A 230686-nucleotide genomic window follows, 5' to 3' on the forward strand; every position below is an offset into this window, starting at 1 on the left:
GGGCATTCAGCCCATTGTCGGCTGTCAGGTGGATCTGCAGATGCCACATGACGACCCAACCGGGCGCACAGCCGTGCCCAAACCTGCGCCCATCGTGCTCTTGAGCCAAAATGAGACGGGTTATGAAAACCTGATGAAACTGTCGTCGTGTCTGTATGTGGACAAGGGTGACCAGCTGCCTCAGGTCACATTGGAAGAGCTTGCACAACGCTCAGACGGGTTGATCTGTTTGACCGGCGGGCCGGACGGACCAATGGGCCGCCTGATGCGCGACGGGCAGCGTGACGCCGCACAGGCCATGATGAGCCGTTTTCAAACGATCTTTGCCGACCGCCTGTATGTCGAGCTTCAGCGCCATCCCGGTGAGGATGGCAAACCGGACGCCGAACGGCTGACCGAGCGCGGCTTTGTTGAGATGGCCTATGCCATGGACATCCCTTTGGTGGCCACCAATGACGTCTATTTCCCCACCACAGATATGTATGAAGCCCATGATGCGCTGATTTGTATCTCTGAGGGCGCCTATGTTGATCAACAGGACGGGCGCCGCCGCCTGACGCCGCAGCATTACTTCAAGTCACCGGAAGAAATGATCACGCTGTTTGCCGATCTGCCTGAGGCGATTGAGAACACCGTAGAGATTGCCAAACGCTGTGCCTTTGCCACCTATCGCCGCGATCCGATCCTGCCGAAATTTGCAGATGACGAGGTGGCGGAGCTGCGCCGCATCGCCAACGAAGGTTTGCAAAAACGTCTTGCGGTGATCCCGCATGCGGTCAGCGTGGAAGACTACCAAGCGCGGCTGGACTTTGAGCTGGACATCATCGAGGGCATGGGCTTCCCCGGTTATTTTCTGATTGTTGCCGACTTTATCCAATGGGGCAAAGATCAGGACATCCCGGTCGGTCCGGGCCGGGGGTCTGGGGCCGGGTCACTGGTGGCCTATGCACTGACCATCACCGACCTAGACCCATTGCGCTACTCGCTGCTGTTTGAGCGGTTTTTGAACCCGGAACGGGTATCGATGCCTGACTTTGACATCGACTTCTGCATGGATCGCCGTGAAGAGGTGATCAAATACGTGCAGGAGAAATACGGCCGCGACAAAGTTGGCCAAATCATCACCTTTGGTGCGCTTCTGTCCAAGGCTGCCGTGCGCGACATCGGGCGCGTGTTGCAGATGCCTTATGGGCAGGTGGATCGGCTGTCGAAACTGATCCCGGTAGAAGGCGTAAAACCCATGTCGATCGCTGACAGCCTGAAAGAAGAGCCACGTCTGCGCGAAGAGGCCAAAAACGAAGAAGTGGTCGACCGACTTCTGACCTATGGCCAACAAGTCGAAGGGCTGTTGCGCAACGCCTCGACCCACGCGGCTGGCGTGGTGATCGGGGACCGCCCGCTAGATGCTTTGGTGCCGCTCTATCAAGACCCGCGCTCTGATATGCCGGCCACCCAGTTCAATATGAAATGGGTCGAGCAAGCGGGTTTGGTGAAGTTTGACTTTCTGGGTCTGAAAACCCTCACCGTCATTCAAAACGCCATTGAACAAATCCACAGCACAGGCCGCCCGTTGCATATCGCCGCGGATGGCACACAGCTGTATGAGCCCGCCGAAGGGGCCGAGAACCAGATCAACGCCATCCCGCTGGATGATGAGCCGACCTACAAGCTCTACTCCGCCGCCAAAACCGTCGCGGTGTTTCAGGTGGAATCCACCGGCATGATGGATGCGCTCAAGCGTATGAAGCCGACCTGTATTGAGGACATCGTGGCACTTGTGGCGCTCTATCGCCCAGGCCCGATGGAGAACATCCCAACCTATTGTGAGGTGAAAAACGGCCTCAAAGAAATTCAATCCGTGCACCCGCTGATCGACCATATCCTTGAGGAAACCCAAGGCATCATCGTCTATCAGGAACAGGTAATGCAGATCGCACAGGTCATGGCCGGCTACTCGCTTGGTGGGGCCGACCTGTTGCGTCGCGCGATGGGTAAGAAGATCAAAGAGGCGATGGACGCCGAGCGCCCCAAATTTGAAAAGGGCGCAGCCGAAAACGGTGTGCCAGCCAAGAAAGCCAGTGAGGTGTTTGACCTTCTGGAGAAATTTGCCAACTACGGCTTTAACAAATCTCACGCCGCGGCCTATGCGGTGGTCAGCTATCAAACCGGCTGGCTGAAGGCCAACCACCCTGTGGAGTTTATGGCCGGGGTGATGAACTGTGATATTCACCTCACCGACAAGCTGGCGATCTATTTTGAGGAAGTGAAAAAGGCGCTGAAGCTGCCGTATGTGCCGCCCTGTGTGAACCGCTCTGATGCGACGTTCAAAGTTGTGGATGGCGCGTTGGTTTACGCGTTGGGCGCGCTGAAAAACGTCGGATTGGAGGCGATGCGCCTGATAACCGATGGACGCAAAGTGGATGGCGCCGACAAACCTTTTGCCACGTTGTTTGACATGGCCCGCCGCGTGGATTTGAAACGTGTGGGCAAACGTCCACTGGAAATGCTGGCGCGCTCAGGGGCGTTTGACCAACTTGATGGCAACCGTCGCCGGGTGATGGAGAGTCTGGATGGCTTGGTGAATTACTCTGCGGCGATCCACGATCAAAAGAGTTCCAACCAAGTGTCGTTGTTTGGTGAGGCGGGGGACGATTTGCCAGAGCCGCGCCTGTCACCTGCGGGCGACTGGCTTCAGGCAGAACGACTTGATGAAGAGGCCAAGGCAATTGGCTTTTTCTTGTCGGGCCACCCGCTGGAAGACTACATGGCGCCGCTGAAACGCAAAGGCGTTCTGACGCTGGACGAGCTGACCGACAAAGCGCGCGGCGGGCCGTGCATCGCCAAGCTGGCCGGACGGGTGTCAGGCCGGCAAGAACGCAAATCTGCGCGCGGCAACCGCTTTGCCTTTGCCCAGCTCTCAGATCCGACCGGCGCTTATGAGGTGACCATTTTCTCAGACACATTGGAGAAATGCCGCGAGCATCTGGAAACAGGCTCCAAAGTTGTGGTGACCGTGAAAGCAGAGATGGAAAGTGACCAGCTTAAGCTTTTGGCACAAAGCATGACCCCGGTGGACACGATTGTGGCAGATGCGGGTGTCTCCGGTCTGAAAATCTATGTGGATGACGCACGCGCGGTGGGGCTGGTGGCCAATATTCTGGAAGGCGCCAAAGAGAGCATGCAGAAGATGCCCAAAGGCCCGGTGATGTTCTGCCTCACCAATATGGAACTGCCCGGTGAGGTCGAGATTGACGCAGGCGCAGGCTTCCCAGTGAATCCCCAGATCAAGAGCGCGTTGAAGTCGGTTGAAGGTGTGATGGCGGTCGAAGAGGTCTAACGACCCGGCGGGGCTCTCCCGCCACCGGGTCGGGCGCAGCGCAGCTGCTTGACCGGTGTTGGGCATGGCTCAGCACAGCTGAGCCTGAGGGCGCTGCCCGCACCTGCGCCTCTAGCTTTCAGGGCCATACCCGAGATATTTGGCGCCAGTCGGCAAGGACACGCAACGGTCGGTGCGTTTACACCTGAGACGCGGTCGACATAGCGCACCTCCGTAAAACAGTCGCAATACCGACGTGATACCGACACCAAGATCGAGGGTTAATCTGCCCAAATGAACGCAACGGCATCAGGTTCGCTCTGCGGTTTTGACGCCGCGTCGAGCGTGACTTTGGGTGTACTTTACGTTTTGGTCAACCTGAAATGAGGAGGCACCATTGGAGGCACCTATGACCAATTATCCGCACATGTTGGCCCCGCTTGATTTGGGTTTCACCACACTGAAGAACCGTGTCCTGATGGGCTCGATGCACACAGGCCTTGAGGAGACCAAGGACTGGAACCGTGTCGCCGAGTTCTACGGCGAACGCGCCCGTGGTGGTGTGGCTTTGATCGTGACCGGCGGCATGGCACCAAGCCGGGAGGGCGGTGTTTTTCCAGGCGCAGCAGGGCTGTTTTCCGACGATGATATCGCCAACCACAAGGTGGTCACAGACCGCGTTCACGAAGGTGGTGGCAAGATCGCAATGCAAATTTTGCACGCCGGTCGTTACGCCTATGGACCAGAATGTGTCTCAGCCTCTGCGATCAAATCCCCGATCTCGCCATTTCCACCAAAGGAATTGGATGAAGAGGGAATTGAGAAACAAATTCAAGACTTTGTAACAGCCACTGTTCGAGCGCGCGAAGCCGGATATGACGGTGTGGAGATCATGGGCAGCGAGGGGTATTTCCTCAACCAGTTCATCGTCACCCACACCAACAAGCGCACCGACCGTTGGGGCGGATCGTATGAAAACCGCATCCGTTTGCCGATCGAGGTGGTGCGCCGATGTCGCGAGGCAGTGGGCGAAGACTTCATCATCATCTATCGTTTGTCGATGATCGATCTGGTGCCCAATGGTTCCACCCACGACGAGGTGGTACAGCTTGCACAAGCCGTTGAAAAAGCAGGCGCAACCATCATCAACACCGGCATCGGCTGGCATGAAGCGCGCATCCCGACCATCGCCACTTCGGTGCCCCGCCGTGCTTTTGCCTGGGTCACCAAAAAGCTCATGGGCAAGGTCAGCATCCCTGTGATCACCTCCAACCGCATCAACACACCGGGCGTGGCCGAAGAGGTGCTGGCGGAAGGCTGCGCGGATATGATTTCCATGGCGCGGCCGTTTCTTGCGGACGCGGATTTTGTGGCAAAAGCAGCTGACGGCAAAGGCGATCAGATCGCCCCATGCATTGGATGTAATCAGGCCTGCCTGGATCATACATTCGGTGGGAAACTCACGTCTTGTCTTGTGAATCCAAGAGCTTGCCACGAAACGGAGTTGCCAATCCTTGCAACAAAAGATGTGAAATCCATCGCTGTGGTGGGCGCAGGTCCGGCTGGTCTTGCGGCAGCAATGACCGCTGCACAGCGCGGCCACAAAGTCACATTGATTGACCGTGCATCGCAACTTGGCGGACAGTTGAATGTGGCCAAACAGATCCCTGGCAAGGAAGAATTCTGGGGGTTGGTGGATTGGTATAAAGTAATGATCGATGATCTCGGCATCAACGTGAAACTCAGTACCGAAGCCACTGTAGACATCCTCAGTGGCTATGATGACGTCATCATAGCCACTGGCATTATGCCGCGCGATCCAGGCATTCCAGGACAAGATCGGCCTGAGGTACTCAGCTATCTCGACGTGCTGCGCGACAAGAAACCAGTAGGTCAGAAAGTTGCTGTCATAGGCGCTGGAGGAATTGGGTTTGATGTTTCCGAGTTCCTGGTTCACGAAGGTGACAGCCTGACTGAGAACCTGCCAGAATGGATGCAGGAATGGGGCGTGAGCGACCCTTCCGTGCACCGCGGTGGGCTAGCGCCTGACGGGCCACAACCACACGCCCCCGCCCGTCAAGTGACGCTGATGCAACGCAAAGCCAAGGCACTTGGCAAGGGGCTTGGCAAAACCACTGGATGGATTCACCGCGCGGCGCTCAAGATGAAAAATGTCGAGATGTTAGGCGGCGTAAACTATGAGAAAATCGATGACGATGGGCTGCACATCTCCTTTGGAGAGGCGCGCGAAAATCCACGGGTGATCGCAGTCGACAACATTGTGATCTGCGCAGGCCAGTTGCCAAATCGGAGCTTAGCAGACTCCCTGGAAACAGAAGGTGTCACTTGCCACGTAATCGGCGGTGCAGATGTCGCAGCTGAACTGGACGCAAAGCGCGCGATCAACCAGGGCACCCGGCTGGCAGCCTCGCTTTAAGCCGACACCACATCACAATGAGAGTAGCGCGAAAGCGCTCCTCTCTGACATGAAAAAAGGCCCGACAAAACTGCCGGGCCAAAGTTGCTTTCAGGGAAAGCCAGGGAAAATTAGGGAACGTTTTGATTTACCAAGCGGTTGGACCTTTGTCGGCAAAAGCATGCACCAAGAAGTCGATGAACGCGCGCACCTTGGGTTGCGTGAACCGACCGGGCGGATACACCGCATAGATGCCTTGGGTTTCAACTGGAAGATCAGGGATCGCCTCTTGCACCAAACCCTGATCCAACGCGTCTGCATAAAGAAAGCTCGGTAGATACGCGATTCCCAGCCCAGCTTGCGCCGCATTCAGCAAAGATTGTCCATCGTTCACAGACAACCAGCCCGCGGTACGCACCTGACGTTTTTCACCCGACGGTGCGGTCAACTTCCAAACGGCCCCGTTGGATTGGCTGGAATAGTGCAGAAGTTTGTGGTGGTTCAGGTCGTCAATCTTTTCGGGGCGACCATATTTCTCAAAGTAAGCAGGCGAGGCGATCATCCGCTTTGTGGTTTCCGTTAACTTGCGCGCCCGCAGGGTGCTGTCTTCGAGCTCCCCAATGCGAATGGCCATATCGAAACCTTCGGAGATCAACTCCACATAACGATTGTTCAACACCATGTTCACTGTAATATCTGGGAATTCGCTAAGGAACTCACCTAAGACCGGTGACAGGTGGTTGACACCAAAATCCGTGGCCACCGAGATACGCAACAATCCTGAGGGTGCCGATTGCATGGACGTGACAAGCGCATCTGCTTCTCCAGCATCATTGAGCACGCGGCGAGCACGATCGTAATAGGCGAGGCCAATCTCTGTTGGCGACACACGTCGTGTTGTTCGGTTCAACAAACGTGCGCCAAGGCGCGCCTCAAGAGAGGACACATGTTTGGAAACGGCGGATTTTGAGATGCCCATTTTCTTGGCTGCATCTGTAAATCCACCCTGATCCACCACGGTGGCAAATGCTTCCATTTCGGTCAGGCGGTCCATTTTATCGTCCTCTAGTTTCTTCCTTGGACACAATAAATGACGGTGAAATCAGGCAGGATAAGGGCAGAGGCCGGACAATATCGGGGTTTTGCTTAGATCGTTTTCGGTGTGGAAACAGGGAAACGGTGGGTTTCCACCCGAGCTTCAGTTAGCCAAAGAGCTTTGAAAACTTGCGTTCACCTGAGGCCGTGAACTCAACAATGCGGGAGTCAGAAACGCGACACGCCCAGCCGCTCTCCAAAAAATGAGAGAGCAACGCACGGCCCAACTTTCCGGCCAAATGTGATTTGCGTTCAGACCAATCCAAGCACTCACGGCACATCGGGGCACGCGACTTTGGCAAGGTCGAAACGTCTAAATTCATTGCTGCGAGAAACCACCTCCCCTCTTCGGTGAGGCTTAGTGTGCCATCGTTTTTCATCAAGAACCCACCCGCAGTCATAGATTGATACATCTGCACGCCCATATCACCAGCCAAGTGATTGTAGCACACACGTGCTTTGCGCAGCGCCACCTCTTTGGGTCCGGTTCTTGTGCGCAAGTGACCAACATGCGCCGCAAATCCCATGAGCGTTTCGAGCACCATGGCCACTTCATCATCAGCAAGTGTATAGTATTTATGCCGCCCAGATTTCCGTGACACGATCAATTTGCCCGCTTCCAATCGCGACAGATGTGACGAAACCGTTTGCGGCATAACACCCGCCTCATTGGCCAGCTCCGTCGCGGTCAACGCCTTGCCGCTCATTAAGGCTGTTAGAACATTGGCGCGCGCCGGGTCGCCAATCAAAGACGCAATACGTGCTATATCAGGGCCGGATTTCATACTTCGACCATGACCGAAGCATTACACACAGACAACCCGCTATGTGTCTCCTCGTTACCGAAGGAGACCAATATGCTGACATGCATCATCCAATATCGAATTGACCCAACCAAGAAATCACAGTTCGAGCAGTACGCACGAAACTGGGGGCAAGCCATTCCCCGCTGCGGAGCGGATTTGGTCGGCTATTTTGCCCCTCACGAAGGCTCCACATGCTTGGCGTATGGGATCTACAACGTCAAAAGCCTAGCCGACTACGAAAATTACCGAGCGCGTTTGGCCCAAGACCCACTTGGTCGGCAAAACTATGAGTTTGCTCAAAGCGAGAAGTTTCTACTGCGAGAGGAACGGTCTTGGCTCAAACTGGCTTCAGCCCCACATGGCGATTTATCATGATTGCGGTGATTTTTGAAGTCGAACTCAAAGAGGGCATGCGCGAAGCGTATCTGTCAGTTGCCGCGTCCCTGATCTCTACTTTAAGCGAAATCGAAGGTTTCATTTCGGTCGAGAGATTTCAAAGCGTCACACAGCCAGACAAGCTGGTGTCTCTGTCGTTCTTCTTGTCGGAAGATGCTGTGATGCAATGGCGACAGTCTGCTGATCACCGATTTGCGCAACAGCAAGGGCGGCGTGCTATTTTCTCAGACTATAGGCTTCGCGTCGCAAATGTGTCGCGTGACTATGGGCTCACTGAGCGCTCAGAGGCACCGGATGACAGTGCGTCCTTTCACGAAGATCCCAAGACATAAACAAAAGACTGACCAAGCTTCTGGTCAGTCACCCAGCTTAGCGTGAACTTCATCTAGGTCGATTTCACCAATCGGCATTTTGTTTCCCGGGTTTTCAAAATCATATTTGAAAAGGTGAAAATCCCGTTTGTAAATTTCATAAACAAGGTGCATCGAGAGATCATCAAAGTAGTCTTCAACCGGATGCGCCCGTTTGGGACCATGTCCTTCAGATTCATTGAACCGTGGAATTTTTGCAAGATCGATAGCATGTGGCGTCTCGACACTGTCGAGCACTTGCTGCATCCCGTCGTTGAACTGCTCTGTCCAAAAGATCTTGTCGTAGGAGCCACCATTCACAATGAACGTAGATACATGGCCCGACATCGCAGACCAGTGAATATCCGGGTCCATGGGGCGGCGCCAACGAATGGTATCACGCGTGAACAATAAGAATCGGCGAAAACTTTGAATTTGGTCAAACTCTTGTTTGCCATCATCGCCTCCAACTTCGATCCCATATTTTTGGATCAGCATGGGCACCAAGTTGCCGCGGTAACGTTTTCCATTACGCTGAATCCCGCAAATTTTGTCGAAGAACGATGAGAGAATGCGAGTGTAGGGATTGCGCACGCAGGTAAATGCATAAGAGCTGTGCTCCCGTACATTGTCAGTGATGGGCTGATGACTTTCTTCCAGCGCCCACTTGTGCATGCCACCTTTGGCGTCGTGTATATCCCCATCATAGAAAGTCCCATGATCCGAATAAAACATGATCTGCCCAATGGTCGAACATGCGCATTTCGGGACAACCCGATAAACAACGCTTTCGCTCTCGGTCATCCAAGTGCCGGGAAAACCCATAGTCTGCCTCCATCGCCGCCGCGACTAGCTCATTTGCCACGATCTAAATGCGTATCAAAAAAATCCAAACAAAGCCTGTTTATTCAACGCACTTTCATCTTTAAATGGATAATGACACAACGTCAAAGTGGGGAATGAAGAAGCTAGATGGCGAGAATTGCTTATATTCTTCTGTGTCACAAGGATCCCGAAGCGATCGTCAAACAAGCTGAACGTCTTACAGCGACCGGCGACTATATCTCCATCCATTTTGATGCCCGCGCCAACCCCGAGCATTTTCGAATGCTTCAAGCCGCCTTGGGTGCCAATGAAAATGTGGCCTTTGCTGAAAAACGGATTAAATGCGGTTGGGGAGAATGGTCACTGGTCGAGGCCACGCTCTATGCCGTTGAAACCGCTGTAAAACGCTTTCCTAGAGCGTCTCATTTTTACATGGTTTCGGGCGACTGTATGGTGATCAAATCGTCGGAATACATCCATAAGTTTTTGGACGACAACGACGTAGACTTCATTGAAAGTTTCGACTTTTTTGAGAGCGAATGGATTAAGACCGGCATGAAAGCCGAACGGTTAATTTATCGACATTGGTTCAACGAGAGAACGCAAAAAAGACGTTTCTATGCGGCGTTCAACCTACAAAAAAAATTGGGATTGACCCGCGAAATCCCAGCTGACCTTCAAGTGATGATCGGGAGCCAGTGGTGGTGCCTGCGGCGTCAAACCGTCGAAGCAGTTTTGCATATGACGAAACAGCGTCGTGACGTAATGCGATTTTTCCGCACCACGTGGATACCAGATGAAACCTTTTTTCAAACGCTCGTCCGCCACCTCGTTCCAACTAATGAAATCCGCACCCGAACTCTAACGTTTTTGATGTTTACCGACTACGGAATGCCGCTCACATTTTACAATGACCACTACGATCTGCTGCTGAGCCAAGATTATCTTTTTGCACGCAAAATCAGCCCTGACGCGCTCGAACTTAAGGACCGCCTCGGGCAGCTTTACGCAGAGAAAGGCGTGGATTTCCAGATTTCTGCTGAGGGACCTAGCCTGTTCAAATTTCTGACGGGGCGAGGGCGACAAGGCAAACGATTTGCCAGCCGTTTTTGGGAAACAGAAAGTACGCTGGGGCGCGACCGGGAACTAATGCTGCTTGTGTGTAAAAAATGGCACGTCGCCAAACGGTTACTCGATAAAATTGGCAATGTGACAGATATTCCAACGATCGCCTATTTGTTCAATGAGGAAGGTACGCCACTACCAGACCTTGGTGGGATCCAGTCAACTTTGGGAAAGCGCACCAGACACAGGCGCGCGCTAATGCGCATGCTTTTTGACTATTACGACACCAACAGGCTTGTTGTTTGCCTAGATCCAAGTGCGCTTGATCTGATGCAGGACTTCTTTGATGATCGCTCTGTTACCCGCATGTTGGAAATTCAATGCGATTTTTCGGAACAATATTTGAATGGCCATGCTATTCGCATCGGATTGGCCGGGGATCAGACGCCGGCTGACACATTGGCGAGAATTCTGCCCACCATACGGCGCGACATTTTCAACGAAAGCGATCGTATTCGTGACGCAGGGTTTGAGAACATGATCCGAATGGTGGAAAACACCTCCGAAGATGAACACACTGAGGCCATCATGTCGTTTCTGCACGTCCCAGAGGATCAGGCACGAGAAATCGCGCGAACCAGCTATTTGTTCAGTGATTGACGCTTCTGTGGTTTGGTTTGCACTTTCCGATGCGAGAAAGTTTGGATGTCGCGCTCGCTATGCGTGTTTCGATTTTGTGAGCGCTAGAAAAACGTCTTCCAAATCCGCTTGCTCTGTTTTGACATCTTGGATGATGATCCCAGCAGCACGTACTGCGTTAAGCACATCTTCGGCGGAAGTGTCGCCGGTCTGATATGAGATAGCCAAGGCACCGCCCGCTATTCTCTCAACCGTTAGCCCGTCTGCTTCAGGCAATCTCTCGACGTCTCGCGCAGGTTGGATCACCATACACTTGCGGTCAATTTGCCCCAATAGGTTTCTGGTGCTGTCTCTTGCAACCAACGCGCCCTGATTGATGATCGCGATCTCATCACACATCTCCTCGGCTTCTTCGAGGTAATGCGTAGTCAAGATGATCGTTGTCCCTTGTTCTTGATTTAGACGGCGGACGTTCCGCCACAACATCTGGCGCAATTCGATGTCCACACCGGCGGTCGGCTCGTCCAAAACCAGCACTTGCGGTGAATGAACCAGAGCCTTGCCCAAAAGCAAGCGCCGCCGCATACCGCCCGACAATGTCCGCGCATATGCGTCGGCTTTGTCGGTCAGGCCGATCATTTCTAAGATCGCGTCGCTTTGGCGTTGAGATTTTGGCACACCGTACAGGCCTGCCTGAACTTCCAAAGCCCCCCGAGGTGTGAAGAAAGGATCCAGGTTGAGCTCTTGCGGCATGACACCGATCGCAGCCCGAGATTGACGCGGGTTTTCGTCTTGATCGAATCCCCAAATGCGCACTTGTCCAGCTGTTTTAGTCACCAAACCCGCCATGATGTTTATCATGGTAGACTTTCCTGCGCCGTTTGGCCCCAACAAGCCAAAAATCTTACCTGCAGGAATGTTCAGATTAATGCCCTTGAGGGCGCATTTCTTTGGTTCTCCACGCCCACCTGAGTATGTCTTTTCCAAACCAAGAATTTCGATTGCGTTCTGCGCCATTGCTACCCTTGCTCCTCGCCGTGCAATCCCTATTATTCGCCTCTATCGAAACAAGGTACGCACTACAACCGCCACCGCCTATGAACCCGCCAGATATCAGGCCACGCCTGCAATAGCCTAAGGACTTTCATGATGACCCTAGCAGCTCCAGAAACAAAAGTTGTCGACAGCTACCGCGTGTCTTGTGATGGCGGTGAAGGAGCTTTAGGTCATCCGCGAGTTTGGCTGCAAATTCCAGGTGAGCATGGCTGGGTGGAATGTCCTTATTGTGACTGCAAATTTGTGCACAAGGATTTTGAAAGCAATCACGCTTAACCAATCCGGAGTTGCGCGCCGCCATCATTGCGCACAACCAACACACCTTGCGTTTCTAGAGGTGCGTTTGGGCGTGATGCCGTTCTGGCGTCTCCAGATGTGAAATTGAGTTGAATTGTGTTAGCAGCGGTTGACCAAGTACCTTCTGCCAGCGATGGACGGACGTGTTCTGAATAGCCAAACACATTTTGGCCCACCCATCGACGTCGAGATCGAGAGTATGGCGCAAAACAGCTCCGATCAAACCACCTGATGTCACCACCAAAGCATGGCCATCCCCGGCTGAAATGTCCTTGATAGCAGCCTTCACTCGCGTGTCAAACGCTTCGAAAGACTCGGGAGCACCGTGAATTTTTCCGCGCTCCCACGCACGCAACACCTGGGGCAAGTGGCTCACAAAACCTTCTCGATCACTTGGCACTTGCAAGCCATATTGCTCATCCATCAAACGCGCCAAATCAAAGTAAGAAAATTCATTCAGTCTTGGGTCTATGACGACCTCAGCAAAACTATCAGCCCGCATACTTTGAGCGGTTTCCCTATGACGACGCAAACTGCCTGAGTAGACACGCTGGAAGGTTTGGCCACTTTCGCGCATGTGTTCTCCGAGCCAAACAGCCTGCTGATGGCCAAGTGGCGATAATTTATCGTAACTGGTCTCATCTCTGGCTTGCGTATTGGCCTGCCCGTGGCGTACGAGTGAAATATGAGGCATGAAAAGGTCTTCTGCTTGGTGTTTTGTTCATGCGTAAACAACCAGCGGAGCAAGGAAAAGCCAAAATACAAAACACCCACCAAATGCATGACGTATCAACCAGAATGCGACGCCTTGATACGCCAAACACAATACTACCCTTAGTCGTCTCGATAACATAATTCTGAGAACTACCTCCCGTCATTACCGAAAGGCTGTTTTTGTGCTGAACCCTGAACGGTTTTTGAAAGACTTACATACCCTAAGATCTTTTGGTGCATCAGGGGTCGGCAAGGGAGTAAAACGGCGCGCTTACAGCGACGCAGACATAGCCTCTCGTGAGTGGTTGGCGTCCCAATTTGAAGCAGCTGGATTAAAATCACATTTTGATCCCGTTGGTTCTGTGTGGGGCCTCTCAGGAGAGCATTCCCTACTTTTGGGATCTCACTCTGATACACAGCCAGAGGGCGGGTGGCTGGATGGCGCTCTGGGTGTTGTTGCTGCTCTAGAAATTGCCCGTGCCAACCAAGAAACCGGCGGACCGCCAGTTTCAGTGGTGTCATTTCAAGACGAAGAAGGCCGTTTCGGTGGCACGACGGGCAGCGCGATTTGGGCTCAACTTCTACCACTGGAAGAGGCCGACAAAATTACTGACACGGATGGGGTATCGCTCGCAAAAGCCCGTGGCTCCATGACACATTTGGATAATGGGTGGATCGATCCTGCACAGTTCACTGGTTATCTGGAGATGCATATTGAGCAAGGACCTTGGCTGGATAAAGCCAAACAGACGATCGGCATTGTCACCGAGATTGTGGGGATCCGGGAACTAAAAATCGTCTTTCATGGCGCGCAAAATCATGCTGGAACAACTCCAATGTCAATGCGTTCCGACGCATTTCAGATGCTTTCGACCTTTAACCAAACACTCAACCTAGCCCTAAAAGACGTTGCGGATGACAAGTCGGTTTGGACCATTGGCCATGTGCGGCTTCATCCTGGGGCCAGCTCTGTCGTTCCCGGAACAGCGGAGTTTATGATACAGTGGCGTGATGGATCTGCGAAGCGGTTGGATGAAATGGAAGCACAAGTTCGCAAAACAAGTATTGCTTGCGCCGAAGATTTTCATGGGACCGTAGAGCTGATTGAACAGTGGTCAATACCACCTACAAAAATGTCGTCGCGTTTCCAAAATGCTATGGAATACGCCGCGAAACAATTGTCCCCAGGGGCCTACAGCATGATGCCATCAGGGGCGCTGCACGATGCCTCCAATGTTGCGAGACTAATGCCTGCAGGCATGCTCTTCGTTCCGTCAATCAATGGGATCAGCCACGCATTTGAAGAAGACACGTCAGAAGCTGATTTGGTAAAGGGTTTGCAAGTGCTTGCGGCAACGATTGCCACACTTGCAAACTAGCCGCGTGCGTACCCGCGGCTCAAAGCGCGCGATCTAAAACTATCCGCAGCGACGGATGCATCCCTTAGATTTCCGAATATACTCACCATACACCGACCTTTTCCGCCAGAAACGCCCCACTCCCGTAACACCGAAACTTCTTCGAAAAGATTCATAGCAATCTCAACGCGGTAATACCGTGGTCGTGTCAGCTGTGAGGGTTTGTAGAGTATGCACATCGCCATGAAACGAGTCTATTGCACCTAAAGATGACGCGCAATACGCTCCATTGTTTGAAAAGTTACCCCAACAACAAACTATCAGAACCGCCTGAACTACGCCGTAGTTCGTGAAAATCCGCAAACTTGAGGTCACTCATCAAGCCCCTCGCATTTTCAATGTCTCAAAACCTGAATATCTCTGCGACTGGGCAAATCGGGTACGCGTAAAGCACACTCGCCTCGCCACTCCCTTGTGCCACCAGCCCACTCTAGCGCGCGAATGCGTCACCGGCCTTACCACGGCATCCAACTTCAACGTCTGGATTGGTCACGGTCAGTTTTAGATACGCACAGATCATTTTTTGTCGCCGTTGGGTTGATGGCATCAAAGTAACGATCCATGAGGCAGGCGAACGCGTGTAATGACATGTACGGGATGGTAATTTTCACGCATGGGCACACATTAGACGATCTTACGGTAGTAATGTTCTTGGTTCGCTATTGTTCGTTGGCTAATGCAAGAAAAGCTCTGTCGCCTCGCTACACGACTATCGTTAGACCCGTTACCCGCGCGGGATCTACTCAAAATCTAGAACTCTTTGAACGGTTACAAGCCCACACAAGAACCGCTACGGGTTGCAAAAACAGCGGAACAAATGGAGCAGGGAAAGACTGAAATGCTTCGCTCGCTTCAAAGACAAGACACTCGGACGCGCTTTCAGCGCAACCCTATGCAGACATTTGGATGGGTGGTCGGGAACCCCAATTTTTGGCCGTCAGCAAGAATTAGAGCGTTTAGAGACCTGTTGATCACTGGGTTTCGCGCACGGGCTCTGACTTTTTGACCTAGCGGGCATGTCCCAAGCTTCTCATCCTTTATTAGATGCCAGTAGTATAGCTTCTACACGCCTGTTCGATTGTCTGCCCTCTTCAGTTTGATTGGAAGAAACCGGCGCAAGATATCCGACTCCATGGGCCTCAACCTGCGATCTTTTAACTCCGTATTCATCAACCAACAGTTCCAAAACAGAAACCGCTCGTCTCTGTGACAAATTGACATTGCTTGAGAGTACGCCCTCGGTATCAGTATGTCCGACAAGCGCAATGCGTTGATCCGGGTGATTGTTCAAAAAATCAGAAAGATCCTGTAACGAAACAAATGTCTTCTGAGTTAACGTCGATGAACCAGTTGCGAACACAAGATCAGACAACGCAATATGTCCCTGAGAACGCAGAATGGCAGAGGTTGAGACGTTTTCATTTATTTTCGAGTTGGTTGCGGAAGAAGCCTCAGGCGTTTGATCAGCGCGAGCACCTGAAGGAAGAGCTTTTTCTTTATCAACCAATTCTTCGGAAACGCCTGTCGGAGCAACTGTATTTATCTGAACCATTCCTGCTTGAACAGTCCGGCTCACCAGTGCCCAAATTCCCTCGCTTCCCTCGGGGGTCTCTCTTTGAGCGGACAAGAAGTGGTAGTCTGACAGGTCTACAAACATGTTTGGCGGTAAAAAAACATCTAATCCAAATCGGAAATCGAACCCACCACAAGCGACACTGTCGCATGAGAAAACAACATCAAATCCTTCGGCCTCCAACTGTGAAATCAAAGCTGCCGCCGTGTCGGTCGTATTGGTAAAACCGCTGGACACACGCCAGCTTCGGCGTTGAAGGTCTCCGCGCAGTGAAATACTTTGAATGCTGTCTTGAGAATATGGTCCTGTCGGAATGGAAAGAACATTTTTCGAGACCGACTCAACTGCAAGCAGCTGGGCGCCAGAACCCAATTGTGGTTCAAAAGCCCAACTGACAGAAGGAAACAAAGCAATCCCTATAGCGCAAGCAAACTTCATCGTGATTGAGCGTGGTACTCTTGATTTGGCACCATATTGGTTGCGGATGCGACTCGGTTAGACATGTTGTAAAATCCGACTACATTGGCGATGTCCCAAATGTCGCGATCATCAAACCCCGCATCTCGTAGAGCGCTGCGATCAGCCTCTTCTATCGTGCTGGAAGCGGTGGTCATTTTTTCCGCAAACGCCAGCATCGTGTATTGACGCAGGCCGAGATTAGCGACACGCCAATTCATCACAAGTTTCTCTCCCAACATTGGGTCATTGGACAATTGGCGCACCGCCGCTCCATGCGCTACGAGGCAGTAGAAGCATTTATTGATCGAACTCACCACCACTGCGATCATTTCCCGTTCCAGTTTGGACAAACCACTGTCGGCCAGCATCAAATCGTTGTAGAGCGCTGTAAAGGCAGTCAGTTTGGCTTCATTCGTCGCATAAGCCTTTAAGACATTTGGGATCAGACCCAGTTTTTCCTGACAAATCTCAAAATATCGCTGTGTCTCTACCGGCAAGGGATCCAGAATAGGTATGTCTAGGGCCGTGGGTGTTTCCTTACCGCTCATTTCAAATCTCCCCGATGTACTGGCTTCAGCCTGTAGTGGTATTTTCCCACAACAGACATGTTGAGGGAAGTGTATAGCGCGTTTGCGCCCACATTGGCTGTGGTGCAGACGACAGACAAATGCGTTCCGCCATTTTGCAGAACCCACTTCGCAGCACGCCGCATCAAGAATTTTGCGATGCCCTGTCGGCGCTGAGAGGATAGAATTTCAAGTGCGTGCACCATACCGACACCACTATGCATCGCTAAAAAACTTGCGCCAGCAGGCTTATCGTTCCACCGGGATACAAACCCTGTTTTCGGGCCCTTAGCACGCCGCATTACGTTCAAGCGCTCAGGCCCGACCCCACCTGCGGCCCAGATTTCTTCCATGATTTTAAGCGGCTCCCAAGCTGGGATCGCGGCGGTCCTAGGCAGACTTTGGTCGGCAAGGTCGATAGCTGGGATCACATACATTGTTACGGGATCGACGAGTTCATAACCACGTTTCTTTAGCGTGTCATCCAACAGTGTCTCTTCATCGCGCAACTGAAACAGTGGGACCTGCGAAAAGCTACTCATCGCAGTTTCAGCCATGACCACATCTTGTAGGCCTGCGTCCTTCAAACTGGTCGCAGCCGAAACTCTTTTACCTCCACCTTTGCCGTTTCGGATCAGGAATGCGCCCTTCCGCTGAATGGCCGCCGCTGGCCAAGTCGCATCCAAAACATCAAAAAGCGTATCGGCGCTTGGTAACTCTAACACGCAAAGGTCCCCACGAGATCAGCCATGGCTGCATCAATGCGACTACCATCAGTACCGCGAACGACAACATTTGCACCATATGCCCCGTTGTCTTGAAAGGGATATGAGCCGAAAGACAGATCGGAAAACTTTTGTGCAAGCTCCGCAAGAGGCCCTGCGATTTCGCCCTCACCTAGATCAACTCGAAGCGTCTGGCTCAGCAGCGGCTCACCGCCCGTCAAAGTGGGCAAAACGCTGGCAACCATTGCTTGAAAAACACTTGGCACGCCTGCCATGACATAGACATTTTCTAGTATGAAACCGGGTGCAACAGAGACCGGGTTATCGATCAAAGAAGCCCCATTGGGAATACGTGCCATCCGTTGGCGCGCATGGTTGAATTCTTTTCCGGCGGCATCATAGTGCTTTTGGAGCAGTTCCCTCGCATCGTCGCGAACATCAATTTTACGGCCAAAAGCTTTGGCCACACAATCCGATGTAATATCATCGTGTGTGGGTCCTATTCCTCCAGAAGTGAAAACGCATTGGTACGAAACAGACAGCTGTCGAACCGCTTCAACGATCTTATCTTCGTTATCCGCGACGATCCGTACTTCCGACAAGGTGATCCCATGTTTTGTCAACTCGCCAGCAAGATAGTGCATGTTCGCATCGCGCGTCCTACCCGACAGTATTTCGTCTCCGATCACCAACATCGCAGCAGTGGGGTTAGACATAATCACATTCCTTGTCAGTGGCATAAAGCAGGTATAGGCCTGTGGCATGCGCTTTCAAACCCCTCTTGTTCCCGCCCGCCTAGTACAACGGTACAAACGTTTTCTTATAGATGCCACGCTGGAGGATGGCACTGAGGTGACTGCACATTGCGCCAACCCAGGCTCTATGCTGGGACTCGCACTCCCTGGTAGCAGAATTTGGCTCGAACCCAACGACGACCCCAAGAAAAAGCTGAAGTACGGGTGGCGCTTGATTGAACATGAGACGGGACATTTCACGGGCGTAGACACGTCAGTGCCCAACCGGGCACTTAAAGAGTACCTAGGAGAACACGGAATCCCTGAGTTCGCGGATTACACAGATGTCAGACCCGAAGTCAAATATGGGCAAAACAGCCGTATTGATTTTTTGCTGTCCGCACCCGACCGGCCAAATCACTATCTGGAGGTAAAGTCAGTCACGTTGTCCAGAAATACGGGAGTAGCCGAGTTCCCTGACAGCGTGACTGCGCGTGGTACTAAACATCTGGCGGAACTGATCGATATGAAGGCCTTGGGTCACGACGCTACGATGCTCTACTTGGTTCAACGCACCGACGCGGAACTAGTCAGCTTGGCTGATGATATCGATCCGAAATACGCAGAAGCTTTTGAAAGAGCTCGTACTGCAGGTGTGAATGTGCTGGCTTACAGATGTCAAATATCTCCAGAAGAGATCGAAATCGACCAGAGGATCCCTTTCCTTTAGGAACAGGCTGAACGTGAAATCGTTGCACCTCTGGCACTTTCTACATTTTGCACTTAGATAGCGATGAACCCAACGCGACGGAGCAGACCCTATGATCGGCAAAGGCCGCCAAACCCGAGATGGCATTCACATTTATGCCCCAGACGACCACTCAGGTATGCACAAGGCGGGCGCTCTTGCGTCACAGATTCTGGATGAAATCGCAGAGCACGTTTTCCCAGGGCAAACTACGGCAGAACTCGACCGGCTGATCGAAACAAAAGTAGATGCCGCCGCGGCGCAATCAGCGACCATCGGGTATCGAGGGTATCAGCATGCGAGCTGTATTAGCGTAAATCATGTTGTTTGCCATGGTATTCCGGGAAGCCCAATCCCAAAATGGAAAAAGGAAACCAGCGCCCAAAAAGAAGACCCAATGCGCGCTGACGACAAGCTGATTGATGGCGACCTTTTGAACATCGACGTCACCGTGATTGTGGATGGGTGGTTTGGAGATACAAGCCGTATGTATGTTGCCGGGAAACCCAAAGGGTTTGCCAAAAAACTCATTCAAGTGACCCATGACGCTCTGATGTTAGGCATAGAGGCTGTCAAACCCGGCAACACTTTTGGCGACATTGGCCATGCAATCCAGACTTATGTCGAGCGGCAACGTATGTCGGTAGTGCGCGATTTTTGCGGTCATGGGTTGGGGCGCGTATTCCACTCTCCACCAAATGTGCTGCACTATGGCCGCGCCGGCAGTGGACCAGTGCTGGAAGAAGGAATGTTCTTCACCATCGAACCTATGGTGAACTTGGGTCGCCCGGAAACCAAGGTGCTTGCGGACGACTGGACAGCGGTGACCCGCGACAAATCTCTATCGGCGCAATTTGAACACTCTGTTGGGGTTACTTCCGACGGGGCGGACATATTCACTCTATCCAAGGCTGGGCTTTACCATCCGACTTGGACTTAACCGAGGACTCGCAAACGCTGCGCTGCGTATTGTTTGCATGGGCCACGCGCAAGGACGATCAGCCCTTGGAACGCGACCGTCTTAGAAAAGAAATGTGGGTGTCCCCATACCTACGCACATCAAGCATTTCAAACCCCTGAGGCGCTACTTGCGGTGCACTTTCTTCCCAAACAATCAAAGCAGCTTCTGCAAACCAGCCCCGCTTCGCAGCGTTCAACAACGTCGGTGTGCCTAGGTTCTTTCCGTACGGCGGATCTACAAAGACCAGATCAAACCCACTTTCCGGATTGTCCCTCAGCCTGGTTGCATCCAATTGTAACTGGCTGATCTGCTCTACAATGCCCAACTTTTTGAAGTTATCTTGCAATAGTCTCGAAGCTATGCGGCCATCATCAACAAAAGCCGCGTACGCAGCCCCCCGCGAGAGAGCTTCAAGGCCCAACGCTCCCGTTCCAGCAAAGAGATCAAGAACACGGGCATTGAAAACCGGATCTCCAAACCTCCCGCCTTGAAGCACATTGAACACGCTCTCTCTCACCCGGTCAGTCGTTGGACGCAGATGATTGGCGGCATCTCCTTTTCCAACAGAACTCAGCGATGTGCCCCGCCATTTGCCCCCGATAATCCTCACGCGTGCAAAAGGTCTTTGATGTCGATGCTGACGTCAGACACCAGCTCTGGCCGCGGGGACTTACCACCTTCGATCAGCCGCTTGCCAACCATGTAATCGCGTGGAGCGTTAGCTGCATCAACCGCGAGAAGCTTATCTTCTTTGTAGTACCAAAATGACTTCACCCGTGCGCTACTTTCCCGGGAGACGATAGTGTCATACCCAACGTTCAAACCTGCGATTTGCAACTTCACATCATATTGGTCAGACCAGAACCACGGCTTGGCGTTATATGGTTTTTGGCTGCCCATGATGTTCTCAGCGACGACCTCAGCTTGATCGATCGCGTTTGGAACACTCTCAAGGCGAATTTGCGCGCCCTTGTACGGAAATGAGGCGCAATCTCCAGCGGCCCAAATGGACTGCGCACTTGTGCTGCCATAGCCGTCTGTCTTGATCCCGTTGTCCAAATCGATTCCCGCTTTTTCGGCGAGTGACACCTCAGGTTGCACACCAACGCCCGCAATCACGAAATCGACTTCAAGAGTTTGTCCATTTGTCAACTCTGCCATTTGCACACGAGCTTTGCCAGAGAGCATCGAAAGGCCAACACCCTCGACAATCTTCACTCCATGCTGCTTGTGCAGCTCTCTGAAAAAGTCGCTTGTTTCTGGTGCGGCGACCCGTTGGAGAATCCGCTCAGATGCCTCAACCAATGTAACCTTGAGCCCCTTGGATGCAGCAACCGCAGCGGCTTCAAGCCCAATGTAGCCGCCACCGACAATCAAAACGTTTCGCCCTGGTGCAAATTCAGGTGCCATTGCGTCAACATCTGCAAGCCCACGCACAACAAAAACGCCTTCTAGCTCGCCACCTATGCTCGCGGGCAGCCGATTGGGAGTAGCACCCGTGGCCAGAACCAAATGGTCATAGGAAAATTTATTCTCGTCGACAGAGATCGTTTTCGCGACACTGTCAATTGCACCGACATCAGTGTTCAGTAGCAAATCAATGTTTTGCTCCTTATAGAAAGCTTTAGGACGCAGAAACAATCTCTCCAAAGACATCTCGCCGAGAAGATACTTTTTTGACAGGGGCGGGCGCTGGTAAGGCAATACTGGTTCCGCGCCGATCAACGTGATTAGCCCTTCAAACCCCAGGTTTCGAAGTTTGGCAACACACGCTGCCCCAGCCTGCCCCGCACCAACCACAACAACATGCGTCACGTAACTTTCCTTCAACTGCCATTGCCTCAATTCTGCGAGACAGTACAGTGGGTATTCAATGAAACGCAATCAAGAGATTACTCAGATGACAATTTCAGTTGGTGATACGCTGCCCAGTAGCACACTCATGAAAGTCGGCAGCAACGGCCCAGAACCGGTTAGTGTCGACGGCCTGACCCAAGGCCGCAAGGTTGTAGTCTTTGGACTGCCTGGGGCATTTACATCCACCTGTTCCAGCGCGCACTTGCCGAGCTTTATGCGCACAGCAGAGAGCTTCAAGAGCAAGGGGGTCGATGAGATAATCTGCGTCGCGGTGAATGATCCTTTCGTCATGGATGCTTGGGACAAAGCAAATGAAGCAAAGGAAGCAGGGCTAACTCTGCTTGCAGACCCAACCGGCAATTTTACGATTGCGATGGGTCTTGAGTTCAGTGTGCCGGAGATAGGATTCACAAACAGATCCAAACGCTATTCTGCTGTCGTTGACGACGGAGTGCTGCAAGTAATCCACATCGAAGAGTCCCCGGGCACATGCGAAATCAGCGCTGGTGAAACACTGCTTGCTGAAATCTGACTACTAAAGGAGCCCAGCCCTATTGGGTTAGGCTCCACTCGCTGCCAAGGCATCCATTTTTCTGGCCAGTTTCGCGTCCAATTCTGTAATACCACCGGCATCATGTGTAGTGAGTTCAATCTCTACCCGACTGTAGACGTTGCGCCACTCTGGGTGATGGTCCCATTTTTCACACCAAATCGCTATCTGCGTCATCCAACCAAAGGCTTGAACAAAACTATCAAACTGAAACGTCTTTTTGAGGGCGGATTGATCGCCTGAAACCTCCCAGCCACTACTACTCAACGGGTCCAAAACCTCTGCGCGTATTGCGCCTCTCAGTACCTCGGTCATTGATGATCTTCCTCGCTGAATTTTTTGAAAGGCCCCCATGCAGTCAATATTTCAATGTCGTCAGACACCGCCTTACGTTCCGCTTCTAAATAAGACCGAACCGCTTCGAGAAATCCAGAATCGCGCAGCCAATGCAACGAGTGCGTGGGAACAGGTAAATACCCACGCGCCAGTTTATGTTCACCCTGCGCGCCAGCTTCCACTGACGCGATCCCGTGCTCAATCGCCCAATCCATTGCTTGATAGTAGCATAGTTCGAAATGCAAACACGGATGATCCTCGACGCAGCCCCAATAGCGGCCAAACAACGCCTCCGCTCCGATAAAATTCAGAGCCCCTGCGATCGGCCGCCCATCACTAATAGCAAAAACCAACAAAACATCACTGCGCATGGTTTCATGCAGAGCATCAAAAAAAGCCCGCGTAAGGTAAGGGGTTCCCCATTTTCGGGCGCCAGTGTCCTGATAAAACGTCCACATTGCATCCCAGTGTTCTGGAAGGATCTCAGGGCCCGTAAAGGTTCGGATTTCGCCGCCAAACGCCCGAGCCTTTGCCCGCTCCTTGCGAATATTCTTGCGTTTTCGTGACGAAAGTTTTGAAAGAAACTCATCGAAATTATGATACCCATCATTCAGCCAATGAAACTGCTGGGAAGTGCGATGCAATAGTCCAAGCGCTTTGCCCACTTCTGCTTCTTTTTCTGAGCAGAACGTGATGTGAACACTGCTGAGCTCGTTATCAGAAGCGACCTGTACCATTGCCTGTGTCAAGGCAGATTGTGCTGTCGCTTCCCAACCTGGGCGCGCCAAAAATCGTTCGCCGGTCACTGGAGTAAACGGCACTGCCACCTGCATTTTTGGATAGTATCGCCCGCCGGCCTGCTCATATGCGTGTGCCCAGTTATGATCAAAAACATACTCACCCTGACTATGTTCCTTGATGTAAACTGGCGCCACGGCAACTAGCATTTGGTCTGACTTCACGGCCATGTACCTAGGGTGCCAGCCTGTCCCGACACCAATCGAGCCACTTTTTTCTAAGGCATGCAGAAAACGGAAGGTGATAAATGGGTTTGCGCTTTGCCCAGCGGCACAAGCATCCCAATCTTCCTCAGACAATTCCTTTAGGGAGGTGTGCACCTCAACCGTAATCTGGCTTCCGTCCATATCCAACCTCCGCACAGTTCTGAATGTTGAGTTTTACTCGCCAACGGTCAAGTCGACCTCGCAACGTAATGGTGGGACTGTGACAGATTTTATTGTTAGCATACAATCGCGACTAAATTAGGAGCACCAAGACTGCGCGCCGACACTCGGCACACTCAGCGCCGCTCCACATTGAAACACTTCGGAATGCCTTCAAGAGATTTGGAAAATTCCCTCAATTTCGACAGCAACGCCTAAAGGAAGCGCACCCGCAGAGACTGCAGAACGCGCATGACGCCCCTTTTCACCAAGTGCTTCAACCATAAAATCTGAAGCGCCATTCACGACCTTTGGTTGTTCAGTGTAGTCAGGAGTTGAGTTCACAAAACCAGTGAGCTTTACAACGCGAACCAGTTTATCTAGGTCACCGCCACACGCCGATTTGAGAGCAGCCAACAGTCCTATAGCACAGGTCTTGGCAGCCGCCGCGCCGGCATCAGTGTCCATGTCGTGACCAACTTTCCCCACGATCAAGCCTTCCGCATTCATGGAAATCTGACCGGAAACATACACGATATCGCCAACAACCACATATGGAACATAGTTTGCTGCCGGTGCCGAAACCTCAGGTAAAGCAATACCCAACTCACTCAAGCGCGCTTCAATTTTGCTCATATTTATGATCCCAAAAGACTTCGTTCCCGCGAACGCTAGACCGCGAAACAGAAATTGAAAAGGCGTTTTTCAGTTAGCTTTCGCGAAAGGCTTTGACAAAGTAATCGGTCAACGGCTTGGTCAGATAGACCAACGGACTTTGGTCTTGTGTCCGCAAGAACGCGTCGACTGGCATGCCAGGCAGTAGAAAGACATCAGATGGAAGCTTTTCCACTTCGCCTTCAGCCAATTCGATTTCTGCTTTGTAGAAAGTTGCACCGGTTTGCTCATCCTGAAAGGCATCTGCCGAAATGTGTACAACTCGGCCAATGAGTTCAGGTGTAACCCTTTGATCGAAAGCCGAGAATCTTAGCGAGACGCTTTGCCCAGGATAAACTTGATCCACATGGATGGTGGGGACTTGCACCGCGGCAACCAAAGGTCTGTCCTGAGGTACTATAAACAGCAATGGATCAGCGGGGCGAACAACCGAGTTTGGAGTAAACACGTTCAAGCCATACACCACGCCTGAAACAGGGGCGCGTATCGCAAGGCGTTCCATTTTCTGATGGAGTTGTCGCCTGCGCTCAGCCAGTTCCAGTTCTCGGTATCTCAAATCTCTAAGCGTCGTAATGGCTTCTTCGCGCCGCGTCGTTTCCAATTTCAGGAGTTCGATCTCTATTTCGGTGATGCGCCCCTCCGCTTGTGCGCGATTTGCGATCAATTCGCCAACGCGACCTGACAAAGACGCCGCCTCCCGTTGCAGAGCAAGTACACGTGTGGCCTGAGCCAGCCCTTTATCCAACAAACGCTGTTGATCCTGCAGTTCGTCTTGGATCAGTTCAAGCTGTCGCTGCAGAGCTACGCTCTGTGCATCAACACCTTGGATCTGGCTCACGATCTGAGCGACACGTTTCCCCATCTGATCCATATTTCGATCAAATGTGTCTCGTCTTGCTTCGAAGAGCCGAACCTGACCGTCAGTGAACCCTTTGACGTCTTTGTTCTCTTTCGCCGCGCTAATCAGTTCCGGATCAAATGTCACGTCATCGGCAGAGTCACGTTCTGCCTCCAAACGGCCGCGCCGCGCCATCAACTCCCACAACTGGCCTTCTGTAACAACAAGCTCAGACAACAAATCGACATCGTCCAGCAGTAGTAACAACTGCCCCTGCGCTACCTGGTCCCCTTCATCGACAGCAATTTCAGTTATAATTCCACCGTCGATGTGCTGAACAACCTGTCGGTTCCGGTCCACTTCAACACGCCCAGAAGCGACGATTGCTCCAGCGATTTCGGTCCCAACAGCCCAGGCACCAAAACCAAACACAAACACCAGAAGCGAAACGATTCCTAGCGTCATTGGGGCGCGCGCAGTCCAACGTGTTTCGGGCTTCATTGGACACCTCCGGGAGTGTTGGAGTTTTTAACTTCTGAATAGTTTTGCAGGACTTCTTTTAACACAGTATCCCTCGGACCAAACGCTCGGCGAGCACCTTGATCGAGAACCAACAATTTGTCGCATTCTTGAATCGCCGCTGGCCGGTGTGCCATGATCAAGACGCTCTTCCCCATCGCCTTCATTGAGCGAATTGCAGAATTGAGCGCTGTGGAACCCTCATTGTCCAAATTTGAGTTAGGTTCATCCAAAACAAGAATCGCAGGATCCCCGTACATCGCACGCGCGAGGCCAATTCTTTGAATTTGCCCTCCCGAAAGGCGGCCGCCCTGAGATGTTACCTGCGTATCATACCCATCGGGCAACTTGAGAATCATTTCGTGTGCATCTGCGGACTGAGCAGCTTGGACAACTTTCGTTGCATCGGGCGTTTCCGCTAAACGAGATATATTTTCAGCGATGGTACCATCGAACAATTCAACCCTCTGAGGTAAATACCCGATGTATCGACCAAGATCTGTCGGGTCGTATTGGTCCAATGCAGCGGCGTCCAACCGAACTTTGCCACCTGCCGTCCGCCAGACGCCTGTAAGCGCTTTGGCCAGCGTGGATTTACCTGCACCCGAAGCACCGATCACACCTATCGCCTCTCCGGGAGCCACTTCAAACGACAGCATTCTTAGCGAAGCCTGCGTTTCTCCCGGCGGCACCACCGTAATTTGCTGAACCTGAAGACGCGCCGCAGGTTCGGGTAATTTGGTGCGTGCAATTTCAGGCGGCACCTCAGTCAGCAACTCCGCTAAGCTAGTCCAGCCGCGGCGGGCACGTTGTACCACGGCCCATTGGTTCACCGCCATTTCAACAGGCGCCAATGCGCGTCCAAGAAGAATAGACCCCGCAATCATGGCTCCGGGCGTAATTTCTCCCTTCAAAGCAAGATATGCACCAAGACCCAACATTGCCGATTGCAAAAACAGTCGGAATGTCTTGATGCTGGTTGTGAAAAACCCTCCGATATCCGCTGCAGATACTGTGGCGCGCAGGGATTTTTCGCGTGTTTTTTGCCATCTGCGAAATGCAGCTTCTCGCATGCCCAAAGCGCTTATCATTTCCGCCTCAGATTGGAGCTGAGTGGACATGTAATTGGACGCGTGAGATGCTAAGGTAAGTTTCTCAAGAGGCTTTTTCGATGAAACCTGATTGAGAACGGCGGCCAAAATCAAAGCACCGCCTCCGGCTACGGCTAACGCCCCAAGCCACGGGTGAAAGAGAGCGATTCCGATCAAGAAAATAGGGGTCCACGGAGCGTCGAAAAACGCCGTCAAAACCGGCGAGGTCAGTAGTCTCTGCACGGCTTCTAAATCCGCAATCGCCGTTTGTGCGCCAGCCGTGCGTCCCAAAGACGACCTACGCAAGGCGGCTGAAAACACGCGGTGATCGAGGTCGTCTTGAAACCGCGCACCTACTCGCGCCATAACACGGCCACGTACGAAGTCTAAAACGCCCATTAGACCAAACAAGAATGCAACCAAGAGAGAAAGGGCGACCAGAGTTTGCTCTGAACCGCTTCCGAGCACCCGGTCATAGACTTGCAGCATGTACAGCGGTCCGGTGAGCATCAGCAAATTTACAACAAAACTAAAAACACCAACCGCCCAATAAAGACCCCGACTCTTTCTGCGCACCCACCTCAGCTCTTCCAGGCCCTTGTCTGTCGCCATTGTGCGCATAAGGTACTCTCTTTATCTTTTGGTGGCACACAGCCACGAACATCTATACATCGCGTGAAAAACCGGGTCTGGTGGCCTCCGAAGTGCGATTGCTTCGTCACCGTTTGAGTCTGTTTATTCCGTCGGGGTAGACTATCTATTAAGTCCAATATGCCAAAGTTGGTTTACAAAAGAGATAAACGACGTGTCAGTCCTGCCACAAATTTGTATGAAACGATATGGCCGCGCGATGATCTTATTCGCGGCGCTTGCAATGTCAGCCTGTACGGGCTCAAAGCCATCTTCCGGCATCAATGATCCAAACGAATCCGCAAACCGTCGAATTCATGCCTTCAACAAATCTGTCGACAAAGTCCTTCTTTCGCCCGCCTCTAACGGCTACGGAACGGTGATACCTTCCCCTTTGCGAAAAGGGTTTTCTAATTTCGCAGATCATCTCTCCTTGCCCAATGACGTCATCAACAATGCACTTCAGGGCGATATTGAGGGAGCCGGATCTTCTGTCGCGCGCTTCGTAGTGAACACGGTATTCGGGCTAGCAGGGTTTGTTGATGTTGCGACCTCTGGCGGCATGGAACGTTACGATACTGATTTTGGGGAGACTTTGCACGTTTGGGGTGCCGGCGAAGGCGCATACACCGAGCTACCTTTTTTTGGCCCATCAACGACCCGAGACTCCTATGGTCTGCTCGCTGACATAATCCTTGACCCGTTCTTCGTAGTTACCCGTGAGCCTACTCGCTATATTGGCGGTGTCGCGTATGTCGTAAACGCAATGGGAGATCGCTATGAGTATGATGCCACGATCGACTCGATTTTGTATGAGAGCGCCGACAGCTACGCTCAGGCTCGCATTCTTTACTTGCAGAATCGACGCTTCGAACTTGGAATGACTGACGAAAGTACCTATGTCGATCCCGAATTTGACCCCTACGAGGATCCTTATGCCGATTTCTAAGCTATCCAGACGCAAATTCGTTGCCTTGACCACGTCCACCGCATTGGCAAACATGCTCGCATCCTCATCGCTTGCACTGACTGATGCCAGTGCAAAGCAACTGATTGATGCAGCGGTCAGCGACATCAATCGGGTCATTTCGTCTGGTAAGGCGCTAAATGCTATGATCAAGGATTTTGAACGAATTCTTGTGAAATATGGGGACGTGTCCATAATTGCCCGCTCTGCACTCGGGCCCGACGCGAGAAGCCTGAGCAACAGTCAGCTAAGATCTTATACAAAAGCCTTTCAGGGCTATATTTCACGTAAATACGGCAAACGGTTCAATGAATTCGTCGGAGGAAAAGTTGAAGTTGTCGGAGCTCGGCCAGTAAAAAGTTTCTACGAAGTTACAACCAAAGTGACATTGAAAGGCCAAGCGCCCTTTCAAGTGAATTTCTTGGTCTCTGATAAATCCGGCAAAGACAAGTTCTTTGATATGATTATTGAAGGCATTAGCTTACGCTTGTCCGAGAAAGCAGAAATCGGGGCAATGTTGGATCGGCGCAAAGGCGATATCAATCTGCTCATTCAGGACCTCAAGAAGGCAGGGTGAAGAGGCGGAGTGCGCCGCGGCAAAATGAGAAGCCGATGTGGATTGCGGGTTAGTTTCGACCAAATATGTCCTTTAAAATGCCGTTGACGACATCATCGATACCCTGACCCCGTTTTTTCTGGGGAGCGCGCTTGGGTTTCGGCTGCGACTTGGGAACAAATGCTGGCAAAGGGCGCGGCTCCAAACCTTCATGAACCCGAACCATCGCTTGACTCCAAATCTCTGCCGGTAGCCCGCCACCCGTAACACCTGTCAACGGTGTGTTGTCATCATATCCCATCCAAACGCCTGCGACGTATTCACTCGTGAAGCCAATGAACCAAGCATCGCGCGCCGCCTGCGTTGTTCCGGTTTTGCCGGCGACCTGCCAACCCGGCAACTGCGCGCGACCACCTGTTCCCTCGCTGACAACTTTTTCCATCATCCAAATCAGTTCGCGTGCCGCGGCATCTGAAATCACACGTTCCCCTATACCTCCCCCAGTACCCATCAAAGCATTCTGCTCGCCTAACAATCGCAACTCAACCAAACCATAAGGTGTCACGGATGATCCCCCATTTAGGATCCCTGCGTACGCACCGGTCATTTCCAGAAGACTGCTCTCGGAGGCTCCCAAGGCAAGAGCGGGGCCAGCGGCCAAATCGCTCTCAATGCCGAACATGTTCGCAACCGTTCGCACATTCTCCCGCCCGGCCTTTTCGGAGACTTTGACCGCTGGAATGTTAAGTGAATTCATTAGAGCGAACGTCAGAGAAACTTCGCCGTAGTATTTTCCCGTATAGTTCTTTGGACACCAACGCCCGGAGCCAGCGATGTTCTGACAATAAGGTTCATCCACAACGGAGTCATCGTAGTGCGCACCTTTCTCCAACGCGGTGGCATAGACAAATGGTTTGAATGCGCTGCCTGTCTGACGCTTGGCCTGTGTCGCACGATTAAACGCGCCTGAAACTTTCGTTTGGCGCCCACCCACCATTGCACGTACTGCGCCATCCGCAGACATTACGACAATAGCCGCCTGCGCTTTAGAGCCTTCGCGCACTTTGTTGTCAAAGACCCACTTGAGGCCCTCCTCAACCGCAGTCTGAATACGTGGATCCAGTGTGGTCTTTAGGATTACATCTTCCGTGGTGTTTCTTGTAAAAAACTCAGGCCCAGATGACATCACCCAGTCAGCAAAATACCCACCTGCTTTGGCTTTCGCCGCCTCAGATAGAGTTGCAGGAGACTTTTGATTCCGGGCCGTTTCGAGATCACTCAGGTAACCCTGTTCATTCATCAGTCGCAGAATTGTAGCGGCTCGGTCTTGTGAACGCTGCAAGTTCGCTGTTGGGGCCAATGTAGACGGCGCGGTTAATAGGCCTGCAATCATTGCACCTTCCGCCGGCGACAGATTTGCAGCTGGTTTCCCAAAGTACCGCTGTGAGGCCGCTTCAGCTCCATAGGCTCCCCCTCCCATGTAAGCGCGATTGAGATAAACGGAAAGAATCTCATCCTTCGTGTACTTAACTTCCATGGCCATTGCGTAAACGGCCTCTTTTGCCTTGCGGGCAATGGATCCACGACGACAGTCCTGAACATACTCCGCTTCGCTATCCCAATCGGCGGCATCATATGCGACCCCCAAACAAAGCAATTTGGCGGTTTGCTGTGTTAGGGTCGAGCCACCGTGGCCTGACAATGGTCCGCGCCCTTCGCTTAAATTAATACGGACAGCGCTCGCGATGCCTCGCGGGCTAACACCAAAATGCCAATAGAACCGCTTGTCCTCTGTGGCAATTACAGCATGCTTGAGGTGCTCCGACACTGTGTCGGTAGTAACCACCCCACCGAATTGATCTCCGCGCCAAGCAAAAACCTTGTCGTCCCGATCTAGCAGCGTAACAGAACCTCTCGCCCGCCCATCAAGCAATTCATCAACCTCGGGCAACGTCAAGTAAACGTAACTTACCGCCAACCCAAGGATCAGCATGACAACTAAGGAACTGCGCCAAACAAAAGCCCATACAATCTTCAAGAGCCAACCACAGACAGCACGCACAAATCTGACAATCGGGTTTGGATTGGACTTTTTCTTTGAATTCTTTGAACGCGTTCGAGACTTCGGCTTTTTCTTCAACGCACGTGAATTTTTGACGAGCGATTTGCTTGTCGGTTTGGAAGGCTTTCGGCCGTAGCGTTTCTCAGCCACCAAAGGTGGTTTTCTGCGTCTTGAATCACTCATTGTCGCTCAACTGCCCGAATTTGCTTTTGGCATATTTTAGCGCGTTGAAGACCACTTGTTGAGCCGATCATCAACCCGATTTGGTTTTCATTAAGCTTATTTTTTGTGCTTTTGCCTTTTTTCGCACACTTTTTGACCAAATGCCTTCAAATCCAGCCCTGTGTCGCCCGTTGAGCCTTCGTTTTTGGCGCAATGCTGGGTTTTTCTGCAGTCGCAAATTTGTGGGACACACCCGCTACGCCAAAAGGGGAACAAGGTGAAACTGATTATCGCAACAATCAAACCGTTCAAGCTGGAGGAGGTACGCGAGGCGCTGACCGATATCGGCGTGCGCGGCATGATGGTCACAGAGATTAAGGGTTTCGGCTCTCAGTCTGGTCACACAGAAATCTATCGCGGCGCCGAGTACGCTGTGAATTTCGTGCCCAAAGTAAAACTCGAGCTCGTGGTTGCCGCCAACTTGGCCGATCAGGTGGTTGAGACCATCACCAAGACCGCTCAAACCGGCAAAATCGGTGACGGCAAGATCTTTGTATTGGACGTACAGCAGGCGATCCGCGTGCGTACCGGCGAAACGGATGCAGACGCCATTTAAGGCGGCGTAAGTAAGGAATACACATATGAAAAACCTGACAAAAATCGCCCTGCCAGCCGCGCTTATTGCGCTGCCGGCTATGGGCATGGCCCAAGAGGCCGAAACCCCCGCGGCGGTTCCAACCGACGTTGTGTTTATTTTGAATTCACTGCTGTTCCTCGTGGGTGGCTTTCTTGTGTTTTTTATGGCTGCCGGCTTCGCGATGCTCGAGGCAGGTCTCGTACGTTCGAAGAACGTTGCGATGCAGCTGACCAAAAACATGGCTCTCTTCGGACTGGCTGCAATTTTCTACTACCTTATTGGTTACAACCTCATGTACCCGCTGGGTGATTGGGCCGTTGAAGGTGTACTTTCCGGCTTGTTCCCATCCGTTGGTGTTTTGGAAGCGGTTGGTGTGACTGCTGACGCAGCAGATGACTATGGCTACGCATCCACCGGTTCTGATTTCTTCTTCCAGCTGATGTTCTGTGCGGCGACCGCATCCATCGTTTCTGGTACTGTGGCTGAGCGCATCAAACTGTGGCCTTTCCTAATCTTCACGATCGTTCTGACAGCGATCATCTACCCCTTCACCGCTTCTTGGACTTGGGGTGGCGGTTTTGTCGGTGAAGCAGGCTTCTCTGACTTCGCAGGCTCCACCATTGTTCACTCCGTAGGTGGCTGGGCTGCATTGACTGGTGCGATTATCCTTGGACCACGTCTCGGCAAATACAAAGATGGTAAAACTGTGCCAATGCCTGGCTCTAACCTGACACTCGCCACATTGGGTACTTTCATCTTGTGGCTTGGTTGGTTTGGTTTTAACGGCGGCTCTCAATTGGCCATGGGCTCTGTAGGTGACGTTGCAGACGTCTCTCGGATCTTCTCCAACACAAACACAGCAGCCGCGGGCGGCGCCATCGCTGCGTTGATCCTGACTCAAGTGATGTATGGCAAACCCGACTTAACCATGATCCTAAACGGTGCGCTTGCTGGTCTCGTGTCAATTACTGCTGAGCCACTTACTCCATCGTTGGGTGCAGCCACTCTGATCGGTGCAGTTGGTGGCGTGATCGTGGTCTTCGCAGTTCCGATGCTGGACAAACTCAAAATCGACGACGTTGTTGGTGCAATTCCGGTTCACCTAATCGCAGGTATCTGGGGCACTATCGCAGTTGTTTTCACAAACGGTGATGCTTCCCTAGGCGCACAAATCTACGGCATCGTCGTAATCGGTGCCGCTACCGTGATAATGTCCGCCGTTGTGTGGTTCATCCTTAAGGTCACAATGGGTCTGCGCGTCGACGAAGAGACGGAAATTAATGGCCTGGACATGGCAGAGCTTGGGATGGAAGCCTACCCTGAATTCTCTAAAGGCTAATTCTGAAGCACATCTTACGACTTGGAAAACCCGGGCTAACGCTCGGGTTTTTCTCTATTGAGACACAAAGACCAAGCCGTGCTAATAGTTGGATATGAAACACGTTGCCTTTCTTCTCATTTCGTTTTGCCCCACGCAAGTTTGGGCAGATCCTCCACAGATTGGCAATGTGATCACTCAAGCAAGCAGTGCTGGGTGGACGTTTAGTGTTACGATTCGTCATGCAGATACTGGCTGGGATCACTATGCGGATTCCTGGCGCGTAGAGTTGCTGGATGGAACTGTGCTAGGCACACGGGAGCTACTGCATCCCCACGAACATGAACAACCATTCACGCGTAGCCTCGCCAACATCGAAGTGCCGCTCGGCACTCTTACGGTCTACATACGTAGCAGATGCAATGTGGACGGATGGTCTGAGACGGTGAAGGAAGTACAATTGCCACAAAAAGAATAGCGCGCGAAATCGCGCGCCATGAATTTGAAGTCGTATTCAAAGGTGACTAATGAACTGTCACAGGAGAATAATTGTTCTGTCGCGCCAAAATGAACGCGAGATCGCGTTCTTTTACCAAAGCAAGACGTTCCCCATCCGTGGCATGCACCGCAAACAGCGTTTCCGCTCCCTCGGCTTGCTCTCGAACTTCCTCGGGCAAATCTGCAACCAAAACTTCGCGCACATATACGGTTCGCTCATCGATCGGATGGGCATCAAATTCAACTTGCATGACGTTATCCTTTCTTGATCTGGATGGTTTGAACGATGGTTTCAGGTTTCGCCTGAGTTAAATCCACATGAAGAAGTCCATTTTCCATAATCGCTTCTCCAACCTCAACGCCATCAGCCAAGACGAAACTTCGTTGAAATTGGCGCGCAGCGATGCCTCTGTGCAAAAATACGCGCTCGCCGCTCTCATCAACCTGACGTCCGCGAATAACCAACTGGCGGTCCTCCACTGTGATGCTCAGATTTTGCTCTCCAAACCCGGCAACAGCCAACGTAATACGATAGGCAAAATCCGAAGTTTGTTCGATATTGAAGGGGGGATAGCCCTCTCCACTGGTCTTTGCGGTTCGCTCCAACAACCGTTCGAGCTGTTCAAAGCCCAAGAGATGAGGATAAGACCCTAACGTCAATTTGGTCATCGACACGTCCTTTTCAAAGCGACAGTCCAAGCGAAGATCCCGTTCTGGCAATCGCACGCAAGTCAAATATGGGGGACAGGATCCAATATCGCAAGGGCACATAAAACCGGTTGCTCTGCATAAACATGAGAGGGCTGCGTACTTTCAAGTTGATCGCAAAATCGCTATCTATAGAACTCAACGAAATCAAAGGACGCTGCGATGAACGCCAATACCGATTTGTCCATGAAAACAGATGATGTTTTGCGCGTCGAATTGGAGGTCTTTAAACAAGAGCACCGTGATTTGGATGAGGCCATTAGCGCACTTGTTCAACGTGGCACTGGCGATCAGTTGACCATCCAGCGGCTCAAAAAACAGAAGCTGAGACTCAAAGATATTATTGCCCGTATTGAAGATCGACTGACGCCCGATATTATTGCCTAATTTGTGTTAGGCTTACTCAAACCTACTGGCCACGACGCCTGCGTTCAGAGTCAATGTCAAACAAAGAGCGCGGAAAGGACATTCCAGTTTGAACCGCTTTCAAACGCACTGTGGTTTGAGTGCCATACTCGTCAACAATCACCCACTCCTTTAACGCAACCGGATCATCCGAAAACTTCAGTTGAATTTGACCACTCTCGGGAGTCTTTGGGTCTTGTGCGGTCACGACGGTGTGGACACCGTCGAAACTATGACCGACGACCATATCCGCGGACGACAAATTCACATTTTTTGCTAAAAGCACCGACAATGGCGTCCGCCGCAACGGGTACGTTTCGGGGTTACCATTTGAGCGTCCATCAAAAATTGCGACCGCATTATTGCTTGCCAGTACCAGGGCTCTCTGAGGCGGAGCATACTCGAAGCGCATTTTTCCTGGCCTCTGAATGAACAACGTACCGGTTTGAACCGACCCATCACTGGATTGTTGAACGAACTCAGACTCTACAGTCTTAAGATCATTTAGGTAGCCACTCAACACATCGAGTGACGCTTTTTCTGCAAGTGCAGGATGGCAGAACCAGAACGCTGCAAGTACCAACGCTGTAAATTTTTTATACATGTCCATCCTACAGATATAGGGCGCGATGATTGTGAGGTAAGTGAGCATAGCGAAATCCCGCCTACCCCATTGTGGCTCCCTGCTCAGGCACCAAGATTTCACGCTTGCCGACATGGTTGGCAGCGCTCACCAAGCCTTCATCCTCCATTTGTTCCACAAGACGGGCCGCTTTGTTGTAACCAATAGCCAGTTTTCTTTGGATATAAGATGTTGAGCACTTTCGATCTTGGATGACGATAGCTACCGCTGAATCATATAGTGCATCTTCGCCGGTTGTGTTTCCGCCAGAGCTCAGACCAAGAACCGCGTCAATGTTCTCTGACTTCCCGTCCTCGGGGCCATCGACAACACCACCTATATAGTCTGGTGGTCCGTAGCTCTTGAGGTGATTAACGATTTCCTCAACTTCTTCATCGCTCACAAATGGACCATGGCAGCGAATAATTTTTGCACCACCAGCCATGTAGAGCATATCTCCCATACCAAGGAGTTGTTCGGCGCCCATCTCGCCAAGGATCGTTCGACTGTCCACTTTCGAGGTCACTTGGAACGAAATTCTTGTTGGGAAGTTCGCTTTGATCGTTCCGGTAATCACGTCCACAGAGGGACGTTGTGTGGCCATAATCAAATGGATACCAGACGCGCGCGCCATCTGCGCGAGGCGTTGAATACAAGCTTCGATCTCTTTACCCGCAACCATCATCAAGTCGGCCATCTCATCGACGACCACTACGATGTAGGGCATTTTTTCGGGGGTGATCTCTTCGGTTTCAAAAACCGGTTCACCCGTATCGTCATCAAATCCCGTTTGCACAGTACGACTGAAGGTTTCGCCTTTGGATAACGCATCGGAAACGCGGCTGTTGTAGCCATCGATATTGCGCACGCCCATTTTGGACATTTTTCGGTAGCGATCTTCCATCTCACCCACGACCCATTTCAGCGCGACAACAGCCTTCTTAGGATCGGTGACAACAGGAGACAAAAGGTGTGGAATGCCATCATAAACAGACAGCTCCAGCATTTTCGGATCAATCATGATCATGCGACAGTCTTCTGGTGTTAGCCTATAAAGCAAAGACAGGATCATGGTATTAATCGCCACTGATTTACCCGAACCCGTTGTACCGGCTATCAGCAAATGTGGCATTTTGGCGAGATTGGCTACAATCGGGTCTCCGCCGATGTCTTTGCCCAACGCCAAGGGCAGCCGCATGTTGCTATCGCCAAAGTCTCGAGCGGCGAGAATTTCACGAAGCACTACCTTTTCGCGATTTTCATTTGGCAGTTCTATGCCAATCACGCTGCGTCCAGGCACGGTAGACACGCGCGCAGACAAAGCAGACATGGACCGAGCAATATCATCTGCTAAGCCGATGACACGACTCGCTTTCAAACCTGGCGCAGGCTCAAGCTCATACATTGTAACGACGGGGCCCGGACGAACGCTTACAATTTCACCTTTGACTCCATAGTCATCCAGAACCACCTCAAGCATCCGTGCATTTTCCTCTAGGGCATCATCGCTCAGGTGGTTCCCACCAACTTCCGGAGGGCTTTCCAGCAGCCCCAATGGCGGCAACTCATAAGCAGCAGCTTGCGCATCCTCGAAGGCGAGCGATGGCTGCGCTTCAGCCTTTGCCTGACTGGAAGGCTGAACAACCTTTTTCAGACGAGGCTGAACCACTTTTTTGGGTTCAGCGATCGGGATGGTAGAGAACGAAGGTGTTTGACCAACCTCAAATGCGACATCCGAAGTCACGGGTGCTTCATGCCGTCCTTGATATTGAGGCATCTGATCTACATCGGTGGAAGCCGACCACATCTCATCCGCCGATCCAGAAGCTGAAGTCAAAGGCGGCTCGATGCGCGCGCTCAATTGGTGCCCCAATGTCGGTTCGCCTCCGCGCTGAGGTGCATCCACATCCAAAACCAAGGGTGCGGGACCACGCCCTCTCCCTTTTGTTAGTGGCTTGTCAGGATGCAACTCTGGGGAAGATACAACGTCACCACGCCGCGCACGAGACCGCATCACATCCGCAATTTTCGCGCTTATGCGATCTTCTTCAGGCTTCACATTCCAGTCTTCGGTGAACAGGTTCTCCACCAGTTCTGGCTCCGGCATTTGATCGGATGCCTGCTCAACTCTTTTGATCAGTGTTGGCATGCGCAACTTAGGTTTTGCTTTTTCAACCAGAATCGGCTCCATCGAAGACGGAATATCTTCGAGAACCGAATCTTGCCATTCTGTTTCAGCCAACGCCTCATTGCGAGCCACCTCACGCCGATGAATGCGCTTCGCTTGTGCGGCCTTTGCAGCGCGAAACGCGCCCGTTGTCCCGCGCCCCAACAGCCGCAGAACCCCATCATAGGTGAGCACAAGGCCCAAAACGAACATCCCTGCGGCTTTCGAGAGTTCAGACTTCGTGAAACCGAGCACAAAAGCTCCGATACCTACAAACGCGAGTCCCGTCAGAAATGACATCGCCTTGACGCCCGATTGTGCACCGATTGGGAGTATTGTCAGCAGAGCTCCGGTCACCGTGTCCCCGAACAAGCCTCCCATTCCAAATGCATGACTCCACTCAGCCGAAGGGCTCATTGTAGAGGCATATACAGCGCCAAGAGCGAGCATTATTGGCGCAAAAATAATGCGGCTTTGCGCCCGCTCTTCCCCGATGTGAAACGAAAAGCGAATGCCCCACGCCCCAAAAATCAAAGCCAAACCAAAGCTGCCCCAACCGACAATGATAAACAATGGCGCAGCAACGGAAGCACCGAACCTCCCAAGAAGGTTTTGAACCGGTGCATCGGTTACCGAGATCCAGCTTGGATCACTGGGCGAGTAGGACAGGATCATCGCCGCTGACATGACCGACAAGACCATCAACAGGATACCAACGAGTTCTTTGCCCCGTTTCTCGACGGCAGCTTGCGTATTACTATCCAAGAGTGGTCCTCGTCTGCGCGCTTGATAAGCCATGATCACCTCAATCTTTTTTATCGTAGAGGCAGTCGCGCAGTTTTCTCAGCGCGCCTGACACTTCGGTTTTTGGGGCCACTAAAGCGGCCCTTATAAATTTTCTCCCAGGGTTTTCCCCCGCGACGTCTCTGCTAAGATAAGCCCCCGGCAAAACTCGGACACCCGTTTCGGTCCATGCCTTCACCGCAGCAGCTTCGCCGTCTTCTACGGGAAGCCAGAGAAAAAATCCTGCTTTTGGGCTTCGGTACCCGTCTATTCCCTCAAATATCTCATCCGCCAAATCGAACTTTTCAGCGTACATCCGCCGATTCTCAACAACATGCTCTTCGTCACGCCAAGCACGCGCTGCAGCGCTCTGCAGCGGAAGCGGCAAGGGAGCGCCCGCATACGTGCGCAACTGTTTGATGTGACTGATGTTTTCAGGACTTCCAGCAACGAATCCCGACCGCAAGCCGGGCAGGTTGCTGCGCTTACTCAAAGAGTGAAAGGCCAGAATTCGTTCAGCGCCTACGCCCATCTCGCTGGCAACCTGTAAAGCACCCACAGGTGGTGCTTCGCGATAAATCTCAGAATAGCACTCATCCGCAAAGATCTTGAAATCATGCTTTTCAGCGAGCCCAATAAGATTGGCCCAGTACGCACGATCCGCCACCGCACCTTGTGGATTGGCGGGAGAGCAAATGTAGGCAATTGCGACCTGATCCAATTGCTCTGCAGGCAATAGATTAAAGTCTGGAAGATGGCCCGAGAGATCCGTCGCAGGAACAAACACAGGATCTGCCCCGACGGACGCCGACGCCACAGCATAGACTTGATAAAACGGATTGGGCGTCAGAATAAGCGGCTTTTTACCGTTCTTGGTTTCAGGGCACAATGCCATCGCAGAGTTGTAGAGCCCTTCGCGCGTACCATTGAGCGCCATAACTTGAGTAGTCGGGTCGATCTCAACGTCATAGCGACGCTTAATCCACTCAGCAATTGCCAACAACAATTCCGGGGCACCATCATTTGGCGGGTATTTGTTAAAGCCCTCGGCATGTTGCGTGATCTCTTCGGTGACCCATTCAGGAAATGCATGCTTGGGCTCCCCGATAGTCATATGCACCACAGGACCACCCGGATCCAAGTGATCCAGCAATGCGCGCAGGCGCGGGAACGCATACGCCGGTAGGTTTGAGAACCGCTCGGGGAACTTCATTTTCAACTGCCTCAGGTGCGGGATCATTTCGCCCCGTTCCGCTTGAAGTTACCCAATGGAGCAGTTGTCGTCCACTAAAATGGAGCGCTTGATCTATCTTGTGACCTTCTCGCCACCCTTTTTCGACCTACATTTTCCGCACAGGATGGACACTGCAGCAGCGGCAAGGTATCGACTTTCGCCATGGCCACGAAGCAAAAGAACTCCGACCCAAACTACAAAGTGATCGCCGAGAACAGGCGCGCGCGCTTTGACTATGCCATCGAAGAGGATGTGGAAGTCGGCATTGTGCTGCAAGGATCGGAAGTTAAGGCACTGCGCGAAAAGTCGGGAAATATTGCTGAAAGTTACGCCGCAGTGGAAGACGGTGAGCTGTGGCTGGTAAATGCCTACATTGCCCCCTACGAACGGGCCATGTTCAAACACACTGAACGTCGGAAACGCAAACTATTGGCGAGCCGCAAGCAACTTGCGAATTTTTGGTCTGCAACCCAAAGAAAAGGCATGACGCTGGTTCCGATGGTGATGTATTTCAATCACAAGGGGCTGGTGAAGCTAAAAATTGGCGTCGCAAAAGGTAAGAAAAACCACGACAAGCGAGCCTCTGACGCCAAACGTGACTGGGGCCGCCAAAAACAACGCCTGCTTCGCCACGGCGATTAATTGCTGTTCCAGATAGATAACCATTGTGCGTCGATCTTTGCCAATGCCTCACGATCGATACGATCCATAATCTCCCAATACCGTCCACTAGGCGCGTCGTAGCCAAGCGCAACCTCTGCGTTGCGCAACTCCTCTATGGCTTCACTCGTTGATAGATCTGGACCGGCAACATTGGTGAGGTTTTCGACAGTGTGTTTGGGGAATACGAGCCGACTAACATCACCAGATAAATTCACGCAAAGGCAGCCGCTTTGCGCGGCGAGCAGCGCCAACCTCGCAGACTTTGCCTCCAAACATTGCAGAGACACATCATCACGTAGAGGATCGGCAGCACCGATACCATAAAAATGCGTGCGCCCGTGTGTCGGATAAACCATATCGCATCCAATGAACGCTAGCACACGCGGCCGCAACGCACCGACGGCCCAATACCCGGCCGTGAAAGCCATTGTGCCACCAGCAAACAGCACACCGCCAAACGCATTGTTTTGTGGCACGTAGTCCGTATGGACCACCACCGATTGTTCTGGAGTGACAACCGCTGGTCGTCGCTCCAGCGGAAAGTCTTCAGGATAGATCAAGTGACTCCAATCGTCACGGATACGCCACGCGTTGTTGATTGCAACAATATGATCGAAATGATGCCGGCCCCACTCTGCAACGACAAGCGCATTCGGCCCACTTCCAACGATCAAAACAACATCTGACACGAGATCCACCTATCTTAAAGCATGCCCCTCAAAAATGCACCGAAAGCCGCTGCAAACAAGTCGATTTTTGGGATCCCTCTAAGAACTTCAGAAACACACATTGCTTCTGTATCTCTTGCCTCTTTGAGATACGGGTTGTAGGCAATACTCCGAGTTTCCGAGAGAGGAATGACATGGCTGACGACCCCAAGACATTGGTCTCCACAGAATGGCTGGCGGCACATATTAAAGATCCGGAATTGCGAATTCTCGATGCTTCCTGGTATCTGCCATCTTCCGACCGAGACTCAAAAGCGGAATTTATCTCCCGCCACATTCCTGGAGCACGATTTTTTGACATAGATGACATCTCGGATGGGCGCAGTGACCTACCTCATATGGTGCCTCCGGTAGAAAAGTTCATGTCGCGACTTCGCGCCATGGGTGTTGGGGATGGTCATCAGATTGTCATATATGACGGTTCTGGCCTGTTTTCTGCAGCCCGTGTTTGGTGGTTGTTCAAACTGATGGGTCACGTCAATGCTGCAGTGTTAGACGGCGGTATGCCAAAATGGGTGGCTGAAGGCAGACCCACTGACAACTCTCCGCCAACAATCAGAGATAGGCACATGACTGTTCTCCGCCAAACCAATTTGGTGCGTGATGTAACAGAAGTCTCCCGCGCCGCGAAGCTAGGTGACCATGAGATTATCGACGCACGTGCACCAGAGCGTTTTACCGGTCAGGCAGCGGAGCCACGCGCGGGCCTACGCGCGGGTCACATTCCAGGATCAAAGAACATTCCGTTTGGATCTTTGCTTCTGGATAACGGAACTCTGAAACCTGCGGAAGAGCTTCGCAGGATATTTATGGAAGCGGGCATCGACCTGTCAAAACCAGCCATCGCCACATGTGGATCCGGCGTCACGGCGGCGGTGCTGTGCTTGGCGATGGAGCGGTTTGGAAAGACGGACTACTCGCTTTATGATGGATCATGGGCTGAATGGGGCGCCTTCCCGACATTGCCCGTAGCAACTGGAGATACCTAATGCTCACAAACCTCAAAGAGCAGCCCAAAGATAAGATCCTAGGCCTCATGGCCATGTACCGCGATGATCCCCGCCCGACCAAAGTCGATTTGGGGGTTGGTGTATATAAAAACGCCCAGGGTGTCACACCGGTCATGCACGCGGTTAAAGCTGCAGAGCGGAAAATTGTCGAAGAGCAGCCCTCCAAGGCATATACAGGCCTCGCTGGCGATCCAGCCTATGCTGATGCGATGATCGACATGTTGTTGGCCGGAGTGGTAGAGCGCGACCGTCTGGCAGCTGCGGCGACTCCAGGTGGTACCGGCGCAATCCGTCAGGCGTTTGAGCTAATCAAAATGGCCAACCCCAAGGCGCGTGTGTTTGTATCTGACCCAACTTGGCCAAACCACATCAGCATGCTGCAGTATCTGGGAATCGAGATGGTGAAGTATCGCTATTTTGACGATGAAACCCGTGGCGTGAACTTTGACGGCATGATGGAAGATCTGGCGGAGGTGACGCGCGATGACGTTGTGTTGCTGCATGGTTGCTGCCACAATCCGACCGGCGCCAATCTGAACCTGACGCAGTGGCAGGCAGTTGTGGATCTGATCAACGACAAAGGCTGCACGCCGATGATCGACATCGCCTATCAGGGTTTTGGCGATGGTCTGCAAGAAGACGCGGCCGCAACCCGTTTGGTGGCAAAATCCGTGCCGGAACTTCTGATCGCGGCGTCTTGCTCGAAAAACTTCGGCATTTACCGCGAGCGTACAGGTCTGTTGATTGCGATGAGCGAGACGACAGACAACACCGCGGTGACTCAAGGCAACCTGAACCACCTCAACCGCCAGAACTTCTCCTTTCCACCCGATCACGGCGCGCGCGTTGTCAGCACCATTCTGACCGATGCGAAGCTGAAAGCGGATTGGATGGCAGAGCTGGAAGAAACCCGTCTTGGTATGCTGGCACTTCGTGAGCAACTAGCGAGCGAGTTGCAACGTTTGTCAGGGTCTGACCGATTTGGCTTCCTAGCGCAGCACCGCGGCATGTTCTCCCGTCTGGGCACCACACCCGATTTGGTGGAGAAAATCCGCGTCGACAACGCGATCTACATGGTAAGCGACAGCCGCATGAACATTGCGGGCCTGAATGCGCAGACCGTACCAGTGCTGGCAAAAGCCATAATCGACGCGGGCGTTTAAACACCAAACAATTGATCGCGCGCGAGGGCTGCCCTGCGCGCGATTTTCTTTTGAGGTTTTGCTATGACCATCGACTACATCACCCTGTCCAAAACCATTGCCGCCTTGGCCGAAGGCGAGACCGATGCGGTTGCTCTGATGGCGACCGTAGCCTGCGAAGTGCATCACGCCGATGATCGGTTTGACTGGACCGGATTCTATCGTGTGGTCGCGCCAGAACTTCTAAAAATCGGGCCTTACCAGGGCGGCCATGGCTGTTTGGTGATCCCCTTCACACGGGGTGTCTGCGGTGCAGCTGCGCGGAACGGGAAGGTGCAGTTAATACCGGATGTGGACGCTTTTCCGGGACACATTGCCTGTGCCTCTTCGACACGATCTGAGCTGGTTTTGCCTGTGTGGAATGGTGCAGGCAATTTGCTAGGTGTATTTGACATCGATAGCGATCAGCTGAACGCCTTCACACAGGAAGACGCGGATCAGATGGCCGAGATTTTGGCCGCGACTTTCAAGGACGCCGCTTAAAACGGCGCCTTGGCGCGAAAAGACATGCCTTTGCCGCTTTCCGGGTGATTGATGCGCAATTCTTCAGAATGCAGCATCAGCCGATCAAAGTCCTTTGCGTCGCCCTCGGCGTACAGTGGGTCCCCTAAGATCACATGCCCCAACGCCAGCATGTGCACGCGCAATTGGTGGCTGCGTCCTGTTTTGGGTGTCAGACGAACACGAGTCTCAGTTTCGTTGACTTTGAGAACCCGCCAGTCGGTTACGGCGGGCTTACCATTGTCATGGTCCACCATCTGGCGCGGGCGCTTGGGCCAATCGACAATCAGAGGTAAATCAACTGTCCCAGTTTTTTCGGCAAGCTGCCCCCAAACGCGTGCAAGATAGGTTTTCTTTGTCTTGCGGTCTTCAAATTGTTTGGACAAGTGGCGCTGCGCATGTGGCGTAAGGGCAAAAACCATTACTCCAGAGGTGTCACGATCCAGTCGATGCACCAGCAACACGGTTGGAAACGCCGCCTGAATCCGCGTTAGCATACAATCTGCCAAATGCGCTCCACGACCGGGCACCGACAGTAGGCCCGATGGTTTGTCTACAACAACAATGTCACTATCTTCGTGCAAAACCACTATTGGGTCCTGCGGTGGGTCATAGGGCGTGATCTCGATCATAGCGCCCCACATAGGGCGTTGATAGCGCTTCGGCAACCCAACGTCAGTCTTGAGTTAATCTTCTTGATGCTCACGTTGGACACAAATGAAAGACGAAGGAAAATTCCATGCACCCCACAATCAAGCGCATGCGAGACGTTGTTGCGAAAGGCAATGAAAACGATATCAAATCGCTGCTGGCCGAGACCGTCACGTTCCAGCCACCAACGTATTGGGCGACTTGGACCGGACGAGAACCAGTCGCAGCGGTGTTAGGGCATGTCGGGCACGTCTTTCAAGACTTCCACTATCGGCGCACAATGGGAGATGGCCTCGACTGGGCACTAGAGTTTCAGAGCAAAGTAAATGGCTTAGACTGCGTTGGTGTTGACCTGATTACGTTGAACCCAGACGGAAAAATCCAACACTTTGAAGTGGTGATGCGGCCCTACAAAACGATCGGAGCACTGCGCGATGCCATGAACAAACGCGTTATGACCGATCCTCGTTTTCTAAAATTCAAAGAGGCGTTGAGCTGATCGCAGTTTGTCTGATGGTGCTCAGTTGCGTATGCATGACTGATCAACGCCGAGCTGCTCTTAAGTCCCGGATCATCGGGATGGAATACACAACGAGGGCAGCCCAGATCATGGGAAACGCAATAATGCGCGCACCCCCGAAGGGTTCATCAAACACGAACACTGCGATCAGAAAGATCATAGTTGGCGCTATATATTGCATGATTCCAATGGTCGAAAGCCTCAGAAGCTTGGCCCCGTTGGCATAGAATAACAACGGTACAGCCGTCACAATGCCACACCCTAAAAGCAACATTGTGTCGTCTAGGGACTTTGTAAAGTGCCCCTGCCCTTGTGCGGCCAGCCACAACAAGTACCCAATCGCGGGGAACGTTAAGATCATGACCTCGAGCAAGAACCCTTGGTTGGGTCCTACCGGTAGCGACTTCTTGAAAAACGCATAGAACCCCCATGACACCGTGAGTGCGAGCGCCGCCCACGGCAACGTCCCAGCATCGATCCAGAGGACCAGAACTGCCGCGCCTGCCAAAGCCACCGCAACCCACTGCAGGCGTGTAAGCCGTTCCTTCAAAAGCAACGAAGCCAAAGCAATGCTAAACAGAGGATTTATATAATAGCCAAGTGCCGCATCGAGCGCACGATCATTTGTTATTGACCAGACATAAACACCCCAGTTTATCGTGATCAAAGCCGCCGTGAGACAGCCCATTGCCAAGGTGCGAGGGTTTCTCAAAGCAGAAACTAAATCGGATGTACGACGTAAAACGACCAGCACCAAGCCTGCGATGGGCACTGACCAAATCACCCGATGGGCCACAACTTCGAGAGCGGGCATATGAGACGCAAGTTTCATATATAGCGGTAGAAAGCCCCAAAGAAGATACGCGGTCATTGCGAAGGCCAGCCCCTGAGGCGTGTCCACGTTTTCCCGTTCATCGGTACGTGTCACCATGATGCTCTCCCTAAACCTGACGTGCTTTGTTAGCGGGGCTTTGGGAGATTGGAAACTCGGGATTTTGTGGAGAGTGCCATCAAGTTTTGTGATGGCACCCCAAAACGCTTAAACTTTGACACGCTCCGACTTGGGATCATACATCGGTTTCAAAGAAACCTCGGCACGCACTCTGGAGCCCATGAGATCGATCTCATATGTTGATCCAAGCACCTCTAGGGCTTTTTCCCCCGCGCAAGGCACATATCCCAAACCGACCGCTCCACCAAGCGTGTGACCATAGTTGCCAGAACTCAAATAGCCAACATATTCGCCATCTCGAATGATGGGCTCATTGTGGAACAAAAGCAGCTCTGGATCGGTGAGTTTAAACTGCAGTAGCCTGCTTTGGGGTCCGATTTCCTTACGTTTGATCACAGCCTCTTTGCCAATGAAATCAGGCTTGTCAGTTTTCACCGCGAAACCCAGCCCGGCATCAACCACATGATCCTCGGCGGTGATGTCATGACCAAAGTGGCGGAACCCTTTTTCGATACGACAACTGTCCATCATGTGCATCCCGCAAAGCTTGAGCCCCATGTCCTGTCCAGCTTCCCAGAGAGTTTCAAAGGCATGCCCAGCCATGTCAGACGATACATAAATCTCCCAACCAAGCTCACCGACATAGGTCACCCGATGCGCTCGCGCGAGCCCCATACCCAGCTCTATGTCCTGTGCAGTACCAAATGGATTTCGGGTATTGCCAAAATCCGCAGGGGATACTTTTTCCAATAATTTTCGCGCGTTTGGCCCCATGATTGCCAGTACACCTTCACCAGCAGTCACATCCGTGATGACAATGTTAAACTGGCCTTTGTGGCGCTCCATCCACGTCTGATCCGCAAGACGCGTCGCAGCCGGTGTCACCACCAGGTAAGCCGTCTCAGTCAAGCGTGTCACGGTGACATCAGCCTCAATACCGCCGTTTCGGTTCAAAAACTGAGTGTAAACGATCTTGCCGTTTGGGACCGAGTAGTCCCCGCCGCCGACATAGTTCATAAACGCTTCAGCATCTGGGCCTTCGACGCGGATCTTGCCGAAAGAGGACATGTCATACATGCCAACGTTTTCCCTAACTGCCCTGTGCTCTGACGCGGAGTTCTCAAACCAGTTTTGTCTCTTCCAAGTATATTGGTACGCGCGTTCCTGCCCTTCGTTGGCAATCCAATTGGCGCGCTCCCAGCCAGCAAGCTCTCCCATCACAGCGCCCTTTTCCAGCAGCTGGTGATGAAAAGGAGTGCGCCGCACACCACGTGCAGTGGCTTTTTGCCGGTACGGAAAATGATCCGCATACAATAGACCCAACGTTTCTTTGGATCGCTCATACAAATACGTCTTGTTGCCTTGAAATGGTTGCATCCGTGAAATATCGACGTCACCCAAATCAAATGGTTTTTGACCGTCTTCCATCCACTGTGCCAGCGCCATACCTGCACCGCCAGCAGATTGAATGCCGATGGAATTGAAGCCAGCGGCTACCCAAACATTGTCCATCTCAGGTGCCAACCCAAGGTGATACGCATCATCTGGCGTGAAGCTTTCCGGCCCGTTAAAAAACGTGTGAATGCCCGCCTCAGCAAGCATCGGCATGCGATTACACGCGGCTTCCAGTATAGGCTCAAAGTGGTCGAAATCTTCGGGAAGTTGGTCAAACTCAAATGTCTCGGCAATACCGTTCATACCCCAAGGTTTTGCGTTCGGCTCAAAAGCCCCAAGCAGTATTTTACCAGCGTCTTCTTTATAGTACGCGCATTCATCGGGAACCCGTAAAACAGGCATTTGTGTAAGTTCGGGGATGCTTTCGGTAACGATGTAAAAATGCTCACAGGCATGCAGAGGCACATTCACACCGGCCATGCGTCCCACCTCGTGACCCCACATACCAGCACAGTTGACGATCATATCACAGGCTATGTGCCCATGCTCCGCGCCGTCATCACTCACCCAATCAACACCAGTGACCTTCCGTCCATCCTTTACGATGTTGGTAACTTTCACGCGCTCCTTGATGAGCGCGCTGTTTTGACGTGCGCCCTTAGCCAACGCAAGCGCGATATTGGCAGGATCCCCTTGCCCATCAAGCGGCAGATAGACACCAGCTGTCACATCTTCGATGTTCATATGTGCGTAGCGCGCTTTCACTTCTGCAGGAGAAATCTCCTCGACCTCCACGCCAAAGGCCCGGGCCATCGCTGCCTGACGGAAAATCTCTTCTTTTCGCTCGTCGTTGAGCGCGACAGTGATCGATCCGCAGCGTTTAAACCCTGTCGCGACCCCTGTTTCTGCCTCGAGTTTTCCGTATAACTCTTGAGAATACTTGGCGAGCTTGGTCATGTTCGCTGTCGCACGTAACTGCGCAATCAAGCCTGCGGCGTGCCATGTGGTACCAGACGTAAGTTGCTTGCGTTCAAGCAAAACAACGTCTTTCCAACCCAATTTTGTGAGATGGTAAGCCACTGAACAGCCCACCACACCCCCTCCAATGATGACCACACGGGCCTTGTTTGGAAGATCAACCATGATCTACTTCCTTTCAGATATCTCGTATGGCTTGATCAGGCGACGGGCCGGGCGCGCGTCTCTCAAGCCGTCGAGTTAGTTCGTACAAAGCAAAGGTAGGGGCACATTACGCCCGCAAACGTTCGTTGGTCGGGTCCCACATGGGCGCATCTTCTTGCACCTCCGCACGGCACTTTTTACCGAAGATTTCTACCTCAAGTTCGGTACCCGGAGCAGCTAGTTCTGCTTTAACCATACCCAAAGCAATCGAGGCATTCACGCGATACCCCCAACCGCCAGAGGTGGTCTCCCCCACGATCTCGTCACCATTCCAGATGCAAGACATGTAGGGTGCGTCCGCATCGCCGGCATCGACTTTCAGAGTGACAAATGACTTTTTAACGCCCTGTTGTTTCTCATTCTGAATTGCCGACTTACCGGGGAAGTTCTGCGGCTTGTCGAGTTTTACAAAACGCCCCAGACCGCCTTCCAGAAGCGTATAATCCGAAGACAAATCGCCTTTCCAAGCGCGGTAACCTTTTTCCAAGCGCAACGAATTCAATGCGTACATGCCAAACGGCATGGCACCGGCCTCTCGAATCGCGTCATAGATTGCAGGCATATCCGCAAACGGCGCATGTATCTCCCAGCCAAGCTCACCGGCAAAGGACACGCGTACCAAGGTAGCCCTTGCGCCAACCACAGTTGCGGTCTGATGGGTCAACCAACCAAGTGACAAATCAGCGTCACACAATCCAGACAAAACATCGCGCGACTTTGGTCCAGTAACAATCAGCGTGCTCATGTCTACTGTGCAATCGATCAGCTCAAGCCCCTCTGCCAAGTTGTGCTTGAGCAGCTCAAAATCATGCCATTGCGCGCTCGCTGCCGTAATCAAAATGAACCCGTCATCGGCGTGTCGCAAAACGGACATTTCTGTCAGTATCCGCCCACGTTCGTCAGAAAAATAAGCCAGATTGATCCGCCCCACTTTGGGCAATGCACCTGTGATCATCCCACGCAGCCATTCCGCGGCCCCCTCACCATTTAGCGCAAACCTTGAGAAACCCGGCAGGTCGAGCACACCACAATGATCACGAACGGCCTCGCACTCTTCCTTTACACGTTGCTCCCAAGGACCTGATCGACCCCACGTGTGAGTGGCAGCGAGCGAAGTGTCATCGCCATCTTTGGCAAACCAATTCGCTCGCTCCCAGCCGTTGTAGACCCCCATAACACCGCCAGATGCGACAACCCGGTCATGGACGGGGGAGAGCTTCTTGTCCCGGGCGGCGGGCCATTCGTGATGCGGGAAGTGCATGGCGTACTCGTTTCCGTAGACCTCCATGCCCTTCTTCACGCAGTAGTCATGATCGGTGTAATCTGTATATCTGCGCGGATCGACGGCCCACATGTCCCACTCGGTGTGGCCATCCACGATCCATTCGGCTAGCACTTTGCCAGCACCACCCCCTTGGGCGATGCCAAAGGTGAAGACGCAATTTTCAAAGGCGTTTTCGACCCCTGGCATTGGCCCGATGAGTGGCAAACCATCCGGCGCATAAGGGATCGGGCCGTTGATCACACGGCTAATGCCCGAGGTTGCCATAAGCGGCACACGTTCCATGGCGTCAGTGACAATATCCTCGATCCGGTCAAGATCATCTGACCAGAGTTGGAAAGAGAAATCATCAGGCATCGGATCGGCATCGGTCTCCCAATGTGCTTTGCAGTTTGGCTCGTAAGGGCCGAGGTTGTAGCCGTGCTTTTCCTGACGCAGGTAGTAGGAGACATCCACGTCGCGCAGGAGCGGCAGCTTCACACCGCCGTTTGCTTTGGACCATTCTTCTACCTCAGGGATTTCTTCGGTCAGCAAATACTGGTGACTCATGACCATCATCGGCACGGAACGCCCGCCATACGGCTTGAACCATTCACCAACGCGCTGAGCGTAGTAACCAGCTGCATTCACAACGTAATCACATGCAATGTCGCCCTTCTCGGTGTGCACAATCCAAGTTTTGTCCGATCGCTGAGTAACGCCCGTCGCAGGGCAGAAACGCAGAATTTTCTGGCCCATGTCACGCGCGCCTTTGGCCAACGCTTGGGTCAACTGCGCAGGGTCAATGTCCCCGTCTGTTGGATCGTAAAGCACCGCTTCAAGGTCGTGTGTCTCAAGGAACGGATACCGTTCTTTGGCTTCTTCTGGAGTCCACATCTCCATCGGGATGCCCTGATAGAGCGCCATCGACATGGCGCGCTCAAACTCCTGCTTGCGCTCTTTGGTGTGCGCCAAACGGATCGAGCCCGACTGGTGATAGCCCATCGGATAGTCGACCTCTTCCCCAAGCCCTGCATAAAGCTCGGTCGAGTAGCGCTGCATGTTCATGATCGCCCAGCTGTTGGAAAACGTCGGCACGTTGCCAGCCGCGTGCCACGTGGACCCCGCCGTCAATTCGTTCTTTTCAAGCAGCACACAATCGGTCCAGCCCTTCTTGCCCAGATGGTAGAGGCTGGAGGTGCCCACAACGCCGCCACCGATGATGACCACGCGGGCCTTTGTTGGAAAATCAGACATGACCATCTCCCTCAGTCAAATACGAGTTTTGCTGCCAGCCCGCCAAAGATGACGGCAGCGATTTTGTTCATAATTCCAGTGACTTGTTTCAACCTTGCGCCCACGACCCCTGCAGAAAGTCCAATAATCGACACCACTACAAATCCGCCCGAGGCGAACATCACACCAAGGATCACGATCTGTTGCCAAATCGGACCGGCTTCCGGTGTGATGAACTGCGGTAAAAAGGCGAGGATAAACAGGATGATCTTGGGGTTTAGAATGTTTGTCAAAAACCCGCGCCGCATCGCACGCAACACATCAGAACGCCCTGAGGCATCATCAAAATCAGGCTTTGCTGTCCATGCTTGATAAGCCAGAATCAGCAGGTATGCCGCGCCAGCGTACCGGATCAACAGCAGTGCAATTGGCGACGCCGCTACCAAAACAGCAAGCCCTGCAGCTGCCAGTGTGATGTGTGCGATCAGACCCAAAGTCACGCCAGCGGACGCCGCCAAACCTGCTTTGGGGCCGCCTGAGATACCGCTTGCAATGGTAAACATCATGTCGGCACCGGGCGTGAGATACATCACCAAAGAGGCTGCCATAAACGCCCAGAGGCTGACGCTATCCATCTGCACAAGAGTTTCCTGCATGATCAGTCCTTCTGAGGCAGCCCGTCTGCGATGTCGTAGTAGTCACCTTTGTCCGCGACAAAGATGTGTTTTTGCAGCGACAGCCCAGTGGGGCCATCTATTGCACCCAAAGCAAAACTGATCGTGTCCTCATCTGTTGCCGTCCAAAACAAGAATGATCCACATTGGGGACAGATCCCTCGCTTGGCAGTTGCACTGGAGGCAAACCACCGCACCGAACCCGTTATTTTGAGATCATTTTCATGCACATAGGCCGAAGACCATAGACCGCCAGATTGCTTGCGACATTGGCTGCAATGACACATGGAGGGCCCTTGCGCGGGCGCAGAGGTCTCAAACTGAATATCGCCACACAGGCAGGATCCCTTCAACATGTCAGCTCCTCAATAGACCGGCGGCGCGATCACCCAGATCGCAATGCAGGCTTCGTCACCTGGGTTGGTCCAATGGTATTCTTCGCCGCGAATGCGAAAGCTGTCTCCGGGGCCGACAGAGAACTTTTGACCACCGATGCGCAATTCCAAACGCCCAGATATGATGTAGCCAACTTCCTGAGTGGGGCGTGCGGTTGCCTCTTGCATCTCGGAATGTGGGGCAAATGTCGAATGCACCATTTCAAAATCATCGGTCAAATCGGGCGAAAGAAGTTCTTCGATAAGACCCTCTTCGCTACCACCCATAGGGCGTCGGGCGCCGGAACGTACTACATACCCTTGTTCTTGGGCGGGGGCCGAGGATTGGCCGAAGAGCATCGACATCGGCACGCCCAGCACTTTGGCGATCTGGCGCAAATCTGAAATGGCGGGCTCGGATTTGTCTCTCTCCACTTGGGACAACCAACCCACCGAGCGATCCAACGCTTCTGCCATGTCGACCAGCGTCAGCCCACGCGCCTTGCGCAGCGCACGCAAGTCGGCGCCCAAAGTTTCCAAATCTTTCGGTACTTTATGCAACATTTTGCCCGAATCCGGCCCGTGAAATTATTTACTCAATTTTCACGTTGGGCCAGTTTCGTGAAATTTCAAAGCCTTTTTTCACGCAAAGCGCAAAAATCGCAGTTAGTCAGTGCCCCAATCCAACAAACTGCATACTTTCTGATCTTGCATCCGTCGCAAAAATTCTCGGCTCACCCACAAGAGCGCGGAGCCAAAGGTTAACGATGAAAATCGGCTGTTTGGGACATCGGTATCACGTCGGTATTGCGACTGTTTTGCGGAGGTGCCAAATTCGCGCGCCAGAAGTCTTAACGCACCTGTTGTCCGTGACGATCAACGCAAACAATATTCTCAACGGAGTGTCCCAACACGTCAGCTATTGCGCAGCATTTCTGCCAAATCACGTGCATAGGCGGGCTCCCGTTTCCAACTGCACGCCAGCTCCCATGCCAGATGCGCGCGCCGCTCGGCTTCGGTGACCTGACCAAAAGGCACCCGATCAAACAACACAAAGTCACAACGACACTCGTCCCAATCCACCACGGACAGCCCGCCGTCCGGGCGGCGCAGCACGTTGCTGGGCGAAAGGTCGCCGTGCACAACGGTGCCCACGTCCCCAATCACCTCCCCCCAAGAGGCACGGCATAGAGCAACCAAATCGGAAGGCATACGGGTCAAATCCACATCGCCACCGCAATGGGCGGTCATCAAAGCTGAAGAGGACAAAAACCCCGGACGTTGTGAAATGCCCTGCATGGAGGCATGAAACCGCGACAGGCTGGCAGAAAGCTCACTCAGCTCGTCGCGCGTGATATGTGCCCCCTCGATAAAGGTTTCACAGGTCCATCCATCACAGACCCAGCGACCAGAGCGAGACGTTTTGAGGCTTGGAACATGCAAGCCGCATTTGCCCGCGTTGTCGAGCACAGGCACCAACCAAGCCACTGAGGCTTCATCCCGTCGGGTCGACTTAAAAACAACATTCTGATCCAGCCCATGTGTGCGCCAAACCTCATTACGATGCCCACCTTCCAAGGCACTCAATTCGGCACAAACGCCCCATTGGTCGATCGGTGGAGAGATCATGGCGCCTCGTCTGGTTTGCGCCAGACCGAAATGTGACTGCGGCTGTCTTTGGTGAAGGGCGCGCGTGTCCAATCCCCCCAGCGATGCTCCAGCGACAGGCCTGCAATACGGGCCATCAGATCCATCTCCGCAGGCCACGCATATCGAAACGGCACCGACAGACTCTCCGGGCCGTCTTCACGCAACCAAAGATGATGAGAGTGATAGGTCTGAGTCACGACATCAATTTCGTCCATGCCCCAGTGGTTCGGTCCTGCATCAAAGGCCAGATGTGTCTCGCCCACAGGCAATCGCTGTAGAGGTGGCACTTGGGTTTCCACCAAGAACCGCCCACCCGGCCGAAGATGACCTGCAGCGTTTTCAAAACACGCCACCTGTGCTGCCTGCGTGGTCAGATTGTCCAAAGTGTTAAACACGAGATAGACCAGTGAAAACTCTCCTGCACTGCGCAGGGTGGTCATGTCTCCCACCGCCACCGGGATTTCTTCCCCGCCCGGTTTAAGCCGCATCTGGGCAACCATCGCTTCAGACAGCTCATTGCCCTGAACCGGAACCCCTTTGGCAGCCAAAGGCAGGGCAATGCGCCCCGTGCCGATGGCGAACTCCAAGGCCGTCCCCTCCGCAGCCAAATCCACCAAGACATCGACCGTTTGTTCGATCACGGTGTGATCTGTGTTTCCATGCTGCTTGTCGTAGGTTTGCGCCACATGGGCATCAAACACGCCATCATTTGTCACTTAGAAACCTCTCAGGGCACGTCGCAGGTATAAAGGCGCACCTTCAACCCACCATGTAACACCGTCGCAAATGGTGTCTCCAACGGCAAGCCTGTGGTTTTTGCCAAGCCGGTATCCGTGGTGACAATACCCACTGTCCACCCCGAGAACCGTGCTGAAAGCGCTTTGCCGAAGCTGGCGTAAAGCGCAAACAGGCCTTTTTTATCGCCGATACGCGTCCCGTAGGGCGGATTGACAACAACGATGCCCGGCGCGCCATCAGGCGGAGTGATGTCCCCTGCGCTGGCTTGTGCAAAGTTGGTCCAGTTGGTCACATCCGCACGGTCGGCGTTTTCTGTCGCCATACGGATGGCACCTGCATCTTTGTCGGTGCCAAAGAATTGCACGGTCGGGGTCTGAGGCGATGCCTCTTCGCGCAGGGTCTGATAAGCCTCAAGTTCAAAGGTGGCGAGCTGCTCAAAGGCAAAGCTGCGAGACCGTCCGGGCAACACACCAGCGGCGATCTCTGCTGCTTCGGTCACAAAGGTGCCGGAGCCACACATGGGATCGTAGACGGTTTGTGATCCGTCATACCCCAATTGGCGCAAGAACATCGCAGCCATGTTTTCGCGCATGGGCGCTTTGGCAACGGCGGCTTTGTGGCCACGTTTGTGCAAGCTTTCACCGGAGGTATCCAGCGATAGCGTGACCATATTGTTGTCGATCCGCGCCTTTAGCACGACTTCAGCCTCCGCCGAAATCGGAAGGCCCAGCGCGTTGACAAGTCCCCGCTCGATGCGTTCTTTGGCGGCCCCCGCGTGATAGATTTTGGATTTCTGCGTGACAACATCGACCTTCACCGGCACGTCCTGGCGCAGATATTGCAGCCACGGCAACTCGCCGATCAGGTGCTCCAGATTGGACAGATGCATGGTCTGAAACTGTGCCACCCGCGCCAGCACCCGCACAGCGCCGCGCAAACACAGATTGGCGCGCCACACGTCCTGCCAGTTGCCACGAAAGCGCACACCGCCGGGCATCATTTTGGGTTTCTTAAAACCCACTTCAAGCATCTCTGCCGCCAGAGGCTTTTCCAGCCCCGGCGCGGTCACCACAAATATTTCAAATTTTCTCATGAGGCCTCTTTAGCCCCTGTTGGTGCGCGCGGCGAGCCCTTAAGGCAAAAGGAACTCTGCGGCGGCGGCAAGTCGCAACAGGCGCTCTTCGCTGCCCGCGGGCCCCATCATCATCAAACCACAGGACGGCACCCCCGTGGGTAAGGTTATGGCGGCGCTGCCCATCAGGTTGCCGATACGTGTGTTGCGCAGGGCCAGAAGGTTTTCGGTGATGTAGTAGTCCTGATCGGTCATCAGGCGTTCCACATTGGGCGGCAGGATTGGCGCGGTTGGCAAAAGCACCGCGTCAAAGCCTGCGATACGCGCCTCCCATGTTTCGCGCAGCACCTCCAGTTTGTGCCACGCGGCCACATACTCTGGTCCGGAGATTTTGGCCCCGGCGCGGAACCGCTCCAAAATCTGGTCAAACATCTTTTCAGGCGCAGCTTCGATGGTCTCACCCCACTCCCCATAGGCTTCGGCGGTGTAGAGCGGTGCCGTGAGCGCCATGGCCTCGGCCACTTCGTCAGCCTGCAAGAACTCCAATGTGGCGCCGGCACTCTGTATCCGATGCAGCGCGCGTTCAAACCCCGCCATGGGCGCCTCACGCACTTGATCCAGAGCCATGGTTTCCAGCACGGCAAAGCGTTTGCCCCTAAGGCTCGCGCCGCGCAGATCGACGGGTTTGGTGCCTTCCAGAACGCTCAACAATAATGCGGCGTCCTCTACTGTGCGGGTCAAAGGGCCAACGGTGTCAAAGCTGCGGCACAGCGGCACAACACCTTTGGCGGTAACACGCCCCGCGGTGGTTTTGAGCCCAACCAAATCGTTCCATGCAGCTGGAATGCGCACTGAGCCGCCGGTGTCTGAGCCAATACCCGCAGCCGCCAGCCCAAAAGCGACGCTGGCCGCAGCCCCCGAAGAGGAGCCGCCTGGCACCACGTCAGGATCATTCACACAGGGCGGCGTGGCAGTGATGGGGTTCAGGCCAAGGCCCGAAAAGGCCAGTTCGCTCATATGGGTTTTGCCCAGACACACCATGCCAAGCGCCGTTGCATTGGCGAGCACCTCTGCATCACGGCTCGGCACGCGCCCGTTGAGCAAGTCTGATCCTGCCTCGGTGGCCACACCTGCGCTGTCAAAAAGATCCTTCCAGCTGATCGGCACGCCGTCTAGTGGCGACAGCCGTTGCCCAGCCCGCGCGCGCTCTGATGCGGCCTGCGCTTCGGCCAAGGCACGTTCGGAGGTGATCGCAGAGTAGATGCGGTCACGTGCATCGTGGCTGTTGATGGCGCCCAAGTATGCCTGCGTCAGAGCCACAGGATCAATATCCCCGGTCTCAATGCCCCGCCCTAGCGCGGCTGCGCTCATCTCAAGCCAATTCAACATTCTCGTCTCCGCAATTTGATTACGGATGACGGTAGCGGCGCAATCGCGCATGGACAATCCCGAAGCGTGGCCCATATTGGCACTATGAGTTTTGACACTGATATTCTGATCGCTGGCGGCGGATTAAACGGCCCGGCACTCGCCTTGGCATTGGCGCAAGCAGGCTTTGATGTGACCGTGGTCGATGCACGCCCGGCCCCGGCCCGAGCGGCGGGCAACTTTGACGGGCGTGGCTATGCTTTGGCACTGGCCTCCAAGCGATTGTTGGAGGCCATCGGCGTCTGGGACCACGTGGCAGACCACGCTGAGCCGATGCGCGACATCAAAGTCTCGGATGGCCGCGCAGGCGAAGGTCCCGCACCGTTTTTCCTACATTTTGACCATCGTGAAATCGAAGAAGGCCCGATGGGATTTATGGTCGAAGACCGCTTTCTCTATCGCGCCTTCATGTCGGCCATGGAAGCCGCCCCAACGATCACGCTGATATCTGGCACGCAGGTCACGGGACAAACGGTTGACGCAAGTGGCGTCACCGTCACGCTGAGTGACACAACCACCCGCCGCGCGCGCCTTTTGGTCGGTTGTGATGGACGGCAGACTGGTGTTGGCAAACGCGCCGCAATCAAACGCACCGGCTGGGGTTATGGGCAAACTGCCTTGGTCTGTGCCATCAAACACGAACGTCCGCACAATGGCGTGGCGCATCAGTTCTTTATGCCGCCCGGCCCCTTGGCAATCCTGCCCCTGCCCGGAAACATGTCCTCCATTGTCTGGTCGGAAAACGACGCCACCGCAGCGGCCATCCATGCGCTGTCTGATGACGATTATATGGCCGTGCTACGCCCGCGTTTCGGAGATTTCCTCGGCGAAATAGAGTTGACGGGAAATCGCTTCACCTATCCTCTCAGCCTCTCTGTCGCCAACGAGTTCATCGCAGAGCGCGTGGCTCTGGTTGGCGATGCGGCCCATGGCCTTCATCCCATCGCAGGCCAAGGTCTCAATGCTGGTTTACGCGATGTGGCTGCGCTGGCTGAAGTATTGAGCGCCGCCCAAGAGCGCGGCGAAGACTTTGCCTCCGCGCTGGTTCTGGCGCGCTATCAAGAGTGGCGCCGGTTTGATACGGCCACATTGGTGGCGGCTACAGACCTCACCAACAAACTGTTTTCCAACGACAACCCCTTGCTGCGTGCTGCGCGGGATGTGGGCATGGGGCTCATCGGATCTATGCCGGGGCTGCGTCGCACATTTATGCGCGAAGCGGCCGGCCTAAACGGTGAACTCCCAAAACTCATGCGCTGAGCCATTCCCCATTGAGCACCCGCTCTTGGGGCCCAGATATCCGAAAAGACGCCCACAGGGAGAGGGCTGCCTCTCTCCAGTCTTCCGACAAAGTCAGCCTGTCGATGGTTCAGTCCAGCACCCGCGCCTCATCCAGTAACATCACCGGAATGCCCGCACGGATGGGAAAGGCCAGATTGGCGCTCCGCGAGATCAACTCTTGCTTTTGGGCGTCATACTCAAGCGTGCCCCGCGTCTGCGGACACACCAAGGCTTCCAGCATTCGACGGTCAAAGGCTGGACCATCTCCGATCTGTTCTTTCATTGCATCACATCCTCTCCTGCCCCGCCGCGCAGCGCAAATTCCAATAGCGTCACCAAAGTTTCACGGCGCGTGCGCAGTGACGGCGCTTCCAAAAGCGCCTGTTTGTCTTCCGCCGTGAATTCCAAAAGCATCGACAAAGAATTGATCAACAACTCATCAGCTGCGTCTTTCAGCGTATCCCAGTCAGTCGACAAATCGAGCTGCTCAAAGTAGCGCTTTAGCAACGCCATGAACGCTTCGCGCTGAAAAATGTCGTCTTTCTCTGATCCGCCAAGATCGCGTTCAAAGCCCTGCCAGCTCACCAAACACCGGCGGTAGGGCGCAAACCCGTCCACTTCGCTCAGCACACGAAACCGCGACACGCCGGTCAGTGTGACCAAATAGCGGTTGTCGTCAGTCTCTGAAAATTGCGTGATCCGCCCCACACAGCCGATGGCGTGCAACCCCGGACCGTCACGACCGGGCACCTCATTGGGTTGGACCATGCCAATCAACCGCTCAGGGGTTTTGAGCGCATCGTCCAGCATCGCCAGATATCGTGGCTCAAAAATGTGTAGCGGCAGTCGTGCACGGGGCAACAACAGCGCCCCGGGCAAAGGAAATATAGCCAGCGTTTCCGGCAAATCAGCGGCTTTGATCATGGTCCGCAGCCTACGCGCAATTCAGCGATCCGCAAAGCGGGTTCAAGCAAAGATAATTGAGCTCAGCTTACGCCGCCCATTTAACACCACTGGATCGTTGGGTTTGAGGGCTTCAAAGATGGTGAACAGCTGCGCTTTGGCGGCGCCGTCGTTCCATTCCCGATCCCGGCGGAACAGCTCCAACAGCTCGTTTACCGCTTCTTCGACCAGATCCGCGCCATGCAGAGCCTGTGCCAGATCGAGACGGGCCTGGTGGTTGTCAGGATCGGCGTCAACTGCCGCGCGCAGTTCCGCAACTGGACCGGCGTTTTCCGCCTGACGCGCCAATTCGATCTGGGCACGCACCGCTTCAATCTCTGCAGCCGCCGAAATCACCTCTGGCACACCGTTGATCACAGCTTCGGCTTCATCCACTTGTTCCATCGCCAAATAGGCGCGCGCCACACCGGCAAAAGCTTCGGCGTTTTCAGGATCTTGCTCAGCAATCGCGGCAAAGGTTTCTGCGGCAGAGGCTGCATCACCCTCGGTCAGCATCTCTTCGGCCGCAACCAAAGCATCGGCCAATCCTCCATCCGGCACTTCACCGCCACCTGCTTCCACGACGCGGGCGACAAAGGCATCAATCTCGCTGGGCGGCACTGCACCTTGAAAGCCGTCCACCGGCTGACCCTGCCAGAAGGCATAAACTGTTGGGATAGATTGCACACGCATCTGACCAGCGATGCCTTGATTCTCATCCACATTGATCTTGGCCATCTTCACAGCCCCACCAGCGGCAGTTACGGCTGCTTCCAACGCCGGGCCGAGGGTTTTGCACGGACCGCACCAAGGGGCCCAAAAATCAACAATCACAGGAACGCTCATGGAGGCATCCACGACTTCCGCCATGAATGTGGCCTCTGAAACGTCTTTGATCAAATCAGCTGCGGCGGGCGTGGCGGGCGCGCCAGTACCAAGAATTTCCATGTCTCAATGTTCTCCGTCTGGAACTTGTCCCCTATATGGATGGCAGAGCCGCAGAAACCAAGAGAGGAGTTGCCTGCACATGGCAAAGAAATGGGACATTTTTGCGCTTTCTGAACGCATGATGAGGATGGATGAGGCCGCTTGGGCACGCCATGCCAACCCTTGGAGCGTCTACAGTCGCATGTCGATCCTGCCCCTCATGACGCTTGCGATCTGGTCACGGCTCTGGCTCGGCTGGGGCGCATTGGGCCCGGTTGCACTGGTCCTGCTGTGGGTGTGGTATAACCCGCGCGCCTTTTCAGAGCCCAAAACCACCAACAATTGGGCCGCCCACGGCACGTTCGGCGAACGTATTCTATTGAACCGACATGCCATTGAAATTCCGAAACATCACATACAATGGGCTGTGGCGCTCAGCATGGTGGCTGGCTTTGGGGCGCTGCCTTGGATCTATGGGATGTGGCAGATGGACATCGGCATGACCCTTTTTGGGCTCAGCTTGATGATCGGTGCCAAACTCTGGTCGGTGGATCGCATGGTTTGGCTCTATCAGGACAGGAAAGACGCAGATGCCAGGTACGCTGGTTGGTCCAAATAGAGCGCCGGAGCCGCGCATGTCGCGGCGCTATACCAATGCAAAGCACCCCAGCTTTGATGTGGGGTTTCAGGACGAGAGCCCGCGATTATTACAGGTCAAACGTGGCAAACACCGGAGCATGGTCAGAAGGTTTTTCCCAGCCACGGGCATCGCGGAAAACGCGGCTGGAGTGTCCCGCGTTGGAAATGTCGCCTGTGGCCCAGATGTGATCAAGGCGACGCCCCTTGTCGGCGGCATCCCAATCCCGCGCACGGTATGACCACCAGCTGTATAGCCGCCCGTCCGGGATATCCTGTCGGGTGATGTCAATCCAGCCACCGGCCTCTTGAGTTTCCGCCAGCTTCTCGACTTCAATTGGCGTGTGGCTGACCACTTTCAAAAGCTTCTTATGATCCCACACGTCATCTTCGCGGGGCGCGATGTTTAGGTCACCAACAAGAATGGCTTTTTGCGGGCTGTCTTTGCGAAAGTAGTCACGCATGTCTGCAAGATAGTCGAGCTTTTGGCCAAATTTCTCGTTCTTTTCCCGGTCCGCGACGTCCCCGCCTGCGGGCACGTAGAAATTGTGCACCGTCACGCCATTTTCCAGCTGACCTGCGATGTGACGGGCGTGGCCGAGATCGGCAAAATCTTCGCTGGCGGCTTCAACCATTGGAATCTTGGAAAAGATGGCAACACCATTGTAGCCCTTCTGCCCGCGCGCCACCATATGCGTGTAGCCAAGCGCAGCAAAAGCTTCCGTTGGAATCTTATCCACTGGGCTTTTGCACTCTTGCAAGCACAGGACATCCGGCGCCTCTTCTTCCATGAGCTTCAGCACAATCGGCTCGCGCAACCGCACCGAGTTGATGTTCCAAGTGGCAAGAGTGAAGGACATGTGGCGCTCCCGGCTGATTTTGAGCCGACCCTAGCGATGCCACCCACATCTGCCAATGCGAAATCCTGCGCAATTGACCCTGCATATTCGCATAGACAGGAGCCGAAACAAAAAAAGGCCCGAGCCAAAGCCCGGGCCAGTCCAACAGGGAGGTTCATGTCATAACCCGGACATGAGCGGGAACACGTTCGTCGTTGTAAATGCAGTGGCTCAGATAATGCTTTGAGCCACATCAACGTAACATATTTAGTAACTGCTTTCTGTTTCAGAAGTGTTGCAGGCTCAAATCGGCGGGTTTATGCCACCAGCCGATATCCGCCGCTCTCCGTAATGAGCAATCGCGCATTGGAGGGATCGGGTTCAATTTTCTGGCGCAAACGGTAGATATGTGTCTCCAACGTGTGTGTTGTGACACCCGCGTTGTACCCCCAGACCTCGTGGAGCAACACGTCCCTAGCCACTACACCGTCCGTGGCGCGATACAGAAACTTCAGGATGTTTGTCTCTTTTTCCGTGAGGCGAATCTTACGTTCATCATCCGTGGTCAGTAGCTTCATCGACGGTTTGAACGTATATGGCCCCAACTGGAACACAGCGTCTTCAGATTGCTCGTGCTGACGCAATTGGGCGCGAATCCGCGCAAGCAGCACTGGGAACTTAAAGGGTTTGGTCACGTAGTCGTTGGCACCCGAATCGAGCCCCAGAATGGTGTCTGCGTCACTGTCGTGACCAGTCAGCATCAGGATTGGGCTTTTGACGCCCTGCTTGCGCATCAGGCGGCACAGCTCGCGACCGTCCGTGTCAGGCAGCCCCACGTCTAGGATGATAATATCGTAGAGACCTTCCTTGACCCGTGACATTGCTTCCGAACCGTTGGCCGCTTCAAAAACGTCGAAGTCCTCGGTCATCACCAACTGCTCAGACAGCGCTTCGCGCAGATCATCATCATCGTCCACCAACAGGACTTTTTTCAACTGTGCCATAGTCATCTCCGGGTTGCCGTGTTGTCATCCATTTGAGGTTGGATCACGCAGGCGACAAGATTTACTGCAATCGCCTCACGGCCTCGTGTTTCAGCAGCGTCAAATGTTTCATATTGCTGCAATCAAGGCTACATGTGATGCGCCAACGGCTGAGGACACCATGAGTTTTGCACCCGACATCATAGAAAGATTGGCGCGCGCGCGCGCAGACCTGCGAATGGGGGTGCCAATTGTGCTTACGGGAGGCGACACACCACTGCTGGTCTTGGCCGTGGAAACCCTGACCGAGTCGCGCCTTGCGGAGGTGCGCACCCTGACCAATGCGCCGCATCTGGTGATCACTGCCCGGCGCGCCGACACTTTGAAAGCGCGCGCCTACGATGGTGATGTGGCCCGTGTCACATTGCCTGCGGATGTTGATCTCGCATGGGCGCAGAGCATTGCCGCCCCGGAAGATGATCTGCGCAACCCGATGAAGGGCCCTCTGCTTACAGAACGCGAAGGCCAAGCTGATCTGCACCGTGCCGCTGTCAAGATCGTGAAATCCGCACAGCTGTTGCCTGCGGCCCTGACTGTTGCCCTTCCAGAGGCTGCCGAATTTGCGCTCGCGCATGGATTGACCGTGATCTCAGCAGCACTGGCAGAGCCTCATTTGGCTGCGACGAGTCCGCTCCACCCGGTGGTGCATGCCAAACTTCCCATGGCAGCCGCGGATGCGGGACGGTTGCACATTTTTCGTCCGGAAGATGGCGGCGCGGAGCACTATGCCATTGAAGTGGGCCGCCCTTCACGCGACCGCGCAGTGCTGGCGAGATTGCATTCCGCCTGTTTCACCGGGGATGTTTTGGGGAGTCTTAAATGTGACTGTGGCCCGCAATTGCATGCCGCCATGGCCCATATGGGGCAAGCCGGTGAAGGCATATTGCTGTACTTAAACCAAGAAGGCCGCGGCATCGGGTTGGCCAATAAAATGCGGGCTTATTCCTTGCAAGATCAAGGCTTTGACACCGTTGAGGCCAACCACCGTCTGGGATTTGAAGATGATGAGCGCGATTTTCGGATTGGTGCAAAAATTCTACAGGAAATGGGATTTTCACAGGTGCGGCTGCTGACCAACAACCCCCGCAAAATCGAGATGATGCAAAAAGCGGGCATCGCCGTCACAGAACACGTGCCACTTAAAGTGGGCGAAAATGCATACAATCAACATTATCTGGCCACCAAGGCCCGTAAATCGGGACATATGCTGTGACGCCCAATGATCTGGTGCTGACGCCACGCGGCGTACGTTTCTGGGGCCGGTATATTCCGTGTAGCATTGGCAAAGGCGGCCTGACGTCCACCAAACAAGAGGGGGATGGCGCGACACCTCGGGGCACCCACCATGTTGTTGGCCTGCTCTACCGAGCTGATCGGATGGCCAGACCCACCAGCTGGGCGGAGCCGATTGGTAAAGATGATCTTTGGTCAGATGAGTCCGGTGACACGGCCTATAACCAATGGGTGTGCGCGCCTTACGGAGCCAGCCATGAGCGTTTGCGCCGCAGCGATCCGCTCTACGACTTAATCTTGGTGCTAGACTGGAACTGGCCTCAGGCCACGCCAGGGGCGGGCTCTGCTATTTTTATGCATCAATGGCGCCGTCCCGGATATTGCACAGAGGGCTGTATCGCCTTTTCGCGTTCAAATTTACGCTGGATAGCTGCGCGTGCCACACCGGGCACACGCGTGATCGTCAGGTAGTCAATTCTTCAGGGCATTTTGGGAGCATTCAGATCCGGAGATTTAGTAATCGCGTGCCCCAAAAATAGCAGACCCCACGCGCACATGTGTGGCCCCAAGCGCCACAGCGCGCTCGTAGTCGCCACTCATGCCCATCGAAAGCCCGGACAGGCCTGTGCGGGCGGCGAGTTTTGCCAAGAGCGCAAAATGCAAAGAAGGTTCTTCATCCACAGGCGGGATGCACATCAGACCGACCACAGGCAAATCCAACGCACTACACTCTACCACAAAGGCCTCGATCTCAGACGGAAGGACACCAGATTTTTGTGCTTCTTCACCGGTGTTCACCTGAATGAACAGCTCCGGACAATGGCCCTCTTCCTGCGCGAGACGGGCCAAAGTCTTGGCAAGTTTGGGGCGATCCAGAGAATGGATGGCATCAAACAATCCCATCGCTTGTCGGGCTTTGTTGGTTTGAAGCGGGCCAAGCAGATGCACCTTGGCATCTGGATAGGTTTCGCGGAAAATGGGCCATTTACCTGCGGCCTCTTGCACTTGGTTCTCACCAAAAAGCCGGTGACCTTGTTCCAAGACCTCGATGACACGTGCATCTGGTTGCCGCTTGCTGACCGCGATCAACTGGGCTGCACCTTCAGGACGGCCTGCGGCGGCCTCTGCTTTGGCGATGTGGGCGGAAATTTCGGTGAGCGACATTAGCAAACCCTTCGTTGGTGGCAGGTCGCAGACATCACACTTTTGCGCAAAAAGAAAGGGGCAGGCTCTTGCGAGCCCGCCCCAAAAGACTTGGTGTTGTTCAGCTATTAGAAGCTGAATTTTACACCCAGGTCAGCTGCTGTGTTGCCAGCTGCGTTGGAACCAACACCGGCACCCAGAGTAACGCCGCCACCCAGAGAGTGGTTAACACCGATACCGAAGGAAGTGTCGTTTGCTGTGTCGCCACCTGTGGAAACAGCTGCAACCAGAGTGGTCGCTGCGGAAATCGCGTAGGAGCCAGAAGCACCAACCAGGATGTCGTCTTGTGCGTCGTTGTCACCAACAATCACGTTGTAGCCGAAGTCACCAAAGGAACCACCAGCACCAAGGACCCACTGGTCGCTGGAGTCGGAGCTACCGTAAGCCAAACCAACTTTATGCGCGCCGAAGCTGTAGCTTGCACCAACTTGGAAGTTTTCTTCTGCAGCGTCAGCGTCGGCTGCTGGCAGATCGTTTGCTTCGGTGTAAGAAGCGCTGACTGCGAAATCGCCTGCAGAGTACAGAACTTTAACAGTGTTAGCGTCTTCGTTGCCTGCACCGGAGAAACCGTTAGCAATGAAGCCTTCTTTGTTGGAGTTCTGCTCGATGAAGCCTGTGAAGCCTACACCAGTACCACCCCAGCTGAAGTGATCGCCGGAGTCCAGAACGTCAGATACGGAACCTACGTCAACACGCAGACCGCCAGTGGATACTGCGAAGCCAACTGCGCCTGGGCCAACACCGGTAGAACCGTTAGAAGTGCTGTTGCCTGCGTCGGATGTGAAACCTTCGTTGGACTCAAGACGGATACGAGCTTCGAACTTAACGCCGCCATCGGTTTCTGCGATGCCAGTGAAGTTGATACGAATACGCTGCTCAAGAATAGTTTCTTCAGCGCGGTTTTCTTCGTAAGTCAGACCAAAACGTGCGGAGCCGGATACGGCCAATTCTGCTGCTGCTACGGATGCGGTTGCAACCAGTGCAGTTGTAGCGAAGAGAATCTTTTTCATGATTTTTCCCTCGGATTTCCAATTCATGCGCCCAACCCGGAGAATCCGTAATTGGGTATGCGGTAGTCTCTCGCTCTTTTTGGGGTGTTTTGGCAAGCGCATCGAAAAGCTTTAAGAGAAAGTGACCAGACGTGGTGCAGACATGCCACACCCAACCATAGTGGCAAAATTTCGCCGATAAGTTAACCATTTGACAGGCATGGGGCATCTATAGACACCGTCACGACTGCTCCAAAGACTTCTGCAAGACTCTTGCTCAAGTGGCGCAGCTTGGCTAGGACGGGTACAAACCACGTCTTGAGGCAGTTTAATGGAACTTCACCGTCGTCCCGTCCTTTTGGCCGCACTTGTTGCTGCGCTCACCCTAACGGCCTGTGGCAATAGGAATAAAAACCCCACTGGCTTGCTGTTGGATGGTCGCACGACGGAATACACTCAAGAACGTGAGACGATTTGGGACGCCTTTGGCCCGGACAACTCAGATGAAACTGTCCGTGTGAACAAATATCTTTGGGCGGCGTCGCTTGAAGTGCTTGATTTCCTGCCAGTGCAAACTGTGGACCCCTTTAGTGGCGTGATCTCTACTGGCTACGGCACACCTCCGGGTGGCGGACGGTCCTACCGTGCCACGATCTATATCCGCGACTCAGCGCTTGATGCGCGTTCTCTCAATGTTGCGCTGCAATCCAGCGGTGGACGCGCCGTGCCCGAAAGCACTGCACGGGCTGTGGAAGACGCTATCCTGACCCGCGCGCGCCAGCTGCGCATTCAGGACCGCAAGATCTAAGCACCTCTAAGACACGCGTTACAATGAGCCGCAGCAGAAATGCCGCGGCTTTTTTTGTATCAGCTGCGCAATGCTCCCGGGTCCATGTTGTAGAGACTGTCTATCCAGTCGAGTTGTTTTGGAAGGCAGTGATTTTGCAAATCATACGTCTCAACCGCCATGGCACGGGAAGCTTGCGCCATATGTGCACGCATGTCGGCATCCTCCAAAACCGTGGAAATTTCCGCAACCATGCGATCGCCGTCAAAGAAAGGGAACAAGCGGCCGGTTTCGCCGTGTTTGATCACCTCTGCCACGGGGGCGGTGTCGCTCGCAATGATCGGCGCGCCGATAGACATCGCCTCCAACAAGGACCAGCTGAGCACAAATGGATAGGTCAAATAGACATGTGCGCGGCTGATTTGCAGCATCGAGAGGAATTGATCATAAGGCACTTTGCCTAAGAAATGCACCCGCTCCCAGTTGGGAGTTGGGATTTTGCCACGCACTTCGTCGATGTATTTCTGTTTCCACGTGGTGCCTTTGGGCGGTTGCGCGCCATAACTGACCTCGTCCCCACCGACAATCAGCACATGTGCATTTGGTCGCGCCTTCAGCAAGTCCGGCAGGGCGCGCATAAAGACGTGATACCCTCGGTATGGTTCCAGATTGCGGTTCACAAACGTGATGACCTCATCTTCACGCGTAAGGACCGTGTCATCATCAAGCGCAAAGGATGCCTTTGCGTTTGGCCGCACCACATCTGTATCAATGCCATCGTGAATGATGCTGATCAGGTCTTGGTACTCCTCGGGGAATGTTGATGCTTGGAACTGTGTGGGGCTGATCATCAGATCAACGGTCTGACGGTGCATCATATTGTTGATGTTCTTCAGACGCAGCCGGATAGACTCCGTGTCGTCATGGGCTTTGGGAAACTCAGGGTCAAAGCTCGTGTCCGTGTCTTTAAGTGTGTAGTAGAGTTCACCGTACAGACCAATGCGCGCTGTGGGCCAGAGATCGCGCAAAAACATCGACTCGCCCCAGCCGGGGTGCGCAACAATCACATCCGGCGTATAATTCTCTGCATCCCGAATTTGGCGTGCTACACTATAGCAAGCCTCAGCCCGCAACATCTTGGTTTCGAAATCCACCATCCATGGATGTAACCCCTGCGCCGGTTTGCGTTTGATCGCATAGGGATACAGTTTGACCCCTTTCCACCCCCCAGGCTCTTTGACACGCAATGTGATGCACCGCACATCATGGCCGCGCTCCACCAATGCGGGGGCCAGATGCTTGAACTGTCCGGGGAAATTCTGGTGAATGAAAAGGATCTTCACGCGTTTGTACCTGTAAAATTCTTCTGTTTCAGCCTGTATAGCGCAGAAATTGTCTTGGGTAAGCCAGTGCATAGGTCAAATTGAGGCGCTTCTTGCTGGACCCAGCGGGCCTGTCGGCCTATCACCTTGCCCGAACCGCGCCACGCAATGGGTGGCTGAGACCAGAATCAAAAAGGTGACACCCTATGTCGCGCTATAGCCCCGCTGAGATCGAAGCCCGCTGGCAAGAAGCCTGGAGCAAGAACGAAACCTTTAAGGCCGTTCGGGATGAAGCCAAGCCCAAATACTACGTGCTGGAGATGTTCCCTTACCCGTCTGGCAAACTGCACATGGGGCATGTGCGCAACTACACCATGGGGGATGTGATCGCGCGCTACAAAATCGCCACCGGTCACAACGTGCTGCACCCTATGGGCTTTGACGCCTTTGGTATGCCGGCCGAGAACGCCGCAATGGCCAGCGGGGGACACCCCAAGGATTGGACCTATTCCAACATCGACACGATGGTGGAACAGATGAAGCCGCTGGGCCTGTCACTTGATTGGTCGCGCATGTTTGCGACCTGTGATGAGGATTATTACGGACAGCAGCAGGCGCTGTTCCTCGACTTCCTTGAAAAAGGTCTGGTCTATCGCAAGAACGCTGTGGTGAACTGGGACCCGGTCGACATGACCGTGCTTGCCAACGAGCAAGTTGAAGGGGGCCGTGGTTGGCGCTCTGGCGCCTTGGTGGAGCGGCGTGAACTGACGCAATGGTTCTTTAAGATTTCAGAGCACTCTGATGAATTGCTGACAGCCCTAGACGATCTGGACAATTGGCCTGCCAAGGTGCGGCTGATGCAAGAGAACTGGATCGGCAAGTCCCGCGGGTTGGAGTTTGGGTTTGAGCGCACAGATGGTGGCGAGCCAATCACCGTGTACACGACACGCCCAGACACCTTGATGGGTGCGTCTTTTGTCGGAATTTCGCCCGACCACCCGATTGCGAAGGAGCTGGAAGCGTCTCACCCTGAGGTCGCGGCCTTTGTGGCGGAGTGCCGCAAGGGTGGCACCACCGAAGAGGCCATCGAGACCGGCGAGAAGTTGGGCTATGACACCGGCATTCGTGTGAAACACCCGCTGAACCCTGAGTGGGACCTGCCGGTCTGGATCGCGAATTTCATTCTGATGGATTACGGCACGGGCGCGATTTTTGCCTGTCCTGCACATGATCAGCGCGATTTGGATTTCTGCCGCAAGTATGATTTGCCGGTGGTCGATACGTTCTATGCGATTGGTGATGAGACACCAGTGGACAAAACCGCCTTTGTGCCAGGCAAAGACGAAAAGGTGAAATGGGTGAACCATTTTGCTGGTCTGGATGAGGCCACCGGCCAAGAGGCCATCGATGTGACCATCGATTTTGCCGAGAAGGCCGGTTGGGGCAAAGGCGTGACCAACTTCCGCCTGCGCGATTGGGGCCTGAGCCGTCAGCGTTATTGGGGCTGCCCCATTCCTGTGGTGCATTGTGACAGCTGTGGCGTGGTGCCGGAGAAAAAAGAAAACCTGCCAATCGCGCTGCCGTATGATGAAGACGGCAAAGCCATTGATTTTTCGGTGCCCGGCAATCCGCTGGACCGTCACCCAAGCTGGCGTGATTGCAGTTGCCCGAAATGTGGCGCACCTGCGAAGCGTGAGACCGATACGATGGACACCTTTGTGGACAGCTCTTGGTATTTCGCGCGCTTCACCGCGCCCACGGCGGACACACCCACTGTGGCCGAAGACGCCGCGTATTGGATGAACGTTGATCAATACATCGGCGGCATTGAGCACGCGATTCTGCACCTGCTCTACTCACGGTTCTTTGCGCGGGCGATGCACATTTGTGGCCATCTGCCAGAAACGGCAATTGAGCCCTTTGACGCGCTGTTCACCCAAGGCATGGTGACCCACGCGATCTACAAACGTGAAAATCAAAGCGGTCGCCCGAGTTATTTCTACCCCGAAGAGGTGGAGCTGCGCGACGGTAAAGCGTTTTTGAAAGAGGACGGTTCGGAAGTGGATATTGTGCCATCTGCGAAGATGTCCAAATCCAAGAACAACGTGGTGGACCCTCTCTTTATTATCGAAAACTACGGCGCCGACACCGCGCGCTGGTTTGTGTTGTCTGACAGCCCGCCCGAGCGGGATGTGGAATGGACCGCCTCAGGCGCGGAGGCCGCCTACAAACACCTCACCCGCGTTTGGGGCCTCTGTGACAGGATTGGCACCATGGACGAGGCTGACAAAGGGCAAGGCGATGACACCTTGTTGCGCGAGATGCATAAAGCGATCCGCGATGTGACGCTGGGCGTGGAGAGCTTTGGCTTTAACGCGTCAATTGCGAAGCTCTATGCTTTCACCAACGCGATTGCCAAATCCAAGGCCGGTAAAGCCGCCAAGCGGGAAGCCATCATGACCTTGGCGCAGTTGATGTCGCCAATGACACCGCATTTGGCAGAGGACATCTGGGCGCATCAAGGCGGCGAAGGTCTCGTGGTCAACGCCCCGTGGCCCGTGGCCGATGAGGCGATGCTGATTGAGGCCAATGTGACCATGCCCATTCAAATCAACGGCAAACGGCGTGGGGAAATCACCGTTCCCAAAGATATGCCAAAAGAAGAGGTTGAAAAGCTGGCGCTGGCACAGGAAGCTGTGGTGCGCACGCTGGATGGGGCCCAGCCTAAGAAAATCATCGTTGTCCCCGGTCGGATTGTGAATGTCGTCGCTTAATCGCCGCCTCTTTTTGATATCTGCCGCTGCTTTTGGGAGCACCGTGAGCGGCTGTGGATTTGCACCTGTTTATGGCACCGATGGGGCTGCCTCTGGTCTGCTCAACAACGTTTTGGTGGATGCACCGGACGCGCACGAAAGTTATCTTTTGGTGCGCGAACTGGAATATCGGCTTGGCCAGCCCGGCGGCGGTGCGCAATATGGATTGTCGCTGGCGATGGAACTGGACGAGCAGGCCGTGGGCAAAACCGTTGCGCAGGTGACAAACCGCTTTGATGTCTTGGGGGCCGTCACCTATGCGCTGCGCGATCTGGGCACCACAGAGGTGCGCAGCACCGGGCGCGTGTCAACCTTTGTAAGCTACTCTGCCAGTGGCAGCACGGTGTCAGAACTGGCCTCCAAACAGGATGCCTATGAGCGCTTGATGGTGATTTTGGCAGATCGCATCGTCGCTGAGCTGCAGGCCGCCGAAGTGGCCAAACCCGCATGAAGTTAAGCGCGCGTGACGCCAACCGCTATTTTGGCACCCCAGATGCAAATCGCACGGGTGTGCTGATTTACGGGCCGGATGCGATGCGGGTGGCGCTTAAGCGACAGGAGCTGATTGCCGCACTGATTGGCCCACAGGGCGAAGAGGAAATGCGGCTCACACGTATTCCCGGCGCGGAACTGCGCAAAGACAAAGCGCGTCTGGTCGATGCCACCAAAGAAGTGAGCTTTTTTCCTGGGCCCCGCGTTGCCTTTGTGGAGGATGCAACCGACACGGCTGCGCCTGCGGTTTTGGCCGCTTTGGAAGACTGGATGCCGGGGGATGCCCAGATTGTGGTGACAGCCGGGCAGCTCAAGGCCAGCTCCAAGATCCGCAAGGCGTTTGAGACCCATAACAATGCCTATGCCGTGGGGATCTACAACGACCCGCCCAGCCGCGAAGAGATTGAGGTGGATCTGAAAACGGCCGGTTTGCACGCGATTGATTCAGAAGCGATGACCGATCTGTTCAACTTGGCGCGTGCACTGGACCCCGGTGATTTCCGGCAGACCTGCGAAAAGCTGGCACTGTACAAATTCCAAGACACCCAGCCCGTCACGTCAGAGGATGTGGCGGCTTGCGCGCCGGTCTCGACAGAGGCTGCGCTTGACGATGTGCTCAACATTGTGGCTGAGGGACGCGCTCAAGAGATTGGTCCTGTGCTGCGCAAACTGGAAGCGCAAGGCGTGAACCCGGTCTCTTTGATCATCTCCGCCACCCGCCATTTTCGCGCACTCTATGGCGCGGCCGCCGACCCCGGCGGTGCCGCAGCTGGGATAGCCCGAATGCGCCCGCCAATTTTCGGCCCGCGCCGGGATCGCATGGTGCGCCAAGCTTCTGGCTGGGGCGCAACAAAGCTAGAGCAAGCTTTGACGGGGCTTACGGACACCGATTTGCAGCTGCGCTCGGCTGGGCAACGCGCGCCAGAGATGGCGCTGGTGGAACGATTGTTCTTGCGCTTGGCAATGCTCGCGCGCCGTAGCGGCTAGACGCCATAGGCTCAGCGCAAGCTGAGCCGGGCCCAAGACTTTGCGGGGCGGCGTGCCGCCGTGCAAAGACGCGGGAGCTTTGCCTGTCTACACGACACCCTTGCGTCATTTGGCCGAAATACACTTGAGGTCAAAGCCGTTTCCGCACAGGCTGCTGCATCAGTCAGGGAGGACATAAGTGTACGAAGTTGTCGGAAGCCCAACCAGCCGCGCGTTTCGCGTGATGTGGTTGCTAGAGGAATTGGGACAGCCTTACATGTTGTCACCAGAAAAACCACATTCTGAACGGGTCACCGCACTGAACCCCTCAGGCAAAATTCCTGTGTTGATCGACGGAGCGGCCCAGATCACCGACAGCGTCGCAATCATGACCTACCTCGCTGACAAACATGGCGCGTTGACCTATCCGGCAGGCACGGTGGAGCGTGCCCATCAGGACAGTTTCACACAACAGGTGCTCGACGAAGTGGAAGCCGGGCTTTGGACGGCCAGCCGCCACAACTTTGTCTTACCCAAGGACCGCAGGGTGCCAGAGATAAAAGACACCCTGATGTGGGAGTATACGCGCGGCATCTCAAACGTCTTAAAGCGTAAAAAGGGAACCTACCTGATGGGAGACATGATGACCGTGCCGGACATCCTGCTGACCCAATGCGCGACGTGGGCGAAGTTTGAAGAATTTCCAACGGACAATGAAGACCTGCTCAACTATATCAAAATCACGCGAGGCCGCCCTGCGTTTCGAAAGTTGATTGATAAGATGTGAGGGGCCAGCACGCCAACGTTTAGGGAAATCTATGCCCCAAACCTATTGGCCTTGCGCCAGAAATGCCTGTGCATGTTGTCCGGCCCAGCGACCGGTCGACAGGCAAGCGGTAAGCAGGTAGCCGCCTGTCGGGGCCTCCCAGTCCAGCATTTCTCCAGCGGCAAAGACCCCTGCGGTGTCCTGCAGCATCAGGCCTTCGGTGACCCCGCTTAGGCGAAACCCACCGGCGGTGCTGATCGCCTCATCGACGGGACGCGCACCCGCATGCCGCACAGGCAACGCTTTGATCAGAGGGGCCATATCATCCGGAAAAGGATGGCCAAACTCCCTCAGCAGCGCTTGCTTTTCCCCGGAAAGCTTCAAGGACTTGCGCAAGAAATTGGCGAGGCTCATTTTCCCGCGCGGACGCAGAAGCCGTTTGCGTATGTGGTCCTCCGTCATATCCGGCAGCAGATCCAGCACAAGAGAGTGGCCTTCCCGCATCTGGCGCGACACGGCGTAGATGCCGCCGCCTTCAACTCCGCGCTCTGAGATCACAAACTCTGCGCGCACCGATGTGTCTCCTGCCGTCAGTCTGACGTTCTTAACCGGCGCCCCAAAATGGCGCGGCATGTGCGGTGACCAGTTCACATGAAACCCCATATTGGCAGGCTGAAAGGGCGCTATGGCGGCCTCCATCCAATCCGCCCACGCCCCATCCGAACCCAAGCGCGCCCAGCTTGCGCCGCCACAGGCCAGTACGGTGACTTTCGGCGTGAGCGACTGCACCCCGTTCGGGGTGTCAAAATCAAAATGTCCACCACACCAGCGCCAACGCGTGCGAATATCCACGCCCTGAGCGTCTAGTTTGGCAAGCCAAGCCCGCATCAGTGGCGAGGTCTTCATCACCTTGGGGAACACCCGCCCGGAAGAGCCCGTGAACATTTCTTGTCCCAACCCCTCGGCCCAAGTCATCACCTCTTTGGGCCCAAATGCCTCCAGCATCGGGCGCAAAAAAGGCGCGGCCTCTTGGTAGTGGGCAAGGAAAGCCTCAAAGGCTTCGTCTTTGGTCAGGTTCAGGCCGGATTTCCCTGCCATCAAAAATTTACGCGCCACGGAGGGCTTCGCCTCTGCGACCACAACTGAATGACCTGCCGCTGACAGCACATCTGCCGCCATCAATCCTGCCGGGCCAGCGCCTATGATCAGCGCCTCTGTCACGCTTGAGGCAACGGGGTTTTGAGCTCTACCACGCGGTGCGGATACGGGATCTCGATGCCTTCCGACTTCAGAGCGTTCCATATGAGAAACAGCACATCGGACATGAACTTGTTTTTGCCGTCATCAATGCCCTCGACCCAGAATTCCACAGCAAAATCCACACCACTGTCGCCAAAGCCGCGCAATTCACAGTCCGGTGGAAAGGGTGTTGTCAAAACCCCGGGATGTTTTGCCACGGCGGCTTCAATGATCTCTGGCACCAAGTTGATGTCGGTGTCGTAGCTGACCGAAAATGGCGCTTCATACCGGTTGGCAGACCCGGAATCAGAAAAATTCACCACACGCGTGGTGATAAAGTCCTCGTTTGGCACCACAATCCAGCGGCCATCATAGGTCTCAAGAATGGTCGCGCGTGCGGTCATCTTAATGATGGTGCCGGCTTCGCCTCCGTCCAATTCCACGTAATCGCCAACAGTCGCCTGCCCTTCCAGCAAGAGGATCACACCGGAGATAAAATTGGAGGCAATCTTTTGCAGCCCAAAACCCAGACCCACACCAATCACACCGGTGAGCACCGCAAGCGAAGTGAGGCTGATGCCCATGATGTTCATCACAAGCAGAAAGGCGATGCCAAAGATCGCAATCTCCAGCGATTTGGCGATCAGTTCCCGCATCGCCGGGCGCATCTCTTCTTGGTTCTTAATAAACTGGCTGGATTGATCGTTGGACCAGCGTCCGAGCCAGAAAATCGCCCCCGCCACCACGACAAACCGGATGGCGAATAGAATTGAAAACGACAGATTGCCCAAGGGCACAACAGTCGCATCCAAATAGCCCATCGCGGGCTCCAGCAATCCCAACGCATAAAGCGCGGCCACCGGCACCAAGACATAGCGCCCCAGCACCTTCATGACCGGATCGGTGACGATTTCTTTCACCAGAATGCGCACTGCCAGCAACAAAAACACCCGCTTGCCAAAGGCGATCACCGCGCCCGAGCCAAAGAGAGAGCGGGTGACACTCTCACCAAGTCCTAAAAACACGTAGGCGAGAAGCGGCAACAACAAGGGCAGAAACAGTGCCACAAACCGCCGCGCACGGGCGACATAGCTGTCAACATCTGTGGGCGGCGTCAGCCAGCGTGCCAACACAGGCCCCAATTTGCGACTGACGTAGACCGCGGCCAAGTAGGCAACAATCAACAGAGCAAATTGCGACCACGCGGCCGGACTGAGCAACCACCCTTCGGCAAGCCCCCAAAGCCGGTCGCCTTGGGCCAGAGCGTCATTCATCAGGTCAGTCGGATCCATGTCGCAGTTCACTCATTGAAATCGTGGTTTGGGATATCGTCTTGCCCGTAGCCGACAAACAACTCAATCAAAATCCGAACGTCGTAGGGGCGAAAAACAGATGTCCGCCCTCCTTCGCTGATGCGTCGTGCACCGCGTCGCGAGATTTGAAAGCGCATATGCGCGGTCTTCTTGGTGGGGGAACACGCCGGTGACGGCGCAAGACATGGCCAAGTTGAGTTGGCCACAGAGAGAACGCCCGGCAGACACTATAAAACGTTCATCCGTTCAAACGCAGAGCTGCTTGATACCCAATGCGATCTTGGGCTGTGCGGCCAACGTGTCCGCGGCGATGGCACGCGCCACGTGCACAACATCCTGCGCAGGCACAATGCGTTCAATCAAACCAAAGCGCAGCGCCTCTTCAGCCGTGAACTTTTGCCCCCCCATCAGCATCAGCTTGGTTCGCGCAGGGCCAATCAGTGCTGACAGGCGCGCGGGGTCCGAAGGTTGTGGTAAAAACCCAAGTTTCATCACGGGATAAAAGAATGTGGCATGTGGCGCGGCAATGCGCAGATCACAGGCCAACGCCATACCGGTGGCGCCGCCCGCCAATGTGCCGTTGAGTGCCGCGATGGTCAGACCGGGCAGCGCAGCGATGGCGCTGGACAGTCGTTCCCAAACGTCGCTGGTGGCAAGACCCGCACGCGCTTCGTCCAGATCTGCGCCTGCCGAAAACACTTTACCTGTTCCGGTGAAAATTACGGCGCGCGCCTGATGCGCCGATTCCGCAATTTCGGCCAACTCCGTCAACATCGCTTCGGTTAAGGAATTGGCTTTTTGAGCCCGGTTGAGTGTGACAACCCAAAGTCCGCTGTCCTCTTGAATAAGATCAATCATTTCCGGTCCACTTTCTTTTCAATGATCTGCCCAATTCGACAGCAACTGTCACCGCACCATCTCAAGGCCACATCTGGCGATTTAGACTGACATCTGTCGCCATACGGCGCTTTTGCACGCGATGGGGCCGTGAAAACGCAGAAAATTGCCCATGCGCGCCAGTTCCAATCACCTCACCATAAAGGCAGTAAAGCGCCGATCGACAGACGTCCACATTCACGGGGAAAATTTGGCGGTCTTTGGCCCTTGACCCTGCCGCGCCTTCATCAGAAGCTTTAAGCCAGTTTTGAAAAGGAAGACATACTGATGCATATTTCTTCATCCCGCATTCTCGCCACAACGGCTTTGGCGACCGTTTTTGGAGCGCAGGCGGCTTTGGCTGATGTGTCCTCCAAAGAAGTCTGGGACAATTGGAAAACCTACATGACCTCCGCGGGCTATGACGTCTCAGCAACCGAGGCTGTGTCCGGCGACACATTGACCGTGACCGGCCTAACCATGGACATGGAACTGCCGGAAAGTGGCGGCAACGTCACAATGAACTGGGGGGTGATTTCCTTTAAGGAAAACGGAGATGGCACCGTATTGGTCACGATGCCTGAAACCACGCCTGTTTCGATGGTATCCAACTCCCCCTCTGAAAACTTCACCGTAAAAATGGATATGACTTCGGATCTGTCGACTGTGGCATCCGGAACAATCGAAGCGGTCACCTATGCTTATGGCTCCGCTGAGACCCGCTTTGAAGTGACCGAGCTGATCATCGACGGGGAGACGGTTCCCGACCTGGAGCTTGATGTGGTGTTCACCGGCTTTGCCGGTAACTATGATTTGACTCAGGGCGAGATGCTCTCCAGCGGTGGCACAACCACGGTAGACAGTGTTGAAATGACTCTGAATGCTGTGGATCCAGACAACGGGGCCCCTATTGATGTTGTCGCCTCGCTCAATGGGCTTGCGGCTGAGGTTGTGTCTTCCCTCCCAGCGGACGGACTTACCGGCAACCCCATGGCACTTTTCGTGCCCGGCATGAATCTGGCGGGTGGTTACACCTTTGATGCCATGCGGATGACCGCGAATTTTGTCGAAGACGGCACCCCGGGCGAAGTCTCCTTTGAGAGCCGTACCGGCAGCTTCAACATCGATATGGATGACCAAAAGCTGGCCTATGACGGTGATTTGACTGACCTAGTTTTCAAAGCCTATGGCTCAGAAATTCCAGTGCCTATTGACGTGAGCTTTGGCGAGATTGGATATGGCTTTAAGCTGCCGATCGCCGCATCAGAGGACGCGCAGGATTTTGCGTTCAACCTGAAGCTCGCAGACTTGAAAGTCTCAGAGTTGCTCTGGGGCATGTTTGACCCGGGCCAAGTGTTGCCACGCGACCCCGCCACTTTGATCGTAGATTTGGTCGGCAAAGGCACCGTTTTGATGGATTTGATGACATTGGATGAAACCACGGCTGAAATGCCAGGCGAGCTCAATGCGCTGACCATTCGTGACCTGCGGCTGAATGCGGCTGGTGCCAGCGTTGAAGGGTCCGGTGATTTTGTTTTTGACAACACAGACTTGGAAAGCTTTGACGGCATGCCACGGCCTGAAGGTGCGCTGGACCTGACAATCTCTGGCGCAAATGGCTTGATGGATAAGCTGACACAGATGGGGCTTTTGCCAGAAGAGCAGGCCATGGGGGCACGGATGATGATGTCTATGTTCACACAGCCCGGTGCTGGAGACGACACGCTGACCTCCAAGATTGAGGTGAACGCGCAGGGGCATGTGTCTGCCAATGGCCAACGCCTGAAGTAAGTCAGTCAAAACGAACATCAAAGCCGCCCTGTCGACCTAAGTCGCAGGGCGGTTTTGTTTTGAGCCAAAGAACGCCTAAATAGCGCATGGCAATTACGTTCCCCACTGGACCTCTGAGCGGGCTGCCCCTAGGCTCGCCGCGGACAAGACAAGGGGACAGCCACATGGCCACAGGCATCAATATCCGCACCTATTTTGAAGGCCGCTGGCACGAAGGCGATGTGCCGGTGATGCGCGCGGCAGATCATGGCACTTGGTTGGGGTCTGGCGTGTTTGATGGCGCGCGGTTTGTAAATGGGCTGACACCTGATTTGGACAAACACTGCGCACGCACCAATCGCTCAGCAGAAGCTTTGATGCTGACGCCCACGATGGGTGCGGATCAGATGGTGGAGATTGTGAAAGAGGGATTGAAATCCTATGCCCCCGGCGCGGCGGTGTACATTCGCCCGATGTATTGGGGCATAGACGGTGATCCAACTGCCATTATCCCAAGCCCAGAGACCACGGGGTTTGCGATTTGCCTTGAAGAGATTCCGATGGCACCGCCAGAGGCAGCTGCGACATTAACCCGAACCCAGTTTCGCCGCCCCGTTTTGGAAAGCTCGGTGGTGAATGCCAAAGCAGGCTGCCTGTATCCCAACAACGCCCGCATGTTGCGGGAGGCGCGCAGCAAAGGATTTTCCAACACCCTCACCTGTGACGCCATGGGCAATGTGGCCGAAACCGCAACCGCCAACATTTTTATGGTCCGCGACGGTGAGGTGTTCACCCCCGTGCCCAATGGCACTTTCCTAGCCGGTATCACCCGCGCACGTCACATCAAGAACCTGCGCGCAGATGGGATCACAGTGCAAGAAACAGTGCTGTCCTATGCTGATTTTGAAGCTGCGGATGAGGTGTTCATGTCCGGCAATATGAACAAGGTCACATCGGTAAGTGCCTTTGATGACCGCCAGTATCAAATGGGGCCGATCACCCGACGGGTGCGTGAGATGTATTGGGATTGGGCAGCGTCACGCGTCGCAAGCTGAGGTTCAGCGGCGGCCGCCATTGGACGCTGCGCACTGTGCGGCTCCTCCGGGATTTTTCATCTCAAAGAAGCGTAAGTGCCATCATCAGCATCGATGATCATCACAACAGTGGTTGCGCCGACCGTGGCGACACGGCATGATCTCGCGAAAGGGAGTGCATGAATGCGCAAGTTTCTTGTGGTGCTGGATGACAGCAGAGAGTGTCTGAATGCCATGCGGTTTGCCGCAATGCGGGCGGCGCGCACTGGTGGCGGCGTTAAAATTCTGTCGGTGATCCCACCGGAAGAGTTCAACCACTGGATTGGTGTAAGTGACTTAATGCGTGAAGAAGCACGTGAGCGCATCGAAGTGCACTATGAAGTGTTCGCCAAATGGATGCGAGATCGTCAAAACGTTGATCCCGAACTGAAAATCCGCGAGGGAGAGCCGGTTTCCGAGATTTTGGCTGAGATCCAAGAAGATGCTGAAATTGGCGTATTGGTCCTTGGTGCAGACAACGATCGCAAAGGACCCGGCCCGTTGGTGTCGCAGCTGTCGCGCAATTCCGGCAGCCTTCCGGTGCCGATGACCGTGGTGCCTGGTGACCTCACCAAGGAACAGCTTGAGGCGGTGACCTGAGGGTCGCAGTTTAGAATTAATCTAAACCTTGACTAATCTTCAAGGCAGGCGCATATCAATTCCTGATAGGAAAGGTCTGCCAATGTTCATTCAAACGGAATCCACCCCGAACCCCGCAACGCTGAAGTTCCTGCCCGGCCAAACGGTGCTGGAAGCCGGTACTGCGGATTTTCCGACAGCTGAAGGTGCATCTGCTTCTCCGCTGGCGACACGGATTTTTGCGGTAAACGGCGTGGCTGGTGTGTTTTTTGGCAATGACTTTGTGACGGTGACCAAGGCTGAAGGCATTGAGTGGGATCACATCAAACCTTCGATTCTTGGCGCGATCATGGAGCACTATCAGTCCGGTCAACCTGTGATGGCGGGTGAGGCAATGGCGCCGTCTGGGCATGCAGAGCACACCGGTGAAGATGGCGAGATTGTTGGACAGATCAAAGAGCTTTTGGACACGCGCGTGCGCCCAGCTGTGGCGCAGGACGGTGGCGACATCACCTTCCACGGGTTTGATCGCGGCGTGGTGTATTTGCACATGCAAGGTGCCTGTGCTGGGTGCCCCTCATCTACTTTGACCCTGAAGATGGGCATTGAGAACCTGCTGCGCCACTACATTCCCGAGGTGACCGAAGTGCGCCCGGTGGCGGTATAAGCTTCGACAATGTCGACACCACTGATACTAAGCTTTGATACATCGGCCGCGCATGTCGCGGCCGCTTTGCTTTGCGGCGACCAGATAGTTGCCCATAAAGTCGAAGACATGAAACGCGGACAGGCAGAGCGGCTGATGCCGATGCTTGAAGAAATTTTAGCGCAGAGTGGCAAAACTTGGGCTGATCTGGATGCCATCGGCGTTGGTGTCGGTCCCGGTAATTTCACCGGCATTCGTATTTCGGTCTCTGCGGCCCGTGGTTTGGCGCTTGGGCTGGGGATACCAGCCGTTGGGGTTAACTCATTTGACGCAATTGAGGCAGGCTTGACGTTCGCCGCTGCGCCAGTGGTGCCCGGACCACGCGGCCAAGGGTATGTTTGGCCCAAAGATGACAGCCCCTATCTTGCTTCTGAGGAAGAATTGGCGAACATCATGCAAGATGTCCCACTGGCCACGCCAAAGGCGGACAGTTTGGTGGCGCAAATCGCTCGTTTGGCTGGGCAAAGGTACAAAAACGCGCCCGCGCGCCCTGCGCCGCTTTATATCAAACCTGCAGATGCGGCCCCGCCCAAAGATCCAGCACCGGTGATATTGCCGTGACCCCAGACGACATGGCGACGATTTATGCGGCGGCTTTTCCAAACAGCCGCCCTTGGAGCAGTGCCGAAATTTCAGACATTCTTGCCTCCCCATTAAGTTTTTCGGTCACAAGTGACGTGGGGTTTGCGTTGGGGCGGGTGATCTTAGACGAGGTGGAGTTGTTGACCATTGCAGTGCAACCCGACCACCAAGGTTGCGGAAAAGGCCAACGTTTATTGGCGGATTTCGAAATCGAGTCGATTCGGCGCGGGGCCAGTCTGTGTTTTTTGGAGGTCGCACAGGACAATCTTGTTGCGCTTGCGCTCTATGACGCCTGCGGCTACGAATTTTGCGGCGAGCGGCCCGGCTACTATTCAAAATCCGACGGAACGCAAATCGCTGCCAGCCTTATGAAAAAGGCGCTAAACTAAGCATAGGTCTGATTCGAAATCAGCTTATTTGGCCAAATGGTCAAATTTCAGTTGACCCTCTCGGCATCAATCGCCTTAGTTACACGATGGTCCGGCGGGATCTGAACAAATAGACGGGGCGGCAACTCGCACAACAACGACCGACCCGCTCACTATATGGGAGACATTTATGAGCTTGATGCACAAATTCCTCGGCGCCGCGGCAGCCGCAGCCCTTTCCGCAGGTGCGGCCCTAGCCGAGCCAGCGCTGATCTTCGATCTTGGCGGCAAATTTGACAAATCTTTCAACGAGGCGGCCTTTGGTGGCGCCACACGTTGGGCCGAAGAAACCGGTGGATCTTTCCGCGAAATCGAACTGCAGTCTGAAGCTCAGCGTGAGCAAGCTCTGCGTCGTTTTGCCGAAGCGGGCGCCAACCCAATTGTCATGACCGGCTTTGCGTTTGGGAACGTTCTGGGCGAAGTTGCACCTGATTACCCTGACACAAAATTCGCAATCATCGACATGGTTGTTGATGCGCCAAACGTGCGCTCTGTTGTGTTCAACGAGCACGAAGGCTCCTACCTTGTTGGCATGATGGCTGCTCAGGCGTCCAAGTCCGGCACAGTTGGCTTCATCGGTGGCATGGACATTCCGCTGATCCGTAAGTTCGCTTGTGGCTACGTTCAGGGCGTGAAAGCTGTGAACCCAGACGCAACCGTGATCCAGAACATGACCGGCACAACCCCTGCCGCTTGGAATGACCCGGTAAAAGGCTCTGAGCTGACCAAAGCGCAGATCAGCCAAGGTGCGGACGTAGTATACGCAGCCGCAGGCGGCACCGGTGTTGGTGTGCTGCAAACGGCAGCTGACGAAGGCATTCTGTCTGTAGGCGTGGACAGCAACCAGAACCACCTGCACTCTGGCAAAGTTCTGACATCCATGATGAAGCGCGTGGACAACGCGGTTTATGAAGCAATGACAGCTGGCGTTGATCTGGAAACAGGTTTCAACGTGATGGGTGTCGCCAATGGCGGAATCGACTACGCCATGGACGAGCACAACGCAGCGCTGGTGTCTGCGGACATGAAAGCATCGGTTGATGCTGCCAAGGCGCAAATCGCTTCCGGTGATCTTGCTGTGCATGACTACATGAGCGACAACACCTGCCCGGTGGAGTAACGCTTTTCCGGGCCTAAACCCGGAGCTCTGTTAGGGGGCCGTGCCACATCGGTACGGCCCCCAAAACTTAAAGGGGACTTGTCATGCCATCTTCCATGATCGCATTTTTTACCACGTGGGCGGAAAATGACGCGACCAAACGCGCCGAGGTGCTCAAGGACGTCATGGCGAAAGATTTCACCTATTGCGATCCCAATGCACCCGACGTGATTGCGGATTTGGACGCGTTGAACAGCTATATCGGCATGTTCACCCAATACGCCCCGGGCGCGAGTGCGTCGGTGGTAAACACCAGCGAAACAAAGGGGCACCACCGGGTGACCGTGGCGTTTCGCATGGCCGACGGCAAAGAGCAGTTGGGCCAGTATTTCGTTGAACTTGATGCCGATGGACGCGCCACGCGCATGGTCGGCTTCGCAGGACTGGGAGAGCCTGAATGACGGCGCCAGCCATTGAACTAAAAGGCATATCCAAAGCCTTTGGCCCTGTGCAGGCCAACAAAGATATCTCGATCTCGGTACAACCGGGAACCATCCACGGGATCATCGGTGAAAACGGCGCGGGCAAATCCACGCTGATGTCGATCCTCTATGGGTTTTACAAAGCGGATGCAGGCGAGATCTTCATCAAAGGTGAGAGGACTGCCATCCCTGACAGTCAGGCCGCAATTGCCGCTGGCATTGGTATGGTGTTCCAGCACTTTAAACTGGTCGAGAACTTTACAGTTCTGGAAAATATCATTCTGGGCGCTGAGGACGGCGCGATGTTGAACACATCGCTTGGCAATGCCCGCAGCGAGCTGAAGCATTTGGCTGATGAATATGGGCTGAATGTCGACCCCGACGAGATCATCGAAAATCTGTCGGTGGGCCATCAGCAACGTGTGGAGATCCTGAAAGCGCTTTACCGGAAAGCTGAGATTCTCATTCTGGATGAACCGACAGGGGTTTTGACACCTTCAGAGGCAGATCAGCTGTTCCGAATTTTGGACCGTCTGCGCGAAGAAGGCAAAACCATCATCCTGATCACCCACAAGCTGCGCGAGATCATGGAATACACCAACACTGTATCTGTGATGCGCCGTGGTCAGATGACGGCGACCGTCAAAACCGACGAGACCTCGCCAGAACATCTTGCCGAGCTGATGGTGGGACGCAAAGTGCTTTTGCGTGTTGATAAAGACGCAGCAGAGCCTGGCGCAAGCGTTCTGGACATCAAAGGGCTGCGCGTTGTCGACGACACCGGTGTGGAACGCGTCAAAGGCATCGACCTCAACGTGCGCGCGGGCGAAATTGTCGGCATCGCCGGTGTGGCAGGCAATGGACAATCAGAGTTGCTTGAAGTGCTGGGTGGCTTTGCTGAGGGCACTGGCGAAATCATGATGAACGGCGCGGTCATTCCGCTGTCCGGACATGGGGCGGACGGTCAAGCACGGCGCGCCTCTGGGATCAGTCACGTGCCGGAAGACCGTCAACGCGAAGGTCTGATCATGGAGTTTGCCGCATGGGAAAACACCGTGTTTGGCTATCACCAAGAGCCGGAAATCCAAAACGGCCTTTTGATGGACAACAAAGGTATCTTCTCAGAAGCCGAAGCCAAGATGCAGCGTTTTGACGTGCGTCCACCGGATCCCAAGTTGGCCGCCAAGAATTTCTCCGGTGGCAACCAACAGAAAATTGTTCTGGCACGGGAAATTGAACGCAACCCGGACTTGTTGTTGATTGGTCAGCCAACGCGCGGCGTGGACATCGGCGCTATCGAGTTTATTCACCAGCAAATCGTAAGCCTGCGTGATCAAGGCAAGGCTATCCTTTTGGTATCGGTGGAACTTGATGAAATCATGTCGTTGTCCGACCGAATTGTGGTGATGTTTGACGGCCATATCACTGGCGAACGTGACCCAAAACACACCAATGAAAAAGAGCTGGGCCTGTTGATGGCCGGGATCACCGACACATCCGCGGTTGCAGGAAACGGCGGCAACGACACGACAGAACAGGAGGTCCACGCAGATGGATAAGATGCCTAAGTGGGCTGACATCGTTCTGATCCCTATTATTTCGCTGCTTCTGGCGGCATTTTTCTCAGCGTTAGTGATTTTGGCGATCGGCGAAAATCCGGTTGAAGCGCTGAAATTGATGATTGATGGGGCGCTCATGCGTTCCGCGGGTTGGGGCTATACACTCTACTACGCCACCAACTTTATCTTCACCGGCTTGGCGGTTTCGGTCGCCTTCCACGCGCGGCTGTTCAACATCGGTGGCGAAGGCCAAGCGATGGTGGGCGGGCTCGGCGTGGCGCTTGTGTGCCTTTACATACCGTGGCCCCATTGGTCGTTGGCGATCTTGGGAGCATCCGTGGGCGCGGCACTGTTTGGCGCGGCTTGGGCGTATCTGCCAGCTGTGTTGCAGGCCAAACGTGGCAGCCACATCGTCATCACCACGATCATGTTCAACTTCATCGCTGCGGCGCTGCTCAACTATGTGTTGGTGGAGTGGCTGCGCCCGATTGGCGCGATGGATCCGGCCTCTGCCAAATTTCCCGGCGCCACCCATCTGCCATCGTTCCAAGACATGTTCTCCACCGCTGACACACCCATGTTCCGTGGTGCACCAGCCAACGTGACATTTTTCTTGGCACTTGTGGCCTGCGTTGTGGTTTGGATGTTGATCTGGAAAACCCGGCTTGGCTATGAAATCCGCGCCTTTGGGCAATCAGAGACCGCCGCCAAATATGCAGGGATCAGCCCCGTGCGCATCACTGTGATTGCCATGCTGATCTCTGGCGCATTGGCGGGCATGATGTCGGTCAACACCACAATGGGTGAAAGCGAACGGCTTATCCTAAACAGCACCGAAGGCGCTGGTTTTATCGGGATTGCTGTTGCCTTGATGGGGCGCAACCACCCGTTTGGCGTGCTTCTGGCTGCCATTCTGTTTGGCTTCTTATATCAGGGCGGTGCTGAATTGGCGCTGTGGACGAGCATCCCACGTGAGCTGATTGTGGTTATTCAGGCATTGGTGATCCTGTTCACCGGAGCACTGGACAATATGGTGCGCGCACCGCTTGAAAAAGTCTTCATTGCGCTGCGCCGGAGGAACGTCTGATGGATTTTCTGACACTGCTTCAGGTGCTGGACACCTCCGTGCGTCTGGCGACACCTCTGCTTTTGGCCTGTTTGGCGGGCCTGTATTCTGAGCGTTCCGGCGTTGTGGATATTGGTTTGGAAGGCAAAATGCTGGCAGCCGCGTTTTTCTCAGCAGCTTTTGCCTTCTATTCAGGCAATGCGTGGTTGGGTCTGTTGGCCGGAATCGGCGCCGCCATGGTGCTCGCGTTGATCCACGGACTGGCGTCGGTCACCTTCCGAGGCAACCAGCTTATTTCTGGTGTTGCGATTAACTTCCTTGCGGCGGGCATGACCGTTTTGGCGGCACAAAGTTGGTTCCGCCAAGGCGGGCGCACCCCCCCATTGGAAGGTGCGGCGCGGTTTAACCCAATTGAGCTGCCCTTTGCCATTGGACCAACCGAAGCGGCTGCGGTTGACCGCCCTCTGAGCCAGTTGATTGCTGAAGCAAACCCGCTGCAGCAGTTCTACTCCGAGCTCATTTCGGGACACTCGATCCTTGTGTATCTGGCCCTGCTCACCGTTCCTGCAACGTGGTGGTTGCTGTTTCGCACCCGCTTTGGTCTGCGGCTGCGCGCCGTGGGCGAAAACCCGGCTGCCGTGGACACCGCTGGTGTGTCTGTTGTGTGGCTCCGCTATGCAGCGATTTTGCTGTGTGGTGTGCTCTGCGGAGTTGCAGGGGCCTATCTGTCAACTGCGCTGCAAGCAGGCTTTGTAAAAGACATGACCGCAGGGCGTGGGTTCATTGCTCTGGCGGCTTTGATCTTTGCCAAATGGCGCCCGGTTTACGCCCTTTGGGCCTGCCTGCTGTTTGGTCTCTTCCAAGCATTGGAATTGCGCCCAGACATCATAGAGAACGTCTCAGGCATCAAAGTCCAAGTTCAGCTGTTGGGCGCCCTGCCCTACATTCTGACCGTGGTGATTCTTGCCGGGTTTGTGGGCAAAGCCATTCCACCGCGTGCAAGCGGCGAGCCCTATATCAAGGAGCGGTAGCCAGAAACTCAGCTGGGCGATAAGTCCAGTTTGCAGTCAATGATCTGTCCTGCCAGCGTTTTATCGATGCTGGCAGGTTGCTTTTGGGGGCTTTGTGGGGCTATCAGAAATCATGCAGATCTACCTCCCCATTGCCGAAGTCTCCGTGAACGCCTTCCTGTTGCTAGGGCTGGGAGGTATGGTCGGAATTCTTTCTGGGATGTTTGGCGTTGGTGGCGGCTTCTTGATGACGCCGCTTTTGTTTTTCATAGGCATCCCGCCTGCTGTGGCCGTGGCCACCGAGGCCAATCAAATCGTGGCGTCTTCGTTTAGCGGTGTGCTCGCGCATCTGCGGCGCAAGACCGTGGACCTGAAGATGGGCACCGTGCTGCTGACCGGTGGTCTGGTTGGCGCTGCATTTGGCGTTGTGGTCTTTAACTATTTGAAATCCCAAGGTCAGGTCGATCTGCTTGTGCGCCTCTGTTATGTGGTGTTCCTGGGCGTAATTGGCTCTTTGATGTTCGTCGAAAGCCTCAATGCTATCCGCAAGTCGCGCAACAGCTCTGGCCCACCCAAACGCAAGAAACACAATTGGGTACATGGTCTTCCGCTTAAGATGCGGTTTCGTGTGTCCGGACTGTATATCTCCGTCATTCCTCCTTTAATGGTGGGTGTCTTGGTCGGCATTCTGTCCGCCATCATGGGCGTTGGTGGCGGCTTTATCATGGTGCCGGCGATGATCTACCTGCTGGGCATGCCCACCAAGGTTGTGGTGGGCACATCCCTGTTTCAGATCATTTTTGTCACCGGGTTCACCACGCTTTTGCATGCGACGACAAACTTTACAGTGGATATCGCCTTGGCGGTGCTGCTGCTGGTTGGCGGTGTCATCGGCGCACAGATCGGCACGCGGTTGGGCACATATCTGAAAGCTGAACAGCTGCGCATTCTGCTGGCGCTTTTGGTGATCATGGTCTGTGCCAAACTTGGGTTGGACCTTTTGTTGGAGCCAAGTGAACTCTACTCTATTGGTGCGGCGGGAGGGCATTGAGCATGAAATGGCTTACAGTGTGCCTGTCCTTGCTGGTGTCACCGGTTTTGGCAGAAGAGGTTGTGCTTGGCCTGAGCCAAGATCAGGTGGCGATCACAGCTGATTTTGACGGCTCCGAAATTTTGCTCTTTGGCGCGGTGAAACGCGAGGAGCCGATTGCAGCAGAACCGTTGGAAGTGGTGATCGCTGTGTCTGGCCCGCAAAGTCCGCTGACCGTGCGCCGCAAAGAGCGTAAATTCGGCATCTGGATCAACACCGATGCTGTCGAAATCGATGCGGCCCCCAGCTTTTATGCCGTGGCCACCTCTGCGCCTTTCTCCGAGGTGATTTCCAACGTTGAAGACCAGCGCCACAAGGTGTCTATTCCACGCGCTATCCGCTCTGTAGGTGCACCGATGGATGTTCTGGACGCCCAGAGTTTCAGCGAAGCCGTAATCCGCATTCGCACCGCTGAGGGCTCTTACCAATTGCGCGAAAACGCGATTCAGTTTGATCAACAAACCTTGTTTCGCACTTCGATCAAAATGCCCGCGAACCTAACCGAAGGCGACTATTCCACACGTATATTCCTGACACGTGAAGGACGCGTGGTGTCGCAATTTGAGACAGTGATCAATGTGAACAAGGTTGGGCTTGAACGCTGGCTGTTTGATCTGTCGCGCAATCAACCCTTGATCTATGGGCTTATGTCGCTGGCCATTGCGATTGCAGCGGGATGGATGGCCTCTGCAGCCTTCCAGTTGTTGCGCCGGGGTTGATTGGGGCTTCTGCGGGCTTGCGTCACTGCGCTGGCCCGACTACCTGATAGCATACAAAAAAAGAGGCATATGATATGGCGCAGTCACCTGAGTCACTGGCACAGCAAATGTTGGATGCGGCCCGTAAAGCCGGAGCTGAGGCGGCAGATGCCATGGTTGTAGGCGGCACGTCTGTGTCCATCGAGGTGCGCGAAGGTAAGCTTGAACAAGCAGAGCGTTCCGAAGGGATGGATCTGGGCCTGCGCGTATTGATCGGAACACGTCAAGCAAACGTGTCGATTTCGGACTCCCGTCCAGACAGCATTGCGATGATGGCTGAGCGCGCCGTGGCCATGGCCAAGGAAGCGCCGGAAGACGAACATGTCGGTTTGGCAGAGGCGTCGCAGCTGGCCCAAGCCCCCAACATCGCAGCTTTGGAGCTTTCGGACCCCACAGCAGAACCAGCGCCCAGCATGCTTCAGGACGATGCTCTGTCTGCCGAAGAGGCGGCGCAGTCTGTTGCAGGCGTCACTCAAGTGCAGACGGCCACCGGGGCCTACAGCCAGTCTTCGGTGTTTTTGGCGGCGACCAATGGATTCGCTGGCGGCTACGCCCGCACAAGCCGCGCGATCTACGCCACAGCCATTGCTGGCGCAGGTGATGCGATGGAGCGTGACTATGATGGTGACGGGCGGGTTTTCCAATCCGACTTACGCGATGCAACGGCCATTGGCCGGTCAGCAGGTGAGCGGGCCGTGGCGCGGCTGAACGCGCGCAAGCCAGAAACCGGCGCCTATCCGGTGCTGTTTGACGAGCGTGTGTCGTCCTCTCTCATTGGCCATCTGCTGGCCGCGTCCAATGGTGCGATGGTGGCACGCGGATCAAGCTGGCTGCGTGAAAAGCTGGGACAACAAGTGTTGCCCGAGGCACTTTCGTTGATTGAGGACCCGTTGCGGCCGCGCATTTCTGGCTCTCGTCCCTTCGACGCCGAAGGGTTGCCAACCCAGCGGCGCGCCATAGTCGAAAATGGCGTTTTGACGGGCTGGACACTGGATCTGGCCAATGGGCGCAAACTTGGCATGCCCTCCACGGCCAATGCCGCACGTGGTGTCTCAGGCCCGCCATCACCAAGCAGCTGGAACGTGGCGCTGACCCAAGGCAGTCAATCGCGCGACGCACTGCTTAAAGACATGGGACGTGGGCTCTTGGTCACATCGCTCATCGGCTCCACCATCAATCCGAACACTGGGGACTATTCCCGCGGAGCTGCCGGTTTCTGGATCGAAAACGGCGTTGTTTCTCACCCTGTGAATGAATGTACAATTGCCGGCAACTTGCACGACATGTTGCGCAACTTGATCCCGGCCAACGATGCACGCGGGTATCTGTCACGGGTCGTGCCTTCGTTGCTTTTAGAAGGGATGACCCTTGCCGGAAACTGATCTGGAGCTTTTGATTTCGGCGGCACAAGCGGCGGGCGACATCGCCACTCGTTACAACGGCCAAAGCGCCAAGACCTGGCACAAACCGGACGACGCAGGTCCGGTCACCGAAGCCGACTTGGCGGTCAACGAGATGCTCGAAGACACACTACGCAAAGCGCGCCCAGACTATGGCTGGCTGAGCGAGGAGTCACTGGACAACACGGATCGGCAACAGACCGACAAAGTGTTCATCATTGATCCCATTGACGGCACCCGCAGCTTTATCGAGGGCTCTGACACATGGGCGCATGCGTTGGCGGTTGTTGAAAAAGGCGTGGTAACCGCAGCTGTGATCTATCTACCGCGACGCGAAAAGCTATACAGCGCGGCCAAAGGCGGCGGTGCGCAGCTAAATGGCGCACGGGTCGGCACGGCTTCGCGTAATGAAATGGAAGGCGCACGGGTTCTTGTGGCCCGCCCCGCCATGGCCCCAGAACTGTGGAAAGACACCCCCCCCGAATTTGACCGCGGCTATCGCCCATCCTTGGCATATCGCACGGCGTTGGTCGCACAGGGTCGCTTTGATGCAATGCTCACCTTGCGGCCGACGTGGGAGTGGGACGTTGCGGCAGGTGACTTGATCCTACGAGAAGCGGGTGCCGCCACCTCTGATCGACATGGCGCGCCGTTGCGGTTCAACAATCCAGACCCACGCCTCGCTGGTGTCGTTGCCGCCAATCCAATCCTAAAGCACAAGATTTGCGCGGCACTGGCCCCAACGGACAAAGCCCAATAAGATTTGCAGCCACTCTGCTGATCAAATCATTGGCTTCTCAGGCTTGATGCGCATGGAGGTCGTTCGCCCCCTTGAGGCCATCGGCCAAGCGGCTTAGGTTGCCCACATTCCAGCACCTCATAGGAGTGGCCCATGGCACAACGACTGCACCTCGTCTTTGGCGGCGAATTGATCGACCCTACCAAAACCGCGTTCAAAGATGTGGATGACCTTCACGTCGTTGGCATTTTCCCAGACTACGATAGCGCCTACAACGCTTGGAAAGCCGAAGCCCAGCGCACGGTGGACAACGCGCATATGCGGTACTTCATTGCGCATCTGCATCGCCTGCGGGACGAAAGTGCCGCCGCATCGTCCACCGAAGAGCTCGGATAAGCACAGATGGCGCGCTCGCTGGGCCTTGCGGCTTACCTCGCTTTCGCGCGCCGTCAACCGTCGCAGATGGGCGCAATTGAATGCCCACGCCCCGATGGTGAAGTGATTTGGCTGCATTGTGCAGAGCCCTCTCGGGTCCGCACCTTGGCCAAGCTGGGGCAGCGGCTCACAAAACAAAGGCCGGACGCGCGGCTCTTGCTGACGACACCTGCAGATGTCCCTTTGACGCAAAGCCTGCCAGCACATGTCATTTGGCAGCCTTGCCCAACCGAAAGCCCGATCGATATCGCCGCCTTTCTGGACCATTGGCGGCCAGATCTGGTGCTGTGGTTGGGCCCCGCTGTACGCCCGGCACTGATTGACGCAATTCGCACGCGTGATGTTCCCTCGGTTTTACTCGAGACCCTTAACCCTAAAATCGAGCAGAAACGCCGCCGTTGGGGGCCGGAACCGATCCGCGGGACGTTGGCGCGGTTTACATCGATATTTGCACAAAATGATGACGCGGCAGCCCGTATGCGCAAGCTGTTGGGAGAGAGTGCCGACATCCATGCAAGCGGTGTTTTGATGGAGGAAGCTTCGGCCCTTCCGGTGAATGACAGCGACCTGGAAGAGCTGCGCACAAGTTTGGTCGGGCGCCCCGTGTGGCTTGCGGCACGCCTGCAACCCGATGAGTTGGCTGTGGTTTTGAACGCATACCGCGCGGTTTTACGTCTGTCCTATCGCATGCTGCTGGTTGTGGTCCCTGATCGGCCGGTCGATGCCATGGCGATGAAAGCTGCCATACTTCAAGATGGCTGGCGGGTGTCCGATTGGGACGAGGGCGATGTGCCCAAGGAAGACACACAAGTCTTGTTTGCCCATTCTTCTGAGGAACTGGGACTGTGGTATCGGGTGGCGCCGGTGAGTTTTGTGGGATCCTCGTTGATGTCAGGCGCAGGCGGACGCGATCCGCTGGAGCCCGCCGCTCTTGGCAGCGCAATTCTGTATGGCCCGTCTGTGCGACGCTATCTTGGAAGCTACACCAGACTGGCCAATGTAGGCGCGGCGCGGATCGTAAAAGATGCTGACAGCTTAACCTCAGCCTTGATGGTGTTGGCCGCACCAGATCAGGTCGCGGTGATGGCCCACGCGGGCTGGCAAGTGGTGTCTGACAGCGCGGAGGTTTCTGATAAAGTGATCGCGCATGCCCACGCGCTTTTGGACAATCGGGATGTACCTGCATGAGAGAACCCCATTTCTGGTCCAACCCACAGCGCCACCCCGGTTGGCAAGCGCACCTGCTCGCGCCCTTGGGCGGGCTTTATGCGCTGGCCACGAAACGACGAGTCGCAAAGGCCCCTGAAGGGTACAAAGCGCGGGTGCCCGTCGTCTGTATCGGCAACATAAACGCAGGGGGCACGGGAAAAACGCCGACGACCATCGCGGTGATGCAACGGTTGCAGACGCAAGGTGTCGCAGCACATGTTGTCTCACGCGGTTATGGCGGCAGCTTGAAAGGCCCAGTACGCGTAGAGGAACGCACCCACCGTGCAGCGCAAACCGGTGATGAGCCACTTTTGCTGGCTGCGTTTGGGCCAACATGGGTGTCAAAAGACCGGGCGCAAGGCGTGGCAGCTGCGGAACAGGCCGGTGCCGAGGTGATCCTTCTGGACGATGGTTTTCAGAACCCATCCGTGCAGCAAGATGCTGCAATTGTGGTGGTGGACGCACAGCGCGGCTTTGGCAACGGGCGTTGCCTTCCTGCGGGGCCATTGCGTGAGCCTGTGACGACCGGGTTGGCGCGCGCAGATCTGGTGTTGTCGATAGGCAACCGTGCAGCACAGGAGGTGTTTACATCTCTTTGGGGCGCTCAGATTGCCAGCCTTCCTCATGCGACTGGCGCGCTTGAGCCCCTACCAACAGGTATGGACTGGCGCGAAACACCGTTTTTGGCCTTTGCTGGCATTGGCCACCCAGAGAAGTTTTTTGACACGCTGCGCGCACTTGGAGCCAATTTGGTACACACTGAAGCATTGCAAGATCATCAAGCCTTGCCGCCAGCGTTGCTCACACGACTGGCCGCCGAGGCGCAGATGCGCGGAGCCCAACTTGTCACAACGGAAAAAGACGCTGTGCGCCTGCCCAAAGAGATGCGCGCTCAGGTCCTGACTTTGCCGGTGCGTTTGAATTTAGACGATTGGTCACCGCTGGATGCAATGATGTCGCGCATCGGGGTGCCACAGAGACCAGCCTGAGCGACCGCAAGTCGCTCAGGCTGTTTGGCTTAACCTTCGAGTTTCGCGTCCAGAATTGCGCGCAGATCCTCGTAGTTCATGTTGGAATGCTTCTCACCGTCGATGAGCAGAGTTGGGGTTGCCTGCACGTCATCAGCGGCGGCGTTTTCCTGAAACCATGCCACCAGCGCTTTTGCCTTATCTTCGTCCTGCAGACAGGCTTGTAGCTGATCGTCCTCCAAGCCAGCGAGACGACCGGCCTTGCGCAGAGAATCAGCAATGGCGACAGGATCACCTGCTCGGGTCCATTCGCCTTGGGTTTCCATCAGATAGTCGGTCATGCCAAAGAACCGCTCTTGGCCACCGCATCGAGCCACCATGGACGCCCAAAGGCCAAAGCGATCAAAATAGACATCACGGAAAATGAATTTCACTTTGCCAGTGTCGACATAATCCGCTTTTAGCGGCTTCAACACCGCCTCGTGAAAGTTCGCGCAGTGCGGACAGGTGAAAGAGGCGTACTCAACGATGGTGATTGGTGCATCCTCTGCGCCCATCACCATTTCAACGATCTCTGACGAATCGGTGCTTTCAGACGCAACCGTTTGAACATTGGAAACTGACGGCAGCGTGGTGACCGCCACAGTCGTGGCGGGTTGGTTGGTAAACCAATACGCACCAGCAGCAACAGCAACCGCACCAGCGGCGATCACGGGAATAAAACGGTTCATCTATAAACCTTTCTTGGAGTTTTTGTTTTTCATCAAGACATTGCCCGCTAGCTGTTCAAGGGCTTGCCGCAAGTCGGGGTTATCAAAGGAAGCCGTCACCCGGGCTGCCTCTTTCTGTGTCTCAGGGTCGGGAGTGGCCTTGACCTTCTTTGGGGCCGCTCCAAATTGCGCCTGCCCATCAGAAAACCCTGTTGGCGCGGTTTGGGTAATGCGCAGATGGGCAATCGCGTTGTAACCATAGGCGGCGTTTACGCGGCTGCGCAAAATCTCTTTCTGCATCTCCAACATTGGCGCCTGCGCCCCAGTTGTCAGCACCGTCAACGTGGCCCCAAAACTCTGGCGACCATATTTGACATCAACGGGACGACAAATGCGCGCCATGTCTTCGCCAACGATCTCTGACCAGTGAGTCAGCACACGCGTTTCCGCAAAACCCCGGCTTTCGCTGGCTTTGCGGATGCGGTCCCTCAACAGAGAGGAGGTTCGAGCGAACCCTTTGGTGGTTGGACGGCGCATCTTGATCTTGCATCCTTTGGTCGAGAGCTATTTTAGTGGCCCGGCCCGGCTGTGCCAGCGAAACCGTCCCTAAGTGAGGATAAAACTTGCGTGATATGCCTAAGAGCTCCGATCTATTGGAGTGGTACGACCACAATGCACGCACTATGCCGTGGCGCGTTGGCCCGCAGGAGCGCCAAGCCGGCGTGACACCCGATCCCTATCGGATTTGGATGTCGGAGATCATGTTGCAACAAACCACCGTTGCAGCGGTAAAAGACTATTTTGAACGCTTCACTGCCCGGTGGGCTACGGTGTCTGATCTGGCGGCGGCTGAGGATGCTGATGTCATGGCGGAATGGGCCGGGCTTGGGTATTACGCCCGCGCTCGTAATTTGTTGAAATGCGCGCGCGTGGTGGCCGATGAGTTGGATGGCGTGTTTCCGGGGACAGTTGAGGAGTTGCTAAAACTGCCCGGCGTTGGCCCCTACACAGCGGGTGCCGTGTCCTCTATTGCATTTGATCACCCTGCCACAGTGGTGGATGGCAATGTGGAACGCGTGATGGCACGGCTATTTGATGTACACACACCCTTGCCCGCTGCAAAACCAGAGCTCACCGATCTGGCAGCAGCCCTCACGCCGGACGTGCGCCCGGGAGACTATGCTCAGGCGGTCATGGATTTGGGGGCCACAATTTGCACCCCGCGCAATCCGGCCTGTGGGATTTGTCCGTGGCGCCAACCTTGCCGGGCGCGATTGGCAGGCACAGCGGCTGACCTGCCTAAGAAAACACCAAAAAAACCGAAGCCAATCCGCCATGGGGTGGCGTACATAGCACGGCGCGTCGATGGCGCTTTTCTGCTGGAACGACGCCCGGAGAGCGGATTGCTGGGGGGCATGCTGGGCTGGCCCGGATCAGACTGGGTGGAAGTGGATGCGCCAGCACATGAGGCCCCTATCAGAGCTGAGTGGAAAACGCTGAATACCGAAGCGCGCCATACGTTCACGCATTTTCATTTGCGCCTGAAAGTCTGCACAGCCCTTGTGCCAATGGATCGCAAACCCTCCGTCGGGGAATTTGTCGATGCGGACACCTTTGATCCAGGGAATCTCCCCACGGCCATGCGCAAAGCATTTGATCTGTATAGCGGCGCTTGAGCACATTGCAGCACAGCCAACTTCGCCGCATAGTCTGAGCAATTTCTAGCGAGGGTCTGTACAAATGGTGTCGTCTACGCAATTGGCCAAGTTTTCTAGCGCGCTTCCGTTCTGGTGCTCCTTGCTGTTGATCCCATTGGTTTGGATCACAGCAGGTCTGGGAGGTTGGTGGGTGATTTTGGTGCCCCTTGTCACTTGGTACCTTTTCTCGGCACTGGATGCCGTGACGGGGCTCAATCTGGAAAACGCAGAACTCGAAACCCCCGACGAAGACCTCAAATGGTATCGTCTGATCACGCTGATCTGGCCTTGGCTGCAATTTGCGACACTGTTTGGCATGATCTGGTACGCCACGCGCGCCGACCATCTGAGCACAGCGGCTTTGATTGGTCTGTTCTTTGGAGTGGGCGTGATCACGGGGACTGTTGGGATCAACTACAGTCATGAGCTGATGCATCAGAAGCCCAAACATGAACGTTGGCTGGGCGATCTCTTGCTTGCGATGGTGCTGTATTCCCATTTCCGTAGCGAACACCTGTTGGTGCATCACCGCTACGTTGGCACACCGCGCGATCCCGTCACAGCACGCTACAACGAGGGATTTCACCGGTTTTTTCCGCGTGTTCTGATCAGCTCGCTCAAGTCCTCCTTTGCTGCAGAGAAAGCCATGCTGGCGCGCAAAGACATGCCGTGGACGGATCTGTCCAACCCGTTCTTTCGTTATTGGGCACTGCAAGGCGCCATGCTGCTCTTTGCGTTGATTCTTGGTGGCTGGCTCGGCGTGGCCCTGTTTGTATGGCAGGCCTATATCGCGATTTGGCAGCTCGAATTGGTCAACTATGTGGAACACTACGGCCTTACCCGCAAACACCTAGGCGAAGGCAAATATGAGCATGTGAAGCCGCACCACAGTTGGAACGCTGCGCATAAGGCCTCCAACTGGTTGCTGATCAATCTCCAACGCCACTCAGATCACCACTACAAGCCGGATCGGCGATTTCCTCTGTTGCAAAACTATACTGACGCAGAAGCGCCGCAATTGCCATTTGGCTATCCTGTCATGACCATCGCGGCGATGGTCCCGCCGGTCTGGAAACGGGTCATGAACCCGCGGGTCCGAAAGTGGCGTGGTATGTACTACCCAGAGATCACCGATTGGCACGCTTACAACAAAGCCAAGAACCCAATGCCACGTTAGGCATTGTGGTCTTTGGGGCGCTCAAAAGCCCAGACTGTGAGTTTTTCAGCCACACCGCGCACGTCTTGATCGGTAAATTTCTGCAACCCATCGAGACACTCGTCACCGCCTTCGCGCAATACTTCTGCACGCATGCCGTCGCTGATCACCAAACGTGCGTTGAGACCGCGTGTCATACTTTCGAGGCGAGATGCCACGTTTACCGTATTACCGACCACGGCGAATTCCAGTCTATTTGCGCCGATATCTGCCAGAACGGCGGGGCCATAGTGTGCTCCAAATCCAACCCGCAGCGGCAGTTGTTGCCGTTCTATCCGAGCCTCATTCCACACATCCACATCTCGCATCATCTGACGTACACATTGCAACGCGTTTTGTGCGTCATTTTCAGAGGGGCTCGGTGTGCCAAAGGTCGCCATCAACCCATCGCCTAGGTATTTGTCCAGCGTTCCGCTATGTGCAAACACTGCTGCCTCCATCAAGCCGTGAAACTCCCGCAATGTTTCAATGACTTCTTCGGGCTTTCGGGTTGCGGCAAATTCGGTGAAGCCCACGATGTCGACAAAAAGCACAGCAATGTTGTGGTTGCGGATCTGTTTGAGGGGTTCGTCGTTTTGGCTCAGCTCTTCGACCACATTGGGGGAGAAATAACGCGACAGATTGGTGCGTTCGCGTTCAAGCGCCGCGTTGGAGCGCAAAAGCCGATTGAAACGGCGCACCGACAGTCCAAGCGTTATTGCGACAAGTAAGAAGACCACAATCTCTTGCACCCGCAGTCGGATGTTGAATTCGTTCGGGTCAATGAGATGTGCCAAATCTGGCCATCCAGGAAGCGCAGCAGTCACGGCATCGCTCATGCCCGGAACGGGGTCTGACAGCCAGATTGACAGCACAAGTGCACCCGCCCACATGCCGGCAGTCCATGTGCCAATGGCAATCACAGTGCGCCACGAGTAGGCCAAAGTGCCAACCGCTAAGATCAAAAACAGATAGCTGAAGTTACCAAAGCGGTATTGCATCGCTTGTGGCCAGTCGTCCAATCCAATTGGATTTGGACCAATAATTCCGACCACCATCAATAAGAGGTCAACGAAGATCAACACCAGTTCAGTACGAGATTGGCCGACACGGCCAACACGACGTATCCACCAGCCGTTGATGCACAGCAGCAGCAAAATGAATTCGTAGTATAAAACTTCAGGCCATGGAGCGACAAACAGGAGAAACACACCGATGATGGACATCGCCACCCAACGTGCTTTCACGGCAAGCTCTAGACCCTGACGTTTGTGATAGGCCAATGCAGCTTCTGTATAGCTGTCATCACGCATCTCATCGTCGTCGAAATTGTCAAAAAACCGGGGCCTGCGGCGAGAGCTCTTTGGCGCATCCGTAGGCGTCGCTTGATCAGCCATCGTGACGGCCCTCCATTCTCAAGACCGAGATAAGGTCTCTACCCCAGCTTACATCCCCGAAGTGGCAAAAAAACCCCGCCGATTGTCGGCGGGGCAAGTATAGGTGCCTGTCTCGTCAGTTCGGCAACAGGCACCGGCGGTAACCTATACCGGTGTTTTGTGGTGTTGCTGTTGGAAACAGATCAGTTTGGGCGCGCGGCCATCTCTGCGCGGATTTGTTGCCGCAACAGATCAATGGGCACTTTTTTGCCTTCGCGTTTGTAAGACCAATAGGTCCAGCCATTGCAACTCGGCGCGCCTTCCAGATGTGCACCCACTTGATGGATGGAGCCTTTGATGTCGCCCCCAATCAGAGTGCCGTCTGCGCGCACTTTGGCTTTATAGCGGCCATTGAGCGAATAGAGTTCCTCGCCCGGACGCAACATGCCGCGCTCGACCAATTGGCCAAATGGAACCCGGGGTTCCGCACGTTTTGAGGCTGTCACGGTGAGAGCTTCACGGTCAAACTTGCGCACCTTGGCAAGGCGCTTTTCAGCGACCTTACGGTAGCTCGCTTCGCGCTCGATACCGATGTATTCGCGCCCTAGCATCTTGGCGACGGCGCCGGAGGTACCAGTGCCAAAGAATGGATCAAGCACAACGTCGCCCGGGTTGGTGGAGCCCACCAAAACGCGGTGCAACAGGCTTTCCGGTTTTTGCGTTGGATGGGCCTTGTCGCCGTTCTCATCTTTCAGACGTTCGTGACCGGTGCAAATGGGCAGAACCCAATCAGACCGCATCTGAATGCCTTCGTTCAGGGACTTAAGCGCCTCGTAATTGAAAGTGTATTTTGCACCCTCAGATTTGGACGCCCAAATCATAGTTTCATGCGCATTTGTGAAACGTTTGCCGCGGAAGTTCGGCATTGGGTTGGATTTGCGCCACACCACATCATTCAAAATCCAGAAGCCCTGATTTTGCAATTCTGCGCCCATGCGGAACACATTGTGGTAGCTGCCAATCACCCAGATTGCGCCGTTGGGTTTCAGAAGGCGGCGCGCCGCTTTCAGCCATTCGCGTGTGAACTTGTCATACGCGGCGAAACTCGAAAACTGGTCCCACTCGTCATCAACCGCGTCCACTTTGGAATTGTCGGGACGGTGCAGATCGCCTTTTAACTGAAGGTTATAGGGCGGGTCTGCAAAAATCAGGTCGATCGAGTTTTCAGGCAGACTGTTCATCACTTCGATACAGTCGCCGGACAAAATACTATTGATCGGGAGCGCGGACGCGCTCTTCGCTTTGGTCATCGTTTTCATTCTCTGCCTCATTACGGCGCGGTTTTTTTGATGCGCTCGTTATGTGGATAAGTTTGATTCAAACGTGATTCGTCGTCAATTTCTTTTTTGAATCAGAGCGTTAGTTTTTAGCTTGATACAAGATATTGTGCACAGGCTTAAACGAACGCCTATGATGTGGGGTGACGCCCAATTCCAACAGCGCTGCTTTGTGGCTTTTGGATGGATAGCCTGCGTTTGTTTCCCATCCGTAACCCGGAAACTGTTGCGCCAAATCCATCATGATCGCATCTCGTGTTGTTTTGGCCACTATGGACGCGGCAGCAATCGACAGTGATTTGCCATCGCCTTTGATCACGGCTTCGGCGGGAATGGTGAGGCCCATGGGGATCAGGTTTCCATCGATCAGAAGGTGTTCCGCGCAATGCGTCAGACCGGCCACCGCGCGCTCCATGGCAATGTGACTGGCGCGTAAAATATTGTGTTCATCAATCTCAGCGACCGAGGCATGGGCAATGCAGACATCTGCGACTTGCAGTATTTCGGCAGTCAAAGCCTCACGGCGTTTCGCTGTCAGCTTTTTTGAATCGTTGAGACCCTCGGGCACATTGGCCGGGTCTAACACCACAGCTGCCGCAGTGACCGGCCCAGCAAGTGGGCCGCGGCCCACTTCGTCAACGCCAGCCACAACCGTCACACCGCGCCCAAAGGCTGCTTCTTCCAAGGAAAAATCTGGTTTTGTCATGGTACGTCAAACAGCACCTTAATCTGCAATACGCAAGAAAAAAGCCGGGCGCCTATGGCGCCCGGCCAGACCGAACAGACGTCGGTCCTCCCTGCTAAAAATAGATTTGGTTATCGGAACGTGACCTTGTAGCCATTCCGGCTCAAACATTGGGTGCGGTAGCCAGCAATTTTGTGTCCGTTCACACCGTTGCGCCGAACGTAGCACTTTTCTGGCAACCGATGCGCTGGGTACTGAGCGCGGTGCAGGCAGCGCTGACCGTATGCCTGGATGATTTTGCCACGCGGAGTTTCAAATCGCTTGGAGCAATGGCTTGGCAACCACGACTTTTTCTTTGGCTTTTTGGGTTTGGTTGGTTTTGGTTGCGGACGCGGCAACGGTTCGCTGGTCTTTTTGTTGTCCGACACAGCCGCGCCAATTACCGCCAATGCGGTCACGCCAAACAGCAGCGCAGCGATGGCATCTTCATCCATGGCGTTTGCGCGAGGCGCTGAAACTCCGGTGACAATCAGAGCGGCACTGAGAACGGAAACGATGAAAGACTTCGAAGTCATAAAGATAATCCTTGCGATTGAGTGTGTAAAAATCCGGGATCGGGTCCGGGCGACAGCACCACACTCACCGCGGTCGAAAAAATCTCACAATATCATGGCATTGATATGGGATAACCAACACAAAAACCTGATTGGTTATTGAATATCAGATCACATTTGCGCAGGGTAAGCTTATGAAAATACGCATTTCACATACCTTATCGGCGGCGTTACTTGCCATGCCTTTGTTGTTGCCAAACGCGGCAGCTGCGGCAGAATGTTATGCCGACTATAAGGCAAAAAAAGACGCGCCCTTGCGTTTGCACTATGGCGTTGTGGCCCTTCAAAATGGGTGTGACAAAGCCTCTGCAAAGCAGGAAATTGCCACACGGATTGGGCAAGACGGCTGGACGCTGTTAAACGTGCTGTCCGTGTTTGACTCCTCTGACCTTGAGGGAAAGGAAGCCAGTGCAGGAAAATTCTACCTCCGTTATTGAAACGCGACGGAGCGGCGGGCGTATTGTGGCGGTTGGGATTGGCGTTATCGTCGCGATCCTTTTGGCCTGTGCAGCTCTGCTATTGCTGACGCTGCCCGATGCCAACGCGTTTAACGCGCGAGTCGAGAAGTTGTTTTTAGAAAACGACATGCTGACCGGGCAGTCTGAGATCAAATTGTTGGAGATCTTAGCGCAATCAGGCACCGCCTTTGCCGATACATTGGCGAGCTACCGTGTCGTGATCACCGTGCTGTTGGTGTTTGCCACTGCAATGATGATTGCCGCGTTGGTGTTTTTGGTCGCTTTGGTCATGATCAACCGGCGCATGGCACAGATTGAGCGCGCTGGCATTCAAGTGACGTCGCTGATTGTGAGCCGCGAGGAGAAAACCGTCTATCTCAACGAGATGGGATTTAAGCTGACTGATGCAGCGATGGAGACACTTTCGGTGCTCGCTGAGGCACGTATGGATGAAGATGTTTTGTCGGGAGTTGAGCTGGAAAGTGTGATTTCCGGAAAACCTTCGACAGAGTGTGATGAGGCCGCAGGGGCAACCCGGATCAAGCGACTTCGGGATTCTCTTGGCAATCAGATGGTGAGCCAACTTTTGGTCAAGAACATCGCCCGCAAAGGCTATGTTTTGTCGATCGACAAAGACGTAATTGAAGTGCTCTGAGACAGACTCTTTGGCGTGTGCCATTATACGACAACCCCGCCATGCGCAGACAAATATCGCTGCACAACTCTTGTTTATGGTTTGTTCGCACCCCACATTTGTGAGCATAGTTGGGTGCGACAGGGAGAGGTCACGCCATGGAAGGTTCACGATTTGGGACAAATGCCGGTTATGGCATCGAAATAAAACCCATTGAGGCGACAGTCAAAATTCTACGCGATGGCATGCTCTTGGCACAAAGCGACCGCGCCAAAATCATGTACGAAACCCGTCTAAGCCCTCAGGTTTACGTGCCCCTTGAAGATGTGGTTGTGCCTCTGTCAGAGCAAACAGAGCTAAAGACCTTCTGCCCGTTCAAAGGCACAGCGCGCTATCGCGATATCCAAGTGGACGGCGCGATCATTGAAAATGGCGTTTGGTCTTACGACGACGCGATGCCAGAAAGCCGCGGGATCAATGGCCATATTGGGTTCATGCCCAACGCAAACGCCGAGGTTGACCTAGGTGGGGCCATTCTTGACCCGGTAGCCGACGGCAACATTTCCGGCCCGCTGGTGGACTGGCTGATGCGGGGCGCCGCATTTGAAACGACGCCTGAAGACTTTTTTGGCGCTTTGGGCAAGATGATGATCAAACATGGCATCGCGGTTTCACGCATGAGCGCGATGATTTGGTCTTTGCACCCCTTGATTGCAGGCAAAAACTACATCTGGAAACGTGACGAAGATGAAGTCACGACCTTCGCGCCATCTTATGAGCTTTATGAGCATCCAGCATTTCAAAATAGCCCGCTAAATCATGTGTCCAAGGGCCGCGGAGGCGTGCGCCAGAAATTGGACTTAATTGCGGGAGAAATGCCGTTTCCTTTTCTGACGGAACTTAAGGAAGAGGGCGCAACAGACTATGTTGCAATGCCACTCTTCTTCTCCAACGGTCAGATCAATGTATTGACGCTGACCAGTGACCATAAAGAGGGGTTCACAACAGCCAATCTTGGTCTGATCTTTGAAGTCTCCAGCGTTATCAGCCGGTTCTTTGAGGTTTTCACCCAAAAAGAAAACGCGCAGTCTTTGCTGGAAACCTATGTCGGAGCCCGCACAGGCGCGCGTGTGCTGGGCGGTGAAATTCGCCGAGGCGATGGAGACGATATCGACGCCGCAATCATGTTTTGCGATTTGCGAGGCTCCACACGATTGGAAGAGGAATTGGGCCGCGTGGCCTACATTGAAGTTCTGAACATGTTCTTTGAGACAACCTCGGCCATCGTGAATGCGCACGGAGGAGAGGTGTTGAAGTTCATCGGCGACGCTGTTCTCGCCGTGTTCCCGGATCCCGACGATGGTACAGATGCTGGCGCAGAGGCCCTGCAAGCGGCGCGCGAAATTGTGCAACAGCTTGAAGCAATGCAGGAACAGGACGCCAGTCATTGCTGTGAATGTTCCATTGGCATTTCTTATGGGCAGGTGACCTATGGCAACGTTGGATCCAAAGAGCGTTTGGATTTCACCGTGATCGGACGCCCTGCCAATATTGCTGCGCGGCTGGGCGATTACGGCAAGAAGGTCGGTCACCGAATTGTTGTCTCCGAGCGCGTTGCGCGCCATGAAACTGATTGTAAGCCGCTGGGAAAGGTAAAGTTGCACAATGTCAAAGATGACGTGGTGTGCTTCGCAGTCTCCGCTGACGGATAAAATTTTCGAGGCGGTCGCAGCGCTTGAACCCGTGCGACAGTTCGCGATAACATCCAAATGACTTTATTGGGATGACAATCAGTGACACAAAAAAACCGTTCCTTGACCCTCCGTGATGTATCCGAAGCTTCAGGGGTGTCAGAAATGACGGTCAGTCGCGTGTTACGAAATCGCGGTGACGTTTCCCCGGCCACCCGAGACAAGGTTCTGCTTGCCGCTAAGGAGTTGGGGTACGTGCCCAATAAGATAGCGGGAGCTTTGGCCAGCCAGCGAGTGAATCTGGTCGCCGTGATTATCCCGTCGCTCTCAAATATGGTGTTTCCAGAAGTGTTGAGCGGTATCAGTCAGGTCTTGGAAGAAACCGAGTTACAGCCAGTGGTCGGCGTTTCGGACTACCTTCCTGAAAAGGAAGAAAAAGTACTCTACGAGATGCTGTCTTGGCGGCCGTCAGGTGTGATCATCGCTGGTCTTGAACACACAGAAGCCTCCCGCGCCATGCTCAATGCCAGCGGCATTCCAGTGGTGGAGATCATGGATACAGACGGCGACCCCGTGGACGCTATGGTTGGGATTTCACATCGGCGCGCAGGCCGTGAAATGGCATCGGCCATTTTGCAGGCGGGCTATAAAAACATAGCATTTTTGGGCACGAAGATGCCGCTGGACCACCGGGCGCGCAAGCGTTTTGAGGGCTTTACTGAAGTTTTGGCGAAATCTGGCGTCGAAGTCTACGACCGGGAGTTTTACTCCGGCGGATCTGCACTCGCAAAGGGGCGTGAGATGACACAGGCGGTGCTGGAGCGCAGCCCCGATGTGGATTTCATTTACTATAGCAACGACATGATTGGGGCCGGTGGTTTACTTTATCTGCTGGAGAAAGGCATCGACGTGCCGGGTCAGATCGGCCTTGCGGGTTTCAACGGTGTCGAGTTGTTGCAGGGTTTGCCGCGTCGATTGGCAACGATGGACGCATGCCGGCGTGAAATTGGCACCAAAGCTGCTGAAATCATCGCGGCGCGGGTGCATGGAACCGACAAAGACACGTCCCTTACGTTGGCCCCAACAATCAGCTTTGGCGAGACATTGCGCCGGGATTGATCTGGACGCCTAGAGGGGTCAGTTTCCCAGTTTGAGACGTGCAGCGCGCAGGGCCTTGCGAAAATTTGGCCCGCGCCGACGCGCCAGAACGGCTGAACAGTAGCTGGCAATCACCCAAGGACGCCCGTCTTCCAGCACAGTTTTGAGCATTTCTTTCTGGTAGCGTGTGACATCGCGGCGGCTGCGCATCATTGTATAGAACACGCTGGTGGTCATCTCACCCGCCACACATTTTTCCACAACCGGTTTTAGCTGCCCCATCAAAATCCAGAGAGACGCGATCCGGTGGCCCATATAACGACATCGGTATTTGCGAATGTTGTCTCCGCGAAACAACGCCGCGTGCATGGCATCAATACCCATGCGTGGATCGTAAAAGATGCTGACCTCTTTGGCAGAGGCCAGCAGATCAGGCGCGTATCCATATCGCCCATTGAAGTCCCGCCGCCATGCTTTGCGATAGCGGGTTTCCCAGCTGGCCACTTCACGATCCAACGTCGCTTGGGGTGAGATGCAGATTACGGTTGCGCCCGGCGAAGCAGACGAAAACACAGACGCAGCATAAGCGCCCATCGAGGCCCCATAGAACACCACATTGTCGAATTTCTCAAAGAAACCTTCGTCACGCAAACGGTCGAAGAAATCAAAGACAGCTTCGTCCCGATACCAAGTCCAGTCATGCGCCATCAGGCCCAGCATGGACCAGCCGCGCGAAGTTACAAATCCATGCCCCCAAGGCATCCGATCTGCGCCGCCCTCATAGACATGATCAAGATTCTCAAACGTCACAATCAGCGTGGAGCCTTGCTCGACGTAAAGCGCGGAGTGCTGTGTGCCGAGCTCCTCAAAGAAGCCCTGCTCCGCGCCGAGTTGCTTTAAATTGCTTTTCCAATCAGCTTGGCTGGGCGCGGGCTCAGTTGTGATGTCACCATCCGCCACGCTCAGCCCTCCTGAAAAAGGCTCGGCGCGCCTTCAATCAGCTGCGTACGCCATTTTTTGATCAGGCCGGTTTCGACCAAATAATCGCGAGAGAGTTTCTCCACCGAGGCCTCTCCCTTCAAAGATTCTATCGCCACTTCCGCTTGGAAAGCCGGGTCAGAGACCTGCGCGATATGCGTGACCTTCTTGGCCGGGATCAAAGCAGCGTCTGGATCGATGTCATGCTTAACCATCACCTTATGCATAAATGAGCCCCGGCGCGGACGGTTGTCTTCTTTCTCTTGCAGTCGCGGCTTCATCCGGCGGGCCCAAAAATGTACGCCACGGGTGTCTTCAGTCAGCCAGTCATTTTCGATGTCAAATCGGCTCTGAAACATCTTGTTCCGGTCTTTAAACGACACTGGATAGAAAGCAGCTTGAGGCTCTGCATATTTGATCTCGCCGGACTCCTGCAAGAAATGGGTAACGGCTGCTGGCCCCGTGAACCCCCAATTTTGCGCCGTCATATGAACCGGGCGCCCTGCATCTCTTTCATCTTGCAACTCTTTCTGTTGCCAAGGTTTCAGCCATGGACCAATGGCGTATTCATCCTCAAAAAATCTGAGCATCGCATTGAGTGCACGGGATGTCTTTGGCAGGCCCAAAACGGCGTTACAGACCAATCCTTCTTTCTCCCAACCAAACACCGACTTACGCGTGTAGTTGAAAGGGCGATAACAATAGACATCTGCATCCACCCAGATCTTGTCGGTCTTCTTCAACATGTTCAGCCGCCAAAGGTCGGCATGAATCGCCGGACTGCCCGTGCGCACGTGACGGTGCATGGGGTCTCCGGGGAAAATTTCAGCGGCGTCTGCACTGTGCACGCCCTCCGGGAGATTCTTTATCTCTTCGTAGCTGTACAACGTGGTGTGATGGCCCGCATCCGCGAAGGATTTCAGGCAGAGTTGCTCCAGCCACGACAACTGGCCGCCAATCCACAGCGATGCAATCTCGGGAAGCTTAACCATATCACCTCAACCTTTGTTCTTGATTTGGAAACAGTTTACGCCGAAACCCTTGGCCTGTCTCCGGAAATTCAACGAAAATTCGCTCTAATGCGCTGTGTCTTGCTTGTCCACTGTGAAGAAAAAGTCTTCTGGCAAGTCACGCTCCACCACCCAATCGGGCACCACTTCGGGGCCAGCAAGGAAGACATTGGCGCCAAAATGCGGATGAAGTCGTGCCAATCGCTCCTGACGAGGCCCTGTGAGATCTTCATAGAACTTGGCATAGTTTGAGGTTTCTTTAAGCGCGTCAATTTTTGCCCGGTGACGATCCACGGAAAATGCATGTGCTTCTGCGATCTCCGGATCAGACATCAGCCGGTCCATCTCGTCTTGCATCGCGGGAATCATGCGCTGAATGGAGAGATCTTCTTCGGTGTTGTTGTTCATGCGGAACCAATAGGCCATGCCTTGGTCACGATCGACGTGGTTCACGCGGCCGCGATCGCGCTTCACCAAGAAGCTCTCAGCGGAGCGCACCGCATAGTGGTTAAGCTGCACCAGGTCGTACCCGATTGTGTCAGCCGTAGAGCGCCAGGCATTGCGATACATATCTTTGGGCAGCGGGCTGCCGGAGCCATTGACCCAATTGATGTGCGACCAAAGCTGCGGGTTCAGCCCTTTCGGACGGTGTACACCCAGCTTTTTGAACAACCCGATGTTGCGATACAATGTCTTAAACCCCCAAGCCTGATGCGGTTTGCGCGTCATTTCCCGCGCGCAGCGGGTGAACTGCGCCATTAGGGGTTTGTCGTGGTACTCATGCACATCTGAGTTGCCAAACAGCCGCCATGTGCAAGAAATCAGGTTGGCATCACCCACCGCTTCAAACAGCGCAGGCAGAGTGCCGTTGCCGGTTTTGACGTTGATAAATTCGTCAACATCCATCGAGATGACCCAATCAGCTTTCTGGATCACTGGCTCGTTTTCCCCCGCCTGAAGTGCGGCGTGTTGGGGTTTTAGGTTTGTGCCTTTGAAGGGGTTTTCGCGATGTTGAACGAAGCCCTTGCTTTGCAACAAATCCAAAAAAGTGTCGGTGCCGTCGTTGCAATCATTGGTGTAGACCAGCACGTCTTTGACACCGATGGCACGGTGGTAGGCCAGCCATTCCAAGATGAAGGGACCTTCGTTCTTCATACAGGTGATGATGGCCACATCATTGTCGCTTGGATCAACTTTCGGCTCAGCGATTTCAGGCATGCGCAACGGTTTGTGATTGAACCGTCGCTTGGACATCTTCAGCAGCTCAGGCGCTTCGATGAGCGAGGTTTTGGGGACAATCGCCCATTCGTCTGAAATGTGGCGAAATCCCATACAGCGGTAGAATTTGAGCCACTCCCCTTCTTGTGGACGCGTTCCGACAATTCGAATGAGACGCCAAACCACATCTGGGTTCGTTTTGGCGGGGGCAACAACCCAACGACGTCGCATTTTAGTGGCATCAAATTGCACACATATATGGTCGCCATGGCGCACCGGCTCGCCGTTTCTGACCCGCCAAGGATAGCTATGTTGCCCAACCAAAGTAACGACGCCTGCGGTGGATTTCACAGCCATATCAAAGAGGTTGGCCCCTTTGACGTCGCTGCCTTTGGTTTGGCTCACGACGTCAGACACATCAAGAAGCGCGACAGCCCGCGCTGTATTCAGCCACCGAAAACGGATCATCTCAATGATTTGCAACTCCGCCAATGGTGAGTCCCACGGGGAGGCCTCCGGGATGTCCATCCGATCTTTACCGGGGGCATCCGGCGCGTTGATCGGGTGCGACTCAGGGGGCTGATCATCGTGGCCAAGCGGCACATCAAAGCGCAATACGGTGAGTTGCTTCAGACCGCCAATATCAGACAGCCCTTTCTCAACATCCTGTATATAGGCTGTATCCTGCCCCGGCCTTGCCCGATCCACGATCACGGCTGCTTGCAGTTTGTGGTGTTTCGCGTGGAACTTCAGCCATGCCAAAGTTGCCTCCGCCGCTTCACCATTCCGCACGGCAAGCGCCACGTTTAGCCCTTCAAATCTCTCAAAATCAGGGGCTTGAGCCACGACATCAGAGACAATCCCACGAACGTTCAGCGTGGGATGTGTGCCGTCATACGCGACGCGTAGGATCAATCCGTTGCTGATGCTCTTGGACGCGATAATCTGCGTGTCGCCGGTTCCGGCCACATCGTCGGCCTCTGTTCCCGAACGAAAAAACATCTGCGCCTGAGGCGTTTGTGCCTCAGGATCCCGAACGCAGGACAATAACGTCGCACCAGACATGTCCACATGTCCAAGTTCGCACAGTTGAAACACCGCTTTGCCCATCCGCTGAAATCTGCCCACTGGTTAACCTGCGCCAAGCGGCACTAGGCGTCATTTTTAATTGTGTTTTGATACCACTTTACCAATTGCATCTGCAAATGTCGTGGCGGGACTTGGCTGCTCCCTGCACAGAGAACCTGTGACATGAGCTCCTGAACATCCGCCTGAGTTATCAATATTTCAAAACGCTCTTGATGCCACGCGACACCTTCTTCATGCAGTCTACGAACATCCTTAAGCTGAAGAATCTCATCCAACACGGCCTGTGTTGCAGGTGCCATGGCATCAATCGAGGTGTTGATCTCTGTGTTGAAGTTGCGCTCAACCCAATAAGACAAATCCACCGGTTTAGACACCCGATTGGGCAGACCTCGATCCCGCTTCACCGCAAAGGCAGCGGCGGTGCGCACGGCGTAGTGATTGAGTTCCACCAGATCGCGGGCCACACCCAACCCAAAAAGCGAAAGGCGGCTTGGCGTTTGCGCCAAGAAGGAATGCGTGGGGGCTCCAGAACCGTCCACAAAATTTGGAACACGGGATTTCTCCGGGTCCTTTTGTTTGGGGCGGTGCACGCCGAGCTGATTAAATGGACCTGATGCACGGAAAAGCGTCTTAAACAGGCTGGCGGCCACCGGGTATTGGGCCTGTTCAGGAATGCATCGCGTGAACTGCTGCGTGACGGGAATGTCTTTGATCTGGACCCGATCATTGTTGCCATAAAGGCGCCACGGCAAGACGATGGCGTCCGTGTCATTGGGCACTTTTGCCAAAAGGTCTGGTATGGTGTGTCCCGGTGCATGAATGTTCAAAAACTCATCAACGTCAGAGACCAAAACCCAATTGGCCTGTTTGCGCAGCGGATGTTTCCACGCGTGACGCAAGGCCTGCCATTGGATGCTTTTGTTGGGCACTCCGACTTGGGGCACATGGGTCACGATACCTGCCCGCATCAACGCATCCAGCAACACATCTGTACCGTCATCACAGTCATTTGAGTACACAAGAAAATCCGTCACCCCCGCGGCACGATGGTGCGCGATCCACTCCAGCAGATAGGGCGCTTCGTTTCGCACCGATGTGACGCTGAGTATGCGCAAAGCTAAGCTCTCTTTGGATCAGGATTTCTACTCAATATCACAGGCTTGTGTCAGACAAACCGGCCGCAAAGATTTCTTTTGCAAATGAGTCCTTGTGGAAACACCTTCTTTGTTGCTGGCTGTTGGTTGCAAAATTATCGGAAAGTGATTTGCGGAGCATCGCAGAGGCCCTATGGTCATAGTGTAAGGTGAAAACGCGCCTACTCGGAAGGGTTTGATGTTTCTTTCATGCAAATCTGACAAAGCTGTTTTCACCGCCACTCAGACTGCCACATCAATGAGACAGCTTATGCCATTTTTGACCCGCACCGGTTCCGTTTTACCCAAGAGTTTGCAGCGCCAAGCACATAGTGCCGGTAAGGATACGGTCAGCCGGCGTGAATTTCTGGCATTGGCCAGCGCGTTTGGCGCAACTGGCTCGACGGCCTATGCCATGCTTGGGCTGACAGCCCCTGCGCAGGCATCACAAGGTGGTCAAACCGGCGGCACAATCCGTATCCAGCAAGAAGTTCGGGCACTGAAAGACCCCCGCCTGTTTGATTGGCCTCAGATTGCGAATTTCACCCGTGGCTGGCTTGAGAATTTGGTCACCTATGAAAACGATGGCACGTTTCGCCCTGCGCTGCTGGAAAGCTGGGAGATTTCAGAAGATGCAAAAACCTACACGCTGAATGTCCGCAAAGGCGTGCATTGGAACAATGGTGATGCGTTTACGGCCGCCGACGTAGCGCGCAACATTGTTGGATGGTGTGACCGAGATGTGAGTGGGAACTCGATGGCAGGACGATTTGCCACGCTGATTGACCCAGCAACCAATCAAGCGCGCCAAGGCGCAATCGAGGTGGTAGACGACCATACCGTGCGACTGCACCTTCCTAAGGCCGATGTGTCGTTGATTCCTGGAATGTCGGACTACCCGGCTGCCATTGTGCATGAGAGTTTTGACCCGAAAACCATGCTGGAGAATCCGATCGGAACCGGGCCATACCTTCCTGAAAGCCTAGAAGTTGGAACCCGTGGTGTGCTGATGAAAAACATCGCGCATGACTGGTGGAATGCGGGCAATGGAGCATGGATGGATCGTATCGAATTTATCGACTTCGGCACCGATGCCGCCGCATGGGCCGTTGCCGCCAAGGCCGGTGACATCGACATGACTTACTCCGTCGATGGTGAATTTGCCGACCTGATTGGCAGCTTGGACGGATGGATCAAAAACGAGGTGATATCGATGGCCACCGTGGTTGTGCGCCCCAACCAGTTGGCCAAGGTAGACGGAAAAACACCCTTCGCGGACCGGCGGGTCCGTCAGGCAATATCGCTTGCAGTGGACAACGAAATTTTGCTCGAACTTGGCAACAATGGCAAAGGTCAGGTTGCCGAAAATCACCATATTGGCCCGGCACACCCCGAGTATACCAACATTGGGCAACCCGAGTATGATCCCGTCGCCGCCCGCGCACTTCTGAAAGACGCTGAAATGGACACATTTGAAATGGTGATACATACCATCGATGATGTGTGGCGGAAGAACACGACAGATGCCGTTGTGGCACAGCTGAGAGATGCGGGATTTCAGGCGAGAACAAGCGTGGTTCCCGGCAGTGAATATTGGGCGAACTGGAACACCTATCCATTTAGCACAACCGATTGGAACCACCGCCCGCTGGGAGTGCAAATCTGGGCGCTTGCCTATCGCAGCGGCGAGGCATGGAACGAGTTCGGTTATGCGAATCCAGCATTTGATGTGCTGTTAGACGAGGCCCTTGGTACTTTGGACATCGCCAAACGCCGTGCGTTGGTGGCAAAGGGAGAGCGGATTCTTCAGGAAGATGCAGTGACCATCCAACCGTATTGGCGGGCACTGGCCAATCACACGGTGGAAGGTCTTAGTGGCGGGGCGCATCACATTTCTTTCGAAATACGCCCCGCTGAATTGCGATGGTCCAACTGACAGCAATTAGCTTGAGGACAGGCAGGCCTCAAATCGATCAGCCACGTTGCGGATCAATTGTGTGTAATCAGGTGACGTCAATGCCGCGCCCAAAGGATCGAGCTCTTCTGAATGAAGTGACAGACCGTCGCTGATCGCGCGCACCACTTTGTCGTTGTACTGCGGCTCGGTGAACACACAGCTGATATCATGCGCATGAAGCGTCTCGCGCACATTGCTCAGGCGTGCGGCGCTTGGTGCTTCAGCGTCACCTGCAAGAATGGCGCCGGAAGCAGTCAGCCCAAAGCGGGTTTCAAAATACTGATATGCGTCGTGAAAGACAACAAAACCGGTGGTTTCAAACGGGGCAAGTTGCGTGGTCACATCGGCCATAAGTTGGTCAATATCCACTTGACCGGACTGTGCATTTGCACGGTAGGCAGCCGCGTTATCTGGGTCCACTGCCGCTAATCTGTCAGCGATTGCGGACAGCCAAAATTGCGCGTTCTTCGGGTCCAGCCACGCGTGTGGGTCTACGCCGTCGTGGTCATGATCATCATGTCCTTCATGCGCGTGATCATCATGATTTTCTTCGCCGTGGCCGTCATGATCATCATGACCAATTTCTTCAGCATGTGTGTCATGCGCCTCGTGCTCGTCATGCGCCTCGTGCTCGTCATGCGCCTCGTGATCGTCGTGGCCGTGCTCGTCATGATTGCCATGCTCTTCATGACCCTCATGGTCCGCATGATCATCATGGTCATCATGCGCATCGCCGTTTTCAACCAAAGCGAGCTTTAGGAAGGTCTCACTCTCACGGAATTCAAGCTCTCGGGTACCATTGAGGTGCAGCAAAGAAACCGTTTCGCCGTCAGACACCAGACTATCGATGGCTTCGTCCATGGCCGGGGACAGCTCTTTGCCAATCCAAAAGACCACATCGGCATTTTGCAAAGCACGTGCCTCAGAGGGGCGCATCGCATAGGAATGCGGTGACTGAGTCGCCGGAAGCAATTGGATCGGTTCGCCCACGCCTTGCATGACTTGGCTCACAAGTGCTTGTACTGGGAGAATATCTGTTACAACGTTGGGTACTTCAGCGCGGGCGGGCACAGCCAGCATCACAGCACCAACCGCCAATGGGGTAAATCGCATGTGGTCGATCCTTTTACATCATCGGGGGTTGGCTCTAGTGTATATGTTATACTATATCAAGACACAAAATACCTAGTCCGTCGGGGGACATCATGCACACAGTTGGATTTGGACAACACGACCACGCGGCCTGCGTCGGCAGCGGTTTGCGCGCGGCAGAAAGCACTTGTGCAGAACACGGGTTGCGCTTGACCAAAGGGCGGCGGCGGGTGTTGGAAATTCTGCTGCAAGAGCATCGCGCGATGGGTGCGTATGACATCCTCAGCATCCTGTCTGACGAAGGGTATGCTTCCCAGCCTCCTGTTGTTTATCGTGCACTGGATTTTTTGGTTGTAAACGGTTTTGTACATAAAATTCAGAAGCTTAATGCATATGTAGCGTGTTCTCACCCTGGCGATGAACACACCCCTGTGTTCCTGATCTGTCGCGCTTGCGAGACGGTGGCAGAAACCACCGCCTCCCTGAAGGCAACGCTTGGAAAAGCTGCAACGGAAATGGGGTTTGACATCGAGACCACTGTGGTGGAAGCGGAGGGACTGTGCCCCGATTGCAAAAAGTCGCGCGGATCTGGTGATACCGTATGAGACTGGTCACCGTTAACAAAATGTCGATCAAGCGCGGCACGCATCAGGCGCTAACCAAAGTGGACTTCACAATCGACAAAGGTGAAATTGTCACCATTGTTGGTCCAAACGGCAGCGGAAAATCGACGATGTTGCGCTGTATCATTGGCGCGTTGAAACCTGATTCCGGCACGATTCTACGGGCGGCGGGCATGCGCATCGGATATGTGCCTCAGCGGCTTTCCATTGATGCGACGATGCCACTCACGGCTTCTCGCTTTTTGTCTTTGCCCGCGAGACGTCCAACGTCTCAGGTGACTGAAGCGCTCGCACAGGTGGGCGCTCAGGGTCTTGAAGATCGCCCTATGGCAGGACTGTCCGGTGGCCAGTTTCAACGTGTGCTTTTGGCGCGTGCGATCATGGATAAGCCGGACTTGTTGATCTTGGACGAACCCACAACGGGGTTAGATCAGCCAGGATCAGCCGATCTATACACTCAAATTGAACAAGTCCGTCGCGACACAGGCGCCGCTGTTTTGATGGTCAGTCACGAACTGCATGTGGTGATGAGCGCCTCTGACCGTGTGGTCTGTTTGAATGGGCATGTGTGCTGTCATGGTACGCCTGAAATTGTGGCATCAGCACCAGAATACCGCGCGCTATTTGGTACGGGCACTCATGGCGCACTGGCGCTATACCGCCACGAGCACGATCACAACCATGATCACAGTCACGACCACGATCATCACGGAACGCATTGATATGTTTGATGACTTTCTGATCCGCGCCCTGTTCGCCGGGGTTGGCGTTGCTTTGGCAGCAGCACCCTTGGGATGTTTTGTTGTATGGCGCAGAATGGCGTACTTTGGGGATGCGACGGCGCATGCTGCGATTTTGGGAGTTGCGCTGTCTTTGGCTTTGGGAGTTTCGGTGTTTGCTGGGGCGATGGCGATTGCTTTGGCGATGGCCTTGACCGTGTCCAACCTGTCAGAAAAGGGCTTTGGCGTTGACACCTTGCTGGGTGTTTTGGCGCATTCGGCACTGGCGTTTGGCTTGGTGGCCGTGTCGATGCTGGACGGTGTGCGATTGGATCTGATGTCCTACCTCTTTGGGGACATTCTGGCCGTGAGCAAAACCGATCTGATGGTGATTTGGGGCGGTGCAGCCCTCGTGGTGGCGCTGATGATCTGGCGATGGCAGGCGCTCTTGACCGCTACATTGAACCGCGATCTAGCCTATGCAAACGGCATAAACCCACATAGAGAACAACAGGTTATGACCTTGGCGTTGGCCATAGTGGTGGCCGTCGCCATAAAGGTGGTGGGAGCGTTGTTGATTGTCGCAATGCTGATTATTCCGGCGGCAGGCGCACGCGCGCTGGCCCGGTCACCTGAGGCCATGGCCTTTGGCGCCGCAGCGCTTGGCGCGCTCTCGGCAGTGGGCGGCTTGATGGCCTCCTACCAACTAGACACACCTGCGGGCCCGTCGATCGTGTGTGTGGCGGCCGGGCTCTTTGTGCTGATGAATTTGGTGCAAAAACTGCGCAGTGCTGTGGCGCATTAACCTGCTTTTGGCACGTCGGTATCCCGTCTGTATCGCGACTGTTTTACGGAGGTGGGCCTATACATGCGCGGTGCAGCGTTAACCTTTGCTGTGACCTGTCAGTTGGTCAAAGCGCCATGTACCAATGCCTTTAGCTGAGCACGAGTCGGGTAGGAACTTGACGGAGACAGCTGCGTAAAGAACACCACCGAGAGCGCGGTCGCCGGGTCGACCCAAAAGAAGGTTGAGGCCATGCCGCCCCAACTGAAGTCCCCGACGCTGCCGGGACAGCGCGCCCGGGCTGGATCCAACACAACCGCGCCGCCGAGCCCAAAGCCCATGCCATCCATCGGCTGTTCAGCAAAGCTTTGCGGTCCCATGGCAGCGATTTCGCCGGGAAGATGGTTGCGCATCATAAACGCCACGGTTTGTGGTGACAGCAGACGCGCATCCCCCAACGCGCCGCCCCGACGCAGCATCTCAGCAAATCGCAGATAGTCATCCATGGTGCCAACCAATCCCCCTCCGCCGGAATAGGTCTGTGCATTCAGAAACGGGGACCACACATTGTCGTCCACCAACCGCAGTGTGTTGGCCCCGACCTTCGCTGCGTTCAGCCCCATCGCATCACCTTCAAGGGGCGTATAAAGATCGGCAAACCGAGACTCGGTGCCGGGCACCACCGAAAAGCGAGTCTCCGACATGTTGAGAGGCTCAAGAATCTCGGTCTCCAAGAACGCCGCCAGCGATTGGCCGGTCACCACTTCAATCACACGGCCAAGAATGTCGATGCTGACCGAATACTCCCAGCGCGCGCCCGGCGCGAAAGCCAAGGGCAAGGCTGCCACTTGATCGACCAGCGCCGACAGCGGGCCTTGGTTGGGTTTAAACAGCAGATCGTGTTTGTCCATTTCTGCCGCCAACACACCGGGGTTAAACGGGTAGCTGAGGCCACTGGTGTGCGTTGCCAGTTGATGCAAACTCGGCGTGGCGCAGGGCGCTGTTTGATCAAGCGTGGTCGCCCCATCAATCAAGGCGCGGCATTTGGCGAAGGCAGGTATGAAATCAGACACCGGCGCGTCCAGATGCACAAGGCCCCGCTCCACTAAGATCATCAAGGCAACCGTGGTGATCGGTTTGGTCATAGAATAAATGCGCGCAACGGTGTCACGCTCAAATGGGGTTGTTTTGTCCAGACTGCGCAGACCGTTGGCGTGATCAAACACCACATCCCCCTCGCGTGCGATCAGCAGACCACAGCCAGCGTATTTCCGGTCGGAGACCAATTGATCCATCCAATCCGAAAGCACGCCCAGCCGCGCAGGGTCAAACCCACGTGCGTGCGCCTTTGCCACACCGATCATTGCGCTCCTCCCAAATCCTTGCGCTTGCATCAAAGACTGCCTCTTGGTGGCGGTCTCCGGCAAGCTGGTAAGACTACGTAGTTCAGTGACGGTTGCGCCACCAACAGCTAAGTTTGACATGACACATCTTTGAGCCTGCTTGGAATCGCCGCATAGTGCCCCGACAGGATCACTGCAAACACCGTTTGGAAAAGATCATTATGAGAACGATGCAACGGATCAAACGCGGGATGGCGGCGGCGGTGTGCGCCGTTGGGTTGGGCACGGCCGCAGCTGCGCAGACTGAAGGCGTACAATCCGAAACGGTCTATATCTTCGGCAACAGCTTGGTGCATCACCTTACAGATAGTGATGAAACCACTGTGCCGCATTGGATCGGGCGCTTGGCGCAGGCAGCGGGCACCACATTTCAAATGGATGGCCAGTGGGGCTTTCTGAGGGATTTCGCAGACAGTGACACACCCAAAGCGGACTGGCGGTTCAAAGAGGTGGCGCAGGGATGGACCCGGCAATACCGCAACTTTGCTGATGTGCCATGGAGTGCTGTGGTCATCACACCTGCCAATTTCATTCAGCGTCAGCCCCCTGACCGGGCCTATGGCGGGAACAATCCCGACAACCTCTCACCGCTTTCGGCAACTTTGTCGGTAATAGACACGATGCAGGAACAGGTCGGCCCCGTTCCATTTGCGATCTATGAGGGGTGGGCGTTGATGGGCAATCAGGTCTCGCGGTTCCCACCGGGGGCGCGGCAGCTGCGCAAATATTATCGCTACAATGCGGGCGACTACCACAACTGGTTTGACGACTATGTTGAGATGCTGCGCGCGGCGCGACCGGATACAGAGATTGATTTGATCCCCGTGGCCAGCGTGATGGCGGAGCTGTTTGATGGCGGTGTTTTGGACGGGATACCGGCGGAGGCGCTCTATTCCGACGACGCGCCGCATGGCACGGCAACAACCTATTTGCTGGCGGCTGCGATCACCTATGTGCATCTCTATCAATCAGAGTTGCCGCTCGATATCGCATTGCCGGACAGCATTCATGTGGATGTACGCACCTATTGGGAGGCTGTGCGGGATGAAATTCACCGGTTGGTGCTAAAGCCCGAACAGCAGGCCACAGCGCAACCTGTTTCCGCAGCCCCGGTGGAAACACCCGCGGCTGAGGCCCCAAAGTTGGCGGGACTGGGGTTAGCCAATCCCGCCTTGGCAATGGGGCTGGAGCCGATCACCGATTGGTCACGTCAGCAGCCGTTTATCAACCGCATGAAAACGGCGCGGCCATGGATTGGACATGTTGGCGAAGGCTGGGGCGGGATCCGTTTTGAAGACCTCATGGACCGTGGATTGCTGGATGACGACGGTTGGGTTTGGGGCATACCCGATGACATTGAGGCGGTGGAAACGCTCATCCTCACCGATCAATCTGAAGCGGCGGACGGAATGGCGGGGCGCTACCGGGTGACGTGGCAAGGCACAGGTGAACTCACGTTGACCGGGCGGGCGCGGGTGACGGCACAAGCGCCCAACGAGATCTGGTTTGACTATGCACCAGGTGACGGGTTGGTTGGGCTCCGGATCAACGCAACCGATCCTGAGCGGGTGGGCGACTACATCCGCAACATCGTGGTGGTGGCGTTGCCACATGTGCCGCTTTGGGAGGCAGGGGCGGTGTTCAACCCGGACTGGCTGAACGTCATTGATGATTTGCGGTTGGTGCGGTTCATGGATTGGATGCAGACCAATGGCTCAACGCTCTCGGCCTGGGACGCGCGGCCCCAGGTGAGCGATTTCAGCTATAGTTGGCGCGGTGCACCTGTGGAGGTGATGGTGCAATTGGCCAATAAGATCGGCGCCGATCCGTGGTTCACAATGCCCCATCTGAGTGATGCAGAGTTTCAGACCCAATTTGCCACCTACGTGCACGACCATCTGGATCCCGGTTTGGTGGCCTATGTCGAATATTCCAACGAGCTTTGGAACTGGGGCTTTGAGCAGGCGCAATGGGCGTTGCGCGAAGGAGAAGCACGTTGGGGCAAAGGGCGCGATGTGCAGATGCAGTTTGCCGGGATGAAGGCAGCACAGAATGCGAAACTGTGGGGTGAGGTGTTCGGCACCCAGAGTGATCGGTTGATACGGGTTTTGGCAACACACACCGGTTGGCCGGGCTATGAGGCCGGTTTGCTTGACGCGCCTTTGTGGCAGGCGGAGGGAAATCGCGCGCCGGTCAACTATTTTGACGCCTACGGCGTGACCGGATATTTTGGCGTGTCACTTGGCATGGAGGACGGCGCGGCAACTTTGCGCGGCTGGCTGGACGCGGCCCGTGCGACGGCGCAAGCAGAGGGGGCGGCGCAGGGGCTTCAGCGTGCCGCCCTGACAGCCTACGTGGAATCGCACAAGTTTGACGGGGTGTTTGCACAGGCCGTGGCCGCTTTGCGGGCGGGTGATCTGCGGCAAATGACCGAAGAGTTTTGGCCCTATCAGGCGCAGCTGGCACGCGATCAGGGCCTACATTTGGTGATGTATGAGGGCGGCAGCCATGTGGCCGGCGTTGGGGTGCAGGCCAATGACGACGTGCTGACCGAGTTTTATATCGCCTTCAGCACCAGCGAGGAGTTGGCGCAGCTTTATGACACGCTGCTGAGCGCTTGGCGGGAGATTGGCGGGCGCAGCTTTAATGCGTTTACCGATTTGGGGCGGCCCAGCAAGTGGGGCAGTTGGGGGCATCTGAGGCACCTGTGGGACACGACCCCGCGCCATGATCGGCTGACGGCATACAATACCAAAGGACCGCATTGGGACGAGGCGCGCGACGAGGCGGCCTTTTTGCACGGTGGGATTTATCTCGGCAGTGATGGGCCTGACCGATTGGAAGGCACCGGCAAACGCGACGTGCTGTTGGGGGCTGGAGGCGATGATGTCTTGGTGGCCCGTGGGCGTGGGGATTTGTTGCACGGTGGGCAGGGCTCAGATCGGGTGGTTCTGCCAGGTGTCCGCGCAGACTATCGATTTGAGCGCGATGGCGCGCGGGTGCGGGCTGTCGCTGATGGGCGCATCTATCTGTTGACCGACATCGAAGGCGTTGCGTTTGACAGCGCCCCCGCTTTGGTCTTGCCCATCGCCGGGCTTCTGTAAGATCTCACCGTATAGGGCTTTTGGGGCACAGGATGTGCTCACCGCCCAAAACCCCCTGCCCGGCCGCTGCCTGATCTGATAGTTTCAGGTCAAAAGCAAAAACAGTGTAAGGCAGCCCAACAGGTGTTGAGCATTCTCATTCCCGCCAACAACGAGGCCGCGCATATTGGCGTGTGCCTTCAGGCTGTTATGGCCTCGGACGGGCCGCAGGCCGCACAGATCATTGTGGCGGCCAATGGGTGTAGCGACGACACCGCCAAGATTGCCAAGAGTTTTGCCGGCACGGCCACTGCCAAAGGATGGACGCTCGACGTGCTGGAGTTGCCCGCGTTGGGCAAAATGGGTGCGCTCGATGCGGCAGATGCCGTCGCCACCTTTGACACACGCGCCTACTTGGATGCCGATGTGATTGTGGACAGTGCTCTGATGGGGCAAATCGCCGAAGCGCTCCTCCATACGGACACGCCACGCTATGCAAGCGGTGCATTGCGCCTCGCTCCTGCAGAAAGCAAAGCGACGCGCGCTTATGCGCGCATCTACGCGCAGGTGCCGTTTGTCATACACGGGGTGCCCGGTGCCGGGCTATATGCCGTCAACGCGGCGGGCCGCGCACGATGGGACAAGTTCCCCGGCATTATTTCTGATGACACCTTTGTGCGCCTGAACTTCACACCCGAAGAACGCATCGGTGTTGCTGCTGGCTATGACTGGCCGCTGGTCGAAGGGTTTCGCGCGCTGGTCAAAGTCCGACGACGCCAGAATGCCGGTGTCGCGGAGGTGGCGCAGAGATTTCCCGAACTTCTTAAAAACGATGACAAATATCGCCTCTCGACAGCACAGAAGTTGAACATGGCGCTGCGCGACCCGCTTGGGTTCTTGGTTTATGCATCCGTCGCGGTTGCGGTGAAAGTGATGGGGCAAAGCCAAAGCGGTTGGGAGCGCGGTCGATGAGCCGTCTGCAGAATCTGACACGGGGAGACTCGCTTGCAGCACGTGCGGTGCGCAGCGGGGGGTGGACCGTTTTGGGCTTTGGTGGCGGACAAGCGCTGCGGCTGGCCTCCAACCTCATCCTGACACGATTGTTGTTCCCCGAAGCCTTTGGCGTGATGAGCCTCGTTTGGGTGTTTTTGCAAGGTCTCAACAACTTCAGCGACATGGGCGTCACACAATCGATCCTGCAATCCAAACGTGGTGAAGATCGCGACTTTTTGGACACGGCGTGGACCATTCAAGTGCTGCGCGGCGTGCTTTTGATGGTGCTGACGTGGGCCTTGGCCGCACCGGTGGCGGCGTTTTATGACGCTCCCGAGCTGGCGGAAATTCTGCCCGTGGTGGGTGTTGTGCTGTTGATCACGGGATTGGCCCCAACCAAACGCGACACGGCAAACCGCAACCTCACCTTGGGACGTGTCACCTTGATCGAATTGGCGGCACAGAGCTGTGGTTTGGTGGCGGGGGTTCTGATGGCCTGGATCACAGCGTCGGTTTGGGCCTTGGTGGTCAGCGCCATGACCACGGCGATTGTCCAGCTGGTGTTGTTCACATTTGTTTTGCCCGGCGCATTTAACAAACTGCGCTGGGAGCGCAGCGCCGCATATGAGCTGCTGCATTTTGGCAAATGGATTTTCCTGTCAACGGCCGCAGGTTTTCTGATCAGCCAAGGCGACAAAATTGTCTTGGGCAAACACCTCAGTTTGAGTGCACTTGGCATCTACAACATCGGTTTTTTTCTGGCCTCTGTGCCGCTGATGCTTGGCAGTGTTTTGGTCAGACGCTTAATGATCCCGATCTACCGAGAGAAACCGCCGCAAGACAGCCCTGAAAACCGGGCCGTGCTCCATAAAACCCGCGTTTTACTGAGCGCGGGGATGATGGGGCTTCTGCTTGGATTTGTGGTTTTGGGGGTGTGGCTGGTCGATGTGTTGTATGATCCCCGCTACGCGCTTGCCGGTGGGGTGGTCGTGCTTCTTGGCGTCATGCAGCTTCCGCAAGTGGTGACGCTGACCTATGATCAGGCGGCCTTGGCGGCAGGTGACAGCCGCAGTTTCTTTGTCCTTGTCGGGACCCGTGCGGCCTTGGTGATGACTGGACTGATCTTAGGTGCGGCGCACTATGGCCTGATTGGCGCGCTTGTTGGCCAAGGGTTGGGCATGGCGTTGTCCTATATAGCGGTTGTGCGTTTGGCCCGGTCGCATGGCGCATGGGATGCCCGCCACGATGCGATTTTCTGGGCGGTTGGCATTGGGATAGGCGGTCTCGCCTTTTGGCTGCATTCTCACGCAATTTATAGCCTTTCTGCCCTCAATTTGCCCTGATTTCACCTTCCTCGTGAACCCTCAGGACTTTATCGTAAGCTTAAGATCCGGAGTCGCCCCATAAGACAGTGACCCATGAAGGCGCAACGAAACGGCAGGTTAACGTGGTGACCAACCCAAACGACCGTGAGGTCGCAGAGACGGATATTGCGATTGTGGGCATGGCGGCCCACCTGCCCGGCGCGCCCGGCATTGATCAGTATTGGCAAAACCTAAGGGATGGCATCCGCTCCATTGAGAGACTGTCAGACGAGACCCTCTTCTCAAACGGTGAAAGCCGCGCGCGCATGGCGCATCGCAATTATGTGCCGGCTGCGGCGATGTTGGAGGGGTTTGCAGACTTTGACGCCGAGTTCTTTGGTCTGTCTCCCAAAGAGGCTGCGATCATGGATCCCCAGCATCGTCAGTTTCTGGAAGTCAGTTGGGAGGCCTTGGAAAACGCAGGCCATATGCCAGAGCGGTTTGAGGGCCCGATTGGGGTGTTTGGCGGCTGTGGTATGGGCAGCTACTTCTATTTCAACATCTGCTCCAACCGCGATCTGGTCGACAACACTGGCATGTTCCTGTTGCGTCACACCGGCAATGACAAAGATTTTCTGACCACCCGGCTGAGCCATATCCTTGATCTGAAGGGGCCGAGCCTGGGTGTGCAAACCGCCTGTTCCACATCGCTGGTTGCGGTGCACTACGCCGCCCAAGCGATCCTGAACGGCGAATGTGACATGGCGTTGGCCGGGGGCGTGACCATCGAGTTGCCCCACGGGCGGGGCTATGTGTTTGAAGAGGGCGAAATCCTGTCACCCGACGGGGAATGCCATGCCTTTGACCATCGTGCGCAGGGAACTGTGTTTGGCTCTGGTGCGGGCGCTGTTGTACTGCGCCGTCTGGATGAGGCGCTGGCAGATGGCGACCATATTTGGGCGGTCATCAAAGGTTCTGCGGTCAACAACGATGGATCGGACAAGGCCGGCTACCTGGCCCCTTCGGTTGGCGGGCAAGCGGCGGCAGTGGCGGATGCACTGGCGATTGCGGATGTGACGGCGGACACGGTGGACTATGTGGAATGCCATGGCACCGGGACCTATTTAGGGGATCCGATTGAGGTCGCCGCGCTTACCGAGGCGTACCGCGAAACCACTGAAGAGACCGGGTTTTGTCGGATTGGCTCTGTGAAGACCAACATTGGTCATTTGGACACAGCGGCAGGTGCTGCGAGTTTGATCAAGGCGTCCTTGGCCTTGCACCATAAACAGATGCCGCCAAGCCTTGGGTTTGAGAAACCCAACCCGGCGATTGATTTTGACAGCAGCCCGTTTGCGGTGAACGCCTCATTGCGCAGCTGGGCGCCACGCAAAGGGCCACGTCGCGCCGGGGTCAACAGCCTTGGAGTCGGCGGCACCAATGCGCATGTGATTGTTGAGGAAGCACCTGCGCGCGTTGTCAGCCCAGAGAGCGACTGGCCCTTTCAGCTGATCGCTGTGTCTGGACGGAGCAGCAAAGCGCTGGACGCAAATGCCGCCAATCTGGCAGCGCATCTGCGCGCCCACCCGGAACAGCCTTTGGCAGATGTGGCGCACACGTTGCTCACCGGCCGGCGTGCCTTTGAGAAACGGCGCGTGGTGGTTGCGGAAACCCATGTGCAGGCTGCCGCGCATCTGGAGAGCGGAAATCTGCGGCGGGTGTTTACGCATACGGCTGCGGAGACGGCGCCAGAGGTGGTGTTCATGTTCCCCGGCGGTGGGGCGCAGTATGTGGGCATGGGGGGCGATCTGTTTGAAACCGAGCCTGTCTTCGAAGAGTGGATGGAGCGCGGTTTTGCCTGTTTAGCAGGCAAGGGCGGAGAAGAGCTGCGCAGGCTGTGGCTGGCCCAAGATGGCGACAAAGCCTTGGCCGAGACCCGGCTGCAACAGCCAAGTCTGCAATTGCCGCTGATTATGATGGTGGAATATGCGCTGGCGCAGCTTTGGATAAGCTGGGGTGTGACGCCTGCCGCATTGGTGGGCCACTCCATGGGCGAGAACACTGCCGCCTGCTTGGCCGGTGTGATGTCATATGAGGATTGCCTTGGGTTGGTGCAGCTGCGTGGGCAGTTGTTTGACACCGTGCCTGCAGGCGGGATGCTGTCAGTGCCGCTGCCCTTGACAGACATCACGCCCTATCTGAGCGCAGAGCTTGATATCGCCTCGGTCAACGCGCCTGCGCTGACCGTGATCTCGGGGCCGGATGCGGCGCTTGATGACCTGGCAGACAGGCTGGCCGCAGAGGAAATTGACACCCAACGCGTGGCCATCAACATCGCCGCACACTCCCAAATGCTGGAGCCTATTTTGGGCCGCTTTGGCGCGTATCTGCGTGCGATCACACTGTCTGCGCCAACCCTGCCGATCATTTCAAATCGCACCGGTGCTGCGCTTCTGGACAGCGAAGCCACAGACCCCGAATATTGGGTTGGGCACCTGCGCAACACGGTATTGTTTGCTGATGACATCACCACTCTGGCGCAAGAGACCGACCGGGTTTATCTCGAAGTGGGGCCCGGCAAAGCGCTGTCTTCGCTGGTAAAAATGCATGGGCAAGTGAAAGCCGACAAGGTGCTTTCTTCCCTACGCCACCCCGACGATGACATCGCGGATGACGCCTATTTCCTCACCGTTTTGGGCCAGCTTTGGGCCTGTGGTGTGGAGGTGGATTTTGACCAATACTGGGGAGACGCCACACGCCAAAAAGTGGTGCTGCCGTCTTATGCATTTCAGCGCAGCCGATATTTCATTGAGCCGGGACAAGGGCAAATTGACGTCAGCAACGACCTGTTGATGCGACAAGAAGACCCGGCGGACTGGAGCTTTGCACCGGTCTGGACACCGCGGCTTGCGGAATGTGACATCGATGTTGAGGAAGACCTGAGCACGATCGCACCGCACAGTTGGTTGATCTTCGTTGATCAGGGCGGGACCGGGGCGGCCTTGGCCGATCGCCTGCGCACCGCTGGGCAGGATGTGGTCACGGTCACCACCGGTGATGCTTTTGCGGAGACGGGTGCCGACAGCTACAGCCTTGCGCCCGAACGTGGGAGAGAAGGGTATGACGCGCTGATCCAAAGCTTGATGCACAAAGGACGCGTGCCAGATCGCATCGTGCATATGTGGCTTTTGACGGAGGATGAACGCCACCGTCCCGGATCCAGTTTTTTCCATCGCAATCAGGAACAAGGTTTGATGAGCCTGTTCTTCTTGGCGCAAGCGGTGAGCGACGAAAACCTACCGACGCCGCTGCACATCACTGCGGTGAGTTCCGGCGCGGTGCAGGTGCGTAAAGAGGCGCTGCCCTATCCAGAGAAAGCGACCGTTCTGGGCGCCATACAAGTCATTGGGCGTGAATTGCCCGGTGTCACCTGTGCCCTTTTGGACGTGGCACAGCCGACAAAGAAAACGCGCGGCGGATTGGTGAGCCATCTGCTTGAAGATGTTTTGGCAGCGCCGCGTGCACAGATCGCAGCATGGCGCGGCGAGAAACGCTTTGAGCGTAGTTACCGCAAGGTGACGTTACAAGCCGCGGATATGCCGGTCTGGACCCAAGGGGGCACCTATCTGATCACCGGGGGCTTTGGCGGTATTGGTCTGACCTTGGCAGAGCGGATGATCCAAGAGGCCGGGGCCAATGTGGTTCTGCTGGCGCGTGATGGCCTGCCGCCACGCGCCGATTGGGCTGCCTACCTACAGGGCCACGCGCCGCATGACCGGATGGCGCAGCGCATACGTGCGGTGGAGCGGCTGGAAAGTCTGGGTGGACAGGTGCTGCCTTTGGCGGCCGATGTTTGCAACGTTGATGACATGACAGACGCCGTCACATCTGCACGGGCGGCCTTTGGGGCCATTCATGGTGTGATCCACGCCGCAGGTGTGATTGATGACGGGCCGCTTCTGGCCAAGACCTCCGCTGGCATTGATGATGTGCTGGCGCCCAAATTACATGGCACGCAGGTGTTGGATCAGCTGTTCCCGGATGGCGACTTAGATTGGTTGGTGCTGTTTGCGTCTTCTTCAACAGCCACGGCGCCAGCGGGACAGATCGACTATGTCGCCGCCAATGCTTATTTGAACGCTTATGCGCAGGCTCGGATCGGTGACAAAACCCGCGTTCGCGCAATCAACTGGGGGCTTTGGTCCGATGTGGGCATGGCCGCCGAAGCGGTGGCTGCACGGCAAGGTGTTGTCATCGACGCACCTGCTACCCCAATTGACACTCCGCTCCTAAAGTCCGCTGAGTTTGACGCACAGGGCAACCGGATTTTCGCCTCCACCCTGCAGGCCAGTGACTGGATTCTGGATGAACATCGCACACGTGATGGCGATGCCGTGATGCCGGGCACAGGATATATTGCGCTGGCTTACGAAGCTTTGGCAGCACAGGGCGAGACCGCCGCCTTTGCAGTGCGCGACATGCTGTTTTTGCGCCCCATGCGGGTGATCGATGGCACAGAATCGCAGATGCGTGTGCGCCTGATCCGCTCTGAGGAAGGCTATCGGTTTGAGGTGCAAACCGCTGTGATGTTTGAAGGTCGTGAAGGCTGGCAAACCCACGCAGAGGCGCGCCTCACTCCGGTGCGAAGCACGCGCCCAGCGCCGCTGGATTTGGCCGCACTCAAAGCGGAATGCCCCGTGCAGCAAGATGGGTTTGGCAGTGCATTGAGCACACCGCAGGACGCTCATATGCGGTTTGGTCCACGCTGGAAAGTGCTGCGAGACACCGCTTTGGGCGCGCAGGGCGGCGTAGCACGTTTGTCGCTTGATGCACAGTTTGAAAATGATGGGCTGCAACTGCATCCTGGCTTGCTGGACATTGCCACCGGGTGGGCCATGGATCTGATCCCGGGCTATGCCCAGGGCCATTTGTGGGTGCCAGTGGGCTACGACCGGTTGATCCGTCATGCACCATTGCCACGCGAGGTCGTAAGCCATGTACGGCTGGCAGAAGGTGACAGTTCACGCGGTGCTGCGCGGTTTGACATCACACTGGCAAACAGCGCGGGTGAGGTGTGCATCGAAGTCTTTGGACTGTCATTGCGGCAAGTGGCCACTGCCTCCGGGTTCGCGCAAGCGCGCGCGCTCAGCAAGGCGGAAGTGCAGTTTGATGAGGATGCGCAGTCACAAGCGCCCCTCTCTCCCGCAGAAGAACGGTTGGCGCACAATCTGTCTCAGGGCATCCCGCCGCAGCAGGGCGCCGCATTGTTTGAGGCTGCACTTCGCGGTCAACACGCAAAGGTGGTGATGTCATCGCTCGATCTTACGGCGTTGATTGCGCAGGCTGAGGCAGGCGCCATTGAGGACAAAACCTCCGGTCAAAGCTTTGAGAGGCCAGAGTTAGAAACTGATTTTGTGGCGCCAGAGACAGACATTCAGCGCACGTTGGCGGGGTTCTGGCAGGAGCTTCTGGGCGTGCAGGATGTTGGTATTCGCGACAGTTTCTTTGATCTTGGTGGCCACAGTCTGATTGCGGTACGGCTGTTTGCCATGGTCAAAAAGGCCTGGTCGGTGGAGTTTCCGATTTCGGTGTTGTTTGAAGCGCCTACCATTGAAACCTGCGCCGATATGATTGCGCAGCGGGTCGGTGATGCGCCGGCTGGCGCGAGCCAGACCGCGGCGGGCGAAGGCGCTGCGGCGTCTGAGCACGGTGCGCGCGCCACCAGCCGTTTCACCCATCTTGTGCCCATGCATCAAGGAGAGGGTGGTGCGCGCACCCCCTTCTTTCTTGTGGCCGGTATGTTTGGCAATGTGCTGAACCTGCGCCATTTGGCACATTTGATCGGTGCAGACCGGCCCTTCTACGGTCTGCAGGCGCGGGGCTTGTTTGGCGATTCTGCCCCGCATGATGATCTGGTTCAGGCCGCCACCGACTATATTGCTGAAATCAAACAAGTGCAGCCCGAAGGGCCTTATCTTCTCGGGGGGTTCTCCGGTGGCGGCATCACCGCCTATGAGATCGCCCGCCAGCTTGAGGCACACGGCGATACCGTTGCCTTGGTGGTGCTGCTGGACACGCCGCTGCCTGTGCGTCGGGCGTTGACTCGCAAAGACCGGCTGCGCATTCAGCTGCAAGAGTTGAAATCCAAAGGCATTGCCTATCCGTTGATCTGGGCCAAACGACGCATTGCTTGGGAATTGGAAAAACGCCGCCCCGTTGAGAACACGCAAGCGGCAGGGCAACAGTTCCATGATGCTGAAATCGAAGCCGCCTTTCTGCAGGCGGTGGGACGCTACCGGATGCACGCATGGGCCGGCAAACTTGTGCTGTTCCGCCCGCCGCTCATTGGCAAGTGGGACATGGGGGATGGTCGGCTTGTGGATGCAGACCGTGCCTATGTGCTCTCTGACAACGACTGGGCGCAATGGGTGCCCGATGTGCAAGTGTTTGAGGTGCCGGGGGACCATGACAGCATGGTCTTGGAACCCAACGTGCGGGTGTTGTCGACGCGTTTGAAAAAGGTGATCGCCTCCGCTGAGACAGACCACCCCCGGCGCGATCATCAGGAGGCTGCAGAATGAAGGATGTGTCACTTCTGACCGTGATCCTAAATTGGCGCACACCTGAGATGACGCTGAAAGCTGCGCGGGCCGCGGCACGTGAGATGGTCGGCATCGATGGGCAGATCGTGATTGTCGACAATGACAGCGGTGATGGGTCTTTTGAGACTTTGCACGCAGCCGCCCTAAATGCCGACTGGGCAGAAGGCCGCGTGGACGTGGTACAATCAGGCCGCAACGGCGGCTTTGGGGCGGGCAACAACTTTGGCATGCGCCACGCAATGGCGCAGCGGGAATTTGATTTTATCTACATTCTCAATTCCGACGCCTTTCCGGATACAGGCAGCATCAAAGCCTTGTTGGATCACATGCAAGCCATGCCGACATGTGGCTTTGCGGGCTCCTACATCCATGGCGAAGATGATGCCCCTCACCTGACCGCCTTCCGCTTCCCGTCTGTCGGCGGTGAGTTGGAAGGCGCGGCCCGAATTGGCGTGCTGAGCCGGGCATTGCACACCCATATTGTGCCCCTGCCCATCCCGGCGGAAACCACACGGGTGGATTGGCTTGCTGGCGCCTCCATGATGATGCGCCGACAGGTTTTGGAGCAGATCGGCTTGTTTGACGAAACGTTCTTTCTGTACTTTGAGGAAACAGATCTGTGCCTGCGGGCGCAGCGGGCCGGGTGGCATACGGACTATGTGCGCAACAGCGAAGTGACCCACATCGGGTCGGTTTCCACCGGCATGAAAACATGGAAGCGCAAACCGCAGTACTGGTTTGACAGCCGCCTACATTACTTTCGCAAGAACCACGGTATGGTTTATGCCGCTGCTGCCACGCTGGCACATGCGATTGGCACTTGCCTGTGGAAACTACGACGCGTGATTGGGCGTAAGCCGCAGCGTGATCCTGCGTACTTTCTATGGGATCTCATGAGCCATTTTGTGAAATCCACCTTCCGCCGGACGTCGCGCGAACCGTCCAAAACCCCCAGCCTGACCGTTCGCAAGGAGGCCCGCCAATGAGCTTGGATCGCTTCACCAACACCGCCCCGATGTCCGCTGTGATGATTGGCAATGAGAGCTTACTCATCCAATGCGCAACAATGTGGCGTGACATGGGTCATAGCCTTGAGGCAGTGATCACCCGCGCGCCTGACATCCGCAGCTGGGCACAGGGCGAAGGTCTGAAAGTCATCTCATCAGACGCAGACATTGCGCATGCACTGTCTGAGGCGGCCTTTGACTGGCTTTTGAGTGTCGCAAACCTCGATATGCTTCCAGAAGCGGTTTTGAAACTGCCCGCAAAAGGCGCTGTGAATTTTCACGACGGACCACTGCCGCAATACGCGGGTCTGAATGCACCGGTCTGGGCGCGTTTCAACCAAGAGCCACGCCATGGCATCACCTGGCACACAATGCGGCGGGGTGCGGACACCGGGGAGATCGTCGCGCAGCGGCTGTTTGATGTGGTGCAAGCCGACACAGCCCTGACATTGAACACAAAGTGTTATGCGGCCGCAATCGACAGCTTCCCAGAGGTGATCCGCGCTTTGGGAGACGGTCTGCCGGAGACACGCGACCAAGACATGAGCCGCCGCAGTTACTTTGGACGCGCCCACCGTCCCGAGGCGGCAGGCCGAATTGATTTTAGACGCAATGCGCAAGACGTGCTGGCATTGGTGCGCGCGCTAGATCACGGGGACTATTTCAACCCACTCTGGGCGCCAAAAATTGTCGTCTCAGGACGCGTTTTATTGGTCAGAAGCGCCGAAATGGCAGAGAGTGCGGGCCATGGCGAGCCCGGCGCGGTGCTGTCGGTGTCAGAAGACAGCGTGACTGTGGCCTGCGGCCGCGGTGCGATCAAGTTGGGCGCGCTTTGTTCCGCCGACGGCAGCACGGAAACCGCCAACCATGTGATCCGCGCCGGCGAACGTCTGCCGCTTCTGGACAAACCTGCCAGCGATGCGCTGAGTGTGACGATGACCCCGATTGCCAAAGCGGAGCCGTTTTGGCGCGCCCGTTTGGATGAATTTGTTCCCGCCACACTGCCGCTGATCCGCAGTGGTGGGGAGCTGGCCAATATGCGGCAGCTGCCGCTTTCCATTCCCGAGACTCCCTCCAAGAGTATCCTGACCGCAGTCGCCATTTGGGCGCTGCGGTCAGGCCTTCCGGAGGTGTGCGACATCGCCTATCGCGGGCCGCAACATCCACATGCCGCAGGGTTGATTTCTGCTTGGGTGCCCCTGCGGATTGGCACTGAGCTGCTCCATAATACGGTGGACGAGGCTCATGTGGCGATGGCACAGCGCGCAACACAGGCCGAGAACAACGGCAGTTTTGCCAGCGATCTGATCGCCCGTGATCCCGCATTGTCCCCGTTGAGCGTCCCCGATTTGGCGGTGTCCGCAGACGCCATCGCAACCCCCATCGAAGGCGCAGCGCTGACTGTGGCGATTGGCATGGATGGCGCAGTGCTGCACTTTGACGCCGCGCGGGTTACCAGCGATCATGCCGCCCGGCTTGCCGCGCGTTTGGAACTGATCTGCACGCAGTTGGAGGGCGCTTCCGATGTGGCTGCGCTTGAGATTTTGCCAGCAGCCGAACGGGCGCAGATTTTGACCAGCTGGAACGCCACCGATATCGACTTTGATCCCGACTTTACAATGGTTGCGCAGTTTGAAGCGCAAGTCGCAAAGACACCCCAAGCGCCAGCGTTGGTGTTTGAACAAGAGGTTCTCAGCTACGCAGAAGTGGACGCCCGCGCCAATCGAGTGGCGCATGTGTTGCGCGACATGGGGGTGACGCGCGGTGCGCTGGTCGGTTTGTGTCTTCGCCGCTCGCCAGATTTGGTGGTGGCAGCCTTGGCGATCTTAAAAGCTGGTGGCGCCTATGTGCCAATGGACCCGACCTATCCGGCGGACCGGCTGGCACATTACATATCTGACAGCGGCTGCGGCGTGATTGTGACACAAGCTTCGTTGATGCCCGACCTACCTGCACACAGCGCTCAGGTGCTGCAGATGGATGCGGATGCACGCATTGGTGCAGCGCCCGCTGATACGCCTGAGCCCGTCACGTCGGGTGCGGATTTGGCGTATTTGATCTACACTTCGGGCTCAACCGGAACCCCAAAAGGCGTGATGGTAGAGCATGGCAACGTCGCCAATTTCTTTGCAGGCATGGACGCGCGGGTGCCATATCACGCAGGCGACGCTTGGATGGCGGTCACGTCACTGTCGTTTGATATCTCCGTTCTTGAACTGTTCTGGACCCTGTCGCGGGGATTCAAACTGGTATTGTCTGGGGATGAGACCACCACACAAATCTCCACCGGACGGGTGCCAACATCTGACAATGGCATGGAGTTTTCGCTTTATTATTGGGGCAACGACGATGGTCAGGGCTCCAAAAAATATGAGCTGTTGCTGGAAGGAGCAAAGTTTGGCGATGCGCATGGGTTTTGCGCGGTCTGGACCCCGGAGCGGCATTTCCATGCCTTTGGTGGCCCCTACCCCAACCCGTCGGTGACAGGTGCAGCGGTGGCAGCAGTCACCAAACACATTGGTGTGCGCGCCGGGTCTTGCGTTGCGCCCCTTCATCACACTGCGCGGATTGCGGAAGAATGGGCTGTGATCGACAACCTGACCAATGGGCGCGCTGGGTTGGCGATTGCCAGCGGCTGGCAACCTGATGATTTTGTGCTGCGGCCGGAAAACACGCCGCCTGCGAACAAACCTGCGATGTTTGAGCAGATGGACGCCCTGCGCAAACTGTGGCGCGGCGAGGAGGTGTCTTTTCCCAAACAAGACGGATCGATGCACGCGGTGCTGACCCAACCGCGGCCTGTGTCAAAAGAGGTGCCGTTGTGGGTGACCACGGCGGGCAATCCGGAGACTTGGAAAGAGGCGGGGCGCAACGGATGTAATGTGTTGACCCATCTGTTGGGCCAAAGCGTTGAGGAGGTTGGCGCTAAAATTGCGCTTTATCACGACGCTCTGCGCGCTGCGGGCCATGATCCAGATGCGTTCACCGTGACGCTGATGTTGCATTCGTTCTTGGCAGGAGATCGCGAGACCGCGCGTGAAATCGCTCGGGAGCCGATGAAGGACTACCTGCGCTCAGCCGCTGGGTTGATCAAGAGCTACGCCTGGGCCTTTCCGGCATTTAAGAAGCCGGATGGTGTGAAGAACGCCTTTGAGCTGGATCTGGGCAGCCTGACGGAAGAGGAACTTGAAGGCATTCTGGATTTCGCTTTTCAACGGTATTTTGAGGACAGTGGGCTGTTTGGCACCGTGGAGGACGCGCTGGAGCGGGTGGAAGAGGTCAAACGCATTGGTGTGACGGAGATTGCCTGTTTGATCGATTACGGCATCGACACGGCGACCGTGATGCAGGGGCTAAAACCCCTGGCTGAGGTATTAAAGCGCGCCAATGAGGCCAGAGAGCTGGACCCAGAGGATGTGTCAATTGCCGCGCAGATGATCCGCCATAAGGTGAGCCATTTGCAATGCACACCGTCGATGGCGGGTCTGATTGCAGACAACGAGGAGGCGCGGTTTGCGCTTGGCTCTGTGCAACAGTTGATGGTTGGTGGAGAGGCACTTTCGGGCAGTTTGGTGGGTGATCTGAACGCAGTCAGTTCGGCAACCGTGCAAAACATGTATGGCCCGACAGAGACCACAATTTGGTCAACCACTGCGATGACGGATGCGCGCGAAGGGGTGGCCAACATCGGCACACCTATCGCCAACACGCAGGTCTACGTGGTGGATGACACCGGTCAGCCGGTGCCTGTTGGAGTTCCGGGCGAGCTGTTGATAGGGGGCGCGGGAGTGACGCGCGGCTACTGGCTGCGAGAAGACTTGACGCAAGAGCGGTTTATCAACGCCACCTTTGCCCCGCAGGAGCCGCAACAGAGGGTGTATCGCACAGGGGATCTTGTGCGGTGGCGTGCGGACGGCGCGCTTGATTTCCTTGGGCGCGTGGATCACCAAGTCAAGCTGCGCGGCTATCGCATTGAACTGGGGGAAATTGAAACCCGACTGGAAGAGATCGCCGGGGTGGCGCAGGCCGTGGTTGTGGCCCGCGAAGATGTGCCCGGCGACGTGCGGCTGGTGGCGTATCTGCGCGGAGAGGTGCCAAGTGATGCCGATATCCGAGAAACTTTGCGGGCACACCTGCCGTCGTTTATGCGGCCGCAACATTTTGTGACGCTTGACGCATTTCCGCTGACACCAAACAAGAAGGTCGACCGCAAGGCGTTGCCGGCACCGCAAGAGACCCGCAAGATTGTCGCCCCGCCGCCCGCAGCTGTGAGACCAAAAACCTCAAGTGCTGGCGGGGAGGACACGGTGCAGCTTGTCGCCGGTGTCTGGGCGGATGTGTTGGGTGTGCAGGATGTGCGTCCAAGCGACAACTTCTTTGATCTTGGTGGACACAGTTTGCTGGCGGTGCAGGCACACCGCGAAATTCGCAGCCGTACAGGGGCGGCTAAGCTGTCGATCACCGATGTGTTCCGCTTCCCCACACTCAGCGCGCTTGCTGGACGGGTTCAGGATCTGGTTGGCACTCCCAAACCCGCAAATGCCCCTGAAGCAAAAGCTGGTGAAGATGTCGCGCAGCAGGCGCAAACCAGATCTGAAACCATGAACAAACGCCGCGCAATGCGTGCGAGACGCAGAACGCGAACGCCATGATCGCGCCAACCCAACATCTGGTGGCACTGCAAACCCTGGCCAAACAATTTGCCCCGTCAGGAGCAGAAATCGCGGTTGCGGATCCCACAGGTGGCTCGGCGGTTGTGCTTCCACAAGAGGCCCCGGCCATAGCCAACGCCCGTCCCAAACGCCGCCGCGAGTTTGCCGCCGGTCGTCAGGCCGCTCGCGCGGCCATGCGCCAGCTTGGTGCGCGGCAACATGCAATTCCCGTCGGCCCCGACCGTGCCCCAGTCTGGCCATCAGGCCTTTCTGGATCAATCAGCCATGATGCCAGCAGCTGTGTCGCCATTGTTGGCCCCACAGCACAGTTTTTGGCATTTGGCGTCGATGTCGAACCAGACGCGCCTCTCCCGGAGGCGGTGATAGAAGAAATTTGTGTTTCCGACGAACGCATCTGGCTGGAATCGCAGCCAGCACGTCAACGGGGCGTGTTGGCACGTCGTATTTTTTGCGCAAAAGAAGCCGTTTATAAGGCGCAATATCCGCTGACCCGTGCGTTGTTTGGATTTGATGCGGTTCACATCAGTTTGAACGCTTTGGAAAGCGGGTTTTCTGCACGGTTTCGGCGCGACATTGATAACGTGCCCGCGCAGACCGTGGTCTCGGGACGGTGCGCCAGCGCGGGCGGGCACATTTTTGCGCTGGTGACGCTGGGTGCAATGCGCGGTATGGAGAACGCCAATTTCCCCGTTTGCGCCTTGGGATAACCACATTCCGCCGCGATAACCGCACCCAAGAGCGCGAGTCAGAGTCGCGCCAACGCAGAGTTTGAGGACAGGCATGGACAAGATCCAGAGTTTTGGCGAAGTGCTGAGCATGCTGCGCAGGAGATTCTTCCTGTGGGCGGGCGCTATTGCCATTGGGCTCTTGATCTCTTTGGCCTACGTGCTTGGTCTGCCGCGTGAGTATGAAACCTCCGCCACCATCCAAATTGAACAACCTTCGATACAAGCTGGCGCGACAACGCCCGGCGCGCTCAACGCAGACATGCTGCAGAAACTGCAGATCGTCCAACAACGCGTGATGGCACGGGACAATCTTCTGACCATCATTGAGAAGTTTGCGCTGTACAATGACTCGCAGTTAAGTGCGCTGCAAAAAGTGGACTTGCTGCGCGGCGCAGCGCGGGTGGTTCACATCACCAATCCGGAATTCCGCTGGCGTCAGGACATCAGTCCCTCCGCGCTTCTGGTAACCGTGCGTATGTCAAACCCAGAGTTGGCCGCCGGTGTGGCCAACGAGCTTGTCACAAATGTGCTGGAGCAAGAAAAACGGCGACGCACAGAGCGTGTGGCGGAAACGCTCAGCTTCTTTGAAGGTGAGGAAAGCCGGCTTGAGGCCGCGATCACCGCTCTGGAAGAGCAGATTGCAAACTACAAACGCGACAATGCGGTTTTGCTGCCCGGTGGGGTGGAGGCGCTGAGAACGCGGCTGGTGGATTTGCAACAGATCGAGCTGGAAGTGCAGCGGCAGATATTGGAGAGCGAAGCGGCCAGCTCTGGCAGCAACTCTGTGCGCGGACAACGCGTGCGCCGCTTGCGCGAAGAAAGCGAATTGTACCAGCTTGAGATCGCCGAGCTGGAAAGCGCCATCGCGGAGACCCCCCGCATCGAGCAGCAATACAACAAATTGCAGCGGGAAATGGCCAAACTGGATGAACAATATCAAGCCATCACAGCCGGCAAAGCTGAGGCCGATATGTTGCAAATGTTGGAAACCAACCAGCAGTCAGACAGCTTTACAGTGCTCGAAAAGGCGCTGCCGCCGGATTGGCCCATTGCGCCGTCGCGCAAACGCATTCTGGCGATGGGAGGATTGCTCAGCGTTCTGGCCGCACTGAGTTTGGTGTTTGTGCTCGAAATGCGCAGTCCGGTGATTTGGACACGTGGACAGCTGGAACGCCAACTGCGCCTGCGAGCTGTGGCCGCAATACCTGTTTTGGAAACGCCGCGACGCCGACGGGCCCGAATTGTGAGGCGGATTTTTAAGTTGGCGGCGTTTCTGGCCGTGTTTGCGGGCCTCGTTGCCGCAATCCTAACCATGAGCCGCTAGGTCTCCGAAACTGGTTCAATTTCGCATTCGTAGGCGGGTACTTGCCGAATCGCATTGCGGAAATCAGCCGAAATTCAGCGAATCCGGTTTTCCATACTTGTTCACTGAACGAAACAATGGGCCGAAACGCATCAAAACCGTTTCCAAAAGGCTATTTGCACCTATCCAAAGTAGGCAGAAATTTAACCAAGAAAAATTTGGTCAAATTTTATCCGCCGGACAAATCAATTAAAAACAACTACTTAGAAAAACCTATCCCAAAGTTAATGTGGATTTCTGGAAAATTGTGACTAAAGTGTGTCCTTGGGTGGGCGCTTCTTTGAAAGGGAGCACCAAAGGACGAAAAGATAGATCGCTGCGATCGGCCCCTGCTGCCGGGGAGCTCTTCAACGAAGGTTAAGAGGCGACATTCCGCCGGAATCTCACTCGATTCTGGCGACGGTGATCTTACGAGTCTTCTGGTGCCCGCCGCGTTTGGTTGGGGATACGTACATGGCGATTTTTTCGCGCAGTGACTTTGCACAAGGCTTTGAGGTGACACCACCTCGTAGCGGCGTATATCGCAACGTGCTCAAACGCGCTTTCGACGTGCTCTTCGTGTTGGTGATTGCCGTTCCTGTGGCACTTGTCGTCGCTGTCTTGGCCTTGATCATCGCCTCTGACGGCCATTCACCGATTTATCGCCAAGAACGGGTCGGCAAAAACGGCAAGAAATTTTACATGCTAAAGCTGCGCTCAATGGTGCCCAATGCGGAGCGCAAACTTGAAGCCCACCTTCGCGAAAACCCTGCGGCGCGTCTGGAATGGGACGAAAAGCAGAAGTTGAGCCGCGATCCCAGAATCACCAAAATCGGCAACCTCATTCGCAGATCGTCGCTGGACGAACTTCCGCAGTTCCTGAACGTGTTGCGCGGCGACATGTCGGTGGTCGGACCACGTCCAATGATGCCACAACAGACGGCTCTTTATCCCGGCACGGCCTACTACAAAATGCGCCCTGGCGTCACTGGATTTTGGCAAATATCAGATCGCAACGAATGTAGCTTTGCCGAACGCGCAATCCACGACAGCAACTACGATCGCGCCTTATCGCTGCGCACGGATGTGGCTGTGGTTTTGCGCACTGTGGCTGTTGTGACCGCAGGCACGGGCATGTGAACCACAGCAACGGCTGACAGAGTTTAGGACGCGCGCTATAGTTTTGGTGCGCGTTTTGTTTTGCCTTCTGCGCCACCCGTTCAAGAGATCTAGGAAAACGCCCCGCCCATGCCAAACGCGCTTGCAACATTGATGCTGATGCTTTGGCCCGTGGTGATCTGGCGGCTGTTTGTCAGCCTGCCTCCGGGGCGCGCGTTGATCTGGTCGTTGCTCGGTGCCTATTTGTTGCTGCCGCCGCCACCAACAGTGTTTGATTTCCCGCTATTGCCAGCGCTGGACAAAACCAGCCTTCCCAATCTCGCGATTCTGATTGTTGCGTTCTTTGTGCTGCCGCAGCGGCCTAAGCTTTTGCCAGACAGCATGTTGGGGCGCTGGCTCTTGGTGGTTTTTGTGCTGAGCCCGATCCCGACTGTGCTGACCAATGGGGAGCCGTTGATCTTTACTGAGTCCTTCATTCGAGGGCTCTATCTGCAAGATACCATTGCGCAACCGATCAACAATTTTATCCTTGTGATTGGCTTTTTGATGGCCCGGTCGCTTTTGCAAACCCGCGAAGATCAGCGGGATCTGCTTATTGCGTTGCTGATCGCAGGATTGGCCTATTCAATTCCTATTCTCATAGAAGTGCGGTTGAGCCCCCAACTCAACAACTGGATCTACGGCTACTATCAACACCTATTTTCGCAAACGATCCGCGGGAACGGCTTTCGTCCAATGGTGTTTCTGTATCACGGGATATGGGTTGCCTATTTTGTACTCACGGTGCTTCTGGCGACTTTGGCGTTGTGGCGTGGAGGTGTCGGGCCAACTCGCGCGAAATTCCTGATTGCGGCGTTCTATTTCGCGGTGGTTCTGGTGCTCTGCAAAACCCTCGCGACATTGGTATACGCGGCGCTCGCCGGGGCGATCATCCTGTTTGTCAGCACACGCATTCAGGTCCGGATTGCCGCCGTTCTGGCCTTGTTGATGTTGAGTTATCCGGCGTTGAAAACCACCGGGTTGGTGCCCGCTGACGCAATCGTTGCGCAGGCTGAGGCCGTGAATCCCGAGCGCGCGCATTCGCTCAACTTCCGATTGGTCAACGAAGACATTCTTTTGGATCGCGCCATGCAGAAGCCGCTGTTCGGCTGGGGCATTTGGGGACGCAACCACACCCATAATGCGACCACTGGCGTGATCACCTCTGTTTCAGACGGGTATTGGATCATTGTACTGGGGGTCTGGGGCTGGGTTGGGTATATGGCCCAATTTGGATTGATGGCCTTGCCGATCTTTCTGGTGGCTCGTGAATTGCGCTACGTGCATCTGGCGCACCAGAACGCCATAAAAGAAGGCGCTTCCTTTGCCTTGTTGAGCCAGACCCACAGCGATTTGGACAGGGACGCAGGCGTATCTCCCTATCTGGGACCGTTGGCAATTATGCTGGGCTTTAACATGATCGACATGTTGCCGAATGCCACCCTAACGCCGACAACGTGGCTGATTGCCGGGACATTGTTTGGTCACGCAGAACGCCTTTCACGACGTCGAAAGGGTGAACTGCAATCACATGAGACAGATGTGGCATCAAGCGAACAACCAAGCAACGGCGCCGATCAACAACCAAAGCGACCACGCCACGTTTTGTAAGTCCAAGAGCGCCGTCAGCGCCTATCTTCTGCGGCCTTAAATCGATTGCAGAGCCGTTGTGCACAGTGCACGAAAGCGTTGTTCTAAATCCTCTGTGGCACGGCATTTTCATGTAGATTGAGGCCAAGACTTGCCCCCCTTCGGTGAGACGTGTTTGGTGTGGCGCAACACCGAGACTTCGACGCGAGGAACCGTCCGCGTATGGCCCGAGCCCAACAAGATACTTCACCGGATACGCAAGACCACGATCTGGACAACACCGATGCACCTGTTGACAGCGGCTCGACACATCGCGCCGAGATCGATGGGCTACGTGCGATCGCCGTCTTGGCCGTGGTGTTTTATCATTTTGGCGTGCCCGGATTTGGCGGTGGATTTGTCGGAGTGGACATCTTTTTTGTCATTTCTGGTTTTCTGATCGGTGGCATCTTATGGCGCGAGCAGCAGGCGACTGGACGGCTGGCGCTTGGGGCCTTTTACATGCGGCGTATTCGTCGACTGGCGCCTGCATATTTCGTGATGGCGTTTGCGGTGTTGGCCATTGGCTCCCTGATCCTGCTGCCAAGTGAGTTCCGCGAAACAGGTAAGGGTGTGATCGCCGCCACGGTGTATCTGTCGAATGTGCTGTTCTTCCGGCAATCCGGCTACTTTGATGGCGCCGCTGAAGACAAAGTCATGTTGCACACATGGTCTTTGTCGGTCGAGGAGCAGTTTTACGTTTTCCTGCCGCTTTTGTTTTTGTTGTTCGCCCGCAATCGCAAGGCCATTTTGATCGCATTGGCGGCTTGCTTTGCTCTCTCCTTGTTGAGCAGCGTGACCATGACGTATCGCGCGCACACCGCCGCGTTTTATCTGTTTCCCTTCCGGGCGTGGGAGCTGCTTGCCGGTGTTGGGCTGGCGATCATGACGATTGAGCGGCCGGAGCTATGGCGCAAGCACCAAGCGTTTAGTTGGGCGGGCCTTGCCCTTGTGTTGGCCTCCGTGGTGCTTGTTCAGGCGGGGTCAGGTTTCCCCGGCTGGCAAGTGATTGTCCCGGTCTTGGGCACCGTTTTGTTGATTGCAAACGGACAAGATGACAATTGGGTCAATCGCGGTTTGTCGTTGCGTGTGCCGGTACTCATCGGGTGGATTTCGTATTCACTGTATTTGTGGCATTGGCCGGTGTTCACGCTGACAAAATATCTGCAGGGACAGTATTCCGGGCCCGCAGAAACCGCGCTTTGGATCGCGATTTCGTTCACGTTGGCGACGCTGTCGTGGCGGTTTGTGGAGCAACCCGTGCGACAAACGCGCCGCCTGTCTAACTGGGCGCTGCTGGTGGGAACGGCAGCTGCGTCACTTTCGGCTTTGATGCTGTCTTGGGCCATTTATCAAACAGACGGCATGCCCAAGAGGTTCGACGAGCAAGCTCAAGTGCATATCGCGGCAACGGGCGATTTCATTCAAGATTTCTCGCGTTGTTATCGGCCAGAAGACGGTGATTTAGAGGGCCTCGAGATCTGCCCGATTGGCCCTGAAGATGACTCTCCCACACTGATTGTTTGGGGTGACAGTCATGTGCGCGCATATTTTGAGGGTTTAGATCAGGCGGCGCATGAAGCCAAACGCAGTGGATTGGTGATTTGGCGGGCGGGCTGTGCGCCTTTGTTTGACATCGAAAAAGAAGAAAGCGCGGCGACACAGGCGCAGGATGCCGCCTGCTACGCCGCCAATGTGCAAATCCGCAGCGCGCTGCAAAACATGCCGAAACTGAGAGATGTGGTGCTGGTTGGTCGGTGGGCCTATTACGCCAGCGGACGTGGCACTGGCAGCGATGCTCACAACACCATTCGGCTGCGCAGTGACGTGCTTGGACCGATGACACAGGATGCCTTGGTCGCCAAAGCACTCGCCGCCACAGTTGATGAAATTGCCCTGTTGGATCGAGATGTGTTTGTGCTGCGCCAACCCCCAGAGATTGCCGGGTATGACGCTGGGCGGGTTGCACGTGCCTTGGTGCACGGTCGTCTGACACCTCAGCTTGCGCGGCGATTGGGGCAAATCACGGTGACAAACGCCACACACCGTGCCGCCGGTGCTGCGGTCGCTTTGGAACAAAGCGGCGCGCAGATCTTAGACACTTGGCAGTGGTTCTGTGACCCATTTCTGTGCGATGCGGTCCAAAACGGTGTTGGGCAGTATTTCGACAACAACCATGTCACCAACAGTGCCGCGCGTCGAATGCGCGAGGTGTTTTATCCTGTTCTCACGCGGCATGCCCGATGAGTGAGGCTCGCGTGACCTTGTCGGAGGCCGTGGCGCGCGATTGGGATGTGATTGTGATTGGCACGGGCATTGGCGGCGGCACAGTTGGGCGACATTTGGCGGAACAAGGCCTGTCTGTGCTGTTTGTTGAGCGTGGGCCAGCAGGCGTGCGCGCCGAAGAACACGCGCTTAATCCGACGCTCTGGGGCGAAGAGGCCAGGCTTGTGCGCGGGTATTGGCCAAAGCCGTTACATGCGACGGTCAATGGGGTGAGCACAACATTCCACGCTCCGCTTGGCGCAGGCGTTGGTGGCAGCTCGGTGTTTTACGCCGCCGCCTTGGAGCGCCCAGCGCCGCATGATCTGGACAGTTCAGACGACATACCGCACCCCACTGGTGGATGGCCGGTGACGTACGCGGAGATGGACCCGTATTTTGCAAAGGCAGAAGCGCTTTACCGCGTTTGCGGAGATCGTGACCCTCTGGGTCCGGATAAAGATTTGCCAGACGGTCCCAAGATGACACCCTCCGATCAGGCACTGTTTGATGAAATGACCGCAATTGGTCTGCACCCATACAAAGGCCATTTGGCCCTGCGCCACCTGAAAGACAAAGCGGTTTATTTGGGACGCAAATGCCCCAACGGGTCCAAAATGGACGGACGGTCAGCAGGTGTTGAGCCCGCTTTGGAAACCGGAAACGCGGCATTGCTTGACCGGTGTATGGTGACAGAGATTGACCACACCGGCGAAGATGTCACCGGCGTGCGCGTGAGCAGCCGCGAGGGCACAGCGCGGTTGACAGCACGGGCTTATGTGCTGGCTGCGGGCGCATTGCATTCACCACGTGTGTTGATGGCATCAGGGGGCTTGGGCAACGGAGCTGATCTCGTTGGGCGCAACCTGATGTTCCATTTGAACGAAATGCTTGCTTTGTGGCCCAAACGTGCCGCGCGCGCCGAGGGGGCCAGCAAAGCCTTGGCATTTCGCGATCTATATCTCCAGAACGGGGCGCGTTTTGGCATGGTGCAGGCTCTCGGAGTGGAGGCGCAATATGGCGAGGTTGTGCACTATCTCAATATGGCCTTTGACCGATCCCGTTTGCGGCGACAGAAATGGCTGCGGCAGTTCACCCGCATTCCGGCAGCTCTGGCGGTCAAACTGTTTGGCAGTGCCAAGGTATTTGTCGGCATTCTGGAAGACCTGCCCTATGCGCAGAACCGGGTGACATTTGATCCAAATGACCCCGACCGTTTGGCGATCACCTACGACATGGCCCCGGAATTGTTGCAGCGGCGCAAAGCGTTTCGTGCGGCGTTAAAGCGACGTCTCAAAGGGGTGCGAATGGCCTTTGTCAGCGCCGCGCCGGAGTTGAATTTTGGCCACCCTTGCGGCACGCTGCGCTTTGGCGACGACCCTCAGACCTCGGTGTTGGACCGCAACTGCAAACTACACGGCGTGGAGAACCTTTGGGTGGTAGACGCAAGCTTTATGCCGACGTCCATGGGGGTGAACCCAAGTCTGACGATTGCCGCAAATGCGCTGCGTGTTGGCGAAAAGATTGCCATCAGGCTTCACAACCGGGAGGACGGAGATGTCTGAACAATTCGCCGTGATAACGGGTGCCGGCAGCGGGCTTGGGCGTGCTCTGGCCACGGCATTGTGCGCGCGCGGCATCGCCGTTGCAGGTTTGGGTCGCCGCGCGGATGCGCTGCAGGACACCGCAACGTTGGCCGGAGAAAAATTCACTCCGATTGTGGCGGATGTGTCTGATCCTCAGGAGGTTGCGGCCGCATTTGCGCATATTCGCGCGATTGCTCCGGTGTCGATTTTGATCAACAATGCTGCCGTTTACCCGCACCGTGACATACTGGATGAAACCGGCGAAAGCTTCATGCAGACCGTGGCGACCAATCTTGGAGGCACGGTGGCCTGTAGCCGAGAGGCGCTCAAAGACATGACGGTCGCGGGACGGGGTCGGATTATCAACGTATCAAGTTTTGCTGACCTGTCCCCCCTGCCCTGTAGCGCGGCCTATTCTGTTTCCAAAGGCGCGGTCACCATATTTTCGCGCGCTTTGGTCGCAGATCTTGGAGACCGTTTGCCCAATATCGTGGTGTCCACATGGATGCCGGGCATGTTGAATACATCCATGGGATTGGCAGAAGGGCTTGATCCGGCAGTGGCGGCGCAATGGGGAGCCGCGCTGGCGCTTTGGGATGATCCGACACTGAACGGTGCGGTTTTTGAAATGAACCGTGAAATCTTACCGTCGCGCGGTCTAAAAGGTCGGATCAAAGACGTCGTCCGTTTCAAACGACGTGTGCCACGACAGATCGCCCCCTGACCCTCAGCGACGCTGGCGCAGAGCGTCCACGACCAACAGCGGCAAGATCGCGATACATTTGGCGTAGCGCGCCGCCAGCCTCGTTGGATTGCTAAGCGCGCGCCAAAGCCATTCCAACGCCAAAGCGCGGACCCATGCCGGGGCCCGATGTTGCGTCCCCGCCAAAAAATCCAATCCCGCGCCGATGCTGGCAAAGCCCATATGCGGCGTCAGCTTGCGGCCACGGGCGGCCAAGCGTTCCTGTTTCGGCGCGCCCAACGCCAGAAAAACCATCCGCGCACCAGCATCAGAAGCCTGCTGTAGAATTTCGGCGGCGGCGGCGGAGTCCGGATCAAAACCCATCGGCGGAGCGATACAGGCCACAACGTCCAGCCCCGGTGTTTTCTCTTCCAACACAGCCGCCGCAGCCTTCAAGGCGGTTTCAGTGCTGCCAATCAGCGCCACGGGGGTGCCTTCATCTGAGGCCCATTGTGCCAAAGGCAGCACCAAGTCAGCCCCCGGCAGAAGCATCACCGGTCGACCTGCGAGTTTGGAGAGCCACACAATTGGGTTGCCATCCGCCACCACAAAATCCTGCGCAAGATAGGCGGTGGCAAACCCAGCCTCTTTGCGCAGTTTGACCAGGTGATCAAGGTTGATTGTGGCCAAGGCAAACCCATCGTGGGCGACAAACCGGGAACGCACAGCCGTTTCCAGCGCTTCGCGGGTTTCAAGGTTGACCGTCACGGCCCCATTTATGGTCGAAAACTGCAAGCCGCTGGCCTTTTGTTGCTATTTGGCCTTAGTTTAGCACCCCAGTGTTTGCCCCGTCAGAAGCTCTGCCCGGAATTGTCGCAGGTGGTTCAAATGCGCCACATGGCAGCGCATTGCCCCATCTCCGGTGGTGGCATCATGCGCAACAGCCGGTATAGTTGAAGACATTTGCTAGTAGAGGATTCTCCAATGCCTGCTCGCCAGACCCGCAGTATTTCCATTATCGGGTGTGGATTTGTCGCCGACCTCTATATGCGGTCGTTTGCGGCCCATTCAGACATCGCGGTCACCCAAGTCTATGACCATTCCCCTGAGCGCCTGCGGGCCTTTGCAGATCATTGGAAAGTGCATACCGTCGACAGCCTAGAGCGGTTTCTGGACAATCTTCCAAAGGGCTCATTGGTGTTGAACCTCACCAATCCTTCCGCGCATTTTGAGATCAGCAAGGCCTGTTTGGAAGCGGGTCATCACGTGTACTCCGAAAAGCCTTTGGCCATGGAAATGGCGGAGGCCATCACGCTGCATGAATTGGCGGCACAAAACGCGCTTCTGTTGGCGTCCGCCCCGTGCTCCGTGCTTGGCGAAACAGCGCAAACATTGGCGAAAGCCATTCGCGATGACGTCGCCGGTCCGGTGCGTCTGATCTATGCGGAATTGGACGATGGGTTCATACCACAAGCGCCTTACACGGATTGGCAAAGCGAAAGCGGTGCACCATGGCCTGCACAGGACGAATTCTCCGTCGGGTGCACGCTGGAACATGCAGGCTACTATCTGACGTGGTTGATTGGCATGTTCGGGTCGGTCCGCCGCGTGGTCGCGGCGTCATCTGAATGTCTGCCCGGCAAAGAGATCCAAGGCACACCGGACTACTCCAGCGCCACCTTGTTTTTTGAGAATGGCGTCACCGCTCGGCTGACCTGTTCTATCATCGCACCACATGATCATCGCATCCGCGTATTTGGCGACAAGGGCGTGTTGCAGGTCAAACAGGCTTGGGACAATCACGCACCGGTGCGCTTTCACCGCCGTTTCACATTGCGTCGACGTTTGATGGAACACCCTATCGGTACGCGACAGACGCTAAAGGGGCCAACCCACCCCAGTGTAGAACGTTGGGGCGCGGCTCGGATGAACTTTGCCCTTGGCCCAGCGGAGATGCTAGCGGCGCTCGCAGAGGAGCGGCCTTGTCGTTTGACGTCTGACTTTGCGCTACACCTCAACGAGGTCACTTTGGCCATTCAAAACGCGCGTGCAGATGGTTGCGCACAAGACATGACGACGAGCTGTGCCCCAATCACCCCGATGCCTTGGGCAACATGAGCGTGGGGCCCATTGTCATCACCGGAGCCACCGGCCTTATTGGACGTCACTGTGTCGCGACTGCGCGGGCGCAGAAAGCGACTGTGCGGGCCTTGGTGCGCACGCGTGAAAAGATTCCGCCACAATGGGCAGAAGATCCTGACATAGAAACCGTTGTCATTGACCTGACAACGGGCGACGACATGCTTGTCGATGCGCTGCGCGGCGCCAGTGCCGTGATCCACTGCGCGGCAGCGATGACCGGGGATCATGCACGAGACACAGAAGCCGCGAGTTCGGCCCTGATAGATGCTCTTGTTGCCGCGGACGTGCCACATGTCGTTTTGGTCGGATCGCTGTCTGTTTACGATGTGCGCAGTCTGCCCGATGGCGACACCCTCACCGAAGAATGCCCTCTGTGCACCCATGGACGCGACGCCTACGCGCAGGCCAAACATGCGCAAGAGCTGCTCTTCAAAGACGGTGCTTCGCTCTTTGGGTTTTCACTCAGCGTGTTGCGATTGGGCGCCGTTTGGGGGCCAGGGCATCTGTTTAACGCCCATATCGGACCATCCGTGGGTGCCTTGGGCATCGTTATTGATGGCGGCGGTGATGTGCCTCTTTGTCAGGTGGGTTTGGCTGCCGATATGTTGGTGCGGGCCGCTCGATCGCCTTCGGAAGTGGGGACTTTAAATATACTGGATGATGACTTACCGAACCGTCGCCGATTTATGGCGGCCTTTCGCGCCTGCGGCTGGCCAAAGCTGGCCCTGCGCACCCCTTTGTTTCTGTGGCGCATCGCATCGATGCTCACGCCCAATTCCAAGAGACTGCCCGGTTTGTTAAAACGGGCCGTGCTGGAAGCACGTCATCGCCCGTTGCGCTATAGCAACGCGCTGATGCACAAACGCCTTGGGCCTGTCACAATCACGCCCTTTGAAGGCGCTATGCAAACCGCTATCCACCGCCAAATAAAACAGGCTGATCCGTCGTGAGTGACCCTGCAGACCATCCCATTGCCTACCTGACAGGCGAATACCCCCGCGCAACTGATACGTTTATCCAGCGTGAGGTGGCGGAGCTGCGCGCGCGAGGCCATAAGGTGGAAACCTGTTCGGTGCGACGCACCGGGGCAGAACATCTGGTGGGCAAAGAGCAAAAGGCAGCTGCCAAGACCACATTTTACATTTTGGCAGCGGCAAAATCTCCATTCACGCTGCTGGGCGCGCTCTTTGGTGCGCTTATCCGCAGCCCGGGTGGGTTCTTGCGTGCCTTGGTGCTCGCGATCAAAACCGCACCGCCAGGTTTGCGCAATCTGATTTATCAGCTGTTTTACTTTGTTGAAGCTGCCGTTCTGGCTGCACACCTGCGCAAGAAAGGCGTGCGACACCTGCACAATCACATTGCCAAATCGTCCTGCTCAGTGGCGATGTTGATGAGTGAAATGTCAGGCATCCCGTATAGTTTCACCCTTCACGGGCCAGATATTTTCTTTGCGCCAGATCACTGGCGATTGGATGAGAAGATCGCCCGCGCGAAATTTGTCGCCTGCATCAGTTATTTTTGCAGATCGCAAGCGATGGCGTTTTGTGACCCCAAACATTGGGGCAAGCTGCACATCGTACACTGCGGTGTCGACCCACATCGATATGATGCGGTTGATGATCCCGTGGAGACCAATCTGCTGTTTGTCGGACGCTTGGCGCCCGTGAAAGGGCTGCCGATTTTGTTGCGGGCGCTGGAACCGCTCAAAGCGGAGTATCCGGATATCCATTTGACCGTGATCGGGGACGGGCCAGGGCGCACTGCTTTGGAGTCTCAGACATCGGCGGCAGGTCTGAGCGAGAACGTCTCTTTTGTTGGGTACAAATCTCAATCAGACGTGGCCAAGACACTGGCCGCATCTGATCTGTTTGTGCTTCCGAGCTTTGCAGAGGGCGTGCCGGTGGTCCTGATGGAAGCTATGGCAGCACGGCGTCCTGTGGTGGCGACACAGATCGCGGGCATCTCCGAATTGGTCACAGATGGGGCATCAGGCCTTTTGGTGCCACCCGGGGACCCCGAAGCTTTGAGCGCAGCGATGGCAAAAATACTTGCCAACCCGGCCCGCGCCACAGGCATGGGCATTGTGGGACGCGCAAAGGTGGAGGCGGCATTTGATGTCACCAAGGAGGCTGGGCGTCTGTCTGAGCTGCTTTGCGGAGCCATGAAATGACGGCCACCACCGCAATTGTGATTGGCCGCAACGAAGGTGACCGGTTGATTGCCTGCTTGGCCTCGTTAAGAGCGCAAAGCGTAGAGACCGTATATGTGGACAGCGGCAGCCACGACAACTCCGTGGCAGAGGCCCGCAAGGCCGGTGCATTGGTTGTGGAACTCGACCACGGTCTGCCCTTCACAGCAGCGCGCGCCCGACAAGCGGGGTTCGATGCGTTGGCAGAGACCGATGATCTGCCTGAGTTTATCCAGTTTGTGGACGGTGACTGCATCGTTGCACCCGACTGGATCGCCACAGGTGAGGCTGCCCTGCGCGCTGATGACACGCTTGGGTTGGTGACAGGATGGCGCGCAGAGCTTTACCCAGAGCGCAGCCTGTACAACGCTCTTTGTGACTTCGAATGGCGCCGTCCCGCGGGGGAGATCTTGGTGTGTGGCGGGGACACGTTGGTGCGCAGCCAAGCCTTTGTTGACGCCGGTGGATTTGATGCGAACGTCATTGCCGGTGAGGATGAAGACTTTTGCCTGCGGATTGGCAAGGCTGGATGGGGTCTGCGACGCCTTCCCGAGGAGATGACCCGCCACGACGCGGATATGATGCGATTTGCGCAATGGTGGCAACGCGCAGTGCGTGGCGGCCATGCCTATGCCCAGGTGGGCTGGAAACACCCGCCCTATGCGTTGCGAGAACAGCTTCGCGCCATCGTGTACGGCGTGGTTTTACCGGCGCTGGCCCTTTGGGGCGTTTTTGAGAACTTGTGGATCTTTTTGGGAGTCATGGCCCTGTTTGTGGCCAGTTATATTCGCACCAAAAACGGGCTGGTGAAAGCCGGGCTTCCGTATTGGGAGGCGTGGCGGCATGCGCGTTTGATCACCCTCTCAAAACTTCCCAACGCCTTGGGAATGGTACTGTTTCATTGGCGTCGCCTGCGCGGGCACGGGATGCAGATTATTGAGTACAAGTGACCGTTGACCTGTCGAATGACGAACCCGCTGGCGCGCAAGCTTACAGATGCGTCCCCCAATCTCCGCAATAGTGCCTTTCTTTTGTCCGCATTGCTCTGTTAGCGTTGCCTCAACCAGAGCGGACCAAAACGCCCATGAGCATTGACCAAAATCAAGACCCTGAGCTTCCTGAAGATGACGCCACCGATCCATCGGAGGACAACGTGCGGCTGCCAAGTCTGCGCGATCCTGAGGTTGTCTGGGAAAACCTCAATGTGGCCGGTCTAGATGATGCCGTTTTGGACAAAAACCATATCATCAGCGCCACCCGCACACATCCCGCCCACGCGGCATTTGATATGCTGCGCACCCGCTTGTTGCAGGCGCTCAATGAACACGGCTGGAGCCGCGTCGCAGTGACCGCGCCAACGCGTGGATGTGGCAGCAGTTTTGTCACCACCAATCTGGCGCTGGCCGTCAGTCGCTTAGAAACCGTCAAAACGGTCATGCTGGACCTCGACCTTCGGTCGCCCAGTTTGGCAGATATTCTAGGTTTGGCAGCGCCCGACAGCATGGCCGACTACCTGAGCGGTGTGATTGCACCCGAAGACTTTTTACAAAGAGTGCGCCCCAATTTGGCGGTCGCGTTGAACGATTCCGCAAGCGACACCTCTGCTGAACTGTTTCAAAACGAAATGACATCAGAGGTTTTGGAGGAGCTTGAAGAAGCATTGTGCCCCGATTTGATGTTGTTTGACATGCCGCCAGCGCTGGAGTTTGATGACGTGCTTGGCTTTTTGCCGAATGTTGACGCCATACTCGTGGTCGCGGGAGGCGGGATTTCCACCGCTGAAGACATCACAAAAGTTGAGCAGATCCTGTCAGAGGTTAAGCCGATTTTGGGTGTGATGTTAAACAAGGCTGACGGTCCGGTCTCTTACTGAGATCGCCGTGTCGCCAAGACTACCGATCACCGAGACCCGGACTTAAACCCCATTTGTAAGCGCCGCCATCTTTTGTCCAACTCGCGTTTCTCCGCCCCAGAGCGCGCGTCCATCATAAACATCAGCTCACGACGATCATCAGGAAACGACAGTCTGAGAATATCAGCCTGAACCCCCACAGCATTGGAGCTTGGTCCATAGGACGGACGTGAGGCCAAAGCGTAGCTTGCGATATCTGCGGCGTGGTGTGCTGACATCAAAAAGTCGATCAAATCCCGGCTGTGGTCTGTGCGTTCGGTGTTCGCGGGCATGACAACCACGTCCGCCCAAATCACAGAGCCTTCACGGGGAACGCTATACGTGTAGTCTGGATTCATCCCATAAATCTGCGGTGCCAGCCCTGTGCTGCTCCATGTCAGAGAAAGGCAGACCTCGCTTTGCTCGATTTGCCAGAACTGCTCGTCGGTCACAGTGGCATAGGGCATCACATCTGCAAGCACAGCAAACGCGGCATCAAGATCTGGTTCCGAAACCGAGTTTGGATCACGGCCAAGGTAGTTCAGCGTGATTGCCACAACCTCTTGAACCGAGTCGACAATCGAAATGCCGCAGTCAGCAAGGACTTCCGCGTACTCAGGATTAAAAAACAGATCCCAACTGTCGAGGGGGGCATTGGGGAGTCGACTTTGCACCGCAGCTTGATCAACCAGTAGACCAGTGGACCCCCACAAGAACGGTTTTGTAAATTCTTCGATACCTGGAACAGCCTCCTTGTGAGGCTCCAAGACCCATTCGCTGATTTCCACAGGAGTCTTTAGATCCAGTGACGACAGCTCCTGTAGTGCACCAATTTCCATCAGACGCGCGACGGCTTCTACTGGTACAACCGCGAGATCATAGCCGCTGCCCCCGGCGGCCAACTGCGCCTCTGCCACGTCTGACGCGCTAAAAGTATCGACCACCAGTTCTATGCCGGTCTCTGTGCGGAACGCCTCTTGAACGTGGGGCGGTATTGTGGCGTGCCACGTAAAGAACCAAACACTGTCTTCGTTTGCATGGGCCAGAGACCCAAACAATATGATGCTGCAAACGTATAGGGTCCGTATGGGCATGGCGATTTTCATGCGCAAGCTTCCACGGTTTTCTGGTTCGTTTCGGAACTTGGCCAATGCTGCTCCAGTTCCGCAACCAGTGCCTCTCGGTTCACCGGCTTCAGCAAATACCCATTCATCCCTGCGGCAATGCCGTTCTGTCTATGCTCACTGTGAGCGTTTGCCGACAGGCCAACAATCGGCACCTTCCTTATCTTTGGATCATCCGCATTTGCGCGGATCTCTCGTGTCGCCTGTAATCCATCCATCACAGGCATTCGCACATCCATGAGGATCAGATCCGGCTCACCGCTTTGCGCGAGATCGACCGCTTCGACACCGTTGGCTGCTGTAATCACTTCACACCCGAGGTTTTCCAGAAGCTTCTGAGCCACCAGCTGATTGACCCGATTATCATCTGCAACCAAGATTCGCCTGCCAAAACTGTGTTTTAGCCGCACACCCGTTTCAACCGATGTGGATTTTGCCAAGGTCACGGGGAACACCACCGAAAACTCCGCACCCTCGTTTTCAACACTTCGTACTTGAACATGCCCGTCCATCGCTTCAGCCAGGCGTTTCACAATCGCAAGCCCGAGCCCTGTGCCGCCAAATTTCGTTGTGGTCGAGGCGTCGGCCTGTTCAAATTGATCAAAAATCCGATCAAGCGCTTCTGGCGCGATGCCGATACCTTGGTCTTTGACAGTCAAGCGCACCAAACGGGACATATTTGGAGCAGAGGGCATGTTTTCGAGCCTAATTGTGACCGAACCGGCGTCCGTAAACTTCACGGCATTGCCCACAAGATTGGTCAAAATTTGCCGGACCGCGTTTGGCGCGCCATGCACGAACCAAGTTGGTGCCCCCTCAGGCGGCAAAACTTCCAGATGCACATCTTTTTTCGCAGCCTGACCCGAGAACAACTCAGCCGTTTCACAGCACAGTTCATGAAGGTCAAAGTCGGCATGATCCAAAGTGAGCTTGCCGGCGTCAATTTTGGCCAAATCCAGCACATCGTTGATGAGCTGAAGCAGCGCATGACCACTGCTGGAGATCATTTTCACCATGCGATTTTGTTCCTGATCGAGCTTTGTGTCACCCAAAACTTCTGCCAAACCCAAAACACCATTCAGGGGAGTGCGAATTTCATGACTCATTGTCGCCAAAAACATCGACTTGGCCTGTGATGCAGCCTCAGCGGTTCGACGGCTCTGATCAACCCGAGCTTGTGCGCGAATGACAAACCGCTCCATTGGTAACAAGACAAACCGCGCAGCGACCCCTGCTCCGAGAAGTGTGATGGTCAAAGCCAGTATTCCATAGAGAAACTGCCTGTCAGCGGCCCTGTCACCGGCCTGCATCTCCAATTGTCGAACCCGATGAAAAATGGGCATCACGCGCAGAGACAAATCCGCAGCCAGCGTCGCAGCGCGTGAGATATTCATGTTTGTATTGCCCGGCGTCACAACAACATCGGCCATGAAGAGGATTTCTTGTAATTCCAACAGTGGGTTGAGCGTTTCTCGTGTCAGAATGTCCTGCGCATCCGGAGAAAATGTGTCCATCGTCGCGTCTTTGGAAATAACCGCCAACGCAGCCTCTGCAGCATGGGCTGCGCGCCGTACTTGCCCGCGCGATGTAAATCCACTCTCAGCGCTGTCACTGTCTTTCAGATCGTAAAACGCCAAAGACAATTCTGACAAGCTCAGTAGCACCATATCGACAGACGCCGCGTTTTGTGCCCGTGCAGCAATGTTGTCGCGCCCCATCATGGCAACCATCATAGCGATGACGGACGCCACCATAACAATGCCAAGCGCGATTCCGCTGCGCAAGCGGAGGTATTTTCGAGTGATGCGCGTTTGTGCCATGGCTGGTCTGGTAGTTTTCATTTTGGTTAACAATATGTGAGTGGCAGCAGGTGGTTAAAGATTTCTTAATGGCCAGCCCTAAGAATTGGTGAACGCAGAAATTCGCGTGATATGCGGAGCAAATTCCGATTTGAGCGCAAATTTAGTGCAAATATTCGCGTGTATTGTACAATTCCAAATCAATCTAAGGAATGTTTTTTGACAACCGTTTGGAACGTGCCTTTTGAGAAGAAAAACTCACCTTAGGTTTCACGGTCACCCAGCCTGCGTGTGAGTTTTGCAACGCAGACGTATAGCAGGACCGAGAGCACCCCAAGGGTTAACATCGCCGCAAACATCAGGTCGGTTTTGGCCCGACCATTGGACATGATCATCAGAGCGCCAAGCCCGCGAGACGCACCGACCCATTCACCGATCACCGCCCCAATCGGAGCATAAACAGCGGCCAATCGGACCCCGGCACCAAGACTGGGCAATGCTGCGGGCACGCGAATGTGCCACAAGACATACCGAGGGTTGGCTTGCATGGTTTTGGCCAGATCAAGGAACCCCGGAGGCGTCCGCATCAACCCATCAAAGAACGCAGAGGTCACGGGGAAATAGATAATCAACACCGCCATGGCGATTTTCGACCACAACCCAAAACCCAGCCACAATGTCAGCATCGGCGCCAACGCAAACACCGGCAGAGATTGTGTGAATACTAATATGGGTTGCACCAAGGTGCGCGCCGTTTTGGACGTGGCCAGCTGGAGCGCTGTGGCGATACCCAGCGTACAGCCAATCGCCATGCCAATCAGGATTTCTTTGAGCGTGACAAGCGCATGCTCAGCAATCACAGAGCGGTTCTGCCACCATGCTTCCACCACCAAGCCGGGCCCAGGCAGAATGAACTTCTGCACGCCGGTCAGCGTGACAATCAGCTGCCAGACAATCAACGCAAAGAAGGTTGCCGCAATAGGCGGGAACAATTTCATGCTGATTTCTCCATCAACAACCGCAACAGATTGGATTGGCACGTCAATGTCTCGATTGCGTCCACTGCACGCGGCACGGGCGCGGCGGGAGGCACGCAAGGCGTCAAACCTAAGGGTGTCATCACATGGATGGCGTGGCCGAGCCGCGCAGCCTCACCGGGGTCATGTGTCACCACCAATACGGTGCGCCCCTCAAGCAGTTCTGCCGCTAGATCTTGCATTGCGACACGGGTTTGAGCGTCCAGTGCTGAGAACGGCTCATCCAGCAGAATGATTGGTTTGTCTTCCATCAAGGTGCGCGCAAGCGCCACCCGCTGCCGTTGACCACCCGACAATTCCGCGGGCCGTTTGCCCACGTGGTCGTGCAATCCACAGCGCTCCAAGAGCTGCTCCAACCGATCCGTGTCAGCCGCCTGCCCACGTAACCGAGCGCCCAGAGCGATATTTTTCTCCACCGTCGCCCATGGCAACAAGAGATCAGATTGCGCCATATACGCCACCCGATCCGCAACAGCGTGGGTATCCGTGGCCTGGATTGTACCGTTGAAGTTTGCGCCAGTTGGCAATTCTGCCAAGAGGCGCAACACCGTGGTTTTTCCGACCCCTGACCCGCCCAATAAGCAGGTCCAACGCCCAGCATCCAGCGTCAGGGACAAGGGCGCAAACAGCGCCTTTCCACCAATGGTGGCCTCCCCCTGAAATGTCACGCCGGGCGCATCGCTCACGGGGTTAGTCCCATTTGCCAGAAGTTGACTTCGAGCTCGGTTGCTTTGCGGAATTTGTCGCACAGCGTGGCGAAACGCGGACTGTTTTCAAAGTCCTTGCCCAAACGCCGTTCTAGTGCGTTATCAAGCAATTGCCCGACCGCAGCGCAGTCTCCCTGATAACCTTCTCCGCCATAGGTATTTATCCAATCAGCATAGACGTCTGAAGTCCGTTCCGACGTCAAACGCGTGCCAATCTCTCCGTAGCCCATGACGCAGGGCGCCAAAGCTGCCAGCAAATCCAGCAGATCGCCGGAGTAACCAGCCTCAAGCACAAAGCGCGTGTAGGCAAGATTTTCTGAACGTTCGTCTGTGGCAAAGAGTTCCTCTTGCGAAATACCCGCCGCTGCGCAGATCCCCACATGCAGCTGCATTTCCTCAGCCACCAAAGCATTTACTGTGGCGACAGCTGCCAACATCTCTGCATGGGTTTCCGATTTCACCACAGCCAGCGCCCAAGCCCGCGAAAAGTGGATCAAAAACACATAGTCTTGACGGAGGTAGTGCAGGAAAGCGTCACGCGGCAAAGACCCATCGCGCAGCCCTTCGACAAAGGCATGGCGGGTGTAAGCCCCCCATGCCTCGCCTGCCGCCTCACGCATCAGCGCGAAGGCGCGACCGTAAGACGGCGCACTCATTTGGCGGTCACATCAATGGTGATCGCGTTCACCGGGTTGATCGACGGGATCATGCCGCTGTCATACAAGAACTGCTCAAACCGAGCGTAGCGACCCGCATCATATCCCGCAGGACGCAGCGCAAAACGTGGCATCGTGTCAACCCATGCGCGCTTGTTCAGCTCGTCTTGCAGTTCGGTGGATGTGGCTGCGAAGATTTCCCAGCTCTTGACTGGATTGTTCACGATATACTGTGTCGCCTTTTCGGTCGCGGCCATGAAACGCGCAACTTTATCGGCATCCATCGTCTCAGGATTTGCCACATAGATCAGCTCATCATAGGACGGCACACCTTCTTCTTCGATGTAAAAGCAGGTGCCCGGCACGCCTTCGATGTCCATTTGGTTCAGCTCAAAGTTTCGGTATGCCCCGATCACCGCATCCACCTGACCAGACATCAGTGACGGCGAAAGAGAGAAATTCACGTTCACCAGCTCGATGTCGTCTGTGGACACACCATATTTGCCCAAAACCGCGCCGAGCACAGCTTCTTCAACACCCGCAACGGAGTAGCCGACCTTTTTACCTTTAAGATCCGCAGGGGATTTGATTGGGCCATCTTGGAGCACCAACAAGCAGTTCAGAGGTGTTGCCACCAAGGTGCCAACCCGTTTCAGCGGCAAGCCTTCGTGAATTTGCAGGTGCAATTGCGGCTGATAAGACACCGCGAGATCACCTTGACCTGCTGCCACAAGACGTGGTGGAGCCGATGGATCAGCAGGCGCCACGATTTCGACCTCAAGGCCTTGTTCCGCAAAATATCCGTTTTCAGCCGCAACAATGATCGGGCCGTGGTCGGGGTTGACGAACCAATCGAGCAGGACGGTCATTTTATCCGCGGCCATGGCTGGCGTTGTGGCCAGCAGGGCGATGGCGGTGATCAGGTGCTTCATGTGGTTTCCTCCGACTTAAGAAGCTGAAGCCGCAACGAGTACAATCTCGCCGGGCCATAATTCATGTGTGTTTTCTGCTGCACGCCAAGCCCGCAAACCGGTGGCGCAGCACAGCGCCAAACGTCCATCCGCCTTGGGCAGCCTGTCTTTCAAATCCTGCGGCGCAATGCGTTGCGCGTTGGGATGGGCCGCGACGGGCGCTTCCTCGGCGTCGCGTAGTTCTATGATTGTGTCCTCTGTGCCCAGCATCTCCGGCGTGACAAAGGTGAAGCCCTGCACAGGCTCTGGCGCGCCATCAAATCGAAACGCAGAGCTGCGCATGCTGCGCGCATCAAAAGGAACCATTTGACCCAACGGGCTGGGCGTTTGCCCAATCAAAACCGCCAAGGCCATTTGCGCCTGTAGTGCGCCGATCATGGCCACAACGGGGCCCATGACACCCGAGGTGGCACAGCTCGCCGCGTTTTGGGGCGCTTCGGGGAAGATTGCGCGCAGTGACGGCGCGCCCGCGCAGACGCCAGCGGCATATCCCGACAAACCCAAGGCTGAGCCGGTGATCAAGGGCGTGCCTGCTTTGAAGCAATGATCACTCAGCGTGTAGCTGACCGCGTAGCTGTCAGCGCAATCCATGACCAAGGTGGCCGCTTTCGAAAGAGCCGCGACGTTTGCCGGCGTTAAGGTTTCGGCCAGTGCATCTATATTAATCTCACTGTTGATCGCGCGACACCGCGCGGCTGCCACCGCAGCCTTTGGGCGGCCTTGGTCAGCTTCTGTGAACATCGTTTGGCGATGTAAATTGGACAGATCAACGTTATCCCCGTCAACAATTGTGATCCGACCAACGCCTGCGCCCGCCAACAAAGGCAGCGCCGACGCCGCAAGACCGCCCGCGCCAATGACAAGCACATGCGCCAGCGACAGTGCGGTTTGCCCGGTCTCTCCCATCTCTGGTAGGATCATCTGGCGCACATAGCGGCTCATCCGCAGGTCTCCAGCCATTGGCGTACGCGGGTCTCAGGATCCGGATTGAGCGTGATATCTGTCACGGCAGAGACGATATCGGCCCCTGCCTCAAACACGCCGGGTGCACGTTCGACAGACATCCCGCCAATGCCCACCAAGGGAACATTGCCCACGCGCGCCTTCCATTCAGTCACACGTGGGAGGCCTTGCTGGTGCCATTTCATTTTTTTCAAAATGGTCGGGTAGACCGGGCCCAAGGCGATATACTCCGGTTCCATAGCCAGCACACGCTCCAGCTCTTCGTCATCATGTGTGGACACCCCCAATTTTAAGTCCGCTTTGCGGATCGCTGCGAGGTCAGCGTCGTCCAAATCTTCTTGTCCGAGATGAACCCAGTCACACCCAAGATCTATGGCAATCTGCCAATAGTCGTTGATCACCAAGGCCGCGCCATATTCGCGACACAGGCTTTGGCCTTCAGATATCTGGGCCCGCACGTGATCATCGCTGGCGTCTTTGATGCGCAGCTGCACCAGCTTGATGCCAATCGGCAGCATGCGTTTGAGCCAGCTGACGTCGTCAAATATCGGGTAGAACCTTGGTAAAGTCATGTCAGGAAAGCCTTTCCGATCACTGGAGTCGAAGCTTCGGCCATGTCGCGCGCCTCAATGGGATCAGCGTCAAAGCCGGCCTTGCCGGCCTCGATAGCGGACATCATCGCCTGCGCCATCTGGACCGGATCACCTGCGCGTGCCACGGCGGTGTTGAGCAAGACTGCATCGAAACCAAGTTCCATCGCCGCCGCAGCATGAGAGGGCAAGCCAATGCCCGCATCCACCACCAAAGGCACATCGGGAAATTCTGCGCGCATGGCCCGCAATGCGTAGGGGTTGTTCAAACCACGCCCAGACCCAATCGGCGCGCCCCAAGGCATCAGCACCTCACATCCGGCGTCCAAAAGCCGCTCACCGACAATCAGATCTTCGGTGGTATAGGGGAACACCTCAAAGCCATCCTCGGACAGAATACGCGCGGCTTCTACCAACTGAAACACGTCGGGTTGCAGGCTGTCGGTGTGGCCGATCAGTTCAAGTTTGATCCACTTGGTGTCAAACACCTCACGCGCCATATGGGCGGTGGTCACCGCCTCTTTGACCGTATGACAGCCGGCCGTGTTGGGCAGCACATGCACACCCAGATCCTCAATCATCTTCCAAAAGGTTTGCCCGGTGCCCCCTGCCCCCTCACGGCGCAATGATACCGTTGCAACTCCGGCACCAGAAGCGCGGAACGCCTCTTCCAGAATGGCGGGACTTGGATATTGTGCGGTGCCCAGCATCAGTGGGTTTGGCAGCTCTACACCATAAAACGACTTACGCATGTCAGCCTCCCTGCATCGGCGCAACAACTTCGACCCGATCGCCATCTGTCAAGGTCCGTGCCCCTCGCAATGTTGCAGGCACGAAGTCTTCGTTCACTGAGGTCGCTACGCGACCAGAAAACCCGCATTCGTCCAAAACTGCCGCCAAATCTGTCGCCGCAACATTGCGGGTCTCTCCGTTAATCACGATCTTCATCGACCATCTCCGACTGTGTGTTGTGAAGCGCCAAGTCCGCAACGGCGCGCGCCAAAGCAGGCGCAAGCAGATAGCCGTGGCGGTAGAGCCCGTTGGCGTAAATTGTACCACCCAAACGCCGTACGCGAGGCAGGTTATCGGGGAATGCTGGGCGCAGATCGACTCCGATTTCAAGCACCTCAGCCTCACCAAAGGCCGGGTTGAGAGCATAAGATGCGCTCAATAGCTCCAACATTGAGCGCGCAGTGATGCGGCTACTGTCTTCACTTTCAATCATCGTTGCGCCCAGCATATAGATGCTCTCTCCACGTGGCACGATGTAGAGTGGAATGCGGGGATGCAGCAGGCGTACAGGGCGCGTGATCTCTACATCCGGCGCACGGATCACGAGCATTTCTCCTTTAACCCCGCGCAGATCATTTAGGCGCTCACGCGCGGACAGCCCGCGACAATCGATGGTATTTTGCAGACCTGCCGGAGCCTGCTTTTTGTGGAACGTGACAGCCTTGTCCTGCAGACCCCGATGAAGATCTAACAACGCTTTTCGCGGGTCTAGATGGGCTTCGTTTTCGAAAAACAAGCCTTGGCCAAACCCGTGTAAGTCCGGCTCCAGCTCAGCCACACCTTCGCGCCCGATCTCTGAAAAACCTTCTGTGCGCCGCGCAAACCGACGCAGATCTGGCATATCGCGTTTACTGGCCACAACCAGCGTGCCCGATTTTGTGACTTTGGTATGATGTGTCCACCAATCAATGGCCTCTTGACCAAAGCGCAGCACCGGTTCTTCGGCATTTTCATATTCACACCACGGCGCCAACATACCACCCGCCCACCAGCTACAGCCATGTGGGCCGGGTGGACCTGCGGGGTCAAATACCTGCACCTCAGCCCCACGTTCGACGAGCTCCGTGGCCACAGTCAATCCGGCAACACCAGCCCCTATGACGGAGTAGATTGTCACGCGTCCCAAACCCTATGGAAATGGTGAAGCGGGCCGTGTCCGTTCCCGACCTTGAGATCATCAGCGGCAGCGATTGCACCCTGAAGGTAAACATGTGCCTCTGTTACAGCATCCTCCAAGGACAGCCCCTTGGCCAACCCTGCTGCGATCGATGACGACAACGTGCAACCCGTGCCATGGGTGTTTTTTGTGGCGCGACGTGGTGCCGTCCACTCGCGCAAAACGCCATCAGAGTTTATAAGATAATCATGACACAGGTCGCCCTGTGCGTGGCCGCCTTTCATCAGAACCGTTTGCGCCCCAACGGCACACAGCCCCTGTCCCTGCGCAACCACAGCTGCCTGATTTTCTGCCGCCTCTTCATCCAGAAGCCAGCCTGCCTCTGGTAGGTTTGGGGTGATCACTGTTGCGATGGGCACCAAGACATCGCGTAAGGTGGTGACCGCTTCTTCGGCCAAAAGCGCGTCTCCCGATTTGGCAATCATCACCGGGTCCAGCACCACGGGCCCGGAAAATGCGCCAATTGCCTCAGCCACCACACCGATGATCTCAGGCGTGGCAAGCATGCCAATTTTGATCGCGCCTACATCCATGTCACTCAGGACCGCCTCAATTTGCGCACGGACCACATCCAGCGGGATCGGATGCACAGCTGTCACAGCTTGTGTGTTTTGGGCTGTCACGGCGGTGATCACGCTTGTGCCAAAGGTGCCCAGCGCGCTGAACGCTTTCAAATCTGCTTGAATGCCTGCGCCGCCACCGCTGTCAGAGCCAGCAATTGTCAAAGCGATATGTGCCACATCGGCCTCCCAGTGCTCACACGGGATTCACAACGGTAAAAACGCTATCTTCTTTGACACCGTTCCCTCCGCCGGAATTGCCCGGATCAGGTTCGATGGGTTTACGCATTCGCGACTCTCAGCCCCCTCATGTGAGGCACCCCAACGGTTAAGGTGTTTGATAGACAAGCATGTCTCCAACGTCAATCGCTGCGTCACGCACGAAAAAACCCCCGCCTATATAAGACGGGGGCCTCCGTGAGTGTTGCCTATCAGGTTACTGCAGGCTGGCCGGATCTTTGTCTTCGATGGTCACCCAGTTGGTGTCGGCTTTTTCAATGTAGCCCGGGATGTCAGTGACCCAGCGTTCCTGGATGTCCTGAGAAATGTTCAAGAACAATTCACCGTCTACAACGCGCCAGTAGTTTGGATCACCGTCAAACTTAAAGCCCATCGCGGCGCCAAAGGCGCAGTACCCACCATATTGCGGCAGGTAAGCCTCCGGATCAGCTTCAAACGCGGCTTTGTGATCTTCGGACGCGAAACGGTAGGTCGCGTCATTATATGTGGACGTGATTTTCCAATTGCCGCGGGTTGGGGCACCTTCAGTGAAATAGGCAACGGGATCATATCCCTGCAGCGCAAGACCGGTTGAGCTGGCGTTCAAATCCACGCCAGCTGCGATGGAAGATGTGGCAACTGCAACGGAAAGTGCGGCGCCGGTGATAAGGGACTTAAGGATAGACATGGGGAGTTTCCTTTCGGTTGATCTGAGTTCGGAACCAATCAGTTCCTAATGGGTGTTATTTACAATTCGGAACCAAATGGTACAAATCAATTGAATGTGAAATGTGCGTGAGTGCCCCAAAATGGCCCGACCCAGAGAATTTGACACAGACCATGCGCTTGATGGTGCAATGGAAATCTTTTGGCGCAAGGGGTACAAGGCCACCAGTCTGCCAAGCCTATTGCGCGCCATGGGCGTGACGCGCGGGAGCTTTTACAAAGCTTTCGCAGACAAAGAAGCAATCTATTTTCAAACTCTGGAACGATATGACACGGAAGTGGTTTCCAGCACGTTGCAGATGTTAGAGGCCTGCGAGGCCCCGCAAGCTTCCACGTGTTTGTTGCCAATGTTTACACAGTCGGGAACCGCGGATCGCGGCTGCTTCATTTGCAACGCGATGGTCGAAGTTGCGCCAAACAATCCGAAAGTGGCGGCAAAGACGCAAGAGATGGCAGACCGTTTAAAAGAAGGTATTCGGTCGGTCTTGGAAAAACGGAAAGTTGGGAGCTCAACCGCACATCGGGACGAGCTCGCCGAAGTTGTCCTACATCTCTATTTCGGTGTTCAAGCGATGGGCAAATCCGGCCGCGTACATGAAGATTGGTCCGCACGCCTCAAACGCCTGCTGATGGAAGAACAACCAAGCTAACCCAGTGTCACCGTGGCGGTGATCCGTCCTGACACCAGCACGACAAGTTTGCGCATATCCCGGGACAAGTGTTCGGAACGTGCACCGACGCGCGTATTGATTCTGTGAGCGGTGTTCCGAAACAATCAAAGCGCTTAATGCAGTTTAAGTTCGCGATCTCTGATAGGCAGCACGCCGAAGACCGCGACAAGATCTTTGATATGGCGGGATCGTCCGTCCCGCTCATGCAACGATAAAAGGTGGCAAGTATAGGAGACCTGAAAAGCAACAGCTCCACAAAGAGGCGGAGCTGTTGGACGTTCTTATATGTTGTGCAGGCTGCGATTTACTCGCCGTACGGAACCCAGATGTTTTTGACCTCTGTCGCAGCTTGCAGGAACGCGCGACCTTCGCCATCCGCTTCGAACCAATCGCGCGACAGCCCGTTGTTGACCCACGTGCGTTTCAAGTTGCCTGCAGAGGCGCGCTCGATCTCAGCGGACAAGTCCGTTGAGGAGAACGACCAGACCGCATCCACATCAAGATGCCCAGCCAACGGGCCAGCAAGGTCTGCATGCACGCCGGTGAGGATATTGACCACGCCACCCGGAACATCGGACGTTTCCAGAATTTGGTAGAAATCCGTCGCCGCCAGTGGGAAAGCCTCAGAAGCAACAAGCACCGCGCGATTTCCCATGGCGATCGCAGGCGCCATGGCAGAGATCAAACCTAGAAGGGGGGTCTCATCCGCACAAAGCGCGCCAATAACACCAACCGGTTCTTTCATTGCCAAGGCAACACCCCGGATCGGCACACCATGCACCTGACCATCGTATTTGTCCGCCCAAGCGGCGTAGGTGAAGAGACGGCAAAGCGAGGTTTCAACCTCTGCAGCGCCGGTTTTTCCACCGGTCAAATCGTTGATGCGGGTTGCGAACTCGTCGCGTCGGGCCGACAGATTTTCAGCAATGTAGTAGAGGATCTGCGCGCGCAAATGGCCGGTTGTGCCTGACCACCCCTTAGCTGCATGCGCAGCCTCAACAGCGTTGCGCACATCTTTGCGGCTGGCAATTGGCGCCTGCCCCAACAAAACGCCACCTTTGCCATAGATAGTCTGGCTATAGCCGCTGTCAGGGCGCGTTTGCTTGCCACCGACATAAAGCTTGGGCGTGCGGTCCAAAGGATCTGCTGGTCCTTTGTCGCCGACGAAAGCCTCAACGGGTTTGAGAAACTTGGCTGTCCCCTTTGGTTTGGTATAGGCCGCAAGCCCTTCCCAACCGCCTTCGCGGCCAAAGCCGCTCTCGCGCACACCGCCGAAGCCTGCAGCGGCGTCAAACAGGTTCGTGGCATTCACCCAAACAACCCCCGCAACCAGCTTGGGTGCGATATCAAGGGCAAGATTCACGTTTTCAGTCCAAAGCGTGGCCGCGAGGCCATAGCGCGTGTTGTTTGCAAGTGCGACCGCCTCAGACGGGGTGCGGAATGTGGTGGACACCAACACTGGACCAAAAATCTCTTCCTGCATCAGTTTGGAGGATGGCGCGAGGCCGGTGATCAGCGTGGGCGGATAGAAGCACCCTTCTGCTGGCATCTCCAGAGGTGCATGATATGTTTCGCCCTCAGTGTTGCCCGCGACCATTTCGGTAATCGTGTTCAGCTGCACCGGGTCGACCACCGCGCCAACGTCAATGCATTTGTCCAAAGGGTTGCCAATGCGAAGCCCATCCATACGGGTCTTCAGTTTCTTGTAAAAAGACTCGGCAATGCCTTCCTGCACCAACAACCGTGAGCCTGCGCAGCAAACCTGCCCTTGGTTGAACCAAATCGCATCCACCAGCCCCTCAATGGCGCTGTCAATATCGGCGTCATCAAACACGATGTAAGGGGATTTTCCGCCCAGTTCCAACGTCAGCGATTTGCCAGACCCTGCCGTGGCTGCGCGGATATGTTTTCCAACATCTGTGGAGCCCGTGAAGGCCACCTTGTTGATGTCCTCATGGGCAGTGATCATTTCGCCCACGGCACCGTCACCCGTCACGATGTTCACGACACCAGCTGGAAGACCGGCCTGTTTGCAGATGTCTGCAAAGGCCATTGCCGTCAGGGACGTGTATTCTGCAGGCTTCAGCACAACCGTGTTGCCCATCGCCAGCGCCGGTGCAACTTTCCACGCCAGCATCAACAGCGGGAAGTTCCACGGAATAATTTGACCGCACACACCCAAAGCTTGGGCGTTTGGCAGTTCAGCTTCCATCAGCTGCGCCATACCCGCGTGGTAGTAGAAATGGCGCTGTACCAACGGGATGTCGATGTCGCGGCTTTCACGAATTGGCTTGCCGTTGTCCAGCGTCTCAAGCACCGCAAAGAGGCGGCTGTGTTTTTGCAGCAAACGCGCAATCGCATAGAGGTATTTCGCACGGCCGTGGCCGCCCAGACCTTCCCACTTGGACTGAGCCTTTCGGGCGGCTTTGACAGCGGCATTGACCTCGTCTTCGGAGGCCTGTGTCAGATCCGCCAACGTTTCGCCGTTTGCTGGATTTCTAGACTCAAAATCTTTGCGCGGCGTGGTCCAGTCGCCGTCAATGAAGTGTCCAAACGCGGCGCCTTGATCAACAATCCAAGCCAGCGCATCTGCTGCGCTTTCAGGTGCGGGGCCATATTCCATGGTGTCGAAAATCTCTTTAACAGTCATTGTATTCGGTCCCTTAAGCCATCGCGTGGCGGTAGCTGGCCGAGTACTGGCCGGTGACATGATGCTCGAGCTGACGTTCGATGTCGCCCAAAAGCGACGAAGCGCCAAAGCGGAACAGATCGGGTTGCAGCCACCGATCACCAAGCTCGTCTTTGATCAACGAAAGATAGACCAGAGAGTCCTTGGCTTTGGAGATGCCGCCCGCAGGTTTGTAGCCCACGCGATACCCCGTGCGGTCATGGTAGTCCCGAATGGCGCGGATCATCACCAGAGACACCGGCAGAGTGGCGTTCACACTTTCCTTTCCGGTGGAGGTCTTGATGAAGTCAGCACCCGCCATCATGCACACCAAAGAGGCGCGTGCGACATTGCGCAATGTGCCAAGTTCGCCGGTGGCCAAAATGGCTTTGACATGCGCATCACCACAGGCTTCGCGCATTTCTTTCATTTCATCATAGAGCGCCTGCCAATTGCCTTGAAGCACATGGCGCCGGGTGATGACGATGTCGATTTCCTCAGCGCCCGCCTTCACGCTTTCGCCAATTTCGGCGATCCGCAGGTGGTAGGGTGATAGTCCAGCGGGGAACCCGGTGGACACAGCGGCGACCGGGATACCTGTGCCTTTAAGCGCCGACACAGCGGTTTCGATCATGTCGTGATACACACACACAGCGCCCGTTGTCAGACCTTGCATACCAAGCGCCTCAAGGATGTCGGCCCGCACAGGCTGCTTGGCCTTTGCACAAAGACGTTCAACCCGGCCTTCGCTGTCATCTCCGGACAACGTTGTGAGATCGATCAAAGAGAGCGCTTTGCACAACCAAGCAGCTTGGTGGTCCTTTTTAACAGACCGACGCCCCGGCAACGTTTTGGCCCGGCGCTCGATGGCGGATGTATTGGCCTGCGCGCTGCTGACCCAATCAAGGTCCAGTGCCATTCCGGGATTGCGCGGCTCCAGCGCGGTGGGCAACTGATGCCCTTCGGCGGTCGTTGTGGGCGTATGCATTGATCCATCCTGTTGCGGAAAACAGGGATCAAAATGCCCCAACCACACAGCCTTTGGCAAGGCTCGCATTGCGGCAATCGCCATTTTTTTGATCATATGGTCAACAAAAACATGAGAATAATTCTCAATTGCATTGACTCTCTTGCGAATGGTTCTCATAATCATGTAGAAACAAGTTAACAGGGGGCGTTATGCGAATCTCACGTCGGACCATTCTTGCTACAACCATGACCGCGATACTGAGTATCGCTACGCCTGCATTTGCGGATGATGCGATGAAGGTTGTTGCGACCACCGGCATGATCGCTGACACAGCCCAGCGCATTGGTGGCGAGGCCATTGAGGTGCAGGGGTTGATGGGTGCGGGCGTGGATCCACACGCCTATCGCCAAACGCGGACAGATATCGTGGCGCTCACCAATGCAGATCTCGTGCTGTGGCACGGGCTGTATCTTGAAGCGCAAATGCAAGACTTCATGCACAAGTTGGAGAAGCGCGGCACCGTTGTTGCCGTGACCGATACGCTGCCACGCGATATGCTCTCCGCCCACGATGAATATGCCGACAAGTTTGACCCCCATGTGTGGATGGACCCAAACATTTGGGTGTTGGTAACAGAACGCATTCGAGATGCATTGATCGAGAAACAGCCTGAAAACCAAGAAAAATTTGAGGCCAACGCGGCGGTCATGCTGGCGGAGTTGCGAGAGCTGAGCGCCTATGCAAAGACCTCTCTGACATCCGTGCCCGAAGAAGCGCGCATTCTGCTGACAGCGCATGATGCCTTTGGGTACTTTGGAAAGGCATACGGCTTCTCTGTCTTGGGTGTGCAGGGCATTTCGACTGAGTCTGAGGCAGGTCTCAATCGGATCAGTACGCTGGTAGACACGCTCATCGACCGAAATATCAAAGCTGTCTTTGTCGAAAGCTCCGTATCTGACCGCACCGTGCGGGCGTTGGTCGAAGGCGCGGCAGCCAAAGGGCACGAGGTCAGCATAGGAGGCGAACTCTTCTCCGATGCGATGGGTCCGGACGGCACCTATGAAGGCACTTATGTTGGAATGATTGATCACAACATCACCGTAATCACCGACGCCTTGGGTGGAAATGTACCCGAGCGCGGCATGAACGGCCGCTTGTCGGCAGGATCGTGAGGACGAACCCATGAAGGTGGAACTGGCAGCAAATATGGGCGTAGCCCCGATGGCACAGGTTCTAGCGCAAAGCCCGTTGGCGGTTCGCGGCATGACGGTATCATACGGTCAAAAGCCGGTGGTGTTCTCGGTCGATATGACCGTTGCCGAAGGGGCGATGACAGCGATCATCGGTCCTAACGGCGCCGGAAAATCGACGCTGTTGAAAGCCGCGCTTGGTATCGTTCAGCCGCTGGCCGGACAGGCGACCGTCTTTGGACAACCCTTGGAAGCCGCGCGTCACCGCATTGCCTATGTTCCTCAGCGGGCCAGCGTTGATTGGGATTTCCCAACCCGTGTCATTGATGTCGTTCTGATGGGCCTGTACCGCGAACTTGGTCTATTGCGCCGTATTCGCGGCAAGCATTTGGATAAAGCCCGCGCTTGCTTGGAGCGTGTGGGCATGACCGACTTTGCGGATCGGCAAATTGGGCAGCTCTCAGGCGGTCAGCAGCAGCGGGTTTTCCTCGCCCGTGCCCTCGCTCAGGAGGCGGATTTATATCTGCTGGATGAACCTTTTGCCGGAGTCGATGCAGCGACCGAGAAGGCCATCATTGATGTTCTGAAGTCCCTGAGATCAGAGGGAAAAACCGTGGTCGCTGTGCACCATGATTTGACCACGGTACGGAGTTATTTTGACCGTGTGTTCTTGATCAACACCCGCAAGATTGCGGAGGGCTCCGTCAGTGAAGCCTTCACGCCGGAAAACCTCAACAAAACCTATGGCGGCCGACTGGCGACTGGTCAGATTGATCAGCTGGAATTGGCTGCGAGCTAAGCCATGTTTTGGGACGCCCTGACGTTACAGCTTGGCTACAATGCCTCGTTGGTTACAGTTGGCGCCACGCTGCTGGGGATCTCGGCGGGCGTGACGGGGACTTTTCTGTATCTGCGCAAACGCGCGCTGGTGAGCGATGCCATCAGCCACGCGACACTGCCCGGAGTTGGCATTGCCTTCATCGTGATGGTTGCGCTTGGCGGGGATGGCCGGGCCCTGCCCGGCTTGCTCTTGGGCGCGGCGGTGTCTTCTTGGATCGGGTTGCTATGTGTGAGCTGGCTCACGCGGTTGACACGCCTGTCAGAAGACGCGGCGATTGGCGCTGTTTTATCTGTCTTTTTTGGCTTTGGCATAGTGCTCTTGACGATCATCCAAACCATGGGCGCAGGCCGCGCAGCGGGATTGGAGAGTTTTCTGCTGGGGGCAACGGCTGGCATGCTGTTCAATGACGCGTTGGTGATTGCTGCGGGTGGGACGCTAACCTTGCTGGCTGTATTGATCCTGCGCCGCCCAATGACCCTTCTCGCGTTTGATCCCGAATACGCGGCCACGCGCGGAATTAACGTGGCCCGTATGGACCTCGCCATTATGGCCTTGGCGATGGCCGTCACCGTGATCGGCCTTAAGATTGTCGGCTTGATCCTGATTGTCGCCATGCTGATCATCCCCCCAGTCACAGCGCGGTTTTGGACCGATCGTACGGATCAAATGGCTTTGATTTCAGGACTTTGTGGGGGGCTTGCCGCATGGATTGGTGCGTCGATGTCTGCCGTTGCGCCCGCGATGCCGACAGGTCCGATCATTGTGCTCGTCAGCTTTGCGCTGTTCGCGCTGTCCCTGATGCTGGCGCCCAACCGAGGGGTTCTGGCCGCCTATTTGCGCCATCGTAGATTTCAACGCCGGGTGCATATGCGCCAAGGATTATTGGCTTTGGCACAAAGCCAGCCAATTTACGAAGCCTATACCATGCGCTTGTTAAAGCAGGCAAAATTAGCCTTGCCAGATGGTGTGCCAACCGACGCTGGACGGGCCCGAGCGGCCAAAGCTTTGCGCGATGAAAAACGGTGGGAACTGGTGCGAGCCGATCAAGCTTTTGAAAGTGCCGCCGCGCTCTATGACGGTCTGCGAGACATCGAAACAGTGCTGACCGCCGACCAAATTAACGAAATAGATCAACGCATTGGCGGCCCCAAAGAGGTAACGCCATGAACGGTGCAGAATTTGTCCCACTGTCCCTAACACCGATTCTAATCGGCGTGCTCGCCGCTATTGCCTGTGCCCTGCCCGGAAACTTCTTAGTGCTGCGCAAACAGGCCCTGATTGGGGATGCAATTTCACATGTGGTTTTGCCCGGCATTGTCGTGGCGTTTCTGATCACAGGTGCGGTTGCTGCGGCCCCCATGATGCTGGGCGCTGCCGGTGCGGCGCTGATTGCGGTGGCCATGATCGAAGCGATCCGGCGGCTGGGTAATATTGAGCCTGGGGCTGCGATGGGCCTGACCTTCACCACGTTGTTTGCAGCCGGTGTTTTGCTTTTAGAACAGAGTGATACCTCCTCTGTTCATTTGGATGTGGAACACGCGCTTTACGGCAACTTGGAGAGCCTGATTTGGCTGGATGCCATGGGTTGGCAAAGCTTGTTTGACCCCATAGCCTTGGCTGGATTGCCCCCGGAACTGGGGCGAGTGGCGGTGGCCCTGATGGGTGTCATTGGGTTCCTGTGGCTGTTCTGGCGACCGCTGATGATCTCCACGTTTGATGAGAGTTTCGCCCAAGCGATGGGGGTCGCCACCAATCGGCTCGGCGTGGCGCTGGTGATGGTGGCCGCGCTTGCGGCGGTTGCGGCTTTTGACGCCGTGGGCTCCATCATTGTGATTGCCATGTTCATCTGCCCCCCTGCCGCGGCTCGATTGATGACCAATCGATTGGAACACCAAGTGGTCTGGAGCGTTGTTTTTGCAGCACTTTCCGCCCTTCTTGGATATGTCTTCGCAGGATACGGGCCGCTGTGGTTGGGGTTTGACCATGCCGTGAGTGCCGCGGGCATGATTGCCACAGTTTCCGGGGCCATACTTGCCATAGCTGCGGTTTGTGCCCCACACCGCCATCGCAGCGGCGCGCCTGCGACCTGAGCCCAACCTTGCAACAACATCGCCATGGTTAACCTTTGGCAGCGGGGCGGATTTGGCAGTTCTGTATGCGCGCTGTTTTACGTCGGTATCGCGTCGGTGCCATTCTTGCCAACCACGCAAATTTCCGCAACGCCCGCTCTGAGCGCGATAGGCGCAACAGGTGGCACGTTGACATCCCCCCCAATCCCGCCAAAACCTGTCTCGCAGACCAACGAAAGGGATCGGCATGAGCGGCGCGTGGGAATTCTGGGTCGACCGAGGCGGGACATTCACTGACATCGTGGCCCGTCGGCCAGATGGCGGCGTGGTCACGCATAAATTGCTGTCCGAAAACCCGGAACGTTACAAGGATGCCGCCGTGCAAGGCATCCGCGATTTGATGGATGTGCAGGGGGCGTTCGAACCGGCTTCCATCCGCGCGGTGAAGATGGGCACAACCGTGGCCACCAACGCGTTGCTAGAGCGCAAAGGTGAGCGGGTTGCGCTTGTTATCACCAAAGGCTTCCGTGACCTGTTGTTGATTGGCTACCAAACCCGCCCCAAGCTGTTTGACCTGGATATCAAACGGCCAGATCTGTTGTATGAAGATGTCATCGAAATGGATGAACGTCTGGACGCCGAGGGCGGCGTGGTGCGCCCGCTGGATGAAGACGCCCTTATGGCCCAGATGCAGGCGACCTATGATGCCGGCATCCGCGCTATCGCGATTGCAGGCCTGCATGGGTATTTGAACCCCATACATGAAGAGCGTGCCGCAGAGATGGCGCGCAATATCGGATTTACGCAGATTTCTGTGAGCGCGGAGGTCAGCCGTTTGGCCAAGCTGGTTGACCGCGGCGACACCACGGTGGTGGATGCCTACCTGTCGCCCATTCTGCGTCTCTATGTAGATCAGGTTGCAGGCGCAATTGACGTGGGCCGCGCCTGTGAGCGGTTGCTGTTTATGCAATCCAACGGCGGCTTGACCGATGCGCGCCTGTTTCATGGGCGTGACGCAATTTTGTCGGGCCCGGCGGGCGGTATTGTGGGCATGGTGAAAACCGGCGAGGCCGCAGGTTATGACCACCTGATCGGCTTTGACATGGGGGGCACATCAACCGATGTGAGCCACTATGCGGGCGATTACGAGCGCAGTTTTGAAACCGAGGTGGCGGGTGTGCGGATGCGCGCGCCGATGATGGACATTCACACGGTTGCGGCGGGGGGCGGCTCGATCTGTACCTTCCGTGATGGGCGGTTTCAGGTTGGACCCGAAAGTGCGGGCGCAGATCCGGGACCGGCCTGTTACCGGCGCGGCGGGCCTTTGACGGTGACAGACTGCAACGTGATGTTGGGCAAGTTGAACCCGGATCATTTTCCACATGTGTTTGGGCTCAACGGTGATCTGCCGCTGGATGTGGATGTGGTGCGGTCCAAATTCGCCGAAATGGCCGCACAGGTTGCCGCAGAGACCGGAGACCCCACACGCAGCCCCGAGGAAATGGCCGAAGGGTTTTTGCGGATTGCGGTCGACAATATGGCCAATGCGATCAAGAAAATTTCGGTGCAGCGCGGCCATGATGTGACCGGCTATGCGCTGCAATGTTTCGGCGGTGCAGGTGGGCAACATGCCTGTTTGGTGGCGGATGCGCTGGGTATGACCAAAGTGTTCATTCATCCCCATGCCGGGGTGTTGAGTGCCTATGGCATGGGATTGGCCGAAATCCGCGCCATGCGCGAAGTACAGCTTGATGCGCCGTTGGCAGATGTCGCTGCGGCGCAGACGGCTTTGGAAGCGATCACGGCGGACGCACGCGCCGAAGTTGTGGCGCAGGGCGTGCAGCAGGTGACAACCGAGGCACGGGCGCATTTGCGCTATGAGGGCAGCCACCAGCCGCTTGAGGTGCCGTTTGGCAGTGTCGACAGCATGCAGGCGGCCTTTGAAGAGGTGCACAAACAGCGGTTTGGGTTCATTTCTCCCGAGCGTGGTCTGCTGTTTGATATGCTGAGTGCGGAGGCGATTGGCGAAACCGGCGAGGCGCCGGGGGGTGTGGCCGTGGGGAACAGCAATGTGCCCAAAGACCAGATCGCCGTGCACGTCGGTGGCGCCCGACGCGAGGTGCCACTGTATGACCGCGATATGTTGGATGCGGCGGCGGTGGTTTCCGGGCCTGCGGTGATTTCGGAGAAAACAGGCACCAATGTGGTTGAGCCGGGTTGGGCGGCACGGCTTGATGATTTGGGCAACCTGATCCTAGAGCGCGTTGAGGATATGGCGCGCGAACGGGCAGCCGGCACCTCGGTGGATCCGGTGTTGCTGGAGGTATTCAACAACCTGTTCATGTCTGTGGCGGATCAAATGGGCGCCACGTTGGCGAACACCTCTTGGTCTGTGAACATCAAAGAACGGCTGGATTTCAGCTGTGCGATTTTTGACACCAAAGGGGATTTGGTGGCCAACGCACCACATGTGCCGGTGCATTTGGGCTCGATGGCGGAGAGCATCCGCACGGTGATGCGGGAGAACGCGGGGGACATTCATGAAGGCGACGCCTTTATGCTGAACTCGCCGTACAATGGCGGCACCCATTTGCCGGATGTGACCGTGGTGACACCCGTGTTTCATGGTGGCGAGGTTGTGTTCTGGCTGGGCTCACGCGGGCATCATGCCGACATCGGCGGGCGCACGCCGGGATCGGGGCCACCGGACAGCACACACATCGACCACGAAGGGGTGCTGATCGACAATGTGCGCTTGGTGTCACGTGGCGATTTGCAGGAGCGGGTGGCGCGGGACGTGCTCGCAAGTGGCCTGTATCCGGCGCGCAATCCGGATCAGAACATGGCCGATTTGAAGGCGCAGGTTGCCGCCAATGAAACCGGTCGGCGTGAGCTTCTGAAGGTTGTCGATCACTACGGTCTGGGTGTGGTGCAAGCCTATATGGGGCACGTGCAAGACAACGCTGAGGAAAGCGTGCGGCGGGTGATTGACCGGCTCAAGGATGGGTCGTTCAGTTATCCGATGGACCATGGTGCGAAGATCGAGGTGCAGGTCACTGTGGATCATGCGGCACGCGAGGCGGTGATCGACTTCACAGGCACAAGCGCGCAGCATCCGGGCAATTACAATGCCCCGATGTCGGTGTGCCGCGCGGTGGTTTTGTACGTGTTCCGCACCATGGTGGGGGCAGAGATACCGCTCAACGAGGGCTGTTTGAAACCTTTGCGGATTGTGGTGCCGGACGGCTCCATGCTCAACCCGGTCTATCCAGCTGCGGTGATCGCGGGCAACACCGAGGTCAGTCAGGCCACGTGTAACGCGCTTTACGGGGCGCTGGGTGTAATGGCCTGTTCACAGGCGACGATGAACAATTTTATCTGGGGCAACGAGACGTTTCAGAACTATGAAACCATTGCCGGTGGCACTGGGGCGGGGCCCGGGTTTGACGGCTGTGATGCGGTGCAAACCCACATGACCAACACCCGCAGCACCGATCCTGAAATTCTGGAGAAACGTTTCCCGGTGCGGTTGGAGGAATTTGGCGTGCGCAAAAATTCTGGTGGGGCTGGGCAGTGGTCTGGTGGCAACGGGTCGCTGCGGAAACTGCGTTTTCTTGCGCCGGTAACGGTCACAACGCTTTGCTCGCACCGCGAAGTTCCGCCGTTTGGTGTGGACGGCGGCGCCCCCGGATCGGTGGGAGAAAACTGGGCTGAGTTGCCTGATGGCACACGCGTCGCTTTAAAAGGCTTTGATGAGATCGACCTGCCAGCGGGCGCGGTGTTTGCCATGGGCACACCCGGCGGCGGCGGCTGGGGCGCGCCATAAAGCACCTGTGCTGCGGCTCGGTCAGGTTGCCCGAGCCGCAGTGTCGGTTTTAAGCGGCAGAAAACCCTGCATCTAAGGCCGCAAGCAGAGTGTTGATTTCAGCCTCAGAAATGGTCAGCGGCGGAGACATCAGAATGTTGTGTGCGCCCAGACGCACCATCGCGCCAGCCTGATAGGTGGCCTCGTGGATGGTCTTCATCGTGGCCATATCCATGGGCGTTTTGGCAGATTTGTCCGACACCAATTCAATACCGGTCATCAAACCTTGCCCGCCACGCACATCGCCAATGATATCGTGTTTCTCTGCGAGTTTTTTCACACCATCAAACAGCTGTGTGCCACGCGCGGCTGCGTTGGTTTTTGTGTCCAAACGCAGCGTTTCAGCCAAGGTCGCCACAACCGCAGCCGCCCCAACCGGATGGGCGGAATAGGTGTATCCGTGGAAAATGCCCGCCTCTCCGGAGGTGTCATTTTCAAACACATCAGCAACCTTGTCATTCAGCAAGCAAGCTCCCACCGGAAAGTAGCCAGAGGTGATGCCCTTGGCGACCGTCATCATGTCAGGTTTGACGCCCCAATGCCGTGCGCCAGACCAAGAACCAGTGCGGCCAAAGCCGGTGATGACCTCGTCGGCGATCATAAGGATGCCGTGACGGTCACAGATATCGCGCATCAGGCCCATGAAAGACGCATCCGGCACAATCACGCCCCCTGCGCCCTGAATGGGCTCCATGATGAAGGCGGCGATGGTATTTGCCCCCTGAAATTCGATTTCGTCCTCAAAGGCCGCAGCGATGTTTTGCGCAAGCTGGACCGGATCCGTTTCGTTGAAAGGATTGCGGTAGGTGTAGGGGCTTGGCAAGTGAAAGCAGCCAGGCAGGAGCGGCTCATAAGCAATGCGAAAGCGATTGTTGCCGTTGACCGATGCGCCGCCAAAATGGGTGCCGTGGTAGCCTTTCTTAAGACTCAGATATTTCGTGCGCGTCGGTTCGCCGCGCAGTCGGTGATATTGCCGGGAGAGGCGCAGCGCGGTTTCCACAGAGTCGCTGCCGCCCGAGGTAAAGAACACCCGAGTCATACCGTCCTCAGCGAAGAACTCGCGCACAGCGTATGAGGCCTCGATTGCGGGCGGGTTTGACGTGCCTGCAAAGGCAGAATAATAGGGCAAATCGTAGAGTTGTTTGGCGATGGCGTCTTTGACCACGTTGTTGGAATAGCCAAGGTTCACACACCAGAGTCCCCCCACCGCATCGACCGTATTGTGGCCGTCGATATCGGTGATGGTCACACCTTCAGCCCCTTTGATGATCTTGGGTGCGGTGGTTTGCATATCACCCGGCGCGCCCATCGGATGCCATAAATGGCGGGCATTGTTTTCTTTCAGGAAGTTGTCGTCTTTCATCGGAATGCTCCCTTGTGCGCAGGGAGACTCCTACGCGTTAAAAATTTGATCAAATCATGCAACGACGGCGTTCGGCTGTCCAGAGCCAGAGCGACAGAGCATTGTCAAAATACGACCCACCCGGCCGGAAAGCTGGTGGCAGAATCAAACGAGAACATGCTAGATTTGGCACTATGCCTGTGGATAACCCCAACATAAGCCAAGACGTGCCCGTCATTCGCCAACTTGACGATGCTGCGATCAACCGGATTGCGGCGGGTGAAGTTGTCGAGCGACCTGCCTCTGCCGTGAAAGAGCTGGTGGAAAACGCCATTGATGCAGGCAGCACGCGTATTGAGATCGCCTACGCCGATGGTGGCAAGACGCTTGTTCGGATCACGGATGATGGCTGTGGCATCACTGAAGCGCAGCTGCCATTGGCGCTGTCACGCCATGCCACATCCAAAATCGACGGCAGTGACTTGCTTGATATCCACACCTTTGGGTTTCGCGGCGAGGCGTTGCCCTCGCTTGGCGCGGTTGGACGTTTGAGCATCACCAGTCGGGTTGGCCGCGCTCCAGCGGCCAAGATTTCGGTGGACGGCGGCGCGGTGAGCGCTGTGAAGCCCGCCGCGCTTTCGGGTGGCACGATTGTGGAGCTGCGCGATCTGTTTTACGCCACACCCGCGCGTTTGAAATTCATGCGCTCAGACCGCGCAGAGTCGCAGGCGATCACCGATGTGGTCAAGCGTCTGGCCATGGCGGAGCCGTTCATTGGTTTTACGCTGCGCGATGTGACCGGGGGCGGCGAAGGGCGCATCACTTTTCGCGCAGAAGCGGAAAGCGGCGATCTGTTTGATGCGTTACATGGCAGGCTGGCGCGCATTCTGGGTCGCGAGTTCGCCGAGAACGCATTGAAGATTGATGCCGAACGCGAGGGGTTGCGGCTGATTGGCTATGCGGCCTTGCCCACCTATTCCCGTGGCTCATCCGTGGCGCAATATCTGTTTGTGAACGGACGTCCGGTGAAAGACAAATTGCTGGTCGGTGCGCTGCGCGGGGCGTATTTCGACTATCTCAGCCGGGATCGTCATCCGGCCGCCGCGCTTTTTATCGATTGTGATCCTCATCTTGTGGATGTGAATGTGCACCCCGCCAAAAGCGAAGTGCGGTTCCGCGATCCGGGTATGGCGCGTGGCTTGATCGTTTCCAGCTTGCGCCATGCTCTGGCGGAGGCCGGACACCGGGCGTCCACAACGGTGGCCGGTGCAACCTTAGACGCATTCAAGCCGGAGCCTCTGGGCGCGCTTGGCGCCCCCCCCACTCACGACAACAACAGCCCGGCGCGGGTCTACCAAATGGACAGGCCCAGCTTGGGCGCGCGAACCGCAGCCTATCAGGCGCAGGCTCCCATGACACCGGGATTTGCCGATCTTTCCGAGGCGTATTCGGCCCGTGTGGACACAGGTGAGACGGAAATGTCTCAAGGTGATGCGCCTGCTGAAGGCTTGCCGCTTGGGGCTGCGCGCGCGCAGGTACATGAGAACTACATTGTGGCGCAAACGCAGACAGGCATGGTGATTGTGGATCAGCATGCCGCGCATGAGCGGCTGGTCTATGAAAAACTCAAGCGCCAGATGGCGGAGAACGGTGTGGCGGCGCAGGCGCTTTTGATCCCAGAGATTGTGGAACTGTCAGAGGGCGACTGCGCGCGCATTATGACGGTGGCGGAAGAGCTGTCGCAGTTGGGGCTGACGTTGGAGGCTTTTGGCGGCGGGGCGATCGCTGTGCGCGAAACGCCCGCTTTGCTTGGTGAGGTCAACGCGCGCGCGATGGTGCTCGACATTCTCGATGAGCTCGATGATCAGGGCGAAAGCATGCTGGTGCAGGCCAAGCTTGAGGCGATCCTGAGCCGGGTGGCGTGCCACGGCTCGATCCGCTCAGGCCGGCGCATGCGCGGCGAAGAAATGAACGCGCTGTTGCGCGAAATGGAAGCAACGCCACATTCGGGGCAGTGCAACCACGGGCGCCCGACCTATGTGGAATTGAAATTGGCCGATATCGAACGGCTGTTTGGACGGACATGATGGACGGTATGGATCTGGCGATTGCCAATATGGAAACCGCAGCACTCTATCTGTTTGCAGGTATTGGGATCGCGGTTTTGCTGCTGTTTCTCTTGTTGCGCAATGCGGCGCAAAACCGTGCAGCCCGGACCGAGGCCTTTATCGCGCAGCATATGAACCAGATGGCGCAGCGCGTGGATCAATTGGCGACGGGTCAGGCGCAGCTGGATGGCGGCCTGCGTGCGCAGGCGCAAACGCAGGGCCAAGTTGCCACGCTGATGGAGCAGCGGTTGGGGGAAGTGCAGGTGAATATGCATGAAAACCTCGCCAAAGTGCAGCGCGGGACAGGCGAGAACCTGGCGTCGATGCAACAAAAAATGGCCGATACACTCGCCACGCAGCAGCTTCAGATGCAGGAAAGCTTGGCCAATATGCAGCTGCGCACCGGCAGCGCGCTGAATGAAATGCAGGAAAAGCTGAACACCTCGCTGACCGGCAATGCCAAGCAGACGGCAACGTCTTTGACACAGTTGCAAGAGCGTCTGGCCACCATCGACAAAGCACAGGAAAACATCACGCGACTGTCTGGTGATGTGTTGAGCCTTCAGGACATTCTGAGCAACAAACAGACCCGCGGGGCCTTTGGTGAAATCCAGCTCAACGACATTGTCTCCAAAGCGCTGCCCAGTGACAGCTATGCGTTGCAGCATACGCTGTCTAACGGCAAACGCGCCGACTGTTTGATCTATCTGCCAAACCCGCCTGGGCCCATTGTGATCGACAGCAAATTCCCGCTGGAAGCCTACGAAATGCTTCGCAATGCGGAAACGCAGCCCCAGTTGAATGAGGCGGCGCGGATGTTGCGGACCTCAGTGAAGAAACACATCAAGGATATTTCTGAGAAATACATCCTTGAGGGGGAAACAGCAGATGGCGCGTTGATGTTTTTGCCGTCTGAAGCGGTTTATGCTGAGTTGCACGCCAACTTTCCGGAGCTTGTGCGCGAAGGGTTTGCGGCGCGGGTTTGGATTGTGTCGCCCACCACATGTATGGCGACCCTCAACACCATGCGCGCCATCCTGAAAGATGCCCGGATGCGCGAACAGGCGGGGGCGATCCGCAAGGAGTTGGGATTGCTCTACTCCGATGTGGAGCGCTTGGGGACGCGGGTTGAAAACCTTGATCGCCATTTTGGTCAGGCCGCAAAAGACATCAGCGAGATCAAAGTGAGTGCGGACAAAGCCGGCCGCCGGGCACGTCGGCTCGACAACTTTGATTTCGAAGAGCTGGCCCAATCTGACGACGACAAAGTGGTGCCGCTTACCAAGCCAGACGTCTAGCGCAGCACTGCTCCCTCCCTCCGATGCTTGTTCATTAAGACAGCTTTGGATGGGCATGCCTCTGAGGCCCACGCCCCTTTTGGGGTCTGGGGCAACGCCCCAGCCACACCCAAGGTTTTGGTGTGCGGCGTGCCGCATGTCAAAAGGGCGGGAGCGCTTGTCCGCTGGGTGTGTACGGAAAACTGTTTGCGCCATGTCAAAGACTCAAGGCACTCTGGCACGCACAGTGATGTACAAAAGGGAGGCGTGTTATGCTTGAAATTTCTGCATGGAAAGTGGCGCAGGTTGTGCTGATGTCGCGAGAACTGGACCGGGCGGAGGGGGAACTGCGTGCTTTTATTGACCGGCTCAACGAGGACGAGCAGGCCAGTTTGGTTGCGGTGATGTGGATCGGCCGTGACAGTTTTACAAGCGAGGATCTGGCAGAGGCGATTATGACCGCCAAAACCGAGAACACCGTCCCCACTGCTGATTACCTGCTTGGCTCTCCACATGTCTCAGATCACTTGGAGAACGGCATGGAGGCACTTGGCCTCTCGCTGACGGAAGAAGAAGACGACCTTATGCGGCGCGGCTAAGAGCTGCGTTTTGCAGCCGCTTGTGCGCTGAAACTTGTGAAAATCTGCCAAGCCTTTTGGGATCCGTGCCAAGCTTTGGTGCGGGTCTTTACGATTCAATTATGTGTCCCTATCTGCGCCTAAGAAGGGCAATCATCTGTCGATTGAGACAGCTGCACGTCATATCCGATAGGCCGCAAGACCGCCCTTTCAAAACACAGTTGCACCGCAATGCCGGGTCCCTTTGGGGGTCTGTTCAATTGGGTTGTCATTTGGAGCTATGAAAATGTCTGTCTCGTTCTGGGCGCGCGAAGATCAAAAACATGGGAACGACAAATACGTCGACCTGACCAAAGATGACGCGGTGGAAATCACCTTTGTCAAAGACGGGCCCGACGGTGATTTGGTGCTGGAAGACAATGGCAACGAACCAGATCCCGACACCAAAGCTATGATCGACGGGCAGACCTATGATTTTGTCTTTGAGATGACGGGCGAGTTGGACGACGGAAAAAACGTACCGGATGAGTTCGATGACGCGCAGGTGGCGATGATCACCATCATTGACTACCCCGAGCCCGGAGACGAAACCCGTTTCATGTTTCTGCCAGAGGCGGACGCCTCAGAAGACGATATGAACGAATTTGGCGACAAGAAATTCAAGCTGGATGACTATGACAGGAGCCCTGACGATATCGCGCTGCCAGTGTGTTTTGTCGCTGGCACGCTGATCGACACGCCTGATGGTCCGCGCCCTGTACAGACCCTACGCGCAGGTGATCAGGTGACCCTTGAGAATGGGCGGGTGGCTAAACTGCTTTGGGCCACCGAGAGCCACTATAGCTATGCACAGCTTTTACAGCGGACAGAGCTGCGCCCGGTCCGTATCGCAGCAGACAGCCTCGCAGCCGATGTCCCGTCACAAGATCTTTGGGTGTCGCAACAGCACCGCATAGGCCTCCAAGGATGGCAGGTTGAGGTTCTGGCCGCCGCGCCGGCTGCTTTTGCCCATGCCAAACATTTGGCGCCCGTGCCGGGTATTCCGGGACCTGAGTGGCGGGAGGGGGTTCGGTACGTGCATCTGATGTGTGACCGCCATCAAGTGCTTGTTGCCAACGGAACGCCAGCAGAGAGCTTGTTTCTTGGAGATCAGGCCTTGGAGACACTGGATGAGGTCGCACGGACTGAGCTGGAAACACTGCTGGCTGAGAAGCCTTGGGTCATAAAGAAGTTCTCGCGCACCGTAATGCCGACGCTCAAAGCCCATGAGGCACAAACGTGGCGCAAAATGATGTCTGGTCGACCGGTATTTCGCGATTTGGTGCAGATGGCTGCCTGACTTATCGCCCCGGCATCAGCCACGCCGTCAGGTAGGTTTCGAGCCGTTCACGTGGCGAAATCGCATTGTGCAGAGCACAAAACACCAGCGAAATTGCTTGGATCTCAAAGGCTTGAACACCCTCAGCTTGTAAATCAGGCGAAATGTCTGTGCGGAAAGGTTTATCGGCAAGCCACTTGGACACCACTTCGGCGTGGCGCTCGAAGGTCATTGCAATTGGACCGATGTCTGAGTTTGCGGCCGCTCCCGAATGGCGCAAAATCACGTCGAACACGTAGCGTTCACAGGTCATAAAATCCATCATCGGCATCAGCGCGTCCACCATCTCGGCGATGGTTTCCGGCGTAGAGCGTGTCTCTATTTGATCCAGAAGCTGATCAATTTCTTTGCCGATCAGCTGATCCATCAACGCGTCTTTGTCTTTGAAATGCGAAAAGAACGTGCCTTTGGCCACGCCTGCGCGCAGCACCACTTCTTCGACGCGCAAAGCGTCGTAGCCATTTTCTGAAATCACCGCTTGTGCCGCGTCCAAAAGCTTGGCGCGGGTTTTGAGCGTACGTTGTTGAATTGCGCGTGCCATGGGGTCTTCTGGCACATTTTGTGACCGTGGTCAAATTTATTATTGACCGCGGTCATTTTTACATCCATTTAAATTGACCATGGTCAGTATTTGGAGAATCGCAATGACACAGAAACGAATTTTCGTCCTCAACGGACACCCTGCTGCAGAGTCTTTGACCGGCAGTGTCGCTAACGCTTATGCACAGGCTGCACGCAAAAGCGGTCACGATGTGCGGGTGACAAACCTGCATGATTTGCAATTTGATCCGGATTACGGTGTGGGCGGATATGTGAACGTGAAACCACTGGAACCGGATCTCGAACAGCTTTTGAGTGACATTGAGTGGGCTGAGCATTTTGTGGTCGCCACGCCAATGTGGTGGGGAGGATTGCCCGCAAAACTCAAAGGTGTGTTTGACCGGTCTTTTCTACCGGGTCGCACATTTGACACCCGCAACACCACAAAATTGGGCTTTCCGGCGCCGTTGTTGACCGGACGCACCGGGCGCGTTCTTTTGTTGTCTGACACACCCGGCTGGTTCTTTCGGATGTTCTACCGCAACGCATTGGTGGTGCAAATTCAACAGCAAATCTTGGAATTCGTGGGCATCAAACCCGTGAAAGTGTCCAAATTTGCCGGTGCCAGTCATCCCAAAGTGGGGGCCGTGGACAAGTGGATCAAGAAGGCGGCCAAAATTGGGGCACAGGCCGCGTGATCGGTACAAAAATGGGCCTGAAAATGTTCTTTCAGGCCCATTCTTACTATAAATTTTCGGCGCAGATCAGGCGCAATGATCGACGATTTGCATGTGCTGCGCCAGCGTGCTGATGTGGTCTAGCCATTCAGACAAGAGCGCAGGCTCAGACGGGGCGGCCTGTACGCCGGGGGCAATTTTTCCATCCAGCACAGCCTCAATGGCCAGCGAGACCGGAATTGACACCAAGCGCGCCATCGCGGTGCCGCGCGCATCGCCCCAAGCGTCCATGACATAGGTTTTGTGATAGACTTCTGCGCCGTCTTTTTCGGCCTTCAGCCCAACACACAGAACCACACGATCCGGTTCCCCTTCGTCATAGGCATTTTCGTTCCAGAATTGGTCAGACATCTCTTTCAGACGCGCGTCGCCTTCTGGACCGGCCAGCGTTTCGATTTCGCGAAATACCGGCGACCAAGCCTCGGCCCACCCGTTTAGGCGCAGCGTGCCGCGGACAAAGGTGTCGACATTCCAGTCGGGCTCAAACTTGTAGTCTTCCATGAATGGGAGGCTGTCCCGATTTGGATAGACTTCGAAGGTCTCCGGCTCCGTCAGTGGCGCTTCAAAGCTGCTGATCGCATCCCACGGCCGATTCACATCAAGCGGCTTGCCATCGCGGATTGAGCGTGACGGGGAGCGCAGCGCCTTTAACACACCAAGCGGTGACCAGCTGAATTTGTAGCGAAACGGATTGGCGTTCTTGGGTACGCCACCGCAGTAGCTGATGAAGCTGAGCCGATTGCCAACATCATAAGCATCAGAGGCGCGGTAATCCGCGACAAGTGCGTGCGCCATCAAATGGTCGATGCCAGGATCAAGACCCACTTCATTGACGCAGGCCACACCAGCGGCTTTGGCTTGCGCATCCAGTGCCTTCATCTCTGGCGCAATGTAGGACGAGCTGACAAAATCTGCGCCTTTGGCGATGCAGAGCTCCGCCAGTGGCACATGCCAATCGCCGGGCAACATCGAGACAACCACGTCACCTTTGGCGAGACCCGCACCAAGCGCTTGGATATCAAACGCGCGAATGTCTTGGGTCAAATCGCCCACAGCCTCTTCTGCCTTTGCGGTGGTTCGATTCCAAACAGTGACCTCGCGGCCAGTTTCCAGCAGGCGACGCAGGCCGGGAATTGCGGAGAGGCCTGTGCCACACCAGTGAATTGTCATGTCTCGTCTCCCCTCAGAGATCTTTGGAATGGGTGATGAAATCTGCTTCAGCTCGAGTCCAGACGCCGTCGCTCAGGTCTCCAAGCGTCATCAAAGTCTCAAGCAGTTGCGCGGCGTAATCCTCGGAGCTTTCGACCGGCAACATTGACGGCAGGTTGTCAATGGCCATGACATCCAGAACCGGGGTGTTTGCAACGCGCAGCGCCGGGGCCTCCCATGTGGTGGCACGGTCATACACCGGTACGGGATTGTAATCACTGTCCGGGTCGCACGCCACATCGCCAATGGCCGTGAGGCTGCGGTCGGCGCCCAGCGCGTCGGAGGGCACAAACACCGGAGTGCCCGGGCGGGCAAAGATGCAGTTTAGAAACAGATTGTGATCCAAGATTTGAGGAAATGGCCCCCCCGAGGCGGTTTCAGCCATATCCCATTTGGTGACATCACACTGCATGGCCTCAAGCAGATCTGCAGCGCCGGCGCCAACCCGGCCCAATGCCCCGATCACAATGGCGCTGGGGCGGTCCGCAGACAAAGCGTCAAGCTCCGCACCAAGTTCAGCGAGCAACGCCTCTTTGCCTGCATAAACGCCCACCGGACCACAGATTTCACCACGCTGTTGTGCCACCCAAGCTTTGAGCGTCACGGCCGCACCAGCATAGCCAGCCCAATAGCCAAATGCCGCCACGCGGCGGCCGGTTGCGTCCACCAGATACTCCAGATCATAGAGCGTGCCGCCGCCGGCCTTAAAGCGCTTCAGAAGCGCAACACCTGAATGCTGACCTTTGAAAGCATGGCCAAACATGATGTGGCGGTGCGGCAGGGGCGTGCCATCTTCTGGCAGCTCTTTTAGGCCAAAAATGATCGCATCCCGTGGGGCCTCCGGCCAACTGTTCTCAGGCGCGATCTCACAGCCTGCAGCCCGGTATCCCTCTATCGCAATTGCCCGGACAGAACTCTCTTCCACGGTGACACGGATGCCTTTGTCCAACAGGGCCTTGGCGCCTTCTGGTGTCAAACCAACCCGTTCTTCATTGGGCCGCTGTTCAGCCCGAACCCAAAGATGTGTCATCTTGATCCTCTTAATTTGTGAACAGTCATAGAGCAGCCCAACGCCCCCTTGGCAAGAGGCTGCTCCCGCCCGTTGGCTGCTTGTCAAAGACAAGCGCCGCCCGTTGGGCATGGCTCAGCTGGCGCTGAGCCTGTTTGGCGCCCGCTTCTGACGGCTTCTTAAAGACCACAGGGGCAGCATCGCACCCGAAAAGGGCAACTGTGCCCTCCATTTTGCGCAGGTTTTCGGCTGGCACAGCCGCCAGCGGCATGGCACAACGGGACCAACAGAACAGAACAAAACGGGAGCGCGCCATGAGCTTTGGCAAAGGATGTCATCTGCATCTGATAGACGGGTCGGCCTTTATCTTCAGAGCCTATCACGCACTGCCTCCCCTCACCCGCAAATCTGACGGCTTGCCGGTTGGCGCTGTGGCGGGTTTTTGCAACATGCTGCAACGGTATATTGAGGACAACTCCGGCCCGGATGCACCCACCCATGTGGCTGTGATTTTTGACTATTCCGGCAAATCGTTTCGCAACGAGATGTATGACCAGTACAAAGCCAACCGCCCCCCTGCGCCGGAAGACCTTGTCCCACAGTTTCCGTTAACCCGTGACGCCACCCGGGCGTTCAACATCGCCTGCAAAGAAATAGAGGGCTTTGAGGCTGATGACATTATCGCCACGTTGGCCTGTCAGGCCCGCGAGGCTGGTGGTGAGTGCACAATCATCAGCTCTGACAAAGACCTGATGCAGCTTGTGGGTGATGGCGTTGTGATGTTTGACGCGATGAAAAACAAACGCATTGATCGCGAGGGGGTACAGGAAAAATTTGGTGTCGGCCCTGAACGTGTGGTGGATGTACAGGCTCTGGCGGGTGACAGTGTGGACAACGTGCCCGGCGCGCCCGGGATCGGGATCAAAACCGCGGCTCTGTTGATCAATGAATTTGGCGATCTGGAAAGTCTTCTGGATCGGGCCGAGGAAATCAAACAGCCCAAGCGCCGCCAAACGCTGATCGAAAAGCGCGAGCAGATAGAACTGTCCAAAAAGCTGGTTCAGCTAGATTGCGAGATGGAGCTCGGGTTCACAATCGATGAGCTGGAAGTGCGTGACCCGGAGCCCGAAGCTTTGCTGGGGTTCCTCGCAGAAATGGAATTCCGCACGCAGATCAAACGTGCGGCAGATAAGCTGGGTGTTGACGCGCCAACCATTGCAGAGCCTACGGTGTCTGAAGATGCAGCCCCTGCCGAAGACGATGTGCCGTTTGATGCGGAGAAATACGAATGGGTACGCGACCGCGCAGCGCTGGATCGCTGGATCGCAGCCATCATGAAGCGTGGCTATGTGGCGGTGGACACCGAAACCAATTCGCTCAACGAGATGGTGGCGGAACTTGCGGGCATCTGTCTCAGCGTGGAGGTGGGCGAAGCGTGCTATATCCCTGTGGGCCACAAAAAAGGTGCAAGCGACGATCTGTTTGGCGGGGACGAGCCACAAGAAGGCCAGATGCCGCTCAATGAGGTGCTCGACGCGCTCAAACCCATGCTGGAAGACCCGTCCATCCTGAAAATCTTCCAAAACGCCAAATATGACTGCAAGGTCTTGGCCAACTACAATATCGCCGTGGCACCGATTGATGACACGATGCTGCTGTCCTATGCGTTGCACGCCGGAGAGCACAACCACGGTATGGACGCGCTGTCTGAACGCTATCTTAGCCACCAGCCGATCTCGATCAAAACGCTTTTGGGCACTGGCAAAAGCGCGATCACCTTTGACAAAGTTCCACTTGAAGACGCGGTGAAATATGCGGCGGAAGACGCAGACGTCACGCTGCGCCTGTGGAAGCTGTTCAAGCCCAAACTGCATCGCAAACAAGTCACCAGCGTCTATGAAACGCTGGAGCGCCCTTTGGTGCCGGTTTTGGCACAAATGGAACGCCATGGCGTCAAAGTGGATCGCGACACACTCAGCCGCATGTCCAACGCGTTTGCCCAAAAAATGGCCGCGCTTGAGGCCGAAATCCACGCGCTGGCAGGCCGCAGTTTCAACGTCGGCAGCCCCAAACAGTTGGGCGAAATCCTGTTTGACGAAATGGCGCTGCCCGGCGGCAAGAAAGGCAAGACAGGCGCCTATGCCACCGGCGTCGATGTTCTGGAAGACTTGGCCACCGAACATGCCTTGCCGGGTCTGGTTCTGGATTGGCGGCAATTGAGCAAGTTGAAGTCGACCTACACCGATGCGTTGCAAACCCACATCAATGCCGACACAGGCCGGGTTCATACCTCATATGTTCAAACCGGGGCCAACACCGGACGTCTGGCGTCCACCGACCCAAACCTACAGAACATTCCCGTGCGCAGCGAAGAAGGCCGGCGCATTCGCGAAGCTTTTGTCGCGGAAGAAGGCAAAACGCTGATCTCTCTGGATTACTCACAAGTGGAGTTGCGTATCTTGGCGCACATCGCTGAGATCGACGCGCTGAAGGCGGCATTTCGTGATGGCCATGACATTCACGCCATGACCGCCTCAGAAGTGTTCGGTGTGCCGATGGACGAGATGACAAGCGACATTCGAAGCCGCGCCAAAGCGATCAATTTTGGCGTTATCTACGGCATTTCTGGCTTTGGTTTGGCGCGTAATTTGCGCATTCCGCGCGGCGAGGCGCAGGATTTCATCAACCGCTACTTTGAGCGCTTTCCGGGCATCCGCACCTATATGGACACCACCAAAGAGTTCGCCAAAGAACACGGCTATGTGCAAACTCTGTTTGGACGCAAAATCCACACACCGGAAATCGGAGCAAAAGGCCCACGTGCAAGTTTTGCCTACCGCGCAGCGATAAATGCGCCGATCCAAGGCACCGCCGCCGACATCATCCGTCGCGCCATGGTGCGTATGCCCAAAGCGATTGAAAATCTGCCCGCAAAAATGCTGCTTCAGGTGCACGATGAACTGATCTTTGAGGTGGAAGACAGTGCGGTGGAGGAAACCATCAGCGTCGCGCGCGATGTGATGCAAACCGCCACCGAGCCTGCGATCAAACTGGATGTTCCTCTGATCGTGGATGCAGGACAGGGCGCAAACTGGGCAGAGGCGCATTAAGGCGCGTCTACACCTTACATCCATTGTCCAAATCTCCTATGCGCTGCCCGGCCCGTCTATCGACACTTCAGGCAGCGCATCAGGTCAGCCAGCCCAAGCCCTGCTCAGTGCGTTTTGACGGTTTGTACTCCGCACTGACGACACCGTCATATCCGGTTTCATCCAACATCTTGAAAAACGCCGCGTAATCGAGATGTTCGCTGGAAAACGGCTCATGCCGGTCCGGCAAACCGGCGATCTGAATGTGGCGGACGCGTTCTTTGTGTTTCTCCCAGCACGCCATCACATCGCCCTCAATGCGGAAGGCGTGGTATGTGTCAAATTGCATGGCCAGATTGGGCGCATTCACCTCGTCCAGGATATCAGCGGCAAGATCAAAATCATTTAAGAAATAGCCCGGCATATCGTCATCGTTGATCGGCTCAATGGTCAGTTGTTTTTTGGGGGCAAATTTGCAGGCCCATTTCAGGTTCTCGACAAAGACGTCCCGTGCCTGCGGACCGGAAGCAGCGCCCGCCATAATGTGAACAATGCGCGCCTTGAGCAGGTCTGCGTAGCGCAAGGTGCGGCGAAAATCGCGTTGAAACCGATCTGACAAACCGGGCACAGCGGCAAACCCACGCTCGCCCCCGGTGTAATTTGGCGGCGGACAGTTGATCAGCTCGAGAGACAACCCGTTGCGGATAAGCGCGCGTTGGGTTTCAGGTGCCGATGTTTCATATGGAAACAGCACTTCGACCGAAGAAAAACCAGCTGCAGACGCTGCTTCGTAGCGGTCAAGCTCTGGGAACTCGGAAAACAACATCGTCAAATTGGCGGAAAATCGCGGCATATGAGGCTCCTCACCGCCGTTTATTCCAGCTTTGCAGAGCGGCTTACAGTCTGAAATTCCGCAATTTTGAGCGATCGGCGGAGGTATGCCTTATCCCAGAGCACTGGATGGTAGAAACGGGAAAAACGCTCCCGAAGACATCACACCGAAATAGCGCTCACCATCTTGCTCTTGGTGCACCGCGAGATCCACAAGCCGATAGAATGCTTTGCGCGAGATGCGTGCCTCAAGATTGGCACGGACGGTGATGTAGGGCGCAGGCTCATCCGTCTCAGGGTCAATCTCGACGCGAATTGGGTTTTCTGGACCCGCCACCGCCATGTCACCCACATGGGTTTCAAACGTCAGCACTTGTCCCTGCCCAGTGCCTGTTTGCGTAAAATCATCGGACACAAACGGGACGTCCTCAACCGTGATGCCCACTTTCTCAACCGGAGTGACCAGGACGTAGTGATCACCATCTTTGCGCAAAATATTTGAAAACAGACGCACCATGGCGGGACGGTTGATCGGGCTGCCTTGATAAAACCAAGTCCCATCGCGCGCGATGCGCATGTCCAGATCACCGCAATGTGGCGGGTTCCAAAGGTGCACAGGCGCCGGGCCGCGGCCTTTGGCAGCGGCATTTGCGGAGGCGGCGATGGCGTTTGCGTCTACATTCACAGGAAATTGTTCCCTCATTGTTTTTGCCATTTCATCTGAGCGCGTTACTGTCAACGTAAGCGGACAAACACAACGGGAGTGACTCCATGTCAGATGAGACCGATCTTGTCGCAGAGATTGACGTGTTGGGGACAAAACTGGCGGCGGCCAGAGAGGCAATCACCCGACGATTCATCGGCCAAGAACGGGTTGTCGATCTGACGCTTTCGGCCTTACTTTGTGGGGGACACGCGCTGTTGATCGGTCTTCCAGGCCTTGGCAAAACCCGACTGGTAGACACGCTTTCCACCGTGATGGGGCTCCATGGAAATCGGGTGCAATTCACCCCGGATCTGATGCCGGCGGATATTCTTGGATCTGAAGTTTTGGAGAAAGCGAAGGGCGGCACGCGCAACTTCCGATTCGTGCCGGGCCCGATTTTCTGTCAGCTGCTGATGGCGGACGAAATCAACCGGGCCAGCCCGCGCACGCAATCCGCGTTGTTGCAGGCGATGCAGGAAAAGCAAGTGACGGTGGCAGGTGAAGATCGGCCATTGGATGCGCCGTTTCACGTGCTCGCCACACAAAACCCAATTGAGCAAGAAGGCACCTACCCTTTGCCAGAGGCGCAGCTTGATCGCTTTTTGGTTCAGATTGACGTCCCCTACCCGGACCGCGACACCGAACGGGACATTTTGTTGGCCACAACCGGCGCCACCGAAGAGGACGCCCATGAGGTTTTCACCGCTGACGAGTTGATCGCAGCGCAAATGTTGCTGCGCCGCATGCCCGTTGGCGAAAGTGTGATGGAGTTGATTCTGGATCTAGTGCGGGCCTGCCGCCCCGATGATGAGACGGCCAGCGACGCAGTGCGCGAAAATGTGGCGTGGGGTCCCGGACCACGGGCCGCACAAGCCTTGATGATGACGGTGCGGGCGCAGGCCTTGTTGCAGGGGCGGTTGGCACCCAATGCGCAGGATGTGATCGATATGGCGGGGCCGGTTCTAAGCCACCGCATGGCGTTGACCTTTGCGGCGCGCGCGCGGGGTGAATCCCTGTCTAAAGTGATTGGCGAGACCGTTGCGCGGTTTGACGCGATTGGAGCCGCCGCGTGACAACAGCTCCGCATCTGCGCAGCCAAGCTGAGGTTGAGGCCGCAAGCCTACCGCCGCTTTTGGCACATGCGGAGCATTTGGCCTCGACAGTTCTACTAGGGGAACATGGGCGGCGGCGCTCTGGCATGGGGGATGACTTCTGGCAGTACCGCCCGGTACAGCCCGGTGACAGTCTGCGCATGATTGACTGGCGGCGTTCGGCCAGATCGGACGCGCAATTTGTCCGCCAAAGAGAGTGGCAAGTCGCGCAATCCGTGATGATGTGGGTCGACACAGCGCCCTCGATGATGTTTTCGAGCACCAAAGATGTGCCGCAGAAGGCTGACCGCGCACGTCTGTTGGCGCTGTCCTTGGCGGTGCTGTTGATCCGCAGCGGCGAGCGCGTTGGATTGACGGGCACGGATTTGCCGCCGCGGCGTGGGGAGATTCAAATTTTGCGTCTGGCAGAAATGTTTTTGCGAGACGATCTGGAGGGGGAGACCCCAGATTACGGCACCCCAGAAGCCCGGGCGATGTTGCCACATGCGCGCGCAGTGTTTCTCTCAGATTTCATGGGAGACTTTGACGCCGTTGTTGCCGCGCTCACCAAAGCGGCGGATCGCGGCGTTCGGGGAGTGTGTTTGCAGATACTGGACCCTGCCGAAGAAGCTTTCCCGTTCAAAGGCCGTGCGATATTTGAAAGTGTCGGTGGCAGTATCAGCCACGACACCAAAAAAGCAGACGATCTAAAAGGTCGGTATTTGGAACGTTTGGCTGAGCGACAAGCCGCCTTGAAAGATTTGTGCCGCGCGACAGGTTGGCTTTATGGCCATCACAGCACCGGGCAGCCTGCGCAGGCGGCGCTGCTTTGGGCGCATCGCGCTTTGGAGAAACGCGGATGATGGGTGGGCTGTCCATTGGGTTTGTGACGCCGTGGATTTTGGCCGCGTTGGTGGTCTTGCCGGTGTTGTGGTTGATTTTGCGCGCCATCCCTCCGGCCCCGATCCGGCGGCGTTTTCCAGGCGTGGTGTTGCTGCTGGGATTGGCCGACGAGGACACGGTCACAGATCGCACGCCGTGGTGGCTGCTGCTGTTGCGCACACTTGCGCTGGCGGCATTGATCATTGGATTGGCTGGACCGTTGCTCAACCCTCAAAATCGCGACACGGCGCGCGGTCCTTTGTTGATCTTGATGGATGCCAGCTGGGCCTCAGCCACCGATTGGGAAGCGCGGCGGGAAATGGTGGCGGCGCTGCTGGATGAGGCGGCGCGCAACGGGCGCGTGGCGTCAGTACAGCGGTTGAGCGCACCTGAACCGTTGCGTTTTTTGCAAGCTGATGCGGTGCAGAGCCGCCTGCCCGGTGTGACACCAATGGCGTGGGCCGCAGACGCAGAGGCGTTGCAGTTCTTGGCCGCAGAGCTGCAGAGCCTGCCGGCCGATCAGCGGTTTGACACGGTCTGGCTGTCAGACGGGTTGGCCAACGCAGGCCGGTCGGATTTGTTGAAGGCACTTCAGCCGCGCGGCGATGTGCGGATTGTTCAGACCGGATTGGGCAGCGTGGCATTGATGCCTGCAACCTATGAGGACGGGCGGTTGGTGCTGCGCGCACGCCGCAGTCAGGCGCGTGTGGCCCAAGAGGTGACCGTGCAAGCGATTGGCACCGATCCCGGCGGTGCGGAACGTATTTTGGCAAGCTTGCCTTTGACATTTGAGGCAGGCGCGCAGTCAGCGGACAACGCGCTTGTCTTGCCCAGTGAACTGCGCGCACGGGTGACGCGGTTTGAGATTGCAAATCTGCGCTCGGCGGGGGCCGTGGCCCTGTCAGATGACAGTCTGAGGCGGCGAGAAGTTGCGTTGATTGCCGGTCGCGAAGATCGCGAGGAATTGCAACTTTTGTCGCCTCTGCACTACTTGCGCCAAGCTTTGATGCCGTCAGCAGATGTGATCGAGGGCGCATTGACGGATATTTTGCCAGCCAACCCCGATGTGATTGTGCTGGCCGATGTGGCTGTGTTGTCCGATGGCGAAACCGAGGCGGTTTTGGACTGGCTAAATGAAGGGGGATTGTTGTTGCGGTTCGCGGGTCCACGTTTGGCGGCCAGTGAGATCAGCCGCACAGCAGAAGACCCGCTGTTGCCGGTGCGCTTGCGTGCAGGCGGGCGCAGCGTTGGTGGGGCTATGAGCTGGGGGGAGCCAAAGTCGCTTGCGCCGTTTGATCAAGACAGCCCGTTCTTTGGCCTTGCCGTGCCCGAAGAAGTTACGGTGACCGCGCAAGTCATGGCGCAACCAGACCCCACCTTGGCCGATAGGGTGATCGCAGCGCTTAGTGATGGCACGCCGCTGGTCACCCGCAAATCGGTTGGCGACGGCCAAGTTGTGCTGGTGCATGTCACCGCCAATGCACAATGGTCTGGCTTGCCGCTGTCAGGTCTATTTGTACAAATGCTTGATCGGTTGGCGATCTTGAGCGCTGTGGGAGCAGAAGCGGAAACCCGGCTTGCGGGCACCACGTGGCAACCCGTTAAGGTGCTTGATGGGTTTGGTCGTCTGGAAGATGCACAGACTTTGGCGGGCGTGCGTGGTGAAGCTTTGGCGGAAGGGCGGGTTGGCCCAGAGTTACAGCCCGGTTTGTACCGAGATGGTGACAAAGTTCTGGCGCTGCCGGTGGTCAAGGATGACACCGATCTCTCCGCGGCCCGTTGGCCTGCCACTGTACCTGTCGAGGGGCTGCGTGGCGCGGTGAGCACGGACCTCACAGGCTATGCCCTTGCCGTCGCGTTGATGATCCTTGCGCTGGATGTTTTTGCTTCTTTGCTGGTGTCAGGCCGCCTTTGGGGCGCGCGGGTGGCCGCCGTTTGGCTGGCTGCACTTATGATCGCGCCAAGCGTTGACGCACAGACCGCAGACGTGCCTGCGAAAGCAGACAACAGCCTAGAAGTGGTGTTGGGCCACGTGCAAACCGGCGATCCTCAAGTGGATGAAATCGCCTTGGCCGGATTGCGCGGATTGTCCAATGTGCTGTTCTTCCGCACCTCAATTGAACCGGCGGCGCCTGACACCGTCGATCTGGAGGTCGATGAGCTGGCCTTCTACCCGTTCCTGTATTGGCCGATCACCCCGGATCAACCAAGCCCGTCGCAAGAAGCCTATGCCAAGCTCAACGCCTATCTGCGCTCCGGTGGCATGATCCTATTTGATACGCGCGACGCAGATGTGGCTCGATTTGGCACCGCAAGCCCCACCGGCCGAAAGCTGCAGAAACTCGCCGCTGGGCTGGACATTCCGCCATTGGACCCGCTGCCAGAAGACCATGTGCTTACGCGGACCTTTTATCTGCTGCAGGACTTCCCCGGGCGCTATATGAGCCGCGATGTCTGGGTCGAGGCCGCACCGCCAGATGCCGAAAAAATTGAGGGAATGCCGTTTCGCAACCTCAATGACGGAGTCACACCGGTGGTGATTGGCGGCAACGATTGGGCTGCTGCATGGGCCGTGGATACGCGCGGCAACACCCTTTTCCCAGTGGGGCGTGGCCGGGCTGGTGAGCGGCAACGAGAACTGGCCTATCGGTTTGGCGTGAACCTGATCATGCATGTGCTGACGGGCAATTACAAAAGCGATCAGGTGCATGTGCCTGCGTTGCTGGATCGGTTGGGCCAATGATGACCTCTGTTATTTTTGACCCGATTTTGCCGCTGTGGGTTTTGGCGGTGCTTGCCGCCGTGGGCGCCCTGTCAGTGTTTGTCGCACTCCGGCGTGGGTTGGCCGGATGGGGCTGGCGTGGCTTGGCAGGGCTGGTGATATTGGCCGCTTTGGCAGGGCCGGTATGGCAAACCGAAAATCGCGGCGCGCTCAGTGACATCGTGCTCATGCTGGTCGATCAATCCGCCAGCCAGCAGCTCTCGGATCGGGCGGATCAAACCTCTGTCGCAGCGGATGCATTGGCGGCCCGGTTGACCGCACGCCCCAACACGGAACTGCGCCGAATTGTGGTGCGTGACAACGCAGGTGATGGTGGCACCGAAATGATGGCGGCTCTTTCTGAGGCCATCGCTCAAGAACCGCGCGGGCGTATTGCCGGTGTCATTGCCCTGTCTGATGGTCAGGTGCATGATATGGAGCGCGCGCCAGATTTGCCCGCACCGTTTCACCTTCTGCAGACCGGCCGTGCGTCCGATTGGGACCGCCGCTTAAGTATCCGCAATGCACCGGCCTTTGCCATTTTGGGCGAGCCGGTCACTCTGACCCTACGCATTGAAGACAGTGGAAATGCTCCGCAGGATGTGGATCGTGTGCCGGTTGATATTTCGGTTGATGGTGCCGAGCCACAGCGCTTTGCCGTGCCCATTGGGCGTGACATTGAACTGCCGGTGACATTGCCTCACGGCGGGCGAAACGTGATCCAATTCTCGGTGCCAGAAGCAGAGGGCGAGCTGACGGACCGCAACAACGCGGCGCTGGTGCAGATCAACGGCGTGCGGGACAGGCTGCGTGTGCTGCTGGTTTCAGGTGAGCCGCACCCAGGTGGGCGCACATGGCGCAACCTGCTCAAATCAGACGCGTCTGTGGATTTGGTACATTTCACAATTTTGCGCCCTCCGGAAAAACAGGATGGCGTGCCGGTCAGCGAATTGTCTTTGATTGCGTTTCCGACACGCGAGCTCTTTCTGGAAAAGATCGAAGATTTCGACCTGATCATTTTTGATCGCTATCAGCGGCGTGGGATATTGCCCTCGCTTTATCTGGAAAACGTCGCGGACTACGTCCGCAAGGGCGGCGCGGTGTTGGTGGCCGCCGGACCTGACTACGCCAGCGCGGACAGCATCTACCGCAGCCCGTTGTCTCAGGTGCTTCCCGCAAGCCCGACGGCGCGCGTGGTAGACGAAGCCTTTGTGCCGCAAATCAGCGATGTCGGCCAGCGCCACCCGGTCACTTCCGGCCTGCCTGCCCAAGAGAGCTGGGGACGCTGGCTGCGCCAAATTGAAGTTGCGCCAGATGCTGGCGATGTGCTGATGACTGGGAAGGACGATCGCCCCCTTCTGATACTAAACCGCGTCGATCAGGGGCGAGTCGCGCTCTTGGCGTCTGATCACGCTTGGCTTTGGGCGCGAGGGTATGACGGTGGCGGGCCACAATTGGAACTGCTGCGCCGGTTGGCGCATTGGATGATGGGAGAGCCCGAACTCGAAGAAGAGGCGCTCTGGGCAGAGCCCGCCGGTCAAAGCCTGCGTATCATCCGCCGCAGCCTGTCAGACACCGTGGGGCCGGTGACCATCACCACCCCATCTGGCAACACCTCTGAGGTGACCCTGTCAGAACAATATCCGGGGCACTTTGAAACTGTGTTTCAGGGCATGGAGATGGGCCTGTACCGGCTTACACAGGGCGACAAAGAGACTGTTGTGGGCCTTGGTCCAGCTGCCCCGCGCGAATTTGAGGAGACCATCGCCCGCCCTGATGCGCTTGCCCCGCTTCTGGCGGCAACCCGAGGCGGCGCGTTGCGTCTGGAGGACGGTGTGCCTGGTGTGCGTGATGTGCGCCCGGGGCGTCCTGCAGCAGGGCGCAACTGGATTGGCCTCACCCCACGCGATGCCTTTGAAACCCTAGATGTGGCCCGTGCACCCTTGCTGCCTGTCTGGCTGGTTCTGCTTCTGGCAGGGAGCTTTATCTTGACTGGCTGGCTGCGCGAAGGTCGCCGTTAAGCCGCTCTTTTGAGGGCTTAAGACATCGCCGATCGGCTGTCCAAAAAGACAGCAGGGGCTGGCCCGCATACAACAGTCGCCATTTGCACCGAAAAACCGGTTTCTTCACCTTTGCCGTCACGGTAGAACCCTGCCAACGCATGAGGCCAATTTGGTCGCACTTTTTATTAGCGGAGCATGAGACCTATGGCGCCCAAGCCTGTTGTACTGTGTATTTTGGATGGCTGGGGCCTGTCTGATCAAACCGATGCTAACGCGCCTTACTTGGCCAACACCCCCAATTTTGATGCGATGATGGCCGATGGTCCCAATGCCACGTTGATCACCCACGGCCCAGACGTGGGCCTGCCAACAGGCCAGATGGGGAACTCTGAAGTTGGGCACACCAATATCGGGGCAGGCCGCGTGGTGGCCATGGATTTGGGTCAGATTGATCTGGCCATCGAAGACGGCTCATTTTTTCAAAACGCCGCTCTTCAGGCCTTTATCAGCACCCTTAAAGACACCGGCGGCACCGCACATTTGATGGGCGTCATTTCTGACGGCGGGGTGCACGGACACATCACTCATGTGCTCGCCGCGGTGAATGCCATCGCGCAAGCCGGTGTGCCGGTGGTGTTGCATGCGGTGACCGATGGCCGCGACGTGGCGCCGGAGTCAGCGCTGCCGTTTTTTGACACCTTACTGGATGGTCTGCCAGCAGGTGCCAAAGTTGGCACTGTGACAGGGCGCTATTATGCCATGGATCGCGACAACCGATGGGAACGTGTTTCACAGGCCTTTGACGCTTGGACATCAGGCAAAGCCGCTCATCAGGCTGCAGACGCTAAAGCAGCTGTCGCGGCCGCCTACGCGCGCGATGAGAGCGATGAATTTATCCCGGCAACCGTGATTGGTGATTACGCCGGAGCCAACGATGGCGATGGCTTCTTCTGTCTCAATTTCCGGGCAGATCGTGCGCGTGAAATTCTCGCCGCCTTGGGCCAACCGGATTTTGACGATTTTGATGTGAGCACCCGTCCAACATGGGCTGGCATGCTGGGCATGGTGAACTACTCTGAAGCGCACAATGCCTACATGACAACAGCCTATCCCAAGCAGGAGATCGTCAACACATTGGGTGAATGGGTGGCCAAGCAGGGCAAAACCCAATTCCGTTTGGCAGAAACAGAAAAGTACCCGCATGTGACGTTTTTCCTCAATGGCGGCGCAGAAACACCCGCCGAAGGGGAAGATCGTTTTATGCCCAAGTCCCCCAAAGTGGCGACGTATGATCTGCAACCCGAAATGAGTGCCGATGAAGTGACCGAAAAATTCGTTGCCGCGATCGAGCATGGCTATGACCTGATCGTAACCAACTACGCCAACCCCGATATGGTAGGCCATACCGGCAGCCTTAAAGCCGCGATGGCTGCCTGCGAGGCGGTGGACCGTGGGCTTGGCAAAGTGCGATCCGCACTTGAAGCTGCGGGTGGCGCAATGATTGTCACTGCCGATCACGGCAACTGCGAGCAAATGGTGGACCCAGAAACCGGCGGGCCACATACGGCGCACACAACCAACCTTGTGCCTGTGGTGCTGGTCAATGGTCCCCAGAACGCCGATCTGCGCGCCGGTCGCTTGGCGGATCTTGCGCCAACACTCTTACACTTGATGGGGATTGCTCAACCGGCCGAAATGACCGGAAAGAGCCTGATCGTTTGAGAAAATGGGCGGCGCATATCTTCGCAACATGGCTGACGCTGTGTGTAACGGCCACCAGTGCGCTGCCGGACACCGATCCCGCGGCTGCCGCGCGTGCAGCAGCGGACCAATTGGAAGCGGCCTCTGTGGCTTTGGCGCAATCCAAAAGCAGCCGTGATCAAGTGAAATCGCTGACCGGCGTTGTGCATGCGTATGAAAGTGGGCTCACGGCATTGCGTGCGGGGCTACGGCGTGCCTCTATTCGTGAGGCGCAACTTTCCAAACAATTGAAAGCACAAGAGGCAGATATTTCCAAACTGCTGGGCGTGCTTCAACGCATGAGCACCGGTCCGGCCGAAGTGATCATGGTGCATCCGGGCGGCCCCATGGGCACCGCGCGGTCTGGCATGATTTTGGCAGATGTGACACCCGCGCTGGAAGCCAAAGCGGCCCAAGTGCGCCGTGATTTGGAAGAGGTCAGCATTCTGCGCAGCCTTCAGGAAGGCGCGGCACAAACTCTGCAAGATGGGCTTGCTGGAGCACAGAACGCGCGCACCGCTCTCAGCAAAGCCATTGCTGACAGGGTTGATCCCCCGCGCCGTTTTACCGAAGACCCAGTGCAGACCGCCCTGCTGATTGCGTCAACCGAAACCTTGGAAGGTTTTGCCAGCGCATTGGTGGATCTACAGGTCGAAGGGCTTGAGGACGTTTCCTTACCAGATGTGATGGATAGCAAGGGCGATTTGCCTTTGCCCGTTGAATCAACGGTCTTGCGCCGGGCTGGAGAAGCGGATGCCGCAGGGATACGCCGACCGGGATTGGTCTTGGCGACACGTCCCAGCGCCTTGGTGGTCAGCCCTTCGGCCGCGACGATCCGCTATCGTGGACCGCTGTTGGATTTTGGAAATGTCATGATTCTTGAGCCCCAACCGGGCCTGTTGTTCATATTTGCCGGGCTTGCTCAGGTCTATGGCAACGTCGGGGAGGTGCTGTCAGAGGGTGCTCCCATCGGCTTGATGGGAGGAAACGGGCTGGAAAGTGGTGCAATTCTTTCACAGTCCGGTGAAGGCTCTGGCAATGCACGGCCAGAAACGCTCTATATAGAGATCAGAGAGGGCAAGACGCCCGTGGACCCGGCAACGTGGTTCCGAACGAATGAGGATGGATAAGCAATGAAGAAATTCGTCGCCGCCGCTGCAGGAGGCATTGTGGCTGGTCTTTTGGTCACCACACAGGTGGCTGGGCCGCTGTTGGCGCAGGAAGCTGCGCGCAAAACCAACGTCTATGAACAGCTGGACCTGTTTGGCGACATCTTTGAACGCATCCGCATTCAATATGTGGAAGAAGTGGATGAAGGTGATCTGATTGAGGCGGCCATCAATGGCATGCTGACATCTCTTGACCCACATTCCAGCTATCTGTCCCCAGATGACGCCAACGACATGCGTGTGCAAACCCGTGGTGAGTTTGGCGGTCTCGGCATCGAGGTCACGCAGGAAGAGGGCTTTGTCAAAGTGGTCTCTCCGATTGATGGCACACCTGCAGATGACGCGGGCATGGAAGCTGGCGATTTCATCACCCATGTGGATGGCGAAAGCGTGCTGGGACTGACATTGGATCAGGCCGTAGAAAAAATGCGCGGCCCAGTGGGCAGCGAAATTGTGATCACCGTGGTGCGCGAAGGCGAACCAGAGCCCTTTGACGTGTCAATCATCCGCGACACTATCAAGCTCACCGCCGTGCGCAGCCGCACTGTGGGTGACAGCGTTGTGCTGCGCGTGACCACATTTAACGATCAGACCACCCCGAACCTAGAAGCCGGTTTTGCAGAACAGGTCAAAGAGTTGGGCGGCATGGAAAATGTGAACGGCATCGTGCTTGATCTGCGCAACAACCCCGGCGGGTTACTAACGCAAGCCATCAAAGTGTCTGACAGCTTCCTTGAAAAAGGGGAGATTGTTTCAACCCGAGGCCGCAACCCGCAGGACGGGGAACGCTACAACGCCGTGCCGGGCGATCTGGCGGAAGGCAAACCGATTGTGGTGCTGATCAACGGCGGGTCTGCTTCAGCCTCTGAGATTGTGGCCGGTGCGCTGCAGGATCACCGTCGCGCCATCGTCGTGGGCACCAAGAGCTTTGGCAAAGGCTCGGTGCAGACGGTCATGCCGCTGCGGGGCGACGGTGCAATGCGCTTGACCACAGCACGCTATTACACGCCTTCTGGCCGCTCCATTCAGGCACTGGGTGTAAGCCCTGACATCGTGGTGGAACAGCCCCGCCGTCAGCCGGAAACAGAGGAAGAAGAAGAGAGCGGTCGCAACACACGCAGTGAAGCGGATCTGCGCGGCAGTCTGAACAACGACAGCCTGACAGAAGACGAGATCCGTCAGATCGAAGAAGACCGCACCAAAGCTGAGGACGCAGCCAAACTGCGCGAAGAGGATTATCAATTGGCCTATGCGCTGGATATCCTCAAAGGTCTGTCTGCGTTGGGTCCAAAAGAGTAAGCACTCTTCAAATTGTTGTTGAAAGGCGCCCTATCTTGGGCGCCTTTCTCGTTTTAAGAGACACGTGACCGCCTGCGCTTGCAGCGCACTGTAAGTAGATTTCAGACTCAAAAGCAACGTGCGTAGTGGCTTTGGGACAAGAGTACATATTGCGGGGTCACCGTGAACGTGTCTCACCGCAAGGGCCGCGTCTTTGATACGTGATCACCGCTGGTGTGTTGCGCGCCGTGGATGGCTTCGGTAGGACGGGTGAAGAGCCATTGAGGAGCGCATCATGACATCAGCGGAAGTTTCCAACCTGCCCTATCGCAAAAACGTTGGTGTGATGCTGGTGAATGCCCAAGGCCATGTCTTTGTCGGGCAGAGGATCGACAGTCGTGTTGCGGCGTGGCAGATGCCACAAGGTGGAATTGACAAAGGCGAAGAGGCACGAGACGCTGCCCTGCGTGAATTGGAAGAAGAGACAGGTGTATCTCCCGATTTGGTGACAATCGAGGCGGAAACCGACGGCTGGATCGCCTATGATCTGCCGCCAGACATTCAGGCCAAGATTTGGAAAGGCAAATTCCGCGGTCAGAAACAAAAATGGTATCTGATGCGGTTTCACGGCACCGACGATCAGGTCAACATTGTGGTGGATCATCAGGAGTTTTCTGAGTGGCGTTGGCTGCCGGTAGATCAATTGGTCGACAACATCGTGCCCTTCAAACGCGCTGTCTATGAACAGGTTGTCGCGGCATTTGCCAACCACATTTAGCAGCTTAGAACAGGCGCAGATTTCGGTAACGTGGCAATTGCAACAAAGCCAGTGTGATCATTGTGACAAACAGCACCGCCAACAAGGTGTCTGACAGAAAATGGCGTCCCATAAGCACACGCAGACTAAGGCCTGCCACAAACAGGACAAACGCACCGGCCTTTATCCAGCGATGATGCCAAGCTGGCGTCTGATTGTGCACAATCAACAGCACAGCGATCAGAAGCGCGGTCACACCTGAGCCTTCTCCTGACACAAATGAGCAGTTTCGGGCGCATTGATCACTGAGAACAAAGGCGGGGGTAAACTCAGCTGTGCCGCCAAAATCAGTTGTGGCGCCGGGACGGGCCCGACCCCAGTGGCTTTTGAGGATTGCGTCCACCAAGAGCGCCGGCCCCAGAAGGTAGGTCAACACGATCACCTCCCAGACTTTGTTAAGAACCGGCGTTGTCGAGCGGAACACTTTGGTAAAGCAGAGCGCAACAAGCGACGTGAGAGCAACAAGCACGATGGCTTGCCAAATGATCTCGCGCAGCCACTGAACGCTGTGCAGATCGGCCAACCAAAACCCTATTTCCGTTTTGTAGAACAGATTTGAGAACGCAATGTCCAAACTTGGAAAAGCCAAAAACACCAACGCCAGAAACGCCGTGAGGATCACGCAGTCACGCAAGGCTTTGGCGTTGACAGTCATGGCCGCAGACAATCCGCTTCTACCACATATGCAGGCAAGGCCACGCCGGACCAGCTTCCGATCTCTTGGCGCAAGTCTGCGACTTGTTCCGGTTGGCTGCCATCCCGACATGTGAGCGCATCCCGATAGGATACATACAGCACGGGGCCACTAAAGTCGTCGGGCAGAGCCAATTTTTGTTGATAGTAACTGTGCGGCGCGCCATCGGGTGGTTTTGCGTAAAACGTCAGATCGCTGTCGGCCCCATGAAAGAAGAAATCCGCCAACATACCGCGGCTGCGCGCCACCACAGTGTCAATGTTCTGTTCCCGGGCCAACGCCTCTGCGGCTTCGGTAATGGCCGCGACATTTACATAGCGCTTTGCCAAAGGTTGGCCTTTGCCGTCGCCAATCCACATGGGAAAGAGCACCAACACGGCGATCACCGCGCTGATCGCCACGTTGAGACCGACTCCAACCCAAAGCCCGCGAATCCGGTTGCGTTCCAGCGCCCAAAGCGTGGCGACAATGACGGCCGGCAAGATGGCGGCGAACGCCCAGTTTGCATAAGCGCGCGACATCAGAGCCTGGACGATCACAATGGCCCACACCGGAACAGACATCCAAATCATTGCGCGGCGGCGTGCGGGCGCCGGGGCGCGCAAGGCCAACAGCCAAAATACCATAAAGACCGGCCCGAAGACCGCAAATTGCGAGGCGATGAATTCAGCCATACCGCCAAAGTTCAACTGTACGCCGGGGCTTTCTTCTTTGACCCAACCGATGTTGTCCATCGTGTGAGACACGGTTGTCAGATCATTGGCAACGTTCCACAGGATATTGGGAGCAGCGACAAGTAAGAAGGTCAGCGAAAAGAGCGCCACATGCCGACCGTGCGGACGCATGGAAGGATAAAGGGCATAGGCGATCACCGCACCGGGCAGAAAGTACAGAGCGGCGTATTTGGACAGGAAAGCACAGCCAAGCAGCGCCCCGCCCAAGAGGGCATCACGCACGGTTCCCCCGCCACACAAGCGCCAGTACAGCATCAAAGCCCCAACCAAAAATGGCGCCATGATGGTGTCCGTGGAGATCAGAAAACTCCCCACAGCGACAATGGGCAAAGACAGGTAGGCCATGGCCACCCACAGCGCCGCGCCCCGGCGGTCTGGCATCATGGTGTGCGCAAACCCCGCAAGCAACATCGCGGTCACGCCATGAAACAGCGGCGCAGGAAGACGGACGGAAAAAGCGGAGCGTTGGATCGCCAGTTCGTCAAACACGCGCAGCACCCAGCCGATCATCGGCGGTTTGGAAAAGTATCCAAAATCCAGATACTGTCCCCAGACCCAATACTGGCTCTCATCAACGTAGAGGTCGGTTGGACTGCCCCAAAGAACCAAGACACGTGCCAAGGTTACGGCCAAAACCGCAATCAGTGTGGGGCGCAACCAATCCTGCGCGGCGTGTGCCTCAGCTTGCGGCATTGTCCCTGCGTTCCTTGTAGATCAAGAAAAGGTTGCGCGAGTAGATAAACAAACCCAGAGATTGCCCAAGAATGAACACCGGGTCCTGACGATACAGCGCGTAGGTGAACAGGATCACACCACCACCCATGGAAAAATACCAAAACGCCAAAGGCACGGTAGACCGTTTTGCGCGCTCTGAGGCGATCCATTGCACCAGAAAGCGGCCGGTGAACATCAGTTGGCCAAACAAGCCAAACATGACCCACCAGAATTCGACCCAATTGTCGACTTTAAGAAACGAAAGCAGGGCGTCCATCAGGTGTTACCGTGTTCTTGGGCAACGGCAGCTTCGCTGGCACGCGCCTTCTTACGGCGGCGGATCAGCCAAGCGACACCAAAGAGGTCGACCAGGCCCACAAGCGCACGCTGTAGGTTGGAATAGTTGGAACGGCCCGCTTCGCGTGCACGATGGGAGACATCTACATGGGCCACCGTCCAATTGTTCATGGAAAAAAGCGCAGGCAGATAGCGATGCATGTGGTCAAAATAGGGAAGTTCCAGAAAGGCATCGCGTTTGAAACTTTTGAGACCACAACCGGTGTCGCGGGTCTCGTCTTTTAGGATAAACGAGCGGATGCCATTGGCCGCTTTGGAGGCCAGTTTTTTGGACATTGTGTCCTGGCGCCCGACTCGTTGACCAGCCACGAGTGCCAATTCCGCCGGGGCGTCCGCAGCCAAGAGAGGTGCGACCAGACGAGGCAACTCAGATGGTGGATTTTGCCCATCACCGTCCAACGTACAGATGATCGCCGCTTTGGCTGCGCGGGTACCGGAATGGACCGCGGCACTTTGGCCCGCAGATTGTGGGTGTGTCAAAACACGCAGTTCCGAAAACTCAGATCTCAACTTCTCAAGCACAGTCAAAGAGTTATCATCAGACTTGTCGTCAACGACGATGATTTCAATACTGTGCGTTGTGCTGGCGAAGGCATCGTGGATGCCCCGGATTAGCCCGGGGAGATTTTCTGCCTCGTTCTTCGCCGGTACCACGATGGAGACATCGGGTGATGTGGCGGATTTGGTCATGCAGTTATACCTTCAAACACAGGTGCGGGCCACCATTGGACCCGCCTCTTTGGCGCCCTTGTTCTGCTTTTCCGCATCTGGCGTCAAGTGTGGTGGCACTTTGTGCATGCAGCCTGTCGCCGATAGCGTGTGAACCCTGTTTCAAACTGTTGCAATTCGCGTGCAAAAACTGTGCGCCCCTTGAGGCCGAAAGAGAGTTTCTTGAACCTGCGGCTTGGATTTTAAGAAAACGGCAGGACATTCCTATTTAGAAAATAGCTAACACATGAATTAATTGGCGCACGGAACAGTGCGCCGGGAGTGGACAAAAATGGTGAAGGCCTCTGGCGTGTCGCTGAAATTCAAGCTGCCATTGCTCATGGTAGCGCTGACCGCAACGTTTCTGGTGACTGTTTCTTTTCTGGTCTATCGCATGGCAGAAGAGCGAATTCGCCTGAATGTGTATTTTTCGAATGAAACCACGGCCAATTCCGGTCAGCAGGCGTTGACCTCTTTGATTGATGCGGTTCGGCGTGATCTCATAATGAGCGGCGACCAGCCAACCACCTTCCGCGCTGTGAGCAACTTTGATCGCGTCTACAAAATGATCGAAGAAGAACCGGTGGGCTACCTCACACGCACCTACATTACGGAAAACCCCAATGCTGCGGACGCGCGGGCCGAGTTCGTCGATCCGGGAGACGGTGAATACTACAGCCAATCGCACGCCAGTTATCACCCGACGTTTCTGCGGTCTTTGCGGTTGAATGGATACAAAGATATCTATTTGTTCAACATGGAAGGCCGTCTGCTTTACTCCGTATCAAAGCAAGCCGATTTTGCTCAGGACTTCTCGAGCGGGCCCAATGCGGAGACCGGTTTGGGAAAAGTGTTTCACGCCGCCATTCAGGCAGCGCCAGGGGACATCGTGACCTCTGACTTTGAGGCATATGCGCTCAATGGTGGGGCACCCGGAGCTTTCATGGCGGTCCCAATTCTCAGCAAGAAAAAAACCGTGGCAGGTGTGCTGGCAGTGCAATTGTCCAACCAGCAAATCGTCGAGGCTTTGAGTGCCAATTTGCAGCCAGATGGACAGCAAAACATCTACCTTGTGAGTGATGACGGCGTGGCACGCAGTGCATCTGTGCTGGAAGGGCAATTTGATGTTTTTGCCCAACTCTCAAACGTGCCCCATGTGCAAACCGCCATGGCAGGCGAGGAAACCCTTTTCGAATCTGCGACAGCCCCCGGAGGACAAGAGGTCATTGCGCTGGTGAAACCTCTGAACATTGCGGGGTTCAACTGGACCTTGGTGATGGAGACCGACAGAGGCGTCGCCTTTGCGGGGGTCCAACGTGTTCGCTGGCTCGCCATTATTATGATTGCGTCTTCAGTCGTCATCGCCGCGATTGTTTCGTGGGTTGCAGCCGGTCGCGTCACCAAACCCATCCGTGCGTTGCATGGCGTGACATCTTCTTTGGCGGAAGGAGACTATGACGTCGATATCACCGGTATGAACCGTGGGGATGAGCTGGGCGAATTGGCCCAAACCATCGGAAATTTCCGCGATCGACTGAAGCTAGCGGATCAGGCCTCATCGCGGGAAGCGAAGGCCGCGCAGAAAACTGCAGAAGTTGTGAATACCATGAGCCAAGCACTTTCAGAGCTTGAGCGCGGGAATTTGGCCTGCGACATCCAAGACGCTTTTGACGCCGACTACGAAATGTTGCGTGAAAACTTCAATCACAGCCTCGCCAATCTCCGCCATCTCATGTCAGAAATCGTCGTCTCCTCACAGAATGTTGGTCAGTACTCCTCTGAACAAAAGTCTGCCGCGACGGTGATGGAGAACCGCACCGAAAGCGCGGCTGTTACGCTGGAAGAGACCGCCAAAGCAGTCAACACCCTTTCAGACGGCGTCAAAGCAACTGCGGATCGGGCCACACGTGTGGATGACGCCATGCAAAGAGCCCGGTCTGAGGCTGAAGGCAGCAAAGAGGTTGTGACCTCGGCCGTGGACGCCATGGACCAAATCCATCAAACCTCCGACGAGATCACCCAGATCATCAACGTGATTGATGACATCGCGTTCCAAACCAACCTATTGGCTTTGAACGCTGGGGTAGAAGCCGCGCGCGCCGGAAGCGCTGGAAGCGGTTTTGCTGTCGTCGCCTCAGAGGTGCGCGCGCTTGCGCTGCGTGCGGCAACAGCCGCAGGCCAAATTCAGACCCTTACAACCGCCAGCGAGGGTCATGTATCCCATGGTGTGGCCATGGTTGGTCGGGCGGGTGACGCTCTCAATGGCATCATTACTCAGGTGGCCTCAGTCTCGGCTCTGGTCACAGAGATTTCAGACGGCGTGCGGTCACAATCGTCGGGTTTGGAAAATATCAACACAGCCATGCGCCAGCTGGACTCGATGACCCAGCAAAACACCGCGATGGCAGAGGAGGCCGCCGCCTCCAGCCAGATGTTGCAAGGCGAAGCACAAACACTTTCGGATATTGTGTCCCGATTTGATATGGAGAACAAAAGTGGCGATGGCTCAAAAAATGCGGATTCTGAAGACGTGCTTCTAAGCGCCTGAGGTCAAAGGGCCCGTGAACTCCCTTAGTCGATGACAGCTCGACCATGAGCGCGGGGCAACATTGCATCCCGTTCAACAGCATGTAAAAAGCACGGAGACACATGAAGTGCTGGTTTTGAGGGCCCTCTTTATGCGTCCATGCGGCCCCGTGGCTCAACTGGATAGAGCAGCCCCCTCCTAAGGGGCAGGTTGCAGGTTCGAATCCTGCCGGGGTCGCCAAAAACACCTGAAAAATATGGCTTATTTTCAGCTTGTTGTGCAGACGCGTGCAGAAAGCCCCGCCCGCTTTCGCCCCGAAACCGGCTGAAACCTGTACAAAACTTACATGCTTGTGCGGTTTCTTGAGGCCATATCGGTATCGGTTGTTGCGCTTCTTGTTGCTTCTCTCGTTGGATTGCGAGAGGTCACAGCAGTTGCAATATCCTCTGCAGTGATGCTGAGTGCGCGCAAGCGCATTCTGGGCCATACTGGGTAGAATGTGTTCGGCTGCGGTGGGATCGATTTTTTGTGCAAACCAGACTAGCTTTGGCGTGCTAACACCGCAGATGGGTATGTGACATCAAAGGAAAATGATGACCGAGGATGCTTCTATCGACGTGCATGTGCGGCTGCCGACACTGTCAGACAAGTCTGCGTGGACAGAGCTCTGGGCGCAATACAATGCCTTTTATGGTCGGGAGGGTGACACCGCCCTGTCGTCAGACGTCATTGAAAACACGTGGAAACGCATTCTCGACCCGAGAAGTTCCGTCGCGGGCCTTGTCGCCATGACCGATGGCAGAATGCTGGGATTTGCCCATGTCGTGTTCCACGACAACCTGATCCAGCTGCAACAGACATGCTACATGCAAGATCTTTTCACATCTCCGACTGCGCGCGGCCGTGGGGTTGCCCGGGCGCTGATCGACGGGATCTCCGTCATGTGCCGCTCACAGGACGTTGGCGACATTTACTGGCACACTCAGGCGGACAATGTGACCGCGCGCCGCCTGTACGACCAGCTTGGCAGAGATACAGAATTCGTCGTGTACAGAATGAAAGTCGGCTAATCTGAGACCCGCAGCACGGGACAGCTTTGCTGGGACGAACTCGGCGTTATGCAACCAGACCTGACCGACACTATCAGTTTTCATTACAAATCTGTTTCGCTCAGGTCTGCACCGCGGCGATCACCGTTCAAGCACGATCGCGTGCAGATCCAAACGAGAGGCGCGCTTAAGACCCCTGCTGTTGCCGCATTTTGGTGTTCTCACACAACTGGGCTTCCTATTGGTTTGTTAAGCATTCGCTTCAAACCGTAATTGTGCGCCCAATCTGTTGCGCAGTGCGGACATGATTGGAACACATTTTCTCCACAGCTTGGCCTCTTAGGTGAGAACTTGCTGCCGCATTTCCTCCCCGTCTAACGATAGAGAGGACGTTGCGTCGATGAACCACGCCGAAGACACCGCGACGATGCTGCCTCCCGGCACAGAGTTGCTAAGGGGACAATATCGGATCATCCGCAACTTGGGCCAAGGCGGCTTTGGCCTCACCTACCTTGCCTCTGACAGTTTGAACCGCACCGTCGTGATCAAAGAGTGTTTTCCTGCTCAGATTTGTATGCGCGATGGTCACAACGTGGTGCCTACCGGCCGAGAAAATGCCCCGTTTTTTGCCTCTGTTTTGGATCAATTTCAGGCGGAAGCACACCAGCTCGCTGAGCTCGACCATCCGCGCATCGTGGGTGTCCACCAGACGTTTGCGGAAAACGGCACCGCATATACGGCCATGGATTTTGTCGAAGGAGATGACCTACATGAACTGGTTGATCACGCGCCGGGGCGCTTGACACCCAAGCTGATCGACACTGTTCTGCGCCAGGTTCTTGACGCGTTAAGTTACCTACATGATCGCGGGGTCCTGCATCGCGACGTGGCCCCAGACAATCTCATTTTGACCGCTGAGGGCGATGTGACGCTGATCGACTTTGGCGCAGCCTATTCTTCTGACGATATCGAAAGCGGGCAAAACCAATGCATGCTGGCCGTGAAAGATGGGTATTCCCCACCGGAGTTTTACAGCGCTGACGGGGCGCAAGGTGCGCACAGTGACATGTATTCATTCGGCGCACTCTGCCATCTCATCTTCACCGGCGAAGCCCCCCCGGACGCCCAAATCCGCGGAGATATGACTGCCAACGGAAAAATGGACCCCTACATTCCGCTGGAGTCTTCCGATTTTGAGATTGAAATACGCCTAAAATTGGCCACGGATCGCGCCTTGGCCTTAGCCCCTGCTGACCGGTTGCGTTGCGCAGATGATTGGCTGGCGGTGATGGACGGACCGATACCGAAGCCCTTGCCTGTGTTTGATCCAGCGGTGATCGGAGTCATCGAGGAGTTGGTCAGCAAGACCAATAAACTTTTGACACCAGGATTGCCGAAGGCATTGCAGAAACCGAAGCAACCTCTCGACGGTTCGTCGCAGACCACGTCGGCCCCCAAGCAGTATGTCGATATATTTGGGGAGCCAATTGACGACGTTGCTGCGTATTTAAGAGAACAGGATCGGCAGATTGCATCCCGAACCCGGCCCGAAATTCGTCCTCCTCGTCAGGGTGAGTTTGTACCAAGGCAATCCTCGCCAAACGCCCATCCGGCACCCTCCAGCCAACATGGACTCACTTCGGCGCTTATTCGATTTTGTGATCGCGTCAAAGGTGACCGACTTTCCACCAACACTCGCCTATTCCTAATTTGAAGGGACATCACATGAGGTTCATTCGCGATATTATTGCCGACAAAACACAAGGCATCAGCCAAGACGACACTGCCGCGTTGCGGTATCCATTGCATCTTCGAGAGGAAGATCGCGCAGACATCGTTCCGCCTGCGTCTGAAATGGATACCATTGCACCACCGGAGCCATCTGCGCCCAGCGCTGAGGTGCAACCAGCGCGCAACAATGTAGCCGTTGATCTCTCTGCAATTTCAGCGGCGGTGTCGTCGCAAGCGGAACACCCTACACAAGTGTCAGGCCCAGAAAATCCAACTCAGGCTATTCGTCACGCCCCGGAACGAGCGCAAACGCCAGACTTCGAAGAAACAAGCCCTGCGCATCTCAAGGAACCGGACTTTTTGCCGGTTTCCGACCCGGAACATTTTCTCAAATCTGAGGGGGCCATTGGCACGCAGCCCATTGAAAGTCCGACAGCTCCACAAGACAGTGCCGCAGACATAGCGCCATCGACGCGGCTTTCGTTAGAGCGTGAAGGTACCGCAGTGAATGCTGCAGCCCCTACCACCCCAATGTCGACAGGCCAACCTGCCCAGATCGAGACAGAGGGTGCGTCACCAGAGGATGAGTTGGCTGACCTGCAGATGAGCGTTTCTGCCCATAAACCCGCCAGCGGTCGAGGTTCTAAAGGACGCGTAAAAACACGATTGTTGGGCTTTGGCGCGCCCTCCGCCATGTCGCATGACCCCTTGTCCCAATCGCGCGAAGCCACAGTGCCCTCACAAGCGCATTTCCCAGTTGGGTGGCTGGTTGTGATTGATGGTCCCGGCAAAGGCAGCTCATTTTCATTGTTTGACGGTCTCACGCAACTTGGCCGTGGCGAAGGTCAAACCGTGCGTCTTGATTTTGGTGACAACACAATTTCACGGGAGAACCACGCCGCCATCGCGTTTGATGCGGAACAGCGGCAGTTCTTCTTTGGACATGGCGGCAAAGCCAACCTTGTGCGGCTAAACGGGCGCCCCGTTCTGAGCACCGAAGTCCTCGATACCAACAGCGTCATGCGCATAGGCGAAACCACTCTTAAGTTTGTAGCGCTCTGTGGAGAAGACTTCGCTTGGAATGATGCTGAGGCAGGACATGCCGAATTTGGGTGAGCTGCGCTTTGATGTCGCCACCGGGATAAATCTTGGCACACGTGCCCGCCAAGAAGACATGGTGGTCGCCGATTTCCCATTTGGTGCGCCAGTGGGTTTTGCGGTGCTCTCTGACGGTATGGGCGGCCATTCTTGCGGCGATGTGGCCAGCGGCATCGTGACGACCGAAATGTTCAGTGAACTCAAACTTCTTTCGGCTGATCCCGAACAAATGGAGCGCGCTTTAGGAGATGTGTTGCGAGAGGCTGTGACGGATGCCAACCGTTGCATCAACCACTACGAACGGCAAAATCCAGAGACACATGGCATGGGCGCGACATTGATCGCACCTGTCTTGTTTGAGAACCGCTTATATTGGATTTCGATCGGAGACTCGCCGCTTTACCTGTTTCGTGATCACAAACTGTATCGATTGAACGAAGATCACTCCTATGCCGCCCAAATCGATAGGTTGCTAGCACGTGGCCTGATGTCTCCGGAAGAAGCCAAAAACCACCCCGACCGCAGCGCGTTATTGTCCGTTCTTGCAGGAGTGGAGATCGCGAAAATAGATTGCCGGACTGAACCCATGACTTTGCAAGAAGGCGACATCGTCCTAGCAGCCAGCGACGGCTTGCACACATTGAGCGACAGTCGGCTCGCTGGAGTGCTCAGCAAAAATGCAAATCAGTCTGGGGCGCACATCAGCGAAAGCCTGATACAGGCTGTCACATCCGAAGCGTGTCAGGATCAAGACAACCTGTCGCTCTGCGTCATCAAAGTGACCCGCAGGAGCGCGCTTCAAAGCGTGCCCGTCAAATCTGGTTCAGCCAGCAACACGCCTCAGGTAACCACCGTGAATACGGGACAAGTCGTGAAGATCGACCGCAATGTGCACGACGGCACAGTGCGCACTTTGTTCAGCTTTTCTCGAAAGGTCAGCAAATGACGTGCACTCAATCAGATCAGATTATCGGACAATTGCATTCCGCACTTGAGAGCGGACGGCTGCCCAAACGTCAAAAGGCGATGGGCACACAAGTTCTCGACCACCTGTCCGAGGCGGTGCGTGTGGTCGTATTAGGACGCCCGCGTAGCGGCAAAAGTAGCCTAATCAATATGATGATCGGTGCGGAGATCATCTGCCCACCTCGCGATGTTGAAACCACCGAGGTCGTCTATGGAAAAAGCCCACAAATCACTTTGTTCTGGCCGGACGGCACTTCGCAGTGTGTGACAGGGAGCAGTCTTGAGAACCAAGTCTACGCGGGAGCGAATAGGGTAAAATACGAGCTTCCATTGGAAGCGCTGCAGACGCAGAGTTACTACGAAGTGGCGCAGCCTTATGACGCACGACAACAACAAAGACTGCTGACAGATGCACTTCAAAAAGGGCAGATCTTTGTCTGGTGCAGCGAAGAATTTGACCGTGCTGAACAAGATATCTGGGAGAGCGTTCCAGATGAGGTCAAAGATCATAGCTTTCTGGCGCTGACCAAAGCAGATCGCCAAATAATGATCGGAGATTTGTCTGAACGCATTGCCGCGTTAACGGCAGTGGTAGCTGATGGATTTCTTGATCTGCACCCAATTGCGACGCTGCATGCCATAAAGGCGCGTGTGAACCGGGGTTCTCAGAATGACCTGTGGGACGCCTCTGGCGGGCGCGAACTTGTTGAAGCGATTCAAGCACAAGTCATTCGGGGTCGGGCCGCCGCTTTGGATCAAGCGGCGTTATTGTTGGCGCAATTGGGGGACGCTGTGGAGGCCGCGCGCAGCCGTGAAATTCCCAACACGTTCTCCCGAAATGACGCGCCACCTCAAACACCTGCCACGCAAGCTGATGTGTTGGACCAATTGCAATCCCATCTACAAACCGCGGCCAAAGAAATGCTGGCGGATCTGGATGAGGGAAGAATTCCGGGTACAGATGGTCTGCTCGAACGGTGTGCGTCGACTGTGAGCACATTGACCCAATCCTTGGCCTCTTTTGATCAGAGTGCATGCGTCTCTGAGCTTTTGGAAGATGCGCAGGACGGAGAAGAAACACTGATGCTTTTGCAGGTTGAGAAGAGCCCCGAAGCGGCCGAGGACTCGGTGATATTGCTTTTGCAGCTTAAAAAAGAAATTGGCGCGAGGGAGCAGGCATGAACCTACAAATCAGGCAAGAAACCAAGCCAGACATCAAGTCTTCTCGCCGAATTTCCAACCTTCGCAACGGGTTAGAAGGGCTGCAGCAACTCGGCAACGATCTAGATTCGTTGGATGGGTTGTTGATGCAGCTCTCAAATGTCACCGGGAAAAATACGCTTAAGACTGTGGAACGGATGCGAAAAGACGTTGCCGCATTTGAGCCAACTATAACGGTTCTAGGGCAGGTCAAATCCGGGAAAACCACATTGGTAAATGCGATGGCAGGTTGGGCGGATCTATTGCCATCGGACGTGAACCCTTGGACCTCTGTTGTCACATCTCTGCATATGAAACCAGCATCTCGCCGGGCCGAGACCGGTGCGACGTTTCAGTTTATGACAGAGAAAAACTGGGACCGTTTGCTCAATCAAGGAGGACGAATTGGCGAAATGGCCAGCCGTGCCGGGGCCGAAAGCGAGCTGGCCAAAATTGGGGAACAGATCGAAAAAGTTCGGGCGAAAGCTCAAAGGCGTTTGGGGCGCAAATTTGACCTGCTTCTGGGAGAGACCCATTCCTACGGATATTTCGACAAAAATCTGCTAGAACGCTACATTGTTCTAGGTGACGACTTTGGAGAGGAAGACAGCGAACAGGGGCGATTTGCCGATATCCTGTCCTCAGCCGATTTGCATCTCAACAGCGAAGCCTTGCCGGTCCCATTATGTCTGCGAGATACGCCGGGGGTGAACGACACCTTCATGATGCGTGAACAAGTCACCATCCAGGCGCTTAGAACCAGTAAATTCTGTGTGGTCGTCTTGTCTGCGGGTCAGGCGCTGACCTCCGTCGACATGGGGTTAATCCGGCTCATTTCCAACCTGAAATCCCGCAATGTACTGATCTTTGTAAACCGGATCGACGAGTTGCCTGACCCGGTCAATCAGGTGCCGGAAATCGAAAATAGCATCCGTCAGACGTTGCACGATCGACAAGGGCCTGAGGATGCTGACATCCTGTTTGGCAGTGCCTATTGGGCAAACAAGGCTTTGAGCGGCGATATTGAAGGCATGTCCGATCTTTCAGGCAAGGCGCTCTGCGATTGGGCCGAGGTTGTGCTTGATGCCAACAGCGGCAAGCTTGCGCCACTTGAAATGGTCTGGGAACTGTCGGGGATAGGGCATCTTTTTCAGGCCCTTTCGGATCGCGTGATCGAAGGCCAAGGTGAGCAGCTACTACAAAAAACGGCCAAAAATGCCCTAACGGTGGCCACCAGCGAACAGGCGGCGGGGATGGTGCGCATCGGCGCAAAAGGCGCCGGTGAGGACACACTATCGGCCAATAGGGCGCTTAGGGCATTCCGTGATATCTCGACCTTCCATGAGCAGGCGTTTGACGCAGAGCTGGATGCGGCGATTGCCGATTATCACACACGTGCCGATCGGGCGCATGCAAAGTTCATGGACAGAGCCCTGCGATCTTTGCTGACACATCTTGAGACCTTCGGGAAAGACCACGTTTGGGACTACGATCCCGTTGGGCTGCGCATGTTGCTGCGCTCGGCGCACTCCGCATTTGGAGCGCGGGTGCGCAGTTTGGCACAATCTCGGTTTGAAGCTGCGATGGCAGATGTCGCCGAGCTCTATGCCAAAACATACGGTTCCGCAGTAGAAAACATCCAGATGGCGCACGCGGTACTTCCTGATTTGCCAGCGCCGATATCTCTTGGTCAAACCATTGCTTTGGATTTCAACGACGGTTGGTGGATCTCTTGGTGGAATCGCATTCGCGGTTTCAATGCATTTTCAAAACGATTCCAGAACTTAATCGCGCGCGAGACCGAAGATTTCATGACCCAATCCAAAGAGATTCAAACCCGTCAAGTGCGCGACATCGCAAAGGACTGCCTACGGGACTTTTTTAAGCAGCACGATGAAATCATACAGGACATCAACAGTGCAACGGATGCCAAAGAGATCGGCAAACTGTTCGAAAATGGCGAAGATGGTCAAAAGCGGGCGCAGCTGGGCGCGCTGATAGCGCAATTTGGTGCGCTTGTTGGCCAAGATTCAGTAGACGTAGGAGTCGCAGCCCAATGACCATTGTCGAGAGCCTTCAAGACACGTCAATTGTAGCCACCAGAAAGCCGCGTATCGCCCTCATGGGCGAGTTCAGCGCTGGCAAAAGCACGTTGATGAACCTCCTGTTGGGCTGTGACCCGATGCCGGTTCAGATCACCGCGACCCGAGTTCCGCCTGTATGGGTGACCTATGGTGCGCACTCCGCCACGTTGGTGCATGAAGACGGCGGTGAAACACAATTTGACGGTTCAGACCTAAGCGCGACACCGATGCAGGGCACATCGCTGATCCGGTTTTCAATGGACTCAGATATTTTGAACCTGTGTGATCTGATTGACATTCCTGGTATATCTGACCCCAACCAGAAACATGAAAGCTGGCTTGATCTGGTCGCTGACATGGATTGCGTTATCTGGTGCACTCATGCAACTCAGGCATGGCGCCAGTCCGAAGCGGCATTGTGGGAACAGATTTGTGCCAGCGTGCCGGGCCCCAATCATCTGGTCGTGACACAGATTGACAAACTGCGCACCGAGCTCGATCGCCGGCGCGTACTTGCGCGACTAGAAGCAGAGGCCGGTGCAGCCTTTGCTTCCATTCTTCCGATTGCAACTTTGGACGCAATTAACGCGGGCATGGATGAAACGGCTTGGCGCAACAGCGGCGGGGCCGCTCTGATTGAGCAATTGGTCACCATGTTGGTTGGCGACGAAGAAACCCCCGTGCGTCAAGATGATCTTAACGAGCCCCCAATAAAAGACACGCAGGCCCCATCAAAGGGGATCGCAGCTGGTGGGGTGACGATCATTGCAGCGTCAAACACATTGCGTAACAACGACGGGCCCGACGCTTGCACAGAGGCGGGCGCGCAAAAGAAAGTGGTGCCGCGCCGTGTGCGACCCAAAACGCCAACTCCGGACCGACCATCCGACGCGGCAGCGCACTCTGTTCCGCAACTCGATGTTGGTCGTATTGGGGACCCTTAAGCCAACAGAACAAGGTCCCGGCTGCGATGGGTTAGTCGCATGAGCTTAAAGGAACACGTTTGGTGACCGTTTCGGACCGTCTGAAATACTTAAGGTCTGACATCCCCGGCTGCCACTTGGTTGCATTCGGGGACTCAGAGGCGCGTCTTGTTCTAAAGGCATCACACGATAAAAGTGTGCCACGAGAAGTTTTAGACGGACTGTGCACAGAAGCCATTGCTTGCTTCAAGAAAGCTGAGAGCTGTACAGAAACAGTCTCGCAACACAATGAATGCGTTGTTTTTTTGGCGTCCGAAATGCGCATATACCTGCATGCGCAAAATCAGTCCGACTTTCTATGCATTCTGTGTGACCTGGAGTCTGATCCCGATATCGCCGTTTTGAGTGGGATGCAGGTTCTGGAAAAGTTGGTGGGTTTAAAATGAGTGAGCCTTATCGGAATGCACCTCCCGAAAGTGCAACAAAAGCAGACGCGGACATCCGCGAGGCTCTCCATATTCTGGCAAGCCCCAAAGAGGCAGCGTACGGTGTTTGGCGCACGTTCACGACTGACCAAGAGGTCTTGCATGCAGTGCTCGTCGAGATCAGCCAAGTGGTGCTGGCGCGGCGTCTTCAGATTGCACTGAAAGAAACCGGAAAAACGTTAGAGTTTGTCGTCAGCAACCGCCACTTGCTAAACATGAAGGGGGTTTCAATTGGATCGGATGATATCTCCGCAAAGCTGGTAGTTGCGGAATTGAGACGCGCCGTGGCCGGTATTCGACACATCAAAATTGACATCACAGAGCGCGCCCCTGCTTTGAGTCAAAATGCCAGATCCTTGCCAGTCAGCGCGCTATTGCAGCGCGTGCAAACCGAAATAACGAAGGCAACACCGCCCCTTGGCAGTGCTTCGCTCGTAGATGACATCAAAACTCTATCAAAGGCTTGGATAGACTGTGTTTCAAACGCGGAAAATGGGGAGAGTGAAGCACTTTCTGTGCTGCGCCGATTGTCAGACCGTTGCGTATCGGTCTGTGATAAATCTGTTCAAGTGAGCATCAAACAGCCACGTCTTGCTGCCATGACCATTGGAAAAGACATGCTTTTGATTGAGCTTGAAGTTGGAGATTTCAAGCTTCTTGCAGCGACTGACACGAAGCAACGTGACCAGCTTCTGTCACTTTGGCGTACATTTGTCGCGGGTTTGAACAGTGAACCAGCTTAAGCGCGCGGTGAATCGAGCAGGCCTCCTTGATCAATCAATGACTTCGGTGTCGCGAGCGAAACGAACTATTTGTGTGTTTCATATGCGAAGATGTTAAAATCGTGCCGGTTTCAGTCCGGCCTGAAACCAATTGAGAAAGCTAACGACTGAATAGACTGGCCGCCCTGTAGTCTGTGCGATGTCGGCAGCGTAAGGCGCCATATTGGTACATTCGAGCACAATCGCACCTATGGTTTCATGCTGTGACACAAGCCTCTTGGCAGTCGCACACATTTCGGAATGACACGTCGCAACATTAAATTCCGGTGCATCGTCAAAGATCGCAGAGGCAAACGCGCCGTCGCGCGGCAAACCTTCCACGGCGATATCGCCTCGTGCACCGGCCGCAAGCAAATGCGCCGCACTCAAACTCTCGCGCGAGATTGTCAGGACACCCACCTCTTGGTTTGTAGGCAGGGTTGCTTCCACCATGGGCACCTGCATCAGCGGTGAACTTGCAAAAGGAACGCCCAGTGCATCTTTCAGTTCATTTTGCATGAGTGACAGAAACCCGCAGGAGGTCGCCAACCCTGTGCAGCCGTCGGCTACAAGTTCACGCCCCACTTGAACGAACATGTCGAGTAGTGCGCGCGGGTCTTCATGCACCACTTTTTGAGCGCTTGCCCCGCCGACTGTGCGCATTTGGACAGGGAAATCCCATGTTTGCGGGCTCCCGATATCGCCTGGTGGTCGCGGAAAATTGGTCTCAAGCATCATGATGCCAACGGTTGCCGTGTTCATGGTGTTTCTATTTCGCCCGCGTGATTGGTTTGCCGGTGGCATCGTAGGACTGCAGCTCAGCCAAGAGAAGTTCCAAAAACTCTTTTCCCAATCGAGACAATGGCCGGGTCGCCGAGGTGATCACAGCCATATCCATCATGATTGGAGGATCAAAACGGCGGACGATGAAGCGGTCGTCGAAATCAAAATCAACTCCAAATCGGTCTAGCAGTGCAACTCCCATACCCTCTTTTACAAATGCCAACAGGTTCTTGAAAAGATGCGAATGCACTCTGGTTTTTAGAGACACACCCGCCGTTTCAAAAGCTTCTCGGAGCCTACGCTGAGTGATGTGATCAGGGCCCATTACAAGAAATGGTTCATCCTTCAGAAGCTCAGGTGTCAGAACAGCATGCTGCTGCAGCGGGTTGTCTTTGTGCAGGGCGATCCGAGTTTCGACTTGCACCGGATAATGGTGCAGCGTGTCGTAGAGCATTGGCGTCTCACATATGCCAATTTCAAACAGCCCAGACAGCACCCACTCTTGTATTTTTGAGCTGTACTGTGATTGGAACGAAATGTTCATATCCGGCCTGTTCTTCGAAAACTCGGCGATCAACTTGGGCACAAATCCAAATGACATAGAGTGTTGTGAAGCAATTTGTAGCTGTCCAGCCTGCTTGTTCTGCAAATCCACAACGGTTTGCGTCACGTGATCAAGCCCGCGCACGACGGTGTCGATCTCGCGGTGCAGCAACTCGGCTTCCGGTGTGGGAACGAGACGACTGTGCATACGTTCAAACAGGGTCAATCCCGTTTGGCGCTCTAGCTGGGCCAAAAGATTTGAAATCCCAGGCTGGGAAATGCCCAAGGCCTCAGCCGCACCTGTAACGGTGCCCGTCTCAATTATGGCGTGAAATGCCTGAAGTTGCCGAAAGCGCAGTCGCATAGTGCTGCCTATCATTTTTTGTTATGTGATTGCCATAACTTTGTATTGGAGATGATGCGCGCCGACTGTCAGACTGGTTTTAGCCTAAGGAGAATACCACGCAGATGTCGTCACAGCATATTGTCATCATTGGCGCAGGGATTGTGGGAGCATCTTCTGCGATATGGCTGCGACGCGCAGGCTATGAAGTAACGCTTCTCGATAGATCCACCCCGGGTATGGGCGCCTCTTATGGCAATGGCGGCATTCTTGCGAGTTGCTCTGTGGTCCCTGTCACCGCCCCCGGCCTGCTCAAGAAAAGCGCAGCATATCTCGCGAACCCAAACTTCCCACTTTTCATGCGCTGGGGGTATCTGCCCAAACTGGCGCCATGGCTGATCAAATATATGTCGCATGCCAATGAGGCCGACACCCGACGGATCAGTCAAGGGCTGTCCACAATTGTGGGAGACAGCCTTGAACAGCATCAGGCTTTGGCGGCGGGCACCGAGGCGGCGAAATGGATTCAGGAAAGCGACTACAGCTTTGCCTATCCAGATCGCCAAGCCTTTAAGGCAGATGCGCTCACATGGCGCTTGCGCCGTGAGGCTGGTTTTGAGCCCTCCTTTATCGAAGGAAATGACGTTCAGGACGCAGAGCCAATTTTAGGACCCGAGACCCAACTTTTGGCGGTGCTCAAAAATCATGGCTTCATTCTCAATCCTGGCTCCTACGTTGGCGATCTGGTCAAAGTACTCCAAGACTTGGGCGGAAAGTTCATTCAGGCCGAGGTCAAAGATTTTGACCTTTCAGGTGGTCAAATTAGCGCCGTGGACACAAACGCCGGACGCATCCACTGTGACAATGCTGTTGTGTCATCTGGCGTGTGGTCCAAACCGTTGATGCAAAAACTGGGCCTGACTGTCCCGCTTGAAGCCGAGCGTGGCTATCACGTGCTCTTCAAAAACCCGAGCCGGACGCCAAACAACCCGATGATGCTTACATCGGGTAAGTTTGTTGCGACAGCCATGGAACACGGACTACGTTGTGCGGGCGTGGTTGAGTTTGGGGGGTTAAACGAGACGCCCTCTAAGGCACCGCTAAAACTTCTGCGCCGCAAAGTACAAGAAACGTTTCCTGGGCTGACATACTCGGGGGACGAAGAATGGCTCGGATTTCGCCCAGCCCCGTCCGACAGTTTGCCCCTAATTGGTGCATTGCGTGACACCGGTGTCTTTACGGCCTTTGGCCACCACCACATCGGCCTAACCGGCGGGCCCAAAACTGGCCGACTCGTCGCTGACATAATTTCTGGGAACCATTCCAATACCGATATTCGTCCGTTTGAGCCAATGCGCTTTGCTTCGGGCAAATGACCAAGACCAACAACAATTCAGGGAAAAAACGATGAAACTGCACCACAAACCACTGAGCACGTCCGCCATGGCAATGGCGCTGGCCATCACAGGAACCGTTGCCTCCGCAGAGCAATGGGACATGCCCATGGCCTACGCGGCAACGAACTTCCACTCCGAAATGGGTGTCACATTTGCGGACAAAGTGCGCGAATACACCGGCGGCGAAATCGACATTACGGTTCACCCCGGCGGCTCGCTTTTCAAAGGCGGCGAAATCAAACGTGCGGTGCAAACCGGGCAAGCCCCAATTGGCGAACGCTTTATGTCGGCTCACGCCAACGAGGCCCCACTGCTTGGGTGGGACAACCTGCCCTTCATCGCAACAACCTATGAGCAGAACGACAAACTCTGGGCCGCAGCCAAAGACAAGGTTAATGCGCAGCTTTCTGATCTGAACCTCGTGGCGCTCTACACCTGCCCGTGGCCGGGTCAGGGTTTCTACTTCAAAAAAGAAGTCACCTCTTCAGAAGACACTCAAGGCGTGAAATTCCGCTCCTACAACACAGCAACAGCCACCTTCGCCGAAGAGCTAGGCATGATCCCCGTACAGGTCGAAGCCGCCGAGCTGAGCCAAGCGCTCGCCACGGGCGTTGCAGAGGCCTTCATCTCATCCGGTTCGACAGGCTATGACCGCAAAGTTTGGGAGACCCTCACACACTACTACAAAGTGAACGCCTGGCTGCCGCGCAACTACGTCATGGTCAACAAAGGTGTCTGGGACGGTCTGAGCGCAGACATGCAAGCCAGCGTGCAAAAAGCCGCTGATGAAACAGGCGCCGCTTGTGCCGCCAAATCGTCAGAGCTCGCCAACTGGTACTTTGAACAGCTTGAAGCCAATGGCATGAAAGTTAAAGACGCCGGTTCGGAGTTCCTTGCAGAGCTTGAAACCATCGGTGCAAAGATGACAGCGGATTGGCTCGCAGAAGTTGGTGAGGATGGACAAGCCATCCTTGATGCCTACAACGCAAACTAATTCTTAAGGCCGCGACCTCTGTACTCGGTGGTCGCGGCCGCAATTTTCCAAAGGATGTTCAATGCGAGATTGGCAACCGTTCCTATGGCTACCCCTGTGGGTTTGGCTCTTTGTTTTCCCAACACTTCTGGCTTTGTTTTGCTTCTGGCAAGGGCCAAAAGCAGCGGTGATTTTGTCTCCTGTCTGGAGAGTTCTGGATAGAGTTTATAAGGTTGCAGGCGCGCTTGCTGCGGGCTTTATGGTGCTGATCTTGATGCTCATCATCGGCCAGATGATCGCGCGTTGGTCCAGCCTCACATTCCCAGGCTCAACAGAATACGCAGGCTATGCCATGGCTGCGACATCCTTCTTTGCCTTAGCCTATACATTGACGCAGGGTGGGCACATTCGCGTGTCCGTACTGCTCAACCTAAATGAGCACACCAAATTCTGGCTCGATGCCGCTGCGATGTTTGTTGCCGCCGTCACCGCCACCTATTTCGCCCGCTATGCAATCAAGACCAACATCGTGTCTGAAATGCTCAATGATCGCACGCAGGGGCAGGATTTTGTCCCTGAATGGCTTCTGACCTTCTTTGCGATGTTCGCCAATGCGCCTTCCAAATGGGCGGAGATGTGGGCCCAGACTGGCTCTGAGTGGGTCTACACACCGGTTTGGTTGCCACAGCTGCCCATGTCGATTGGGACAGTGCTGCTGGCCATCGCTATCTGGGATTATCTCACACGGCTCCTTGCGCTGCGCGAAAGCCAAATTCATGGGGACGTTCTGGAATGACCGAACTATACGCCACCGCCATTTTCCTGTTGGTTCTCTTCGCCCTTTTGGGTGGATCTGTTTGGATCGGGCTTGCGCTTATGGGCGTGGCTTGGGTTGGAATGGAGCTATTTACGTCACGCCCAGCTGGGGACGCGATGATCACAACAATCTGGACCGGCGCCTCCAGTTGGACCTTAACCGCGCTCCCGCTCTTTATCTGGATGGGCGAGATTTTGTACCGCACGCGATTGTCCCAAGATATGTTCCGCGGCCTCGCGCCGTGGATGCGTTTCCTGCCTGGAGGGCTGTTGCACACCAATATCGCTGGCTGCACGATCTTTGCGGCGGTGTCGGGATCCTCCGCGGCGACCCTCAATATGGTTGGTAAGATGTCCATCCCTGAATTGCGCAAGCGCGGGTATCCCGAATACATGATCATCGGCACGTTGGCGGGTGCCGCCACGTTGGGGCTGATGATCCCACCTTCGCTGACACTTATCGTCTACGGCGTTACAATAAACGAGAGCATCACCAAACTGTTCATGGCTGGGGTTTTTCCGGGTCTCGTGCTGGCAGGGCTTTTCATGCTCTACATCGCCGCGTGGCACTTTGTGCGCAAAGATCAACGCCCCGAGCCCGAACCTGCAATGCCCTTGGGCAAACGCCTTGCAGAAAGCCGTTTTCTGCTACCACTGTTCGGCCTTGTCTTTGTGGTCATCGGCTCAATGTATCTTGGCTATGCGACAGCCACCGAGGCGGCGGCAGTGGGTGTTGTTGGGGCGCTTGCACTTTCAGCTATGCAAGGGTCTCTCGACTGGGCAACCTTCAAAGACAGTCTTATGGGAGCGACAAAAACCTCAGCAATGATCGCCTTTATTCTTATGGGCGCAGCGTTCTTATCGCTTTCCATGGGCTTCACAGGCCTTCCTCGCGCGCTTGCAGAATTGATCGAAAGCTATCAGTTGTCTCCGGTGGCCCTGATCGCGGTTTTGACCGTTTTCTATTTGATCCTCGGCATGTTCATGGACGGCCTATCTTCGGTCGTTCTGACCATGGCGATTGTAGAACCGATGATCCGCGCCGCAGGGATTGATGTGATTTGGTTTGGCATCTTCCTTGTTGTTGTGATCGAGACCGCGCAGGTCACCCCGCCCATCGGATTCAATCTCTTTGTTCTGCAAGGCATGACGCGCCATGAAATCGGATATATCGCGAAGACAGCGATCCCCATGGTGGGGCTTATGTTGCTGATGGTTGTCATTCTTGTGATCTGGCCTGAACTAGCAACGTGGCTGCCTGACAACATCCGCCAAGGTCCGGGCGGCTAATCGCAGATGCTGCAAGTGCTGGGGTATATCGCCCGCAACGGGCGATACGTGCTTGACGCTGGACTGGTAGCCGGGATTGTCCTGCCCGATGTTGCAACGGCGCTTCGACCTTGGTTGAGCGAACTTGTGTTGCTATTGCTTTTCCTCACGGCCTTTCGCGTAGGCCTACCGGCCGCACGTGACGGTCTGCGCGCGTTCCAAAGCACGCTCGGAATGGTGGTGATCTATCAATTGGGTTTGCCCTTGCTTTGCATCGCAATGTTCGCGTTGTTTGGTCTTGCGCAAAGTCCGGTCGCCATTGCGTTAACCCTCATGCTTGCGGCGCCTTCGGTGACTGCAAACCCGAATATGGCTGTTTTGCTCGGCCATTCACCGGAGCCAGCCTTTCGGATACTCATTCTTGGCACGTTGCTGCTACCCCTGACGCTGATACCCATATTTTGGCTTTCTCCCGCGCTTGGAAACTTGTCAGATGCTGTCATTGCCTCTTTGCGTCTTGGTGTGTCGATCAGCGTCACAATCGCATTTGCGTTTTTGCTGCGAGCATGCCTGCGCCCCAAAATGCTTGCGTCCGAAACCCATGCGCTTGACGGGCTAACATCGATTGCCCTCGCAGTGATCGTTGTTGGCCTGATGAATGCAGTTGCCACTGCATTGTCGAGCGCACCTTGGACTCTTTTGAAATGGCTTCTTATTGCCTCGATCGCCAACCTTGGATTGCAAGCCGTGGCTTATCTGACGCTGCGCCGATTTGGAGACAAGGCCAGCGCTGCGCCCATTGCTTTGGTTGCAGGAAATCGCAATATCGCCCTCTTCCTTGTCGCCTCGGCCGCGACCCAATCAGACGCATTCCTCTTGTTTTTGGGATGCTACCAAATTCCCATGTATCTCACTCCAATCGTAATGCGCCCGTTGTTCAGACGAAAAACCCAGAGCAATCAGGAATAGAGCTTTCTTGGAAAATCGCACACTTTCTCGACCATGGCAAAACTAGTGCAAGAAACTGAAAACGTTTAATATTTCCGTAAAAATTTCAGGACGGATGTCATTAGTGGCTCGCCAAATTGGCTGTTTTTAAATGGAACCCCCTTTGTCCCGGCTTCGGGAACATAAATGGAAAGTTCCTGCGCCAATCCTTCCGGTCCGCTGACCCGAAAGTAACATCGCCCGCCACTTGTACATGGGGGCCAAGTGCGCTGCATCCTAAAGCGATTGATATTAAATTTGGGAACGGTGTCGCCAAGCGGAGTGGGTTTCCGCTTGGCGTGTTATTTTATTGGCCGGGGGCAGTTGCGGCATCGCTTAGCTTGTCGCGCTGACCATCTCTGAACAGGGCTTTGCCAAGTGAAACACACATCAGGCCCATGACCACAGTAAATGGCAGTGCGCCAATGATCATTGCGCTTTTGAGCGCTTCCATCGGGTCTGCACCACCGTTGGTTTTTCCTGCAATGAGCAACGTGCCAATGACCGCCGTAAGTATGACGCCCCAAACCACTTTGTGTTTGTTGCCGACTTCCTGGTCACCACCAGACATAATTGTGTTCATCACCAAAATGCCCGAGTCAGCCGATGTCACCAAAAACGTCATGATCAGAACGACACACATCACGGTAATGGCCGAAAGAAGACCCCCGGACAACATTTCGCCCAATGTGACAAACAACTTAGCAGTGTTGGAAGCCGCGATGATAGTTCCCTCTGCGCCACCTGTGAGTTCCAGATCGATCGCCGTGCCACCCAGTATTGTCATCCAAGCAAAGCAGACCATCGCAGGTGCAAACATACAGCCCACGATGAATTCGCGCACAGTACGACCCCGAGATATGCGAGCCAAAAACAGACCAACAAATGGGGAAAAGGCAATCCACCAAGCCCAGTAGAAAGTTGTCCAACCGGCTTGCCAACCAAACTGGCGGCCCGGTTCGCCCGCAGCGTATACTGCCTGCAAAACAGATTCAGACAAGCCGGCGGCATCTCCTTCAAGCCCAGATTTGAAGGCAGAGAATGAGCCCCAAGCATTGGTGGCACCACCACGAAGTGCGTCCGCAAATGGTGCAGCCTCATTTGGCAAAGCCGCGGCGAACTCCCCAGCAGCTTGCGGTCCGTAGGCTCCGAAACTCAACGACACAAAGTGCAGAAGATAGTCGACAAGTGCCGTTGCGTAGGTCGTCATCGCAAACAGGAATGAGCCAAACACCACAAAGACAAACAGCAAAATCAGAGACAGTACCAAGTTGAGGTTCGAAAGGTACTTCACGCCTTTACCAACCCCCGAGACAGCTGAAACAATTGACAATCCCATAATCACCAACAAGCCAGCGATCAGTCCAACAGTGCCAGGCGCGGGAGCTTCTCCGCTCATGTCCATCATCCATGTCATGCCAGTGATCGCATACATGCCATCAATAAACTGTGACACGCCAAAACCAATAGTGACAGAAACGCCAAGGATCGTGGCGACCACACCCAAGACATCCACAACATGACCCAATGGACCGTTCATAAGTGAACCAAAAAGTGGCGTAAGCGCCGAACGGATCGTCAACGGCATGTCGCGCGTATAGGCGTAGTAGGCAAGCGATAACCCGGTCACCACATAGATCGCCCAGGCGTGAAACCCGTAGTGAGCAAACGTATACCGATAGGCAGATTGCAGCGCCTCCTCGGTGTTGCCCGCCACGTCACCCGCGACAACCACGGGATTTGACCCCCAAAGTCCAAGAGGTTCCGCAGTCGCGAAGACCATAAGACCAACGCCAAGGCCGGCGCCAAACATCATAGAGAACCAAGAAAAGTTTGAAAATTCAGTGCCTTCTCCTGGACGCCCCATAATACGTTTTCCGGTCTGTGGGAGCGCAGCAAGAACAACTAAGAAGAAAGCAAAGAAGCCGACAATGATGATGTAGAAAGTGTTGAAGCTCTCAAGCAGCTGCCAATTCAAGCTTCCCAAAACGCCGTTTGCGCTTGCGGGCCAGACAAGTGCCCAAAGCACCAAGCCGACCAAGATAGCTTTGGACAAAAGCGCAATTTCCACGCTATGCCCTTCATAAAATCCGGACGCGGCCCTATTGACCTCGACCTCTGTAAACGGTGGTTTAATTGACATGCGTTTCCTCCCTGAATGTCAAAGTCCATCGACCTGTTCTGCGCTCCTCCTTCGCTAGATCAGCCAATGATTTTTTTTATTTTTTCCAGCGTCGCTACGTTCACCGACACCCCTTTTGTGTGGGCTTGAATGCGATGATGATTGCGGCCATCGCCGGGAAGTCTTGCACCATCTTGTGCGTGTATTGTGTCTGTGAGCCGCGCAACCAACGTCTCAAAGTGACCGCCCGAGGTCGCGTTCGGATCAATGGCGATAAAAAACTGTCCGGTGCGCGGTGGCCCACCTGCTGTCCCTGAAAATGGCGAGGCATCAATGCCAAGCGTCGCCCCTGTGAGAGCCGCCGCCAGAAGTTCTACCAACAGAGCTATGCCGACTCCTTTGTATCCCCCCGAAGGGGCCATTGATCCTTTGAGACCAACCTCAGGATCCGTGGTAGGGTTCCCGAGGCCGTCAAGTGCCCACCCCACTGGAATGGGCTTGCCCTCGCGGGCATGTTTCATCACCTCGCTCTTGGCAATCGTGCTTGCACTTTGATCAATCAAGACAACGGGCTCTCCTCCTGAGCCCGGAGCCGCAACGGAAAACGGGTTTGTCCCGACAACGGGTTTGAATCCGCCGGAGGGTGCGATTGAGGCTGGTGCATTGGTGAAACCAAGCCCAAGCAAACCTGTTTTGGCCAATTGTTGAGTGTGATATCCCAAGACGCCACAGTTGTAGCTGTTTCTCACTGCGAGAGCCGCAATACCTTGGCTTCGCGCAAGGGGAACCAGTGCATCGAAGCCGACATCGATGGCCGGGTGGGCAAATCCTGTCGCAGCATCAACAGTCACAACAGACGGCGCCGTGATGTCGAGATTGGGCACAGCGCGACCATCAACTTTGCCACACTGAACATGTTCGCAATAGATCGGGATATAGGCGAGCCCATGGCTGGAAATCCCATCAGCCTCTGTCGCTGCGGTTGCCACTGCGAGCGGACGCGCATTTTCAACGGAAGTACCCGCCGCCACCAACGCTCGTTGGCTTAGGTCTTCGATCTCGGCAAGGCTTAACGTTTTGGTTTCAGTCATATGGTCCTCGGTTTAGTCGTTGTCAGTTGTCCCCGCCCCGGCGCCTTTCAATCGCGACGCTTCGGTTGCCGGCGCATATGTGCGATGCGCGAAATTTTGCATTACGGACCAAGCCGTTTCAGCGGGATCGGCACGGGTGAAAGAGACATTGGGCAATTGGGTTTTGTGTGTGATCTGAACCTTCAACGAAGCCGAACTGTTGGGCATCGGTGCATTAACGCTCAATCCTTCGCCACTGACCACGGCGGAGAAATCCGGCCCCAACACGGCGATCGATTGACCTGACTTTGCAGCGATATCTGCAGCGAAAGGAACTAGGAGAGCCGGACAAACAACACTCTTCACCTGCCAGCCGTCAGCGTTCAAATCGTGCGCATGATCGACCATGGACGCACCGAGCGATATTGAGCAGAGAGGTCCAGAAGCGGATTGCCAAACACCGGCGTCCAAGCTTGCCGCACGGTTTATCTCATGGCTTCCAATGGACAACAGCCGGGAAAGCTCGGCGCATCCGTCAATACCCTTTGCGCAAAGCCAGCGCGTGGCCTTCGCGGCCTCTTCTGCCATCCCCCATGAAAAACCAGCACCGCGGGCGGCTTTTTTCGCGGTCGCTTCGACTTCGCTCAATGACCTTGTCATTGTGCCAACTCCGGATAGATCCAATCATCCGAGTTGGATTCTGAAAGGCTCTCGGGATATGGCGCCCCGGCAAACATACAAATACGTATCCATCGATCAGACCTTGGGTCAAAATGCGTTGCGCCAAAAAAGGACAGCTTTGCGCGCAGCATGTCGATCGGCAGCACATCGCTTGAAATGGTGTTATCCTGAACTTCGCCGTAGGGCGCGACCTCGCACAATTGCGCCCGACGTATGGTGTGACGGTGCTCAGGGTGGCTCTGCAAAAACGCCGCAACTTTAGACGTCTCGGGCCACTCTTTCAGCGCATGAAATGCGTGGGCTGCGTCGCGTGCGGGTGCCAATGGTTGCTCGTATGCGGCAATTGGCTCTTCAAACCGCTCACCCAGTCGCGGTTCTAGTTTCTCTTCGGACACGTACCAAGCCCGCGCGCAATTTTGAGGGGCTTGCCAATCAAGATCAAAGGCCCAGGCAAAACTCTTCTCTAACAGGGTTTTCACGTCCCCAACCGTCATCGACCCGTCGATGCGCGCCACCGTGGAGGTGGTGTCAGCCATGCAGCTCACGAGCGGATCAACTAGGTCCGGATACGGTTCCAGAATCAGCGACGCCAATAGTTCTTGACCCTCGATACTAAGTTGGTGCGCCGCCCAATTCATCAAGTTGTCCCAAGGATAAGCTGTCTGAAAGTCATACTCATCGACCCGCGCGCTCAGCAGCACCAAGTCGTGTTTCAATGCGTCGATTTTCCGCATCTGGACAGGGTGCTTCGACGTCCAACGTGCAACCGAAATGGTGCTACGCTTCAAACGGTCCCTGAAGATCTCAGTGTCATCAGCGACAGCGCTTACAACGGAACGCACGCGATAAATGGCCTCCTCTCGGGCCTTTATCCAATTGTTGAATAACACTGGGTGGTTGATCACAAACGGTGCCATGCCCAAGCCCGTCGAGTTCCCAATTCCAAGCCGTTGAGCTATCGATCTATCAAGCTTGACCGCCGTCTCCCCTCCCTTGGCCCAAGCCATATGCTGAACCAGATCAAGAACAAACTTTCGCGTGAGAAAAACAGAGAGCATCTCAACTTGAAACGGTGGAAAGAGTTCTTCGCGGTTGGAAATTGTTTCTCGGTCTGCAGCACCGAATTTTCCGGATCCATAAACCGCGGTCGTGCGCATGAGATAACCAACTTGATCGATGACATCCGTGTCTGGTTGTTGGCCACTTGCCAATTCCGACACCACGTAGTCCCAAAGACGGACTGAGCGGTTTGCTCGTGAAAGCGACAGTTCTTTTTCGCTGATGCGACCCGCCTCTTGGAGCGGTACGTTTTGCTTCAATCGCGCGATGTCTTGGGAGTCTGGCACGCCATCAAATAGCGTGAAGGTCGCATCCCATGCGTCGGCAATCACCCGATCAGACCGCTTTTCATCTGGAAGGTCATGCGCAAAAGCGACCAGTGAATAACTGCGTTCTGGCCCAGCAGCCGTATAGACAGCATAGCCAACACCCGTGGCGTCGATGTCAAAGTGTGGACGGGTAAATTGCCATTGGTCACCCGCCAAACGCCGTAAAAGAGTACGCATGAAACTCATGCGACATTGATGTAGCGACCCCAATCGCTCCAACCGCATCACCTCTGAAGGCGGGCGTCGGGTGATATGTGGCTGAGGGGTCGTCATGACAGTTGGGGACCAAAATTCTCATCAAAGAAGCGGTACCAATTGCCCCCCATGATGGCCGCGACCTCTTGTGCTGTCATACCCACATCGCGCAAACCGGTCTCCAACGCGCCGAAATGCCTGTTGTCTTGGAACCAACTTGGCATTGCTGGGAATCCAGGTGCCGCCGCTGAGCCTTCGCCAAAGTCTATCTCCTTGCTCCAGCGGCCAGTGCGCATCCATTCCACGACGCTGTCAGGTTGATCTTGGCAGAGATCAGACCCAATCCCTAAATGAGTGACACCAAAATCATCCGCCGCGCGCGCAATCATCTCGCAGAAGCTTTGCAACGAGCAGGACGACTTGTCCTTGAGGTGGTGTGGGTAGAGCGAAAAGCCAAACATGCCGCCGTTCTGTGTGACCGCCTCGATCACATGGTCTTTCTTGTTGCGCAGAGCAGGTGACCACTTGTACGAGTTGGCATGAGTGATCGCGATTGGTCGTTCTGAGATGTCGGCGGCCTCAATGGTGGAGCGATCCGCAGAGTGGCTCATATCGACCACCAACCCCACGCGGTTCATCTCTTTGATGACCTGTTTGCCCATGCGCGTGATGCCGGTGTCTTCTGCCTCATAGCATCCCGTCGCAAGCAAGGATTGGTTGTTATAGGTCAACTGCATAAACCGCGCGCCCAGCGCGTGCAGAATTTCGATCAGCCCGATGTCATCCTCAATTGGGCTGGGGTTTTGAAACCCAAAGAAAATGGCGGTGCGGTTGGTCTCACGCGCGACATCAATGTCGCGCGCAGTTGTGCCTTTCATAATCAGGTCGCTATGAGTCTCAAACCAACGGTTCCAGCGTTCAAAATTCAAAACCGTTTCACGAAAGGTCTCATGATAGGCAATGGTGACATGCACCGCATCAACACGGCCTTCGCGCAATTGTCGAAAAATTTTCTCCGACCAGTTTGCATATTGAAGACCATCAATGCGCATCAAAGGGGCTCCCCTGCGTGGATATAGGCGGTCTTTACAGTGGTATAGAACTCCGCAGCCGCCTTACCCTGCTCACGCGACCCATATGAGCTGTCACCGCGCCCGCCAAACGGCACATGATAGTCCGTCCCCGCAGTGGGGAGATTGACCGTGACAACACCGGTGCGTGCGTTACGCCGAAAATGCGTCGCGCGTGCCAGATCGCGCGTGACAATACCCGATGTAAGGCCAAAATTTGTGTCGTTCACTGTGGCGAGCGCATGATCGTAGCCATCAACTTTGATCACCGCTGCCAAAGGCGCAAACATCTCTTCACGATTGATGCGCATGT

At 55.6% G+C, this 230686-nt stretch carries 203 protein-coding genes, 1 tRNA gene and 1 riboswitch (2 of these 205 only partly in view); of the genes, 110 read left to right on the forward strand and 94 right to left on the reverse strand.

What is annotated here, in order from left to right; genetic code table 11:
• Positions 1–3337 carry the 3' portion of a DNA polymerase III subunit alpha gene (gene dnaE, locus ABWV47_RS15510; protein ID WP_353313403.1) on the forward strand. 182 nt of this gene lie to the left of the window's left edge, so only the last 3337 of its 3519 coding nucleotides appear in the window; its start codon lies off the left edge, out of view; it ends in the stop codon at positions 3335–3337.
• Between the two features lie 388 nt (positions 3338–3725).
• The gene (locus ABWV47_RS15515) at positions 3726–5753 is read left to right on the forward strand and encodes an FAD-dependent oxidoreductase (RefSeq protein ID WP_353313405.1); all 2028 of its coding nucleotides are present in this window, start codon (positions 3726–3728) and stop codon (positions 5751–5753) included.
• A gap of 127 nt (positions 5754–5880) precedes the next feature.
• Here the strand turns inward: ABWV47_RS15515 and ABWV47_RS15520 are convergent, their stop codons facing one another.
• On the reverse strand, positions 5881–6786 hold the full coding sequence (locus ABWV47_RS15520; protein ID WP_353313407.1) for a LysR family transcriptional regulator: 906 nt from the start codon (positions 6784–6786) through the stop codon (positions 5881–5883).
• 148 nt (positions 6787–6934) lie between these two features.
• Positions 6935–7612, reverse strand: a complete 678-nt coding sequence (locus ABWV47_RS15525; RefSeq protein ID WP_353313409.1) for an ArsR/SmtB family transcription factor — start codon at positions 7610–7612, stop codon at positions 6935–6937.
• A 72-nt stretch (positions 7613–7684) separates the two neighbouring features.
• Here ABWV47_RS15525 and ABWV47_RS15530 point away from each other — a divergent pair, with 72 nt between their 5' ends.
• On the forward strand, positions 7685–8008 hold the full coding sequence (locus ABWV47_RS15530) for an NIPSNAP family protein (RefSeq protein ID WP_353313411.1): 324 nt from the start codon (positions 7685–7687) through the stop codon (positions 8006–8008).
• Entirely contained in the window at positions 8005–8361 is a 357-nt protein-coding gene (locus tag ABWV47_RS15535; protein ID WP_353313413.1) for an antibiotic biosynthesis monooxygenase family protein, read from the forward strand. Before ABWV47_RS15530 ends, ABWV47_RS15535 begins: the two co-directional genes overlap by 4 nt.
• A 24-nt stretch (positions 8362–8385) precedes the next feature.
• Here ABWV47_RS15535 and ABWV47_RS15540 read toward each other — a convergent pair whose 3' ends face one another.
• Positions 8386–9204, reverse strand: coding sequence for a sulfotransferase family protein (locus tag ABWV47_RS15540; RefSeq protein WP_353313415.1), 819 nt, complete (start codon positions 9202–9204; stop codon positions 8386–8388).
• Between the two features lie 147 nt (positions 9205–9351).
• Here ABWV47_RS15540 and ABWV47_RS15545 point away from each other — a divergent pair, with 147 nt between their 5' ends.
• Positions 9352–10929 (forward strand): DUF5928 domain-containing protein, encoded by a 1578-nt coding sequence (locus tag ABWV47_RS15545; RefSeq protein WP_353313417.1) that lies wholly within the window; start codon positions 9352–9354, stop codon positions 10927–10929.
• A gap of 57 nt (positions 10930–10986) precedes the next feature.
• Here the strand turns inward: ABWV47_RS15545 and ABWV47_RS15550 are convergent, their stop codons facing one another.
• Positions 10987–11925, reverse strand: coding sequence for an ABC transporter ATP-binding protein (locus ABWV47_RS15550; protein ID WP_353313419.1), 939 nt, complete (start codon positions 11923–11925; stop codon positions 10987–10989).
• Between the two features lie 132 nt (positions 11926–12057).
• On the opposite strand from ABWV47_RS15550, the gene ABWV47_RS15555 reads away from it, so the two are divergent.
• Complete coding sequence (locus ABWV47_RS15555; protein WP_353313906.1) at positions 12058–12240, forward strand: zinc-finger domain-containing protein; 183 nt, start codon at positions 12058–12060, stop codon at positions 12238–12240.
• Between the two features lie 55 nt (positions 12241–12295).
• Here ABWV47_RS15555 and ABWV47_RS15560 read toward each other — a convergent pair whose 3' ends face one another.
• Positions 12296–12955 (reverse strand): histidine phosphatase family protein, encoded by a 660-nt coding sequence (locus ABWV47_RS15560; RefSeq protein ID WP_353313421.1) that lies wholly within the window; start codon positions 12953–12955, stop codon positions 12296–12298.
• Positions 12956–13157: 202 nt separating this feature from the next.
• Here ABWV47_RS15560 and ABWV47_RS15565 point away from each other — a divergent pair, with 202 nt between their 5' ends.
• The gene (locus tag ABWV47_RS15565; RefSeq protein WP_353313423.1) at positions 13158–14354 is read left to right on the forward strand and encodes a hydantoinase/carbamoylase family amidase; all 1197 of its coding nucleotides are present in this window, start codon (positions 13158–13160) and stop codon (positions 14352–14354) included.
• Here ABWV47_RS15565 and ABWV47_RS15570 read toward each other — a convergent pair.
• From ABWV47_RS15570 to ABWV47_RS15590, 5 genes are all read right to left on the reverse strand, one after another.
• Entirely contained in the window at positions 14351–14578 is a 228-nt protein-coding gene (locus tag ABWV47_RS15570) for a WGR domain-containing protein (protein WP_353313425.1), read from the reverse strand. The two genes, ABWV47_RS15565 and ABWV47_RS15570, sit on opposite strands and share 4 nt — an antisense overlap.
• Positions 14579–15423: 845 nt before the next feature.
• Positions 15424–16404 carry an OmpA family protein gene (locus ABWV47_RS15575; protein ID WP_353313426.1) on the reverse strand — a complete coding sequence of 327 codons (981 nt, stop codon included), beginning with the start codon at positions 16402–16404 and terminating at the stop codon, positions 15424–15426.
• Positions 16401–16973: a peroxidase-related enzyme gene (locus tag ABWV47_RS15580; RefSeq protein ID WP_353313428.1), complete on the reverse strand. Its 573-nt coding sequence runs from the start codon at positions 16971–16973 to the stop codon at positions 16401–16403. Before ABWV47_RS15580 ends, ABWV47_RS15575 begins: the two co-directional genes overlap by 4 nt.
• Positions 16970–17716 (reverse strand): GNAT family N-acetyltransferase, encoded by a 747-nt coding sequence (locus tag ABWV47_RS15585; RefSeq protein WP_353313430.1) that lies wholly within the window; start codon positions 17714–17716, stop codon positions 16970–16972. Before ABWV47_RS15585 ends, ABWV47_RS15580 begins: the two co-directional genes overlap by 4 nt.
• Positions 17710–18432: a competence/damage-inducible protein A gene (locus ABWV47_RS15590; protein WP_353313432.1), complete on the reverse strand. Its 723-nt coding sequence runs from the start codon at positions 18430–18432 to the stop codon at positions 17710–17712. The genes ABWV47_RS15585 and ABWV47_RS15590 overlap by 7 nt, the downstream gene beginning before the upstream one ends.
• A gap of 46 nt (positions 18433–18478) precedes the next feature.
• On the opposite strand from ABWV47_RS15590, the gene sfsA reads away from it, so the two are divergent.
• Both sfsA and map read left to right on the forward strand, forming a co-directional pair.
• Complete coding sequence (gene sfsA, locus ABWV47_RS15595) at positions 18479–19180, forward strand: DNA/RNA nuclease SfsA (RefSeq protein WP_353313434.1); 702 nt, start codon at positions 18479–18481, stop codon at positions 19178–19180.
• A 91-nt stretch (positions 19181–19271) separates the two neighbouring features.
• Positions 19272–20138 (forward strand): type I methionyl aminopeptidase, encoded by an 867-nt coding sequence (gene map / locus ABWV47_RS15600; protein WP_353313436.1) that lies wholly within the window; start codon positions 19272–19274, stop codon positions 20136–20138.
• Positions 20139–20196: 58 nt separating this feature from the next.
• Here map and rsmD read toward each other — a convergent pair whose 3' ends face one another.
• Both rsmD and ABWV47_RS15610 read right to left on the reverse strand, forming a co-directional pair.
• Positions 20197–20769, reverse strand: a complete 573-nt coding sequence (rsmD, locus tag ABWV47_RS15605) for a 16S rRNA (guanine(966)-N(2))-methyltransferase RsmD (protein WP_353313438.1) — start codon at positions 20767–20769, stop codon at positions 20197–20199.
• Positions 20766–21974: an NAD(P)/FAD-dependent oxidoreductase gene (locus ABWV47_RS15610; RefSeq protein WP_353313440.1), complete on the reverse strand. Its 1209-nt coding sequence runs from the start codon at positions 21972–21974 to the stop codon at positions 20766–20768. The genes rsmD and ABWV47_RS15610 overlap by 4 nt, the downstream gene beginning before the upstream one ends.
• Before the next feature lie 85 nt (positions 21975–22059).
• On the opposite strand from ABWV47_RS15610, the gene ABWV47_RS15615 reads away from it, so the two are divergent.
• Positions 22060–22548, forward strand: coding sequence for a peroxiredoxin (locus tag ABWV47_RS15615; protein WP_353313441.1), 489 nt, complete (start codon positions 22060–22062; stop codon positions 22546–22548).
• A gap of 27 nt (positions 22549–22575) precedes the next feature.
• Here ABWV47_RS15615 and ABWV47_RS15620 read toward each other — a convergent pair whose 3' ends face one another.
• The 5 genes from ABWV47_RS15620 to ABWV47_RS15640 all read right to left on the reverse strand — a co-directional run bounded on the left by ABWV47_RS15620 (position 22576) and on the right by ABWV47_RS15640 (position 27809).
• Positions 22576–22881 (reverse strand): 4a-hydroxytetrahydrobiopterin dehydratase, encoded by a 306-nt coding sequence (locus ABWV47_RS15620; protein WP_353313443.1) that lies wholly within the window; start codon positions 22879–22881, stop codon positions 22576–22578.
• On the reverse strand, positions 22878–24047 hold the full coding sequence (locus ABWV47_RS15625) for a GNAT family N-acetyltransferase (RefSeq protein ID WP_353313445.1): 1170 nt from the start codon (positions 24045–24047) through the stop codon (positions 22878–22880). Before ABWV47_RS15625 ends, ABWV47_RS15620 begins: the two co-directional genes overlap by 4 nt.
• Before the next feature lie 192 nt (positions 24048–24239).
• Positions 24240–24701 carry a RidA family protein gene (locus tag ABWV47_RS15630; protein WP_353313447.1) on the reverse strand — a complete coding sequence of 154 codons (462 nt, stop codon included), beginning with the start codon at positions 24699–24701 and terminating at the stop codon, positions 24240–24242.
• Between the two features lie 73 nt (positions 24702–24774).
• Entirely contained in the window at positions 24775–26079 is a 1305-nt protein-coding gene (locus ABWV47_RS15635) for an HlyD family type I secretion periplasmic adaptor subunit (protein ID WP_353313449.1), read from the reverse strand.
• Positions 26076–27809, reverse strand: coding sequence for a type I secretion system permease/ATPase (locus tag ABWV47_RS15640; protein WP_353313451.1), 1734 nt, complete (start codon positions 27807–27809; stop codon positions 26076–26078). Before ABWV47_RS15640 ends, ABWV47_RS15635 begins: the two co-directional genes overlap by 4 nt.
• Before the next feature lie 208 nt (positions 27810–28017).
• On the opposite strand from ABWV47_RS15640, the gene ABWV47_RS15645 reads away from it, so the two are divergent.
• A complete protein-coding gene (locus ABWV47_RS15645; protein WP_353313453.1) occupies positions 28018–28767 on the forward strand; it encodes an MlaA family lipoprotein in 750 nt (249 codons plus the stop codon).
• A complete protein-coding gene (locus ABWV47_RS15650; RefSeq protein WP_353313455.1) occupies positions 28754–29362 on the forward strand; it encodes an MlaC/ttg2D family ABC transporter substrate-binding protein in 609 nt (202 codons plus the stop codon). The genes ABWV47_RS15645 and ABWV47_RS15650 overlap by 14 nt, the downstream gene beginning before the upstream one ends.
• 49 nt (positions 29363–29411) lie before the next feature.
• On the opposite strand, the gene ABWV47_RS15655 is transcribed toward ABWV47_RS15650, so the two are convergent.
• On the reverse strand, positions 29412–31586 hold the full coding sequence (locus tag ABWV47_RS15655; RefSeq protein ID WP_353313457.1) for a transglycosylase domain-containing protein: 2175 nt from the start codon (positions 31584–31586) through the stop codon (positions 29412–29414).
• Between the two features lie 256 nt (positions 31587–31842).
• Here ABWV47_RS15655 and ABWV47_RS15660 point away from each other — a divergent pair, with 256 nt between their 5' ends.
• Both ABWV47_RS15660 and ABWV47_RS15665 read left to right on the forward strand, forming a co-directional pair.
• Positions 31843–32181, forward strand: coding sequence for a P-II family nitrogen regulator (locus ABWV47_RS15660; protein ID WP_353313458.1), 339 nt, complete (start codon positions 31843–31845; stop codon positions 32179–32181).
• Positions 32182–32206: 25 nt separating this feature from the next.
• Entirely contained in the window at positions 32207–33541 is a 1335-nt protein-coding gene (locus ABWV47_RS15665) for an ammonium transporter AmtB (protein WP_353313459.1), read from the forward strand.
• A 503-nt stretch (positions 33542–34044) separates the two neighbouring features.
• On the opposite strand, the gene ABWV47_RS15670 is transcribed toward ABWV47_RS15665, so the two are convergent.
• On the reverse strand, positions 34045–34269 hold the full coding sequence (locus ABWV47_RS15670; RefSeq protein ID WP_353313461.1) for a DUF1150 family protein: 225 nt from the start codon (positions 34267–34269) through the stop codon (positions 34045–34047).
• Between the two features lie 4 nt (positions 34270–34273).
• Positions 34274–34687 carry an Hsp20 family protein gene (locus tag ABWV47_RS15675; protein WP_353313462.1) on the reverse strand — a complete coding sequence of 138 codons (414 nt, stop codon included), beginning with the start codon at positions 34685–34687 and terminating at the stop codon, positions 34274–34276.
• A gap of 201 nt (positions 34688–34888) precedes the next feature.
• Between ABWV47_RS15675 and ABWV47_RS15680 the strand changes: the two genes are divergently transcribed.
• The gene (locus ABWV47_RS15680; RefSeq protein ID WP_353313464.1) at positions 34889–35113 is read left to right on the forward strand and encodes a YdcH family protein; all 225 of its coding nucleotides are present in this window, start codon (positions 34889–34891) and stop codon (positions 35111–35113) included.
• A 22-nt stretch (positions 35114–35135) separates the two neighbouring features.
• Here the strand turns inward: ABWV47_RS15680 and ABWV47_RS15685 are convergent, their stop codons facing one another.
• The 3 genes from ABWV47_RS15685 to ABWV47_RS15695 all read right to left on the reverse strand — a co-directional run bounded on the left by ABWV47_RS15685 (position 35136) and on the right by ABWV47_RS15695 (position 39916).
• A complete protein-coding gene (locus ABWV47_RS15685; protein ID WP_353313465.1) occupies positions 35136–35735 on the reverse strand; it encodes a LolA family protein in 600 nt (199 codons plus the stop codon).
• A 61-nt stretch (positions 35736–35796) separates the two neighbouring features.
• Complete coding sequence (locus ABWV47_RS15690) at positions 35797–38718, reverse strand: DNA translocase FtsK (protein WP_353313466.1); 2922 nt, start codon at positions 38716–38718, stop codon at positions 35797–35799.
• A 7-nt stretch (positions 38719–38725) separates the two neighbouring features.
• Positions 38726–39916 (reverse strand): aminotransferase class I/II-fold pyridoxal phosphate-dependent enzyme, encoded by a 1191-nt coding sequence (locus ABWV47_RS15695; RefSeq protein WP_353313468.1) that lies wholly within the window; start codon positions 39914–39916, stop codon positions 38726–38728.
• Positions 39917–40099: 183 nt separating this feature from the next.
• Between ABWV47_RS15695 and smpB the strand changes: the two genes are divergently transcribed.
• Positions 40100–40579: an SsrA-binding protein SmpB gene (gene smpB, locus ABWV47_RS15700; protein WP_353313470.1), complete on the forward strand. Its 480-nt coding sequence runs from the start codon at positions 40100–40102 to the stop codon at positions 40577–40579.
• Here smpB and ABWV47_RS15705 read toward each other — a convergent pair.
• A complete protein-coding gene (locus ABWV47_RS15705) occupies positions 40576–41289 on the reverse strand; it encodes a hypothetical protein (RefSeq protein ID WP_353313472.1) in 714 nt (237 codons plus the stop codon). The genes smpB and ABWV47_RS15705 overlap by 4 nt on opposite strands.
• A 173-nt stretch (positions 41290–41462) precedes the next feature.
• Here ABWV47_RS15705 and sseA point away from each other — a divergent pair, with 173 nt between their 5' ends.
• From sseA to msrC, 3 genes are all read left to right on the forward strand, one after another.
• Positions 41463–42317, forward strand: coding sequence for a 3-mercaptopyruvate sulfurtransferase (gene sseA / locus ABWV47_RS15710; protein ID WP_353313474.1), 855 nt, complete (start codon positions 41463–41465; stop codon positions 42315–42317).
• Positions 42317–43501: an amino acid aminotransferase gene (locus ABWV47_RS15715; RefSeq protein WP_353313476.1), complete on the forward strand. Its 1185-nt coding sequence runs from the start codon at positions 42317–42319 to the stop codon at positions 43499–43501. Before sseA ends, ABWV47_RS15715 begins: the two co-directional genes overlap by 1 nt.
• A 63-nt stretch (positions 43502–43564) precedes the next feature.
• A complete protein-coding gene (gene msrC, locus ABWV47_RS15720; RefSeq protein ID WP_353313478.1) occupies positions 43565–44023 on the forward strand; it encodes a free L-methionine (R)-S-oxide reductase MsrC in 459 nt (152 codons plus the stop codon).
• Here msrC and ABWV47_RS15725 read toward each other — a convergent pair.
• Positions 44020–44673 (reverse strand): RluA family pseudouridine synthase, encoded by a 654-nt coding sequence (locus tag ABWV47_RS15725; RefSeq protein WP_353313480.1) that lies wholly within the window; start codon positions 44671–44673, stop codon positions 44020–44022. The two genes, msrC and ABWV47_RS15725, sit on opposite strands and share 4 nt — an antisense overlap.
• A 107-nt stretch (positions 44674–44780) precedes the next feature.
• Here ABWV47_RS15725 and ABWV47_RS15730 point away from each other — a divergent pair, with 107 nt between their 5' ends.
• A complete protein-coding gene (locus tag ABWV47_RS15730; protein WP_353313482.1) occupies positions 44781–45191 on the forward strand; it encodes a nuclear transport factor 2 family protein in 411 nt (136 codons plus the stop codon).
• 43 nt (positions 45192–45234) lie between these two features.
• On the opposite strand, the gene rarD is transcribed toward ABWV47_RS15730, so the two are convergent.
• The 10 genes from rarD to ABWV47_RS15780 form a co-directional block, all read right to left on the reverse strand.
• Positions 45235–46143 carry an EamA family transporter RarD gene (gene rarD, locus ABWV47_RS15735; RefSeq protein ID WP_353313484.1) on the reverse strand — a complete coding sequence of 303 codons (909 nt, stop codon included), beginning with the start codon at positions 46141–46143 and terminating at the stop codon, positions 45235–45237.
• A gap of 108 nt (positions 46144–46251) precedes the next feature.
• On the reverse strand, positions 46252–48702 hold the full coding sequence (locus tag ABWV47_RS15740) for a GcvT family protein (protein WP_353313486.1): 2451 nt from the start codon (positions 48700–48702) through the stop codon (positions 46252–46254).
• 106 nt (positions 48703–48808) lie between these two features.
• On the reverse strand, positions 48809–51259 hold the full coding sequence (locus tag ABWV47_RS15745; protein ID WP_353313488.1) for a GcvT family protein: 2451 nt from the start codon (positions 51257–51259) through the stop codon (positions 48809–48811).
• A gap of 11 nt (positions 51260–51270) precedes the next feature.
• Entirely contained in the window at positions 51271–51894 is a 624-nt protein-coding gene (locus ABWV47_RS15750) for a LysE family translocator (RefSeq protein ID WP_353313490.1), read from the reverse strand.
• A 2-nt stretch (positions 51895–51896) separates the two neighbouring features.
• Positions 51897–52268, reverse strand: a complete 372-nt coding sequence (locus ABWV47_RS15755; protein WP_353313492.1) for a GFA family protein — start codon at positions 52266–52268, stop codon at positions 51897–51899.
• Positions 52269–52277: 9 nt separating this feature from the next.
• Positions 52278–52850 (reverse strand): helix-turn-helix domain-containing protein, encoded by a 573-nt coding sequence (locus ABWV47_RS15760; protein ID WP_353313494.1) that lies wholly within the window; start codon positions 52848–52850, stop codon positions 52278–52280.
• 351 nt (positions 52851–53201) lie between these two features.
• On the reverse strand, positions 53202–53915 hold the full coding sequence (locus ABWV47_RS15765) for a phosphotransferase (protein WP_353313496.1): 714 nt from the start codon (positions 53913–53915) through the stop codon (positions 53202–53204).
• Positions 53912–54652 (reverse strand): class I SAM-dependent DNA methyltransferase, encoded by a 741-nt coding sequence (locus ABWV47_RS15770; RefSeq protein ID WP_353313498.1) that lies wholly within the window; start codon positions 54650–54652, stop codon positions 53912–53914. The genes ABWV47_RS15765 and ABWV47_RS15770 overlap by 4 nt, the downstream gene beginning before the upstream one ends.
• Positions 54653–54663: 11 nt before the next feature.
• Positions 54664–55767, reverse strand: coding sequence for a THUMP domain-containing class I SAM-dependent RNA methyltransferase (locus ABWV47_RS15775; RefSeq protein ID WP_353313500.1), 1104 nt, complete (start codon positions 55765–55767; stop codon positions 54664–54666).
• Between the two features lie 39 nt (positions 55768–55806).
• On the reverse strand, positions 55807–57135 hold the full coding sequence (locus ABWV47_RS15780) for an amidase (protein WP_353313502.1): 1329 nt from the start codon (positions 57133–57135) through the stop codon (positions 55807–55809).
• 84 nt (positions 57136–57219) lie between these two features.
• Between ABWV47_RS15780 and ABWV47_RS15785 the strand changes: the two genes are divergently transcribed.
• Positions 57220–58434 (forward strand): FAD-dependent oxidoreductase, encoded by a 1215-nt coding sequence (locus tag ABWV47_RS15785; protein ID WP_353313504.1) that lies wholly within the window; start codon positions 57220–57222, stop codon positions 58432–58434.
• A 109-nt stretch (positions 58435–58543) separates the two neighbouring features.
• On the opposite strand, the gene ABWV47_RS15790 is transcribed toward ABWV47_RS15785, so the two are convergent.
• The 3 genes from ABWV47_RS15790 to ABWV47_RS15800 are packed head-to-tail and all read right to left on the reverse strand — an operon-like array spanning position 58544 to position 60345.
• On the reverse strand, positions 58544–58738 hold the full coding sequence (locus ABWV47_RS15790; protein ID WP_353313506.1) for a Trm112 family protein: 195 nt from the start codon (positions 58736–58738) through the stop codon (positions 58544–58546).
• Positions 58735–59379, reverse strand: a complete 645-nt coding sequence (locus ABWV47_RS15795; RefSeq protein ID WP_353313508.1) for an LON peptidase substrate-binding domain-containing protein — start codon at positions 59377–59379, stop codon at positions 58735–58737. Before ABWV47_RS15795 ends, ABWV47_RS15790 begins: the two co-directional genes overlap by 4 nt.
• Before the next feature lie 42 nt (positions 59380–59421).
• Entirely contained in the window at positions 59422–60345 is a 924-nt protein-coding gene (locus ABWV47_RS15800; RefSeq protein WP_353313510.1) for a tetratricopeptide repeat protein, read from the reverse strand.
• 79 nt (positions 60346–60424) lie between these two features.
• On the opposite strand from ABWV47_RS15800, the gene ABWV47_RS15805 reads away from it, so the two are divergent.
• Positions 60425–60943 (forward strand): DUF6653 family protein, encoded by a 519-nt coding sequence (locus ABWV47_RS15805; RefSeq protein ID WP_353313512.1) that lies wholly within the window; start codon positions 60425–60427, stop codon positions 60941–60943.
• 88 nt (positions 60944–61031) lie between these two features.
• Here ABWV47_RS15805 and xth read toward each other — a convergent pair whose 3' ends face one another.
• Together xth and ABWV47_RS15815 are read right to left on the reverse strand one after the other, a co-directional pair.
• Positions 61032–61820, reverse strand: a complete 789-nt coding sequence (xth, locus tag ABWV47_RS15810) for an exodeoxyribonuclease III (protein ID WP_353313514.1) — start codon at positions 61818–61820, stop codon at positions 61032–61034.
• A 296-nt stretch (positions 61821–62116) separates the two neighbouring features.
• On the reverse strand, positions 62117–62803 hold the full coding sequence (locus tag ABWV47_RS15815) for a response regulator transcription factor (RefSeq protein ID WP_353313516.1): 687 nt from the start codon (positions 62801–62803) through the stop codon (positions 62117–62119).
• Between the two features lie 160 nt (positions 62804–62963).
• Here ABWV47_RS15815 and ribA point away from each other — a divergent pair, with 160 nt between their 5' ends.
• Both ribA and ABWV47_RS15825 read left to right on the forward strand, forming a co-directional pair.
• Entirely contained in the window at positions 62964–64055 is a 1092-nt protein-coding gene (ribA, locus tag ABWV47_RS15820; protein ID WP_353313908.1) for a GTP cyclohydrolase II, read from the forward strand.
• The gene (locus ABWV47_RS15825; RefSeq protein ID WP_353313518.1) at positions 64052–64546 is read left to right on the forward strand and encodes a L,D-transpeptidase family protein; all 495 of its coding nucleotides are present in this window, start codon (positions 64052–64054) and stop codon (positions 64544–64546) included. The genes ribA and ABWV47_RS15825 overlap by 4 nt, the downstream gene beginning before the upstream one ends.
• A 42-nt stretch (positions 64547–64588) precedes the next feature.
• Here ABWV47_RS15825 and ABWV47_RS15830 read toward each other — a convergent pair whose 3' ends face one another.
• Together ABWV47_RS15830 and ABWV47_RS15835 are read right to left on the reverse strand one after the other, a co-directional pair.
• Positions 64589–65239: a YggS family pyridoxal phosphate-dependent enzyme gene (locus ABWV47_RS15830; RefSeq protein WP_353313520.1), complete on the reverse strand. Its 651-nt coding sequence runs from the start codon at positions 65237–65239 to the stop codon at positions 64589–64591.
• 107 nt (positions 65240–65346) lie between these two features.
• Entirely contained in the window at positions 65347–66288 is a 942-nt protein-coding gene (locus ABWV47_RS15835; RefSeq protein ID WP_353313522.1) for a porin, read from the reverse strand.
• Positions 66289–66598: 310 nt separating this feature from the next.
• Between ABWV47_RS15835 and ABWV47_RS15840 the strand changes: the two genes are divergently transcribed.
• Positions 66599–67075 (forward strand): DUF3576 domain-containing protein, encoded by a 477-nt coding sequence (locus ABWV47_RS15840; protein WP_353313524.1) that lies wholly within the window; start codon positions 66599–66601, stop codon positions 67073–67075.
• A gap of 59 nt (positions 67076–67134) precedes the next feature.
• On the opposite strand, the gene ABWV47_RS15845 is transcribed toward ABWV47_RS15840, so the two are convergent.
• Complete coding sequence (locus tag ABWV47_RS15845) at positions 67135–68397, reverse strand: glycosyltransferase family 4 protein (RefSeq protein WP_353313526.1); 1263 nt, start codon at positions 68395–68397, stop codon at positions 67135–67137.
• A gap of 185 nt (positions 68398–68582) precedes the next feature.
• Between ABWV47_RS15845 and leuS the strand changes: the two genes are divergently transcribed.
• From leuS to ABWV47_RS15865, 4 genes are all read left to right on the forward strand, one after another.
• Positions 68583–71150, forward strand: coding sequence for a leucine--tRNA ligase (gene leuS / locus ABWV47_RS15850; protein WP_353313528.1), 2568 nt, complete (start codon positions 68583–68585; stop codon positions 71148–71150).
• A gap of 43 nt (positions 71151–71193) precedes the next feature.
• The gene (locus ABWV47_RS15855; protein WP_353313530.1) at positions 71194–71640 is read left to right on the forward strand and encodes a hypothetical protein; all 447 of its coding nucleotides are present in this window, start codon (positions 71194–71196) and stop codon (positions 71638–71640) included.
• A complete protein-coding gene (gene holA / locus ABWV47_RS15860) occupies positions 71637–72668 on the forward strand; it encodes a DNA polymerase III subunit delta (protein WP_353313532.1) in 1032 nt (343 codons plus the stop codon). The genes ABWV47_RS15855 and holA overlap by 4 nt, the downstream gene beginning before the upstream one ends.
• A 178-nt stretch (positions 72669–72846) precedes the next feature.
• A complete protein-coding gene (locus ABWV47_RS15865) occupies positions 72847–73434 on the forward strand; it encodes a glutathione S-transferase family protein (RefSeq protein WP_353313534.1) in 588 nt (195 codons plus the stop codon).
• A gap of 42 nt (positions 73435–73476) precedes the next feature.
• On the opposite strand, the gene ABWV47_RS15870 is transcribed toward ABWV47_RS15865, so the two are convergent.
• The 4 genes from ABWV47_RS15870 to ABWV47_RS15885 all read right to left on the reverse strand — a co-directional run bounded on the left by ABWV47_RS15870 (position 73477) and on the right by ABWV47_RS15885 (position 76823).
• Positions 73477–74634, reverse strand: a complete 1158-nt coding sequence (locus ABWV47_RS15870; protein WP_353313536.1) for a TIGR03862 family flavoprotein — start codon at positions 74632–74634, stop codon at positions 73477–73479.
• Positions 74631–75944 (reverse strand): mechanosensitive ion channel family protein, encoded by a 1314-nt coding sequence (locus ABWV47_RS15875; protein WP_353313538.1) that lies wholly within the window; start codon positions 75942–75944, stop codon positions 74631–74633. The genes ABWV47_RS15870 and ABWV47_RS15875 overlap by 4 nt, the downstream gene beginning before the upstream one ends.
• A gap of 8 nt (positions 75945–75952) precedes the next feature.
• Positions 75953–76102 (reverse strand): hypothetical protein, encoded by a 150-nt coding sequence (locus tag ABWV47_RS15880; protein ID WP_353313540.1) that lies wholly within the window; start codon positions 76100–76102, stop codon positions 75953–75955.
• Positions 76103–76211: 109 nt separating this feature from the next.
• Entirely contained in the window at positions 76212–76823 is a 612-nt protein-coding gene (locus ABWV47_RS15885) for an enoyl-CoA hydratase/isomerase family protein (RefSeq protein WP_353313542.1), read from the reverse strand.
• A gap of 306 nt (positions 76824–77129) precedes the next feature.
• On the opposite strand from ABWV47_RS15885, the gene ABWV47_RS15890 reads away from it, so the two are divergent.
• The 18 genes from ABWV47_RS15890 to lpxK all read left to right on the forward strand — a co-directional run bounded on the left by ABWV47_RS15890 (position 77130) and on the right by lpxK (position 93815).
• Entirely contained in the window at positions 77130–78632 is a 1503-nt protein-coding gene (locus ABWV47_RS15890; protein WP_353313544.1) for a DUF2125 domain-containing protein, read from the forward strand.
• A gap of 164 nt (positions 78633–78796) precedes the next feature.
• Complete coding sequence (locus ABWV47_RS15895) at positions 78797–79666, forward strand: branched-chain amino acid aminotransferase (protein ID WP_353313546.1); 870 nt, start codon at positions 78797–78799, stop codon at positions 79664–79666.
• 162 nt (positions 79667–79828) lie between these two features.
• Positions 79829–80284, forward strand: coding sequence for a universal stress protein (locus tag ABWV47_RS15900; RefSeq protein WP_353313548.1), 456 nt, complete (start codon positions 79829–79831; stop codon positions 80282–80284).
• Between the two features lie 82 nt (positions 80285–80366).
• Entirely contained in the window at positions 80367–80930 is a 564-nt protein-coding gene (locus ABWV47_RS15905; RefSeq protein ID WP_353313550.1) for a NifU family protein, read from the forward strand.
• A 9-nt stretch (positions 80931–80939) separates the two neighbouring features.
• Entirely contained in the window at positions 80940–81530 is a 591-nt protein-coding gene (gene tsaB, locus ABWV47_RS15910; RefSeq protein ID WP_353313552.1) for a tRNA (adenosine(37)-N6)-threonylcarbamoyltransferase complex dimerization subunit type 1 TsaB, read from the forward strand.
• Positions 81531–81541: 11 nt separating this feature from the next.
• The gene (locus ABWV47_RS15915; protein WP_353313554.1) at positions 81542–81940 is read left to right on the forward strand and encodes a GNAT family N-acetyltransferase; all 399 of its coding nucleotides are present in this window, start codon (positions 81542–81544) and stop codon (positions 81938–81940) included.
• A gap of 169 nt (positions 81941–82109) precedes the next feature.
• The gene (locus tag ABWV47_RS15920; protein WP_353313556.1) at positions 82110–83099 is read left to right on the forward strand and encodes a BMP family lipoprotein; all 990 of its coding nucleotides are present in this window, start codon (positions 82110–82112) and stop codon (positions 83097–83099) included.
• Between the two features lie 83 nt (positions 83100–83182).
• Positions 83183–83539, forward strand: coding sequence for a molecular chaperone GroEL (locus ABWV47_RS15925; RefSeq protein WP_353313558.1), 357 nt, complete (start codon positions 83183–83185; stop codon positions 83537–83539).
• Positions 83536–85119 (forward strand): ABC transporter ATP-binding protein, encoded by a 1584-nt coding sequence (locus ABWV47_RS15930; protein WP_353313559.1) that lies wholly within the window; start codon positions 83536–83538, stop codon positions 85117–85119. Before ABWV47_RS15925 ends, ABWV47_RS15930 begins: the two co-directional genes overlap by 4 nt.
• The gene (locus ABWV47_RS15935) at positions 85112–86206 is read left to right on the forward strand and encodes an ABC transporter permease (protein WP_353313561.1); all 1095 of its coding nucleotides are present in this window, start codon (positions 85112–85114) and stop codon (positions 86204–86206) included. Before ABWV47_RS15930 ends, ABWV47_RS15935 begins: the two co-directional genes overlap by 8 nt.
• A complete protein-coding gene (locus tag ABWV47_RS15940; RefSeq protein WP_353313563.1) occupies positions 86206–87216 on the forward strand; it encodes an ABC transporter permease in 1011 nt (336 codons plus the stop codon). Before ABWV47_RS15935 ends, ABWV47_RS15940 begins: the two co-directional genes overlap by 1 nt.
• Positions 87217–87328: 112 nt before the next feature.
• Complete coding sequence (locus ABWV47_RS15945) at positions 87329–88246, forward strand: sulfite exporter TauE/SafE family protein (RefSeq protein ID WP_353313565.1); 918 nt, start codon at positions 87329–87331, stop codon at positions 88244–88246.
• Between the two features lie 2 nt (positions 88247–88248).
• Positions 88249–89004, forward strand: a complete 756-nt coding sequence (locus ABWV47_RS15950) for a TIGR02186 family protein (RefSeq protein ID WP_353313567.1) — start codon at positions 88249–88251, stop codon at positions 89002–89004.
• 74 nt (positions 89005–89078) lie between these two features.
• Positions 89079–90425: a TldD/PmbA family protein gene (locus ABWV47_RS15955; RefSeq protein ID WP_353313569.1), complete on the forward strand. Its 1347-nt coding sequence runs from the start codon at positions 89079–89081 to the stop codon at positions 90423–90425.
• Positions 90412–91203, forward strand: coding sequence for a 3'(2'),5'-bisphosphate nucleotidase CysQ (locus ABWV47_RS15960; protein WP_353313571.1), 792 nt, complete (start codon positions 90412–90414; stop codon positions 91201–91203). The genes ABWV47_RS15955 and ABWV47_RS15960 overlap by 14 nt, the downstream gene beginning before the upstream one ends.
• A 132-nt stretch (positions 91204–91335) precedes the next feature.
• Positions 91336–91578 (forward strand): DUF4170 domain-containing protein, encoded by a 243-nt coding sequence (locus ABWV47_RS15965; protein ID WP_353313573.1) that lies wholly within the window; start codon positions 91336–91338, stop codon positions 91576–91578.
• Between the two features lie 6 nt (positions 91579–91584).
• Positions 91585–92805 (forward strand): 3-deoxy-D-manno-octulosonic acid transferase, encoded by a 1221-nt coding sequence (locus ABWV47_RS15970; RefSeq protein ID WP_353313575.1) that lies wholly within the window; start codon positions 91585–91587, stop codon positions 92803–92805.
• Positions 92802–93815 carry a tetraacyldisaccharide 4'-kinase gene (lpxK, locus tag ABWV47_RS15975; protein ID WP_353313577.1) on the forward strand — a complete coding sequence of 338 codons (1014 nt, stop codon included), beginning with the start codon at positions 92802–92804 and terminating at the stop codon, positions 93813–93815. The genes ABWV47_RS15970 and lpxK overlap by 4 nt, the downstream gene beginning before the upstream one ends.
• 29 nt (positions 93816–93844) lie before the next feature.
• Here lpxK and ABWV47_RS15980 read toward each other — a convergent pair whose 3' ends face one another.
• Entirely contained in the window at positions 93845–94525 is a 681-nt protein-coding gene (locus tag ABWV47_RS15980) for a DsbA family protein (protein ID WP_353313579.1), read from the reverse strand.
• Entirely contained in the window at positions 94526–95047 is a 522-nt protein-coding gene (locus ABWV47_RS15985) for a DUF721 domain-containing protein (RefSeq protein ID WP_353313910.1), read from the reverse strand.
• An 89-nt stretch (positions 95048–95136) separates the two neighbouring features.
• Between ABWV47_RS15985 and mutY the strand changes: the two genes are divergently transcribed.
• Both mutY and ABWV47_RS15995 read left to right on the forward strand, forming a co-directional pair.
• The gene (gene mutY / locus ABWV47_RS15990; protein ID WP_502959711.1) at positions 95137–96180 is read left to right on the forward strand and encodes an A/G-specific adenine glycosylase; all 1044 of its coding nucleotides are present in this window, start codon (positions 95137–95139) and stop codon (positions 96178–96180) included.
• 64 nt (positions 96181–96244) lie between these two features.
• Complete coding sequence (locus tag ABWV47_RS15995) at positions 96245–97378, forward strand: alkane 1-monooxygenase (protein WP_353313583.1); 1134 nt, start codon at positions 96245–96247, stop codon at positions 97376–97378.
• Here ABWV47_RS15995 and ABWV47_RS16000 read toward each other — a convergent pair.
• The 4 genes from ABWV47_RS16000 to ABWV47_RS16015 form a co-directional block, all read right to left on the reverse strand.
• The gene (locus tag ABWV47_RS16000) at positions 97375–98793 is read right to left on the reverse strand and encodes an adenylate/guanylate cyclase domain-containing protein (RefSeq protein ID WP_353313585.1); all 1419 of its coding nucleotides are present in this window, start codon (positions 98791–98793) and stop codon (positions 97375–97377) included. The genes ABWV47_RS15995 and ABWV47_RS16000 overlap by 4 nt on opposite strands.
• Positions 98794–98975: 182 nt before the next feature.
• Complete coding sequence (locus ABWV47_RS16005; protein ID WP_353313587.1) at positions 98976–100091, reverse strand: site-specific DNA-methyltransferase; 1116 nt, start codon at positions 100089–100091, stop codon at positions 98976–98978.
• Positions 100092–100191: 100 nt separating this feature from the next.
• Positions 100192–100815, reverse strand: coding sequence for a ribonuclease HII (gene rnhB / locus ABWV47_RS16010; RefSeq protein WP_353313589.1), 624 nt, complete (start codon positions 100813–100815; stop codon positions 100192–100194).
• A gap of 110 nt (positions 100816–100925) precedes the next feature.
• Positions 100926–101369, reverse strand: a complete 444-nt coding sequence (locus ABWV47_RS16015; protein ID WP_353313591.1) for a hypothetical protein — start codon at positions 101367–101369, stop codon at positions 100926–100928.
• A gap of 173 nt (positions 101370–101542) precedes the next feature.
• Here ABWV47_RS16015 and ABWV47_RS16020 point away from each other — a divergent pair, with 173 nt between their 5' ends.
• The 4 genes from ABWV47_RS16020 to ABWV47_RS16035 all read left to right on the forward strand — a co-directional run bounded on the left by ABWV47_RS16020 (position 101543) and on the right by ABWV47_RS16035 (position 105310).
• A complete protein-coding gene (locus ABWV47_RS16020) occupies positions 101543–101845 on the forward strand; it encodes a hypothetical protein (protein ID WP_353313593.1) in 303 nt (100 codons plus the stop codon).
• Positions 101817–102521 (forward strand): winged helix-turn-helix domain-containing protein, encoded by a 705-nt coding sequence (locus ABWV47_RS16025; RefSeq protein WP_353313595.1) that lies wholly within the window; start codon positions 101817–101819, stop codon positions 102519–102521. The genes ABWV47_RS16020 and ABWV47_RS16025 overlap by 29 nt, the downstream gene beginning before the upstream one ends.
• A 137-nt stretch (positions 102522–102658) precedes the next feature.
• On the forward strand, positions 102659–104212 hold the full coding sequence (locus ABWV47_RS16030; RefSeq protein WP_353313597.1) for a DUF427 domain-containing protein: 1554 nt from the start codon (positions 102659–102661) through the stop codon (positions 104210–104212).
• Between the two features lie 81 nt (positions 104213–104293).
• Positions 104294–105310, forward strand: coding sequence for a LacI family DNA-binding transcriptional regulator (locus ABWV47_RS16035; protein ID WP_353313599.1), 1017 nt, complete (start codon positions 104294–104296; stop codon positions 105308–105310).
• An 18-nt stretch (positions 105311–105328) separates the two neighbouring features.
• On the opposite strand, the gene ABWV47_RS16040 is transcribed toward ABWV47_RS16035, so the two are convergent.
• From ABWV47_RS16040 to ABWV47_RS16055, 4 genes are all read right to left on the reverse strand, one after another.
• Positions 105329–106249 carry a phosphoadenosine phosphosulfate reductase gene (locus tag ABWV47_RS16040; RefSeq protein WP_353313601.1) on the reverse strand — a complete coding sequence of 307 codons (921 nt, stop codon included), beginning with the start codon at positions 106247–106249 and terminating at the stop codon, positions 105329–105331.
• Positions 106250–106251: 2 nt separating this feature from the next.
• A complete protein-coding gene (locus ABWV47_RS16045; RefSeq protein ID WP_353313603.1) occupies positions 106252–107259 on the reverse strand; it encodes a hypothetical protein in 1008 nt (335 codons plus the stop codon).
• A gap of 84 nt (positions 107260–107343) precedes the next feature.
• The gene (locus tag ABWV47_RS16050) at positions 107344–109623 is read right to left on the reverse strand and encodes a glycosyltransferase family 2 protein (protein ID WP_353313605.1); all 2280 of its coding nucleotides are present in this window, start codon (positions 109621–109623) and stop codon (positions 107344–107346) included.
• Between the two features lie 23 nt (positions 109624–109646).
• Positions 109647–110699 (reverse strand): glycosyltransferase family 2 protein, encoded by a 1053-nt coding sequence (locus ABWV47_RS16055; protein ID WP_353313607.1) that lies wholly within the window; start codon positions 110697–110699, stop codon positions 109647–109649.
• 289 nt (positions 110700–110988) lie between these two features.
• Between ABWV47_RS16055 and ABWV47_RS16060 the strand changes: the two genes are divergently transcribed.
• Entirely contained in the window at positions 110989–112653 is a 1665-nt protein-coding gene (locus ABWV47_RS16060) for an ABC transporter substrate-binding protein (RefSeq protein WP_353313609.1), read from the forward strand.
• A gap of 6 nt (positions 112654–112659) precedes the next feature.
• Here ABWV47_RS16060 and ABWV47_RS16065 read toward each other — a convergent pair whose 3' ends face one another.
• A complete protein-coding gene (locus tag ABWV47_RS16065; RefSeq protein WP_353313611.1) occupies positions 112660–113787 on the reverse strand; it encodes a zinc ABC transporter substrate-binding protein in 1128 nt (375 codons plus the stop codon).
• Between the two features lie 92 nt (positions 113788–113879).
• On the opposite strand from ABWV47_RS16065, the gene ABWV47_RS16070 reads away from it, so the two are divergent.
• Genes ABWV47_RS16070 through ABWV47_RS16080 form a run of 3 tightly spaced genes read left to right on the forward strand, consistent with a single transcriptional unit; the run spans position 113880 to position 115913 of the window.
• Positions 113880–114371: a transcriptional repressor gene (locus ABWV47_RS16070; protein WP_353313613.1), complete on the forward strand. Its 492-nt coding sequence runs from the start codon at positions 113880–113882 to the stop codon at positions 114369–114371.
• A complete protein-coding gene (locus tag ABWV47_RS16075) occupies positions 114368–115111 on the forward strand; it encodes a metal ABC transporter ATP-binding protein (protein ID WP_353313615.1) in 744 nt (247 codons plus the stop codon). Before ABWV47_RS16070 ends, ABWV47_RS16075 begins: the two co-directional genes overlap by 4 nt.
• A 1-nt stretch (position 115112) precedes the next feature.
• The gene (locus ABWV47_RS16080) at positions 115113–115913 is read left to right on the forward strand and encodes an iron chelate uptake ABC transporter family permease subunit (RefSeq protein WP_353313912.1); all 801 of its coding nucleotides are present in this window, start codon (positions 115113–115115) and stop codon (positions 115911–115913) included.
• Positions 115914–116011: 98 nt separating this feature from the next.
• Here the strand turns inward: ABWV47_RS16080 and ABWV47_RS16085 are convergent, their stop codons facing one another.
• Positions 116012–117256 carry a serine hydrolase domain-containing protein gene (locus ABWV47_RS16085; RefSeq protein ID WP_502959712.1) on the reverse strand — a complete coding sequence of 415 codons (1245 nt, stop codon included), beginning with the start codon at positions 117254–117256 and terminating at the stop codon, positions 116012–116014.
• 200 nt (positions 117257–117456) lie between these two features.
• Between ABWV47_RS16085 and ABWV47_RS16090 the strand changes: the two genes are divergently transcribed.
• The 13 genes from ABWV47_RS16090 (at position 117457) to ABWV47_RS16150 (ending at position 144386) form a co-directional block, all read left to right on the forward strand.
• The gene (locus ABWV47_RS16090) at positions 117457–120399 is read left to right on the forward strand and encodes a calcium-binding protein (RefSeq protein ID WP_353313617.1); all 2943 of its coding nucleotides are present in this window, start codon (positions 117457–117459) and stop codon (positions 120397–120399) included.
• Between the two features lie 123 nt (positions 120400–120522).
• On the forward strand, positions 120523–121350 hold the full coding sequence (locus ABWV47_RS16095) for a glycosyltransferase family 2 protein (RefSeq protein WP_353313619.1): 828 nt from the start codon (positions 120523–120525) through the stop codon (positions 121348–121350).
• Entirely contained in the window at positions 121347–122714 is a 1368-nt protein-coding gene (locus tag ABWV47_RS16100) for an oligosaccharide flippase family protein (RefSeq protein WP_353313621.1), read from the forward strand. The genes ABWV47_RS16095 and ABWV47_RS16100 overlap by 4 nt, the downstream gene beginning before the upstream one ends.
• Positions 122715–122821: 107 nt before the next feature.
• Positions 122822–129256, forward strand: a complete 6435-nt coding sequence (locus tag ABWV47_RS16105; RefSeq protein ID WP_353313623.1) for a type I polyketide synthase — start codon at positions 122822–122824, stop codon at positions 129254–129256.
• Entirely contained in the window at positions 129253–130263 is a 1011-nt protein-coding gene (locus ABWV47_RS16110) for a glycosyltransferase family 2 protein (RefSeq protein ID WP_353313625.1), read from the forward strand. The genes ABWV47_RS16105 and ABWV47_RS16110 overlap by 4 nt, the downstream gene beginning before the upstream one ends.
• Entirely contained in the window at positions 130260–134936 is a 4677-nt protein-coding gene (locus tag ABWV47_RS16115; protein ID WP_353313627.1) for a MupA/Atu3671 family FMN-dependent luciferase-like monooxygenase, read from the forward strand. Before ABWV47_RS16110 ends, ABWV47_RS16115 begins: the two co-directional genes overlap by 4 nt.
• A complete protein-coding gene (locus tag ABWV47_RS16120; protein WP_353313629.1) occupies positions 134933–135664 on the forward strand; it encodes a 4'-phosphopantetheinyl transferase family protein in 732 nt (243 codons plus the stop codon). The genes ABWV47_RS16115 and ABWV47_RS16120 overlap by 4 nt, the downstream gene beginning before the upstream one ends.
• A 73-nt stretch (positions 135665–135737) precedes the next feature.
• Positions 135738–137009: a Wzz/FepE/Etk N-terminal domain-containing protein gene (locus tag ABWV47_RS16125; RefSeq protein ID WP_353313631.1), complete on the forward strand. Its 1272-nt coding sequence runs from the start codon at positions 135738–135740 to the stop codon at positions 137007–137009.
• Positions 137010–137501: 492 nt separating this feature from the next.
• Positions 137502–138167, forward strand: coding sequence for a sugar transferase (locus tag ABWV47_RS16130; protein ID WP_353313633.1), 666 nt, complete (start codon positions 137502–137504; stop codon positions 138165–138167).
• A 132-nt stretch (positions 138168–138299) separates the two neighbouring features.
• Positions 138300–139796: a hypothetical protein gene (locus tag ABWV47_RS16135; protein WP_353313635.1), complete on the forward strand. Its 1497-nt coding sequence runs from the start codon at positions 138300–138302 to the stop codon at positions 139794–139796.
• Between the two features lie 201 nt (positions 139797–139997).
• Positions 139998–142061: an acyltransferase family protein gene (locus tag ABWV47_RS16140; protein ID WP_353313637.1), complete on the forward strand. Its 2064-nt coding sequence runs from the start codon at positions 139998–140000 to the stop codon at positions 142059–142061.
• The gene (locus ABWV47_RS16145; RefSeq protein WP_353313639.1) at positions 142058–143641 is read left to right on the forward strand and encodes a GMC oxidoreductase; all 1584 of its coding nucleotides are present in this window, start codon (positions 142058–142060) and stop codon (positions 143639–143641) included. Before ABWV47_RS16140 ends, ABWV47_RS16145 begins: the two co-directional genes overlap by 4 nt.
• A complete protein-coding gene (locus ABWV47_RS16150; protein WP_353313641.1) occupies positions 143634–144386 on the forward strand; it encodes an SDR family oxidoreductase in 753 nt (250 codons plus the stop codon). Before ABWV47_RS16145 ends, ABWV47_RS16150 begins: the two co-directional genes overlap by 8 nt.
• A gap of 3 nt (positions 144387–144389) precedes the next feature.
• On the opposite strand, the gene ABWV47_RS16155 is transcribed toward ABWV47_RS16150, so the two are convergent.
• A complete protein-coding gene (locus ABWV47_RS16155) occupies positions 144390–145112 on the reverse strand; it encodes a WecB/TagA/CpsF family glycosyltransferase (RefSeq protein WP_353313643.1) in 723 nt (240 codons plus the stop codon).
• A gap of 216 nt (positions 145113–145328) precedes the next feature.
• Here ABWV47_RS16155 and ABWV47_RS16160 point away from each other — a divergent pair, with 216 nt between their 5' ends.
• From ABWV47_RS16160 to ABWV47_RS16180, 5 genes are all read left to right on the forward strand, one after another.
• Positions 145329–146462, forward strand: a complete 1134-nt coding sequence (locus ABWV47_RS16160; protein WP_353313645.1) for a Gfo/Idh/MocA family protein — start codon at positions 145329–145331, stop codon at positions 146460–146462.
• On the forward strand, positions 146459–147436 hold the full coding sequence (locus ABWV47_RS16165) for an NAD-dependent epimerase/dehydratase family protein (RefSeq protein ID WP_353313647.1): 978 nt from the start codon (positions 146459–146461) through the stop codon (positions 147434–147436). The genes ABWV47_RS16160 and ABWV47_RS16165 overlap by 4 nt, the downstream gene beginning before the upstream one ends.
• Positions 147433–148656, forward strand: a complete 1224-nt coding sequence (locus ABWV47_RS16170) for a glycosyltransferase family 4 protein (protein ID WP_353313649.1) — start codon at positions 147433–147435, stop codon at positions 148654–148656. The genes ABWV47_RS16165 and ABWV47_RS16170 overlap by 4 nt, the downstream gene beginning before the upstream one ends.
• Positions 148653–149624: a glycosyltransferase family 2 protein gene (locus ABWV47_RS16175; RefSeq protein ID WP_353313651.1), complete on the forward strand. Its 972-nt coding sequence runs from the start codon at positions 148653–148655 to the stop codon at positions 149622–149624. Before ABWV47_RS16170 ends, ABWV47_RS16175 begins: the two co-directional genes overlap by 4 nt.
• Positions 149625–149758: 134 nt before the next feature.
• The gene (locus tag ABWV47_RS16180) at positions 149759–150547 is read left to right on the forward strand and encodes a CpsD/CapB family tyrosine-protein kinase (protein ID WP_353313653.1); all 789 of its coding nucleotides are present in this window, start codon (positions 149759–149761) and stop codon (positions 150545–150547) included.
• Positions 150548–150573: 26 nt separating this feature from the next.
• Here the strand turns inward: ABWV47_RS16180 and ABWV47_RS16185 are convergent, their stop codons facing one another.
• The 13 genes from ABWV47_RS16185 to ABWV47_RS16245 all read right to left on the reverse strand — a co-directional run bounded on the left by ABWV47_RS16185 (position 150574) and on the right by ABWV47_RS16245 (position 161848).
• Positions 150574–151659, reverse strand: coding sequence for an extracellular solute-binding protein (locus ABWV47_RS16185; protein ID WP_353313654.1), 1086 nt, complete (start codon positions 151657–151659; stop codon positions 150574–150576).
• An 8-nt stretch (positions 151660–151667) separates the two neighbouring features.
• The gene (locus ABWV47_RS16190; protein ID WP_353313656.1) at positions 151668–153530 is read right to left on the reverse strand and encodes an ATP-binding protein; all 1863 of its coding nucleotides are present in this window, start codon (positions 153528–153530) and stop codon (positions 151668–151670) included.
• 221 nt (positions 153531–153751) lie between these two features.
• A complete protein-coding gene (locus ABWV47_RS16195; protein ID WP_353313658.1) occupies positions 153752–154486 on the reverse strand; it encodes an ABC transporter permease in 735 nt (244 codons plus the stop codon).
• A complete protein-coding gene (locus tag ABWV47_RS16200; protein WP_353313660.1) occupies positions 154483–155211 on the reverse strand; it encodes an ABC transporter ATP-binding protein in 729 nt (242 codons plus the stop codon). Before ABWV47_RS16200 ends, ABWV47_RS16195 begins: the two co-directional genes overlap by 4 nt.
• On the reverse strand, positions 155208–155888 hold the full coding sequence (gene tenA, locus ABWV47_RS16205; RefSeq protein ID WP_353313662.1) for a thiaminase II: 681 nt from the start codon (positions 155886–155888) through the stop codon (positions 155208–155210). The genes ABWV47_RS16200 and tenA overlap by 4 nt, the downstream gene beginning before the upstream one ends.
• The gene (locus ABWV47_RS16210) at positions 155885–156820 is read right to left on the reverse strand and encodes an ABC transporter substrate-binding protein (protein WP_353313664.1); all 936 of its coding nucleotides are present in this window, start codon (positions 156818–156820) and stop codon (positions 155885–155887) included. Before ABWV47_RS16210 ends, tenA begins: the two co-directional genes overlap by 4 nt.
• A gap of 15 nt (positions 156821–156835) precedes the next feature.
• Positions 156836–157801, reverse strand: coding sequence for a ThiF family adenylyltransferase (locus ABWV47_RS16215; protein WP_353313666.1), 966 nt, complete (start codon positions 157799–157801; stop codon positions 156836–156838).
• Entirely contained in the window at positions 157798–158394 is a 597-nt protein-coding gene (locus ABWV47_RS16220) for a thiamine phosphate synthase (RefSeq protein ID WP_353313668.1), read from the reverse strand. The genes ABWV47_RS16215 and ABWV47_RS16220 overlap by 4 nt, the downstream gene beginning before the upstream one ends.
• Positions 158391–159164: a thiazole synthase gene (locus ABWV47_RS16225; protein ID WP_353313670.1), complete on the reverse strand. Its 774-nt coding sequence runs from the start codon at positions 159162–159164 to the stop codon at positions 158391–158393. The genes ABWV47_RS16220 and ABWV47_RS16225 overlap by 4 nt, the downstream gene beginning before the upstream one ends.
• Position 159165: 1 nt before the next feature.
• A complete protein-coding gene (gene thiS / locus ABWV47_RS16230) occupies positions 159166–159360 on the reverse strand; it encodes a sulfur carrier protein ThiS (protein ID WP_353313672.1) in 195 nt (64 codons plus the stop codon).
• The gene (locus ABWV47_RS16235; protein ID WP_353313674.1) at positions 159344–160321 is read right to left on the reverse strand and encodes an FAD-dependent oxidoreductase; all 978 of its coding nucleotides are present in this window, start codon (positions 160319–160321) and stop codon (positions 159344–159346) included. The genes thiS and ABWV47_RS16235 overlap by 17 nt, the downstream gene beginning before the upstream one ends.
• Complete coding sequence (thiD, locus tag ABWV47_RS16240; protein ID WP_353313676.1) at positions 160318–161121, reverse strand: bifunctional hydroxymethylpyrimidine kinase/phosphomethylpyrimidine kinase; 804 nt, start codon at positions 161119–161121, stop codon at positions 160318–160320. Before thiD ends, ABWV47_RS16235 begins: the two co-directional genes overlap by 4 nt.
• A 46-nt stretch (positions 161122–161167) precedes the next feature.
• A riboswitch (TPP riboswitch) is annotated at positions 161168–161275 on the reverse strand.
• A gap of 102 nt (positions 161276–161377) precedes the next feature.
• The gene (locus tag ABWV47_RS16245; RefSeq protein WP_353313678.1) at positions 161378–161848 is read right to left on the reverse strand and encodes a YHS domain-containing (seleno)protein; all 471 of its coding nucleotides are present in this window, start codon (positions 161846–161848) and stop codon (positions 161378–161380) included.
• A gap of 121 nt (positions 161849–161969) precedes the next feature.
• On the opposite strand from ABWV47_RS16245, the gene ABWV47_RS16250 reads away from it, so the two are divergent.
• Positions 161970–162536 carry a TetR/AcrR family transcriptional regulator gene (locus ABWV47_RS16250; RefSeq protein ID WP_353313680.1) on the forward strand — a complete coding sequence of 189 codons (567 nt, stop codon included), beginning with the start codon at positions 161970–161972 and terminating at the stop codon, positions 162534–162536.
• Between the two features lie 325 nt (positions 162537–162861).
• On the opposite strand, the gene ABWV47_RS16255 is transcribed toward ABWV47_RS16250, so the two are convergent.
• Both ABWV47_RS16255 and deoC read right to left on the reverse strand, forming a co-directional pair.
• Positions 162862–165207, reverse strand: a complete 2346-nt coding sequence (locus ABWV47_RS16255; protein ID WP_353313682.1) for an aldehyde dehydrogenase family protein — start codon at positions 165205–165207, stop codon at positions 162862–162864.
• Between the two features lie 13 nt (positions 165208–165220).
• The gene (gene deoC / locus ABWV47_RS16260) at positions 165221–166213 is read right to left on the reverse strand and encodes a deoxyribose-phosphate aldolase (protein WP_353313684.1); all 993 of its coding nucleotides are present in this window, start codon (positions 166211–166213) and stop codon (positions 165221–165223) included.
• A gap of 227 nt (positions 166214–166440) precedes the next feature.
• Between deoC and ABWV47_RS16265 the strand changes: the two genes are divergently transcribed.
• From ABWV47_RS16265 to ABWV47_RS16285, 5 genes are all read left to right on the forward strand, one after another.
• Positions 166441–167367: a metal ABC transporter solute-binding protein, Zn/Mn family gene (locus ABWV47_RS16265; RefSeq protein WP_353313686.1), complete on the forward strand. Its 927-nt coding sequence runs from the start codon at positions 166441–166443 to the stop codon at positions 167365–167367.
• Positions 167368–167377: 10 nt separating this feature from the next.
• On the forward strand, positions 167378–168184 hold the full coding sequence (locus ABWV47_RS16270) for a metal ABC transporter ATP-binding protein (RefSeq protein ID WP_353313688.1): 807 nt from the start codon (positions 167378–167380) through the stop codon (positions 168182–168184).
• Between the two features lie 3 nt (positions 168185–168187).
• On the forward strand, positions 168188–169393 hold the full coding sequence (locus tag ABWV47_RS16275) for a metal ABC transporter permease (RefSeq protein ID WP_353313690.1): 1206 nt from the start codon (positions 168188–168190) through the stop codon (positions 169391–169393).
• Positions 169390–170316: a metal ABC transporter permease gene (locus tag ABWV47_RS16280; protein ID WP_353313692.1), complete on the forward strand. Its 927-nt coding sequence runs from the start codon at positions 169390–169392 to the stop codon at positions 170314–170316. The genes ABWV47_RS16275 and ABWV47_RS16280 overlap by 4 nt, the downstream gene beginning before the upstream one ends.
• 226 nt (positions 170317–170542) lie before the next feature.
• Positions 170543–174121, forward strand: a complete 3579-nt coding sequence (locus ABWV47_RS16285) for a hydantoinase B/oxoprolinase family protein (protein WP_353313694.1) — start codon at positions 170543–170545, stop codon at positions 174119–174121.
• 49 nt (positions 174122–174170) lie between these two features.
• On the opposite strand, the gene ABWV47_RS16290 is transcribed toward ABWV47_RS16285, so the two are convergent.
• Positions 174171–175523, reverse strand: coding sequence for an aminotransferase class III-fold pyridoxal phosphate-dependent enzyme (locus tag ABWV47_RS16290; protein ID WP_353313696.1), 1353 nt, complete (start codon positions 175521–175523; stop codon positions 174171–174173).
• Between the two features lie 173 nt (positions 175524–175696).
• Here ABWV47_RS16290 and mutL point away from each other — a divergent pair, with 173 nt between their 5' ends.
• The 4 genes from mutL (at position 175697) to ABWV47_RS16310 (ending at position 180804) form a co-directional block, all read left to right on the forward strand.
• Positions 175697–177589: a DNA mismatch repair endonuclease MutL gene (gene mutL, locus ABWV47_RS16295; protein ID WP_353313698.1), complete on the forward strand. Its 1893-nt coding sequence runs from the start codon at positions 175697–175699 to the stop codon at positions 177587–177589.
• Complete coding sequence (locus ABWV47_RS16300; protein WP_353313916.1) at positions 177589–178908, forward strand: DNA recombination protein RmuC; 1320 nt, start codon at positions 177589–177591, stop codon at positions 178906–178908. The genes mutL and ABWV47_RS16300 overlap by 1 nt, the downstream gene beginning before the upstream one ends.
• 251 nt (positions 178909–179159) lie before the next feature.
• A complete protein-coding gene (locus ABWV47_RS16305) occupies positions 179160–179486 on the forward strand; it encodes a DUF3775 domain-containing protein (protein WP_353313700.1) in 327 nt (108 codons plus the stop codon).
• A gap of 265 nt (positions 179487–179751) precedes the next feature.
• Complete coding sequence (locus ABWV47_RS16310) at positions 179752–180804, forward strand: Hint domain-containing protein (RefSeq protein ID WP_353313702.1); 1053 nt, start codon at positions 179752–179754, stop codon at positions 180802–180804.
• Position 180805: 1 nt separating this feature from the next.
• Here ABWV47_RS16310 and ABWV47_RS16315 read toward each other — a convergent pair whose 3' ends face one another.
• Complete coding sequence (locus ABWV47_RS16315; protein WP_353313704.1) at positions 180806–181384, reverse strand: TetR/AcrR family transcriptional regulator; 579 nt, start codon at positions 181382–181384, stop codon at positions 180806–180808.
• Between the two features lie 103 nt (positions 181385–181487).
• Here ABWV47_RS16315 and ABWV47_RS16320 point away from each other — a divergent pair, with 103 nt between their 5' ends.
• Entirely contained in the window at positions 181488–182081 is a 594-nt protein-coding gene (locus tag ABWV47_RS16320; protein WP_353313705.1) for an NAD(P)H-dependent oxidoreductase, read from the forward strand.
• A 66-nt stretch (positions 182082–182147) separates the two neighbouring features.
• Here ABWV47_RS16320 and ABWV47_RS16325 read toward each other — a convergent pair whose 3' ends face one another.
• The 3 genes from ABWV47_RS16325 to ABWV47_RS16335 are packed head-to-tail and all read right to left on the reverse strand — an operon-like array spanning position 182148 to position 184654.
• Entirely contained in the window at positions 182148–183290 is a 1143-nt protein-coding gene (locus ABWV47_RS16325; protein WP_353313707.1) for a saccharopine dehydrogenase family protein, read from the reverse strand.
• 13 nt (positions 183291–183303) lie between these two features.
• Complete coding sequence (locus tag ABWV47_RS16330; protein WP_353313709.1) at positions 183304–184359, reverse strand: saccharopine dehydrogenase; 1056 nt, start codon at positions 184357–184359, stop codon at positions 183304–183306.
• A 25-nt stretch (positions 184360–184384) separates the two neighbouring features.
• Entirely contained in the window at positions 184385–184654 is a 270-nt protein-coding gene (locus ABWV47_RS16335) for a hypothetical protein (protein ID WP_353313711.1), read from the reverse strand.
• On the opposite strand from ABWV47_RS16335, the gene polA reads away from it, so the two are divergent.
• Entirely contained in the window at positions 184653–187448 is a 2796-nt protein-coding gene (polA, locus tag ABWV47_RS16340) for a DNA polymerase I (protein WP_353313713.1), read from the forward strand. The two genes, ABWV47_RS16335 and polA, sit on opposite strands and share 2 nt — an antisense overlap.
• Before the next feature lie 79 nt (positions 187449–187527).
• Here the strand turns inward: polA and ABWV47_RS16345 are convergent, their stop codons facing one another.
• Both ABWV47_RS16345 and ABWV47_RS16350 read right to left on the reverse strand, forming a co-directional pair.
• Positions 187528–188280, reverse strand: a complete 753-nt coding sequence (locus ABWV47_RS16345) for a hydroxypyruvate isomerase family protein (RefSeq protein ID WP_353313715.1) — start codon at positions 188278–188280, stop codon at positions 187528–187530.
• A gap of 90 nt (positions 188281–188370) precedes the next feature.
• Positions 188371–188961, reverse strand: a complete 591-nt coding sequence (locus ABWV47_RS16350; protein WP_353313717.1) for a DUF1285 domain-containing protein — start codon at positions 188959–188961, stop codon at positions 188371–188373.
• Positions 188962–189029: 68 nt separating this feature from the next.
• Here ABWV47_RS16350 and ABWV47_RS16355 point away from each other — a divergent pair, with 68 nt between their 5' ends.
• The 8 genes from ABWV47_RS16355 to ABWV47_RS16390 all read left to right on the forward strand — a co-directional run bounded on the left by ABWV47_RS16355 (position 189030) and on the right by ABWV47_RS16390 (position 200666).
• Positions 189030–190037 carry an AAA family ATPase gene (locus ABWV47_RS16355; protein ID WP_353313719.1) on the forward strand — a complete coding sequence of 336 codons (1008 nt, stop codon included), beginning with the start codon at positions 189030–189032 and terminating at the stop codon, positions 190035–190037.
• Positions 190034–190918, forward strand: coding sequence for a DUF58 domain-containing protein (locus ABWV47_RS16360; RefSeq protein ID WP_353313721.1), 885 nt, complete (start codon positions 190034–190036; stop codon positions 190916–190918). The genes ABWV47_RS16355 and ABWV47_RS16360 overlap by 4 nt, the downstream gene beginning before the upstream one ends.
• A complete protein-coding gene (locus ABWV47_RS16365) occupies positions 190915–193680 on the forward strand; it encodes a DUF4159 domain-containing protein (protein ID WP_353313723.1) in 2766 nt (921 codons plus the stop codon). Before ABWV47_RS16360 ends, ABWV47_RS16365 begins: the two co-directional genes overlap by 4 nt.
• Positions 193677–195719, forward strand: a complete 2043-nt coding sequence (locus ABWV47_RS16370) for a hypothetical protein (protein WP_353313725.1) — start codon at positions 193677–193679, stop codon at positions 195717–195719. Before ABWV47_RS16365 ends, ABWV47_RS16370 begins: the two co-directional genes overlap by 4 nt.
• 186 nt (positions 195720–195905) lie before the next feature.
• On the forward strand, positions 195906–197423 hold the full coding sequence (gpmI, locus tag ABWV47_RS16375; RefSeq protein ID WP_353313727.1) for a 2,3-bisphosphoglycerate-independent phosphoglycerate mutase: 1518 nt from the start codon (positions 195906–195908) through the stop codon (positions 197421–197423).
• Entirely contained in the window at positions 197420–198571 is a 1152-nt protein-coding gene (locus tag ABWV47_RS16380; RefSeq protein ID WP_502959713.1) for a murein hydrolase activator EnvC family protein, read from the forward strand. Before gpmI ends, ABWV47_RS16380 begins: the two co-directional genes overlap by 4 nt.
• 3 nt (positions 198572–198574) lie before the next feature.
• Entirely contained in the window at positions 198575–199909 is a 1335-nt protein-coding gene (locus ABWV47_RS16385; protein ID WP_353313729.1) for a S41 family peptidase, read from the forward strand.
• A 274-nt stretch (positions 199910–200183) separates the two neighbouring features.
• Positions 200184–200666 (forward strand): RNA pyrophosphohydrolase, encoded by a 483-nt coding sequence (locus ABWV47_RS16390; protein ID WP_353313731.1) that lies wholly within the window; start codon positions 200184–200186, stop codon positions 200664–200666.
• Between the two features lie 4 nt (positions 200667–200670).
• On the opposite strand, the gene ABWV47_RS16395 is transcribed toward ABWV47_RS16390, so the two are convergent.
• Genes ABWV47_RS16395 through ABWV47_RS16410 form a run of 4 tightly spaced genes read right to left on the reverse strand, consistent with a single transcriptional unit; the run spans position 200671 to position 203894 of the window.
• Positions 200671–201360, reverse strand: a complete 690-nt coding sequence (locus ABWV47_RS16395) for a phosphatase PAP2 family protein (RefSeq protein WP_353313733.1) — start codon at positions 201358–201360, stop codon at positions 200671–200673.
• Positions 201357–202826 (reverse strand): ArnT family glycosyltransferase, encoded by a 1470-nt coding sequence (locus tag ABWV47_RS16400; protein ID WP_353313735.1) that lies wholly within the window; start codon positions 202824–202826, stop codon positions 201357–201359. Before ABWV47_RS16400 ends, ABWV47_RS16395 begins: the two co-directional genes overlap by 4 nt.
• Complete coding sequence (locus tag ABWV47_RS16405; protein ID WP_353313737.1) at positions 202813–203124, reverse strand: lipid-A-disaccharide synthase N-terminal domain-containing protein; 312 nt, start codon at positions 203122–203124, stop codon at positions 202813–202815. The genes ABWV47_RS16400 and ABWV47_RS16405 overlap by 14 nt, the downstream gene beginning before the upstream one ends.
• The gene (locus ABWV47_RS16410) at positions 203124–203894 is read right to left on the reverse strand and encodes a glycosyltransferase family 2 protein (protein WP_353313739.1); all 771 of its coding nucleotides are present in this window, start codon (positions 203892–203894) and stop codon (positions 203124–203126) included. Before ABWV47_RS16410 ends, ABWV47_RS16405 begins: the two co-directional genes overlap by 1 nt.
• Before the next feature lie 310 nt (positions 203895–204204).
• On the opposite strand from ABWV47_RS16410, the gene ABWV47_RS16415 reads away from it, so the two are divergent.
• The 10 genes from ABWV47_RS16415 (at position 204205) to ABWV47_RS16460 (ending at position 216718) form a co-directional block, all read left to right on the forward strand.
• Positions 204205–206460 carry a methyl-accepting chemotaxis protein gene (locus tag ABWV47_RS16415; RefSeq protein ID WP_353313740.1) on the forward strand — a complete coding sequence of 752 codons (2256 nt, stop codon included), beginning with the start codon at positions 204205–204207 and terminating at the stop codon, positions 206458–206460.
• 142 nt (positions 206461–206602) lie between these two features.
• Positions 206603–206679 (forward strand) — tRNA-Arg (locus ABWV47_RS16420).
• A gap of 353 nt (positions 206680–207032) precedes the next feature.
• Positions 207033–207509: a GNAT family N-acetyltransferase gene (locus tag ABWV47_RS16425; RefSeq protein ID WP_353313742.1), complete on the forward strand. Its 477-nt coding sequence runs from the start codon at positions 207033–207035 to the stop codon at positions 207507–207509.
• Positions 207510–207888: 379 nt separating this feature from the next.
• On the forward strand, positions 207889–209202 hold the full coding sequence (locus ABWV47_RS16430; protein ID WP_353313744.1) for a serine/threonine protein kinase: 1314 nt from the start codon (positions 207889–207891) through the stop codon (positions 209200–209202).
• 11 nt (positions 209203–209213) lie between these two features.
• Complete coding sequence (locus tag ABWV47_RS16435) at positions 209214–210335, forward strand: hypothetical protein (protein WP_353313746.1); 1122 nt, start codon at positions 209214–209216, stop codon at positions 210333–210335.
• Complete coding sequence (locus ABWV47_RS16440) at positions 210319–211263, forward strand: PP2C family protein-serine/threonine phosphatase (RefSeq protein ID WP_353313748.1); 945 nt, start codon at positions 210319–210321, stop codon at positions 211261–211263. The genes ABWV47_RS16435 and ABWV47_RS16440 overlap by 17 nt, the downstream gene beginning before the upstream one ends.
• The gene (locus ABWV47_RS16445; protein WP_353313750.1) at positions 211260–212465 is read left to right on the forward strand and encodes a P-loop NTPase family protein; all 1206 of its coding nucleotides are present in this window, start codon (positions 211260–211262) and stop codon (positions 212463–212465) included. The genes ABWV47_RS16440 and ABWV47_RS16445 overlap by 4 nt, the downstream gene beginning before the upstream one ends.
• Positions 212462–214543, forward strand: coding sequence for a dynamin family protein (locus ABWV47_RS16450; protein ID WP_353313752.1), 2082 nt, complete (start codon positions 212462–212464; stop codon positions 214541–214543). Before ABWV47_RS16445 ends, ABWV47_RS16450 begins: the two co-directional genes overlap by 4 nt.
• A complete protein-coding gene (locus tag ABWV47_RS16455; protein ID WP_353313754.1) occupies positions 214540–215511 on the forward strand; it encodes a dynamin family protein in 972 nt (323 codons plus the stop codon). The genes ABWV47_RS16450 and ABWV47_RS16455 overlap by 4 nt, the downstream gene beginning before the upstream one ends.
• 421 nt (positions 215512–215932) lie before the next feature.
• Positions 215933–216718, forward strand: a complete 786-nt coding sequence (locus ABWV47_RS16460) for a hypothetical protein (protein WP_353313756.1) — start codon at positions 215933–215935, stop codon at positions 216716–216718.
• A 93-nt stretch (positions 216719–216811) separates the two neighbouring features.
• On the opposite strand, the gene ABWV47_RS16465 is transcribed toward ABWV47_RS16460, so the two are convergent.
• Positions 216812–217498 (reverse strand): aspartate/glutamate racemase family protein, encoded by a 687-nt coding sequence (locus tag ABWV47_RS16465; RefSeq protein ID WP_353313758.1) that lies wholly within the window; start codon positions 217496–217498, stop codon positions 216812–216814.
• Positions 217499–217505: 7 nt separating this feature from the next.
• Complete coding sequence (locus ABWV47_RS16470) at positions 217506–218426, reverse strand: LysR family transcriptional regulator (RefSeq protein WP_353313760.1); 921 nt, start codon at positions 218424–218426, stop codon at positions 217506–217508.
• A gap of 104 nt (positions 218427–218530) precedes the next feature.
• Between ABWV47_RS16470 and ABWV47_RS16475 the strand changes: the two genes are divergently transcribed.
• From ABWV47_RS16475 to ABWV47_RS16495, 5 genes are all read left to right on the forward strand, one after another.
• On the forward strand, positions 218531–219781 hold the full coding sequence (locus tag ABWV47_RS16475; protein ID WP_353313762.1) for an NAD(P)/FAD-dependent oxidoreductase: 1251 nt from the start codon (positions 218531–218533) through the stop codon (positions 219779–219781).
• Between the two features lie 67 nt (positions 219782–219848).
• Positions 219849–220796 carry a TRAP transporter substrate-binding protein gene (locus tag ABWV47_RS16480; RefSeq protein WP_502959717.1) on the forward strand — a complete coding sequence of 316 codons (948 nt, stop codon included), beginning with the start codon at positions 219849–219851 and terminating at the stop codon, positions 220794–220796.
• A 61-nt stretch (positions 220797–220857) separates the two neighbouring features.
• The gene (locus ABWV47_RS16485; RefSeq protein ID WP_353313766.1) at positions 220858–221571 is read left to right on the forward strand and encodes a TRAP transporter small permease; all 714 of its coding nucleotides are present in this window, start codon (positions 220858–220860) and stop codon (positions 221569–221571) included.
• Positions 221568–222881 carry a TRAP transporter large permease gene (locus tag ABWV47_RS16490; RefSeq protein WP_353313768.1) on the forward strand — a complete coding sequence of 438 codons (1314 nt, stop codon included), beginning with the start codon at positions 221568–221570 and terminating at the stop codon, positions 222879–222881. Before ABWV47_RS16485 ends, ABWV47_RS16490 begins: the two co-directional genes overlap by 4 nt.
• A 6-nt stretch (positions 222882–222887) precedes the next feature.
• Positions 222888–223829 (forward strand): hypothetical protein, encoded by a 942-nt coding sequence (locus ABWV47_RS16495; protein ID WP_353313770.1) that lies wholly within the window; start codon positions 222888–222890, stop codon positions 223827–223829.
• A gap of 325 nt (positions 223830–224154) precedes the next feature.
• Here ABWV47_RS16495 and ABWV47_RS16500 read toward each other — a convergent pair whose 3' ends face one another.
• The 6 genes in view from ABWV47_RS16500 to ABWV47_RS16525 are tightly spaced (at most 59 nt apart) and all read right to left on the reverse strand, a layout consistent with a single transcriptional unit that may run on beyond the window.
• Complete coding sequence (locus ABWV47_RS16500; protein ID WP_353313772.1) at positions 224155–225990, reverse strand: BCCT family transporter; 1836 nt, start codon at positions 225988–225990, stop codon at positions 224155–224157.
• A 59-nt stretch (positions 225991–226049) separates the two neighbouring features.
• Positions 226050–227060 (reverse strand): Ldh family oxidoreductase, encoded by a 1011-nt coding sequence (locus tag ABWV47_RS16505; RefSeq protein WP_353313774.1) that lies wholly within the window; start codon positions 227058–227060, stop codon positions 226050–226052.
• A gap of 12 nt (positions 227061–227072) precedes the next feature.
• Positions 227073–227699, reverse strand: coding sequence for a DUF3726 domain-containing protein (locus ABWV47_RS16510; protein ID WP_353313776.1), 627 nt, complete (start codon positions 227697–227699; stop codon positions 227073–227075).
• Positions 227696–229381 carry a hypothetical protein gene (locus ABWV47_RS16515; protein WP_353313778.1) on the reverse strand — a complete coding sequence of 562 codons (1686 nt, stop codon included), beginning with the start codon at positions 229379–229381 and terminating at the stop codon, positions 227696–227698. Before ABWV47_RS16515 ends, ABWV47_RS16510 begins: the two co-directional genes overlap by 4 nt.
• Entirely contained in the window at positions 229378–230355 is a 978-nt protein-coding gene (locus tag ABWV47_RS16520) for a membrane dipeptidase (RefSeq protein WP_353313780.1), read from the reverse strand. Before ABWV47_RS16520 ends, ABWV47_RS16515 begins: the two co-directional genes overlap by 4 nt.
• On the reverse strand, positions 230355–230686 hold the 3' portion of the coding sequence (locus ABWV47_RS16525) for an aldehyde dehydrogenase family protein (protein ID WP_353313782.1). Its footprint extends 1120 nt past the window's final position; only the last 332 of its 1452 coding nucleotides appear in the window; its start codon lies off the right edge, out of view — the gene reads right to left on this strand; it ends in the stop codon at positions 230355–230357. The genes ABWV47_RS16520 and ABWV47_RS16525 overlap by 1 nt, the downstream gene beginning before the upstream one ends.

It is taken from the genome of Shimia sp. NS0008-38b, assembly GCF_040370365.1.
In the GTDB taxonomy this organism is placed as follows: domain Bacteria; phylum Pseudomonadota; class Alphaproteobacteria; order Rhodobacterales; family Rhodobacteraceae; genus Shimia.

What these genes read in the sequence shown, in the direction of transcription:
- ABWV47_RS15515 (WP_353313405.1), top strand. Translation starts at nt 3,726, where the DNA reads ATGACCAATTATCCGCACATGTTGGCCCCGCTTGATTTGGGTTTCACC.
- ABWV47_RS15520 (WP_353313407.1), bottom strand. Translation starts at nt 6,786, where the DNA reads ATGGACCGCCTGACCGAAATGGAAGCATTTGCCACCGTGGTGGATCAG.
- ABWV47_RS15525 (WP_353313409.1), bottom strand. Translation starts at nt 7,612, where the DNA reads ATGAAATCCGGCCCTGATATAGCACGTATTGCGTCTTTGATTGGCGAC.
- ABWV47_RS15530 (WP_353313411.1), top strand. Translation starts at nt 7,685, where the DNA reads ATGCTGACATGCATCATCCAATATCGAATTGACCCAACCAAGAAATCA.
- ABWV47_RS15535 (WP_353313413.1), top strand. Translation starts at nt 8,005, where the DNA reads ATGATTGCGGTGATTTTTGAAGTCGAACTCAAAGAGGGCATGCGCGAA.
- ABWV47_RS15540 (WP_353313415.1), bottom strand. Translation starts at nt 9,204, where the DNA reads ATGGGTTTTCCCGGCACTTGGATGACCGAGAGCGAAAGCGTTGTTTAT.
- ABWV47_RS15545 (WP_353313417.1), top strand. Translation starts at nt 9,352, where the DNA reads ATGGCGAGAATTGCTTATATTCTTCTGTGTCACAAGGATCCCGAAGCG.
- ABWV47_RS15550 (WP_353313419.1), bottom strand. Translation starts at nt 11,925, where the DNA reads ATGGCGCAGAACGCAATCGAAATTCTTGGTTTGGAAAAGACATACTCA.
- ABWV47_RS15555 (WP_353313906.1), top strand. Translation starts at nt 12,058, where the DNA reads ATGACCCTAGCAGCTCCAGAAACAAAAGTTGTCGACAGCTACCGCGTG.
- ABWV47_RS15560 (WP_353313421.1), bottom strand. Translation starts at nt 12,955, where the DNA reads ATGCCTCATATTTCACTCGTACGCCACGGGCAGGCCAATACGCAAGCC.
- ABWV47_RS15570 (WP_353313425.1), bottom strand. Translation starts at nt 14,578, where the DNA reads ATGGCGATGTGCATACTCTACAAACCCTCACAGCTGACACGACCACGG.
- ABWV47_RS15575 (WP_353313426.1), bottom strand. Translation starts at nt 16,404, where the DNA reads ATGAAGTTTGCTTGCGCTATAGGGATTGCTTTGTTTCCTTCTGTCAGT.
- ABWV47_RS15580 (WP_353313428.1), bottom strand. Translation starts at nt 16,973, where the DNA reads ATGAGCGGTAAGGAAACACCCACGGCCCTAGACATACCTATTCTGGAT.
- ABWV47_RS15590 (WP_353313432.1), bottom strand. Translation starts at nt 18,432, where the DNA reads ATGTCTAACCCCACTGCTGCGATGTTGGTGATCGGAGACGAAATACTG.
- sfsA (WP_353313434.1), top strand. Translation starts at nt 18,479, where the DNA reads ATGCGCTTTCAAACCCCTCTTGTTCCCGCCCGCCTAGTACAACGGTAC.
- map (WP_353313436.1), top strand. Translation starts at nt 19,272, where the DNA reads ATGATCGGCAAAGGCCGCCAAACCCGAGATGGCATTCACATTTATGCC.
- ABWV47_RS15615 (WP_353313441.1), top strand. Translation starts at nt 22,060, where the DNA reads ATGACAATTTCAGTTGGTGATACGCTGCCCAGTAGCACACTCATGAAA.
- ABWV47_RS15620 (WP_353313443.1), bottom strand. Translation starts at nt 22,881, where the DNA reads ATGACCGAGGTACTGAGAGGCGCAATACGCGCAGAGGTTTTGGACCCG.
- ABWV47_RS15625 (WP_353313445.1), bottom strand. Translation starts at nt 24,047, where the DNA reads ATGGACGGAAGCCAGATTACGGTTGAGGTGCACACCTCCCTAAAGGAA.
- ABWV47_RS15630 (WP_353313447.1), bottom strand. Translation starts at nt 24,701, where the DNA reads ATGAGCAAAATTGAAGCGCGCTTGAGTGAGTTGGGTATTGCTTTACCT.
- ABWV47_RS15635 (WP_353313449.1), bottom strand. Translation starts at nt 26,079, where the DNA reads ATGAAGCCCGAAACACGTTGGACTGCGCGCGCCCCAATGACGCTAGGA.
- ABWV47_RS15640 (WP_353313451.1), bottom strand. Translation starts at nt 27,809, where the DNA reads ATGCGCACAATGGCGACAGACAAGGGCCTGGAAGAGCTGAGGTGGGTG.
- ABWV47_RS15645 (WP_353313453.1), top strand. Translation starts at nt 28,018, where the DNA reads ATGAAACGATATGGCCGCGCGATGATCTTATTCGCGGCGCTTGCAATG.
- ABWV47_RS15650 (WP_353313455.1), top strand. Translation starts at nt 28,754, where the DNA reads ATGCCGATTTCTAAGCTATCCAGACGCAAATTCGTTGCCTTGACCACG.
- ABWV47_RS15655 (WP_353313457.1), bottom strand. Translation starts at nt 31,586, where the DNA reads ATGAGTGATTCAAGACGCAGAAAACCACCTTTGGTGGCTGAGAAACGC.
- ABWV47_RS15665 (WP_353313459.1), top strand. Translation starts at nt 32,207, where the DNA reads ATGAAAAACCTGACAAAAATCGCCCTGCCAGCCGCGCTTATTGCGCTG.
- ABWV47_RS15670 (WP_353313461.1), bottom strand. Translation starts at nt 34,269, where the DNA reads ATGCAAGTTGAATTTGATGCCCATCCGATCGATGAGCGAACCGTATAT.
- ABWV47_RS15675 (WP_353313462.1), bottom strand. Translation starts at nt 34,687, where the DNA reads ATGACCAAATTGACGTTAGGGTCTTATCCTCATCTCTTGGGCTTTGAA.
- ABWV47_RS15680 (WP_353313464.1), top strand. Translation starts at nt 34,889, where the DNA reads ATGAACGCCAATACCGATTTGTCCATGAAAACAGATGATGTTTTGCGC.
- ABWV47_RS15685 (WP_353313465.1), bottom strand. Translation starts at nt 35,735, where the DNA reads ATGTATAAAAAATTTACAGCGTTGGTACTTGCAGCGTTCTGGTTCTGC.
- ABWV47_RS15690 (WP_353313466.1), bottom strand. Translation starts at nt 38,718, where the DNA reads ATGGCTTATCAAGCGCGCAGACGAGGACCACTCTTGGATAGTAATACG.
- ABWV47_RS15695 (WP_353313468.1), bottom strand. Translation starts at nt 39,916, where the DNA reads ATGAAGTTCCCCGAGCGGTTCTCAAACCTACCGGCGTATGCGTTCCCG.
- smpB (WP_353313470.1), top strand. Translation starts at nt 40,100, where the DNA reads ATGGCCACGAAGCAAAAGAACTCCGACCCAAACTACAAAGTGATCGCC.
- sseA (WP_353313474.1), top strand. Translation starts at nt 41,463, where the DNA reads ATGGCTGACGACCCCAAGACATTGGTCTCCACAGAATGGCTGGCGGCA.
- ABWV47_RS15715 (WP_353313476.1), top strand. Translation starts at nt 42,317, where the DNA reads ATGCTCACAAACCTCAAAGAGCAGCCCAAAGATAAGATCCTAGGCCTC.
- msrC (WP_353313478.1), top strand. Translation starts at nt 43,565, where the DNA reads ATGACCATCGACTACATCACCCTGTCCAAAACCATTGCCGCCTTGGCC.
- ABWV47_RS15725 (WP_353313480.1), bottom strand. Translation starts at nt 44,673, where the DNA reads ATGATCGAGATCACGCCCTATGACCCACCGCAGGACCCAATAGTGGTT.
- ABWV47_RS15730 (WP_353313482.1), top strand. Translation starts at nt 44,781, where the DNA reads ATGCACCCCACAATCAAGCGCATGCGAGACGTTGTTGCGAAAGGCAAT.
- rarD (WP_353313484.1), bottom strand. Translation starts at nt 46,143, where the DNA reads ATGGTGACACGTACCGATGAACGGGAAAACGTGGACACGCCTCAGGGG.
- ABWV47_RS15740 (WP_353313486.1), bottom strand. Translation starts at nt 48,702, where the DNA reads ATGGTTGATCTTCCAAACAAGGCCCGTGTGGTCATCATTGGAGGGGGT.
- ABWV47_RS15745 (WP_353313488.1), bottom strand. Translation starts at nt 51,259, where the DNA reads ATGTCTGATTTTCCAACAAAGGCCCGCGTGGTCATCATCGGTGGCGGC.
- ABWV47_RS15750 (WP_353313490.1), bottom strand. Translation starts at nt 51,894, where the DNA reads ATGCAGGAAACTCTTGTGCAGATGGATAGCGTCAGCCTCTGGGCGTTT.
- ABWV47_RS15755 (WP_353313492.1), bottom strand. Translation starts at nt 52,268, where the DNA reads ATGTTGAAGGGATCCTGCCTGTGTGGCGATATTCAGTTTGAGACCTCT.
- ABWV47_RS15760 (WP_353313494.1), bottom strand. Translation starts at nt 52,850, where the DNA reads ATGTTGCATAAAGTACCGAAAGATTTGGAAACTTTGGGCGCCGACTTG.
- ABWV47_RS15765 (WP_353313496.1), bottom strand. Translation starts at nt 53,915, where the DNA reads ATGATCTCTCCACCGATCGACCAATGGGGCGTTTGTGCCGAATTGAGT.
- ABWV47_RS15775 (WP_353313500.1), bottom strand. Translation starts at nt 55,767, where the DNA reads ATGAGAAAATTTGAAATATTTGTGGTGACCGCGCCGGGGCTGGAAAAG.
- ABWV47_RS15780 (WP_353313502.1), bottom strand. Translation starts at nt 57,135, where the DNA reads ATGTTGAATTGGCTTGAGATGAGCGCAGCCGCGCTAGGGCGGGGCATT.
- ABWV47_RS15785 (WP_353313504.1), top strand. Translation starts at nt 57,220, where the DNA reads ATGAGTTTTGACACTGATATTCTGATCGCTGGCGGCGGATTAAACGGC.
- ABWV47_RS15790 (WP_353313506.1), bottom strand. Translation starts at nt 58,738, where the DNA reads ATGAAAGAACAGATCGGAGATGGTCCAGCCTTTGACCGTCGAATGCTG.
- ABWV47_RS15795 (WP_353313508.1), bottom strand. Translation starts at nt 59,379, where the DNA reads ATGATCAAAGCCGCTGATTTGCCGGAAACGCTGGCTATATTTCCTTTG.
- ABWV47_RS15800 (WP_353313510.1), bottom strand. Translation starts at nt 60,345, where the DNA reads ATGGAAATTCTTGGTACTGGCGCGCCCGCCACGCCCGCCGCAGCTGAT.
- ABWV47_RS15805 (WP_353313512.1), top strand. Translation starts at nt 60,425, where the DNA reads ATGGCAAAGAAATGGGACATTTTTGCGCTTTCTGAACGCATGATGAGG.
- xth (WP_353313514.1), bottom strand. Translation starts at nt 61,820, where the DNA reads ATGTCCTTCACTCTTGCCACTTGGAACATCAACTCGGTGCGGTTGCGC.
- ABWV47_RS15815 (WP_353313516.1), bottom strand. Translation starts at nt 62,803, where the DNA reads ATGGCACAGTTGAAAAAAGTCCTGTTGGTGGACGATGATGATGATCTG.
- ribA (WP_353313908.1), top strand. Translation starts at nt 62,964, where the DNA reads ATGAGTTTTGCACCCGACATCATAGAAAGATTGGCGCGCGCGCGCGCA.
- ABWV47_RS15830 (WP_353313520.1), bottom strand. Translation starts at nt 65,239, where the DNA reads ATGTCGCTCACCGAAATTTCCGCCCACATCGCCAAAGCAGAGGCCGCC.
- ABWV47_RS15835 (WP_353313522.1), bottom strand. Translation starts at nt 66,288, where the DNA reads ATGAAAAAGATTCTCTTCGCTACAACTGCACTGGTTGCAACCGCATCC.
- ABWV47_RS15840 (WP_353313524.1), top strand. Translation starts at nt 66,599, where the DNA reads ATGGAACTTCACCGTCGTCCCGTCCTTTTGGCCGCACTTGTTGCTGCG.
- leuS (WP_353313528.1), top strand. Translation starts at nt 68,583, where the DNA reads ATGTCGCGCTATAGCCCCGCTGAGATCGAAGCCCGCTGGCAAGAAGCC.
- holA (WP_353313532.1), top strand. Translation starts at nt 71,637, where the DNA reads ATGAAGTTAAGCGCGCGTGACGCCAACCGCTATTTTGGCACCCCAGAT.
- ABWV47_RS15875 (WP_353313538.1), bottom strand. Translation starts at nt 75,944, where the DNA reads ATGGATCCGACTGACCTGATGAATGACGCTCTGGCCCAAGGCGACCGG.
- ABWV47_RS15880 (WP_353313540.1), bottom strand. Translation starts at nt 76,102, where the DNA reads ATGCGCTTTCAAATCTCGCGACGCGGTGCACGACGCATCAGCGAAGGA.
- ABWV47_RS15885 (WP_353313542.1), bottom strand. Translation starts at nt 76,823, where the DNA reads ATGATTGATCTTATTCAAGAGGACAGCGGACTTTGGGTTGTCACACTC.
- ABWV47_RS15890 (WP_353313544.1), top strand. Translation starts at nt 77,130, where the DNA reads ATGCATATTTCTTCATCCCGCATTCTCGCCACAACGGCTTTGGCGACC.
- ABWV47_RS15895 (WP_353313546.1), top strand. Translation starts at nt 78,797, where the DNA reads ATGGCCACAGGCATCAATATCCGCACCTATTTTGAAGGCCGCTGGCAC.
- ABWV47_RS15900 (WP_353313548.1), top strand. Translation starts at nt 79,829, where the DNA reads ATGCGCAAGTTTCTTGTGGTGCTGGATGACAGCAGAGAGTGTCTGAAT.
- ABWV47_RS15905 (WP_353313550.1), top strand. Translation starts at nt 80,367, where the DNA reads ATGTTCATTCAAACGGAATCCACCCCGAACCCCGCAACGCTGAAGTTC.
- tsaB (WP_353313552.1), top strand. Translation starts at nt 80,940, where the DNA reads ATGTCGACACCACTGATACTAAGCTTTGATACATCGGCCGCGCATGTC.
- ABWV47_RS15915 (WP_353313554.1), top strand. Translation starts at nt 81,542, where the DNA reads ATGGCGACGATTTATGCGGCGGCTTTTCCAAACAGCCGCCCTTGGAGC.
- ABWV47_RS15920 (WP_353313556.1), top strand. Translation starts at nt 82,110, where the DNA reads ATGAGCTTGATGCACAAATTCCTCGGCGCCGCGGCAGCCGCAGCCCTT.
- ABWV47_RS15925 (WP_353313558.1), top strand. Translation starts at nt 83,183, where the DNA reads ATGCCATCTTCCATGATCGCATTTTTTACCACGTGGGCGGAAAATGAC.
- ABWV47_RS15930 (WP_353313559.1), top strand. Translation starts at nt 83,536, where the DNA reads ATGACGGCGCCAGCCATTGAACTAAAAGGCATATCCAAAGCCTTTGGC.
- ABWV47_RS15935 (WP_353313561.1), top strand. Translation starts at nt 85,112, where the DNA reads ATGGATAAGATGCCTAAGTGGGCTGACATCGTTCTGATCCCTATTATT.
- ABWV47_RS15940 (WP_353313563.1), top strand. Translation starts at nt 86,206, where the DNA reads ATGGATTTTCTGACACTGCTTCAGGTGCTGGACACCTCCGTGCGTCTG.
- ABWV47_RS15945 (WP_353313565.1), top strand. Translation starts at nt 87,329, where the DNA reads ATGCAGATCTACCTCCCCATTGCCGAAGTCTCCGTGAACGCCTTCCTG.
- ABWV47_RS15950 (WP_353313567.1), top strand. Translation starts at nt 88,249, where the DNA reads ATGAAATGGCTTACAGTGTGCCTGTCCTTGCTGGTGTCACCGGTTTTG.
- ABWV47_RS15955 (WP_353313569.1), top strand. Translation starts at nt 89,079, where the DNA reads ATGGCGCAGTCACCTGAGTCACTGGCACAGCAAATGTTGGATGCGGCC.
- ABWV47_RS15965 (WP_353313573.1), top strand. Translation starts at nt 91,336, where the DNA reads ATGGCACAACGACTGCACCTCGTCTTTGGCGGCGAATTGATCGACCCT.
- ABWV47_RS15970 (WP_353313575.1), top strand. Translation starts at nt 91,585, where the DNA reads ATGGCGCGCTCGCTGGGCCTTGCGGCTTACCTCGCTTTCGCGCGCCGT.
- lpxK (WP_353313577.1), top strand. Translation starts at nt 92,802, where the DNA reads ATGAGAGAACCCCATTTCTGGTCCAACCCACAGCGCCACCCCGGTTGG.
- ABWV47_RS15980 (WP_353313579.1), bottom strand. Translation starts at nt 94,525, where the DNA reads ATGAACCGTTTTATTCCCGTGATCGCCGCTGGTGCGGTTGCTGTTGCT.
- mutY (WP_502959711.1), top strand. Translation starts at nt 95,137, where the DNA reads ATGCCTAAGAGCTCCGATCTATTGGAGTGGTACGACCACAATGCACGC.
- ABWV47_RS15995 (WP_353313583.1), top strand. Translation starts at nt 96,245, where the DNA reads ATGGTGTCGTCTACGCAATTGGCCAAGTTTTCTAGCGCGCTTCCGTTC.
- ABWV47_RS16000 (WP_353313585.1), bottom strand. Translation starts at nt 98,793, where the DNA reads ATGGCTGATCAAGCGACGCCTACGGATGCGCCAAAGAGCTCTCGCCGC.
- ABWV47_RS16005 (WP_353313587.1), bottom strand. Translation starts at nt 100,091, where the DNA reads ATGAAAACGATGACCAAAGCGAAGAGCGCGTCCGCGCTCCCGATCAAT.
- rnhB (WP_353313589.1), bottom strand. Translation starts at nt 100,815, where the DNA reads ATGACAAAACCAGATTTTTCCTTGGAAGAAGCAGCCTTTGGGCGCGGT.
- ABWV47_RS16015 (WP_353313591.1), bottom strand. Translation starts at nt 101,369, where the DNA reads ATGACTTCGAAGTCTTTCATCGTTTCCGTTCTCAGTGCCGCTCTGATT.
- ABWV47_RS16020 (WP_353313593.1), top strand. Translation starts at nt 101,543, where the DNA reads ATGAAAATACGCATTTCACATACCTTATCGGCGGCGTTACTTGCCATG.
- ABWV47_RS16030 (WP_353313597.1), top strand. Translation starts at nt 102,659, where the DNA reads ATGGAAGGTTCACGATTTGGGACAAATGCCGGTTATGGCATCGAAATA.
- ABWV47_RS16045 (WP_353313603.1), bottom strand. Translation starts at nt 107,259, where the DNA reads ATGGTTAAGCTTCCCGAGATTGCATCGCTGTGGATTGGCGGCCAGTTG.
- ABWV47_RS16060 (WP_353313609.1), top strand. Translation starts at nt 110,989, where the DNA reads ATGCCATTTTTGACCCGCACCGGTTCCGTTTTACCCAAGAGTTTGCAG.
- ABWV47_RS16065 (WP_353313611.1), bottom strand. Translation starts at nt 113,787, where the DNA reads ATGCGATTTACCCCATTGGCGGTTGGTGCTGTGATGCTGGCTGTGCCC.
- ABWV47_RS16070 (WP_353313613.1), top strand. Translation starts at nt 113,880, where the DNA reads ATGCACACAGTTGGATTTGGACAACACGACCACGCGGCCTGCGTCGGC.
- ABWV47_RS16075 (WP_353313615.1), top strand. Translation starts at nt 114,368, where the DNA reads ATGAGACTGGTCACCGTTAACAAAATGTCGATCAAGCGCGGCACGCAT.
- ABWV47_RS16080 (WP_353313912.1), top strand. Translation starts at nt 115,113, where the DNA reads ATGTTTGATGACTTTCTGATCCGCGCCCTGTTCGCCGGGGTTGGCGTT.
- ABWV47_RS16085 (WP_502959712.1), bottom strand. Translation starts at nt 117,256, where the DNA reads ATGATCGGTGTGGCAAAGGCGCACGCACGTGGGTTTGACCCTGCGCGG.
- ABWV47_RS16090 (WP_353313617.1), top strand. Translation starts at nt 117,457, where the DNA reads ATGAGAACGATGCAACGGATCAAACGCGGGATGGCGGCGGCGGTGTGC.
- ABWV47_RS16100 (WP_353313621.1), top strand. Translation starts at nt 121,347, where the DNA reads ATGAGCCGTCTGCAGAATCTGACACGGGGAGACTCGCTTGCAGCACGT.
- ABWV47_RS16110 (WP_353313625.1), top strand. Translation starts at nt 129,253, where the DNA reads ATGAAGGATGTGTCACTTCTGACCGTGATCCTAAATTGGCGCACACCT.
- ABWV47_RS16115 (WP_353313627.1), top strand. Translation starts at nt 130,260, where the DNA reads ATGAGCTTGGATCGCTTCACCAACACCGCCCCGATGTCCGCTGTGATG.
- ABWV47_RS16120 (WP_353313629.1), top strand. Translation starts at nt 134,933, where the DNA reads ATGATCGCGCCAACCCAACATCTGGTGGCACTGCAAACCCTGGCCAAA.
- ABWV47_RS16125 (WP_353313631.1), top strand. Translation starts at nt 135,738, where the DNA reads ATGGACAAGATCCAGAGTTTTGGCGAAGTGCTGAGCATGCTGCGCAGG.
- ABWV47_RS16130 (WP_353313633.1), top strand. Translation starts at nt 137,502, where the DNA reads ATGGCGATTTTTTCGCGCAGTGACTTTGCACAAGGCTTTGAGGTGACA.
- ABWV47_RS16135 (WP_353313635.1), top strand. Translation starts at nt 138,300, where the DNA reads ATGCTGATGCTTTGGCCCGTGGTGATCTGGCGGCTGTTTGTCAGCCTG.
- ABWV47_RS16140 (WP_353313637.1), top strand. Translation starts at nt 139,998, where the DNA reads ATGGCCCGAGCCCAACAAGATACTTCACCGGATACGCAAGACCACGAT.
- ABWV47_RS16145 (WP_353313639.1), top strand. Translation starts at nt 142,058, where the DNA reads ATGAGTGAGGCTCGCGTGACCTTGTCGGAGGCCGTGGCGCGCGATTGG.
- ABWV47_RS16150 (WP_353313641.1), top strand. Translation starts at nt 143,634, where the DNA reads ATGTCTGAACAATTCGCCGTGATAACGGGTGCCGGCAGCGGGCTTGGG.
- ABWV47_RS16160 (WP_353313645.1), top strand. Translation starts at nt 145,329, where the DNA reads ATGCCTGCTCGCCAGACCCGCAGTATTTCCATTATCGGGTGTGGATTT.
- ABWV47_RS16165 (WP_353313647.1), top strand. Translation starts at nt 146,459, where the DNA reads ATGAGCGTGGGGCCCATTGTCATCACCGGAGCCACCGGCCTTATTGGA.
- ABWV47_RS16175 (WP_353313651.1), top strand. Translation starts at nt 148,653, where the DNA reads ATGACGGCCACCACCGCAATTGTGATTGGCCGCAACGAAGGTGACCGG.
- ABWV47_RS16180 (WP_353313653.1), top strand. Translation starts at nt 149,759, where the DNA reads ATGAGCATTGACCAAAATCAAGACCCTGAGCTTCCTGAAGATGACGCC.
- ABWV47_RS16185 (WP_353313654.1), bottom strand. Translation starts at nt 151,659, where the DNA reads ATGCCCATACGGACCCTATACGTTTGCAGCATCATATTGTTTGGGTCT.
- ABWV47_RS16190 (WP_353313656.1), bottom strand. Translation starts at nt 153,530, where the DNA reads ATGAAAACTACCAGACCAGCCATGGCACAAACGCGCATCACTCGAAAA.
- ABWV47_RS16195 (WP_353313658.1), bottom strand. Translation starts at nt 154,486, where the DNA reads ATGAAATTGTTCCCGCCTATTGCGGCAACCTTCTTTGCGTTGATTGTC.
- tenA (WP_353313662.1), bottom strand. Translation starts at nt 155,888, where the DNA reads ATGAGTGCGCCGTCTTACGGTCGCGCCTTCGCGCTGATGCGTGAGGCG.
- ABWV47_RS16210 (WP_353313664.1), bottom strand. Translation starts at nt 156,820, where the DNA reads ATGAAGCACCTGATCACCGCCATCGCCCTGCTGGCCACAACGCCAGCC.
- ABWV47_RS16215 (WP_353313666.1), bottom strand. Translation starts at nt 157,801, where the DNA reads ATGAGCCGCTATGTGCGCCAGATGATCCTACCAGAGATGGGAGAGACC.
- ABWV47_RS16220 (WP_353313668.1), bottom strand. Translation starts at nt 158,394, where the DNA reads ATGACTTTACCAAGGTTCTACCCGATATTTGACGACGTCAGCTGGCTC.
- ABWV47_RS16225 (WP_353313670.1), bottom strand. Translation starts at nt 159,164, where the DNA reads ATGCGTAAGTCGTTTTATGGTGTAGAGCTGCCAAACCCACTGATGCTG.
- thiS (WP_353313672.1), bottom strand. Translation starts at nt 159,360, where the DNA reads ATGAAGATCGTGATTAACGGAGAGACCCGCAATGTTGCGGCGACAGAT.
- ABWV47_RS16245 (WP_353313678.1), bottom strand. Translation starts at nt 161,848, where the DNA reads ATGTCTATCCTTAAGTCCCTTATCACCGGCGCCGCACTTTCCGTTGCA.
- ABWV47_RS16250 (WP_353313680.1), top strand. Translation starts at nt 161,970, where the DNA reads ATGGCCCGACCCAGAGAATTTGACACAGACCATGCGCTTGATGGTGCA.
- ABWV47_RS16255 (WP_353313682.1), bottom strand. Translation starts at nt 165,207, where the DNA reads ATGACTGTTAAAGAGATTTTCGACACCATGGAATATGGCCCCGCACCT.
- deoC (WP_353313684.1), bottom strand. Translation starts at nt 166,213, where the DNA reads ATGCATACGCCCACAACGACCGCCGAAGGGCATCAGTTGCCCACCGCG.
- ABWV47_RS16265 (WP_353313686.1), top strand. Translation starts at nt 166,441, where the DNA reads ATGACCGCGATACTGAGTATCGCTACGCCTGCATTTGCGGATGATGCG.
- ABWV47_RS16270 (WP_353313688.1), top strand. Translation starts at nt 167,378, where the DNA reads ATGAAGGTGGAACTGGCAGCAAATATGGGCGTAGCCCCGATGGCACAG.
- ABWV47_RS16275 (WP_353313690.1), top strand. Translation starts at nt 168,188, where the DNA reads ATGTTTTGGGACGCCCTGACGTTACAGCTTGGCTACAATGCCTCGTTG.
- ABWV47_RS16280 (WP_353313692.1), top strand. Translation starts at nt 169,390, where the DNA reads ATGAACGGTGCAGAATTTGTCCCACTGTCCCTAACACCGATTCTAATC.
- ABWV47_RS16285 (WP_353313694.1), top strand. Translation starts at nt 170,543, where the DNA reads ATGAGCGGCGCGTGGGAATTCTGGGTCGACCGAGGCGGGACATTCACT.
- ABWV47_RS16290 (WP_353313696.1), bottom strand. Translation starts at nt 175,523, where the DNA reads ATGAAAGACGACAACTTCCTGAAAGAAAACAATGCCCGCCATTTATGG.
- mutL (WP_353313698.1), top strand. Translation starts at nt 175,697, where the DNA reads ATGCCTGTGGATAACCCCAACATAAGCCAAGACGTGCCCGTCATTCGC.
- ABWV47_RS16300 (WP_353313916.1), top strand. Translation starts at nt 177,589, where the DNA reads ATGGACGGTATGGATCTGGCGATTGCCAATATGGAAACCGCAGCACTC.
- ABWV47_RS16305 (WP_353313700.1), top strand. Translation starts at nt 179,160, where the DNA reads ATGCTTGAAATTTCTGCATGGAAAGTGGCGCAGGTTGTGCTGATGTCG.
- ABWV47_RS16310 (WP_353313702.1), top strand. Translation starts at nt 179,752, where the DNA reads ATGTCTGTCTCGTTCTGGGCGCGCGAAGATCAAAAACATGGGAACGAC.
- ABWV47_RS16315 (WP_353313704.1), bottom strand. Translation starts at nt 181,384, where the DNA reads ATGGCACGCGCAATTCAACAACGTACGCTCAAAACCCGCGCCAAGCTT.
- ABWV47_RS16320 (WP_353313705.1), top strand. Translation starts at nt 181,488, where the DNA reads ATGACACAGAAACGAATTTTCGTCCTCAACGGACACCCTGCTGCAGAG.
- ABWV47_RS16325 (WP_353313707.1), bottom strand. Translation starts at nt 183,290, where the DNA reads ATGACAATTCACTGGTGTGGCACAGGCCTCTCCGCAATTCCCGGCCTG.
- ABWV47_RS16330 (WP_353313709.1), bottom strand. Translation starts at nt 184,359, where the DNA reads ATGACACATCTTTGGGTTCGGGCTGAACAGCGGCCCAATGAAGAACGG.
- polA (WP_353313713.1), top strand. Translation starts at nt 184,653, where the DNA reads ATGAGCTTTGGCAAAGGATGTCATCTGCATCTGATAGACGGGTCGGCC.
- ABWV47_RS16335 (WP_353313711.1), bottom strand. Translation starts at nt 184,654, where the DNA reads ATGGCGCGCTCCCGTTTTGTTCTGTTCTGTTGGTCCCGTTGTGCCATG.
- ABWV47_RS16345 (WP_353313715.1), bottom strand. Translation starts at nt 188,280, where the DNA reads ATGCCGCGATTTTCCGCCAATTTGACGATGTTGTTTTCCGAGTTCCCA.
- ABWV47_RS16350 (WP_353313717.1), bottom strand. Translation starts at nt 188,961, where the DNA reads ATGAGGGAACAATTTCCTGTGAATGTAGACGCAAACGCCATCGCCGCC.
- ABWV47_RS16355 (WP_353313719.1), top strand. Translation starts at nt 189,030, where the DNA reads ATGTCAGATGAGACCGATCTTGTCGCAGAGATTGACGTGTTGGGGACA.
- ABWV47_RS16365 (WP_353313723.1), top strand. Translation starts at nt 190,915, where the DNA reads ATGATGGGTGGGCTGTCCATTGGGTTTGTGACGCCGTGGATTTTGGCC.
- ABWV47_RS16370 (WP_353313725.1), top strand. Translation starts at nt 193,677, where the DNA reads ATGATGACCTCTGTTATTTTTGACCCGATTTTGCCGCTGTGGGTTTTG.
- gpmI (WP_353313727.1), top strand. Translation starts at nt 195,906, where the DNA reads ATGGCGCCCAAGCCTGTTGTACTGTGTATTTTGGATGGCTGGGGCCTG.
- ABWV47_RS16385 (WP_353313729.1), top strand. Translation starts at nt 198,575, where the DNA reads ATGAAGAAATTCGTCGCCGCCGCTGCAGGAGGCATTGTGGCTGGTCTT.
- ABWV47_RS16390 (WP_353313731.1), top strand. Translation starts at nt 200,184, where the DNA reads ATGACATCAGCGGAAGTTTCCAACCTGCCCTATCGCAAAAACGTTGGT.
- ABWV47_RS16395 (WP_353313733.1), bottom strand. Translation starts at nt 201,360, where the DNA reads ATGACTGTCAACGCCAAAGCCTTGCGTGACTGCGTGATCCTCACGGCG.
- ABWV47_RS16400 (WP_353313735.1), bottom strand. Translation starts at nt 202,826, where the DNA reads ATGCCGCAAGCTGAGGCACACGCCGCGCAGGATTGGTTGCGCCCCACA.
- ABWV47_RS16405 (WP_353313737.1), bottom strand. Translation starts at nt 203,124, where the DNA reads ATGGACGCCCTGCTTTCGTTTCTTAAAGTCGACAATTGGGTCGAATTC.
- ABWV47_RS16410 (WP_353313739.1), bottom strand. Translation starts at nt 203,894, where the DNA reads ATGACCAAATCCGCCACATCACCCGATGTCTCCATCGTGGTACCGGCG.
- ABWV47_RS16415 (WP_353313740.1), top strand. Translation starts at nt 204,205, where the DNA reads ATGGTGAAGGCCTCTGGCGTGTCGCTGAAATTCAAGCTGCCATTGCTC.
- ABWV47_RS16425 (WP_353313742.1), top strand. Translation starts at nt 207,033, where the DNA reads ATGACCGAGGATGCTTCTATCGACGTGCATGTGCGGCTGCCGACACTG.
- ABWV47_RS16430 (WP_353313744.1), top strand. Translation starts at nt 207,889, where the DNA reads ATGAACCACGCCGAAGACACCGCGACGATGCTGCCTCCCGGCACAGAG.
- ABWV47_RS16435 (WP_353313746.1), top strand. Translation starts at nt 209,214, where the DNA reads ATGAGGTTCATTCGCGATATTATTGCCGACAAAACACAAGGCATCAGC.
- ABWV47_RS16440 (WP_353313748.1), top strand. Translation starts at nt 210,319, where the DNA reads ATGCCGAATTTGGGTGAGCTGCGCTTTGATGTCGCCACCGGGATAAAT.
- ABWV47_RS16445 (WP_353313750.1), top strand. Translation starts at nt 211,260, where the DNA reads ATGACGTGCACTCAATCAGATCAGATTATCGGACAATTGCATTCCGCA.
- ABWV47_RS16450 (WP_353313752.1), top strand. Translation starts at nt 212,462, where the DNA reads ATGAACCTACAAATCAGGCAAGAAACCAAGCCAGACATCAAGTCTTCT.
- ABWV47_RS16455 (WP_353313754.1), top strand. Translation starts at nt 214,540, where the DNA reads ATGACCATTGTCGAGAGCCTTCAAGACACGTCAATTGTAGCCACCAGA.
- ABWV47_RS16460 (WP_353313756.1), top strand. Translation starts at nt 215,933, where the DNA reads ATGAGTGAGCCTTATCGGAATGCACCTCCCGAAAGTGCAACAAAAGCA.
- ABWV47_RS16465 (WP_353313758.1), bottom strand. Translation starts at nt 217,498, where the DNA reads ATGAACACGGCAACCGTTGGCATCATGATGCTTGAGACCAATTTTCCG.
- ABWV47_RS16470 (WP_353313760.1), bottom strand. Translation starts at nt 218,426, where the DNA reads ATGCGACTGCGCTTTCGGCAACTTCAGGCATTTCACGCCATAATTGAG.
- ABWV47_RS16475 (WP_353313762.1), top strand. Translation starts at nt 218,531, where the DNA reads ATGTCGTCACAGCATATTGTCATCATTGGCGCAGGGATTGTGGGAGCA.
- ABWV47_RS16480 (WP_502959717.1), top strand. Translation starts at nt 219,849, where the DNA reads ATGGCAATGGCGCTGGCCATCACAGGAACCGTTGCCTCCGCAGAGCAA.
- ABWV47_RS16485 (WP_353313766.1), top strand. Translation starts at nt 220,858, where the DNA reads ATGCGAGATTGGCAACCGTTCCTATGGCTACCCCTGTGGGTTTGGCTC.
- ABWV47_RS16490 (WP_353313768.1), top strand. Translation starts at nt 221,568, where the DNA reads ATGACCGAACTATACGCCACCGCCATTTTCCTGTTGGTTCTCTTCGCC.
- ABWV47_RS16495 (WP_353313770.1), top strand. Translation starts at nt 222,888, where the DNA reads ATGCTGCAAGTGCTGGGGTATATCGCCCGCAACGGGCGATACGTGCTT.
- ABWV47_RS16500 (WP_353313772.1), bottom strand. Translation starts at nt 225,990, where the DNA reads ATGTCAATTAAACCACCGTTTACAGAGGTCGAGGTCAATAGGGCCGCG.
- ABWV47_RS16505 (WP_353313774.1), bottom strand. Translation starts at nt 227,060, where the DNA reads ATGACTGAAACCAAAACGTTAAGCCTTGCCGAGATCGAAGACCTAAGC.
- ABWV47_RS16510 (WP_353313776.1), bottom strand. Translation starts at nt 227,699, where the DNA reads ATGACAAGGTCATTGAGCGAAGTCGAAGCGACCGCGAAAAAAGCCGCC.
- ABWV47_RS16515 (WP_353313778.1), bottom strand. Translation starts at nt 229,381, where the DNA reads ATGACGACCCCTCAGCCACATATCACCCGACGCCCGCCTTCAGAGGTG.
- ABWV47_RS16520 (WP_353313780.1), bottom strand. Translation starts at nt 230,355, where the DNA reads ATGCGCATTGATGGTCTTCAATATGCAAACTGGTCGGAGAAAATTTTT.